General features: G+C 64.8%; 205 protein-coding genes, 3 tRNA genes and 2 pseudogenes (1 of these 210 only partly in view). 107 read left to right on the top strand and 103 right to left on the bottom strand.

The window, feature by feature from the left end; all coding sequences use genetic code 11:
• From ASD45_RS20700 to ASD45_RS20690, 3 genes are all read left to right on the top strand, one after another.
• Positions 1-859, top strand: partial view of an iron chelate uptake ABC transporter family permease subunit gene (locus ASD45_RS20700; RefSeq protein ID WP_056913653.1) — the 3' portion only. Its footprint begins 173 nt before the window's first position; 859 of the gene's 1,032 nt are visible here — the last part of the coding sequence; its start codon lies beyond the left edge, outside the window; its stop codon occupies positions 857-859.
• A complete protein-coding gene (locus ASD45_RS20695; RefSeq protein ID WP_056913520.1) occupies positions 856-1,653 on the top strand; it encodes a heme ABC transporter ATP-binding protein in 798 nt (265 codons plus the stop codon). The genes ASD45_RS20700 and ASD45_RS20695 overlap by 4 nt, the downstream gene beginning before the upstream one ends.
• A gap of 102 nt (positions 1,654-1,755) precedes the next feature.
• Entirely contained in the window at positions 1,756-2,478 is a 723-nt protein-coding gene (locus ASD45_RS20690; protein WP_056913652.1) for a class II aldolase/adducin family protein, read from the top strand.
• An 11-nt stretch (positions 2,479-2,489) separates the two neighbouring features.
• Here ASD45_RS20690 and ASD45_RS20685 read toward each other — a convergent pair whose 3' ends face one another.
• From ASD45_RS20685 to ASD45_RS20650, 8 genes are all read right to left on the bottom strand, one after another.
• Positions 2,490-3,218, bottom strand: a complete 729-nt coding sequence (locus tag ASD45_RS20685; RefSeq protein WP_200949768.1) for an amino acid ABC transporter ATP-binding protein — start codon at positions 3,216-3,218, stop codon at positions 2,490-2,492.
• Positions 3,219-3,240: 22 nt separating this feature from the next.
• Positions 3,241-3,891 carry an amino acid ABC transporter permease gene (locus ASD45_RS20680; RefSeq protein WP_056913518.1) on the bottom strand — a complete coding sequence of 217 codons (651 nt, stop codon included), beginning with the start codon at positions 3,889-3,891 and terminating at the stop codon, positions 3,241-3,243.
• On the bottom strand, positions 3,884-4,561 hold the full coding sequence (locus ASD45_RS20675) for an amino acid ABC transporter permease (RefSeq protein WP_056913517.1): 678 nt from the start codon (positions 4,559-4,561) through the stop codon (positions 3,884-3,886). Before ASD45_RS20675 ends, ASD45_RS20680 begins: the two co-directional genes overlap by 8 nt.
• 27 nt (positions 4,562-4,588) lie before the next feature.
• The gene (locus ASD45_RS20670) at positions 4,589-5,392 is read right to left on the bottom strand and encodes an ABC transporter substrate-binding protein (protein WP_162249474.1); all 804 of its coding nucleotides are present in this window, start codon (positions 5,390-5,392) and stop codon (positions 4,589-4,591) included.
• 14 nt (positions 5,393-5,406) lie between these two features.
• The gene (locus ASD45_RS20665; RefSeq protein WP_056913515.1) at positions 5,407-6,582 is read right to left on the bottom strand and encodes a pyridoxal phosphate-dependent aminotransferase; all 1,176 of its coding nucleotides are present in this window, start codon (positions 6,580-6,582) and stop codon (positions 5,407-5,409) included.
• Positions 6,579-7,262 (bottom strand): TetR/AcrR family transcriptional regulator, encoded by a 684-nt coding sequence (locus ASD45_RS20660; protein WP_056913514.1) that lies wholly within the window; start codon positions 7,260-7,262, stop codon positions 6,579-6,581. Before ASD45_RS20660 ends, ASD45_RS20665 begins: the two co-directional genes overlap by 4 nt.
• 175 nt (positions 7,263-7,437) lie before the next feature.
• The gene (locus ASD45_RS20655; protein WP_056913513.1) at positions 7,438-8,130 is read right to left on the bottom strand and encodes a 4-carboxy-4-hydroxy-2-oxoadipate aldolase/oxaloacetate decarboxylase; all 693 of its coding nucleotides are present in this window, start codon (positions 8,128-8,130) and stop codon (positions 7,438-7,440) included.
• Between the two features lie 107 nt (positions 8,131-8,237).
• Positions 8,238-9,140, bottom strand: a complete 903-nt coding sequence (locus ASD45_RS20650) for a LysR substrate-binding domain-containing protein (RefSeq protein ID WP_056913512.1) — start codon at positions 9,138-9,140, stop codon at positions 8,238-8,240.
• Between the two features lie 184 nt (positions 9,141-9,324).
• Here ASD45_RS20650 and ASD45_RS20645 point away from each other — a divergent pair, with 184 nt between their 5' ends.
• From ASD45_RS20645 to ASD45_RS20630, 4 genes are read left to right on the top strand one after another with little or no spacing between them, the layout of a single operon-like run.
• Positions 9,325-10,980, top strand: coding sequence for an FAD-dependent oxidoreductase (locus ASD45_RS20645; RefSeq protein ID WP_056913511.1), 1,656 nt, complete (start codon positions 9,325-9,327; stop codon positions 10,978-10,980).
• A gap of 11 nt (positions 10,981-10,991) precedes the next feature.
• Positions 10,992-12,020, top strand: coding sequence for a TRAP transporter substrate-binding protein (locus tag ASD45_RS20640; protein WP_056913510.1), 1,029 nt, complete (start codon positions 10,992-10,994; stop codon positions 12,018-12,020).
• Position 12,021: 1 nt separating this feature from the next.
• A complete protein-coding gene (locus ASD45_RS20635; protein WP_056913509.1) occupies positions 12,022-12,513 on the top strand; it encodes a TRAP transporter small permease in 492 nt (163 codons plus the stop codon).
• Positions 12,510-13,817 carry a TRAP transporter large permease gene (locus tag ASD45_RS20630; protein ID WP_056913508.1) on the top strand — a complete coding sequence of 436 codons (1,308 nt, stop codon included), beginning with the start codon at positions 12,510-12,512 and terminating at the stop codon, positions 13,815-13,817. Before ASD45_RS20635 ends, ASD45_RS20630 begins: the two co-directional genes overlap by 4 nt.
• Positions 13,818-13,838: 21 nt before the next feature.
• Here ASD45_RS20630 and ASD45_RS20625 read toward each other — a convergent pair whose 3' ends face one another.
• Entirely contained in the window at positions 13,839-14,723 is an 885-nt protein-coding gene (locus ASD45_RS20625) for a polysaccharide deacetylase family protein (RefSeq protein ID WP_056913507.1), read from the bottom strand.
• 110 nt (positions 14,724-14,833) lie between these two features.
• Positions 14,834-17,515 (bottom strand): bifunctional acetate--CoA ligase family protein/GNAT family N-acetyltransferase, encoded by a 2,682-nt coding sequence (locus ASD45_RS20620; RefSeq protein WP_056913506.1) that lies wholly within the window; start codon positions 17,513-17,515, stop codon positions 14,834-14,836.
• A gap of 205 nt (positions 17,516-17,720) precedes the next feature.
• Between ASD45_RS20620 and prs the strand changes: the two genes are divergently transcribed.
• The gene (gene prs, locus ASD45_RS20615; protein WP_056913505.1) at positions 17,721-18,704 is read left to right on the top strand and encodes a ribose-phosphate diphosphokinase; all 984 of its coding nucleotides are present in this window, start codon (positions 17,721-17,723) and stop codon (positions 18,702-18,704) included.
• Here the strand turns inward: prs and ASD45_RS20610 are convergent.
• Complete coding sequence (locus ASD45_RS20610; RefSeq protein ID WP_056913651.1) at positions 18,682-19,737, bottom strand: hypothetical protein; 1,056 nt, start codon at positions 19,735-19,737, stop codon at positions 18,682-18,684. The two genes, prs and ASD45_RS20610, sit on opposite strands and share 23 nt — an antisense overlap.
• A gap of 120 nt (positions 19,738-19,857) precedes the next feature.
• Here ASD45_RS20610 and ASD45_RS20605 point away from each other — a divergent pair, with 120 nt between their 5' ends.
• The 4 genes from ASD45_RS20605 to groL all read left to right on the top strand — a co-directional run bounded on the left by ASD45_RS20605 (position 19,858) and on the right by groL (position 23,181).
• Complete coding sequence (locus tag ASD45_RS20605) at positions 19,858-20,538, top strand: alpha/beta family hydrolase (protein ID WP_200949746.1); 681 nt, start codon at positions 19,858-19,860, stop codon at positions 20,536-20,538.
• On the top strand, positions 20,539-21,195 hold the full coding sequence (locus ASD45_RS20600; protein WP_056913504.1) for a phosphoribosyltransferase family protein: 657 nt from the start codon (positions 20,539-20,541) through the stop codon (positions 21,193-21,195). It begins immediately after the preceding gene.
• Between the two features lie 16 nt (positions 21,196-21,211).
• Positions 21,212-21,457, top strand: coding sequence for a hypothetical protein (locus tag ASD45_RS20595; RefSeq protein WP_056913503.1), 246 nt, complete (start codon positions 21,212-21,214; stop codon positions 21,455-21,457).
• A 101-nt stretch (positions 21,458-21,558) separates the two neighbouring features.
• Positions 21,559-23,181 carry a chaperonin GroEL gene (gene groL, locus ASD45_RS20590; protein ID WP_056913502.1) on the top strand — a complete coding sequence of 541 codons (1,623 nt, stop codon included), beginning with the start codon at positions 21,559-21,561 and terminating at the stop codon, positions 23,179-23,181.
• On the opposite strand, the gene ASD45_RS23880 is transcribed toward groL, so the two are convergent.
• From ASD45_RS23880 to ASD45_RS20570, 4 genes are all read right to left on the bottom strand, one after another.
• Positions 23,182-23,658: a hypothetical protein gene (locus ASD45_RS23880; protein WP_200949745.1), complete on the bottom strand. Its 477-nt coding sequence runs from the start codon at positions 23,656-23,658 to the stop codon at positions 23,182-23,184. It abuts the gene before it with no gap.
• Entirely contained in the window at positions 23,639-26,458 is a 2,820-nt protein-coding gene (locus ASD45_RS20580; RefSeq protein WP_200949744.1) for an ATP-binding protein, read from the bottom strand. The genes ASD45_RS23880 and ASD45_RS20580 overlap by 20 nt, the downstream gene beginning before the upstream one ends.
• A gap of 17 nt (positions 26,459-26,475) precedes the next feature.
• Positions 26,476-27,057: an HPF/RaiA family ribosome-associated protein gene (locus ASD45_RS20575; protein ID WP_244485551.1), complete on the bottom strand. Its 582-nt coding sequence runs from the start codon at positions 27,055-27,057 to the stop codon at positions 26,476-26,478.
• Positions 27,058-27,168: 111 nt separating this feature from the next.
• Positions 27,169-27,444 (bottom strand): bacteriocin, encoded by a 276-nt coding sequence (locus ASD45_RS20570; RefSeq protein ID WP_348271247.1) that lies wholly within the window; start codon positions 27,442-27,444, stop codon positions 27,169-27,171.
• A gap of 152 nt (positions 27,445-27,596) precedes the next feature.
• On the opposite strand from ASD45_RS20570, the gene ASD45_RS20565 reads away from it, so the two are divergent.
• From ASD45_RS20565 to ASD45_RS20555, 3 genes are all read left to right on the top strand, one after another.
• Positions 27,597-28,757, top strand: coding sequence for an alpha/beta fold hydrolase (locus ASD45_RS20565; protein WP_210168900.1), 1,161 nt, complete (start codon positions 27,597-27,599; stop codon positions 28,755-28,757).
• A 59-nt stretch (positions 28,758-28,816) separates the two neighbouring features.
• Positions 28,817-29,275, top strand: coding sequence for a DUF3775 domain-containing protein (locus ASD45_RS20560; RefSeq protein ID WP_056913500.1), 459 nt, complete (start codon positions 28,817-28,819; stop codon positions 29,273-29,275).
• Between the two features lie 259 nt (positions 29,276-29,534).
• Positions 29,535-32,006 (top strand): glycogen/starch/alpha-glucan phosphorylase, encoded by a 2,472-nt coding sequence (locus ASD45_RS20555; protein ID WP_082541071.1) that lies wholly within the window; start codon positions 29,535-29,537, stop codon positions 32,004-32,006.
• Between the two features lie 159 nt (positions 32,007-32,165).
• Here the strand turns inward: ASD45_RS20555 and malQ are convergent, their stop codons facing one another.
• Positions 32,166-33,914, bottom strand: coding sequence for a 4-alpha-glucanotransferase (gene malQ, locus ASD45_RS20550; RefSeq protein ID WP_056913499.1), 1,749 nt, complete (start codon positions 33,912-33,914; stop codon positions 32,166-32,168).
• 123 nt (positions 33,915-34,037) lie between these two features.
• Between malQ and ASD45_RS20545 the strand changes: the two genes are divergently transcribed.
• Genes ASD45_RS20545 through treY form a run of 6 tightly spaced genes read left to right on the top strand, consistent with a single transcriptional unit; the run spans position 34,038 to position 48,028 of the window.
• Entirely contained in the window at positions 34,038-36,014 is a 1,977-nt protein-coding gene (locus ASD45_RS20545; RefSeq protein ID WP_056913498.1) for an alpha-1,4-glucan--maltose-1-phosphate maltosyltransferase, read from the top strand.
• Between the two features lie 7 nt (positions 36,015-36,021).
• Positions 36,022-39,303, top strand: coding sequence for a maltose alpha-D-glucosyltransferase (gene treS / locus ASD45_RS20540; RefSeq protein ID WP_056913497.1), 3,282 nt, complete (start codon positions 36,022-36,024; stop codon positions 39,301-39,303).
• Positions 39,300-41,459, top strand: a complete 2,160-nt coding sequence (gene glgB / locus ASD45_RS20535; protein WP_056913496.1) for a 1,4-alpha-glucan branching protein GlgB — start codon at positions 39,300-39,302, stop codon at positions 41,457-41,459. The genes treS and glgB overlap by 4 nt, the downstream gene beginning before the upstream one ends.
• A gap of 10 nt (positions 41,460-41,469) precedes the next feature.
• Positions 41,470-43,530 (top strand): glycogen debranching protein GlgX, encoded by a 2,061-nt coding sequence (gene glgX, locus ASD45_RS20530; RefSeq protein ID WP_056913495.1) that lies wholly within the window; start codon positions 41,470-41,472, stop codon positions 43,528-43,530.
• Positions 43,527-45,278 (top strand): malto-oligosyltrehalose trehalohydrolase, encoded by a 1,752-nt coding sequence (gene treZ, locus ASD45_RS20525; protein WP_056913494.1) that lies wholly within the window; start codon positions 43,527-43,529, stop codon positions 45,276-45,278. Before glgX ends, treZ begins: the two co-directional genes overlap by 4 nt.
• 5 nt (positions 45,279-45,283) lie before the next feature.
• Positions 45,284-48,028: a malto-oligosyltrehalose synthase gene (gene treY, locus ASD45_RS20520; RefSeq protein WP_056913645.1), complete on the top strand. Its 2,745-nt coding sequence runs from the start codon at positions 45,284-45,286 to the stop codon at positions 48,026-48,028.
• 28 nt (positions 48,029-48,056) lie between these two features.
• On the opposite strand, the gene ASD45_RS20515 is transcribed toward treY, so the two are convergent.
• The 12 genes from ASD45_RS20515 to ASD45_RS23830 form a co-directional block, all read right to left on the bottom strand.
• Positions 48,057-48,132, bottom strand: a tRNA-Phe gene (locus ASD45_RS20515).
• Positions 48,133-48,237: 105 nt separating this feature from the next.
• Positions 48,238-48,825, bottom strand: a complete 588-nt coding sequence (locus ASD45_RS20510) for a thiamine pyrophosphate-dependent enzyme (RefSeq protein WP_056913493.1) — start codon at positions 48,823-48,825, stop codon at positions 48,238-48,240.
• Positions 48,822-49,352, bottom strand: a complete 531-nt coding sequence (locus ASD45_RS20505) for a thiamine pyrophosphate-binding protein (protein ID WP_056913492.1) — start codon at positions 49,350-49,352, stop codon at positions 48,822-48,824. Before ASD45_RS20505 ends, ASD45_RS20510 begins: the two co-directional genes overlap by 4 nt.
• Entirely contained in the window at positions 49,349-49,558 is a 210-nt protein-coding gene (gene yacG, locus ASD45_RS20500) for a DNA gyrase inhibitor YacG (protein WP_056913644.1), read from the bottom strand. The genes ASD45_RS20505 and yacG overlap by 4 nt, the downstream gene beginning before the upstream one ends.
• A gap of 13 nt (positions 49,559-49,571) precedes the next feature.
• Positions 49,572-51,080: an AMP-binding protein gene (locus ASD45_RS20495; protein WP_056913491.1), complete on the bottom strand. Its 1,509-nt coding sequence runs from the start codon at positions 51,078-51,080 to the stop codon at positions 49,572-49,574.
• Between the two features lie 61 nt (positions 51,081-51,141).
• Positions 51,142-51,771 (bottom strand): Maf-like protein, encoded by a 630-nt coding sequence (locus ASD45_RS20490; RefSeq protein WP_056913490.1) that lies wholly within the window; start codon positions 51,769-51,771, stop codon positions 51,142-51,144.
• A gap of 138 nt (positions 51,772-51,909) precedes the next feature.
• Entirely contained in the window at positions 51,910-52,377 is a 468-nt protein-coding gene (locus tag ASD45_RS20485) for an arsenate reductase ArsC (RefSeq protein WP_056913489.1), read from the bottom strand.
• Positions 52,378-52,381: 4 nt separating this feature from the next.
• The gene (locus ASD45_RS20480; RefSeq protein ID WP_082541070.1) at positions 52,382-52,879 is read right to left on the bottom strand and encodes a UPF0262 family protein; all 498 of its coding nucleotides are present in this window, start codon (positions 52,877-52,879) and stop codon (positions 52,382-52,384) included.
• 1 nt (position 52,880) lies between these two features.
• Positions 52,881-54,182: a histidinol dehydrogenase gene (gene hisD / locus ASD45_RS20475; RefSeq protein ID WP_056913488.1), complete on the bottom strand. Its 1,302-nt coding sequence runs from the start codon at positions 54,180-54,182 to the stop codon at positions 52,881-52,883.
• A 124-nt stretch (positions 54,183-54,306) separates the two neighbouring features.
• Complete coding sequence (locus tag ASD45_RS20470; protein WP_056913487.1) at positions 54,307-54,762, bottom strand: DUF2948 family protein; 456 nt, start codon at positions 54,760-54,762, stop codon at positions 54,307-54,309.
• A 90-nt stretch (positions 54,763-54,852) separates the two neighbouring features.
• Positions 54,853-56,142 carry a UDP-N-acetylglucosamine 1-carboxyvinyltransferase gene (gene murA / locus ASD45_RS20465; RefSeq protein WP_056913486.1) on the bottom strand — a complete coding sequence of 430 codons (1,290 nt, stop codon included), beginning with the start codon at positions 56,140-56,142 and terminating at the stop codon, positions 54,853-54,855.
• A gap of 172 nt (positions 56,143-56,314) precedes the next feature.
• Entirely contained in the window at positions 56,315-56,482 is a 168-nt protein-coding gene (locus tag ASD45_RS23830) for a hypothetical protein (protein WP_164488367.1), read from the bottom strand.
• 147 nt (positions 56,483-56,629) lie between these two features.
• Here ASD45_RS23830 and ASD45_RS20460 point away from each other — a divergent pair.
• Positions 56,630-56,704 (top strand) — tRNA-Thr (locus ASD45_RS20460).
• A gap of 16 nt (positions 56,705-56,720) precedes the next feature.
• Here the strand turns inward: ASD45_RS20460 and ASD45_RS20455 are convergent.
• Entirely contained in the window at positions 56,721-58,856 is a 2,136-nt protein-coding gene (locus ASD45_RS20455; protein ID WP_156380997.1) for a hypothetical protein, read from the bottom strand.
• A 127-nt stretch (positions 58,857-58,983) separates the two neighbouring features.
• On the opposite strand from ASD45_RS20455, the gene ASD45_RS20450 reads away from it, so the two are divergent.
• From ASD45_RS20450 to ASD45_RS20430, 5 genes are all read left to right on the top strand, one after another.
• Positions 58,984-59,733, top strand: a complete 750-nt coding sequence (locus ASD45_RS20450) for a class I SAM-dependent methyltransferase (protein ID WP_056913484.1) — start codon at positions 58,984-58,986, stop codon at positions 59,731-59,733.
• Positions 59,730-60,788 (top strand): Gfo/Idh/MocA family oxidoreductase, encoded by a 1,059-nt coding sequence (locus ASD45_RS20445; protein ID WP_056913483.1) that lies wholly within the window; start codon positions 59,730-59,732, stop codon positions 60,786-60,788. The genes ASD45_RS20450 and ASD45_RS20445 overlap by 4 nt, the downstream gene beginning before the upstream one ends.
• A gap of 13 nt (positions 60,789-60,801) precedes the next feature.
• A complete protein-coding gene (locus tag ASD45_RS20440; RefSeq protein WP_056913482.1) occupies positions 60,802-61,785 on the top strand; it encodes an SDR family NAD(P)-dependent oxidoreductase in 984 nt (327 codons plus the stop codon).
• Between the two features lie 22 nt (positions 61,786-61,807).
• A complete protein-coding gene (locus ASD45_RS20435) occupies positions 61,808-63,079 on the top strand; it encodes a class I SAM-dependent methyltransferase (protein WP_200949743.1) in 1,272 nt (423 codons plus the stop codon).
• 66 nt (positions 63,080-63,145) lie between these two features.
• Complete coding sequence (locus ASD45_RS20430; protein WP_056913481.1) at positions 63,146-63,706, top strand: NUDIX hydrolase; 561 nt, start codon at positions 63,146-63,148, stop codon at positions 63,704-63,706.
• Here the strand turns inward: ASD45_RS20430 and ASD45_RS20425 are convergent.
• A complete protein-coding gene (locus ASD45_RS20425; RefSeq protein WP_056913480.1) occupies positions 63,703-64,575 on the bottom strand; it encodes a sigma-70 family RNA polymerase sigma factor in 873 nt (290 codons plus the stop codon). The genes ASD45_RS20430 and ASD45_RS20425 overlap by 4 nt on opposite strands.
• Positions 64,576-64,737: 162 nt before the next feature.
• Between ASD45_RS20425 and ASD45_RS20420 the strand changes: the two genes are divergently transcribed.
• Positions 64,738-65,049, top strand: a complete 312-nt coding sequence (locus tag ASD45_RS20420; RefSeq protein ID WP_056913479.1) for a hypothetical protein — start codon at positions 64,738-64,740, stop codon at positions 65,047-65,049.
• Between the two features lie 158 nt (positions 65,050-65,207).
• Positions 65,208-66,437: a 5-aminolevulinate synthase gene (gene hemA, locus ASD45_RS20415; RefSeq protein ID WP_056913478.1), complete on the top strand. Its 1,230-nt coding sequence runs from the start codon at positions 65,208-65,210 to the stop codon at positions 66,435-66,437.
• A gap of 6 nt (positions 66,438-66,443) precedes the next feature.
• Here the strand turns inward: hemA and ASD45_RS20410 are convergent, their stop codons facing one another.
• A complete protein-coding gene (locus ASD45_RS20410) occupies positions 66,444-67,490 on the bottom strand; it encodes an AbrB family transcriptional regulator (RefSeq protein WP_162249472.1) in 1,047 nt (348 codons plus the stop codon).
• A 304-nt stretch (positions 67,491-67,794) separates the two neighbouring features.
• Here ASD45_RS20410 and ASD45_RS20405 point away from each other — a divergent pair, with 304 nt between their 5' ends.
• The gene (locus tag ASD45_RS20405) at positions 67,795-71,343 is read left to right on the top strand and encodes a PAS domain-containing hybrid sensor histidine kinase/response regulator (RefSeq protein WP_056913476.1); all 3,549 of its coding nucleotides are present in this window, start codon (positions 67,795-67,797) and stop codon (positions 71,341-71,343) included.
• 36 nt (positions 71,344-71,379) lie between these two features.
• Here the strand turns inward: ASD45_RS20405 and ASD45_RS20400 are convergent, their stop codons facing one another.
• On the bottom strand, positions 71,380-72,060 hold the full coding sequence (locus tag ASD45_RS20400) for a response regulator transcription factor (RefSeq protein ID WP_056913475.1): 681 nt from the start codon (positions 72,058-72,060) through the stop codon (positions 71,380-71,382).
• 299 nt (positions 72,061-72,359) lie between these two features.
• Between ASD45_RS20400 and ASD45_RS20395 the strand changes: the two genes are divergently transcribed.
• Positions 72,360-74,042, top strand: coding sequence for an MFS transporter (locus ASD45_RS20395; protein ID WP_056913474.1), 1,683 nt, complete (start codon positions 72,360-72,362; stop codon positions 74,040-74,042).
• Positions 74,043-74,183: 141 nt separating this feature from the next.
• On the opposite strand, the gene ASD45_RS20390 is transcribed toward ASD45_RS20395, so the two are convergent.
• Positions 74,184-74,645, bottom strand: a complete 462-nt coding sequence (locus ASD45_RS20390) for a secondary thiamine-phosphate synthase enzyme YjbQ (protein ID WP_056913473.1) — start codon at positions 74,643-74,645, stop codon at positions 74,184-74,186.
• 1 nt (position 74,646) lies between these two features.
• Positions 74,647-75,240: a hypothetical protein gene (locus ASD45_RS20385; RefSeq protein WP_156380995.1), complete on the bottom strand. Its 594-nt coding sequence runs from the start codon at positions 75,238-75,240 to the stop codon at positions 74,647-74,649.
• Positions 75,241-75,514: 274 nt separating this feature from the next.
• Between ASD45_RS20385 and ASD45_RS20380 the strand changes: the two genes are divergently transcribed.
• The 6 genes and pseudogenes from ASD45_RS20380 to ASD45_RS20355 all read left to right on the top strand — a co-directional run bounded on the left by ASD45_RS20380 (position 75,515) and on the right by ASD45_RS20355 (position 78,977).
• Positions 75,515-75,892: an AtpZ/AtpI family protein gene (locus ASD45_RS20380; protein ID WP_056913471.1), complete on the top strand. Its 378-nt coding sequence runs from the start codon at positions 75,515-75,517 to the stop codon at positions 75,890-75,892.
• Positions 75,893-75,906: 14 nt separating this feature from the next.
• A complete protein-coding gene (locus ASD45_RS20375) occupies positions 75,907-76,662 on the top strand; it encodes a F0F1 ATP synthase subunit A (protein ID WP_056913470.1) in 756 nt (251 codons plus the stop codon).
• Positions 76,663-76,700: 38 nt separating this feature from the next.
• On the top strand, positions 76,701-76,928 hold the full coding sequence (locus ASD45_RS20370) for a F0F1 ATP synthase subunit C (RefSeq protein ID WP_056913469.1): 228 nt from the start codon (positions 76,701-76,703) through the stop codon (positions 76,926-76,928).
• 21 nt (positions 76,929-76,949) lie between these two features.
• Positions 76,950-77,516 (top strand): annotated as a pseudogene (locus ASD45_RS20365) (F0F1 ATP synthase subunit B); the annotation flags it as partial.
• Between the two features lie 6 nt (positions 77,517-77,522).
• Entirely contained in the window at positions 77,523-78,017 is a 495-nt protein-coding gene (locus ASD45_RS20360; RefSeq protein ID WP_056913467.1) for an ATP F0F1 synthase subunit B, read from the top strand.
• A gap of 303 nt (positions 78,018-78,320) precedes the next feature.
• On the top strand, positions 78,321-78,977 hold the full coding sequence (locus tag ASD45_RS20355; RefSeq protein ID WP_056913466.1) for an HAD-IA family hydrolase: 657 nt from the start codon (positions 78,321-78,323) through the stop codon (positions 78,975-78,977).
• Between the two features lie 96 nt (positions 78,978-79,073).
• Here ASD45_RS20355 and ASD45_RS20350 read toward each other — a convergent pair whose 3' ends face one another.
• The 4 genes from ASD45_RS20350 to thrC form a co-directional block, all read right to left on the bottom strand.
• The gene (locus ASD45_RS20350; RefSeq protein WP_156380994.1) at positions 79,074-79,745 is read right to left on the bottom strand and encodes a hypothetical protein; all 672 of its coding nucleotides are present in this window, start codon (positions 79,743-79,745) and stop codon (positions 79,074-79,076) included.
• Positions 79,746-79,852: 107 nt separating this feature from the next.
• Positions 79,853-80,434, bottom strand: a complete 582-nt coding sequence (locus ASD45_RS20345) for a GNAT family protein (protein WP_056913464.1) — start codon at positions 80,432-80,434, stop codon at positions 79,853-79,855.
• Between the two features lie 33 nt (positions 80,435-80,467).
• A complete protein-coding gene (locus tag ASD45_RS20340) occupies positions 80,468-81,739 on the bottom strand; it encodes a pitrilysin family protein (RefSeq protein ID WP_056913463.1) in 1,272 nt (423 codons plus the stop codon).
• Positions 81,736-83,151 (bottom strand): threonine synthase, encoded by a 1,416-nt coding sequence (gene thrC, locus ASD45_RS20335; protein WP_056913462.1) that lies wholly within the window; start codon positions 83,149-83,151, stop codon positions 81,736-81,738. Before thrC ends, ASD45_RS20340 begins: the two co-directional genes overlap by 4 nt.
• A gap of 226 nt (positions 83,152-83,377) precedes the next feature.
• Between thrC and ASD45_RS20330 the strand changes: the two genes are divergently transcribed.
• Positions 83,378-83,761, top strand: a complete 384-nt coding sequence (locus tag ASD45_RS20330; RefSeq protein WP_056913641.1) for a cupin domain-containing protein — start codon at positions 83,378-83,380, stop codon at positions 83,759-83,761.
• Positions 83,762-83,808: 47 nt separating this feature from the next.
• On the opposite strand, the gene ASD45_RS20325 is transcribed toward ASD45_RS20330, so the two are convergent.
• On the bottom strand, positions 83,809-84,720 hold the full coding sequence (locus ASD45_RS20325) for an NAD-dependent epimerase/dehydratase family protein (RefSeq protein WP_082541067.1): 912 nt from the start codon (positions 84,718-84,720) through the stop codon (positions 83,809-83,811).
• Between the two features lie 116 nt (positions 84,721-84,836).
• Between ASD45_RS20325 and ASD45_RS20320 the strand changes: the two genes are divergently transcribed.
• Positions 84,837-85,796, top strand: a complete 960-nt coding sequence (locus ASD45_RS20320; RefSeq protein WP_082541066.1) for a LysR family transcriptional regulator — start codon at positions 84,837-84,839, stop codon at positions 85,794-85,796.
• Between the two features lie 167 nt (positions 85,797-85,963).
• Positions 85,964-86,944, top strand: coding sequence for a tripartite tricarboxylate transporter substrate binding protein (locus ASD45_RS20315; RefSeq protein WP_056913460.1), 981 nt, complete (start codon positions 85,964-85,966; stop codon positions 86,942-86,944).
• 59 nt (positions 86,945-87,003) lie between these two features.
• Here the strand turns inward: ASD45_RS20315 and ASD45_RS20310 are convergent, their stop codons facing one another.
• The 8 genes from ASD45_RS20310 to coxB form a co-directional block, all read right to left on the bottom strand.
• Positions 87,004-87,765: an SURF1 family protein gene (locus ASD45_RS20310; protein WP_056913459.1), complete on the bottom strand. Its 762-nt coding sequence runs from the start codon at positions 87,763-87,765 to the stop codon at positions 87,004-87,006.
• Positions 87,762-88,145 (bottom strand): DUF983 domain-containing protein, encoded by a 384-nt coding sequence (locus tag ASD45_RS20305; RefSeq protein WP_056913458.1) that lies wholly within the window; start codon positions 88,143-88,145, stop codon positions 87,762-87,764. Before ASD45_RS20305 ends, ASD45_RS20310 begins: the two co-directional genes overlap by 4 nt.
• 65 nt (positions 88,146-88,210) lie before the next feature.
• Positions 88,211-89,068: a cytochrome c oxidase subunit 3 gene (locus ASD45_RS20300; RefSeq protein ID WP_056913457.1), complete on the bottom strand. Its 858-nt coding sequence runs from the start codon at positions 89,066-89,068 to the stop codon at positions 88,211-88,213.
• 60 nt (positions 89,069-89,128) lie between these two features.
• Positions 89,129-89,737, bottom strand: a complete 609-nt coding sequence (locus ASD45_RS20295; protein WP_056913456.1) for a cytochrome c oxidase assembly protein — start codon at positions 89,735-89,737, stop codon at positions 89,129-89,131.
• Positions 89,734-89,913, bottom strand: a complete 180-nt coding sequence (locus ASD45_RS20290) for a hypothetical protein (protein WP_056913455.1) — start codon at positions 89,911-89,913, stop codon at positions 89,734-89,736. The genes ASD45_RS20295 and ASD45_RS20290 overlap by 4 nt, the downstream gene beginning before the upstream one ends.
• Positions 89,914-89,927: 14 nt before the next feature.
• Positions 89,928-90,908: a heme o synthase gene (gene cyoE, locus ASD45_RS20285; RefSeq protein WP_082541065.1), complete on the bottom strand. Its 981-nt coding sequence runs from the start codon at positions 90,906-90,908 to the stop codon at positions 89,928-89,930.
• Positions 90,909-90,938: 30 nt separating this feature from the next.
• A complete protein-coding gene (gene ctaD / locus ASD45_RS20280) occupies positions 90,939-92,552 on the bottom strand; it encodes a cytochrome c oxidase subunit I (RefSeq protein WP_056913454.1) in 1,614 nt (537 codons plus the stop codon).
• A gap of 66 nt (positions 92,553-92,618) precedes the next feature.
• A complete protein-coding gene (gene coxB / locus ASD45_RS20275) occupies positions 92,619-93,467 on the bottom strand; it encodes a cytochrome c oxidase subunit II (RefSeq protein ID WP_056913453.1) in 849 nt (282 codons plus the stop codon).
• Between the two features lie 558 nt (positions 93,468-94,025).
• Between coxB and ASD45_RS20270 the strand changes: the two genes are divergently transcribed.
• From ASD45_RS20270 to ASD45_RS20245, 6 genes and pseudogenes are all read left to right on the top strand, one after another.
• Entirely contained in the window at positions 94,026-94,481 is a 456-nt protein-coding gene (locus ASD45_RS20270; RefSeq protein ID WP_244485581.1) for an invasion associated locus B family protein, read from the top strand.
• A gap of 64 nt (positions 94,482-94,545) precedes the next feature.
• A complete protein-coding gene (locus ASD45_RS20265; protein ID WP_056913451.1) occupies positions 94,546-95,094 on the top strand; it encodes an asparaginase domain-containing protein in 549 nt (182 codons plus the stop codon).
• A 22-nt stretch (positions 95,095-95,116) separates the two neighbouring features.
• Entirely contained in the window at positions 95,117-96,088 is a 972-nt protein-coding gene (locus tag ASD45_RS20260) for a threonine dehydratase (RefSeq protein WP_200949766.1), read from the top strand.
• A gap of 21 nt (positions 96,089-96,109) precedes the next feature.
• The gene (locus ASD45_RS20255) at positions 96,110-96,817 is read left to right on the top strand and encodes a fumarylacetoacetate hydrolase family protein (protein ID WP_056913450.1); all 708 of its coding nucleotides are present in this window, start codon (positions 96,110-96,112) and stop codon (positions 96,815-96,817) included.
• A 71-nt stretch (positions 96,818-96,888) separates the two neighbouring features.
• Entirely contained in the window at positions 96,889-97,251 is a 363-nt protein-coding gene (locus tag ASD45_RS20250; RefSeq protein WP_056913449.1) for a carboxymuconolactone decarboxylase family protein, read from the top strand.
• A 106-nt stretch (positions 97,252-97,357) separates the two neighbouring features.
• Positions 97,358-98,442: pseudogene (locus tag ASD45_RS20245) on the top strand (alkene reductase); the annotation flags it as partial.
• Positions 98,443-98,503: 61 nt separating this feature from the next.
• Here the strand turns inward: ASD45_RS20245 and ASD45_RS20240 are convergent.
• Positions 98,504-98,818 (bottom strand): hypothetical protein, encoded by a 315-nt coding sequence (locus ASD45_RS20240; protein ID WP_082541063.1) that lies wholly within the window; start codon positions 98,816-98,818, stop codon positions 98,504-98,506.
• 43 nt (positions 98,819-98,861) lie between these two features.
• On the bottom strand, positions 98,862-99,095 hold the full coding sequence (locus ASD45_RS20235; protein ID WP_056913447.1) for a hypothetical protein: 234 nt from the start codon (positions 99,093-99,095) through the stop codon (positions 98,862-98,864).
• Positions 99,096-99,264: 169 nt separating this feature from the next.
• On the opposite strand from ASD45_RS20235, the gene ASD45_RS20230 reads away from it, so the two are divergent.
• From ASD45_RS20230 to lepB, 3 genes are all read left to right on the top strand, one after another.
• A complete protein-coding gene (locus ASD45_RS20230) occupies positions 99,265-99,942 on the top strand; it encodes a hypothetical protein (RefSeq protein WP_056913446.1) in 678 nt (225 codons plus the stop codon).
• A 118-nt stretch (positions 99,943-100,060) separates the two neighbouring features.
• The gene (tldD, locus tag ASD45_RS20225) at positions 100,061-101,482 is read left to right on the top strand and encodes a metalloprotease TldD (protein ID WP_056913445.1); all 1,422 of its coding nucleotides are present in this window, start codon (positions 100,061-100,063) and stop codon (positions 101,480-101,482) included.
• A gap of 66 nt (positions 101,483-101,548) precedes the next feature.
• The gene (gene lepB, locus ASD45_RS20220; RefSeq protein WP_056913444.1) at positions 101,549-102,328 is read left to right on the top strand and encodes a signal peptidase I; all 780 of its coding nucleotides are present in this window, start codon (positions 101,549-101,551) and stop codon (positions 102,326-102,328) included.
• A 63-nt stretch (positions 102,329-102,391) separates the two neighbouring features.
• Here lepB and ASD45_RS20215 read toward each other — a convergent pair whose 3' ends face one another.
• Positions 102,392-102,883, bottom strand: a complete 492-nt coding sequence (locus ASD45_RS20215) for a PAN domain-containing protein (protein ID WP_244485580.1) — start codon at positions 102,881-102,883, stop codon at positions 102,392-102,394.
• A gap of 284 nt (positions 102,884-103,167) precedes the next feature.
• On the opposite strand from ASD45_RS20215, the gene ASD45_RS20210 reads away from it, so the two are divergent.
• A complete protein-coding gene (locus ASD45_RS20210; RefSeq protein WP_082541062.1) occupies positions 103,168-104,886 on the top strand; it encodes a glycosyltransferase family 39 protein in 1,719 nt (572 codons plus the stop codon).
• Positions 104,887-105,046: 160 nt separating this feature from the next.
• Here the strand turns inward: ASD45_RS20210 and ASD45_RS20205 are convergent, their stop codons facing one another.
• Complete coding sequence (locus tag ASD45_RS20205; protein ID WP_056913441.1) at positions 105,047-105,412, bottom strand: DUF1127 domain-containing protein; 366 nt, start codon at positions 105,410-105,412, stop codon at positions 105,047-105,049.
• A gap of 208 nt (positions 105,413-105,620) precedes the next feature.
• On the opposite strand from ASD45_RS20205, the gene ASD45_RS20200 reads away from it, so the two are divergent.
• Complete coding sequence (locus tag ASD45_RS20200) at positions 105,621-106,502, top strand: LysR substrate-binding domain-containing protein (RefSeq protein ID WP_082541061.1); 882 nt, start codon at positions 105,621-105,623, stop codon at positions 106,500-106,502.
• Here ASD45_RS20200 and ASD45_RS20195 read toward each other — a convergent pair whose 3' ends face one another.
• The 7 genes from ASD45_RS20195 to ASD45_RS20165 all read right to left on the bottom strand — a co-directional run bounded on the left by ASD45_RS20195 (position 106,503) and on the right by ASD45_RS20165 (position 112,027).
• Entirely contained in the window at positions 106,503-107,384 is an 882-nt protein-coding gene (locus ASD45_RS20195; RefSeq protein WP_056913440.1) for a DMT family transporter, read from the bottom strand.
• Between the two features lie 153 nt (positions 107,385-107,537).
• Positions 107,538-108,008, bottom strand: coding sequence for a Cys-tRNA(Pro) deacylase (ybaK, locus tag ASD45_RS20190; protein ID WP_056913439.1), 471 nt, complete (start codon positions 108,006-108,008; stop codon positions 107,538-107,540).
• A gap of 118 nt (positions 108,009-108,126) precedes the next feature.
• The gene (locus tag ASD45_RS20185; RefSeq protein ID WP_056913438.1) at positions 108,127-109,497 is read right to left on the bottom strand and encodes a glutamate--cysteine ligase; all 1,371 of its coding nucleotides are present in this window, start codon (positions 109,495-109,497) and stop codon (positions 108,127-108,129) included.
• 107 nt (positions 109,498-109,604) lie between these two features.
• Entirely contained in the window at positions 109,605-110,660 is a 1,056-nt protein-coding gene (arsB, locus tag ASD45_RS20180) for an ACR3 family arsenite efflux transporter (protein WP_056913437.1), read from the bottom strand.
• Positions 110,647-111,180: an arsenate reductase ArsC gene (locus ASD45_RS20175; RefSeq protein WP_056913436.1), complete on the bottom strand. Its 534-nt coding sequence runs from the start codon at positions 111,178-111,180 to the stop codon at positions 110,647-110,649. Before ASD45_RS20175 ends, arsB begins: the two co-directional genes overlap by 14 nt.
• Positions 111,181-111,189: 9 nt before the next feature.
• On the bottom strand, positions 111,190-111,666 hold the full coding sequence (locus tag ASD45_RS20170; RefSeq protein ID WP_056913435.1) for an ArsI/CadI family heavy metal resistance metalloenzyme: 477 nt from the start codon (positions 111,664-111,666) through the stop codon (positions 111,190-111,192).
• A 10-nt stretch (positions 111,667-111,676) separates the two neighbouring features.
• A complete protein-coding gene (locus tag ASD45_RS20165; protein WP_056913434.1) occupies positions 111,677-112,027 on the bottom strand; it encodes a helix-turn-helix domain-containing protein in 351 nt (116 codons plus the stop codon).
• A 656-nt stretch (positions 112,028-112,683) separates the two neighbouring features.
• On the opposite strand from ASD45_RS20165, the gene ASD45_RS20160 reads away from it, so the two are divergent.
• A complete protein-coding gene (locus tag ASD45_RS20160) occupies positions 112,684-113,802 on the top strand; it encodes an ATP-dependent RecD-like DNA helicase (protein WP_056913433.1) in 1,119 nt (372 codons plus the stop codon).
• A gap of 110 nt (positions 113,803-113,912) precedes the next feature.
• On the opposite strand, the gene ASD45_RS20155 is transcribed toward ASD45_RS20160, so the two are convergent.
• From ASD45_RS20155 to ASD45_RS20135, 5 genes are all read right to left on the bottom strand, one after another.
• Positions 113,913-116,123 carry a 3-hydroxyacyl-CoA dehydrogenase NAD-binding domain-containing protein gene (locus tag ASD45_RS20155; RefSeq protein WP_056913432.1) on the bottom strand — a complete coding sequence of 737 codons (2,211 nt, stop codon included), beginning with the start codon at positions 116,121-116,123 and terminating at the stop codon, positions 113,913-113,915.
• Positions 116,124-116,159: 36 nt separating this feature from the next.
• Positions 116,160-116,621 (bottom strand): cupin domain-containing protein, encoded by a 462-nt coding sequence (locus tag ASD45_RS20150; protein ID WP_056913431.1) that lies wholly within the window; start codon positions 116,619-116,621, stop codon positions 116,160-116,162.
• A 129-nt stretch (positions 116,622-116,750) separates the two neighbouring features.
• Positions 116,751-117,959, bottom strand: coding sequence for an acetyl-CoA C-acetyltransferase (locus ASD45_RS20145; RefSeq protein WP_056913430.1), 1,209 nt, complete (start codon positions 117,957-117,959; stop codon positions 116,751-116,753).
• A 127-nt stretch (positions 117,960-118,086) separates the two neighbouring features.
• The gene (locus ASD45_RS20140) at positions 118,087-119,244 is read right to left on the bottom strand and encodes an acyl-CoA dehydrogenase family protein (protein WP_056913429.1); all 1,158 of its coding nucleotides are present in this window, start codon (positions 119,242-119,244) and stop codon (positions 118,087-118,089) included.
• A gap of 228 nt (positions 119,245-119,472) precedes the next feature.
• The gene (locus ASD45_RS20135) at positions 119,473-120,639 is read right to left on the bottom strand and encodes an ABC transporter substrate-binding protein (RefSeq protein ID WP_056913428.1); all 1,167 of its coding nucleotides are present in this window, start codon (positions 120,637-120,639) and stop codon (positions 119,473-119,475) included.
• A 112-nt stretch (positions 120,640-120,751) separates the two neighbouring features.
• On the opposite strand from ASD45_RS20135, the gene ASD45_RS20130 reads away from it, so the two are divergent.
• On the top strand, positions 120,752-121,765 hold the full coding sequence (locus ASD45_RS20130; RefSeq protein ID WP_056913637.1) for an LLM class flavin-dependent oxidoreductase: 1,014 nt from the start codon (positions 120,752-120,754) through the stop codon (positions 121,763-121,765).
• Between the two features lie 48 nt (positions 121,766-121,813).
• Entirely contained in the window at positions 121,814-123,058 is a 1,245-nt protein-coding gene (locus tag ASD45_RS20125) for an MFS transporter (RefSeq protein WP_056913427.1), read from the top strand.
• A 7-nt stretch (positions 123,059-123,065) separates the two neighbouring features.
• Here the strand turns inward: ASD45_RS20125 and ASD45_RS20120 are convergent, their stop codons facing one another.
• Positions 123,066-123,482, bottom strand: a complete 417-nt coding sequence (locus ASD45_RS20120) for a MarR family transcriptional regulator (protein WP_056913426.1) — start codon at positions 123,480-123,482, stop codon at positions 123,066-123,068.
• A 126-nt stretch (positions 123,483-123,608) separates the two neighbouring features.
• On the opposite strand from ASD45_RS20120, the gene ASD45_RS20115 reads away from it, so the two are divergent.
• A complete protein-coding gene (locus ASD45_RS20115) occupies positions 123,609-125,456 on the top strand; it encodes a chloride channel protein (RefSeq protein WP_082541059.1) in 1,848 nt (615 codons plus the stop codon).
• Here the strand turns inward: ASD45_RS20115 and ASD45_RS20110 are convergent.
• Positions 125,453-127,243, bottom strand: coding sequence for an acyl-CoA dehydrogenase C-terminal domain-containing protein (locus ASD45_RS20110; RefSeq protein WP_056913425.1), 1,791 nt, complete (start codon positions 127,241-127,243; stop codon positions 125,453-125,455). The genes ASD45_RS20115 and ASD45_RS20110 overlap by 4 nt on opposite strands.
• Before the next feature lie 379 nt (positions 127,244-127,622).
• Here ASD45_RS20110 and ASD45_RS20105 point away from each other — a divergent pair, with 379 nt between their 5' ends.
• From ASD45_RS20105 to ASD45_RS20095, 3 genes are all read left to right on the top strand, one after another.
• Positions 127,623-131,024 carry a tetratricopeptide repeat protein gene (locus ASD45_RS20105; protein WP_082541058.1) on the top strand — a complete coding sequence of 1,134 codons (3,402 nt, stop codon included), beginning with the start codon at positions 127,623-127,625 and terminating at the stop codon, positions 131,022-131,024.
• A 200-nt stretch (positions 131,025-131,224) separates the two neighbouring features.
• Positions 131,225-132,148: a sulfite exporter TauE/SafE family protein gene (locus ASD45_RS20100; protein WP_056913423.1), complete on the top strand. Its 924-nt coding sequence runs from the start codon at positions 131,225-131,227 to the stop codon at positions 132,146-132,148.
• The gene (locus ASD45_RS20095; RefSeq protein ID WP_056913422.1) at positions 132,148-132,930 is read left to right on the top strand and encodes a TIGR02186 family protein; all 783 of its coding nucleotides are present in this window, start codon (positions 132,148-132,150) and stop codon (positions 132,928-132,930) included. Before ASD45_RS20100 ends, ASD45_RS20095 begins: the two co-directional genes overlap by 1 nt.
• Before the next feature lie 10 nt (positions 132,931-132,940).
• Here ASD45_RS20095 and ampC read toward each other — a convergent pair whose 3' ends face one another.
• The 3 genes from ampC to ASD45_RS20080 all read right to left on the bottom strand — a co-directional run bounded on the left by ampC (position 132,941) and on the right by ASD45_RS20080 (position 135,886).
• Positions 132,941-134,107: a class C beta-lactamase gene (gene ampC / locus ASD45_RS20090; RefSeq protein ID WP_056913421.1), complete on the bottom strand. Its 1,167-nt coding sequence runs from the start codon at positions 134,105-134,107 to the stop codon at positions 132,941-132,943.
• Between the two features lie 63 nt (positions 134,108-134,170).
• Positions 134,171-134,944, bottom strand: a complete 774-nt coding sequence (locus tag ASD45_RS20085) for an MBL fold metallo-hydrolase (RefSeq protein WP_056913420.1) — start codon at positions 134,942-134,944, stop codon at positions 134,171-134,173.
• Positions 134,945-134,956: 12 nt separating this feature from the next.
• Entirely contained in the window at positions 134,957-135,886 is a 930-nt protein-coding gene (locus tag ASD45_RS20080; protein ID WP_156380992.1) for a DMT family transporter, read from the bottom strand.
• A gap of 99 nt (positions 135,887-135,985) precedes the next feature.
• Between ASD45_RS20080 and ASD45_RS20075 the strand changes: the two genes are divergently transcribed.
• The gene (locus ASD45_RS20075) at positions 135,986-136,852 is read left to right on the top strand and encodes a LysR substrate-binding domain-containing protein (protein ID WP_056913634.1); all 867 of its coding nucleotides are present in this window, start codon (positions 135,986-135,988) and stop codon (positions 136,850-136,852) included.
• A 4-nt stretch (positions 136,853-136,856) separates the two neighbouring features.
• On the opposite strand, the gene pdeM is transcribed toward ASD45_RS20075, so the two are convergent.
• The 3 genes from pdeM to ASD45_RS20060 all read right to left on the bottom strand — a co-directional run bounded on the left by pdeM (position 136,857) and on the right by ASD45_RS20060 (position 141,060).
• The gene (pdeM, locus tag ASD45_RS20070) at positions 136,857-137,513 is read right to left on the bottom strand and encodes a ligase-associated DNA damage response endonuclease PdeM (RefSeq protein ID WP_056913633.1); all 657 of its coding nucleotides are present in this window, start codon (positions 137,511-137,513) and stop codon (positions 136,857-136,859) included.
• A 92-nt stretch (positions 137,514-137,605) separates the two neighbouring features.
• Positions 137,606-140,161: a ligase-associated DNA damage response DEXH box helicase gene (locus ASD45_RS20065; RefSeq protein WP_056913419.1), complete on the bottom strand. Its 2,556-nt coding sequence runs from the start codon at positions 140,159-140,161 to the stop codon at positions 137,606-137,608.
• Positions 140,158-141,060, bottom strand: coding sequence for a methyltransferase domain-containing protein (locus tag ASD45_RS20060; protein WP_056913418.1), 903 nt, complete (start codon positions 141,058-141,060; stop codon positions 140,158-140,160). The genes ASD45_RS20065 and ASD45_RS20060 overlap by 4 nt, the downstream gene beginning before the upstream one ends.
• Positions 141,061-141,111: 51 nt before the next feature.
• Between ASD45_RS20060 and ASD45_RS20055 the strand changes: the two genes are divergently transcribed.
• The 4 genes from ASD45_RS20055 to ASD45_RS20040 all read left to right on the top strand — a co-directional run bounded on the left by ASD45_RS20055 (position 141,112) and on the right by ASD45_RS20040 (position 145,677).
• Positions 141,112-142,185: a ligase-associated DNA damage response exonuclease gene (locus tag ASD45_RS20055; protein ID WP_056913632.1), complete on the top strand. Its 1,074-nt coding sequence runs from the start codon at positions 141,112-141,114 to the stop codon at positions 142,183-142,185.
• Positions 142,182-143,972, top strand: a complete 1,791-nt coding sequence (locus tag ASD45_RS20050; protein WP_056913417.1) for a cisplatin damage response ATP-dependent DNA ligase — start codon at positions 142,182-142,184, stop codon at positions 143,970-143,972. The genes ASD45_RS20055 and ASD45_RS20050 overlap by 4 nt, the downstream gene beginning before the upstream one ends.
• 63 nt (positions 143,973-144,035) lie before the next feature.
• Entirely contained in the window at positions 144,036-144,344 is a 309-nt protein-coding gene (locus ASD45_RS20045) for a DUF6460 domain-containing protein (RefSeq protein WP_056913416.1), read from the top strand.
• Between the two features lie 70 nt (positions 144,345-144,414).
• Positions 144,415-145,677 (top strand): MATE family efflux transporter, encoded by a 1,263-nt coding sequence (locus tag ASD45_RS20040; RefSeq protein ID WP_082541092.1) that lies wholly within the window; start codon positions 144,415-144,417, stop codon positions 145,675-145,677.
• Positions 145,678-145,698: 21 nt separating this feature from the next.
• Here ASD45_RS20040 and ASD45_RS20035 read toward each other — a convergent pair whose 3' ends face one another.
• A complete protein-coding gene (locus ASD45_RS20035) occupies positions 145,699-146,808 on the bottom strand; it encodes a quinone-dependent dihydroorotate dehydrogenase (protein WP_056913631.1) in 1,110 nt (369 codons plus the stop codon).
• A 222-nt stretch (positions 146,809-147,030) separates the two neighbouring features.
• Here ASD45_RS20035 and ASD45_RS20030 point away from each other — a divergent pair, with 222 nt between their 5' ends.
• Both ASD45_RS20030 and ASD45_RS20025 read left to right on the top strand, forming a co-directional pair.
• Positions 147,031-147,660, top strand: a complete 630-nt coding sequence (locus ASD45_RS20030) for a helix-turn-helix transcriptional regulator (protein WP_056913630.1) — start codon at positions 147,031-147,033, stop codon at positions 147,658-147,660.
• Positions 147,661-147,777: 117 nt separating this feature from the next.
• Entirely contained in the window at positions 147,778-148,530 is a 753-nt protein-coding gene (locus tag ASD45_RS20025; protein ID WP_056913414.1) for a carbonic anhydrase, read from the top strand.
• 36 nt (positions 148,531-148,566) lie between these two features.
• On the opposite strand, the gene ASD45_RS20020 is transcribed toward ASD45_RS20025, so the two are convergent.
• A complete protein-coding gene (locus ASD45_RS20020; RefSeq protein ID WP_156381012.1) occupies positions 148,567-150,216 on the bottom strand; it encodes a lysine--tRNA ligase in 1,650 nt (549 codons plus the stop codon).
• A gap of 77 nt (positions 150,217-150,293) precedes the next feature.
• Here ASD45_RS20020 and ASD45_RS20015 point away from each other — a divergent pair, with 77 nt between their 5' ends.
• Positions 150,294-151,541: a TIGR03862 family flavoprotein gene (locus ASD45_RS20015; protein WP_056913412.1), complete on the top strand. Its 1,248-nt coding sequence runs from the start codon at positions 150,294-150,296 to the stop codon at positions 151,539-151,541.
• A gap of 214 nt (positions 151,542-151,755) precedes the next feature.
• Here the strand turns inward: ASD45_RS20015 and ASD45_RS20010 are convergent, their stop codons facing one another.
• From ASD45_RS20010 to ASD45_RS20000, 3 genes are all read right to left on the bottom strand, one after another.
• Complete coding sequence (locus ASD45_RS20010) at positions 151,756-152,670, bottom strand: transporter substrate-binding domain-containing protein (protein WP_056913411.1); 915 nt, start codon at positions 152,668-152,670, stop codon at positions 151,756-151,758.
• 126 nt (positions 152,671-152,796) lie between these two features.
• The gene (locus ASD45_RS20005; RefSeq protein ID WP_056913410.1) at positions 152,797-153,243 is read right to left on the bottom strand and encodes a host attachment family protein; all 447 of its coding nucleotides are present in this window, start codon (positions 153,241-153,243) and stop codon (positions 152,797-152,799) included.
• Positions 153,244-153,341: 98 nt separating this feature from the next.
• Positions 153,342-155,018, bottom strand: a complete 1,677-nt coding sequence (locus tag ASD45_RS20000; RefSeq protein WP_056913409.1) for an acyl-CoA dehydrogenase family protein — start codon at positions 155,016-155,018, stop codon at positions 153,342-153,344.
• Positions 155,019-155,201: 183 nt separating this feature from the next.
• On the opposite strand from ASD45_RS20000, the gene ASD45_RS19995 reads away from it, so the two are divergent.
• Positions 155,202-157,217, top strand: a complete 2,016-nt coding sequence (locus tag ASD45_RS19995; protein ID WP_056913408.1) for a HAMP domain-containing methyl-accepting chemotaxis protein — start codon at positions 155,202-155,204, stop codon at positions 157,215-157,217.
• A gap of 73 nt (positions 157,218-157,290) precedes the next feature.
• Positions 157,291-158,205, top strand: coding sequence for a YihY/virulence factor BrkB family protein (locus ASD45_RS19990; RefSeq protein WP_156380991.1), 915 nt, complete (start codon positions 157,291-157,293; stop codon positions 158,203-158,205).
• A gap of 7 nt (positions 158,206-158,212) precedes the next feature.
• Here the strand turns inward: ASD45_RS19990 and ccrA are convergent, their stop codons facing one another.
• Entirely contained in the window at positions 158,213-159,493 is a 1,281-nt protein-coding gene (gene ccrA / locus ASD45_RS19985; protein ID WP_056913407.1) for a crotonyl-CoA carboxylase/reductase, read from the bottom strand.
• Between the two features lie 136 nt (positions 159,494-159,629).
• Here ccrA and ASD45_RS19980 point away from each other — a divergent pair, with 136 nt between their 5' ends.
• Positions 159,630-161,609 (top strand): protein meaA, encoded by a 1,980-nt coding sequence (locus tag ASD45_RS19980; RefSeq protein ID WP_056913406.1) that lies wholly within the window; start codon positions 159,630-159,632, stop codon positions 161,607-161,609.
• 10 nt (positions 161,610-161,619) lie between these two features.
• Here the strand turns inward: ASD45_RS19980 and ASD45_RS19975 are convergent, their stop codons facing one another.
• Positions 161,620-162,840 carry an ATP-binding protein gene (locus ASD45_RS19975; RefSeq protein WP_056913405.1) on the bottom strand — a complete coding sequence of 407 codons (1,221 nt, stop codon included), beginning with the start codon at positions 162,838-162,840 and terminating at the stop codon, positions 161,620-161,622.
• Between the two features lie 42 nt (positions 162,841-162,882).
• On the bottom strand, positions 162,883-163,731 hold the full coding sequence (gluQRS, locus tag ASD45_RS19970; protein WP_056913404.1) for a tRNA glutamyl-Q(34) synthetase GluQRS: 849 nt from the start codon (positions 163,729-163,731) through the stop codon (positions 162,883-162,885).
• Between the two features lie 143 nt (positions 163,732-163,874).
• Between gluQRS and ASD45_RS19965 the strand changes: the two genes are divergently transcribed.
• The 6 genes from ASD45_RS19965 to ASD45_RS19940 all read left to right on the top strand — a co-directional run bounded on the left by ASD45_RS19965 (position 163,875) and on the right by ASD45_RS19940 (position 170,804).
• Entirely contained in the window at positions 163,875-164,684 is an 810-nt protein-coding gene (locus ASD45_RS19965) for a DNA-3-methyladenine glycosylase (protein ID WP_056913628.1), read from the top strand.
• A complete protein-coding gene (locus ASD45_RS19960; protein WP_056913403.1) occupies positions 164,674-165,342 on the top strand; it encodes a prolyl oligopeptidase family serine peptidase in 669 nt (222 codons plus the stop codon). The genes ASD45_RS19965 and ASD45_RS19960 overlap by 11 nt, the downstream gene beginning before the upstream one ends.
• Positions 165,343-165,471: 129 nt before the next feature.
• Positions 165,472-166,029: an HNH endonuclease gene (locus ASD45_RS19955; RefSeq protein ID WP_056913627.1), complete on the top strand. Its 558-nt coding sequence runs from the start codon at positions 165,472-165,474 to the stop codon at positions 166,027-166,029.
• A gap of 104 nt (positions 166,030-166,133) precedes the next feature.
• Positions 166,134-167,411, top strand: a complete 1,278-nt coding sequence (locus ASD45_RS19950; protein ID WP_082541090.1) for an efflux RND transporter periplasmic adaptor subunit — start codon at positions 166,134-166,136, stop codon at positions 167,409-167,411.
• A gap of 13 nt (positions 167,412-167,424) precedes the next feature.
• Positions 167,425-169,506, top strand: coding sequence for an ABC transporter permease (locus ASD45_RS19945; protein ID WP_056913402.1), 2,082 nt, complete (start codon positions 167,425-167,427; stop codon positions 169,504-169,506).
• Positions 169,507-169,637: 131 nt separating this feature from the next.
• Positions 169,638-170,804, top strand: a complete 1,167-nt coding sequence (locus tag ASD45_RS19940) for a DUF1236 domain-containing protein (protein WP_162249470.1) — start codon at positions 169,638-169,640, stop codon at positions 170,802-170,804.
• A gap of 68 nt (positions 170,805-170,872) precedes the next feature.
• On the opposite strand, the gene ASD45_RS19935 is transcribed toward ASD45_RS19940, so the two are convergent.
• The 3 genes from ASD45_RS19935 to ASD45_RS19925 form a co-directional block, all read right to left on the bottom strand.
• Complete coding sequence (locus tag ASD45_RS19935; protein WP_056913400.1) at positions 170,873-171,424, bottom strand: cytochrome b; 552 nt, start codon at positions 171,422-171,424, stop codon at positions 170,873-170,875.
• A gap of 255 nt (positions 171,425-171,679) precedes the next feature.
• On the bottom strand, positions 171,680-172,213 hold the full coding sequence (locus ASD45_RS19930) for a disulfide bond formation protein B (protein ID WP_056913399.1): 534 nt from the start codon (positions 172,211-172,213) through the stop codon (positions 171,680-171,682).
• A gap of 55 nt (positions 172,214-172,268) precedes the next feature.
• Positions 172,269-172,353: transfer RNA gene (locus tag ASD45_RS19925), tRNA-Leu, on the bottom strand.
• A gap of 210 nt (positions 172,354-172,563) precedes the next feature.
• Here ASD45_RS19925 and ASD45_RS19920 point away from each other — a divergent pair.
• On the top strand, positions 172,564-172,770 hold the full coding sequence (locus tag ASD45_RS19920; protein WP_056913398.1) for a DUF6494 family protein: 207 nt from the start codon (positions 172,564-172,566) through the stop codon (positions 172,768-172,770).
• Positions 172,771-172,917: 147 nt separating this feature from the next.
• Positions 172,918-173,211, top strand: coding sequence for a hypothetical protein (locus tag ASD45_RS23625; protein ID WP_156380990.1), 294 nt, complete (start codon positions 172,918-172,920; stop codon positions 173,209-173,211).
• 100 nt (positions 173,212-173,311) lie between these two features.
• On the opposite strand, the gene ASD45_RS19915 is transcribed toward ASD45_RS23625, so the two are convergent.
• The 5 genes from ASD45_RS19915 to putA form a co-directional block, all read right to left on the bottom strand.
• Positions 173,312-173,821 carry a hypothetical protein gene (locus ASD45_RS19915; protein WP_162249469.1) on the bottom strand — a complete coding sequence of 170 codons (510 nt, stop codon included), beginning with the start codon at positions 173,819-173,821 and terminating at the stop codon, positions 173,312-173,314.
• 179 nt (positions 173,822-174,000) lie between these two features.
• The gene (locus ASD45_RS19910; RefSeq protein WP_056913396.1) at positions 174,001-174,612 is read right to left on the bottom strand and encodes a YqaA family protein; all 612 of its coding nucleotides are present in this window, start codon (positions 174,610-174,612) and stop codon (positions 174,001-174,003) included.
• Positions 174,613-174,671: 59 nt separating this feature from the next.
• Positions 174,672-175,064, bottom strand: a complete 393-nt coding sequence (hisE, locus tag ASD45_RS19905) for a phosphoribosyl-ATP diphosphatase (protein ID WP_056913395.1) — start codon at positions 175,062-175,064, stop codon at positions 174,672-174,674.
• A gap of 264 nt (positions 175,065-175,328) precedes the next feature.
• Positions 175,329-175,757 carry a hypothetical protein gene (locus ASD45_RS19900; protein ID WP_056913394.1) on the bottom strand — a complete coding sequence of 143 codons (429 nt, stop codon included), beginning with the start codon at positions 175,755-175,757 and terminating at the stop codon, positions 175,329-175,331.
• Between the two features lie 141 nt (positions 175,758-175,898).
• Positions 175,899-178,985, bottom strand: coding sequence for a bifunctional proline dehydrogenase/L-glutamate gamma-semialdehyde dehydrogenase PutA (gene putA, locus ASD45_RS19895; RefSeq protein ID WP_056913393.1), 3,087 nt, complete (start codon positions 178,983-178,985; stop codon positions 175,899-175,901).
• A gap of 106 nt (positions 178,986-179,091) precedes the next feature.
• Between putA and ASD45_RS19890 the strand changes: the two genes are divergently transcribed.
• From ASD45_RS19890 to ASD45_RS19875, 4 genes are all read left to right on the top strand, one after another.
• On the top strand, positions 179,092-179,553 hold the full coding sequence (locus tag ASD45_RS19890; protein ID WP_056913625.1) for an Lrp/AsnC ligand binding domain-containing protein: 462 nt from the start codon (positions 179,092-179,094) through the stop codon (positions 179,551-179,553).
• Positions 179,554-179,765: 212 nt separating this feature from the next.
• Positions 179,766-180,794: an ABC transporter substrate-binding protein gene (locus ASD45_RS19885; RefSeq protein ID WP_056913624.1), complete on the top strand. Its 1,029-nt coding sequence runs from the start codon at positions 179,766-179,768 to the stop codon at positions 180,792-180,794.
• Positions 180,795-180,861: 67 nt separating this feature from the next.
• Positions 180,862-181,644, top strand: coding sequence for an ABC transporter ATP-binding protein (locus tag ASD45_RS19880; protein WP_056913392.1), 783 nt, complete (start codon positions 180,862-180,864; stop codon positions 181,642-181,644).
• The gene (locus tag ASD45_RS19875) at positions 181,641-182,420 is read left to right on the top strand and encodes an ABC transporter permease (RefSeq protein WP_056913391.1); all 780 of its coding nucleotides are present in this window, start codon (positions 181,641-181,643) and stop codon (positions 182,418-182,420) included. Before ASD45_RS19880 ends, ASD45_RS19875 begins: the two co-directional genes overlap by 4 nt.
• Before the next feature lie 28 nt (positions 182,421-182,448).
• On the opposite strand, the gene ASD45_RS19870 is transcribed toward ASD45_RS19875, so the two are convergent.
• Together ASD45_RS19870 and ASD45_RS19865 are read right to left on the bottom strand one after the other, a co-directional pair.
• Complete coding sequence (locus tag ASD45_RS19870) at positions 182,449-183,351, bottom strand: LysR substrate-binding domain-containing protein (RefSeq protein ID WP_056913390.1); 903 nt, start codon at positions 183,349-183,351, stop codon at positions 182,449-182,451.
• Positions 183,352-183,567: 216 nt separating this feature from the next.
• Positions 183,568-184,734: an acetyl-CoA acetyltransferase gene (locus tag ASD45_RS19865; protein ID WP_056913389.1), complete on the bottom strand. Its 1,167-nt coding sequence runs from the start codon at positions 184,732-184,734 to the stop codon at positions 183,568-183,570.
• A gap of 214 nt (positions 184,735-184,948) precedes the next feature.
• Between ASD45_RS19865 and ASD45_RS19860 the strand changes: the two genes are divergently transcribed.
• The 6 genes from ASD45_RS19860 (at position 184,949) to ASD45_RS19835 (ending at position 192,101) form a co-directional block, all read left to right on the top strand.
• On the top strand, positions 184,949-186,211 hold the full coding sequence (locus ASD45_RS19860) for a D-alanyl-D-alanine carboxypeptidase family protein (protein WP_082541055.1): 1,263 nt from the start codon (positions 184,949-184,951) through the stop codon (positions 186,209-186,211).
• Positions 186,208-187,392, top strand: coding sequence for a GTP-binding protein (locus ASD45_RS19855; RefSeq protein ID WP_056913388.1), 1,185 nt, complete (start codon positions 186,208-186,210; stop codon positions 187,390-187,392). Before ASD45_RS19860 ends, ASD45_RS19855 begins: the two co-directional genes overlap by 4 nt.
• 113 nt (positions 187,393-187,505) lie before the next feature.
• Complete coding sequence (locus ASD45_RS19850; RefSeq protein ID WP_056913387.1) at positions 187,506-189,179, top strand: long-chain-fatty-acid--CoA ligase; 1,674 nt, start codon at positions 187,506-187,508, stop codon at positions 189,177-189,179.
• A complete protein-coding gene (locus tag ASD45_RS19845) occupies positions 189,176-189,733 on the top strand; it encodes a DUF924 family protein (RefSeq protein ID WP_056913386.1) in 558 nt (185 codons plus the stop codon). The genes ASD45_RS19850 and ASD45_RS19845 overlap by 4 nt, the downstream gene beginning before the upstream one ends.
• 9 nt (positions 189,734-189,742) lie before the next feature.
• Positions 189,743-190,621, top strand: coding sequence for a dihydrodipicolinate synthase family protein (locus ASD45_RS19840; protein ID WP_056913385.1), 879 nt, complete (start codon positions 189,743-189,745; stop codon positions 190,619-190,621).
• 82 nt (positions 190,622-190,703) lie between these two features.
• Positions 190,704-192,101, top strand: coding sequence for a lipopolysaccharide biosynthesis protein (locus ASD45_RS19835; RefSeq protein ID WP_056913384.1), 1,398 nt, complete (start codon positions 190,704-190,706; stop codon positions 192,099-192,101).
• A gap of 10 nt (positions 192,102-192,111) precedes the next feature.
• Here the strand turns inward: ASD45_RS19835 and ASD45_RS19830 are convergent, their stop codons facing one another.
• Both ASD45_RS19830 and ASD45_RS19825 read right to left on the bottom strand, forming a co-directional pair.
• A complete protein-coding gene (locus ASD45_RS19830; RefSeq protein ID WP_056913383.1) occupies positions 192,112-193,728 on the bottom strand; it encodes an acyl-CoA synthetase in 1,617 nt (538 codons plus the stop codon).
• 813 nt (positions 193,729-194,541) lie between these two features.
• Positions 194,542-195,294: an MBL fold metallo-hydrolase gene (locus ASD45_RS19825; protein ID WP_056913382.1), complete on the bottom strand. Its 753-nt coding sequence runs from the start codon at positions 195,292-195,294 to the stop codon at positions 194,542-194,544.
• A 159-nt stretch (positions 195,295-195,453) separates the two neighbouring features.
• Between ASD45_RS19825 and ASD45_RS19820 the strand changes: the two genes are divergently transcribed.
• Positions 195,454-196,026, top strand: coding sequence for a TetR/AcrR family transcriptional regulator (locus tag ASD45_RS19820; protein WP_056913381.1), 573 nt, complete (start codon positions 195,454-195,456; stop codon positions 196,024-196,026).
• A 35-nt stretch (positions 196,027-196,061) separates the two neighbouring features.
• Here the strand turns inward: ASD45_RS19820 and ASD45_RS19815 are convergent, their stop codons facing one another.
• Entirely contained in the window at positions 196,062-196,532 is a 471-nt protein-coding gene (locus ASD45_RS19815; protein ID WP_056913380.1) for an Rrf2 family transcriptional regulator, read from the bottom strand.
• Between the two features lie 98 nt (positions 196,533-196,630).
• Between ASD45_RS19815 and ASD45_RS23620 the strand changes: the two genes are divergently transcribed.
• Together ASD45_RS23620 and ASD45_RS19810 are read left to right on the top strand one after the other, a co-directional pair.
• On the top strand, positions 196,631-196,798 hold the full coding sequence (locus tag ASD45_RS23620) for a hypothetical protein (RefSeq protein WP_156380988.1): 168 nt from the start codon (positions 196,631-196,633) through the stop codon (positions 196,796-196,798).
• Positions 196,795-197,196, top strand: coding sequence for a group III truncated hemoglobin (locus ASD45_RS19810; protein WP_056913379.1), 402 nt, complete (start codon positions 196,795-196,797; stop codon positions 197,194-197,196). The genes ASD45_RS23620 and ASD45_RS19810 overlap by 4 nt, the downstream gene beginning before the upstream one ends.
• 19 nt (positions 197,197-197,215) lie before the next feature.
• Here ASD45_RS19810 and ASD45_RS19805 read toward each other — a convergent pair whose 3' ends face one another.
• Positions 197,216-197,737 carry a CAP domain-containing protein gene (locus ASD45_RS19805; protein WP_056913378.1) on the bottom strand — a complete coding sequence of 174 codons (522 nt, stop codon included), beginning with the start codon at positions 197,735-197,737 and terminating at the stop codon, positions 197,216-197,218.
• A gap of 195 nt (positions 197,738-197,932) precedes the next feature.
• On the opposite strand from ASD45_RS19805, the gene ASD45_RS19800 reads away from it, so the two are divergent.
• Positions 197,933-199,375: a PAS-domain containing protein gene (locus ASD45_RS19800; protein WP_056913377.1), complete on the top strand. Its 1,443-nt coding sequence runs from the start codon at positions 197,933-197,935 to the stop codon at positions 199,373-199,375.
• A gap of 73 nt (positions 199,376-199,448) precedes the next feature.
• On the opposite strand, the gene ASD45_RS23190 is transcribed toward ASD45_RS19800, so the two are convergent.
• Positions 199,449-200,486 carry a L,D-transpeptidase gene (locus ASD45_RS23190; protein ID WP_082541054.1) on the bottom strand — a complete coding sequence of 346 codons (1,038 nt, stop codon included), beginning with the start codon at positions 200,484-200,486 and terminating at the stop codon, positions 199,449-199,451.
• A gap of 275 nt (positions 200,487-200,761) precedes the next feature.
• Here ASD45_RS23190 and ASD45_RS19790 point away from each other — a divergent pair, with 275 nt between their 5' ends.
• The 8 genes from ASD45_RS19790 (at position 200,762) to ASD45_RS19755 (ending at position 212,894) form a co-directional block, all read left to right on the top strand.
• Positions 200,762-201,985 carry a flavin-dependent oxidoreductase gene (locus ASD45_RS19790; RefSeq protein WP_056913376.1) on the top strand — a complete coding sequence of 408 codons (1,224 nt, stop codon included), beginning with the start codon at positions 200,762-200,764 and terminating at the stop codon, positions 201,983-201,985.
• A gap of 219 nt (positions 201,986-202,204) precedes the next feature.
• The gene (locus ASD45_RS19785; RefSeq protein ID WP_056913375.1) at positions 202,205-202,759 is read left to right on the top strand and encodes an RNA polymerase sigma factor; all 555 of its coding nucleotides are present in this window, start codon (positions 202,205-202,207) and stop codon (positions 202,757-202,759) included.
• An 18-nt stretch (positions 202,760-202,777) separates the two neighbouring features.
• Positions 202,778-203,131 carry a hypothetical protein gene (locus ASD45_RS19780; RefSeq protein WP_056913374.1) on the top strand — a complete coding sequence of 118 codons (354 nt, stop codon included), beginning with the start codon at positions 202,778-202,780 and terminating at the stop codon, positions 203,129-203,131.
• Positions 203,132-203,181: 50 nt separating this feature from the next.
• Positions 203,182-203,616 carry a periplasmic heavy metal sensor gene (locus ASD45_RS19775; RefSeq protein WP_162249468.1) on the top strand — a complete coding sequence of 145 codons (435 nt, stop codon included), beginning with the start codon at positions 203,182-203,184 and terminating at the stop codon, positions 203,614-203,616.
• 116 nt (positions 203,617-203,732) lie between these two features.
• The gene (locus ASD45_RS19770; RefSeq protein WP_056913372.1) at positions 203,733-205,178 is read left to right on the top strand and encodes an efflux transporter outer membrane subunit; all 1,446 of its coding nucleotides are present in this window, start codon (positions 203,733-203,735) and stop codon (positions 205,176-205,178) included.
• Positions 205,168-206,463: an efflux RND transporter periplasmic adaptor subunit gene (locus tag ASD45_RS19765; RefSeq protein ID WP_082541052.1), complete on the top strand. Its 1,296-nt coding sequence runs from the start codon at positions 205,168-205,170 to the stop codon at positions 206,461-206,463. The genes ASD45_RS19770 and ASD45_RS19765 overlap by 11 nt, the downstream gene beginning before the upstream one ends.
• Before the next feature lie 97 nt (positions 206,464-206,560).
• The gene (locus tag ASD45_RS19760) at positions 206,561-209,752 is read left to right on the top strand and encodes an efflux RND transporter permease subunit (RefSeq protein WP_082541051.1); all 3,192 of its coding nucleotides are present in this window, start codon (positions 206,561-206,563) and stop codon (positions 209,750-209,752) included.
• A 4-nt stretch (positions 209,753-209,756) separates the two neighbouring features.
• Positions 209,757-212,894 (top strand): efflux RND transporter permease subunit, encoded by a 3,138-nt coding sequence (locus ASD45_RS19755; protein WP_082541050.1) that lies wholly within the window; start codon positions 209,757-209,759, stop codon positions 212,892-212,894.
• 1 nt (position 212,895) lies between these two features.
• Here ASD45_RS19755 and ASD45_RS19750 read toward each other — a convergent pair whose 3' ends face one another.
• The 5 genes from ASD45_RS19750 to ASD45_RS19730 form a co-directional block, all read right to left on the bottom strand.
• Positions 212,896-213,603, bottom strand: coding sequence for an ABC transporter ATP-binding protein (locus ASD45_RS19750; RefSeq protein ID WP_056913370.1), 708 nt, complete (start codon positions 213,601-213,603; stop codon positions 212,896-212,898).
• Positions 213,596-214,357: an ABC transporter ATP-binding protein gene (locus ASD45_RS19745; RefSeq protein ID WP_056913369.1), complete on the bottom strand. Its 762-nt coding sequence runs from the start codon at positions 214,355-214,357 to the stop codon at positions 213,596-213,598. The genes ASD45_RS19750 and ASD45_RS19745 overlap by 8 nt, the downstream gene beginning before the upstream one ends.
• Entirely contained in the window at positions 214,354-215,319 is a 966-nt protein-coding gene (locus ASD45_RS19740) for a branched-chain amino acid ABC transporter permease (protein WP_056913368.1), read from the bottom strand. Before ASD45_RS19740 ends, ASD45_RS19745 begins: the two co-directional genes overlap by 4 nt.
• Positions 215,319-216,233 (bottom strand): branched-chain amino acid ABC transporter permease, encoded by a 915-nt coding sequence (locus ASD45_RS19735; protein WP_056913367.1) that lies wholly within the window; start codon positions 216,231-216,233, stop codon positions 215,319-215,321. Before ASD45_RS19735 ends, ASD45_RS19740 begins: the two co-directional genes overlap by 1 nt.
• A gap of 91 nt (positions 216,234-216,324) precedes the next feature.
• The gene (locus ASD45_RS19730) at positions 216,325-217,500 is read right to left on the bottom strand and encodes an ABC transporter substrate-binding protein (RefSeq protein WP_056913366.1); all 1,176 of its coding nucleotides are present in this window, start codon (positions 217,498-217,500) and stop codon (positions 216,325-216,327) included.
• Positions 217,501-217,731: 231 nt separating this feature from the next.
• Here ASD45_RS19730 and ASD45_RS19725 point away from each other — a divergent pair, with 231 nt between their 5' ends.
• From ASD45_RS19725 to ASD45_RS19690, 8 genes are all read left to right on the top strand, one after another.
• Positions 217,732-218,571 carry an NAD(P)-dependent oxidoreductase gene (locus ASD45_RS19725; protein ID WP_056913365.1) on the top strand — a complete coding sequence of 280 codons (840 nt, stop codon included), beginning with the start codon at positions 217,732-217,734 and terminating at the stop codon, positions 218,569-218,571.
• 27 nt (positions 218,572-218,598) lie between these two features.
• Positions 218,599-219,390: a 2-(1,2-epoxy-1,2-dihydrophenyl)acetyl-CoA isomerase PaaG gene (paaG, locus tag ASD45_RS19720; protein ID WP_056913364.1), complete on the top strand. Its 792-nt coding sequence runs from the start codon at positions 218,599-218,601 to the stop codon at positions 219,388-219,390.
• Between the two features lie 20 nt (positions 219,391-219,410).
• Positions 219,411-219,728 carry a VCBS repeat-containing protein gene (locus ASD45_RS19715; protein ID WP_056913363.1) on the top strand — a complete coding sequence of 106 codons (318 nt, stop codon included), beginning with the start codon at positions 219,411-219,413 and terminating at the stop codon, positions 219,726-219,728.
• Between the two features lie 132 nt (positions 219,729-219,860).
• The gene (locus tag ASD45_RS19710) at positions 219,861-220,718 is read left to right on the top strand and encodes an FAD binding domain-containing protein (protein WP_056913362.1); all 858 of its coding nucleotides are present in this window, start codon (positions 219,861-219,863) and stop codon (positions 220,716-220,718) included.
• Positions 220,715-223,060, top strand: a complete 2,346-nt coding sequence (locus tag ASD45_RS19705; RefSeq protein ID WP_056913361.1) for a xanthine dehydrogenase family protein molybdopterin-binding subunit — start codon at positions 220,715-220,717, stop codon at positions 223,058-223,060. The genes ASD45_RS19710 and ASD45_RS19705 overlap by 4 nt, the downstream gene beginning before the upstream one ends.
• A complete protein-coding gene (locus tag ASD45_RS19700) occupies positions 223,057-223,533 on the top strand; it encodes a (2Fe-2S)-binding protein (RefSeq protein WP_056913360.1) in 477 nt (158 codons plus the stop codon). Before ASD45_RS19705 ends, ASD45_RS19700 begins: the two co-directional genes overlap by 4 nt.
• Before the next feature lie 15 nt (positions 223,534-223,548).
• A complete protein-coding gene (locus ASD45_RS19695) occupies positions 223,549-225,822 on the top strand; it encodes a xanthine dehydrogenase family protein molybdopterin-binding subunit (RefSeq protein WP_056913359.1) in 2,274 nt (757 codons plus the stop codon).
• 33 nt (positions 225,823-225,855) lie between these two features.
• A complete protein-coding gene (locus tag ASD45_RS19690) occupies positions 225,856-226,689 on the top strand; it encodes an amidohydrolase family protein (RefSeq protein ID WP_056913358.1) in 834 nt (277 codons plus the stop codon).
• Positions 226,690-226,698: 9 nt separating this feature from the next.
• Here the strand turns inward: ASD45_RS19690 and ASD45_RS19685 are convergent, their stop codons facing one another.
• The 4 genes from ASD45_RS19685 to ASD45_RS19670 form a co-directional block, all read right to left on the bottom strand.
• A complete protein-coding gene (locus ASD45_RS19685; protein WP_056913357.1) occupies positions 226,699-227,160 on the bottom strand; it encodes a MarR family transcriptional regulator in 462 nt (153 codons plus the stop codon).
• Positions 227,161-227,266: 106 nt separating this feature from the next.
• Positions 227,267-227,992 (bottom strand): ABC transporter ATP-binding protein, encoded by a 726-nt coding sequence (locus ASD45_RS19680; protein WP_056913356.1) that lies wholly within the window; start codon positions 227,990-227,992, stop codon positions 227,267-227,269.
• The gene (locus tag ASD45_RS19675; protein WP_056913355.1) at positions 227,989-228,753 is read right to left on the bottom strand and encodes an ABC transporter ATP-binding protein; all 765 of its coding nucleotides are present in this window, start codon (positions 228,751-228,753) and stop codon (positions 227,989-227,991) included. The genes ASD45_RS19680 and ASD45_RS19675 overlap by 4 nt, the downstream gene beginning before the upstream one ends.
• Positions 228,750-230,648 carry an ABC transporter permease gene (locus ASD45_RS19670; protein WP_056913354.1) on the bottom strand — a complete coding sequence of 633 codons (1,899 nt, stop codon included), beginning with the start codon at positions 230,646-230,648 and terminating at the stop codon, positions 228,750-228,752. The genes ASD45_RS19675 and ASD45_RS19670 overlap by 4 nt, the downstream gene beginning before the upstream one ends.
• Positions 230,649-230,686: the final 38 nt, after the last annotated feature.

Here is a 230,686-nt window from a genome sequence, read left to right as displayed (position 1 = left end):
GGTGCGGCTGCCGCGCATCGCCGTCGCCATCATCATCGGCGCGCTGCTCGCGGCGAGCGGCGCCATCATGCAGGGCCTGTTCCGCAATCCGCTGGCCGATCCGGCGCTGGTCGGCGTCTCCAGCGGCGGCGCGCTGGCGGCCGCCGCGGCCATCGTCATCGGCGACAGGCTGACCGCACAAGCCGTGCCGCTGCCGTTCGCCATTCTGCCGCTCGCGGCTTTCATCGGCTCCCTCATCACCACCGCGATCCTGCAGCGCCTGGCCAGCCGCGGGCGCGCCACTTCAATTGCCATCTTCCTGCTCGCCGGCCTCGCCATCGCAGCGCTGGCCAATGCCGGCATCGGCCTCCTGGTGTTCGTCGCCGATGACCGGCAGTTGCGCGACATCACCTTCTGGATGCTCGGCTCGCTCGGCGGCGCCACCTGGGAGAAGGCGGCGCTGATCGCGCCGTTCCTCGCCGCGCTGTTCGCCGCGATTCCGTTCATCGGCCGCGGCCTCGACTTTCTCGTGCTCGGCGAGACCGAGGCCTTTCACATGGGCATCGCCGTCGAGCGGCTCAAACGCATCGCCATCGTGCTGATCGCGGCGATGACCGGCGCGGCAGTGGCCTTCGCCGGCGTCGTCGGCTTCGTCGGCATCGTCGTGCCGCATCTGTTGCGGCTCGTCATCGGCCCCGGCCACCGGCGCCTGCTGCCGGCGTCGGCTTGCTTCGGCGCCGCGCTGCTGCTCGCGGCCGACACCGCGGCGCGCACCATCGCCGCGCCGGCGGAAGTGCCGATCGGCGTGCTGACCGCGCTGTTCGGCGCGCCGTTCTTCCTCGTGCTGCTGCTGCGTCAGCGCGGATTGGCCGGGCTATGAACGCCATCGACGTCAGAGCGCTGACGGTGCGCGTCGGCAGCAAGCGGCTGCTCGACGACGTGTCGTTTTCGGTCGCGCAAGGCGAGACCATCGCCGTCATCGGCCCGAACGGCGCCGGCAAATCGACGCTGCTGCGGGCTTTGTCCGGCGAACTCGCGCCGAGCGGCGGCAGCATTCACTTGAAGGGCCGCGCGCCGCAGGCCTGGCCGCCGCGCGAACTGGCGCTGCGCCGGGCGGTGCTGTCGCAGCATGTCACGGTGACGTTTCCCTTCACCGTCGCCGAAGTGGTGCGCATGGGCGCCGGCGAACGGCGCGGCGCGGCCATCGACACCATGGCGGAAGCGGCGCTCGCCGCCGTCGATCTCGATGGCTTTCAGGAGCGCATCATCAATACCCTGTCGGGCGGCGAACAGCAGCGCGTGCACTTCGCCCGCGTCATGCTGCAACTCGCCTGCGGCGAGGAAGCCAGCGGCCCCGGCATCCTGCTGCTCGACGAACCGACGGCGAGCCTCGACCTGCGGCACCAGCTCGATCTGGTGACGGTGGCCAGGCAATGCGCGGCCCGCGGCACGACGACGATTGCCATCGTCCACGATCTCAACCTCGCGGCGCTGCTGGCGGAACGCGTCATCGTGCTCAGCCGCGGCTGCGTCGCCGCCGACGGCCCGCCCGTGGAAACGATCAACGACGAGACGCTGGCGCGCGTGTTCGGCGTTGCGTCGGCGGTGGGCCGCGTGCCGGAACAGGCGATGCCGTTCGTGCTGCCGCACCGCGCGGAAAGGCATGGCCGCTGACCGGCCGATAGCCGTTGCGCCGGCGCGCGATGTGCCGTTGAATGCCGGCGAACGCCGCGCCTCCCCAACATCCACAAAACGGCCGGCCGCATGGAAACGCTCATGACCGACCGCCCGCCCGAGCCCGACGCCAGCCTGCTCAACGACCTCGTCGCCGCCAACCGCGTGCTCTATGCCAAGGGCATCGTCGATGGCCTCGGCCATATCAGCGTGCGGCACGACAAGAACCCGTCGATGTATCTGCTGGCCGCCGAGCGCGCGCCGGCGCTGGTCACCAAGGACGACATCGCGATTTACGATCTCGACAGCAACGCGCTGACGCTCAAGGAGCGCCGCGGCTATATCGAGCGCTACATTCACGGCGAGATCTACAAGGCGCGCCCCGACGTGATGTCGGTGATCCATTGCCATGCGCCGTCGCTGGTGACGTTCTGCGTCTGCCAGGTGCCGCTCAAGCCGCTCTATCACATGAGCGGCTTTCTCGGTCACGGCGTCGGCCGGTTCGAGGCGCGCGAAGCATTCGGCATGACCGACATGCTGATCTCGTCGCCCGACATGGGCCGCGAACTGGCCAAGTCGCTGGGCGGCCACGCCGTCGTGCTGATGCGCGGCCACGGCGCGACCATGGCCGGCGCCTCGATCAAGCACACGGTGTTCCGCGCCATCTATGCGGCGCTGAACGCCACCATGCAGATGGACGCCATGCGGCTCGGCGACGTGACCTATCTGTCGGACGAGGAAGCCGCCAAGGCCACGGCGACCAACGACAAGGTCGTCGATCGCTCATGGGCGCTGTGGAAGGCCGAGGCGGCGGGCGAGGTGTAGCGAGCCGCCGCTCAGTGCGACAGGATCTTTGAAAGGAATTCCGTGGCCCGCGGCGTGCGCGGCCGCGAGAAGAACTCCTCGCTGCCGGCATTCTCGACGATCTCACCGGCGTCCATGAACACGACGCGGTTGGCGACGCGGCGGGCAAACCCCATTTCGTGGGTCACGACCATCATCGTCATGCCCTCGGTCGCCAGCTCGGTCATGACCTGAAGCACTTCGTGGATCATTTCCGGATCGAGCGCCGAAGTCGGCTCGTCGAACAGGATAGCCTGCGGATCGAGCGCCAGCGCCCGGGCGATGGCGACGCGCTGCTGCTGGCCGCCCGACAAATCGACTGGCATGGCGTCGGCTTTTGCCTCAAGCCCGACGCGCTTGAGAAGCTGGCGTCCGCGCTCGGCCGCCTCGGCGCGCGAGCGCTTGAGGACATGAACCTGGGCCAGTTCGAGGTTCTTGAGAACCGACATATGCGGATAGAGCTCGAAATGCTGAAACACCATGCCGATGCGCGAGCGCAGCTTCGGCAGGTCGGTATCCTTCGCGCCGACCTCGATGCCCTCAACCTTGATGCTGCCCGACTGATAGCGCTCGAGGCCGTTCACGCATTTGATGAGCGTGCTCTTGCCGGAGCCGGACGGCCCGCAGACCACGACCACCTCGCCGCGGTTGACGTTCATGGTGCAGCCGCGCAGCACGGGCGTCGCCCCGTAGCTTTTATGAAGGTCGCGGATTTCGACGATCGGAGCTTCGCTCATTCGGGACTCACGTTCTCACGGCGAAGCGCGCGTACAGCACGCGGCCGACCATGGACAAAGCATAGCAGACGACAAGATAGGTCACCGCGACCGCACCCAGCAGGGTGACCGGGTGGAAATCGCGCGCGTTGATCAGCAAGGCCGCGCCGGTCAGCTCGGTCACGCCGATAATGGATGCGACCGAGGTAAATTTCAGCAGGCGGACATACTGGTTGAACAGCGATGGAATGACGATGCGGGTGGCCTGCGGCGCGATGACGAATCGCAACACCTGCCAGCGCGTCAATCCGGTGGCGAGGCCGGCCTGAATCAGGCCCGGCCTCACCGAGCGCAGGCCGGCGCGGAAGTCTTCGGCGATGTAGGCGCCGGTGAACAGGATGAAGCCGAGCAGCGCGGCATTGTAGGCCGTGGTCTTGTAGCCGAGCAAAGCCGGCAGCGCGAAATAGGTGATGAGCAGAACCACCAGAAGCGGCGTGCCGCGAATGAACTCGATGAACAGCATCGAGGCCGTGCCGAGCACCGGGAACCGGACATAACGCAGGATGCCGAGCACGGCGCCGAGCAGCGTGCCGCCGACGATCGTCCAGATCGACAGGTGGATCGTGGTCCACAGGCCGGCCAGCAGGAACGGCAGATTGCGCGTAATGACGTCAAGCATCGGCGAACCTCGCCGAAGACGCATCGTTGCGAGCCCCGGGCACCAGCATCACGAGCTGGCTCGCGACGGTCACGAGGATGAGGTAGAGCACAGAGATCGTGATGTAGACCTCGAAGGTGCGGAAGGTCTGACCTTCGATGGCGCCCGCCTCATAGGTCAATTCGGCGACCGCGATGACCGAGGCGAGCGACGAGTCCTTGATGAGCTGGGAGAACAGGCTTGCCAGCGACGGCGCGATGATGCGCAGCGCCTGCGGATAAATGATGAAGCGAAATGCCTGGATCCGGGTCAGACCGGTCGCCAGCGCCGCCTGCATCTGGCCGCGGCGCACGGCACCGATGCCCGAGCGTACGACTTCGGCGACGTAGGCGCCGGAATAGAGGCTCAGGCCCAGCACGGCGCAGGCAAAGGCCGGCAGCTTGAGGAAGGCCAGCGCCATGTACCAGATGTACATGTGAATGAGCAGCGGGATGTTGCGCATGGTATCGACGAACAGGGCGGCGCCCAGGCGCGCGGATCGCGAGCCCGAGGCACCGCCCGTTCCGACGACGAAACCGATGACGATCGAGATGGCGAGCGAGACCAGCGAGACCGCGATCGTCATCCAAAGACCGCTGAGGATGAGGTCGCGCTGCTCCCAGATCGGCGTCCAATCGAAACGGTAGTTCATGGTCCGTCGCTCGTCATACGCCGCGGGTTACGGCCAGACTTCGAGCGGCACGTCCGGCTCGGCGCCGAACCATTTCTTGTACAGCTCGGCATATTCGCCGGACTTCCACATGTCCTGCAGCGCGAAGTTGACGGCGTCGCGCAGCGACGAGTCACCCTGGCGTACGCCGATGCCGAACGGCTCGACGCTGAAGCGGTCGGGCAGGATCACGTAGTCCTTGTTGTCCTTGGCAAAGCCCTGGAGGATGTTGAGGCTGCCGGTGAGCGCATCGACGCGGCCCTGCACCAGCGCCAGCCAGGCGCTGTTGTAGTCCTTGAAGGCGACGATCTTGGCGCCTGGCGCGGCCGCGGCGATATTCTTCTCCAGCGTCGTACCCTGCTGCACCGAGACCTGCTTGCCGGCGAGATCCTTGAGGCTCTTGATGGTGCTCGCCTTCGGCACGATCAGCGACTGCGCACCGGTGTAGTAGGTGATCGAGAAGTCGATGGTCTTGTCGCGCTCCTGGGTGTGCGTCATCGAGGCCGCGGACAGATCGACGTTGCCACTGACGAGCAGCGGAATGCGGGTCGGCGACGTCACCTTGACGAACTCGACCGGCACGCCGATGCGCTCGGCGACCTTCTTGACGATGTCGAGGTCGAAGCCGACCGGCTCGTTCTTTTCGTTGAGGAAGCCGAACGGCGGCGTGTCGAACTTGACGCCGGCGAGCAGTTTGCCGCGCTGCTTGATCTGCGCGATCGTGTCCGGCGCCTGCGCCGACGCCGGATGGACTCCGGCTCCCGCGATAGCGACGGCCGCAATTGCCGCAAGAATGCTGTTGAAACGAATCATCGTCTTCATCTCCGTTACACGGTTGGCACGCCGATTCCGGCCTTGGCGATGCGGGTTAAAGCTGTTTCGAGTTCTTCGTCGGACACCGTCAGCGACAGCCGCAGGTGCCCTGCCCCCGGTCCGCCGAACGACGAGCCAGGCAACGTCGCGACATCGAGGGTGTCGAGCCAGCGCTTGGCGATCGCGGCGTCGTCACCCGCGACCTTCGGGAACAGATAGAAGGTTGCGTCAGACATGTGGCATTCGATGCCGTCGATCTTCGACAACGCCTCGACGCTACGCGCGAGACGCTTCCTGAACATCGAGCGGTAGCGCGGCACGATCTCGTCATACAGGCGCAGCGCCTCGATGCCGGCGACCTGGATGAAGGGCGGCACGCAATAGATCGAGTGCTGCAGGAACTTGACGATCTGCTTGGCGAAGCCCGACGGCACTGCGAGATAGCCAAGGCGCCAGCCGGTCATGCCGAAGGTTTTCGAGGTGCTGTCGACGACCAGCGTACGCGCCCGGCCGGCCTCGCTGGCCTGCGCGAAGGCCACCGGACGGTCATAGGTGAGATCGGCATAGACCTGATCGAAGATGATCCAGAGATTGTGCTTCTCCGCGATCTTCACCACGGCGGCGATTTCGTCCTCCGGCAGGATGCGCCCAGTCGGGTTGACCGGCGAATTGAGGATGATGGCGCGTGTCTGCTTCGTGATTGCGGCTTCGACCGCCTGTACATCGATGCGGTCGAGCATGGCCAGCGCCACCGGCTTGCCGCCGCACAAGCGAACGCAGGGACCGTAGCTGACCCAGCCCGGTTCCGGCACCAGCACTTCATCACCCGGGCCGACAACGCCCATCAGCGCCGTCAGCAGCGCGAATTTGCCGCCGGGCGTGACCAGAATATCGGCAGCGTCATAGGTCGCACCCGAGCGGCGCTTCTCGTAAGCGGCGATCGCCTCGCGCAAAGCCGGCAGGCCGGCAGGCGTCGAATAATGCGTCTCGCCGCCGCGAATGGCGCGTTCCGCCGCTTCAACGATACGCGGATCGGTGGCGAGATTGGGATCGCCGCTCGACAGGCCGATGATCTTACGGCCAGCGGCACGGCCCTGGCGAATGCGCTCGGACATTTCGACGGTTGCCGATGGCTTCAGCGAACTGACGCGCTCGGCAAGTTTCGGCAGACCGGAAAGCGGCGAATTCAAAGGGTCGTCTCCATGGATGGGACCGCGCCAGAGGGCAACGGAAGAACATTCGGCGCGCGCAGACCGGCGGCGAACAGCGCGATCATGGTGCGCAGCGTGACTTCGGTGTCGGCCGGATCGCACAGGCCTTTCGACAGGTCCTGGATGCGGTGCGGATTGAGCACGGTGTAGTAATGAGCGCCGAGCAGAAACTGGAAGCGCAAATAGAGCTCCGGCAGGCCGAGATGCGGCAGGCGCCTGTGCAACGCCTCGATGAAGCGCTGGCTGGTGTCGTTGAAGTATCGGGCGATGAGATCGCGCGCCAACGCTTCCTGCTCATAGGCGACGACGGCGCGCAGTCGCATGAAGCGGCGTGTCCCCTTGTCGTCGTCCTTCCAGACCAGCGCGGGGCGTAGGAACGCGTCGAGAATGCGCTCGATCAGGTCGGGCGCTGCAGACTTTTCGGCGGCATCCAGCAGGTCGAGGCGCGCGCTGTTCATGCCGGCACAGCGGCGTTCGAAGATCGCCGCGAGAATCTGCTCCTTGCTGCCGAAGTGATAGTGCGCGGCGGCGGCGTTGGCGCCGCACTCGCGCAGAATGGAGCGCAGCGACACTGCCTTGTACCCGTGTTCCGCGAACTGGGCTTCGGCAACATCGAGGATCAGGTCGGCCGTGCTTTGCGCGCCCTTCGCCAAATTCAATCACCTGCTTCAATCAAGTGATTGGCACTAGAACGCCTTCTTTCTCAAGGGTCAAGCGCATGGCGCGCAGGACGTGCCCAGCAGAAATGCATGCCCAAAAGATAAGCCCCGCCGTTTCCGGCGGGGCTCAGGAGTCGCGAAAACTTTCGCGCCGAAGACGGCTTCGGCAGCGGTGTCAGACGTCTTCCGGATTGTCGACGTAGACGAGGCCCGCCTTCTTCAGCGGCTCACGCATGTTGTACATGTCGAGGCCGAGCACGCCGGAGGCCAGCTTCTGCCGCTTGGCGTCCTCGTCGTCGAAGCGCTTCTGCGCCTTCGCTGCGGTCTCGGCGACATACTTCTTCGGCACGACGACGACGCCGTCGTCGTCGGCGACCACCGCGTCGCCCGGCTCGACGTAAACACCGGCACAGACCACCGGGATGTTGACCGAACCCAACGTCGCCTTCACCGTGCCCTTCGACGAAATCGCGCGCGACCAGATCGGGAAGCCCATTTCCTTGAGCGCCACGACGTCACGGCAGCCGGCGTCGAGAATGACTCCCTTCACGCCGCGCGCCTTCAGCGAGGTGGCGATCAGGTCGCCGATCATGCCGTCGGTATTGTCGGCGGTGCAGCCGAGCACGACGATGTCGCCGGGCTGGCACTGCTCGATGGCGACATGCAGCATCCAGTTGTCGCCCGGCTGTGCCAGGATCGTGACGGCGGGACCGGCGATCGACGCGCCGGCCCAGACCGGACGCATATAGGGCTTCATCAACTGGTAGCGCCCGAGCGCTTCGTGCACGGTCGAGGTGCCGAGCTTCTCGAAGGTGGCGATGGCGTCGGCATCGGCGCGTTTGATGTTGCGGACGACAACGTTTTTCATGGCTTACTTCATCCTTATTCTTCCGACCCGGCGACAGGCCGGTCCGGTTCACCGTGCTTGCGGCGCCCTCAGATACAGATGTCGGCGCGTCTTGCCAATGATTGGGCCTACCGGCGGCCGGGCCGCGGCACGTTGCGCCGCATCAGATCGAGCAGGTACTCCGCCGCCGGCGTCAACGGCAGACCGGCGCGGCGGATCGTGACGATCGACGGCGCCCGCAAGGTCTCGCGGATCGGAATGCGGGCGAGCTGATCGCCGACCCAGGGCGACTGGATCCACTGGATCGGCACCATCGCCAGCAAATCCGAGGCCGCGAGCGACGTCATCAAGGTCAATGCCGACTGGCTGCGCAGCGCCAGCTTCGGTGCCGGCAGATCGAAACGGCTGAACAACTCGCTGAATTCTTCTTCCGCCTTGAACGTGACCGACGTGGTCGCCCATTCGGCATCGATCAACTGGCGCAGCGAGCGGGCGTGATTGAGCGGGTGGCCCTTGCGCGCCAGCACGATGCGCACGTTCTCGAACAGCAATTCCTGCACGAGGTCCGATGGCGGCGCCTGCACCGGCTCGGGACCGACGTAGAAGTCCATGCTGCCGTCCTTCAGCGCGTTTTCCAGCGTCGGATACCAGCCTTCGATCAGATGGAGCTGCACGTTGGGATAGCGCGCGCGAAACAGCGACAGGGCCTTTGGCAGCAGCGCAATCAGCGCCACCATCGACAAACCGGCGACGACCTCGCCGCGCGTGCCGCCGTGCAGCTGTTCGACTTCCTCGCGGGCGCGGCGCACTTCGCTGAGCACCGCGTTGGCGCGGCGCACGAAGGCGACGCCCATCGCGGTCAGGCTCATGCCGCGGGCGCGGCGCTCGAACAAAGGCGCGCCGAGTTCGCGCTCGAGATCGCGGACGCTGCGGGTCAGCGCCGGCTGCGCCACGGCCAGATGCCGCGCCGCGGCCCGCAGGCTGCCGCGTTCGGCGACGGCGACGATGTCGCGGAGTTGGTTGAGCTTCACGGACCACCGATAACAGACAGGTATCACTCGAGCATATCGAACATCTATCCGTGATCCCTGTCCAGCGGTATCGCTTGTGCCAACGAGACAACATACCTGCGGGACGGAACGTGAAGACCCTGGAGAGGCGGCCTGCTCGGCCCCCGGGGTTGCCGTGGCCTCCCCGCCCGGGCGGAGGCGTTTGATGGCGGCGAATTTCGACACCGACGTGCTGGTCGTCGGCGCGGGGCCAGCCGGGCTCTCGCTGGCAACCGAGCTCACCATGCGCGGCGTCTCGGTCATCGTGGTCGAACAGAACGAGCGCGTCGGCGTGCAGCCGCGCGCCAAGACCACCAATGTCCGCACCATGGAGCATATGCGGCGCTGGGGCCTGTCGAAGCACCTGCGCAATCTGTCGCCGATCCCGCCTGAAGTGCCACGCCGCGTGCGCTTCGCCACCTCGCTGTTCGGCGGCGACATCTGGCTGTTCGACAATTCGTTCTGTGCGGCGCGCCAGCGCGACGACCGGTTCTCGGAAAACGCCGAGTGGATCCCGCAATACGTCATCGAGAAGGTGCTGCTCGATCATGTCAGCCGCCAGGCGACGGTGAAGCTCAAGCACCGCTTCATCGATTTCACCCAGGACGCTGACGGCGTCACCACCAACATCTCCGATCTCGACGGCGGCAAGACCGTGACGATCCGCGCCCGCTATCTGGTCGGTGCCGATGGCGGCCGCTCGCCGGTGCGCGCCCAGCTCGGCATCGCCATGCAGGGCCAATCCTCGATCGCGTCCTTCGTCACCCTGATCCTGAAAGTGCCGGGGCTGAACGCCGATCCGCGGCTGGAGCCGGCACTGATGCACTGGCTGGTCGATCCCGCCGCGCCCTGCATCGTCGGACCAATGGATCGCGACGACACCTGGTTCTTCAATCCAAGCCCGAAGGCCGGGGGCCCGGGCGACGACGCCCAGGTGCACAACGAAATTCGCCACGTGCTCGGCGACCGCTACGACTACACCGTGCTGGCCAAGGACCTGTGGACCGCGCACCGGCTGCTCGCCGACCGTTACGGCGAGGGCCGCGTTTATCTCGCCGGCGATGCCTGCCACCTGCATTCGCCGTTCGGCGGCCACGGCATGAATTTCGGCATCGGCGACGCCGTCGATCTCGGCTGGAAGCTCGCCGCGACGCTGCAAGGCTGGGGCGGGCCGGGGCTGCTCGATACTTATGAGATCGAACGCAAGCCGGTGCACCAGCGCGTGCTCGATTCCGCGACCGAGAACCTCGCTTCGCTCAGCGGGCAGTTTTCCGCGCCCGAGCTTCTGGAGGACAGCGAACGCGGCGAAGCGGCGCGGCAGCAGGCCGGCCGCGCCGTCGAACGCTCCAAGACGCCGGAATTCCGCTCGCTCGGCCTCGTGCTCGGCTACAGCTATGCCGGCTCGCCGATCGTCGCGCGAGAGGACAAGGCGCCGCCGCAGCCCGACGTCGTCCAGTTGCGGCCGAGCGGCTATCCCGGCGAACGCGCGCCGCATGCCTGGCTCGCCGACGACAAGTCGGTCTATGACCTGTTCGGCCACGGCTTCACCTTGCTGGCCACCGCAGAGGCGATGCCGCAGGAACTCGCGGCGGCGACGGCCGAAGCGAAGCGGCAAGGCATTCCGTTCGCCGTCGCAAATCCGGATGAGCCGCGGTTGCGCGCGCTCTACGGTGCCCGCTTCGCGCTCATTCGTCCCGACCAGCATATTGCCTGGCGCGGCGATTCACTCGATGATTTCGCCGTTGTGCTAACCATGGCGCGCGGCGTCACGACCAAGAACGAACAACGAGCGTCTCCGCTGGAGCGCCGACACAACGCCTAAGGGAGGATATCATGATCTCACGCCGCCAATTGCTCGGCACCGCCGCCGCCGGTGCTGCCGTCATCGCCATGCCGGCCGTCCTGCGCGCCGCGCCAGTGAAGCTCAAGCTGTCGCACTATCTGCCGCCGCAGCATCAGATCAACACCGAGCTCAAGCGCTGGGCCGACGAGATGCGCCAGAAGAGCAACGGCGAACTCGACATCGAGGTGTTCCCCGCCGGTCAGATGGGCCCGCCGCCGCGGCAGTTCGACCTCGCCCGCACCGGCGTCTCGGACTTCTCGTTCTTCTTCACCGCGTTGGTGCCGGGCCGCTTCCCGCTCACCGAAGTCCTCGGCGCGCCCTTCCTGTTCACCAACGGCGGCAAGTCGATCACGTCGGCCGAGGCCTCGGCCATCGGCACCAACCTGCGCGAAGACCTCGCCGCCGAATATGCCGGCACCGAGATGCTCTATGCCGTCGTGACGTCGTCGATGGGCTTCTTCATGCGCGACAAGCTCGTCAAGACACCCGACGACGTCAAAGGCCTGAAGATCCGTCCGACCTCGACGACGATGGCATCGCATCTGCGCGCCTGGGGCGCGGCACCGACCACCATCGCGCCGGCAGAAGTTTCCGACGCCATCGCCAAGGGCGTGGTCGACGGCGCCATCTTCAACTTCGAAGGCGGCAAGGCCTTCCAGTTGCAGGAAGCGTCGAAGAAAGTGTCGGTGATGGGCGACTCGGCCGGCTTCTTCGCACTGGTCGCGAATGCGGACGTGATGAAGAAGCTGCCGAAGGACCTCAACAAGCTGATCGCCGACACCACCGGGCCCGAAGGCGGCCGCCGCGTTGGCGGCCTCTATGACGCAGCCGAGGCCGACGGCCGCAAGGCGTTCGAGAAGGCCGGTGTCGAGATCATCACGATCGACGGCGCGGCCGCCGAGCCGTTCAAGAAGCTCGCCGACGTACCGACCAACGAACAGGTCGCGGCGCTCGAAGCCAAGGGCCTGAAGGCCGGCGCGCTGCTGGCCAAGGCCCGCGGCATGGTCGCAAAGGTCTGACATGACGGTCGAGCGCGGGCTGGAACGGCTGGCGAGAGCCTGCACTGCGCTCGGCGCGGTCGCGCTGGCGGTGATGATGGTCACGACGGACTATGATATCGCCGCCCGCGCGCTATTCCGCGCCCCGCTGTCGGGTGCGGTCGACATTGTCGAGATGATGATGCTGTGCAGCGCCTTTCTCGGCCTGCCGGAGGTCTGCCTCCGCGACGAACAGATCCGCGTCGATATCATCGACACGCTGGTGCCGCCGCGGCTGCTCGAGGCGTTGAAGGCGTTGGGGCTGATCGCCACCATCGGCTTCATGGGCCTGCTGGCGATCAACGTCACGCGGCCGCTGACCGACACCTGGCAGTTCGGCGACATCAAACCCGACACTGGCTTTCCACTCTACCCATTGTTTGCGCTGGTGCTGTTCTGCCTTGTCGCCGCGATGGCGACGACGGCCGTCGTCCTGATCCGCACAGTCCGGGCGCAAACGGCGGTCCGCGCATGACCGCGACCGCCATCGGTTTCATCGGCCTTGCCGGTCTGGTCGCACTGATCCTGTTGCGCATTCCGGTCGCTGTGGCGCTCGGCCTGACCGGATACTTCGGCTATGCCGCAATCGACGGTTTTGCCCGCGCCAACCTGATGCTCGGCGGCGTGCCGGCCGAATTCGCCTCGGGCTACACCTTGTCTGTCGTGCCTTTGTTCACGCTGATGGGTGCGGTCGCAGCGAGCGCCGGCCTGTCATCCGACCTGTTCCAGGCAGGACGCGTCCTGTTCCGCGGCATGCGCGGCTCGCTGGCGATCGCTTCGATCTTCGCTTCGGCAATGTTCGGCGCGGTTTGCGGCTCGTCGGTCGCGACCGCACTGACCATGAGCAAGGTGTCGATCCCGGAAATGCTGCGCGCCAAATATCCGCCGCAACTCGCGGCAGGCGCTGTCGCCGCCGGCGGCACGCTCGGCATTCTCATTCCGCCGTCGCTGATCCTGATGATCTACGCCATCATCGCGCAGCAGTCGGTCGCCAAGCTGTTCATGGCGGCGCTGCTGCCCGGCATCATCCTGACAGTGCTCTACATCGTCACGGCGCTGATCTATTATCGCTGGCTCGCCGGCGACCGGCCTGAGCCGAAGACATCGGGCCGCGAGGACGACACCTTATTGCGCTCCTTCGCCCGTATCTGGCACGTCATCGCGCTGTTCGCGGTGACGCTCGGCGGCATTTATCTCGGCTGGTTCACGCCGACGGAGGCCGCCGCCATCGGCGCGGTCGGCGCCATCGCGCTCGGTCTCGCGCTGCGCCGGCACACCCTTAGCGATACCGTCGGCTGCTTCTCCGAGACGATCCGGCTGGTGTCGAGCCTGATCTTCATCGTCATCGCCTCGGCGGTGTTCTCATATTTTGTCGTGCAGACCGGTGTGTCCAACCAGTTGATCGGCGCGGTCAAGAGCGCCGGGCTCGGCGCCATCGGCGTCATCACCGCGGTTTGCGTGCTCTACATCGTGATGGGTGCCTTCCTCGAAGGCATCGGCATGCTGTTGATCACGGTGCCGATCACGCTGCCGCTGGTTCTGTCCTTCGGCTTCGATCCGATCTGGTTCGGCGTGCTGCTGGTCATCCTGATCGAGGTCGGCCTCATCCATCCACCGATGGGCATGAACCTGTTCGCCATCAACGCGGTGACCAAGGACATCGACATCCTCGACATCTACAAGGGCTCGGCGCCGTTCCTGATCGCGCCGCTGCTCCTGATCGTGCTGATGGTCGCGTTTCCGCAGATCGTGCTGTGGTTGCCGGCGCAGCTCCATTAGCCGCGCCGGCTAAACCTCAATTCAGCCGACGGACTTGCGGACGTGGTCGTCGATCTCGGCGCGCGTCGCCACCCAGACATTGCCGAGCTTGGCAGCCTTTTCGGCGATCGCTTCGTAAGCCCACGCGCCGCTGACGCGGCCATAGACATGCGTATGGGCGGTGACATCGACCATGATGGTGTGGTGGCCGCCGCGCGTCACGGCGCCGACGTAGTCGTCGAACAATTCGATGAACTGACGCGGCGAGCGGCCAAAGCGCATGGCGTGCGGCAGATCGTTGATCTCCATGGTCAGCGGGATCGCGGTGAGCGACTTGCCGTCGGCGAACCTCTGCACATAAGGCTTGTCGTCGTCGAACACGTCGCCCTGCCAGGTGTATCCCGCGTCAGCGAGGAAACGGGCGCTGTCGGCGTGCGGCGTGCCGCGCGGGCTGATCCAGCCGCGCGGCTTGACGCCGGAAACCTGCGCGAGCGCCTGCGTCGTTTTCTCGATATCGGCGCGGACCTGCTCGGGCGTCAGCGCCGCCGGGATGATATCCTGCGCCCAGCAATGCGGCACGATCTCGTGGCCTTCGTCGGCGATGCGCTTGACGTGATGCGGCGCGCGCTCGGCGAACACGCCGCTGGTCATGACACTCGCCTTGGTCTTTGTGCGCTTGAGGACGTCGAGCAGGTTCTCGACGCCGCGCTCGACGCCGTAGCTGCCCCAGGACAGAGAATTGGTGTCGAAGGCACCGGCGGGCAGCGGATTGCCCATCGGGCCGATGCCGGGCGGCTTGCCATCGGACCAGCCTTCAAAGGCGACGTTGAACACCACCGCGACGCGGCGACCGCCGGGCCAGCGGAAATCGGGGCCAAGGCGCCGCGCCGTCGCGCCGCGTGAAATCGCATCCGTTTTATCGGTCATTGCTGCCTGCGCCTGAATTGATGACGGCGGCGATAACACCGCAATGGTCCTCAAATGCAAGGACAATCGCCGCGCCCGGCGTCATCCGCGATATGCATCCGCGACATGCGTCAGACGAGTTTCTTGACCGCCGCCATCCGCGTCCCGTCGTCCGGCGCCGGCGAGGCAACGAAGCCCAGCTCCGCGCTGATCGCCTCGAGTTGCCGCAGCGTCGCCGGATAGATCAGCACCGCGGTCCGCACGCCCTGCGCGGCGATCACCTCGGTCAGCTTGCCGAGCAGCTTCGTCGCCAGACCGAGCTCGCGCAGATCGGCGCGGATGATGACGGCGCATTCGGCGCGGTCGAAATCCGGATCGGCGATGGCGCGCGCCAGCCCGGCGACGCGGTCGCCCTGCCACGCCACCAAGGTCATCTCGCGGTCGTAGTCGATCTGGCTGAGCCGCGCGGTGGTCTCATGAGTGCGCTCGCGCAACGAGGCGAAGGACGGATGCCAGAGATCGCGATCGTCCACCTCCCGGGCAAAGCGGGTCAGCGCCGGCTCGTCCTCCGGCCGGATCGGCCGCACCCGAAACGTATCATTTCCGTTGACCGCGAGATCGGATTCGAAGCGGTCGGGGTAAGGCCGGATCGCCAGCCGATCGGCGATGCGGTCGGCACTTGCCGCGACCGCGCGAACGCGGACCCGGCCATCGACCGAGATCACGCCCGCCGCATCGCACAGCAGCGGATTGATATCGAGTTCGGTCACCTGCGGATGATCGGCGACGATGCGGCCGAGCTGCACCAGCACATCGACGACGCCATCGATATCGGAGGGCAGCCGGTCCCTGTACCCTTTCATCAGCTTGGCGATCCGGGTGCGGCCGATCAGGGCGCGGGCGAGCGCGGTGTTGAGCGGGGGAAGTTCGAGCGACTGGTCGTTGATGATCTCGGCCGCAGTGCCGCCATGGCCGAACAGGATCACCGGGCCGAACGTCGGATCGGTGGTAACGCCGGCGATCAGTTCGATGGCATTCGGCCGCTCGATCATCTCCTGCACAATGAAGCCTTCGAGCCGGGCCTTCGGCATCGCCGCGGTCACGCGCTCGATCATACGCTTCGCGGCACCGAGCACTTCGTCGCGGCCGACCAGATTGAGCCCGACGCCGCCGACATCGGACTTGTGAATGATGTCGCGCGAGCGAATCTTGAGCGCGATCGGCCGCTCGACTTCGGCGGCGAAGGCCGCCGCCGCCGCGGCATCGGCTACCGCCTGCGTGCGGACGAACGGAATGTCGTAACAGGACAGAAACGCCGCGACCTCGGCGGGATCGAGCCATTCGCGGCCGTCGGCCAGAGTAGCGGCGACGATGTCGCGAGCCCGCGCCATGCGCTCCGGCGCGCTGGGCGCCAGCGCCGCCGGCGTCTCCAGCAGCAGTGACTGGCTTTCGTGGTAGCGCACCAGATGCATGAAGGCGCGCACCGCGCGCTCCGGCGTTTCGTAATAAGGCAGCCTGGCCGCGATCAATTCGGCGCGGCTCTCGCGCACCGTCGCCTCGCCCATCCAGCAGACGAAGACGTTCTTGTGGGCGCCGAGCGGCGCCAGCGCATCGACCACGCCTTTGGCGGCGTCTACGGAAGAGGCGATCGCCGTCGGACAATAGGCGATCAGCAGGCCGTCATTGCTGTCGTCCTTGATCAGGATGTCGATGGCGTTGCGATAGCGCGCGGCGTCGGCATCGCCGATGATGTCGACCGGGTTGCCGTGGCTCCAGGTCGGCGGCAGCACCTTGTCGAGCGCGCTCATCGTCGCCGGCGAAATCGCCGCGAGCGTGCCGCCCTCCTTGATCAGGCGGTCGGTTGCCAGCACGCCGGCACCACCGCCATTGGTCAGGATCGCCAGCCGCTTGCCGCGTTGCGACGACATGCGCGCCAGCGTGGTCGCGGCGTCGAACAGTTCCTCGACTTCATCGACGCGCAGCATGCCGGCGCGGCGGAAGGCGGCCTCGTAGATATTGTCGGCGCCGGCCAGCGCGCCGGTGTGCGACGACGCGGCCTTGGCCCCTTCGGCGGCGCGGCCGCCCTTGACCACGATCACCGGCTTGATACGCGCCGCCTTGCGCGCGGCCGACATGAACTTGCGCGCCTGCGTCACGCCCTCGGCATAGATGAGGATCGCCTGCGTCGTCTCGTCGAGCGCGAAGTAATCGAGCAGATCGCCGAAATCGACATCGCTCATGTCACCCATCGATACGATCGCGGAAAAGCCGATGCCACGGGGCAATGCCCAATCCATCACCGTGGTCGCCATGGCGCCGGATTGCGTCAGGAACGCGATGTTGCCAGGCAGTGCCGCGGCCGGCGCAAAGGTGGCGTTGAGGCCGATGCCCGGCACGGCAATGCCGAGACAGTTCGGCCCAACGACACGCAACAGATAAGGCCGCGCCTCGGTGAGTAACCGCGCGGCGCGATCCTTGCCCTTCGACACTTCGCCTTCGCCGAAGCCGGCGGTCAGCACCACCGCGCCGCGGGTGCCGCGCGCGCCCAGCTCGGCGATCAGCGAGGGAACGCTGTCAGGCGGCGTGGCGATGACGGCGAGATCCGGCGCCGTCGGCAGACTGGTGATATCGGCAAACACCGGCAGGCCGTGAAGCGTGCCGGCCTTGGGATTGACCGGATAGATCGGCCCCTTGAAGCCCGCCTGCAGTACATTGTGCATCAGCGCGGCGCCGACCGTGTGCGGCCGCTCGGTGGCGCCGATAATGGCGACCGAGGCCGGCCGGAACAATTTGTCGAGATTGCGGATCGTCATTTCGGTTCACCGTGGCAGCTCCGGCGTGGGCGCCCTCTCCGATAGCGGCACCGGCGGCGCGACCGCTTGATTCACGTCAATGCATGGCTTTCGCCGCGGCCAAAATATCCGCCAGACAGCGAAGGCCGAATGACATGGCGCCCGAACGGCGAAGCTTGCACCCCGCAAACGCGCAAGGCCCGGCAGCGGTGCCGGCGGCCACATCATGACCGATGCACGATTGCAGCTCTTTGCCCTCAACGCCTCCAAGGCCTTCGGCGAGGCGGTGGCGACGGCGCTCGGCGAGCCGCTGGCGGCGCATGAGGAGCGCGAATTCGAGGACGGTGAGCACAAGGCGCGGCCGCTCGACGAGGTCGGCGGAAACGACGTCTATGTCGTGCAGAGCACGCATGGCGGGCCTCAGCAGAGCGCCAACGACAAATTGTGCCGCCTGTTGTTCTTCATCGGCGCGCTGAAGGATGCCGGCGCGGCGCGCGTCACCGCGGTGACGCCGTATCTGTGTTACGCGCGCAAGGATCGCCGCACCAAGCCGAACGACCCGGTGACGACGCGCTATGTCGCGGCGCTGTTCGAGAGCGTCGGCACCGACCGTATCGTCACGCTCGAAGTCCACAATCCGGCGGCGTTCGAGAACGCCTTCCGCTGCCCGACAGTGGTGCTCACCGGCACGCCGCTGTTCGTCGATTACGTCAAAGCCAATCTGGCCGACGCCCCGCTCGCCGTGGTCTCGCCGGACGCCGGCGGCATGAAGCGCGCGGAACAGCTGCGGGAGGCGCTGGAAGCCGCGCTGGGCCGGCCGGTGCGCAAAGGGCTGGCCGAGAAGCATCGCAGCGCCGGCGTGGTGTCCGGCGACCTGTTCGCCGGCGACGTCGCCAGCGCCACGGCCCTGATTGTCGATGATCTGATCAGCACCGGCGGCACCTTGCTCCGCACCGCGCGCGCCGCCCGCGCCGCCGGCGCGACGCGGGTCATCGCCCTGGTGACGCATGGCCTGTTCATGGCCGGGTCGGCCGAAGTGCTGGCCGATCCCGCCATCGACCAGCTTGTGATCAGCGACAGCGTGCCGCCCTTCCGCGTCACGAACGCCCCGACAAATAAGCTCGTCGTTCTGCCGGCGGCGGCGCTCATCGCCGCGAGCATCCGCCGCCTGCACGACAACCGCGGCCTTAGCGACCTGATGGCCGTCTGAGCATCCGCTCCAGTCGCCGCGCGTCCCGCGCCGCGAGGCTGAGATACTGGCGGCACTGCCGCGGCCATTTCTCAGGCGTGCGCGGATGTTCTTCGTAGAGGTGGGCAATGGCGAGCCGCGCCCGCAACGTGGCGCGGTGGCAGCGATAGAAGGTGAACAGCTCGTCCACCGGGCCATCGCGCAGCAGCACCTTCATGCGGCGCCACAGGTAGTCGCCGGCGTGCGGCGCGCCGAGCCGCTCGCACTCCAGCGACAGGTACGCGACTTCGTCGACCGGATCGTTGATGCGCAGCCGGTCGTTGAATTCCAGGCAATCGATGATGCTGACGCGATCGCCGAGAAAAATGTGTTCGGGACGCATGTCGCCGTGGCCGTCGATGACCCGGCGATGACGGATGCGCGCGGCGATGGCCACGCCGCGGGCGCGCAGGAAATGCCGCTGCACACGATCGATGTCGTGCACCACGCCGGGCGGCAGACAAAATCGCGGATCGAGCAGGACACGCTTGTTGTCGTTGAAGCTCTTGCGCCAGTCGTTGAGATGCACCGCCGGTGACAGAAACACCGGATCGGCGCCACGATAAAAGCGCGCCAGCGTGTCGGCGAGGCGGTCAAGATGCACGCGGCTCAATCGCCGCTCATCGATCATGCGATCGAGCATGAAGCGATCGTCGAGTCGCCGCATCACCACCAGCCATTCGACCGCAGGCCCGTCGCCGCCGATCGAGAACAGCCCGTCACGCGCGATAAGCGGCACAACGCCGAGATAGACATCCGGCGCCAGCCGCCGGTTAAGACGAAGCTCGGCACGGCAGGCTGCTTCGCGGCGCGGCAGGGTCGAGAAATCGAGATAGGAAAAGCGGACCGGCTTCTTCAGTTTGTAAACGCGGTCGCCCGCAAGGAAGACCCAGGACATGTGGGTCTCGCGCGGCATCACGCTGTCCGGTCGGGCGTCGTAAGCCTGCGGCTGGCTGAGAAACGCCACCTTGTCAGCCAGCGTCGGCACGCCCTGTGAGGCCGCGATCGGTTGCACGAGCTTCTCCCAAGTGCCTGATTCTTTAGCGTCTTTGGCGGGCACGCGATTGATTTCGCTCAACTCGGAAGCCGGCAAGTCGCGCCATAGTGGCGGTGCGGATCAGCGCGGAAAACGGCGATGTCGGCACAACCGGACAAGTCGACGACCGAGCGCGAAATGACGATCGGGCCTTTGCAGTTACGCGGGGATTTGCGCGTGCCGCGGGATGCCTGGGCGCTCGTCATTTTCGCCCATGGCAGCGGCTCCAGCCGCTTCAGCGTCCGCAATCGCATGGTTGCGGAGGCCCTGAACGGCCGGGGCATTGCCACGCTGCTGTTCGACCTTCTCACCCGTGACGAAGAAGACGATCGCGCCAATATCTTCGACATCGCGCTGCTGACGGGACGCCTGATCGATGTCGTTCGTTGGGCCGGCGATCAGGGCGAACTCGCGGCACTGCCGGTTGGACTGTTTGGCGCCAGCACCGGCGCGGCCGCGGCCCTGATGGCCGCAGCGCAACTCGGGTCTCGCATCGGCGCCGTCGTCTCGCGCGGCGGACGGCCGGATCTGGCAGGCGCTTCGCTTTCGCTCGTTGCCGCCCCGACGCTGTTGATCGTCGGCGGCAATGACGACGTGGTGATCACCTTGAATGAGCAAGCTTACGTGCAACTGAAAGCCCGGAAGTCGCTCAAGATCGTGCCCGGCGCAAGCCACCTGTTTCCCGAGAGCGGCGCCATGGAGACGGTCATCGCGCTGTCGGCGCGATGGTTCGCCGATTGGCTCGCGCCGCACTCACACGACAAACGTACGAGGGCCTGAATGCCGTTCAAGGATCGGATCGAAGCGGGACGCCGGCTCGCCAAGGCGCTCGGCCGTTATAAGGACGACAAGCCGATCGTGATGGCATTGCCACGCGGCGGCGTGCCGGTGGCGGCGGAAGTGGCGGCGGCGCTCAAAGCACCTCTCGATCTCATCCTTGTGCGCAAGATCGGTGTGCCGTTCCAGACAGAACTCGCGATGGGCGCTGTCGTCGACGGGCCAGCGCCGATCACCATCCGCAACGACGACGTGATTGCATCATGCGGCGTCCGGGACAAGGAATTCGAGGAAGTCCGCCGCCGTGAGATCGCCGAGATCGAACGCCGGCGCCAGCGCTACCTCGCCGGCCGGCCGCATCCGGATGTAAAGGGCAGGACCGTCATCGTCGTCGATGACGGTATTGCCACCGGGGCGACGACGCGCGCGGCGCTGCAGGCGATACGGGAAAGCAAGGCGGGCAAGATCGTGCTCGCCGTGCCGGTCGCCCCGGACGATACGCTGGAGAAACTGCGCGGCGAATGCGACGACATCGTCTGCCTGGAGAGCCACACATTCTTCGGTGCGATTGGCGCCTATTACGCCGATTTCAGTCAGGTCAGCGATGACGAAGTGATCGCGCTGCTCGATCGCACCGCCGCGCCTACACGCCCACAGTAAATGGAGGGTAGATACCATGACCAAAACAGATTCCGGCGGCGCCGTCGCCGCCAGCCGCGATGATGTCACCAGCATTCTCGGACCGCTCGATATCGACCAGATGATCGCGATCCTGGCGCTGCATCCAACCTTGGCCGAGGTGGAACAGGCCTCGGTCTGGCTTGCTGGCGATGCCGACGTGTTCGGCGCCGAACCGCCGGTTAAAGGCACCGCGGCCGAGATCGTCAGCATCCTTGCGGCGAGCGACGAGGATGAAGGGTAGTCCATCGGGACTGCAAGTTGCGGCCATTGACCTGAATCAAGGCCCGCAGGTGCACGGCACATATCAAATGACCTTGCTATTCATGATGTGCGAGATTTGCCATGGCTCATAAGCAGGTGCTATTCCGCTCCGCCGCGCGCGAGAAAATCCTGCGCGGTGTCACCCAGCTCGCCGACGCGGTGCGCGTCACACTCGGACCGCGCTCGAAATCGGTGCTGATCGAGAAGAAGTGGGGCGCGCCGATCGTCTGCAACGACGGCGTCACCATCGCCAAGGAATTCGACCTCAAGGACCCGGAAGAAAACCTCGGCGCGCGAATGCTGCGCCAGGCCGCCGAGAAAACCGGCGAGATGGTCGGCGACGGGACGAGCACTTCGACCATTCTCGCGCATGCGATCTTCGCCGATGGCGTCCGCAACGTCGTCGCCGGCGCCAGCGCCATCGACATCAAACGTGGCCTCGACCGCGGCATGAGGCGCGCGGTCGAATCGCTGAAGACGCTGTCGCGCCCGGTAAAGACTCGGCTGGAGAAGGCGCAGATCGCCACCATCTCGGCGCACAACGATACGCAGATCGGTGAACTGGTCGCCGATGCGATGGACAAGGTCGGCAATGAAGGCGTGATTTCAGTCGAGGAGTCCAAGACCACCGAGACGGCGTTGGAGGTGGTCGAGGGCATGCAGTTCGACCGCGGCTTCGTCTCGCCTTACTTCATCACCAGCCCGGAGAAGATGGAGGCAGTGCTTGATGACGCACTGATCCTGATCAGCGATCGCAAGATCGGCTCGCTGCAGGACTTGCTGCCGCTGCTCGAACAGGTGGCGAAGTCCGCCAAGCCGTTACTCGTCATCGCCGAAGACATTGAAGGCGAAGCACTGGCAACCCTGATCGTCAACCAGATCCGCGGCGTCCTGAAGAGTTGCGCGGTAAAGGCGCCCGGCTTCGGCGATCGCCGCAAAGCGATGCTGCAGGACATCGCCATCCTCACCGGCGGCACGGTGCTGTCGGAGGATATCGGCATCAAGCTCGAGAATGTCAGTCTGCAGCAGCTTGGGCGGGCCAAACGTGTCGTCATCGACAAGGACAACACGACGCTGATCGGCGGTGCCGGCGAACGCCAGCAGATTGACGGACGCATCGACCAGCTCCGTCGCGAGATCGAGAAAGCGACCAGCGACTACGACAAGGAAAAGCTGCACGAGCGGCTGGCCAAGCTGTCGGGCGGCGTCGCGGTCATTCGCGTCGGCGCCCCGTCGGAGTCCGAGATGAAAGCCAAGAAAGAAGCTCTCGACGACGCCATCAGCGCGACCAAGGCGGCGGTCGCGGAAGGCATCGTGCCGGGCGGCGGGTTGGCACTCTTGCGCTGTGTCAACGTCGTAGCCGACGAAGAGACGAAATGCGACGGTGACGAGAAGACCGGAGTGCAGATCCTCAAACGCGCACTGGAGGCGCCGACGCGCCAGATTGCCGAAAACTCTGCGACCGACGGCGGTGTGGTGGTCGCCCGCATGCTCGACGGCAAAGGCAGCGAAGGCTTCGACGCCGGTCGCAAGACCTATGTCGATCTGGTGGCCGCAGGCATCATCGATCCAACCAAGGTCGTGCGCGTCGCGCTCGAGAATGCGGTATCGGTCGCCAGCGTGCTGTTGCTGACCGAAGCGACCATGACGGAAATTCCGGAAGAGACCAAGCAACGGGCGCCGGAGCCGGAAATGGCCCTGTAGCTATTCGGCCGCGCCAGCGCCCGCCGGCTCGATGAGCAGCACCGGCGTCGCGCGGCGGCCGGCAATAGCAGCAGCCGCTTCGCCGTCTGCCGGCAACCGCGACATCACCACCAGCCTTTCCTGCAGCCCCGCCATGGCGTCCAGAATCGCCGTCACGTCGGCGTTAGGGCTTCCCGGCACCGGGAGACGCTGAACGGCAATGCCGGCTTCGGTCGCCATCCGAAGCGCCGGATAGTCGAGACCCGGGCCGGCGGCCTCCACGACCACCAGCGGTTCGCGCGCGGCGACGGCAAGCGACGCCGCCACCGCAACGCTTTCATCATCCGCCGTCACCGCGATGGCGACGATCGGGCCGGTGCGCCGTGCCGGTTGCGGCGGCAAAAGCATCACCGCTGCCGCCGAACTCAAGGCGGCTTCGAACAGCCAGCGGAATTGGCCTGTGGCGCGCTCGGCCGGGCTACGCGGTTCGATGAGCACAATGATGTCGGCAGCGGTGGAAGCCGAAGCCAATGCCTGTTGTAGGGGCCCATGCGCCACTTCGAATCGGGAGTGCGGCGCGCGCGCCTTCACCGCCTCGGCAAAGATGCGAGCGGCACTGCGGGCGGCGAGATCGAGCTCGCCACTGACGCGCTCCGGCTCGAGCGGCTGCCAGCCGCCGCCCATGAGCCGCAGTTCTCGCGCAAAGGGAAAACGCGCCAGGTGGCGGAGGCTGTCGTCGGCGAGAAACAGGCCGAGCAGGTTCAGACCCAGCAACTCGGCGAGTTCGACCGAGAAGCTCACCGAATGGCCGGATGGGGCGGAGTTCAGTCCGAGCACCAGTCGCGTGAAGCGTTGTTCGCCGGGCATGACTAACTCGCCGGATTGGCAGCCGCGCGATCGCCGACAAAATTGCGGCGGACATTGGCGAAGGCGCGCAGCCGGTCTTCGACACGCCGGTTGATCGTGTCCGGGGGTAGCTGCCATCCGCACCGCGCTGGCCCGCGGGCCGGCCGGTGAGCAGCGCGATGCCTTCGTCGATGGTGGCGATCGGATAAATGTTGAAGCGCCCCGCGGCGCAGGCCTCGATCACGTCCTTGCGCAACATCAGATGCTGCACGTTGGATTGCGGGATCAGCACGCCCTGCAGGCCGGTCAAGGCGCGCTTGTGGCAAATATCGAAGAAGCCCTCGATCTTCTCGTTGACGCCGCCGATCGCCTGGATCTCGCCGTGCTGATTGACCGATCCGGTGACCGCGAGATCCTGACGGATCGCGACGTCCGAAAGCGCCGAGAGCAGCGCATAGAGCTCTGCCGACGAAGCGCTGTCGCCCTCGACACCGCCGTAGGACTGCTCGAACACCAGGCTGGCGAACAGCGACATTGGTGTATCGAGCGCATAACGGCCCGCGAGGAAGCCCGACAGAATCAAGACACCTTTGGAATGCAGCGGCCCGCCGAGTTCGACCTCGCGCTCGATATCGACGACCTTGCCGCTGCCGGGGCGGACCTGACAGGTGATCCGCGTCGGCCGACCGAAGCGCAACCCCGCCAGTTCGAGGACGCTGAGACCGTTGATCTGGCCGACCCGCGCACCTTCGGTATCAATCAGTGCGACCTTTTCCAGGATCTGCTCCTGGGAGCGGTCGCGCAGCCGCGCCGCGCGGCTTACACGCGCCGCCAAGGCCCGCTCGATATCGGCGCGCCCGGTGACGGCATGCTCGGCCTTGCGGGCGCAGAAATCGGCCTCGATAAGCACCTCGCGAAGTTGCTCGATCACCAGCGATAACTTATCGGCGTGATCGGCGAGGCGCGCCGCATGTTCGAGCACGAGGGCGACGGCCTCGCGGTCGAGCGGATTGAGGCCGTCGCGCCTCGTCAGCATCGCCAGCATGCGCGCCAGAATGGCTTCGTTTTCCGGCGTGCGCGCAAAATCATTCTCGAAGTCGGCCAGTACCTTGAAGTGCTCGCCGAGTTCGGGATCGAGTTCAGCCAGCAGGAAATACAGCAACCGGTCCCCGAACAGGATAACCTTGACGTTGAGCGGGATGGGGTCCGGCTCGAGCGACACCGTGCTGGTGAAGCCGAGAAAGCGGCCGATGTCCTCGATGGCGATTTCGCCGCGGCGCAGGATGCGCTTGAGCGCCGCCCAACTGAACGGCTCGGTCAGCAGGCTGCGGACGTCGAGCAGCAGATAGCCGCCATTGGCGCGATGCAGGGCGCCGGCCTTGATCAGCCGGAAATTGGTAACCAGCGCGCCGCGGATCGAGATGTATTCGATACGGCCGATGAGATTGGCCAGTGCCGGATGCAGTTCCTCGATGATCGGCGCGCCGGGCTTGTCCGCGTTCTGCCCGACGATGAGGTTGACCTCGTAGCGGTCGAAGACGCTGCCGGGCCGGGAGTCCGTGACATCGCCCTCGCCGTCTTCGGCTTTCATAATGAACAGCGAAACGTTGTCGACCAGGTCGTTGCGGACCATTTCGATGTGCTGCACGACGCGCGAGGTGTCGTGAAACGCGGCCTTGGCCTCCTCGATGAGCTGGTCGACAGCATATTTAGCGGTGTCGCGGTTAAGTTCACGCAAGGCGTCGCGCCGCTCCCTCTCCCACTGCGGCAAGTGGCGTATGATGTGCTCGAGCTCCTTCTCAAGGACTTCGATCGTGGTCTGCACCTCCTTGCGCTTTTCTTCAGGCCACTTGCTGAATTCGTCCGGAGGCACGACCTGACCGTCCTTGATCGGCGCCAGCGCAAAGCCCATGGGCGTCCGCAGCAGCACGACACTCTTCTCCGCCGCACGATCGCGCAGCGCGGTGAAGGCGTCGGCCTGTTTCTTCTGAAATGACTCTTCGATCGCGCCGTGACGCGTCTGATAATCTTCGCTCTGGAAGACCGCCGGCAAGGCACCCTTCAGATCATCAATGAGTTTGTGCATCGCGTCGCGGAACGCCGTGGCGCGGCCGGTCGGAAGCTGCAGGGCGACCGGGCGTTCGGGATCGGAAAAATTATTGACATAGACCCAATCCGACGGGCTCGGCCGCGTGCGGGCCTGGTCCTCGAGCATGGCTTTGACGGCTTCCTGCATATGCGCGCCGTTCGGGCCGATGACGAAGAGATTGAAGCCGTCCTTGTCGATCTGGGTGCCGAAGCGAACCGCCTCAAAAGCCCGGCCTTGCGCCACAAGGCCGTCAATCGGCTGCAATTCAGCGGTCGTTGCAAAGCTCAGATGCGAAAGATCGGTCGCGCGCGACAATCGCTCCGCGCCAAGCGGACGCACTGGCTTTTCCATCGTGTTGTCCATGGCCGCACGCCTTGCCGTCATCGCTTCAGGCTGTGCTTTTCCAGGAGCTTGACCGTGCTCGCTTGCGGTCCCTTGTCGCCGATCTCTTCGGCGTAAGAGACGTGCGAATTGACGGCAAGTTTCGCGAACTCGCCGCCGAGCACGCTGTTACGGTGGAAATAGATCTCGCGGCCGTCCGGCGTTTCGATGAAGCCGAATTCGCCGAGCGGATCGAGTTCGACCACAACGCCGACCGGGGCGCCGACCGACGTTTTCACGTCGCCCTGCATTTTGCGCACATGGTCCTGCAATTGCCGGCGTGCGCGCTTGAAGCTGTCATTAATGGCGAAGGGCAGATCCGAATAACGCTCATCGTTCTGCCGGGTGTGGTCGACATTCACTTCCCGGCCATCCGGCAATGCGAGGCGGATACTGACCTCGAACAGCCCGCCGGTGCGGTGGCGACCGCCCGGGCCTTTCAAGACAACGCGGCCGGCAGTGATGCGACCGAACCGTTCTTCGAGCTGTCTGACATGCGCGGCAATGACGCTCCGCACCCGCTCGTCCGGCTCCAGGCCCTGAAAATCGATCTCGACCGGTGTTTCCATGTCCGCCACCATGCTGATTGTCCGAGAGAGACTTTGCCAGCCGAAGGCAAGCGGCATTGATTTACCTCAAGCAGCATCCGCATCCGGTTTCTCCGAAGAGAATCCGGATGCGGATGGACGAGCTCAGCGGCAGCGCACGTAATGACGGCGGCCGTTGCGGTCGCGCCAGTAGCAGCGGCCGGGCCGCGTTTCGTCAGCAATGATGGCGCCGGCGGCGGCGCCGATCAGCCCGCCGGCAACCGCGGCGCCGGTCGAACGGCCGGCAAGGCCGCCAATCAGGGCACCGGTGCCGGCACCGATCAGTGCACCACCGGCAACGCGATCCTGACGCGCGGTTTCGCAACCGGCCAAGCCCAGGCCGAGGGCAAACACAATGGCCACAGCAAGCATCTTTCGCATTTCATCGCCTCCTCTGTTGAGTTCGCCGACAGCACGCAAATTCCGCGGAACTTCCGCCTTGCGCTAAGTCAAAGGTGGCGGCCTAACGGCAAAAATGATCCAGCACAGCCGACATGGAGGCAGCCGAGCACCTTCCGTTTGCGCGCGTCGGATTGACCTTTCGCAAGCCTGCGACGCGGCAGCGGTACTTTATTGTCGTCATGTACCAACCGCTGGCTTCGGACCTGACGCGGCTTGCATTCATGGCGCCGGCCATCGCCGCCGCGACCTTGAGCGAAACCGCCGCGCTTGTCGCGGAGCGCCTGACCGAACTGTCGCTCGGCAACAGCGAGGCGGGCGCGGCGGACGAACCGGCATGGCAAACGCCGCATCGCGTCGCGTTGGAATTGAAGACGGTCCGCCTGCGTGACTTCAGCCTCACCAGTGAAGGCTTGCCGACCTTGCTATGCGCGCCTCTGTCGCTGCACAGCGCAACCGTGGTCGATCTTCTTCCCGGACAGAGTCTGGTGGCGACGCTGCGCGAGGCCGGCCTTAACCGGCTGTTCGTCGTCGATTGGCGCTCGGCGACCGACGATATGCGCTACCTGCGTATCGACGACTATCTGGCAAGCCTCAACGTGTTGATCGATCACTTGGGCGGTGCGGTCAATCTCATCGGCCTTTGTCAGGGCGGCTGGCTGTCGCTGCTTTACTCCGCTCGCTTCCCCGCAAAGGTTCACAAGCTCGTGCTCGGCGGTGCGCCCATCGATCTTGCCGCGGTGGATTCGGCAATCTCCACTCTCGTCAAGACCACGCCTCCTGAGTTCTTCGACGAACTGGTCAGGCTCGGCAAAGGCCGGGTCAACGGCAGCCGTTTTCTTGGTTTGTGGGCGCCCGGCAAACTCTCGTCCGACGACATCAGAACGGCGCTCGAGATCGACGAGGACGGTTCGGACGACGATCGGGAGGCAGAAGCGATCTTCCGCAACTGGTTTGCGTGGACGGTCGACTTGCCCGGCGCTTATTATCTCGAAACCGTCGAACGAATTTTCCGGCGCAACGAGCTCGCGGCCGGCACGATGACCGCACTTGGCCAGCCGGTCAGTCTGGCTGAAATCAAGACGCCGCTCTATTTGCTTGGCGCCCACAACGACGAACTCGTGGCGCCGACTCAACTGCTATCGGTGGCGGGACTGGTCGGAACGGATCCGTCGGACATTCGTCGTCACATGACGCCCGGCGGTCATCTCGGATTATTTCTTGGCCAACGCACGCTGCGAACGGTGTGGCCGCGCATCGCCGCCTGGCTCAATGCGACCGACGGCCCGGCTTGATCTGGCGCAAGGTGCCTTAGCCCGAGCGCGGCGACCATGCGGCGTAACAGGAGGTTCCGATGGCTGACACAACCCACCAAGACGTAGAAGCGGGCAGCGACAGTGAAAGAACCGACATCAGCATCTCGCCGGAGAAGGTGTTTTTCCTCATCGTCAAGGCGCGCGAGTTCGATGTCAAAGACGCCGTGACGGAACCGGATCCCGCATCCAACCCGTCAGATGACATGGAAGCGGCCGTTCTCGAGGACCATAAGGACGATCCGACCGTTGATGAGATCACGTCGTTCATCAACGCGCTGTCGCAGGACGAGCAGATCGATCTCGTCGCGCTGGCCTGGCTGGGCCGCGACGACTACACCGCCGAAGATTGGGCTGACATTCGCGCCGAAGCGGCCCGTGCCTGGAATGAAAGAACGGCCAGCTACCTGCTCGGCATGCCGATGTTGGGCGATCATCTCGAGGAAGGCCTCTCACAGCTCGGCTACTCCATCGAAGAATACGAGTTCAACCGGCTCTGACGGCCGCCGGAGCGAGATTCGGTCGCGCCCGCGCTGGCCAATTGAATGGCGCCGCTCGCGCTTGACGCGAGGCGGACTTGCGCTTGCGCCGCCGTCCCGTCGGAGTTCCAATGGAACCGGCGAACACCATTTGACAAAATATGGCCGCGAAGGCGCGCCTTAATTGCGCCCGTCCAATCACGCCTTTGTCGCCCCGCGCCGCCGGCTTACGATCGCCGCGCCGGATTTCAGAACCGCACCATTTATTCCGGATCGCTTTATGCTTCAGCAAGTTCCCAAAATCGCGACGCTCGCGACGTCCGACCAGTCGACGATCGAAGCCGCTTTTCGCCAGTCGATCGAGCGCAAGCTCACCTACGATCTCGGCAAGACCTTCGAAACCGCGACCGACAACGACTGGTATCACGCCACGGCACTGACCGTTCGCGACCGCATCGTCGATGTATGGATGGCGTCTCGTCGCAAAGCGGGAGAACAGCGCAAAAAGCGCGTGTACTATCTTTCCATCGAGTTTCTCATCGGTCGTCTGTTGTTCGACGCACTGACCAACCTGCGCATGGTCGAACCGGCGCGGCGCGCGCTGGCGGATATGGGTGTCGATCTCGAACGCCTGCGTACCGGCGAACCGGACGCCGCGCTCGGCAATGGCGGCCTCGGCCGCCTCGCTGCCTGTTTCATGGACAGCCTCTCGGCGCTGCAAATTCCGGCTTTCGGTTACGGCATTCGTTACGAGAACGGACTGTTCGAACAACGCATCGTGGACGGCCAGCAGCACGAAGTCCCCGAGGACTGGCTGGTCAGCGGCAATCCCTGGGAGTTCATTCGGGCCGACACGCGCGTGCCGATCGGCTTCGGTGGGCGCGTCGATTATGCCGGCGCCGCGGAGCCGACGGCGCGCGCGCTCTGGTATCCCGACGAGGTGGTTTTCGCCGTGCCTTATGACACGCCGGTCGTCGGCTGGCGCGGCCGCCATGCCAATACGCTGCGGCTCTGGTCGGCACGCGCCGCCGATCCCATCCATCTCGACACCTTCAACCGCGGCGATCTGGTCGGCGCCACGGCTGCGCGCGCCCGCGCGGAAGCAATTTCCCGCGTGCTTTATCCAAACGACGGCACATCGGTCGGCCAGGAGTTGCGGCTGCGCCAGGAGTTTTTCTTTACCTCGGCGACGCTACAGGATCTGATCCGGCGCCACATCGACGAAGTCGGCGCGATCGATACTTTACCCGATCATGCCGCGGTCCAGCTCAACGACACTCATCCGGCGATTGCGGTCGCCGAATTGATGCGCATTCTCATTGACGAGCATGAGGTCGACTGGGCCAAGGCCTGGCGCATCACCCGCGCGACGCTGAGCTACACCAATCACACATTGCTGCCGGAAGCGCTGGAAAGCTGGCCGGTCGAGCTACTCGGGCGCCTGCTGCCGCGCCATCTGCAGATCATCTACACCATCAACTGGTTGCATCTGCGGAAGCAGGACGAGCGCGGCCTCGCCGACCCGGCATTCATCAAGAATGTTTCGTTGATTCACGAAGACGGTGAGCGACGGGTGCGCATGGCGCATCTCGCCTTTGTCGGCACCCACGCCGTGAACGGCGTCTCGGCGCTGCATACCGATCTGCTGCGCGAGAACGTTTTTGCCGATCTCGCCCATTCGTCGAAGACACGCATCGTCAACAAGACCAACGGCATTACCTTCCGGCGCTGGCTCTACGAATCCAATCCGGAGCTCACGGCGCTGCTGGTCGAGACGATCGGCGAACGCGTCCTCGACGATCCGGCCGCGCTCAAGGACCTCGAGAAGCACATCGGCGAGCGCGGCTTCGTCGCTCGTTACGCACAGGCACGAGCGGCGAACAAGGAGAGGCTGGCGACGCTGTTGCGCTCGAAGACCGGCGTCAAGGTCGATCCGCAGGCGCTGTTCGACGTTCATATCAAACGAATCCACGAATATAAGCGCCAGCTTCTCAACCTGGTCGAAACCGTCGCCCTCTATCAAGGCTTGCGGTCGGGCACCGGCGACAGCTTTGCCCCGCGCGTCAAGATCTTCGCGGGGAAGGCAGCGGCGAGCTATGACCGGGCCAAGCTGATCATCAGGCTCGTCAACGATATCGCGCACGTGATCAACAACGATCCGGCGATCGGCGACCGGCTGAAGGTGGTATTCGTGCCGAATTACAGCGCCAGCCTCGCCGAGGCGATCATTCCCGCCGCCGATTTGTCCGAACAGATTTCGACCGCCGGCATGGAAGCCTCGGGCACCGGCAATATGAAACTGGCGCTCAATGGCGCGATCACCATCGGCACGCTTGACGGCGCCAACATCGAGATTCGCGAGAACGTCGGCACCGATAACGTCGTCATCTTCGGCCTTACCGCCGCGGAAGTCGCCGGGTATCAGCGGCAACGTTTCGCCGGCGGGGACGCTATCGCGACGTCGCCGCGCCTCGCTGCGGCGATCGAGGCCATCGCCGATGGCACTTTCTCGGGTGGCGATACCGAGCGCTACGCGCCCATCGTCACCGCGTTGCGCGAGTATGATCGCTTCATGGTAGCCGCCGATTTCGACGACTACTGGGAGGCCCAGCGTTCGGTCGACCGGCTCTGGAATGCGCCGGCCGCGTGGTGGCGCATGAGCATCCTGAATACGGCGCGCATGGGCTGGTTCTCGTCCGACCGCACCATTCGCGAATACGCCGCCGACATCTGGAACGTGCCCGTGGAATAGAGTCTGGTCGCTGAGGCGTCAGACCAGCGCCTTAGCAACCCGCCGTGGTAGCCGCAACGCGGCCGCCAGCAGAAGAAGCTGCAGCATGCCGAGCAGCGTCGCCCGTGCGCGTGGCGGCAGATCCTCGCGTTTAAACTACTCCCACCCTCCCGGGAAATTCTAGGTAGTCGCCCGCCCGGTCGCCTTGAACGCCGCCGCGACGCCCTTGAACCCGGTAGAGCGCTCGAGGTCCTCAAGCGGCACCGATATCTTGCACTGCCAGTTCGGGTGCTCGTCGACTGTGCCGGGGATGTTGATCTGCTCGGTGAGGCCGAGAATATCTTCGAGCGACACCATGACCAGCCGCGACGGCGTCTGGCCCATCACGTAGGCGACGGCGGCGAAGTCGTCATTGCCGTCGGCGCGCTCGGCCAGCAATTCGCGAAGCATGTTCCGGGAATGCGCGCGGCCGTCATCGCTCTCGCCGGGGTCGATGCCGAGCGAGCGCTTGAACGCGAGGTCTGAGGACTGCATCCACGCCCTGAAGGTCGCGAGATCGTGCGTATTGAAGGTCGCCAGCGCTTCCGCCGGGTAATGTTCGGGCGGACGAAAACGACCGTCCTGCTCGCGTTCGAACATCATGACGCGGTAACTCCAAAGGCCCCAGTGCGCGAGCGTTTCACGAAATCCTTCCGGCACCGTGCCGAGGTCTTCTCCGATCACGATGCACCTCGCCCGGCAGCTTTCCTCCGCAACGACGCGCAGCACGGCCTCGAACGGATAGCGCACATAAGCGCCCTCCGCAGCGCCGCAGCCGTCGGGAATGAGGAACAGCCGCTTCAGACCGAGCACGTGATCGAGCCGCACCGCGCCGGCGTGCCGCATCGTCGACCGCATCAGACGGCGCAGCGGTGCGAAGTCATCTTTCGAAATCGTGCGCGGGTTGAACGGCGCCAGCCCCCAATTCTGACCGGCGCGGTTGAATTCGTCGGGCGGCGCGCCAACCGAGACGCCCCGGACCACGGCGTCCTGATCGCTCCAGGCATCGGCGCCGTGCGGATTGATGCCGACGGCGAGGTCGGTATAGAGCCCGATCGACATGCCCAAGCGGCGTGCTTCGGCCTGACAGGCGCCCAGTTGCCGGTCGGCCGTCCACTGCATGAACTCCTGGAATTCGCAGGCGTCCTGGTTCGCTTCCCGGAATTCGGCGAGCGCAGCCGTTGACGGCGTTCGCCATGGCATCGGCCATTCGGGCCACGGTAACGGCGCGTGCGTCAGACGCAGGACCTCAAAAGCGGCGAAACGGCGTAACGCGTCGCCGGCTTCGTGCCGATATTCCTCAAAGTCGGCACGTCGTTCGGCGGTGGCCTTGCGCTTGAAATTGTCCCAAGTCTGCCACAAGACCTCGAGCTTCAGCTGGCCAACCGCGCGATAGGCGACCATCTCGCTCTGGCGCAGCGGGGTGATATCGTCGGCCCACTCAGAGACATCGGGACACTCCGGAATCGCTTCGACATCGATATAAAGAGGATTGAGGAAAAGCCGGCTATTCGGACGATACGGACTGGCCTCCTCCGCCCGCTCGGGAAACAGCGCGTGCAGTGGATTGAGGCCGATGGCGCCGGCGCCTGCCCGTGCGGAGACGCCGACAAGCGCCGACAAGTCGGTGAAGTCACCGTGACCCCAGTTACGCGCCGAACGAAGCGCATAGAGCTGCACCGCCAAGCCCCAGATCCGTCGGCCGTCGCCTTGCCAGGCGCGCATATGGCCATCGGGTACTGGCGTGTCTATCATAATCGGCGACGCATCCGGGCCAGACAGTGCCTCAATCAGTCGGCTCTGCGTCTCCGGACTGATGTCGTGCCAGTGGCCAAAAATATCGTGATATCCGCGTTCGATACCGCAAGCTTCAACTTCCAGATCACGCATTGCCGATCTCCCGCCCACGGCCGAGCCGATTGCACCAGCCTAGCGCCGGAACCTTAGGACAACTCAGCCGTTTTCCCCTTCGGTAAGGAAGCCCAATCAGCCAGCCAATCGGGAGCATTCGGGGTGCGAGCCGAGCGTTCATTTTCGAGCAAGACATTCGACAGTTCCTCTTCAGATCCGACGGGCCCCCGCTTCCGATTCGAGGACATTTTCCCGTGCGTGGACGGCGGACGGTACGCAGTAAAACGCGTGGCCGGCGAAACGGTCGACGTCTGGGCCGATATTTTTCGCGAAGGTCATGATGTCCTCGGCGCGGCGCTGTTGTGGCGGCGGCAGGACGCCAGCGACTGGCAGCGCGAAGACATGGTGCTGTTCGCCAACGACCGCTGGCATGGTCAATTCACGCCGCCGGAGCCGGGCTATTACATTTTCGAGATCGAGGCCTGGACGGACCAGTACGCGACGTGGCGTAAGGAATTTCTTGCCAAGCAGAAGGCCGGGCAGAATGTCGCATTGGAAGCGCGCGAGGGCCTCGAGCTGCTGCAGCAACTGATGCCGCCCGAAGACGGCCCGCGCGCCATCGTAGAAGCCGCGATTCACAAATTTACCCAGACGAGCGATCCCACAGACCTGCTCGACGAATGGCTGGCGACGGCGATGCGCCAGGGCGGCGCGCGGCCAGATCTCTGCCGCAGCAGCCCGGTGCCGCTGGTCGCCGATCGCGAACGGGCCCGTGCCGGCGCCTGGTACGAGATGGTGCCGCGCAGTCAGAGCTCGGTCCCTGGACAACACGGCACGTTTCAGGACTGCATCGCCCGCATCCCGGAGATCGCCGGCCTCGGATTCGACGTCCTTTATCTGACGCCGATTCATCCGGTTGGCCGCACCAACCGTAAGGGCAAGAACAACGCCGTAACGGCCGCACCGGGGGACGTCGGCAGCTTTTACGCCGTCGGCAACGAGAACGGCGGCCACGACGCGGTCGAACCGGCGCTCGGCACCCTCGAGGATTTCCGCGCGCTGGTGGCGGCCTGCCATCAGCACGGCATGGAAGTCGCCATGGATATCGCCGTCCAGTGTTCGCCGGATCATCCCTGGCTCAAGGAACATCCGCAGTGGTTCAAGCGGCGGCCCGACGGCAGCATCAAATATGCCGAGAACCCGCCGAAGAAATACGAGGACATCGTCAATCCCGATTTCGGTTCCGATGACAGCATCGGCCTGTGGATCGCGTTGCGCGACGTGCTGTTGTTCTGGGTCAAACAGGGCGTCCGCATTTTCCGCATCGATAATCCGCACACCAAGCCGTTGCCGTTCTGGGAATGGGCGATCCGCGAGGTGCAGACGCGCGACCCGGGGGTGATTTTCCTCGCTGAGGCTTTCACCCGGCCGAAAGTCATGAAGGCGCTGGCCAAGCTCGGCTTTACGCAGTCCTACACCTACTTCACCTGGCGCACGGGCAAGGACGAACTGCAGGAATATCTGACCGAACTCACGGGCTATCCGGAGCGCGACTATTATCGCCCCAACTTCTTCGTGACGACGCCGGACATCCTGCCGGTGCAGTTGCAGAGCGGCGACACCTGGTTGTTCAAGGCACGCGCCGCGCTGGCTGCGACGCTGTCGTCGAACTACGGCATCTATAACGGCTTCGAACTCGTCGAATATGAGCCGCTGCCCGGCCGCGAAGAGTACCTCAACTCGGAAAAATACGAGATCCGCACCCGCGACTGGAACAAGCGCGGCAACATCAAGGCCTATCTGCAGCGCATCAACATGATCCGCCGGGCCAATCCAGCGTTGCTGCAGACCGCCAATCTCCACTTCCTGCAAACCAACGACCCCAACGTGATCGGCTTCATCAAAGAGTCGGTCGACGGCACCAACGCCGTTGCGGTGGCCATTTCGCTGGCGAAGGAGCCGCGCGAGTTCTGGTTCCATTTCGGCGATACACAGATCGGTCCGCCCGATGCACGCCGTCCGGTTCGGGAAATCGAAAATCTTGTCACCGGTGAGCGGCACCTTCTCGAGTGGAATGGGTTGCGTACCAGGATCGACGCGAACAACGACCCCGCGGTGCTATTCCGCTGTCACGTGTGAAGGCGCCATGAACGTTCATTCTGCCATTAGCGAAGAAGTGCGGACCGGGAGCGAAGATGGCCTCTGGTATAAGGACGCCATCATCTACCAGCTGCACGTCAAGGCGTTCTTCGACAACAACGGCGACGGCGTTGGCGACTTCGCCGGCTTGACGGAAAAGCTCGACTATCTGCGCGACCTCGGCGTCACAGTGCTTTGGCTGCTGCCCTTCTATCCGAGCCCCGGCCGCGACGACGGCTACGACATCTCGGATTACGGCGACATCAACCCGCAATTCGGCACCATGAAAGACTTCCGCCGCTTCATGCAGGAAGCCAAGCGGCGCGACCTCAAGGTGGTGACGGAACTTGTCGTCAATCACACCTCCGACCAGCATGCCTGGTTCAAGCGCGCCAAGCGCAGCCCGAAGGGGTCGAGCGCGCGCGACTGGTATGTCTGGAGCGATACCGACCAGAAATATCAAGGTACGCGGATCATCTTCACCGACACCGAGAAGTCGAACTGGACGTGGGACCCTGAGGCCGGCGCCTTCTACTGGCACCGCTTCTTCTCGCACCAGCCGGACCTCAACTACGACAATCCACGCGTCGTGAGCGCCGTCATGCAGGTCATGAAGCGCTGGCTCGATACCGGCGTCGATGGATTCCGGCTCGACGCCGTGCCTTATCTCTGTGAGCGCGAAGGCACCAACAACGAAAACCTGCCTGAGACCCATGCCATCCTGAAGCGCATTCGCGCCGAGCTCGACGCCTACGCGCCCAATAAGGTGCTGCTGGCCGAGGCCAATCAATGGCCCGAGGATGTGCAGGAATATTTCGGCAATGGCGACGAATGCCATATGGCTTACCACTTCCCGCTGATGCCGCGCATTTACATGGCGATCGCGCAAGAAGACCGTTTCCCGGTCACCGACATCATGCGGCAGACGCCGGAAATTCCAGCCAACTGCCAGTGGGCAATGTTCCTGCGCAATCACGACGAACTGACGCTGGAAATGGTCACCGACGCCGAGCGCGACTATTTGTGGTCGACTTACGCGGTCGATCCGCGCGCGCGCATCAATGTCGGCATCCGCCGCCGCCTCGCGCCGCTGATGGATAACGACCGGCGCAAGATCGAACTGATGAACTCGATCCTGATGTCGATGCCGGGCACTCCGATCATCTACTACGGCGACGAAATCGGCATGGGCGACAACATCTTTCTCGGCGACCGCAACGGCGTCCGCACGCCGATGCAGTGGTCGCCGGACCGCAATGGCGGCTTTTCGCGTTCCGATCCGGCGCAACTCTACCTGCCCTGCATCATGGACCCGGTTTATGGCTTCTCGGCCGTCAACGTCGAGGCGCAAAGCCGCTCGGCATCATCGCTGTTGAACTGGACCAAGCGCCTGATCAGCGTGCGCAAATCGACCAAGGTGTTCGGCCGCGGCACGCTGACCTTTGTAAGACCGACCAACCGCAGCGTGCTCGCATATGTCCGCCAGCTCGACGACGAGGCGATTCTGTGCGTCGCCAACTTGTCGCGCTCGGCGCAAGCCGTGGAGCTGGACCTGTCGGCCTGGGAAGGCCGCATGCCTCAGGAGATGCTGGGTCGCGTCAACTTCCCGCGCATCGGCCAGTTGCCCTACCTGGTAACACTGCCGCCTTACGGCTTCTTCTGGTTCCAGCTCAACAAGGAGCCCGGCAGCGAACAGCCCCACGCATTGCCGCGCGATGTGCCGACTCTCGTCTTGGGTGCCGGATGGAGTTCACTTGCCGGCGGCTGGACGCGACGCACTTTCGAGACCGAAGCGCTCCCAGGCTTCATCACGCACCAGCGCTGGTTCGCCGACAAGGAAGCGCGCAATATTTCGACGACGATCAGCGCAGCCATTCCGCTCGAGCTCGGTGGTCACAACCACCTAGCGACGATCATTTCAGTGAATGGTTCGCACGGCACCACGCGATATTTCCTGCCGCTGGCGACCCGATGGACCCGTTACACCACCGTCGATCGCGGCCCCGGCACGATCCTCGCCGCGGTGCGCCGCGGACCGCGTGAAGGCACCCTGCTCGATGCCACGGGCGAGCCGGAATTCGTGCCGGCATTGCTGGAGGCCATGCATCGCGGAACGACGATCACTCATCAGGACCAGACTATCGAATTCCGCCCCACCGAAGCCTTTGCCCGGGCACCCTTGCCGAAATTCGAGTCGATCAAGCTGGTCGATCGCGAGCAATCGAACTCCAGCATCGTCGTCGACAATCGCTACGTCGTGAAACTACTGCGCCGGCTGAACGACGGGATCCATCCGGAAATCGAAATCGGGCGCTTCCTCACCGACAAGACCGGCTTCAAGAACGCGCCGGCCTTGCTCGGCTCGGCCGAACTGATCGAGGGCGATACGCGCAGCGCCCTCGTTGTCGCCAACGAATTCATCGAGAACCAGGGCGACGCCTGGTCGCTCACGCTGTCGTCGTTCGAACGCCTGATTGATCAACAGCGGCTCAATGCCGCCGAACCGATCAGCGAGACCGCGGACACCCTGGTTCTGACGCACCGCATGAGCCAGATCGGCCGCCGCACGGCTGAACTGCACCTTGCGCTCGCAAGCCATGACGACATCGCGGACTTCGCGCCCGAACCCATTTCATCGGACGATATGGCGCGATGGACCGAGGCCCTGCTGGCGCGGACCGATGCGCGACTCGAGCTGATCAAGTCCAGCACCTTGCTGGAACAGACCGCCGCGATGGGCAAGCTCTTGGTCGACAATCACGAGGCCATCCGCAGCTACATAGAAGCAAGCCGCGACATCCCGTTCGAAGGCATGAAAATCCGGCATCACGGCGATTTCCATCTCGGCCAGATCCTGATCGCCAAGGACGACGCCTTCATCCTCGATTTTGAGGGGGAACCGCGCCGTACGCTGGAGGAGCGCCGGCAGAAGGCGCCACCGGCGCGCGATGTCGCTGGCTTTATCCGCTCGATCGATTACGCCGTCAGCGCCGCGATCGATCAGGCGCCCGATCTCAGCGGCGAAGATCTGAGTGTGCTCACGCCATTGATGCGCGCCTGGGGCGACCGTCTCACCACCGCGTTCTGGGATTGCTATCGCGAGAACATCAAAGACTCGAACCTGTGGCCTGGCGACGCGGAACAGGCACGCCGCCTGCTCGACTGGTTCCTGCTCGACAAGGCCCTTTATGAAATCGAATACGAACTCAGCAATCGGCCGACATGGGCGCACATTCCAATGGAAGCGACTTTGCGCATCCTGTGGCAGCGCGGAGTGATAAAGCAATGAACGAGCACGTCCGCAACCTATCTCCCGACGCTCAGGCCATCCTCGAAGGCCGCCACGCCGACCCGTTCGCCTACCTCGGACCGCACGTCGAAAACGAGCGAACGGTGGTGCGCGCGTTCTTGCCCAACGCCGAGCGGGTCTCTGTGGTCAACGATGCCGGCGAGCAGCCGTTGGAGCGTCTCGACATGGCCGGCCTGTTCGCGGGCGTCGTGAACGATCCCGGCCGCTACCGGCTGCGGGCACGCTTTGGCGACAATGAGGTCGATCTGGAAGACCCCTATCGCTTCCCGCCGGTTCTGTCCGACTTCGATCTATTTCTGCTCGGCGAAGGCACTCAGCTTCGTCTCTATGACAAACTCGGCGCACATCCGATGACCGTGGACGGCGTCGAGGGCGTCGCGTTCGCCGTGCTTGCACCAAATGCGGCCCGCGTGAGCGTGGTCGGCGATTTCAATTTCTGGGATGGTCGCCGGCATCCGATGCGAGTGCGCGGCAACGGTTACTGGGAATTGTTCGTGCCCGGGGCCCGGCCCGGTAACAAATACAAGTTCGAGATTATCAGCCGGTCGGCTGGGCGGTTGCCGCTGAAGTCCGACCCCGTTGCGTTTGCCGCCGAAATTCGGCCTTCGACCGCCTCGATCGTTGTCGATGCCGAAAACCTGCCGCGACCCGCGCCGGCGCGCCATGGCATCAACGCGCTCGACCAGCCGATGTCGATCTATGAACTGCATCTCGGATCGTGGCGGCGCAGCGTCGAGCGCGACAATGGCTGGCTGACCTATCGCGAACTGGCCGAGCAACTGCCACAGTATGTGGCCGACATGGGCTTCACCCATGTTGAATTGCTGCCGGTGTCCGAGCATCCGTTCGACGGGTCATGGGGCTATCAACCGACCGGGATGTTCGCGCCGACCAGCCGCTTCGGGACGCCGGCCGATTTCATCGCGCTCGTCGATGCCCTCCACAAGGCCGGGCTCGGCGTCATTCTCGATTGGGTGCCCGGGCATTTCCCCGACGATCCACACGGGCTTGCCCGCTTCGACGGCACCGGCCTCTACGAACACGAGGATCCGCGCCAAGGCCGCCATCTCGACTGGGGCACCTTGATCTACAATTACGGCCGGGTCGAAGTGACCAACTTCCTGTTGTCTAACGCATTGTTCTGGCTCGACCGCTACGGCATCGATGGCCTGCGCGTCGATGCCGTCGCTTCGATGCTGTATCTCGACTACAGCCGGCCTTCGAACGCCTGGGTGCCGAACAAGCACGGCGGCCGCGAGAACATCGAAGCCATCGACTTCCTGCGCCGGACCAACACTGAGGTTTTCAAGGAATTCCCGAACGCGACCACGGCCGCCGAAGAGTCGACGGCCTGGCCGCAGGTGTCGCGTCCGGTCGACTGGGGCGGACTTGGCTTCGGCTACAAGTGGAACATGGGGTGGATGAACGACACCCTCGATTACATCTCGAAAGACCCGATCCACCGCCGGTTCCACCACGGCAAGATTTTGTTCGGACTGCACTACGCCTTTTCGGAAAACTTCATCCTGCCGCTGTCCCATGACGAAGTCGTGCATGGCAAGCTCTCGATACTTGGCCGCATGCCGGGCGACCGATGGCAGCGTTTCGCCAATCTGCGCGCCTACTACGCTTTCATGTTCGGCCATCCGGGCAAGAAGCTGATGTTCATGGGTTCGGAATTCGGCCAGGACACCGAATGGAACCACGACATCAGCCTGCCGTGGCACCTTACCGAGCAGCCCGAGCATGCCGGCATCCAGCGACTGGTACGCGATCTGAACCGGCTGTACCGCGACACGCCGGCGCTACATGCGCTCGACTATGATGCCGCCGGTTTCGAGTGGCTGGTGACCGACGACGCCGACAACTCGACTTTCGCCTGGTTGCGTAAGGGAAAGGGCGCGGCTGAACGTTGTGTAGTTGTTGTCAACTTCACGCCCCAGGTGCTGAACAACTACCGCGTTCGCGTTCCCTTCGCCGGGCGCTGGCGCGAAGTATTTAATTCCGACGCCGCGGTCTACGGCGGCAGCAATGTGGGGAACTCAGGCGTGGTGTCCACCGTTGCGATGCGTGACAGTCAGGAGCTCCACATTGTCGTCCCACCGCTTGCTGCCGTCTTTTTCATTCCTGAGTAACAACGGCAAAATGTCCGCCGGCGCACCGTATCCGCTCGGCGCGACCTGGGACGGCCGCGGCACCAATTTCGCTTTGTTCTCCGCGAATTCCACCAAGGTCACGCTTTGCCTGTTCGACCGGAGCGGCAAGCGCGAGACCGAGCGCATCGTGCTGCCGGAACGCACCGATGACGTGTGGCACGTCTACCTGCCGCAGGTGACGCCGGGCCAGCTCTACGGCTACCGCGTCGACGGTCCCTACGAGCCCAACGCCGGGCATCGTTTCAACGCCCACAAGCTGTTGATCGACCCCTACAGCAAACAGCTCGCCGGGCCGTTCTCCTGGACCGACGCGCATTTCGGTTATCGCACCGGCGCCAAGCAGCAGGACCTTGCCATCGACCGGCGCGACAATGCCCGCAACATGTACAAGTCGGTGGTTGTCGACGTGGCGCATACGTGGCGCGCTTCCGCACGGCCGCAGACGCGCTGGGAAGACACAGTTATCTATGAGGCGCACGTCAAGGGCCTGACGCAGCAGCACCCCGATGTGCCGCCGGAACTGCGCGGCACCTTTCGCGGCCTGTCGGCGCCGGGCATGATCGCCCACCTGCGCAAGATCGGCGTCACGGCGATCGAGCTCTTGCCGATTCACTCCTTCCTCGACGACCGCCATCTCTTGGACAAGGGCCTCAAGAACTACTGGGGCTACAACACGCTGAGCTTCTTCACGCCGGAGCCGCGCTACGCCAAGGGCGACGAGATTGCCGCGATGCGCGCCACGGTGGCGGCACTGCACGATGCCGGCATCGAGGTCATTCTCGATGTCGTCTACAATCACACCTGCGAAGGCAACCATATGGGGCCGACGCTGTGCTATCGCGGCATCGACAACGCCTCGTATTACTGGCTGATGCCGGACGAGCCGCGCTATTATGACGACTTCACCGGCACCGGCAATTCACTGAAGCTCGCGCATCCGCGCGTGCTGCAAATGGTGATGGACTCGCTGCGGCACTGGGTCGAGGCCTATCACGTCGATGGCTTCCGCTTCGATCTCGCCTCGACGCTCGGACGCGGCCCGGCGTTCGACCGCAACGGGCCATTCTTCGCCGCCGTGCGGCAGGACCCGGTCCTCGCCAACGTCAAGATGATCGCCGAACCGTGGGATATCGGCGCCGGCGGCTATCAGGTGGGCGGCTTCCCGAACGGCTGGTCGGAATGGAACGATGTCTATCGCAAGACCCTGCGACGCTTCTGGCGTGGCGACGGCGGCATTATCGGCGATCTGGCTCATGCGCTCACCGCCTCCGCGGCACAGTTTCAGCACGATGGCCGCGGCCCGCGCGCCAGCATCAACCACGTCACAGTGCATGACGGCTTCACCTTGGCTGATCTCTACAGCTACGAGCACAAACACAACGAAGCCAATGGCGAGGACAATCGCGACGGCTCCGACGACAATGTCAGCACCAATTGCGGCGTCGAAGGCCCGACCGACGATCCCGAGATTCTGAAGCGCCGGCGCCAGCTCCGGCGCAACCAGATTGCCTGTCTCTATCTCGCGCAGGGCATTCCCCTGCTGCTCGCCGGCGACGAGGTCGGTAACAGTCAGAACGGCAACAACAATGCCTATTGCCAGGATGACGAGATCGGTTGGACCGACTGGTCGAAACTGGGCAGCGACGACGACCTGAGCGAGTTCGTCCGCACCCTGTCCAAGCTGCGCGGCCGCTTCCCGCAGATCGCGGCCGATCACTGGCTTCAGGGCAAGCGCGAAGACGGCTCCTATGACATCAAGTGGCTGAGGCCATCCGGCGAGGAGATGTCGGAGGAAGACTGGCACTTCCCCGATGGGCGTTTCATTGCCTATGTGCTGGGAGCGCGCGACGACGCCAGCGAGCCGATGCTCGTCGTTATCAACGGCGCAGCGACCGACGTCGAATTCACCTTTCCGGAGTGGCCGGGCGCGCCCAAGTGGCAGAATCTGCTCGACACCGGCAACGGCGAGCCGCAGAGCGTGCTCGGCGACACCGGATCGCCCTGGACCAGCCAGCCATCGTCGATTCTCGTCTTCGCAGGCCGGCCATGACGGCGCCTGCGTTATTCGGGCCGCTGCGCACCAGCGAGGGCGTCACCTTTCGGCTATGGGCACCGGCAGCGCGCTCGGTCGATGTTCTCCTCGACAAGCCTGTTCCGATGACCCGGCGAGGCGACTGGTTTCTCGCCACGGTCCCGGGCGCCGAGGCGGGGACCCGTTACAGCTTCCGCATCGACGGCGAACTCGATATCCCGGACCCAGGCTCGCATTTTCAGCCCGACGATGTCGCGGGTCCGAGCGAAGTCATTGACCACGACTTCGCCTGGCAGACCGAATGGCGCGGGCGTCCGTGGGAAGACTGCGTGTTTCTCGAAGCCCATGTGGGGACCTTCACGCCGCAAGGCACCTACCGGGCCATCATCGACAAGCTCGATCACCTCGTCGCAACCGGCATCACGGCGCTCGAACTGATGCCGCTGTCCGACTTTCCCGGCCTCTGGAACTGGGGCTATGACGGCGTGCTGCCTTATGCGCCGGACTCCAGTTACGGCCGCCCGGAGGATCTCAAGGCTCTGATCGACGCCGCTCACGCGCGCGGTCTGATGGTGTTTCTCGACGTCGTCTACAATCACTTCGGCCCGGAAGGAAATTACCTCGGCCGCATCGCGCCCGCCACATTCTCCGATGCGCATACGCCCTGGGGCGGCGCCATTGATTATCGCGTGCCGGAAGTCCGCGCCTTCGCCGTCGAGAATGCTGTGCACTGGCTGAGTCATTATCGCTTTGACGGCCTTCGCCTCGATGCCGTGCACGCCATTGTCACGCCCGGCGAGCCGGAGTTGTTGACGGAACTCAGCCGGACGGTTGGCGAGCTTGCGCGCGAGACCGACCGCCACATCCATCTGGTGCTCGAGAACGACGACAACCGTGCGGCGCTGCTGGCGCCGGATGAGGATCCGCCGGCCGGCCGCTATCGCGCGCAGTGGAACGACGACTATCATCACGCTTGGCACGTGCTGCTGACCGGCGAAGCTCAGGGCTATTACAGCGACTATGGCGATGTCGTCGTCCATATCGAGCGTGTGCTGGCCGAGGGCTTCTCTTATCAAGGCACGCCGTCGCCGCATCGCGGCGGCAGCCAACGGGGCGAGCCGAGCACCGCGCTGCCGCGTTCGGCTTTTGTGAATTTCCTCCAGAACCACGACCAGATCGGCAATCGCCCGCTCGGCGAGCGACTGGCGACGCTGGCTTTGCCTGAAGCGGTGGAAGCCGCGCTGGCCGTGCTGCTGCTGCAACCCTCGCCGCCGCTGCTTTTCATGGGCGAGGAATGGGGTGCCACCGAGCCGTTCCCGTTTTTCTGCGACTTCAAAGGTGAACTCGCCGAAGCCGTCCGCCAGGGCCGCAAGCGCGAATTTGCCGAGGCCTATGCCCGTCACGGCGAGGAAATTCCGGACCCGCTGGCACGCGAGACCCGCGATCTTGCTGTGCTCGACTGGGGCGCGGCGGCCGAACCGGCGCACGCCCAACGACTGGCACTGACGCGCGACCTGCTGCGCGTGCGCCGCGAACGCATTGTGCCGCTCCTTCGAGCGATGACCGGAAAAGGAAGAGCCACTCTCGAGACCGGGCGCCTCTATGCCGAATGGCCGGCGGGCTCGGCTACCTTGATGCTGCTCGCCAATCTCAGTGACGCGCCGAAGCCGGCGCCGGTCCCCCTTCAATGGGGCGAGCCCATCTGGAACGGTGCACCGCCCGCGACACTGCCGCCCTGGACGGTGTATGCCGCGGTCGCGGGTTGATGCCGATGCCCCCCACCATTCCGCGCGCCACCTATCGTCTGCAGTTCACCAAGGATTTCACCTTCGATGACGCCGCCGCGCTTGCGCCTTACCTGAAGCAGCTCGGCATCTCGCATCTCTACGCGTCGCCGTTTCTCAAGGCCCGCCCTGGCAGTACGCATGGCTACGACATCATCGACCACGGTCAGCTCAATCCCGAACTCGGCGGCGAGGAGGCCTTCGCCCGCCTGAGCGATGCGCTCAAGAAGCACGACCTCGGTCTGATCCTCGATTTCGTTCCGAACCACATGGGCGTCGGTCACGCCGACAATGCCTGGTGGCTCGATGTATTGGAATGGGGCAAGGACTCGCCTTATGCGCAGGCCTTCGACATCGACTGGGACGCGGTGCCATTTCGCCATAACCCCGGCGTGCTGCTGCCGATCCTCGGCAAGCCTTACGGCGAGGCGCTGCAATCCGGCGAGATCGAACTCAAATACGACGCCGGGACCGGCAGCTTCGCCGCCTGGTATTATGCCAACAAGCTGCCGATCAATCCGCAGCGCTATAATGAAATCATCCGCACCGCCGTGATAGCCGCCGATGCCGCCCAGGATGCGGGTGGCAAGGAACTGCTCGCGCTCGCGGACCGGTCTCGCGACCTGAAGACGCCATCCTATCGTGAGGCCCCGGCGTTCAAGGAAGCATTGCGCTCGATCGCCGGCGGAGCCACGATCATCGAACGTGGCCTCGATGCCGCTTACCGGGGCGACGACGAAGCGGGCCGCGCGCAGTTGCATCGTCTGCTCGAGCGGCAGAATTACCGCATCGCCTATTGGCGTGTCGCCTTCGCCGCGGTGAACTATCGCCGCTTCTTCGACATCAATGAGCTGGCCGGCCTGCGCGTCGAACAGTCGATCGTGTTCCGAAGCATTCACGAACGCGTCGAACGACTGATCCGGGACGACCAGTTGCAGGGGCTGCGGCTCGATCACATCGACGGCCTGCGCGACCCCGCGCAATACACGAGGCGCCTGCAGCAACTGACCCGCAAGGCACGCCCCAAGAATTCCCGCGAGCCCTTCTACGTCATCGTCGAGAAGATTCTCGCCGAGGGCGAGCCGCTGCCGGCCTTGCCCGGAGTCGCTGGCACGACGGGCTACGAATGGCTTAACGTCATTTCGCATGTTCTGGCGGACGGCGCAGGCCTTGCCCCTCTCGAGGCGACCTGGCGCGCCTTTACCGGCGAACAGGCCTCGCCTGCCGACATGCTCGACGGCGCCAAGCGGCGCGTCATCGACACCATGCTGGCCAGCGAATTCACCGTGCTGTCGCGCGCTCTGGCGCGCATCGCCGCCGGACATTTTTCGACGCGGGACTATACGCTCAACCGGCTGCGCGAAGCGCTGCTGCTTTACGCGCTCGAATTCCCGCTCTACCGCACCTATGTCACGGCCGCCGGCGCCTCGGCGACGGACCGCATAACCATCGATCTCGTCATCGGGCGCGTCAGAAAGCGCTGGGCAGGCCCGGACCCCGACATCTTCGATTTTCTGCGCAAGGCGGTCACACTCGATCTCGCTCGTGACCCGAGCTACAGCGCGCCGCGCGTCCGCAATTTCGCGCTCAAGCTGCAGCAGTTCACCGGGCCGTTGATGGCCAAGGCGATGGAGGACACCGTCTTCTACCGCGATCACCGGCTGCTCGCCTTCAACGAAGTCGGCGGCCATCCGGACGCCCATGCCCTGACGATCGGTGATTTCCATGCGCTACAACGCCGCCGGCTCGACAAGGAATCCGGCAGCCTGACGGCGACCGCCACTCACGACACCAAGCGCGGCGAGGATGCGCGGGCGCGCATTCTGGCGCTGACGGAGATGGCCGGCGATTGGGACGCGGCTGTCCGCAAATGGGGCGAGCAAAATGCGGCGCTGATCGAGCGCCGAGGCAAATCGCGGCGACCGAGCGCAGCCCATGAATATATGATTTATCAGGCGCTCATCGGCGCCTGGCCCGGCACACCGGATGCCGAGTTTATCGAGCGCATGAAGGCCTATGTGATCAAGGCCGCGCGCGAGGGCAAACAGCAGACGAGCTGGACCACGCCTGACGAAGATTATGAGCGGCTGTTGACGGAATTTGTCGGCGCCGTGCTCGACCCGGCAAGCGCCGGCGACTTCCTCCAATCCTTTGCCGGCTTCGCGGAGCGCACGTCGGTGCTTGGCGCGCTCAACGGCTTGTCCCAGGTGGCGCTGAAGGCGCTGACGCCGGGCGTACCGGACTTCTATCAGGGCACCGAGTTCTGGGACTTATCTCTGGTGGATCCCGACAACCGCCGGCCGGTCGATTTTCAGAAACGCCGCGACGCGCTTTTACATCACGCCGACTGGGCGGCCCTGGCACGGGATTGGCGTACAGGCGAGATCAAGCTCGCACTGACAAAGGCCCTGCTCGACGTGCGATCGCGCTTTGCGGACCTGTTCCGCGAGGGTGACTATCAGCCGGTGCGCGTGTCCGGCGCGCATGCGCGGCATATCATCGCCTTCACCCGCAGCTTCAGACGGCAGCGCATTGTCATCGCGGTCGGCCGTCATTTCGGTCCGCTGACCGACGGCGGCTGGCGCTGGCCCGAGCGCATTGAAGCAAGTCTCGAGGTCGAACAAAGCGGCCGCTACCGCAACCTGCTATCGCCAGCGGATGCGGCAATCGATCAACTCGATCTGTCGGCGATGCTCACGGACATCCCGGTGGCCGTTCTGCTCGCGGAGTAGCGACTTTGGGAACCTAGCGGCAGGGAAATGGTGCCCAGGGGCGGGATCGAACCACCGACACTGCGATTTTCAATCGCATGCTCTACCAACTGAGCTACCTGGGCCCAAAGACAGACTGTTATCCGGCTGCTGGCCGCCGAACCCTGTCGAGCGCCGCGTTATAGAGGGCCGGCCCGCCCCTGTCCAGAACCCAGCCGAGCAAAATTCCCTCAGGCTTTCAGGCCGATAGCGGCCCGGAAGCGATTTTTCAGCACGATGCCGTCACGCTCCGGCAAGACGCGGGGCGCTTCGCCCGCGGCAATGGCGACCCTGGCAAAAAGAGGCCCCGCGCCGCTCAGGTCCTTCAGCCTGGAGGCCAGCCCGGCGAGCCCAGCCTCGTCGCGGACATCCAGCACCGCCGCAATGCCGCAACCCTCCGCGATCGCGACCAGATCGACGCCGCCGGTGCTGGTGTGACTCGGCTGCATGCCGGTCTCGCCATAGTGGCCGTTGTCGAACACCACGACCGCGAGATTGGCTGGCCGCTTGACGCCGATGGTGGCGAGCGAGCCCATGCCCATGAGCATCTCGCCATCGCCCGTTACGACCAGCACGCGCTTGTCGGGCTGCGCCAACGCCAGCCCAAGGCCGATCATCGCCGCTCCGCCCATGGCGCCCCAGAGATAGAAATTGCGATCGTTGTCGCCGGCGGCGGCGAGATCCCAGCAGGTCGAGCCGAGGCCGGGAACGACCAGCAGGTCGTCCTTTCGATCGGCCAGCAACGTCGCCATCGCGGCGCGGCGGTCCAGTGCGCTCATTTCACCCACACCTTCTTGCCGATGAGCTGCTGGGACAAGATCAACGCGGCGATGCGCTCGTCGCCGAATACGTGCTGCACCGCGCGCTCGGCGAGACCTTCGACCTCCTCCGGCCTTGTCGCGCGATAGACCTCGGCTTCGCTCAGCTTCATCACAGGCTCGACGATGGAACCCATCGGCTGCTGCCACGGATTGAACTCTTCCCACTCGCCGCGCATGGTGATCATCATCAGTAGCGGAAAGCGGCACGATCGCGCCAGCGACAGCATGTTGATGCAGTTGCCGACGCCGCTCGATTGCATCAGCAGCACAGCGCGCTGACCGCCCAGCCAGGCGCCGGCGGCGAGCGCGATGCCTTCTTCCTCCGTGGTCAGCACCACATCGTGGATATCGGGATCGGCGCGCACGCGGTCGATCAACCGCGCGTGCCCGGCATCCGGCACGTAGCCGACCTGGCGGATGCCGGCGCGTTTGAGCGTGGCGTAAAGCTGGTCGGGCCAGTCGATGGCGGCCGCGGGCGCGTTCATTCCGGTTGTTCCTCGATGCCATCGGTCGGCCGGGTGCCGTCCTCATCTTCTTCTTCCTTGACGGGCACGGCATAGACGCCGGTCAGCCAGCGGTTGAGATCGATGTCGGCGCAACGCTTGGAGCAGAACGGCTTGAAGGCGACATCGGCCGGCTTGCGGCAGATCGGGCAGCGCGCGGTCTGGGTCTTGCGGACGGTTTCGTTCATGAGCGCAATATAATCATTTCCGCCGCGCATCGAGAGTGCGCAGTTCGGTTTTCAGGATCTTGCCGTAATTGTTCTTCGGCAGGGCATCGACGAAAACGTAGTCCTTCGGCCGCTTGAACCGGGCGATATGGGAGAGGCAGAGGGCGTCGAGCTCGGAGGCAGGCGCGTCGCCCACCACATAGGCCACAACCGCCTCGCCCCATTCGGCGTCGGGCCGGCCGATTACGGAGACTTCGCGCACCGCGGCGTGGGTCAGCAGCACCTCCTCGACTTCGCGCGGGTAGATGTTCGAGCCGCCGGATATGATCAGGTCCTTGGAGCGGTCCTTCAGCGTCAGATAGCCCTCGGCATCGAAGGCGCCGACATCGCCGGTGTGCAGATAGCCGCCACCCAGCGCGGCCGCGGTCGCCGCCTCGTTGCGCCAGTAGCCGGCCATGACGACGTCGCCGCCGACCAGGATCTCGCCGGTCTCGCCGACCGGTAAGGCTTCGCCGTCGGCGCCGGCGACAATCACATCGACGCAGGCATAAGGCTTGCCGGCCGAGGCGAGGCGCTCGCGCCAGCGCGGATGATCGCGGTCGGCGATATCCTGCCTGGTCAGCGTGGTGATGGTCATCGGCGATTCGCCCTGGCCATAGATCTGCGCCAGCCGCGGACCAAAACGGTCGAGCGCCTTGAGGCAGTCCTCGACATACATCGGCGCGCCGCCCCAGACCAACGTGCGGATGTTGCCGACGTTGCAGGAGGTTTCGCTGTCCACCAGCCGCTTGATCATGGTCGGCGCGGCAAACATCGAAGTGTTCGGCCAACGATCGAACAGCGCGAAGATTTCGTCCGGCTCGAAGGCCCCCGACTCCGGCACCACCTGCACGCCGAGGCGCGCCACGTGCTGCATGATGTAAAGGCCAGAGCCGTGGCTCATCGGCGCGGCGTGCAGGATGGCGTCACCCGGTGACACGGGATCGACCTCCGCGCCATAGGCATAACTCGCAACGGCGACATTGCGATGAGTCAGCATCGCGCCTTTCGGCCGGCCCGTCGTGCCCGAGGTGTAGAACAGCCAGGCGAGATCGTCGCCGGTACGCGCCGCTATATCGATGACGTCGGCATCAAACAGCGCCTCGTATTCGGCGCTGCCGATCAAGATCAAACGCTCGATCGATGACGGCGCATGCGGCGCGATGTCGGCATCGAGGCCCTTCGAGGCGAAGCAGACGCGCGCGCCGGAATGTTCGAGAATGTAGCCGAGTTCCGCACCATGCAGCTTGGCGTTTGCGGGCACCGCGGCGCAGCCGGCGTGCCAGACGGCGTAAAGCATCGTCAGATAGTCAGGTGAATTCTTCGCGGCAATGGCGACACGGTCGCCGGGGTTGAGTTTCAATTTATCGCGCAGGGCACCCGCGAGTTTCGCCGCGCGCGTTGCCAGTTGGCCATAGGTCATCACGACGCGCGAGCCGAGCGCGGCGGCCGGCGTATGGGGATGGGAGAGACCGGAACGTGTGAGCCACGACGCCAGGTTCATTCGCTTCCCCCATGTCCGCACCCTCTGTCCGGGGCACGTCACATGTTGCGCGATACGCGCGTCAGGCGCTCACCGCGTTCAGCCAGCCGAAGCGGATCGGATAGCCTTCGCCGCCGAGCAGCGCCATCGTTTCATAAAGCGGCAGGCCGACCACGTTGGAATAGGAACCGACCATCTTGACGATGAAGGTGCCGGCAATGCCCTGCGCGGCATAGCCGCCAGCCTTGCCGCGCCATTCGCCGCACGCGAGGTATGATTCAATATCCTCCGACGACAAGCGCTTGAAGCGCACGCGGGTCTCGACCAGGCGCTGGCGGAACGCTTCGCGCGGCGTCACCAGACAGATCGACGTGTAGACGCGATGATTGCGGCCCGACAGCAGGCGCAGACATTGTTGCGCCTCGTCGAGCAACTCCGCCTTCGGCAGGATGCGGCGGCCGACCGCGACCACGGTGTCGGCAGCGAGAATGAAGGCACCACGCAATTCGTCGTCGAGCCGGATATTGTCGAGCGCGACCTGCGCCTTTTCCTTGGCCAGCCGGTTGGCATAGGCGCGCGGGATCTCGCCGCGCTTCGGCGTCTCGTCGACGTCGGAGGGCTTGAGCGCGTCGGGCTCGATGCCGGCCTGGTTGACCAAAGCAAGGCGCCGCGGCGAGCCGGAGGCGAGAACGAATTTCGGACGGCCGATCATGAGGTTAGCAATAATGCCTGGGGCTGGAATAAAGCTGCCGAATGGGGGCGGAAACTAGCGGATGGAGGGGGGGAGTGCAAACATCCGCTCTGTCACCCTGCGGCACCTGCCGAAGGCGGGCCTCGAAGGGCGACGGGTTTACTCATTCCCCTGCCCGCCTTTGCCGAAACGTTTGCGGATCTGCGCCAGCAACTGATCGCGGACGCCGCGATAGGCCTCGAGCTTCTGCTCGCGCGAGCCTTCGATGCCTGTCGGATCGACGGTTGGCCAGTATTCGACATCGACGGCCACCGCACGCGTGAGATCCAGCGCCTTGTGATGCGCCGGCGGCGACAACGTGACGATCAGATCGAAGTTGAGCCCCTCGAGATCTTCCAGTTCTTCGAAATCGATCGGCTTGTGACGCGAGATGTCGATGCCGAGCTCTTCCATCACCGACACGGCGAAGGGATCGAGGTCGCCCTTCTGCACGCCGGCCGACTGCACATAGACCGACTTGCCGAACAGCTGCTTGAACAGGCCCTCGGCCATCGGCGAGCGAACGGCGTTATAACCGCACGCGAACAACACTGCCTGCGGCCGCGAGGGGCGGTCGGAGGGGGGCAACGCCTCACCCTTTCCAGTGCAGGACGCAGATCAGCGTGAACAGGCGACGCGCGGTGTCCATGTCCAGCGCCACCTTGTCCTTGAGCCGCTCCATCAGGATGCGCGAACCTTCGTTGTGAATGCCGCGCCGGCCCATGTCGATCGCCTCGATTTTGTCGGGCGTCGCGGTGCGGATGGCCTGATAGTAGCTGTCGCAGATCATGTAGTAGTCCTTCACGATCCGGCGCAAAGGCGACAGCGAGAACAGGTGCGCCATCACCGGCGTGCCATCTTCGAGACGAATGTCGAAGACCAGCCGGTTGTCGTTGATGCTGAGATTCAGCATGTACGGCCCGCCGTCATGTTCGACCGGCTTGAAATGATTCTGTTCCAGCAGATCGTAGATCGCGATCGCGCGCTCATGCTCGACATCGGGATTCGAGCGGCCGATCGAGGCCTCGTCCAGCGTGACGCCGACAAGGCGTTGCTTCATTGCGGCCGGCGTCGGCTTTTTCTCGCTCATCTCACGGTTCCGGCAAATTCAATCGGATGGCGACCGATCGGGAATGCGCGTCGAGCCCTTCCGCCTTGCCCAGCGCAATCGCCGCAGGGCCTAGCGCGCGCAACTGCTCAGGGCCGCATTTCAGCAGCGACGTACGCTTCATGAAGTCGAGCACGCCGAGCCCCGACGAGAAGCGGGCCGAGCGCGCCGTCGGCAGTACGTGATTGGAGCCGGCGACGTAGTCGCCGATGGCCTCGGGCGTGTGCGCGCCGATGAAGATGGCGCCGGCGTTGCGGATGCGCGCGACGAAACGCTCGGGATCTTCGATTGCAAGTTCGAGATGCTCGGGCGCCAGGCGATCCGTGAGCGCAATGGCGTCGTCGAGCTTGCCGACGAGAATGATGGCGCCGAAGTCGCGCCACGAGGCGGTAGCAATCTCGGTCCGCGGCAGAGCGAGAAGTTGCCCGGTGACCGATCGCTCCACATCGTCGGCCAGTTCTTCATCGTCGGTGATGAGAATCGACTGGGCGCTGACATCGTGCTCGGCCTGCGCCAGCAGGTCGGCGGCGATCCAGTCCGGATTGCCGGTGTTATCGGCGATAATCAGCACTTCCGAAGGCCCGGCAATCATGTCGATGCCGACCTGACCGAACACGACGCGTTTCGCCGCGGCGACATAAGCATTGCCGGGACCGACGATCTTCGCCACCGGGGCGATGGTCTCGGTACCGTAAGCCAAAGCCGCCACCGCCTGCGCGCCGCCGATGCGGTAGACCTCATCGACGCCGGCGAGCTTCGCCGCCGCCAGCACCAGTGGCGCGAGTTTGCCGTCGGGCGAGGGAACCACCATCACCAGCCGCGGACAGCCGGCGACCTTGGCGGGAATCGCATTCATGAGAACCGATGACGGATAGGCGGCCGTGCCGCCTGGGACATAGAGCCCGGCGGCCTCGATGGCCGTCCAGCGCGTACCGAGTTCGACACCGAGCGCGTCGGTGAAGCGATCGTCCTTCGGCTTCTGGCGGAGGTGATAGGCCTCGATGCGGTCACGGGCGAGCTTCAGCGCATCGAGCGCTATCTTGTCGCAAGCTTCGACGGCGGCATCGATCTCGGCCGGCGTCACCCGCAAGCCGACCTTGCCGAGATCGACGCGGTCATACCTGGCGGTCAGTTCGATCAACGCCTTGTCGCCGCGCGCCTGGACGTCGGCGATGATGGCCCGTACCGCCTGCTCGACATCGGCCGCGGCCTCGCGTTTCACACCGAGAAAGGCGCGAAAACGCTGGTCGAAATCGGGGCTGCGGGCGTCCAGACGGATGGGCATGGGCTGACTTGGCTAGAGCTTAGAAGGCTTCGGCGGGCAGGCCCGCCCGGGTTATGGCCATGGTCAATGGCGTGCGGGCCCTGATCCGTCAACCGGGGCCCTATCATCCCGGATGGTCCACTGCTCAGTCCTTGGCCTCGACCGCGTGCACCGGACGGCCGGTGCAGGTCCAAACCGGGCCGAGATCGGCCAGTTCGACCTCCAGGCACTCGACTTCGAGCCGCATGGCGGCTTCGCCGGAAAAGATCAGGTTGACGACGCCAGACGGCGCGTCGGTCGGCGTAAATTCCACCGCCAACAGGTTGAGCACAGCGTCCTTAGCGGCCGGATCGACGCCGCGGCACTTGAAAGACTGCACGCGCTCGAAACGCAGGGCGGCGCGGCGGCGGCAGTTCTGCGGCTTCTCGGCAATCGCCTGTTCCCAGTCGAAGCGGTTGAGCCCGAGTACCAAGCGGTTGGCCTTCGGCTGCCAGATGACGTCGGCGACCTTGACGGCCGCGTCCTGCAGATGGGTCGAGACGACCTCGAGGTCCTCTTCGTCGAGGACGGCGAATTTCAAAGGTTCAGCTACGCGATCCATGGAAGTCGCTCCCGGTTGCCTTGAAGCTAGGCAGAGCCGGCGCGGGCCGCAAGATGAGACGGCCCGCAAAGCCCGTCATCGGTAAGGAGATCAGCCGCTGATGCGCTCGATCATGGCGCCGCAGGCGGCGAGCTTCTGTTCCAGCCGCTCGAAGCCGCGATCGAGATGATAGACCCGGTTGACGGTGGTCTCGCCTTCGGCGGCGAGTGCCGCGATCACCAGCGATACCGACGCACGCAGGTCGGTCGCCATGACCGGCGCACCCTTGAGCCGCTTGACGCCCTCGATGGTCGCGGTGTCGCCGTTGAGCTGGATCTGAGCGCCGAGGCGGGCCAGTTCCTGCACGTGCATGAACCGGTTTTCGAAGATGGTTTCCGTGATGTGCGAGGTGCCCTCGGCGCGCGTCATCAGCGCCATGAGCTGCGCCTGCAGGTCGGTCGGGAAACCGGGGAACGGCGCGGTAGCGACATCGACCGGCTTCAGGCCGCTACCGTTGCGGGAGATGCGAATGCCTTCGTTGGTTGGCGTCACGGTGGCGCCGGCCTGGGCGATGACGTCGAGCGCGGCCTGCAGTAGTTCCGGCCGCGCGTGCTGCAACAGCACGTCGCCGCCGGTCATCGCCACTGCCATGGCGTAAGTGCCGGTCTCGATGCGATCGGGCAGCACGGAATGGCGCGCGCCATTGAGGCCGGCGACGCCCTCGACAACGATGCGCGAGGTGCCGGCGCCGGTAATTTTGGCGCCCATCTTGGTGAGGCAGTCGGCCACGTCAGTAATTTCCGGCTCGCGCGCGGCGTTCTCGATCACGGTGGTGCCCTTGGCCAGTACCGCCGCCATCAACGCGGTATGCGTGCCGCCGACCGTGACCTTGGGGAAATTGATGTCGCCGCCGCGCAAGCCGTTCTTGGCGCGAGCGATGACATAGCCGCCTTCGATCTCGATCTGCGCGCCGAGCTTTTCCAGCGCCATGATCAGCAGATCGACCGGCCGCGTGCCGATGGTGCAACCGCCCGGCATCGACACCTTGGCTTCGCCCATGCGCGCCACCAGCGGCGCGATGACCCAGAAGCTGGCGCGCATGGTCGAAACCAGTTCGTAGGGCGCCGTGGTATCCACAATGTGCTTGGCGGAGAGTTCGATGGTGCGGCCGATATTCGGCTCGTCGCCGGCTCGCTTGCCGGCGATCATGACATCGACGCCGTGATTGCCGAGGATGCGCTGCAACTGGATGACGTCGGCGAGCCGCGGCACGTTCTCGAGGACCAGCCGGTCCTCGGTCAGCAGGCTGGCGATCATCAGCGGCAGCGTCGCGTTCTTGGCGCCGGAGATCGGAATGGTGCCGTTGAGCTTCTGCCCGCCGACGATTCGAATTCGGTCCATGGTCGCCCCGCCCCGCTTGAGCCTGCCGGCCCGGAAAATCCTGGCTGAATATAGGGGCGGTCTAGACCGGCCGCCTCGCCGCCGCAAAGCCAATTTGGCCGAGGGGTTACCGCCCGCCCGGCCGCAGCCCTGATCGCCGGCCAATAAGGCGAAAGTCCGGTTTCGGTTCCGCTCAGCCCTTCTTGCCGGCTTCTTCGGCATCCCCGCCGGCATCCCGGCCTCTCGTTTGCGCCTTGCGGCGCTTGAGGTTTTCCCGCAGCGCCCTGGCCAGCCGCGCCTCGCGGGCGGCGGTCTGGGCATTCTTGCCGGATTTCGGCGGCTGCTCCGGGTGGTCCGTCATGCGGGTATGTATCGGGACGGTTTCGACTTTCGCAAGTTCACTTAATCTTCAGACCTTGTGCTCAGGTTGCCTTGCGTTTAAAGGGGCGCCTGTGGCAGTTTCCGCCGCGTTCGCGAGGGGCCCTGGCGCCCCGATCCGCGTCCTTTTGCTGCCGTAGCTCAGTGGTAGAGCACCTCATTGGTAATGAGGAGGTCGAGTGTTCAATCCACTCCGGCAGCACCATCCGTTTTCCTGACGATCAGTTCGCCTTCCCGTCCAGCCAGCCGATACCGGCCGCGAGTCGCGGCGACCAGAGGATACGCCGGAGGCGTCCCATCGCCTCAGGATAGCGGCGCTGCAGCCAAGGCAGACCGACCTGCTGCATGAAGGCAGCGCAGGCCAGAAGCGTCAGGAACCAGGTGAGGAAGTGGTAGCGCGGCGTGGCGGCGTAAAAGAGCGCGACCGCGTGCTGCGCCAGCGCCGCGGCGCCGACGAGGCGCAGCCACGGATCGAAGCCGCGGCCCCGCGCGACGACATAGACCAGCATCGCGAAGCCAGCGGCATTGAGCGGCACGGTCCAGATCGATTCGGCGGGCCCCGAGAGCCAATGGACGATCTGCATCAGCGCGCGATGGGCCAGGCCGCCGCTGAAATCGAACGTGGCGACCTCGCGCAGCGCACCGACCCATGCCGCGGGCGGCATCACCAGAAGGTTGCTGTCCTGCGCATTCGAGCTGAACAGCACGAGTGCGTGGCCGAACACCCAGTTGTGCAGCGCCATCGAGAAAACCGGCAGCGAGCCGACCGACAATCCGGCGAGGCGCCGCCATTGCCGCCTGAGGACGGCGTAAAGCCACGTCGCGCCGAGCAAGACGAAGGCGGCGACAACAATGATCGGCTTCATGGCGACGCCGAGCACGATCAGCAGCGCGCCGAAGAATGCAGGTACAAAAGCGTCACGCGGCCCGTTCTCTCTGCTGCCGAGCAGCGGCACCAGTCCAGCGATAAAGAGAATATAGGCCATCGGATCGGCAAAGCCGCGCGCCGCCCATTTCGCATAATCGATGAAGGTGGTGCCGAACAGTTCGCCGACCGGAACGGCGACGAACAGCAACGCCAGCACGAGCGGCCACGGTGGCGACAGGAGGCGCCGGAACAGCGCCAGCACCATCAGCGGCAGCGCCAGGACAAGCGACAGATAGCCGAGAAAACTGTCGCCGAACACGATGTGCTCGAGCGCACGGAAGTAACGCAAACCGGGGCCGCCGTAATAGAAGACCGCCTCGCCGCCTTCGAAAAATCCCGCCCAATTTCCGGCCAGCAGCTTTTGCAGGATGGCGCGGCCGACGCTGTCGTAGAATAAGCCGTCGTCACCGCCATCGAAGGGCCGCACGCCGCCAAGGAAACTGGCATCGTCGACGGCGACGATCAGCGCCGCCAGCACGATCAGGATGAGCGGCACGACGGCACGCCTTGGCCGGATGCGCACCAGCACAACGATCAGCGCGACGATGGTCAGCAATTTAATGAGCGGCTGTGCCCATTGCAGGAGCCGCACCTTGAGCGGGCCTTGCAACTGCATCGCCAAGGTCTCGGGCTTGATGGCGACGCCGACGACACGGCGCCCGGCATCGTCCGGCGTTATGGGTCGACAGCCTTCGCCGTTAAGCGGCGCAAAGTGCCCGTCGGTCGCTTCCCAGCGAATATCGCCGCGCCAGCACAATTGCCCGCCGGCATAGGCGGCCGGCAGCCGGATTGTCACGAACCACGGCATGGTGAGCTGCCAGCGGCCATAACCTTTCCAGAATCGGCCATCGCGATGCGCGCGCTGCACGTCGCTGAGCGGATACCAGTTGTAGCGGGAGTCGTTGATGAAGCCGAGGCGGTGCCAGACCGGATCGGACAGGTCGAACGATGTCACGGCGCGTGACATGTCCGACTTGTGAAAGATGCCGTCGGCGGCGAAGGCATAGGCGCGATCGGGCGCGCCGGTATTGCGCCAGCAGCCTGGTGTGGCGGCGTCGCAGCGTTTGTCGGCGGGATACCGCTTGTCGAATTGCTCCGACATGTATCGGTAGACATCGGGCGGCAGGTCGCGTTGCAGCGCAGCGCCCGGCAGGAAGACGTTGAAGCCTTCGTCGATGCGCGGCGGCGCGAACACCGCGTGCGCGCCGATACCGACAACCACGATAGCCACGGCCGCGCCCCAGGCCTGAGGCGTAACGCGCACGATCCCGGTCAGAACCACGACGGCAGCGACGACAAGCAGCGCATAGATCGCGATGCCATTGACCGGCAAACCAGCCGCGGCGACGGCAAGGGCGAGCGCGACAAGTTTGAGCCCGGTCTGCCGGGATTTCGGCTCAGTTGCTGCGGTGGCGGAGGCCATTTGCATGGCCTCTGCCATAGCATCAAGGTCGGAGGGTCGCCAATCGCAGGCGGCGTTAACCGGCTAGAAAATCTCGCAAATTGCCGTAGAGCTACAATTGGCCCGGTCGAAAATCCCATGCTAGAAGCCATCTATGTCTGCCGCCCTGTCGCAGAACAAGGAAAGCGAAATCGCGTTCTTCGACAGTCACGCGTCGTCGAACGCCTATGACGTTTTCACGCCGCGCACCAACGAACGCATCGTAGCGATCGTGACGCGGCTCGGCGCGTTCAAGCCCGGCGCCCGCATCGCCGACCTCGGCTGCGGCTCCGGAGTCTTCAGCAATCTGTTGCGCCGCCGTGGCTTCGATGTAGTCGGCCTCGATCTGAGCCCGAGGCTCATCGGCATCGCGCGGCAGAATTATCCGGACATCGAGTTCCGCGAAGGCGATCTCGAGCACCTGCCCTTCGAGAACGAAAGTTTCGATGGCGTGCTTCTCGCCGGCGTGCTGCACCACCTGCCGGACTGGACCGCCAGCATCGCCGAGATCAAACGCATCTTGAAACCGGGCGGCCGCTTCGTCGCCTTCGATCCGAACCGCATGAACCCCGCGATGTATCTCTATCGCGATCGGTCATCGCCGATGTACTCTCCGATCGGCGTCACGCGGAACGAACGCCTGCTGGTCGCGGACGATATCGCCCGCGCCTTCAGCGCCGCGGGTTTCCGTGTCACCATCGAATTTCACTCCGGCCTGAAGTATCGTTATATCGCCGCGGCAAAACTGCGCTGGTTGCTGCCGCTTTATAACCTTTTCGACAGTTTGCTGTTCGCACCGTCGTTCATGGCACGGCTGCGCGCTTTCATCTTCACGGCCGGTGAAAAGCCCAAGGAGCCAGCGTGATCCGGATCGGCATTGTCGGCGTCAATTACGGACGCACCGTGCTACTGCCGGCGTTCCGCGCCGATGCGCGCTGCGAGGTCGTGGCCTTGGCGGGCAGCGACGAGTCTCGCACCGCCGAGCATGCGCAAGCGGTCAACGTGCGGAAGGCCTACGGCGACTGGCGCGCGCTCATTGAAGATGATGGTGTCGATGCCGTTGCCATCGCCACCGTGCCGAGCCTGCAAACGCAGATCGCGCTCGCAGCGCTGGCCGCCGGCAAGCCGGTGTTCGCTGAGAAACCGATGGCGAGCACGCTCGATGAGGCGCGCACCATGCTCGACGCCGCTGACGCCAGTGGCCTACCGACCGGCATTGATTTCAATTTCCATGAGATCATGGCGTGGCAGCGCGCCAAGGCCATGCTGGACGAAGGCGCCATCGGCAAGCTGCGCCACGTCACGGTGCACTGGCACGTCGAGAATTACGCGATCCAGAACCGCATGCGGAACTGGAAGACCTTGCGCGACGACGGCGGCGGGGTGCTCGGCAACTTCATCTCGCACTGTTTCCATTATCTCGAGTGGTTCGTCGGTCCGCTCTCCGGTCTGCAGGCCCGCGTCGGCGGCTTGCCCGGCGACGACGCCCTCGACACCACCGTGGCGATGGCCTTGCAATATGCGAGCGGCTCGCTGGCCAGCCTGAGCATGAGCTGCGCCTCGTTCCGCGGATCCGGCCATTGCATCGAATTCTACGGCGAGGACGGCACCCTGGTGCTGGACAACCGCACTGCCGACTACATGCGCGGCTTCCAACTCAGCCACGCCAAGCGGCCCGGCGAGTTGACGCCGGTGCCGGTCGAGGACCCGGCCGACGCCGGCCAGCCGGACGGCCGCATCGCACCGGCCTCGCGGCTGGCGGCCAAGTTCATCGATTGCCTTGCCAGCAAGCCCCGCTATAAGCCCAACGCCGCGCCCGGCTTCGCAGCCGGCTTCCGCGTGCAACGCCTGATCGATGCCGCCCAGCGCTCGAACCGCGAGGGCCGGTTTGTCGATGTGGCGCCAGGCGACTTGAAATAGGACGGGATGGCGAATGAGTGCGCGTAAAGTTCTGGTCACCGGCGGTTCGGGCTTCATCGGCTCCGGCCTGGTCAAGGCGCTGGTGAAATCCGGCGCACAGGTGCGCGTGCTCGACGACAATTCGCGCGGCCGGCCGCGCCGCCTGCATCGCGTCGAGGAAGAGATCGAGTTCATCGGTGGCGACATCCGCAACGCCGACACGGTCGCCAAGGCGACGGCCGGCATGGACGAGGTGCATCACCTCGCTTTCGTCAACGGAACAGAATTCTTTTACACGCAACCCGACCTTGTTCTCGATGTCGGCGTGCGCGGCATGATCAACGTCATCGACGCCTGTCGCAAACACAATGTCGGCAATCTTATTCTGGCGTCGTCATCGGAAGTCTATCAGACGCCGCCGGTCGTCCCGACCGACGAGACCGCGCCCTTGTCGGTACCGGACGTGCTCAACCCGCGCTACTCCTACGGCGGTGGCAAGCTGATCAGCGAACTGATGGCGATCAATTTCGGTCGCAAGTATTTCGAGCGCGTCCTGATCTTCCGTCCGCACAACGTCTATGGTCCCGACATGGGCTTCGAGCACGTCGTGCCGCAGTTCGCGCTGCGCCTGAAGAAGCTCGCGGACGCCCAGCCGCAAGGCAAGTTGCGATTCGATATCCAGGGTACCGGCGAGGAAACCCGCTCGTTCTGCTATATCGACGACCTCGTCGCCGGCGTCATGGTGATGCGCGCCAAGGGCGAGCATCTCGGCATCTATCACGTCGGCACCACGGAAGAGCTGTCGATTGCCGACGTCGCCCGCATGGTTGCCGCGCAAGCCGGCCGCGAGATCGACATCGTGCCGGGCAAGCTGCAGGCCGGCGGCACCCCGCGCCGCTGCCCGGACATTTCCAAGCTCGGCGCGCTCGGCTACAAGCCCGCCGTGTCGCTCGAGCAAGGCCTGAAGCCGACGCTGGACTGGTACTGGAAGAACGCCGATCTGGCGCCGAAGAATTAGCTTACTGGCTAGGAGAGTTCACTTGGTAGGCCCCACCAAAATCGCGCGCGGCGCCGGCACCGGCGGCAGCGTTCCGGTCGAGCAGTGCCAGATCTGCGGCTCGGAAAAGCTCGATGCCGTTCTGTCGCTCGGCTATATGCCGCCGGTGAATCAGATGGTGCCGATCGGCCAGGTGCCGCGACAGCAGCCGTGGTTTCCGACCGATCTCCTGCACTGCCGCAATTGCGACCTGGTTCAGCTCGGTCTCGCGGTCGATCCGGTCATCATCTTCCCGCCGGAATATCCCTACACCTCGGGCACCACCAAGCTGCTGCGCGACAACTTCGCCGACCTGCAGCGCGAGAGCTGGGAGCTGATGGGCCTGACGGCGAAGGACTTCGTTGTCGATATCGGCTCCAACGACGGCACGCTGATCTCCAACTTCCAGAAGGCCGGCAATCGCATTTTGGGCATCGAGCCTACCGACGTCGGCGACATCGCCAATTCGCGCGGCATCCCGACCATCAAGCGCTACTTCGGCAAGGCGGCGGCGCAGGAAGTCGTCGCCTCGCACGGCAAGGCCAAGGTGATCACGGCAGCGAATTGCTTCGCCCATATCGAGGACGTGCACGCCATCGTCGAAGGCATTCTCGAAATGCTGGCCGATGACGGCGCCTTCATCTCGGAATCGCACTACCTCATTCCGCTGCTCGACACGCTGCAATACGACACCGTCTATCATGAGCACCTGCGCTACTACTCGCTCACCAGCCTGAAGTACCTGCTGGAGATGCATGGCCTCGAAGTGTTCCACGCGCGGCCGATCCCGAGCCATGGCGGCTCGATCCGGGTCTATGCAGGCCGCAAGGGCAAGCGTCCGGTGCAGGCGAGCGTGCGGCAGATGCTCGACGCCGAACCGAAGGGCGAGGCGATGGCGAAGCGGCTTAAGCAGTTCAAGCACGATGTGCTGCTTAGCAAGCTGCGGCTGCTGGCGATGCTTCGCGACCTCAAGGAAAAAAATGCCCGCGTCGTCGGCATCTCGGCGCCGTCGCGCGCCTCGACCTTGTTCAATTATGTCGGCCTCGACGACGGCATCATCGACTATGTCTGCGAAATTCCTGGCTCGCTGAAGATCGGCAAGTGCATGCCGGGGACGTCGATACCGGTCGTCGACGAGGAGCGCCTGTTCGCCGACCAGCCGGAAGCGGCCATCATCTTCTCCTGGCACATTGCCGACGAGCTGGCGCCCAAGCTGCGCGCCAAGGGCTACAAGGGCAAGCTGATCTCGCCGCTGCCCGAGCCAAGGTATCTTTGATGGCATGAGTCCCCGCTTTCGCGGGGGCGCTTCCATGCTAGGCTCCGCGTTCCAATGGAGCCAAGCATGGGCGAATACCCGAAGATCAGATCCCGCCGCACCATCGACATTTCGCCGTGGATGAAGGTGATCGAGCGCGAGGTCGAATTCCGCGCCGGCGCCAAGCCCGAGCTTTATCACGCCATCGGCCAGCAGGATTACATCGCCATCGTCGCGCTGACGCCGGATGGCCGCATCCCCATCGTCCAGCAGTACCGGCCGGCCGTAGAGCGCAAGACGTGGGAATTGCCGGCGGGCATGACCGAAGCGGGCGAGGACCCGGCTCGCACCTGCGAGCGCGAACTTCTCGAAGAGACCGGCTATCCGGCCAAAGCCGTGCATGCGCTCGGCAGCTTCGCGCCGTGCACAGCGCGGCTGTCGAACATGGTGCACACTTTCTTCGTCGAGACCGACTGGCGGCCGCCTGGCGCAAGCGTCGAGGCCGGCCTCGAACTCAATCTGGTGAGCCCGGCCGAACTCGGCGCCATGATCTATTCCGGTGAATTCTCACTGCAACTGCATATCGGTGCGCTGATGCTCGCCGGCATGCGTGGCTATCTGAACCTCGCCGATTTTCAGGCGCGCTAGAGGCTCTCGGTCGCAAGCCCATCGACGATGTACGGCGCGTAGTGGAAGTCGCGGATGCTGGCGACCTTGTCGCCGGACCAGCCCAGCAGCACCACGAACCGCAGCGTGTCATTGTCAGGCGCGCCGACGAGCAGCGCCGGCTGGCCCTCGGCGAAACCGAGCGTAAAGCGCCAGGGCGCCGCGGCCGCGTAGCGGGTGAAGTAGACCGAGACATCGCGGCGGCCATTGAGTCTTGTTCGGTTCACGAGGTCGAGCCTGACATCTTCGGCCAGTAAATCGCGTAGCGCGTCGAAGTCGCGCGCGTTGAACAGATCGGCGTAGTTGCGCAGGCGCGCCCTTTCCGCATCGCTGATCGCAGGCCGCGCGACCGGCTCGTTCTTCTGCGCCCTCAACCTCTCGCGGCCGCGATGCAGATCAGCTTTGACGGCCGCTACGGTCGTCTCGAGGATGCCGGCTGTTTCGGCATTGGCGTAGCCGAGAACATCCGACAGCACGACGCAGGCGCGTTGCGTGGCCGGCAGCGCGAGGAAAGCGGCGAAGCTCCCGGCCGTCTCCACGCGCGCCGCGGCGTCGGCCGATGGATCCTCGATCGCAATGAGTTCGGACGATGATTGACGCGTCTCCAGCCGCTTCCGGCGGCGTAAGGCATCGAGCGCGGTGTTGTGCGCGATGCGAAACAACCAGCGCTCCGGATTGTCCAGATGGCCCGCCTCCGGCAATGCCTCGATCGCCTTGGCCATGGCGTCCTGCACCACGTCTTCGCCGTCGAAGGCCGATCCGAGCATGCGCGCGCAATAGCGATGCAGCCGCGGCCGGGTCTGCGACAGCAATTGCCCGAAGGCGTCCGGGGTCATGACGGTGTCGCCCATGGCGGCCTCTCTTCTGTTGGTCCTGCCATCTGGACGATCCGACACAGCAATAGGATTCGGTCTCGCAAAAATTTATCGCCCGGCGAATCCTTACCCGCCGCCGCGGCGTCCTTTTCGACATGAGCGTGCGCACAGGGCGCGCGCCAGCCGAAGGAGGCCTCCATGGCGAGAGTAACGATAGTACGCTACACGACCAAACCCGAACGGGCGGACGAAAACGAAGCACTGTCGCGTGCGGTGTTTTCGGAATTGCACGAAAAAAAGCCCGCCGGCATCGCCTACGGGCTGTTCAAGGAGCCGGATGGCGTCAGCTTCGTTCACGTCTTCGTCAATCTCGCGGAAGACAGCTCCGACGCCGTGACCGAACTGCCGACCTTCAAGGCCTTCGAAAAATCGATTCGCGAGCGCTGCAGCACACCGCCGACGCCGACGCGGCTCCGCGCCGATCTGATCGACAGCTACGGGCTGCAATAGTCGCGAACCCACGAAAGAACCTTCCCGGCCCGCCGGGGAGGTTCCGCCTTTGACCTCGGTCAATACCGCCACATTGGAATTGTACGAATCTCATCTCGACAAGCGGGCTGGAAGCCCACTAAAAAGACCCGACCTCGGGGCGAGAAAGTAGAAATTCCATGAATTACAATGAGTTCTTCGTGTCCGCCCTGGACCAGCTCCGCCAGGAACGCCGCTACCGCGTGTTCGCCGACCTCGAGCGCATCGCCGGTCGCTTCCCCTACGCCTATTGGCATGCGCCGGAGGGGAAGCGCGAAGTCGTGATCTGGTGCTCGAACGACTATCTCGGCATGGCGCAGCACCCGCAGGTGATCGGCGCCATGGTCGACGTCGCGGCGCGCATGGGCACCGGCGCCGGCGGTACCCGCAACATCGCCGGCACCAACCATCCGCTGGTCGAGCTGGAGCGTGAACTCGCCGACCTGCACGGCAAGGAGGCTGCGCTGGTTTTTACGTCGGGCTACGTCTCGAACCAGACCGGTATCCCGACCATCGCCAAACTGCTGCCGAACTGCCTGATCCTGTCGGACGCGCTGAACCACAACTCGATGATCGAGGGCGTGCGCCAGTCCGGCTGCGAAAAGGTCGTGTGGCGACACAACGATCTCGAGCATCTTGAGGAACTGCTCAAGGCCGCCGATCCGGCGCGGCCGAAGATCGTGCTCTTCGAGAGCCTGTATTCGATGGATGGCGACGTCGCGCCACTGCATGCGATCTGCGATCTCGCCGCCAAGTACAATGCCATGACCTATGTCGATGAGGTCCACGCCGTCGGCATGTACGGCCCGCGTGGCGGTGGCGTCACCGAACGTGACAAGGCCGCACATCGCATCGATGTCATCGAGGGCACGCTCGCCAAGGCGTTCGGCTGCCTCGGCGGTTACATCGCCGGCACGGCGGCGATGATCGATGCCGTGCGCTCCTACGCCCCCGGCTTCATCTTCACCACCGCGCTGCCGCCGGCGATCTGCGCGGCGGCGACCGCGGCGATCCGCCACCTCAAGACTTCACAGTGGGAACGCGACCGCCATCAGGACCGCGCCGCGCGCGTCAAGGCCGTGCTCAATGCCGCCGGCCTGCCGGTGATGCCGTCGGATACGCATATTGTGCCGGTGCTGGTCGCCGATCCGGAAAAGGTCAAGCTCGCGAGCGACATGCTGCTCACCGAGCACAACATCTATATTCAGCCGATCAATTACCCGACTGTGCCGCGCGGAATGGAACGTCTGCGTATCACGCCGTCGCCCTATCACGACGACGTGCTGGTCGATCATCTGGCCGAAGCGCTGGTCGATGTCTGGGAGCGGCTGCAATTGCCGAAGAGCCGACGGCAACTGGCGGCCGAATAAGCCACCTCAATCGTCGATCGCATCCGCCGACGGCTTGACGGCCGGGTCCTTCTCGCCGCCCCGCGCCCGCAGCCGCACCACGAACGGCGTCACGATCATCGCGAAGAAGATGCGCACCAGGTGGTGCGTGCCGACGTAAACCGGGTCGAAATGCAGCGCCAGCGCCAGTAGCAGCATGGCGTCGACCGCGCCTGGCGCGTAGGCGACCATCACCTCGGCGATGGGAATGTCGAGCAGTCCCAGCAGCAGAACGGCAAAGCCGCCGGTGATCGCCACGGCGACGGCGAACACGCCGAGCGCCGCACCGGTGAACCTCAGCAGCAGGCGCAGCGGTGTATTGGCAAAGCGCGCGCCGCTGACGGCGCCGAAGGCGATCATCACCACATAGGAAAGCCACCACGGCATGACGACGCGCAGCGTGTCGGTACCGTGCAGGGCCGCCGAGGCCAGCATGGCGCCGAACAGCAGCCCGCCGGGAAACCTGATCTTATGAGCGATGACGGCCGCAAAAGCCGAGACCACGATGAGGATGGCGAGCTCGTCGAACTGTGACGGTGAAAACGATGCCGTCGGCTCGGCGTGGGTATGATCGACGAGACCGAGACCGGCGAACAGTGCCGGCAAGCCGACCGCGAGGATGATGACGCGCACGGTCTGCACGATCGCAACCGCCCGCACATCGGCCTTGAACTCGATGGCCAGCGCCATCACCTGCGACAGCCCGCCCGGCACCGAGGCGAGATAAGCCGTCAGCTTGTCCCAGCCGTGGACGACGCGCAGATAGGCCGTGCCGGCGACGACGATGACCACCGTTGCAGCCAGCAGCACCGCGATGCTGACCGGATAGCTGGTGACGCCGCGCAGCGTCTCCGGCGTGACCACGGCGCCCAGCGAAATGCCGATGAGGACGACGAGCACGCGCATCATCGTGGTCGGCACGTGCATCGGCCGGCCGGCCAGCGCGGCGATGGCGACGGCAAGAATGGAGCCGGACAGATAACCCGCGGGCATCCCGAGATAACCGAGCACCAGTCCGCCGATCGCGGCGAACATCATGGTCTCCGCAACATCGCGGAAGGCGGCCAATCGGGTGATGAATGGGAAAGCAGGCAAGGCGGGCGGACTCTCAGGGAACCACCCGCGCGCCCTTGCGCAGGCCTTTCCTCGGGATCATTGCCCCGCTTCGCCGGGCAAGGTCAAATCATGGCTCTCAGACCAGAACATCGTATGTCGGCTTATTGAGATGCCGCCTGAACCGGGCATTTGGGCGACTTCGAAGTCCTATCCATCCGCCACGCCGATCGATAAAATAGCAGACGAAAGCTGGGCTTAGCCTGGCTTCTGTCCGGAGCCGGGAATGCTGCAAGGCTGGGTCGTTATCGCCGTAGCGCTGGGCTACATCGGCCTGCTGTTCCTGGTCGCCAGCTATGGCGACCGGCTGCGACGGCGCGTGCCCGGCGTTGCCACAGCGAGCGGCGGCCTCGGCCGCATCGGCCGCACCCGGTTGATGATCTACCCGCTGTCGCTGGCGATCTATTGCACCTCCTGGACCTTCTTCGGCTCGGTCGGCTCGGCTTCACGCACCGGCTACGACTTCCTCACCATCTATATCGGCCCGGTGCTGATGCTCGGTCTGTTCGCGCCACTCATCATCCGCATCGTACGCCTCGCCAAGGCGCAGAACATTACTTCGATCGCCGACTTCATCGCGGCGCGCTATGGCAAAGGCCAGGCCGTGGCTGCGACCGTCGCCTTGATCGCGATCATCGGCACAATTCCGTATATTGCTCTCCAGCTCAAAGCCGTGTCGTCGTCGCTCGAGACCATCCTCGCGCATGTAACGCCGGCCGACGACTTGTCGCGACCGCTGCTTGGCGACATCGCCCTGTTCGTTGCGCTATCGATGGCGACCTTCGCGGTCCTGTTCGGCACGCGCCATATCGACGCCACCGAACATCAGGACGGCCTGATGCTGGCGATCGCGACGGAGTCCCTCGTCAAGCTGTTCGCCTTCCTTGCCGTCGGCATCTACGTCACCTTCTGGATGTTCGGCGGCCCCACAGCGCTGTTCGAGGCGGCGCAGCAGCTCCCCCAGGTCGTAAGCCAGTTCACCCGCGAACCGGCGCTCGATACATTCATGGCGACGACACTCCTGTCATTCTTCGCCATCATCCTGCTGCCGCGCCAGTTCCACGTCGCGGTGGTCGAGAACAACAACGAGGATGAGATCAAGCGCGCGGCGTGGCTGTTCCCGCTCTACCTCGTGCTGATCAATATTTTCGTCGTGCCGATCGCAGTCGCCGGCCTGCTCACCTTCAAGGGCGACGCCATCGATAGCGACATGTTCGTGCTGGCGCTGCCGCTGCAGACCGGATCCTACGTGCTCACCATCGCCGCCTTCGTCGGCGGCCTGTCCGCCGCCACCGCCATGGTGATCGTCGAATCTGTCGCGCTGTCGATCATGATTTCGAACGACCTCATCATGCCGCTGGTGCTGCAACGGCGCGAAGCCCTGATATCCGGGCGAGAGGATGTCGGCTCGATGCTGCTTACCGTGCGCCGGTTGTCGATCTTCGGCATCCTCATTCTGGCTTATCTGTATTATCGCGCCGCCGGCCCCTCGCAGCTTGCGTCGATCGGCCTGCTGTCCTTTGCCGCGATTGCGCAACTCGCGCCGGCATTCTTCGGCGGCATGTTCTGGCGGCGCGCCACCGCGGCGGGCGCCATCGCCGGCATGGTCGCCGGCATCCTGATGTGGGGCTACACGCTGCTGCTGCCGACCTTCGCCGATATCGGCATCATAGGTCAGCATTTCCTCACCGAAGGTCCGTGGGGCATCGCGCTGTTGCGGCCGCAGCACCTGCTGGGCCTCAATCTATCGCCCTTGGTGCATGGCGTGGTGTGGAGCTTCTTCGTCAACATCGCCTGCTATATCGGCTTCTCGCTGCGCCGAGATCCGTCGCCGATCGAGCGCCTGCAGGCCAACACCTTCGTGCCGACGACGCTGGCGCCGATAGCGCCGACCTTCCGGCTGTGGCGCTCCGCGGTTACGGTCGAAGAACTCAACAATACGGTCGCCCGCTATCTCGGCGAGGACCGCACCCGAAACGCCTTCGAAAATTTCGCAACCACCCACCGCATCAGCCTCGATCCCAAGGACGAAGCCGACTTTCGCCTGGTACGTCACGCCGAACATATCCTCGCCTCGGCGATCGGCGGCGCCTCATCGCGCCTGGTGCTGTCGCTGCTGCTGCGCAAACGCACGGTGACGACCAAGGCGGCGCTGAAGCTGCTCGACGACGCCAGCGCCGCAATCCAGTACAACCGCGAAATCCTGCAGACCGCGCTCGACCACGTGCGCCAGGGCATTGCGGTGTTCGACCGCGACCTGCAGCTGATCTGCTGGAACCGGCAGTTCGGTGAAATCCTCGATCTGCCGCCCAGTCTGATCCGCGTCGGCATCGACCTTGCCGAAATCCTGCGCTTCAACCTGCGGCGCGCCGACGTCGACGCGAAACGCGCCGAGGATCTGGTGCGCGAGCAGGTCGAACGGTATTTGTCCGGCAAGGACGTGTTCATGGAGCGCTTCGCCGAAGGCTCCATGGTCATCGAGGTGCGCGCCAACCACATGCCGGATGGCGGCATCGTCACCACCTTCACCGACATCACCGCCAGCGTCGAGGCGGCCGAGGCCCTGGAGCGCTCCAACGAAACGCTCGAGCGGCGCGTGCGCGAGCGCACCGAAGAGCTCGAACTGCTCAATGCCGAGCTCGCTCACGCCAAGGGGGAAGCAGACGCCGCCAACATTTCGAAGACCAAGTTTCTCGCCGCCGCCAGCCACGACATCCTGCAGCCGCTCAATGCCGCGCGGCTTTACGTGACCAGCCTGATCGAGCGCGGCGCCCACGACGACCGCAGACTCGCCGACAACATCGACGCCTCGCTGGAAGCCGTCGAAGAGATATTCAGCGCGCTGCTCGACATGTCGCGGCTCGATACCGGCTCGATGCGTCCGGAGTATTCATCCTTCCGGATCGACGACGTGATGCGGCAGATCGAACTGGAATTCGCGCCACTCGCCGCCGGCAAGGGCATCGAGCTCAAATATGTGCCCTGCTCGCTGGTGGTGCGTTCGGATCGCCGCCTGCTGCGCCGCCTGGTGCAGAACCTTGTCTCCAATGCCATCAAATACACGCCCGCCGGCAAGGTGCTGATCGGCTGCCGTCGCAGGGGCCACGAACTGCGCATCGACGTTTACGATACCGGCGTCGGCATACCGGCGTCGAAACGGCGCGACATTTTCATTGAATTCCACCGGCTCGATCAGGGCGCGCGCATCGCCCGCGGCCTCGGTCTTGGCCTCTCTATTGTCGAACGCATCGGCCGCATCCTTGCAGCCGCTGTCGATGTTGACAGCATCCGCGCCGGCGGATCGCATTTCGCCGTGACGGTGCCGCGCTCGAGCGCCAAGCCGGTTGAATTGCCGGCGCGCAACCAGAGCCGCGTCGATCCCGGACAGCTCGCCGGCACCACGGCGATCTGCATCGACAATGAACCCGCGGTGCTCGATGGCATGGAGATGCTGTTGCGCGGCTGGGGCTGTGAAGTGCTCAAGGCTCCGGACCTCGACGGGGCCCTGAACGCAGTCGCGGCGAGCGCGGTGCCGCCCAACGGCCTGCTGGTCGATTATCACCTCGATCACGGCAACGGCATCGACGCCATCATCGCGTTGCGCCAGCACTGCGGCCCGCTGCCGGCGATCCTGATCACCGCCGACCGTTCGCCGGCCGTGCGCGAGCGCGCTCGCGCCGAAGACATTCAGTTGCTGAACAAGCCGGTAAAGCCGGCCGCCTTGCGCGCACTGCTGGCACAGTGGCGCGTGCTGCGCGTCGCCGCGGCGGAGTGATTCTTCATCCCTCCATTGCAGGAGGGATGATAAGCATCAGCCCTCGATGCCGGCACCCTGCGACCACTGACCCGTTTCGATCTTGGCCGCGGCGATCACCGCCTGGGTACGGCTCTCGACGCCGAGCTTTTGCAGAATCGCCGAGACATGGGCCTTCACCGTCGCCTCGGACACGCCGAGCTGGTAGGCGATCTGCTTATTCAGCAATCCTTCGGACAGCATCATGAGGACCCGCACCTGTTGCGGCGTCAGGGTCGCCATGCGCGCCATCAGGGCTGCGGTCTCGGCATCCGAACCGGCGCTGAGGTCGACGTCCGGCGGTGTCCACAGGCCGCCGCCGAGGATGCGTGATATTGCCGCACGCATGTCCTCAACGCCGAGCGTCTTGGGGATGAATCCCGAGGCGCCGAACTCCATGCAGCGGCGGATCGTGGCCGGATCGTCGTTGGCCGAAACCACCACGACCGGCACGCTCGGATACTGTGTCCGCAGATACATCAGGCCTGAAAAACCTCGGGCGCCCGGCATCGCCAGATCGAGCAGCACCAGGTCGATATCGGCCGAGCGATCCAGGATCGCGACCGCTTCATCGAACGTGCCGGCTTCGGCGATTTCCGCCCGGTCCATCAGGCCGGAAATGCCCTCTCGCAGCGCGCCCCGGAACAGCGGATGGTCGTCCGCAATCAACAACTTGTATTCAACAGCCTCGCTCACCATCACCTCGAAAAACCGGCCCTGCCGGCCGCTGTCACCCTGTCGCCCTCTATATAGAACTTTTGTCGCGGGCGTCTCGGATTGTTGCGCGCAGGTAATTCACCTTTCCCCGAAGCGCGGCGGCGGGGCCTTTTATTCGCACTGCAAAAAGTCAGCATCCGTAGTAATTTATGCCGGTAAAATAGCCTAAAGTCTAATAGGCGGGTTCCGAGGCTTTGCGACTACGATGTCGCCGCCGCGGCCGAGATTCAAAAGTGCTCTGCCGCGACGAGGAAACATCCAAACAAGCCTTTGGGGGCAACATGTCAGCTATGGCAGCATCGGCGACGCGGGGCGCCGGCATGACGAAGGACGAACGTTTCGTCATCTTCGCATCATCGCTCGGCACCGTTTTCGAATGGTACGACTTCTATCTTTTCGGCTCGCTCGCAGCGATCATCGGCACGCAGTTCTTCGGTGTCATCGACCCGGCGACCAACCAGCCGATGTTCAATCAGGCGACGCGCGACATCTTCGCGCTGCTGGCCTTCGCCGCCGGCTTCATCGTTCGTCCGTTCGGCGCAATCGTGTTCGGCCGCGTCGGCGACATCGTCGGCCGCAAATACACCTTCCTCGTCACCATCCTCATCATGGGCTTGTCGACCTTCATCGTCGGCCTGCTCCCGAGCGCTGCCTCCATCGGCATCGCGGCCCCGATCATCCTGATCGGTCTGCGCCTGTTGCAGGGCCTCGCACTCGGCGGCGAATACGGCGGCGCCGCAACTTACGTCGCCGAGCACTCGCCGATGGGCAAGCGCGGCTACTACACGTCGTTCATCCAGACCACCGCGACCCTCGGCCTGTTCCTGTCGCTGCTGGTGATCCTGTTCACCCGCACGATCCTTGGCGAGCCGGCTTTCGCCGCCTGGGGCTGGCGCATTCCGTTCCTGGTCTCGGTCGTGCTGCTCGGCGTCTCGGTCATCATCCGGTTGAAGCTGAATGAATCGCCGGTCTTCCAGAAGATGAAGGACGAAGGAAAGGGCTCGAAAGCGCCGTTGACCGAAGCCTTCGCCAACTGGAGCAATGCCAAGATCGTTCTCATCGCCCTGCTCGGCGGCGTGATGGGCCAGGGCGTGGTCTGGTACACCGGCCAGTTCTACGCGCTGTTCTTCATGCAATCGATCCTCAAGGTCGACGGCTACACCGCCAACCTGCTGATCGCCTGGTCCCTGTTGCTGGGCACCGGCGGCTTCATCCTGTTCGGCGCGTTGTCCGACAGGATCGGCCGCAAACCGATCATCCTCGGCGGATGCTTGATCGCGGCGCTGACCTTCTTCCCGATCTTCAAGATGATCACGAGCAACGCCAACCCGGCGCTGGAAAAGGCCATCGAGACGGTCAAGGTTGAAGTCGTCTCGGATCCCGCGCTCTGCGGCGATCTGTTCAACCCGGTCGGCACGCGCGTCTTCACCAAGCCGTGCGACACCGCCCGTGCCTTCCTCGCCCTCCAGTCGGTCAAGTATTCGACCACCTATGGCGCGACCGGCTCCGGCGTGAAGGTCGTCGTCAATGGCAAGGAAGTGCCGTACCCCGCGGCAGCGGCCAATCCGCAGGTTCTCGCGGCCGTGCAGGCGGCGGGCTACCCGAAGGCTGGCGATCCCGGCATCGTGAAGATGAACCACCCGTTCGATATCTTCAAAGCGAACACGGCGGCCATCATCGGTCTGTTGCTGGTCCTCGTGATCTTCGTCACGATGGTCTACGGCCCGATCGCGGCGATGCTGGTCGAACTCTTCCCGACCAAGATTCGCTACACCTCGATGTCGCTGCCGTATCACATCGGCAACGGCTGGTTCGGCGGCCTTCTGCCGGCCACCGCCTTCGCGATCGTGGCCTCGACCGGCAACATTTACGCCGGTCTCTGGTACCCGGTCATCTTCGCGTCGATCACCGTGGTCGTGGGCTTCTTCTTCCTGCCCGAGACCAAGGACCGCGACATCACGTAGTAACGAGAACGGGCGGTGGCAGACACCACCGCCCGCCTTTTTCCTTGACGATTTCATGCCCCGCACTTCGCGGGGCATTTTTTTGATCGGAGCGTTTACAGGGGAGCGGAAGCCGGTTCGCCGTTCGAAAACGCGATCCAATCAGATGCGGCTGCCGATGAACTGGAAGATCACTTCACGCGTATGCGGCGCGCGGCGATGTTCGACCAGATAGATACCCTGCCAGGTCCCGAGCATCAGCCGACCGTCCTTGACCGGCACATGGAGCGACACCCCGTTAAGCATGGCCTTCACATGCGCCGGCATGTCGTCGGGCCCTTCGGCGTCGTGGATCCACGGCGCTGCTTCCGGCGCCAGGCGATCGAGCGCCGTCGTCAGGTCGGTCTGCACGTCGGGATCGGCGTTCTCCTGAATCGTCAGCGACGCCGAAGTGTGACGCAGGAAAGCGAGGAAGACGCCTTCGCCGGCGCTCGCCTGTTCGATGAAGGCACGCGCGTCGCCGGTGATCTCTGTGAATCCGGTGCCGTGCGTCGTCACGCTCAGCGTCGCGGTGACGATGGTTTGCGGCGAGCTCTCGCTTAGGGAAGACAGTCGGCGCGGCACGCTAGCCTTTCTTCATCATGTCTTTCTGGAACTGGGTGATCATGTCGACGAGGTGTTGCCAGGCGCGCTCCAGGGCGGCGCGGGCACGCTCCATCTCCTCGCGACTTGGCAGCCTGAGTTTCGCGTCGTCTTGCGCCTTGCCTTGACCCGGAGGCTGCGGCGAAAGGTCGGCCGGCGGCCGCGGCGGCTCCGGTGGCAGCTGCGCCTTGGCGATCTCGTCCTTGAGGCTGGCGAGGTCGCGCTGCAGCCGGGCGATTTCGGCATCGAGCGCGGCGCGATCCTCCGGCACGGCCTCGCAGGCCCAGCCGACCGTGTGCTGACTGCAGAAGCTCATGTGGCCGGTGGCGCTGTCGAGCCGCAGCACACCGCCATCGACCTTGGTGAAGCTGAACCGTCCCGACGCCTGCGGCACAATGTCCCTCGCCGCGGCGTCAGGCGGCGCCGGCGGTGTCTGGCCTGGCGGTTCCTTGAGCCGATCCTGTGTCGGCGGCTCAACCGCATCCGGAGCGGGCTGCTGCGCCGGACTCTGCGCCAAAGCGCTGCCCAGCGCGGCAAAAACGATAGCTGTCGCTAGTGTGAGACGGGCGGATCGCATGGCCCTCGTCCTTCCCGGTTCGTCATGACGTAACAAGTTTAGCACCCGTGATGTGACGCCTGTAACCGCAACAACGCCGATCCTGTTGACGGCGGTCCCGCCTCGCAAGCGAGGCCTCTCAGGACCATTCGGAAATCGCGATATTCTGTGCAAAATCAATATCTTAAATGAATACTCCGGTTTCTTGACTTGGATACACACCGCCAGTATGGTCCGCGCGGCTTTTAGGGCGGCGGGACGATTGCGGAGCCTTTAAACCACGCAGGTCGAAAGCATGGCTGACGGCAGGCGCGGCGATAAAGATCACAAAAATCCGTCGGACGACGAAGCTGCTCTCTCCGCGAGGCTCGAGCGTCTGGGCGAACGGATCGCAACCGCGAACCGGCAAACCGACCAAGATGACGACGCTCGATCGAATGCCAAGGCCGCCAATTCGGCTTCGGCTTATGCGCGCGGGTTCCGCATGTCGACCGAGCTTGTCGCCGGCGTGCTGGTAGGTGGGGGATTGGGCTGGCTTTTGGATCGCTGGCTCGGTATCTCGCCGTGGGGGCTGATCCTGTTCCTGTTGCTCGGCTTCGCCGCCGGGGTACTCAATGTGATGCGGGCCGCTGGCGTCGTCAGTGAACAATCCGAACGTTTAAAGTCGAAGTAGAGCACGAATAGAAAATGGCCGCCGATCCAATCCATCAGTTCCGCATTGTCGAGTTCTTCCCGGTCGCTCACATCGGTAACACCGAGATCGCCTTTACCAATTCGGCGCTGTTCATGCTCACCGCGGTGGTCATCATCACCGCCTTCCTGATCATCGGCACCGCCAAGAAGAGTCTGGTTCCCTCGCGCCTGCAATCGGCAGCGGAATTATCCTACGAATTTGTCGCCACCACCGTGCGTTCGACCGCCGGTTCGGAAGGCATGAAGTTCTTCCCCTTCGTCTTCACGCTCTTCATGTTCGTGCTGACGCTGAACTTCATCGGCCTGGTGCCCTACACCTTCACCGTCACCAGCCACATCATCGTCACCGCCGCGCTGGCGATCATGGTGTTCCTCACCGTGCTGCTGTACGGCCTGTACCGTCACGGTTTCCACTTCTTCAATCTGTTCGTGCCCAAGGGCGTGCCGATCGCCATCCTGCCGCTGATCGTGTTCATCGAAGTGCTCTCCTTCGTGTCGCGGCCGATCTCGCACTCGGTTCGTCTGTTCGCCAACATGCTGGCGGGTCACATTACGCTGCAGGTTTTCGCGGGCTTCATCATTCTGATGGGCAGCGCGATGGGCGCGATCGGCTGGATCGGCGGCATCCTGCCCTTCGGCATGATCGTCATCCTGATGGCGCTCGAAACGCTGGTGGCTTTCTTGCAGGCCTATGTGTTTGCAATTCTCACCTGCATCTACCTCAATGACGCTATTCACCCGGGCCACTAAGGGCTCGGGTCAAGCAAAAAACCAGAAGGAGTTAGGCTATGGATCCAGTGGCAGCGAAGTACATCGGCGCGGGCATCGCGGCGATCGGCATGGGCGGCGCGGGCGTCGGTGTCGGCATCATTTTCGGCAACTACCTGGCGGCGGCGATCCGCAATCCGTCGGCGGCTCAGGGCCAGTTCGGCAACCTGATTTTCGGCTTCGCCATCACCGAAGCGCTCGGCATCTTCTCGCTGCTGATCGCCCTCTTGCTGCTGTTCGCTCTCTAATCGAGAGCCGACGCACCGGGCACCAAGGCAGTAAAGACGATGGCCGAACCAAAGCACACGACAAGCACCGAGCACATTCCGGCAGGTGAGCATAAGACGGGCTTTCCGCCTTTTGACTCGCATTCCTATGCCTCGCAGCTTGTCTGGCTCGCGATCGCTTTCGTCCTGCTCTTCGTCCTGATGTCCAAATGGGCGCTGCCGCGCGTCGGCAGCGTCATCGAGAACCGCCAGAAGCGGATCGACGGCGACATTGCCGAGGCCGGCACGCTCAAGGAGCAGTCGGACGCGGCGGTGGCGGCCTACGAGAAGGCGCTGGCCGATGCCCGCGCCAACGCGCAGGCGATCGCCAACGAAACCCGCGACAAGCAGGCGGCGGAGGCGGAAACCCGCCGCAAGGCGCTGGAAGACGAGCTTAACGTCAAGCTCACCGACGCCGAGAAGACCATCGCGACGACCAAACAGGCGGCAATGACCAACGTTCGCGGCATCGCCGAGGACGCCGCCCGGGCCATCGTCGAACGGCTCATCGGCAAGGCGCCAAGCGATCAGGCGGTCACGGCCGCAGTCGCCGACGCGCTCAAGAGGTAATCGACAATGGCCGAATTTTTCCTCGAGGGCGAAACCTGGGTCGCCATCGCCTTCGTCCTGTTCATCGCAGGCTTGGGCTACATCGGCGTCCACAAGATGCTGGCCAAGTCGCTCGACGACCGCGCCGCCCGCATCCAGGCGGAACTCGACGAGGCCCGCAAGCTGAAGGAAGAAGCGGCTGCGGTTCTGGCCGAATATCAGCGCAAGCGCGCCGCTGCTGAATCCGAAGCGCAGAGCATCGTCGCCGGCGCCAAGGAAGACGCCGCCCGGATGGCGGTCGAAGCCAAGGCCAAGATCGAAGAGTTCGTCGCCCGCCGCACCAAGATGGCCGAGGTCAAGATTGCCCAGGCCGAAGCGCAGGCCGCGGCCGATGTCCGCGCCGCCGCCGCCGAAGCGGCCATCTCCGCCGCCGAGCGGATCCTCTCGACCGAGGCCAAGGGCGCGCTGGCCGGCGAGTTGATCAGCCGCGGCATTGAAGACGTCCGCAAGAAGCTGAACTAGAGCGCCCTGCGCCTCCCGACGAGCTTCGTTATAAGCAACACCAAGGCTGGCCGATTGGCCGGCCTTTTTCTTTGGGCGCTTGTGGTTTTCGTGCGGTATCTGATTCCGGAGTGAGCGCGCGGAACAGCATTGCGGAATGTTAAATTTCAGGTGCGCCTTGCATACCGATTCGGCCGGACTAAGCTCGCAGTCAGCGATTCGTTTGTAAGAGTGGCGTTGCGGCTCCAGAGGCCGCCCATTCGTAGGCGTTTGTATTCCAACAAACAGACCAGCCGGCTAATCCGGCCACGGATCGGGGGACTCGTGGTCATCTTCGATTGCAACGGCGTGCTTGTCGACAGCGAGCCGCTTGCCACCGCGATCGTATCGCAGGAGTTCATGCGCGCCGGCTTCGGGCTGACGCCGGACCTTGTCGCGCGCTATTTCACCGGCCGCCGCCAGGCCGACATGTTCGCCGAGGTGGAGATCGCCTCGGGGCGCAAGTTGCCGCATGGTTTCGCCGAGACGGTGACGCTGGCGACCCTGCGCAAGTTCCGCGCCGAACTGCGCCCCACCGCCCATGCGGCCCATGCTTTATCGTGGCTGCGCGGACCGAAATGCGTGGCGTCGTCGTCATCGCTCGACCGTATCCGGGTCAGCCTCGAGACCACAGATCTACTGCGCTTTTTCGAACCGAACCTGTTCTCGGCCGGCGACGTTCCCAACGGAAAGCCGGCGCCGGACCTGTTCCTGCACGTCGCGCGGCAGATGCGGGTTGAGCCGGCTAACTGCCTGGTCGTCGAGGATTCGGCGGCTGGCGTCACCGCGGCGGTCGCAGCCGGCATGACGGTGATCGGCTTTGTCGGCGGCAGCCACGCCGGATCGACACTCGGCGCTCAGCTGGGCGAAGCCGGCGCCCGCGCCGTGATCTCCGACCTGCGCGCGCTCAAGAGCACGGTCGTCGATCTTCGAGGCTGGTGAGGCGTTCGCGCCGACGCGATCGGTTCCGTCAACCTGAGGTGCGAACGCGCGCAGCGCGTGACCTCGAAGGCTGACGGACGGCTCGTTCAGAGCGTCCTACCGCCGCTTTCGCGGCGCCGGCTTCTTCTGCTGCTGTGCCGCCAGGGTATCGAAGCCGATATAGACCACATAGGAATCGAGCAGGCCCGCCGGGGTCGGCATCGGGAAGGTCATGCCTTCCTCGATATGGGTGAATGTGACGCGATCCACCGCCGAGGTTATTTCCACCGGCACGATCACGAACTTCGAGCTAATGGCTTTTGGTGTCACGCCCTCCTGCACCACTGCGATGCGCAGCGGCACGTCGACCTTGCCCGGGCCGCCGGCCGGGCCGGTGATGACGCGCCCCTCGATGCCGACACGCATGGTCATCACGCCTGCGTTGATGTGGCATTCGCGCGCGTAGCGGATGATCGTGCCCTGGTAGCGCAGATTGAGCGCCGCCGGCTCATCGGGCTTGCCCGCGCCGCCGATCATGAGCGTCGCGGCCCCCGTGCGAACCTGGACCGGCGGGCAATCGACGTCCTCGTTGCTGAGGTTGCCGACATTGCCGCTTTCCGCCTGGCCGTCGCTGGTCGCCTTATTGGAATCGAGAAGGTTGAGCGAGGACAGGCTGGTGCCGCAGCCGGCCAGCAGCAAAGCCAGCAGAGGCGTCGCGCAGGCCAGGGCCCGCCAAGGAGCACCTGTTTCCCGCTGGTTCCCTGGTTGTTCGTTTCGTTCCCCGGTCATAGGTCCACTCGCAATTGGTCGAATACGTTCATGGTCGGGCTAAAGCCCTGCGCTCTATAGCAAAACAAGCGTGGCGGGCCCAAGGCAAGCGACTTTTGATCGCAGGCTCACGGGTCGTCGGACAGGCGCGCGTAGAGCAAATGGTCCTGCCAGACGCCATTTATGCACAGGTAGCGGCGGGCATAGCCCTCGCGTTGAAATCCGGTCTTCTCGAGGAGCCCGATCGAGGGCGCATTGGTCGGTATACAGGCCGCCTCGACCCGGTGCAGCCGCAGGGCGCCAAAGCTGTGCGCCAGAAGCGCGCGGACCGCCGCGCTCATATAGCCGCGGCGGGCGAACGGCGCGCCGGTCCAGTAGCCGAGGCTGCCGGCTTGGGCGACCCCGCGGCGGATATTGGCGAGGGTCAGCCCGCCGACCAGCGCATGATCGGCGCTCCGAAACACCAGGAAGGCGTAGGCAAGATCGTTGCGCTGATCGTCTTGATAACGCCGCAGCCTGCGGCGGAAGGCGCCACGGCTCAGGTCGTCCGACGGCCAGATCGGCTCCCAGGGGCTCAGAAAAGCCCGGCTCTGCTCGCGAAGTTGGGCCCAGGCGGCAAAGTCCGCGTGCTGCGGCGCGCGCATATAGACGCCCTGCCCGGCGATCACCGGCTCGACATCGTTGAAACCGACGGTGCGGAAAAACGCCATGGTCCCATTCCGCTTGGCCAGCCTGCGCGTCGCTCAGGCGGCCGGACGGACCAAACCTTCGGCAATTGCGGCGGTGCTTTCAAGCCCATTGCCGGGCCCCAGCGCGGCGATGGCGGGACGGCCGCGGGCGATCAGAGCCCGGCCGGCGGCCCGCGCGCTTTCCACGGTCACGGCCTCGACCTTGGCGACGATTTCTTCGAGCGGCACCGGCCGGCCATAGGCCAGCATCTGCCGTGCAATCTGCCCGAGGCGGGCTTCCGAACTCTCCAGCGTCATCAGCAGGCCGGCCTTCATCTGCGCTTTGGCCCGGGCGATTTCCGCGTCGTTGAGCGTTTCGGTCGCGCTCTCGATCTGATCGATCACGACGCGCATCAATTCCGGCGCGTCGGCCTCATCCGTGCCGGCGTAAAGCCCGAACAGCCCCGTGTCGGAATACGGCATGTGGAAGGCCTGGATCGTGTAACAGAGTCCGCGGATCTCGCGCACTTCCTGGAACAGGCGCGAAGACATGCCGCCGCCGAGCACGCTGGTGAAGACCTGCAGGCTGTAAAGCTGCGGGTCCTTCACCGGCACGCCTTCGAGCGCCAACGCGATGTGGACCTGTTCGAGATCGCGCGATTCCACCTTGGTGCCACCGCCGAAACGTGCCGGCTGGTGCGCCGGCGCGTCCGGACCGGCAAAGCTGGCGAAGCGCTTCTCGGCCTCGGCGACGATCTGCTGGTGATCGACGGCGCCGGCCGCCGCGACCAGCATGTTCGGCGCACTGTAATTGCGGTTGAGATAAGCGCGCAGGCTCTTGGCGCTGAACGAACGCACCGTGTCCGGCGTACCGAGGATTGAGCGGCCGATCGGCTGGCCCGGGAACGCGGTTTCCTGCAGGCGGTCGAACACCAGATCGTCCGGCGCATCTTCGGTGGCGCCGATTTCCTGAGTGATGACGTTCTGCTCGCGGCGCAATTCTTCTGGATCGAAGGTCGGCTCGGACAGGATGTCGGCCAGCACGTCGAGCGCCAGCGGCACGTCGGCCTTGAGCACACGGGCGAAATAACCGGTGTTCTCGACGCTGGTCGCGGCGTTGAGATCGCCGCCGACCGCTTCGATGGTCTCCGCGATCTGACGCGCGGTACGCCGCTTGGTGCCCTTGAAGGCCATGTGTTCGAGGAGGTGCGAAATGCCGTGCTCGTCGGGCGCCTCGTCGCGGCTGCCCGCACCGACCCAGACGCCCAGCGAAGCCGACTCAAGATGCGGCATACGGTCAGTCACCACCGACAGGCCGGATGGCAGCTTGGTCACTTCAACGGTCATACGCCAACTCCTTCACGCGCCGCGCGCGACGCGTTCGCCACGAATGTCTCGATCTTGCTTTGGTCAGCCGGCAGCACGGTAAAGCGCTCGGATTTCTTAGGCAGGTCAGAAAGCCAATCTGGGAGCCCGGGGTTCACTCCGCAAGCCGCCTTCACCGCGTCCGGGAACTTGGCCGGATGCGCGGTCGACAGCACCACCATCGGTACCGACGGGTCGCGGGTTTCCTTCTCGGCCACTGCCAGCGCCACCGCGGTGTGCGGATCGACGCAATAGGACGCCTCTTTCATCCAGGCGCGGATTTCGGCGTCGACCTCCTGCTCGTCGGCGCGGTCGGCCGAGAACAGAGCTCGCATTGCCTTGAGCGCATCGCCCGGCACGGTGAAGCGGCCGGATTGCGCCAGCGAGCCCATCAGCGCGTTGACCTTGGCAGCATCGCGGCCGCAGGTTTCGAACAACAGGCGCTCGAAGTTTGAGGACACCTGAATGTCCATCGACGGCGACGACGTCGCCACGACCTTCCGCGTCTCGTAATCGCCGGTGGCGAAGGTGCGGGCCAGGATGTCGTTGACGTTGGTCGCCACGACCAGCCGATCGATCGGCAGGCCCATTTTGCTGGCGACATAACCGGCATAGACGTCGCCGAAATTGCCGGTCGGCACCGTGAAGGCGATCTTGCGATGCGGCGCGCCGAGCGCGACCGCCGACGTGAAGTAATAAACCGCCTGCGCCACCAGTCGCGCCCAGTTGATCGAATTCACACCGGACAGGCGCACACGGTCGCGAAAGGCGTGATGATTGAACATCGCCTTCACCAGCGCCTGGCAATCGTCGAATGTGCCCTCGACGGCGATCGAATGAACGTTGCTGTCGGCCGGCGTCGTCATCATGCGACGCTGGACCTCGGAGATACGGCCGTGCGGATAAAGCGCGACGACATCGACCTGGGCGCGGCCGCGGAACGCTTCGACCGCGGCACCGCCGGTGTCGCCCGAGGTGGCGACGACGATGGTGGTGCGCTCGCCGCGCTTCCTGAGCACGTGATCCATCAGCCGCGCCACGAGCTGCATGGCGAGGTCCTTGAAGGCGAGCGTCGGGCCGTGAAACAGCTCGAGCACGAACAGGTTGTCGCCGAGCTGCACCAGCGGCGCCACGGCCGGATGCCGGAACGTGCCGTAGGCCTCATGGGCGATGCGCGAGAGATCGGCCTCGGCGATGGCGTCGCCGACGAACGGTTTGAGCACCTCGACCGCGATCTCGGCATAGGGCCGGCCGGCGAAGCCGGCGATCGCCGCCGGCGACAAGGTCGGCCAGGTTGTTGGAACGTATAGCCCGCCGTCGCGGGCCAACCCCGCCAGCATTACCTCAACGAAATCGAGCTGGGCCGTCGCGCCCCGGGTGGAGATGTAACGCATTGATATTGTTGACTGTCTCGGAAGGTTTGAATTGCTGACAGCACCCTAGCCTCGGGCTGGGCCGAGCACAAGAAAGCTCGCTCGGGCCCGGGAGCCGCCGGAACATCCGTGCGCGGCCAGCGTCGCAACGCCGCGGGGAATTTTCGTCACAAGCACTGTGCCGGAGCGCCGCTTCGCGCATTGCCCGCCTCTGGCTAAGTTGATCCAGCTTTTTGACGAGGTGCCGATGTCCGCCGATTCATCCAGGTTCAGCGTGTCCTACGCTAAAGACGCGGTGTTCGCGCCGCAGGGCCTGTGGTCGCACTTCGAATATCGCAATCTCGGCATCGCCGAAGCCACCGGTGGCCGGTTCGGCGCTCATGTTATCCGCGCCAAGGAGGCGCGCGAAGGCGGCTTCAAGCGGCACAAGCACGAACTCGATTTTCAGATGATCTACATCCTGCGAGGCTGGTTCAAGATCGAAGCCGGCGGTGAGGTCATCACCGCGAAAGCCGGCGACAGCGTGTGTCAGCCGTCCGGCGTGGCTCATGTCACGATCGCCTGCTCGGACGATCTGGAGCTGATCGAGATCACCTCGCCCGCGGAATTTCCGACGATCGATGTGGCCTGACGTTTTCCGCGCCCGGATTTCGCTTCGCTCCATCCAGGCGAAGCCAGCTAAACTCTCAAAGCTTCGCGATACGAGCCGTGCTCGATGTCGTCGAGCAAGGCGACGCCCTTCGGCTTCCAGTCGAGCATCCTGCGCGCCTTGAGCGCGCTGACCCGGCTGTTCGACGCGAAGGTGGCGTGCGCGGAGATACCCCACTCCTTCAACGCTTCCGCCATCGGCCAACTTTCGGTCTTGCCGCCATAGCCGAGCAAGCGACTGATCGCCTGGGCCACCGCGCGCATGCTGCACTCGCCATTCTCGGCATAGAACAAGGAGCCGGCCGGCGCCTTCTCCAGAAGGGCCAGATAGAGATCCGCCACGTCGTCGATATGGACGTTCGACCAGATGTTCTCGCCCGCGCCGATATGCAGCGCCTTGCCCTTGCTGATGGCAAGGTCGAGCATGCGCGGAACCTGGACGCTGTTCTTATGCAGTCCAAGGCCCGTGCCGTAGATGAGCGTCGGCCGGATGACGCAGGTGCGCACGCCGCGTTGCCCGTAGGACAACACGAGTTGTTCCACCGCGAGACGGCCCTGCCGCTCCGGCAGCGTCCGGTACGGCGTATCCTCATGAAAAACGAGATTGCTGCCGTTGCCGCCGGCGCGATCGGCGATGATGCTTGAGCCGCTGGTATGGATGAAGGACTTCCCGGTTCCTTCGAGGACCGGGAGAATGGCCTCGACGGCGAATGGATCGTCGGCATTGGCGGCGTTGATCACTGCATCGACGCCGCGTGCGGCCTCCGCGAGCAGGTCGAGGCTGATCAGCGATCCGACCAGGGGCTCAATGCCGAGCGCCTTGAGCCGCGCCGCGCCATCGTCGCTGCGCGTCAGCCCCACGATTTCATGGCCCGCGGCCATCAGCTTTGCCGCCACCGAACCGCCGATATACCCCGTCGCACCCGTCACCAGTATCTTCATCCGTGAAGCCCTCTCCATCCGTCGGCCACTTACACCCGTAGGCCATATCATTGATGGGGCGGAGAAAGCGGCATAGGATTTATGATTGCTGGTCACAGAACAGGAGCCAGGCGGCAATGGCCGACAAATCGGGGGAAATGGAGTTCTTCGTCCGCGCCGTGGCCCTTGGCAGCTTCTCGAATGCGGCCCGCACGCTGCTCGTCACGCCCTCGGCCGTCAGCAAGGCGATCGGGCGCCTGGAGGACCGGCTCGGCGTGCAACTGCTCGACCGTTCCACCCGCAGCATTCGCCTCACCGCCGAAGGTCAGGTTTATTACCGCGAATGCCTGCGTCTCACCGATGAGATCGACGAATTGGAACGCACGCTGGCATCGCGCCGCAGCGTTCCGCACGGGCGACTGCGCGTGAACTCGTCAGTGTCGATTGCGCGCCAGCATCTCCTGCCGATCCTGCCGAAGTTTCTTGAACGCTACCCGGAAATCGAGGTCGATCTGTCCCTGTCCGACGAAGTCGTGGATCTGGTCAGCGGCCAAGCCGACGTTGCAGTTCGCATCGGGCCGCTGCAGGACTCTTCGCTGCGGGCCCGCAAGGTTCTCGATTTTCGCCGTATCGTGGTCGCCTCGCCGGCCTACCTCGCGCGGCACCCGGCGCCGCGCACCCCGGCCGATCTCGCAACGCACAATTGCCTCGGCTTCAATATCAAGGCGAGCCTGAACGAATGGCCGTTCATCGAGAACGGGCGCTCGTTCGTACAGCCGGTGTCAGGAAATTTCCGGGCCAACAATGGTGATACCTTGCGCGAATCCGTGCTGGCCGGCATCGGCATTGCCCGGCTCGGCAGTTTCATGGTCGACGGCGATATCAGCGCCGGGCGGCTGATTCCGTTGCTCGAAGAATTCCACCCCAATGACACGCTGAGTGTCTTCGCCGTGTTCTTCCGGCAGAAGTACATGCCTGCGCGCATCCGTTGCTTCGTCGATTTCCTGATCGACGGGCTTGGCCACATCTCGGCGTCCGAAGTCCAGTCCGTTGCCCGCCACAACGAACAGACGATGTCACCATCGCCAGTGGCCTGATCTGCCGCTTACCGGCGGCGGCGCGCGCCGGCCGATCTGTTCCCCATTGGCAAAGATGCTGTGACCGTCAGGCTTTCGGGCGGCTGTTACACTACCACCCACGCCGGCCGTCGCGCAGACGGCGGTTTGCAAAGACAAAATAACAAATCTTGCAAGGTGAGGGACAGATGCGTCAGGGATGGAAAGCTTGGTTCGGCGGGCTCGCAGCGCTCGCATTGATGATCACAGGGTCGGCGATGCCGGCCGCGGCAGCGTTTCCCGAACGTCCGATCACGCTGATCGTGCCATGGGCCGCCGGCGGCGGCACCGACGCGGTTGCCAGAATGATTGCGGCCCTGCTCGAGAAGGACTTCGGGCAACCGATCAATGTGGTCAACCGCACCGGCGGCAGCGGAGTCGTCGGCCATCAAGCGATCGCGACGTCGAAACCCGACGGCTACACGATCGGCTTGATCACGCTCGAAATCAACATGATGCATTGGGTCGGGCTGACCGATCTCGACTACAAAGCCTTCACGCCGCTGGCGCTGATGAACACCGATCCGGCTGCGATCCACGTCAAGTCCGACTCCAAGTACAAGACAATCAGCGAGCTTCTCGACGACATCAAGGCCAACCCGAACAAGTTCAAGGCCTCCGGCACCGGCCAAGGCGGCAGCTGGCATCTGGCGCTCGGCGGGCTATTGAAGTCGAAAGGCATTGACCCGAAGAATGTCGGCTGGGTGCCGTCGACCGGCGCGGCAACCGCGTTGACGGACCTCGCCGGCGGCGGGATCGACTTCGTTTCATGCTCGCTGCCGGAAGCGGAAAGTCTGACCAAAGCAGGACGCGTCCGCACGCTTGTCTATATGGACAGCAAGCGGTCGAAGGTGGCTCCCGATATTCCGACCGTGAAAGAAGCTACCGGTTCTGATTGGACCATGGTGCTGTGGCGCGCGATGGCGGCCCCGAAAGGTCTCCCGGCCGACATCACCGCGAAGTACGAGGCGGCATTCAAACGTATTTATGACGGCAAGGAGTATCAGGACTTCATGGCCAACCGCGGCTTCGGCGCGGTCTGGGGCGGGTCGGCCGAATTGAGCACCTTCCTGGCCAAGAATGACAAGGAGCTCGGCGAGAGTCTCAAGGATCTCGGGCTGGCGAAGTAATCGCCATCAGCCAGTCATGACCGCTATGGGCCGGACGCCAACGTCCGGCCCATTTGCGTTCAGCGCTCGGTGCGCCGCCGCAGACGGCCGGTGAGCCACACCGTGTAAACGCCGATCAGCGCCAGCGCGAGACCGTACCAGGTGAGTGCATACTGCCAGTGGTTGTTCGGGAGATTCACTTCGATCTTGCCCGGCTTCGGTAGGCCGCCCGGCGGCGGCGGCGCTTCCTGATCAATGTAGAACGGCGCATCGAGCTTCCAACCGTGCGCGGCCGACATGGCGTTGAGATCGCGGGTGAAGAACAGGTTGGCTTTGACGTCATCGGTCGGCGCGAACAGGCCATGCGCCTCCGGCCAGCGCATGTAGCCGACAATGTCGACCGGACCGCCCGGCGTAACTTGCGCACGCGCCGCCGAATCCTTGCGGGGGGTGGGGACGAAGCCGCGGTTGACTAGCAACACACCACCATCGGCGAGGCGCGCCGGAGCAAAAACCCAGTAGCCCTGGTCGGTAACGTCCGGCCGGAGCGACGATCCGGCGGTATAGACGAAGGCTTCGCCGGGCAGGAATGTCCCCGTGAACCTCACATGGGCATATTCGCGCTCGCTTTCGCTCGCAGTCGGCCACTGCGCCCGTGGCAAGAGCGGCTGCGGCGGCTGGGTGATACGCGCGGTTACCGTGGCAATCAGGGTTTCCTTCCAGGCCTTGCGCTGCAACTGCCAGGTGCCGAGCCCGAGCAGCAGCGCCAGCCCCAGAGCGGCAGCAATGCTGGCGGTGACAACGCCGCGCACGCCGACACCTGTATCCTTCGCCGCGGTCACGCGTCGCCCTTGCGCTGCAGTTGGCCGGGCGCCGCCTTGTGGTGGTATTGCAGGGCGATCAGCAGCCCCTTGAGCATGCGCAGGGGGGCGAGCGTGACGATGAGGATCAACGGCACCCACAGCACCGCGTGCACCCAGTACGGCGGCTGATACACCACCTCGGTGAACAGCGCGGCGAGTACCACCAGCGCGCCGCCGATGAGGATGACGAATACCGCCGGGCCGTCACCGGCGTCGGCGAACGAATAATCGAGCCCGCATTTGTTGCAGGCCGGGCGCAGTGTCAGGAAGCCGTCGAACAGCTTGCCTTCGCCGCAGCGAGGGCAGCGGCCGAGCAGGCCGCGCTTGATCGGCAGAGCGGTCGAGCCAGCTTCGGACATAAAGATACCTCCAAACAAAAAGGGCGGCGTTGCCGCCGCCCCTTTGCAACATCAATACGGCGGCTTTAGTGCGCGGCCGCGGCGGCGTGTTCGGCACCCGAGCCCCACACATAGATGCAGGCGAACAGGAACAGCCAGACCACGTCGACGAAGTGCCAGTACCAGGCGGCGAATTCGAAGCCGAGGTGCTGGGTCGGCGTGAAGTGACCGCGGAGCGTGCGCACCAGGCAGACGATCAGGAAGATCGTGCCGATGATGACATGCGCGCCATGGAAGCCGGTCGCCATGAAGAAGGCGGCGCCGTACATGTTGCCGCTGAAGGCGAAGGCGGCGTGCGAGTATTCGAAGGCCTGCACGCAAGTGAAAATCATGCCGAGGCCGATGGTGAGGATCAAACCCCACTTCAGACCCTGCCGATCGTTCTCCAGCAGCGCGTGGTGCGCCCAGGTCACCGTGGTGCCCGAGGTCAGCAGGATCAGCGTGTTGAGGAGAGGCAGGTGCCACGGGTCGAAGGTCTCGATGCCCTTAGGCGGCCAGACGCCGCCGGTGAAGGCGACGCGGGCGACTTCATGCGCCTCGCCGGGGAACAGCGCGGTGTTGAAGTAGGCCCAGAACCAGGCGACGAAGAACATCACCTCGGAGGCAATGAACAGGATCATGCCGTAGCGGTGCGAGATCTGCACGACGCGGGTGTGGAAGCCACCAAACTCCGCCTCACGGATCACGTCACGCCACCAGCCGACGAAGGTGTAGAGCACCAGCAGCACGCCGAGGCCGAACACCAGCGGCGCCGCGGAATACAGGTGGTGCATCCAGCTGACGGCGCCGAACGCCATCACGAAGGCGGCGACCGAGCCGACCGCCGGCCACGGGCTCGGATCGACCAGGTGGTAGTCGTGATGCTTTGCGTGTGCCTCGGCCATTATCGTCTCCGTTCGAGTCGGTCGGTTTGCAACGGGCGCCGAGGCGCCCCCCAGTTCCAGTTACAGCTTTTTCGATGTCTTCGGTTCCGCATCCGCTACCGGCTTCTGCGGCGCGTCCACGGGGAAGAAGGTATAGGAAAGAGTGATGGTGTTCAGCGGGTCCTGGTCCGAATCCTTCACGAGCGAAGGATCGACATAGAACACCACCGCCATGTCACGCGTTTCGCCGGGCTTCATGGTCTGCTCGGTGAAACAGAAGCAGTTGATCTTGTGAAAGTAGAGCCCGACGGTCGGCGGCGTCACGTTGTAGCCCGCCTGCGCGGTGATCTCGCGCGCGGCCATGTTGATGACCTTGTAATAGACGGTCTTGACCTCGCCGATGCGCACCTGGACCGTGTTCTGCTCCGGCACGAAGCGCCACGGCAGGCCGGGCGCGACGTTCGAATCGAAACGGACGGTCAGGGTGCGGTCGAGGACCTGGCCCGGCGCGGCCTCGGACACCTGGGTGGTCCCGCCAAAGCCAGTGGTGCGGCAGAACCAGTTGTAGAGCGGCACCGAGGCGAAGGCGGCGCCGACCATGCCGGCGACGACGACGCCGCAGGTCGCGGCAATGATGGTGTCGCGCTTGACCTTGCGCGGAGCGGGCGCGGTGTTCTTCGTGTCCGTCATATCGGTCGCACCAGAACGGCCGGACCCTTCACCAGGGTCATGATGAAGAACAGGATGACAAGCGCGGCAAGCGCCAGGGCGATCGCGATCGAACGCGAGCGCTGAGCCCGCTTCTGCGCGTCGGTGAGGACGATGCCGCCCAGATTTGGGCTCTCGCGATCCTGTTTGTCATCCATGGTCATCTCCGCACTCACGCGGCCACCCTAGCGATGAGCCCGCCCCAGCCGCGATCAACCAGCAGCACCGCGTAGAGCAGAAACAAGTAGAGGATCGAGAAGGCGAAGAGATGCCGGCACGCCCGGTCGGCCGGCGAGGCTTCGCGATAGACCTGGACAGCGAGCAGCACCATACCGGCGCCCATTGCCAGCGCCACAGCGCCGTAGAGGACGCTGGTGTAGCCGAGCAGCCATGGCGCCACGCCGAGCGGAACGAGGATCAGCGTATAGAGCAGGATCTGCAGGCGGGTATGGGCGTCGCCGGCGACATTCGGCAGCATTGGCACGCCGGCGCGGCCATAGTCGCTCTTCTTGTAGATCGCCAGCGCCCAGAAGTGCGGCGGCGTCCAGAAGAAGATGATGGCGAAGAGCAGCAGCGACTCGAGCGATACCGAGCCGGTGACGGCGGCCCAGCCGATCATCGGCGGAAAGGCGCCGGCGGCGCCGCCGATGACGATGTTCTGCGGCGTCGAGCGCTTCAGCCACATCGTGTAGATGACGGCGTAGAAGAAGATGGTGAAGGCGAGCAGCGCCGCCGACAGCAGGTTGACCATCAGTCCGAGCACGACGACGGCGAACACCGACAGCGTCAGGCCGAAGCCGAGCGCCTCGCCAGGACGCACGCGTCCCGACGGCACCGGACGACGCTGGGTGCGCGTCATCAACGCGTCGATGTCGGCGTCGAACCACATGTTCAGCGCGCCGGAAGCGCCCGCGCCGACCGCGATGCACAGCAGCGCGGTGAAGGCCTCGAACGGATGGATCGATCCGGGAGCGACGGCGAGACCGACCAGCGCCGTGAACACCACGAGCGACATGACTCGCGGCTTCAGCAGCGCGATGTAATCGCCCACCTCGGCGTTGCTCGGCTCGTAGAGGCCCGGCTCATAACCTGTCGGTTGGATGAGCCGCGCCCCGCCGGGGCCGACATTTGCGCCTTCGCTGATGAGCGACATTGCTCGTTTACGCCCTTCTCAATCCGCGCATCACTTGATGCGCGGCAGGACCTCGAATTGATGGAACGGCGGCGGCGAGGACAGGGTCCACTCCAGCGTCGTCGCACCCTCGCCCCACGGATTGGCGGCTGCCACGCGCTTCTTCATGAAGGCTTCGGCCATACCGATGAAGAAGATCACGAGACCGACGGCCGCGATGTACGAACCGTAGGACGAGACCTCGTTCCAGCCGTGGAACGCATCCGGATAGTCGACGGTGCGGCGCGGCATGCCGGCGAGGCCGAGGAAGTGCTGCGGGAAGAAGATGACGTTGACGCCGATGAAGGTGACCCAGAAATGGGCCTTGGCGATCGTCTCGTTGTACATGTAGCCGGTAATCTTCGGGAACCAGTAGTACCAGCCTGCGAAGATCGCGAACACGGCGCCGAGCGACAGCACGTAGTGGAAGTGCGCGATGACGTAGTAGGTGTCGTGCAGCACACGGTCGACACCCGCGTTCGACAGCACCACGCCGGTCACGCCGCCGACGGTGAACAGGAAGATGAAGCCCACGGCCCATAGCATGGGCGTGCGGAATTCGATCGAACCGCCCCACATCGTCGCGATCCACGAGAAGATCTTCACGCCGGTCGGCACCGCGATGACCATGGTCGCCGCGATGAAGTAGGCCTGCGCGCCGGTCGACAGACCGACCGTGTACATGTGGTGCGCCCAGACGATGAAGCCGATGCCGCCGATCGCGACCATGGCGTAGGCCATGCCGAGATAGCCGAACACGGGCTTCTTCGAGAAGGTCGAGACGATCTGCGAGATCATGCCGAAGCCGGGCAGGATCAGGATGTACACTTCGGGGTGACCGAAGAACCAGAACAAGTGCTGGAACAGCAGCGGATCGCCGCCGCCTTCGGGCGAGAAGAAGGTGGTGCCGAAGTTGCGGTCGGTGAGCAGCATGGTGATGCCGCCGGCCAGAACCGGCAGCGACAGCAGCAGCAGGAACACGGTCACCAGGATCGACCAGACGAACAGCGGCATCTTGTGCAGAGTCATGCCCGGCGCGCGCATGTTGAAGATCGTGGTGATGAAGTTGATGGCGCCGAGGATCGACGACGCGCCGGCGATGTGCAGCGACAGGATGACGAAGTCCACCGCCGGGCCCGGATGGCCGGAGGTCGAGAGCGGCGCGTAGATGGTCCAGCCGGTGCCGGCGCCCATCGAGCCGGGTTCGCCTTCGACGAACAGCGAGCACAGCAGCAGCGCGAACGAAGCCGGCAGCAGCCAGAACGAGATGTTGTTCATGCGCGGGAACGCCATGTCTGGCGCGCCGATCATCAGCGGCACGAACCAGTTGCCGAAGCCGCCGATCATGGCCGGCATGACCATGAAGAAGATCATGATCAGACCGTGCGAGGTCGCGAACACGTTGTATTCGTGCGGGGTCGAGAAGATCTGGAGCCCCGGGTTCTGCAGTTCGAGGCGGATGCCGATCGAGAGGGCGAAGCCGATCACGCCCGCGATCATCGCGAACACGAGGTACATCGTGCCGATGTCCTTGTGGTTCGTCGAATAGACGTAACGGCGCCACCCGGTCGGGTGGGCGTGTTCATGAGCATCGTGCGCGCCGTGTGCTGCTACGTTCTCGGCCATTGTTCAGATTCCTTCGACCCTGATTTCCATTGTCGCCCGCGGATTATATTGCGATTCCGCTATGTGTCACTGCGCGCCGGCGGACTCCACCGCGGCGACGGCGTTTTTCGGCGCGTCGTCGCTGGTGGCAAATTTCTTCTTCGCGGCCTCGAGCCAGGCCGCATAGTCCTTCTCGTTCATGACCTGGACGGCAATCGGCATGAAGGCGTGATCGCGGCCGCAGAGCTGCGAGCACTGGCCGTAGTACATGCCTTCGCGCTCGGCCTTGAACCAGGTTTCATTGAGGCGGCCCGGAATGGCGTCGATCTTCACGCCGAAGGACGGAACGGCCCAGGAGTGGATGACGTCGGCCCCGGTGGTGATGACGCGGACCACCTTGTTGACTGGCACGACCATGGTGTTGTCGACGGCCAGCAGGCGCGGCTCATCGCCCTTGAGGTCCTTGGCCTGCTTCATCAGCGAGTCGAACTCGATCTTGGCGTCCGGGTAGGTGTAGGTCCAGAACCACTGCTTGCCGGTGGCCTTCACGGTCACTTCGGCCGCCGGCACCTTGAGCTGGTAGAACAGCAGGCGGAACGACGGCACGGCGATCGCCACCAGGATGAGGACCGGAACCACGGTCCAGACCACTTCGATCATGGTGTTGTGCGTGGTGCGCGAGGGTACCGGGTTCGACTTGGCGTTGAACTTCAGGATGATGATGACGAGCAGCGCCAGGACGAACACGACGATGATCGCGATGACCCAGAGCAGGAAGTTGTGGAACCAGACGACGTCTTCCATCACCGGAGTGGCGGCGGCCTGAAGGCCAACTTCCCACGGGTGCGGCTGGCCGGTGGCCGCGAAAGCGGTACCAGCAAAGAGAATAGCCATGCTTGAGGCCAGGAAAGCGATCAACCGCTTGAGCACCAGCATTTTCTTATGCGCTCCTCGACGAGAAAAACGGCCCTTGCGCAGGCCCCTTCTTTGGCCCCCTGGTCGCCGCTCGCTCGTTTTCGGACGGACGGCAGCCCTCACGGCATTTGGGGCCACGGGCGTGGCCGGTTTTGCTATGCAGTGAGCCGGGGGGTACCCCGGCTTCTCAAACCACAATTCCGTGCCAGCCGCAATCCGCCTCATTAGAACACTTCTGCGATAGAAGGCTTATCCTCAAACCCTTGCAGAATGCCGTATTTCCGCCAAGGCAAAGGCGTTCACGGAGGGCGAATACGGCCGGTTTACCTCGCCGTCCCGGGCCACACGCCGGCGCGTGGCAGGCATGACTGGAATCGACCGTCTACAATGGCCGCGGGCTGGTGATTCGGAACACCGGTTGCTCCCGGCGGCCGCGACAGGTTTGCACTAAAGGATTGAACGATGAGCAATTTCAGGCACCGCTGGCAGGCGGACCGGGTCCCTGGCGGCAACTGCCCGACCGTTCGGCGTGGTATCAGTGGAATTTTCCTCGCCACGGCGCTCGCTTTTGCGCTCGCCATGGCTGGCGCCGGCCCCGCCCTCGCCCAGGGCGCGGTCAAGTCCGTTCATAAGGACTGGCAGATTCGCTGCGACACGCCGCCCGGCGCCAAATCCGAGCAGTGCGCGCTGATCCAGAGCGTCACCGCCGAGGATCGCGCCAATGTCGGCCTGACGGTAATCGTGCTCAAAACCGCCGATCAGAAGAGCAAATTGATGCGCGTCGTAGCGCCGCTCGGTGTGCTCCTGCCCTCCGGCCTCGGCCTCAAGATCGACAATGCCGATATCGGCCGTGCCGGCTTCGTGCGCTGCCTGCCCAATGGCTGCATCGCCGAGGTGGTGATGGACGACGAACTGCTGAAGAAGCTGAGGACCGCCAAGACCGCGACCTTCATCATCTATCAGACGCCCGAGGAAGGCATCGGCTTCCCGATGTCGCTCGCCGGCTTCGGCGAAGGCTACGACAAGCTGCCTTGATCTTTCGACGCGTTTTCGTCACGCGAACCGGCATCCACTTCGCTGGAAAACGCTATAGGGCGCCATGGCCAAGGACCTGCTGATTCTCACCACCGGCGGCACCTTCGACAAGCGCTATCCGGAGGGCCAGTGGGTGACGGAGTTCACCTTCCCGCCCGGGCAGGAATCGGCCGTCACCGAGATTCTCAAGCGCGGCCGCATCGATCCGGACAGCATCGCCTGCGAGTGGCTGTTCGCCGAGGACTCGACCCGGATCACGGATGCGCAGCGCGACATCATCGCCAACCGCTGCGCCACGGCGACGCAGAGCCGCATCGTCGTGACCCACGGCACCGACACCATGACGCGGCGCATCGACCCGGCGACCGGTCAGGTCGCGACCACGCCGAACACCGCTCAGACCATCGCCGCGCGCAAGCTGAACAAGACCATCGTGCTGACCGGCGCGGCGCAGCCGGCGGTGCTGCGCGACTCGGACACCGACTTCAATCTCGGCCTTGCCATCGGCGCGGCGCTGATCGCGCCGGCCGGCGTCTATGTCGCCATGAATGGTCTGGTTGCCCCCTGGGACCAGGTCGTCAAGAATGTCGACGGCAGCTTCCGCCGCTTGTGAGTGAAGGCATCTGGACGTGGCTCTGTTCGGCATCGACGACATCGAAGACGCGGCACGCCTGATCTACCGGCAGATGCAGGCGACGCCGCAATATGTCTGGCCGCTGCTTGGCGAACGCACCGGCTCAACCGTCTGGGTCAAGCACGAGAATCACACGCCGACCGGCGCTTTCAAGGTGCGCGGCGGCATCACCTTCATGGACTGGCTCAAGCGGACGCATCCCGGCACGCCGGGGATCGTCACCGCGACGCGCGGCAATCACGGCCAGAGCCAGGCCCGCGCCGCCACCGCGGCGGGGCTGAAGGCCAAGATCCTGGTGCCGTTCGGCAATTCGGTCGAGAAAAATGCGGCGATGCGCGCGTTCGGCGCCGATCTGATCGAATTCGGCAGCGACTTCGACGAGGCCCGTATCGAGGCCATGCGCCTGGCCGAGGTCGAGGGCCTGTTTTGCGTGCCGCCGTTCCACCGCGAACTGCTGCGCGGCGTCGCCACCTATGCGCTCGAACTGTTCGGCGCGGCGCGCGATCTCGACACTGTCTATGTGCCGATCGGCTGCGGCTCCGGCATCTGCGGCGTCATCGCGGTGCGCGATGCGCTCGGCCTTGCCACCGAAGTCGTCGGCGTGGTCTCGACCGAAGCCGCCGGCGCCAAGCTGTCGTTCGAAGCCGGCAAGCTGATCGAGACCAATTCTGCCAACACCATCGCCGATGGCATGGCGGTGCGCGTGCCGGTGCAGGAAGCGTTCGACATTTATGCGGAGGGCGCGAGCCGTATCGTCGCGGTCTCCGATGACGAGATCGCCGCGGCGATGCGCATTCTCTATTCCGACACCCACAATCTCGCCGAGGGCGCCGGCGCTGCGGCACTCGCCGCGCTGATCCAGGAAAAGCACAGGATGCGCGGTAAGAAAGTCGGCATCATCCTGTCCGGCGGCAATGTCGATCTGCCGCTCTATGCCAAGGTGCTGGCCGGCGACGCGCCGAAAGCCGGCTGACATTTCAAGGGAGAAGCGCCGATGGAAGCCTGGGAGCATCCGCTCATCAAGAAAGGCATGCCGGAGCAACTCGCCAAGCGGCGCGCGCGCATTGCCGCCGGTGAGAAGCCGTTGGGCTGGAAGGTCGGGCTCGGCGCGCCCGCGCTGATGCAAAAGGTCGGCATCGCTGCGCCGATCGTCGGCTTCCTGATGCAGAGCGCGCAGATCAAGTCGGGCGGCACGGTGTCGCTGAAGGGCTATGTGCGGCCCGTCGCCGAGCCGGAGATTGCAGTGCGCATGGCGGCGACGCCGATGCCGGGCGCGTCCGCGGACGAAGTTCGCGCGGCGATCCGGGAGATCATGCCGGCCATAGAAATCGCCGATATGGATCCGGTGCCGACGCCGCACAATCTCGACGTCATCCTCGAGGACGACGTCTTCCAGCGCCATGTGATTATCGGCGAGACGACGCGCGCCGGCGGCAGCATCGAAGGCCTGACCTCGCGTGTTACCCGGCGCGGCGCGCTCATCAACACGACGACCGATCCGCAAGCATTGACCGGCAAGGTCGTCGATATCGTCGCGCATGTCGCGGCCACCCTCGCCGCCTATGGCGAGATGCTGTCGCCCGGCGACATCATCATCACCGGTTCGATCACGCCGCCGCAGATGCTGGAGGCCGACGATACGGCCTTTATCCACGCGCTCGATCCGGTCGGCGACGTGCGCGTTGCATTCACGCACGACTGAAGGTTCTTGATCTCGATCAACGGCGTCCGCCGCTGCGCGACTAAGGTCGCGTCCGTACGGAGGACCGGCCGATGAAGCAGTGGAATGATCATCTCAATGAGGTCAAGGCACTGATGCGCACGTTGCGCGGCGACACGCCCGACGTGATGAAAGCCTTTTCCAGCCTGGCGCAGGCCGCGGCGGCGCCGAAGGCCCTCGACGCCAAGAGCAAGGAACTGATCGCGCTTGGCATCTCGGTGGCGATCCGCTGCGACGACTGCATCGGCTTCCACGTCAAGGCAGCGCTCGACCACGGCGCCACTCGCGAGGAAGTGATCGAAACACTCGGTATGGCGATCTACATGGGCGCCGGGCCGGCGGTCATGTACGCCACCCATGCAATCGAGGCTTTTGAGCAGATGAAACCGCCGGCGGTTGCGCGCGGCACGTCCTGAAAAGGCGCAATGCGAGCCCCCGGTATACTGGTTCTGCGTCAGTCACTGTTTTGAAACCGACTTTGGTCTCGTCGTTTCGCGCATTGCGCATGGCGTCCGAGTCCCCATGTTGGATACGGGGATCATCAATCAACCTTTCGAGGACGCTATGTCGCTCTTTTCGAAGGCCACGCTTGGCCCGCTGACACTGCAAAACCATCTCGTCATGGCACCGCTGACGCGGAGCCGCGCTATCGGCAACGTCCCAAACGACCTGATGGCCGACTACTACGCGCAGCGCGCCAGTGTCGGTCTGATCATCACCGAGGGCACTTCGCCATCGCCTAACGGCCTCGGTTATGCGCGCATTCCAGGCATCTATTCTGCCGAACAGGTGGCCGGCTGGAAGAAGGTGACTGATGCCGTCCACGCCAAGGGCGCGAAGATCTTCGTGCAACTGATGCACACCGGACGCATCGCGCATCCGCTCAATTTGCCCGCCGGCGCCCGCCTGGTTGCGCCGTCCGCCGTTGCGGCTCAAGGCCAGATGTATACCGACGCCGAAGGCATGAAGGATCAGCCCGTACCACACGCGTTCACCGAGGCCGAACTCGCTGCAACGCGCGAAGAATTTGTCACGGCCGCGAAGAATGCAGTTGCCGCGGGCTTCGACGGCATCGAACTGCACGCCGCCAATGGCTACCTGCTCGAACAGTTCATCCGGCCGAACTCGAACATCCGCACCGACAAGTATGGCGGGTCGATCGAAAATCGCGCCCGTTTCGTCATCGAAGTCGCGGAGGCTACTGCCGCCGCGATCGGCAAGGACAAGGTTGGCATCCGGCTGTCGCCGTACGGCGTCTTCAACGACATGCCGCTCTATCCCGAGATGGAATCGGACTACACCTATCTCGCCGGCAAGCTCAACGAAGTTGGGCTCGTCTACATTCATCTGGTCGATCATTCGCCGCAGGGCGCGCCGGAAGTTCCGGCCTCGATCAAGCAGACGTTCCGCAACAAGTTCAAGCGCACGCTGATCCTGTCCGGCGGCTATGACGCCAAGCGCGCCGAAGCCGATCTCGCCGCGGGCAAGGCCGACCTCATCGCGGTCGGCCGTCCGATCCTCGCCAATCCGGATCTCGTGGAGCGCTGGAAGGCGAATACGTCGCTGAACGAGCCGGATGCCAGCACGTTCTATACGCCCGGAGCGAANACACACACACACACAAAATGCCCCGGCACCTCGCCGGGGCATTTTTATTTTCGACGACGATCAGTCGGCGGCTTTCTCAGCCTTTTCGGCATTCTTCACGATGTCGCCTTCGACCATGACGATGCCCTTGAGGATCTGCCGCCATGCCGGCTTGTGCCGGAGGAGAAACTCTAGATCCATCGAGAAATGTTTGAACTCTTCCTTCTGCGCATTTTCCATGATGGCGTGCGCGACCTCGTCCTTTTCAAGCGAGAGGCGCTGTTCGTACCAGCCGATGGCTTCGGCTTCCTCGATCAGTCCCGTGATCATGCGCGCGAAGGTCCGCGTCTTCTGCGACAACTCTGCCGCGGGCTCATGATATTGGTCAGTAGCCATTGTCATCTCTTCTTCGTGTTACGCGAAAGCCCTGCCGGGCCGTTTACTGCCCGGACGGATGCTGAGCACGGGCGCGCTCCGCCTGCGCGCGGGCGCGCTTATTCGCCTCATGACGGCCAATCGCGCAGCCGGCCGCAGCGCCGAGTAGACCGTGATGACCGGCGTAGTGGCCTGCAACGCCGCCAACGATGGCGCCCTTGATGCAGCCCTTGGCATCGGCCGCCGTGGCTCCGGCGACCAGAAGGACAATGAATGCTGCTCCTGCCAGAACCTTCATCCCTGATCTCCTTCTCGCTCAAGTGGATCGTTAAGCGAAAGCAGCCGGGTAAAGTTCCCGCCCAACCCCTCAAGGGCTTAGGTTATCGGCTGCCGAATAGGCTAGGTTGCCTGGCGACAGCCAAATCATGACCGCGCCATTAGCAGCGGGTGTTACGAACGAGAGACGCGTGCTTCCCTGGAAGGTGCTCGATACGGCCAAGGTCCCCGGCGGCCGCGAAGAACTACGGCTGAAGCAGCGCGGCGCCGAATTCGTCATCATGCTCGGCAAACAGGAGCTGATGAGCAACCGGCTCAGCGCCACTGAAGAGGCGCTGGCGACATTCGGCTGCGACACCATCCGGACGCGCGCCAAGCCGCGGGTGTTGATCGGCGGCCTCGGCATGGGCTTCACCTTGCGCGCGGCGCTCAAGATACTCGGTGACAAGGCCGACATCGTGGTGGCCGAGCTGGTGCCCGCGGTCGTTGACTGGGCGCGCGGCCCGATGGCTAAGCTATTCGGCGACAGCCTCACCGACGCGCGCGTCACCATTCACGAAACCGACGTCGGCGAACTGATCCGCGCCAAGGCATCGGCCTATGATGCGATTCTGCTCGATGTCGATAATGGCCCTGAGGGGCTGACTCGCGTCGCCAACGACGCGCTGTACGACGCGAAGGGTCTCGCCGCGGCACACCGGGCGCTGCGTCCGGGCGGCGTGCTTGCGGTGTGGTCTTCCGCGCCTGATCCGAAATTCACCGCGCGGCTGAAAAAGGCGAGCTTCGCCGTGAAGGAAATCCCGATGCGTGCCAAGGGCTCGCCCGGCACGGTTCGCCATTTCGTTTGGACCGCGACCAAGGGCCAATAGGCCCGAGCCAACCGCCATCCGTGCCCTAGCGGCCACCCTCGCCAAATCGCCGCATTGTGCCTATCTGTTGGGGACCCGCTCCCCTCTGAGATGCGGGGCTTTCCAGGAGATTTTGGCCATGGATCCAGCCGCTTCATCACTGATCGACCGCGCCGGCCTCGACAAGGGCAAGGTCCGCGAGCTGGTCGGCCGCGGCCTGGAAGGCGCCGACGACGGCGAATTGTTCCTCGAATACAAGCAGACCGAGGCGCTGGCCTTCGACAACGGCCGCCTCAAGCAGGCGACTTACGACACCACCCAGGGCTTCGGCCTGCGCGCCGTCAAGGATGAGGCCGTTGGCTACGCCCACGCCTCCGACCTGTCGGAAGGCGCCCTCGCCCGCGCCGCCGAGGCCGTGCGCGCTGTCAAGGGTGGCTACAGCGGCACCTATGCCGAGGCTCCCGGCCGAACCAACCGCAAGCTCTATGATGACGTGAACCCGCTCGGCACGCCGACCTTTGAATCCAAGGTCAAGCTGCTCGAGACGATCGATGCTTATGCCCGCGCCAAGGATCCACGCGTGCGGCAGGTCACCGCGTCGATTGCCGCAACTTGGCAGGTCGTAGAAATCCTGCGCGGCGACGGCGAGACCTATCGCGACATTCGTCCACTGGTCCGCCTCAACGTCTCCGTGGTCGCCGGCGACGGCGACCGTCAGGAAACCGGCAGCTACGGCGTCGGCGGGCGCGAAGGTTACGAACGTTTCATCGAGCCTTCGATGTGGCAACATGCGGTCGATGAAGCCGTGCGCCAGGCCATGGTCAACCTCACCGCCGTCGCGGCACCGGCCGGAGAAATGGATGTCGTGCTCGCCTCCGGCTGGCCAGGCGTGATGCTGCATGAAGCCGTCGGCCACGGCCTCGAGGGCGACTTCAACCGCAAGAAGACCTCGGCCTTCGCCGGTTTGATGGGCCAGCAGGTCGCCGCCAAGGGCGTCACCGTCATAGACGACGGCACCGTGCAGCAGCGCCGCGGCTCGCTGACCATCGACGACGAAGGTACGCCGACCAACCGGACCGTTCTGATCGAAGACGGCATTCTCGTCGGCTACATGCAGGACCGGCAGAACGCGCGGCTGATGGGCATGAAGCCGACCGGCAATGGCCGGCGCGAAAGCCACGCTCATGTGCCGATGCCGCGCATGACCAACACGGCGATGCTCGCCGGCGACAAGGAGCCGTCCGAGATCATCGCTTCGGTGAAGAATGGCCTGTACGCCGTCAATTTCGGCGGCGGCCAGGTCGATATCACCTCGGGAAAATACGTCTTCCAGTGCACCGAGGCCTACAAAATCGAGAACGGCAAGATCACCGCGCCGGTAAAGGGCGCCATGCTGATCGGCAACGGCCCGACCGATCTGCACCGCATCACCATGATCGGCAACGACTTCGCGCTCGATCCGGGAATCGGCACCTGTGGCAAGAACGGCCAGGGCGTGCCGGTCGGCGTCGGCCAGCCGTCGCTGCGCATGGACAAGATCACTGTTGGCGGAACGGCCTAGGGCCGTGGTCCCGAAAAGCGAAACCGGATTTCGGACAAGACCACGCGCCAAGAGAGAATGTGAGCCATGACCAGTGAGACCGCTCCCGTGAGTAAGTCGCCTTCGCGCCTGCGCAGCATCGGCAAGGGCGTCGTCGATATCGTATCGATCTTGCTGGCCGTAACGATCGCCAAGACGGCGCTCGCCGAACCGTTCTACGTGCCGTCGGGCTCGATGGAGCCAACCTTGCTGATCGGCGACGAATTGCTGGCGACCAAGTTCGCCTATGGCTACTCGACCGCCTCGCTGCCGGCCTTCATCACGCTACCGCCGAGCGAGCGGTTGTTTGGCGCGCTGCCGAAGCGCGGCGACGTTGTCGTGTTCCGCTGGCCGGGCGATCGCTCGCAGGTCTGGGTCAAGCGCGTCATCGGCCTGCCCGGCGATCATATCAAGCTCGAGAACGGCGTCGTCTTCATCAATGGCGAAGCCGCCATGCAGACGCCCGAAGGCGCCGGCCAGGCCGAGAACGAGGATGGCTCGCAGGCCAAGGCTGCGCGCTTCATCGAGACGCTGCCGGGCGGCCGCAAGCACACGATCTTCAAACTCACCGGCTACGATCCGCTCGACAACGTGCCGGACACTTTGGTGCCGGCGGGCCACGTCTTCGTCATGGGCGACAACCGCGACAACTCGGCCGACTCGCGCGTGCCGCTGCGCGCCGGCGGCGTCGGCCTGTTGCCGACCGCCGATCTCATCGGCCGCGTCGATGCCATTGTCGGCTCGTGGGACCTTGGCATGAAGGACCAGCCGGTATGGACCTGGCCGAAGGGCCTGCGGATGTCGCGGTTCTTCTCGGGCGTTGAGTAGGCTCCGTCATTCCCGGCGCGCATTGGCGCTAGCCCAACGCGGGCCGCCCGGGAATGACAATCTCTATCGCACCACCCCGGAAATACAGCATGGCTTCGACCGCGGCCGCGTGATCCTGTCTTTCAGGAAGCAGCGCGCCTGGGCGCCAATATAGCCCGGCCGCAAATAGGTCCAGGCTCGGCATTTGTTGTCGTCGGCGCAGGCCTTGCCACAGGCGGCGCCGCTCGGATCCGGCGGCAGTTCGAAATTGCGGTAGTCGCCGCCGAACCGATCGATCGAGTATTCGGTCTCGCCGACGGGCGGCTCGATGACCCCGGCGCCGCGCACACCGGACACACAGCAACTGTCGGCGTTGCGCGGCGGCACCTTGTTCTTGAGCCAGCAGGCCGCATGCGCGTCGGCGGTGCGGGGATAGGAGAAGCTCCAGGCGCGGCAACGCGTATCGCGCTCGCAGCGGGCGGCGCAGACCTGCGGATCGCCGTTGTTGACCTCGAATCTCAGATAGTCGCCGCCGCGGCGGTCGAACCCGGTCTGGGCCAAGGCCAAACCCGGCATGAAGGCCACGACCGCGAGGAGCGCCCAGAAGCGCGCCCAATTCCGCATCAATCCGCCAAGATAGCAGCTCAATCGCATCCCGGCCTGCCATTCCGTTGCTGCCGCCTTGGCTTTCAACCAAGGATCGCGCCTTGCCGCCCCCACGTGCCCCGCTCGCGCAGATGGAGCATGACAGATGCCACGGAACAAGACAAAATCCGCCGCAAAGAGATAGGGAGGGCCGCCTGCCGGGGAGCCTGCCTGTCGCCGTAGCCCAGTGATCTGTGGATCATGCGAGCCAACGCATGGCCAGCCGTTCGTCTGTGCCTTGGCGTTTCCCCGACACGCACACAACGATGTTTGCCGATCTTTCGAGGGAACGGCTGCGCGCCGCGACGCGCCTTGGTGCGCGACTTCGCGAGCGCTTTGCCGCGTGCGACCGCTATGACATGGCGGTCGCCGTGCTTTTTGCCGTCCTCGCCGTGTTGGTGCCGGCGACCTTCCATGCTTACGCCATCACCAACGACGAAGAAGTGCAGCAGCGTTACGGCGAAATGATCGTCGCCTATTACGCCAGCGGCTTCAAAAACCAGTCACTGTTTCACTTCGTCAATCTCTATCTCTATGGCGGCCTGTTCGACGGCCTCGCTGTCATGATCCAGCGCGCGCTGCCGATGGTCGAGCCTTACGGCATCCGCCACCTGCTCTGTGCCGTCATCGGACTCGGCGGCATCGCCGCCGCATGGGCCACTGCGCGCATGGTCGCCGGACCGCGCGCCGCGGCAATCGCGGCCTTCTCGCTCGCGGTGTGCGGGCCGTGGTACGGCTCGATGTTCAATCACACCAAGGACATCCCCTTCGCCGCTGCGATGATGGCGGCCGCCTATTTTCTGCTGCGCGCAACGCGGGACCTGCCACGGCCGCGCTGGCGCCACGTCATCGCCTTCGGAATTTTCTTCGGCGCCGCGCTCGGCATTCGCGTGCTCGGGCTGCTCCTTGCCGGCTATGTAGCGCTGGCGATTTTCGTCTCGGGGCCGTCCTGGCGCGCCAACCTGAGCCAGGCTATCGAGTTCTACGCCCGGTCGGTGACGGCGCTGCTGCCCGCTTTCGTGATCGCCTACCTCATCATGATCGTGGCGTGGCCGTGGTCGGCGCTGTCGCCGCTCAATCCGATCCGCGGACTCTTTGATTTCGGCGAATTCCACTACCAGATCCGCACCCTGCTTGGCGGTCATATCTATGAAATGGCCAATGTGCCGCGCTGGTATGTGCCGGCCTATCTGCTGTTCAAGCTGCCGCTGATCATCGTCGCTGGCGCCATCGTCTCGATCATCTTCGTTCTATGGCCGCGCAGCGAGGCAGGCGGCCACTCGCGCCGGCGCAACGACACCCTGCTGCTGGCGGTGATCGCCGCGTTTCCGGTTCTGTGCGAGGTGATCGATCGCGGGCCGGCTTTCACCGGACTGCGGCACTTCCTGTTCGTCGTCCCGGTGTTTGCCGTGCTGGCGGGCATCGGCTTCGACGCGCTGCTGACACGCTTTGCTTTGGTGCGGCCGTGGCTGTCGCGAGCCGCGGCGGCGGCGATCGTCGCTGTGCTCGTGGCGAACGCCGGCATACTGGTCGCGCTGCATCCTTACGAATATCTCTATTACAATCCGCTGGTCGGCGGCTTGTCCGGCGCCGCGGGCCGCTACGTGGGCGACTACTGGGTGACGATCATGCCGGAAGCGGTCGACGACCTCGAAGCCTATGTCGCCAAGATCGATGCCAAGGGCCACCACACCCATCGCTATACGGTCGCGGTGTGCGGCGAGCGGCTGCCGTTCGAGAAAGAGGCCAACTCGCGGCTGCAATGGGTGTCGGACTGGAGCAAGGCCGAATTCTTCATCGCGCCGACGCACATGAATTGTGATCGCGCGCTCGGCGGCCGCGAGGTTTCAACGATCAAGCGGCTCGGCGTGAAGATCGGCGTGGTCAAAGACCGCCGCTCGCTGCTGACGTCAGAAGTCGCCGGCGTGCGCTGACGAATCACTCTGCAAAAATTAAAGCGCCCGCCGGAGGGGCCAGCGGGCGCTTGTGATCCGGGCGCGAGAGGGGAATTTCGCAGTGCTCGGACCGTAGCGGCCGATGAGAGGGATCGGCCGTTTTCGTGAAACGCGCCTCACGGCGCGTTCCCCTATTTTGTCAGACCGTTTCGCGAGCGGGCCGGTTGGTCGCCGGGCGGCGGAAGGTCTTGCTGTCGCCTTGCCAGAGAACGACGCGCGTCCGGGCGCGGTTCATGCGCCGCTCGATGGCACGCTCCTTCAGGAGCGCCGTCGGGTCCGCCCAGAGCGGCTCCGAGAAGGCGTCCTGCACATCGGACTGCGTCAGGCCGATATCGGCGAGCATGCGGCCATCGAGGCCGGCAAGCATTCGGGCGTCGCGGCGGTGGCGCACAGCGCGATTGACGGATTTGACCGAGATGACGACCACGTTGATGGCGGCGCCCAGGGCCCGGGTCAGGGTTCCGGCGGCGAGCGGCAAAACGGGATAAGCGGTTGTCATGGTCATCTCCAATTTTCTGATGCAAAACCAGCGCCTTATGCTCTGATTCAGGTCAGCGGGACCCTGTATCACCACGTCCGAGTCCGTTGCCGACACCGTCTATATGCGCCTGCGGTATTGATTAGTGAAACGAATGTTTTTAATCTGACCAATCAGGAATAGTGATGTTATCCTTTGCGGGCGCCAAGCCCGTAGCATTTGGGGAGTTTTGCCCATGACTGCACTGCTCGATGCTGACCAACTCAGGACATTCATCGCAATCGCCGAGACCGGCAGCTTCACCAAAGCCGCCGAGTTCGTGAACAAGACGCAATCGGCGGTGTCGATGCAGATGAAGCGGCTGGAGGAGCGCCTTGATCGGCCGGTGTTCGTTCGCGATGGCCGCGCCTCCAAACTCACCGAAGACGGCCAGCGCCTGCTCGACTATGCGCGACGCATCATCAAGCTGAACATCGAAACGATCGCCGCCTTCACCGATGAGGAATTGTCGGGCCGCGTCCGGCTCGGCGTGCCGGACGACTATGCCGACCGTTATCTGCCGGAAATCATGGCGCGGTTCTCGCGCGCTTATCCCGGGGTCGAACTGTCGGTGATGTGCGAACCGTCGGTCGATCTGTGGGAGCGCATCGACGCCAACGAGATCGATCTCGCCATCGTCACCAATTGCGAATCCCAGCGCGCCGCCGAAACGTTTCGCCGCGAGCGGCTGTTGTGGGTGACGTCGAACCGCCATACCGCACACACGGAAGAAACCGTGCCGCTTGCGCTCGGCCGACCGACCTGCGCCTGGCGGCGCACCGCGATCGAGCGTCTCGACGTCATGGGCCGGCCGTATCGCCTGCTTTATTCGAGTTCGAATGCCGGCGCGGTCGCCGCCGCGGTGCTGTCGGGGCTTGCGGTATCGGTGCTGGCCGAATCCGGCCTGCGGCCCGGCATGCGCGTCTTGACGCCGGCCGACGGCTATCCCGACCTGCCGAGCTGCCAGATCGGCCTGGTGCGCAATGCGCATGAGAGCTCGACGCTGGCCAACGCGCTGGCCGAGCACATCATCTCGTCGCTCGACAACCTGTCGGAAGCCGCGATCGCCGCCGAATGATCACGGCTTCGGCGGCCGCAGCACGAGGATGACACCGCACAGCACGCAGGCGAGGCCGGCGACCGCCACCGGCGTCCAGCGATAGTCTTCGAGCCAGGTCGAGGCCGCGAGCGCGACCACCGGGTACAGCACGGTCGAGTAGCCGGCGCGCGCCGCGCCGATGCGGTTGAGCAGCGTGAAATAGGTGCCGAAGCCAACCACCGACGCCAGCAACACCAGATAGACCAGCGAGCCGAGATAGATCGGGCTCCAGTCCATGACGAAGGCTTCGCCCTTGGCGACGCCGACCAGCGCCACGATAACGGTGCCGTAGAGCATGGCCCAGGACAACGTGGCGAACACCGGCAGATTGCGGCGCTTGGCGGAAAGCGACACCATGTTGCCGATGCAGAAGCACGAGGTGGCGACAAGGCCGAGCACGAAGCCGAGCAGCGCGCCGCCATCGAGGCGCAGCCCCTTGATCTGCGGATAGAACATCGCCGCGACGCCGACGATGCCGATCAGGCCGCCGAGAACGGCGCGGCCCTCGATCCTTGTGCCGAAGACCAGGGCGCCGAGCAGCACATTGCCCACCGCAGCCAATGTAAATTCGATCGACAGCAGCCCCGACGAGACATGCTGGGCCGCGTGATAGAACAGCATGTAATTGATCGAGAATATGCACAGGCCGAGCGCGACGAAGTAACCGTGATCGACGAGCCGGTAGCGCAGACGCTCGCCGCGATAGACGGTGATGGCGAACATCAGCGGCGTGGCGAAGCCGTAGCGCCAGACGATCGACACCTCCGGCGCGATCGACGCGGCCTGATAGTGCGTCGCGATCCAGCTCGAGCCCCAGATCAGCACCGTGACCACATAGAGCACGATGTCCGACCTTGTCATCGGCCGGAGCACGGCCGACGGCGCTGGAATGAGTTTTGTCTTGGGACATCGCGATAAGGCGCCGCCGGAACGCGTGGCTGGGATGGCCTTGTGACGCGACGATGCTGTTCCGGCAAGCGATCAGGCGTGATGGCCGCCATGCAGAATGCGGCCTCAGCAGATCTCCGCCGGCGTCGCGGCGAGAACGCGCACCAGATCCGCCGGCTTGAGTTCGACCTGGAGGCCGCGGCGGCCGCCGTTGCACAGGATGGTCGGGAACTGCAACGCCGTCTGTTCGATGAATACCCGCGCGCGCTTCTTCTGGCCGAACGGCGAAATGCCGCCGACATGATAGCCGGTGATGCGCTCGGCTTCGGCCGCCCCCAGCATCGCCGCGCTTTTGGCGCCGGCGGCCGCGGCAAGGCGCTTCAGGTTCACTTCGCGGTCGGAGGGCGCCAGCACGCAGACGACATCGGTGCCGGCCTTCGCCATCAAGGTCTTCAGCAACCGCGCCGGTTCGATGCCGAGCGCTTCGGCCGCCTGCATACCGATGCGTTCGGCATTCGGGTCGTAGTCGTATTCGTGCAGCGAGAAGGCGACCTTGGCCTTTTCAAGCGCGAGCGTCGCGGGCGTGGACTTGGCCATTTGACAACCTATCCAGGCCTCATCCTGAGGAGCGCTCCGAAGGAGCGCGTCTCGAAGGACGAGGCCGCCCCATGGTTCGAGACGCGCGCAATTGCGCGCTCCTCACCATGAGGCGGAGCTAATACATATACTCATCGAAGATGTGATCGACCGAGCCGCCCCACTCGCCGTGGAATTTCTCGAGCAGTTCCTCGGCCGGCGTGATGCCGCGCGCGATCGACTCTTCCAGCGGGCGAAGGTAGCGCGTTTCGTCGCGGCCGTTGCGGTCGAGCCGCTTGCGGCGGGAAAGGCCCTTGGCGCAAATGCGCAAGGTCTCCTGCGCCAACGTCAGCACGTTGCGGCCGCGGATCTCGGCCTTGAAGCCGAGCTTCGGCACGTCGTCGCGCAGCTTCTGCCGCTCCTGCGCGGTCCAGTCCTTCACCATCTGCCAGCAGGCATCGAGCGCATCATCGTCGTAGAGAATGCCGACCCAGTAGGCCGAGAGCGACGGCAGGCGGCGCCAGGGGCCGCCGTCGGCGCCGCGCATTTCGAGATAACGCTTGAGCCGAACCTCGGGGAAGATCGTCGACAGATGGTTGGCCCAGTCCGACAAGGTCGGCTTTTCGCCGGGCATGATGTCGAGCTTGCCGGCGAAGAAATCGCGGAACGACTTGCCGGAGGCATCGATATATTTGTCGCCGCGCTTGATGAAATACATCGGCACGTCGAGCGCATAATCGACATAGCGCTCGAAGCCCATGCCGTCTTCGAAGGCGAAGGGAAGCATGCCGGCGCGGTTATTGTCGGTATCACGCCAGATCTCCGAGCGCGCCGACAGGTAACCGTTCGGGCAGCCTTCGGTGAACGGCGAGTTGGCGAACAAAGCAGTGGCCACCGGCTGCAGCGCCAGCGACACGCGCAGCTTCTTCACCATGTCGGCTTCGGACGAGAAGTCGAGGTTCGCCTGCACCGTACAGGTGCGATACATCATGTCGAGGCCGCGGGTGCCGACCTTCGGCATGTAGTTCGTCATGATCTTGTAGCGGCCCTTGGGCATCACCGGCATGTCGGCGCGCGACCAGTTCGGCGTCATGCCGAGGCCGAGGAAGCCGAGGCCCAGTGGCTTTGCCACTTCGCGGACCTGCGCCAGGTGCGCGAACAGTTCGGCCGCGGTCTGGTGCACATTGTCGTAAGGCGCGCCGGACAGTTCGAACTGGCCGCCCGGTTCGAGCGAAATGGCGCCGCCGCCGGTGACGTCGAACATGCCGATGATGTTCTCGCCCTCCATGATCGGCTCCCAGCCGAGCAGGCCGTGCATGCCGTCGAGCAGCGCGCGAATCGACTGCTGGCCGGCATAGGGCACCGGCCGGTGGTCTTTTAATGTGAAGACGAATTTCTCGTGCTCGGTGCCGACACGCCACTGCGACTTCGGCTTGCAACCCGCTTCAAACCAGGCGACGAGTTCGTCGCGGGTCTCGAGCGGGGTCATATCGATCTGGTCACGCGCCATAAAACTCTTCCGGCCGAAGGGGCCGCGACCTTAAACATGACGGCGGCCAAAGGGCAATCCGGAAGACGTAAGGGTGCTATGCGGACCGGCCCAAGCCCCGAGCGCCGTCAAGACTTCGTGATGACGGCCGGATCGGGGTGCGCGCCGCGCTCGTACCAGCCGCGGCTGCGGTTGACGATCGCGACCACGGTCAGCATCACGGGGACTTCGATCAAGACCCCGACCACGGTCGCAAGGGCGGCGCCGGAATTGAAGCCGAACAGGCTGATCGCCGCGGCCACGGCAAGCTCGAAGAAGTTGCTCGCTCCGATCAGCGCCGACGGACCGGCGACGCAATGCTGCTCGCCGGCGATGCGGTTGAGGATGTAGGCCAGCCCGGCGTTGAAATAGACCTGGATCAGGATCGGCACCGCCAGGAGCGCGATCACCAAAGGCTGCGTCAGGATCTGTTCGCCCTGGAACCCGAACAGCATCACCAGGGTCGCCAGCAGCGCCACCAGGGACAAAGGCTGCAGTGCCGCCAGCAAGCGGTCGAGCGCGGCCTTGCCGCCCGTGGCTAAAACGCGCCGGCGCAGCAGTTGCGCAGCCGCAACGGGCACAAGAATGTAAAGCACGACGGACAGCAACAACGTGTCCCACGGCACCGTGATTGCGGACAGACCGAGCAGCAGGCCGACCAGCGGCGCGAAAGCAAAGATCATGATGGTGTCGTTGAGCGCCACCTGGGACAGCGTGAAATGCGGCTCGCCCTTGGTGAGGTTGCTCCAGACGAAGACCATCGCCGTGCACGGCGCGGCGGCGAGCAGGATAAGACCAGCAATGTAGGAGTTGATCTGATCGGCCGGCAGATACGGCCGAAACAGATAGCCGACGAACAGCCAGCCGAGCGCCGCCATCGAGAACGGCTTGACCGCCCAGTTGATGAACAGCGTGACGCCGATGCCGCGCCAGTGCTCCTTCACCTGCGCCAGCGCCGCAAAGTCGATCTTGATCAGCATCGGCACGATCATCAGCCAGATCAGCGCCGCGACCGGCAGGTTGACGCGGGCGATCTCGGCCGAGCCGATGGCTTGAAACACCCCCGGCATCAGATGGCCGAGTGCGACCCCGGCGACGATGCAGAGCCCGACCCAAAGAGTCAGATAGCGTTCAAACTTCGACACGGCCGGCCGCCAGTTGCGTCGCGCCTTCAGAAGCGCCGATGTCCTTCAACTTCTTGTGCAGCACGAGTTTGTCGAGTTTGTTCATCGGCAGCGCCAGGAAGAGTTCGATGCGGCGATTCAGCATGCGATAGGCCTCGTCGAAGGCGAGCGCGATTTCGACCGCGCTGCCGGTCGCGGCCGCCGGATCGGGGATACCCCAATGCGCCGTCATCGGCTGACCCGGCCACACCGGGCAGGCTTCACCCGCGGCGTCGTCGCAGACGGTGAAGACGAAATCCATTTGCGGCGCGCCGGGCTGCGCGAACTCAAGCCAGCTCTTGGAGCGGAAGCCGGAGACGTCGTAGCCGAGGTTGCGCAGAAGCGTCAGCGTATGCGGGTTGACTTGCCCCTTCGGCTGACTGCCGGCGCTGAAGGCTTTGAAGCGGCCCTTGCCTTCGCGTTCGAGAATAGCTTCGGCGATCACCGAGCGCGCCGAGTTGCCGGTGCAGAGAAACAGGACGTTGTAGATGCGGTCCGACATGACAGAACCTCAGGCGCAGCAGGCTGATTTGGAAGAGGATGGCGCGGCCGACACCGATGGCGCGCAGCAGGCCTTGGCGCCGGTCGTGCGGGCTTCGTTTTCGCCGCTGCCATCGCCGTAGGTCGTGCTCTCGCCCGTTGTATGGAAGGTTTCCCAAGCGATACCGGCCGGATCGTCGATCCAGGATTTTTCCGATTGGGCGTAGCAGCAGGCGGTTTCGCCCTGCTCGATCACGGCGCCGCCGGCCTGCTTGAGCCGCGCATAGACGTCGTGCAGTTCGTCCTTGCTCTCGACCTGGATGCCAAGGTGATCGAGGCCGGCTTCGCGGCCGCGCGAGGAGATGGCAAAGTTGACGCGCGGATCCTCCAGCATCCATTTGGCGTAGTCGGTCTTCGTCACCGACGGCTGCGCGGCGAACAGCGCCGAATAGAACGGGATCGACTTCGCGATGTCATCAACGGCGACGTGAACATGCAGACGCTTCATGAGAGCCTCCTCAGGCGGTTTGCCTGGCGCGTTTCGTGGACGGTTTGCAGGCTGCGGCCGGCGCGCATTGCTCGGGCTGACCGCCGCAGCAATTGTCGGTGAGATAGCCGATCAGCGAATTCATGGTGTCGAAGTGCGCGGCGTAGATCATCGAGCGGCCATCGCGGCGCACGGTGACGAGACCGGCGGCGCGCAGCCGATCGAAATGGAAGGTGAGCGTGTTCGGCGCCAGACCGAGCCTGTCGGCGATCGCGCCCGCCGCCATGCCGTCCGGACCGGACTGCACCAGCAGCCGGTAGACATCGAGGCGATTGTCCTGGGCGAGCGCGGCCAGCGCCGCGACGGCATCAATCTGTTCCATATTTCTACGAATATTGAAATATAACTCGGGAGTCAAGCGCGGCGCGCAGGGCGATGCGGCATGCGGTATCGACCCTGTTGTTTGCAAAGGCCCGGGCCGAGCCTCACCCTTTTTCCGTTCCCCGAGGGGATGGAGCGCCGGGAGGCGCCAGAGGGTTTGCGAGACCCTCTTGTGGCGCGGCTTGCGAGGCCGCGCCGCACGCCGGAGCGAAGCAGGTTTGCGAGACCTGCTCCGAGGCGCGCGCGCCGGATCGCATCGGGTTTGCGAGGCCCGCTGCGGCGGCGCTGCGCCTCCCGGCGCTCCACCATCGGACCGGCGACCGGCCGGCCGATTGTCACGAGGCGCATTGTCGGCGCCCCGCTCTTCCCGCCCGCCCCCGGCGCGTCATGACGGCGCCGGATCGGGTCGAGAGAGAGTTGGGAATATATGCTGCCTGCGGTACGACGTCAAGACAGAATTCCTGTGCACCGGCAGACCCCGTTCGTTCCCGCGCCAGCGGGAACCCAGCTTTTTGCCGCAGCGCGGGCAAAGCCTGGGTCCTCGCCATAGGCGTTCTGAAAGAACGCCGTTCTTCGAACGGTTATGCGCGGGGACGAACGAAGCTTGTTGCTATTATGTTCTTTGCCATCCGGGCCGCATGCTCTATTCATCCGCGCATGCAATTCACGCCCCATCAGGATGACGCCTTGAAAGCCGTCGCCGACTGGCTCAAGGCCAGGCCCGGCACTGGCTCGACTCCGCAGGTTTTCCGCCTGTTCGGCTATGCCGGCACCGGTAAGACCACGCTCGCCACCCATCTCGCCGAGGCCGTCGACGGCGAAGTGAAGTTCGCTGCCTTCACCGGCAAAGCGGCCAGTGTGATGCGCGGCAAGGGCTGCCGCGGCGCCACCACGATCCACTCGCTGATCTATCGCGCCCGCGAGAGCGGCGAGGAAATCCCCAGCTTCGATCTGTGGGACGAAGCGCCGGCGTCGAAGGCGTCGCTGATCATCATCGACGAGTGCTCGATGGTGGACGCCGAGCTCGGCAAGGATTTGCTGTCCTTCGGCGTGCCGCTTTTGGTGCTGGGCGACCCAGCGCAGTTGCCGCCGATCACCGCCGGCGCCAATGGCGGCGGCTTCTTCACCGAGCACGAGCCCGACGTGATGCTGACCGAGGTGCATCGCCAGGCGCAGGACAATCCGATCATCCGCCTGTCGATGGATATTCGCGCCGGCGAATATCTCGAGCCCGGCCGCTACGGCGAGACCGAAGTGGTGCTCAAGGGTGAACTCGATCCGCAGCGCGTGCTGGAGGCCGATCAGGTGCTGGTCGGCCGCAACAACACGCGGCGCGCCTACAACATGCGCATGCGCGAGCGCCGCGGCTTCAAGGATCCGATGCCGGAAGCCGGCGACAAGCTGGTGTGCCTGCGCAACAACCGCAAGAAGGGTCTGTTCAACGGCGGCCTGTGGAGCGTCAAGGAGCGCGGCGGCCGCAAGACCGGCATCATGACGCTGCGGCTGTTGCCGGACGACGAAACCGCGACGCGCGGTGTCAAGGTTTCGGTGCGGCCGGAATGTTTCGCCGGCGGCATCGAGCAGATCGACTGGCAGCGCCGCAAGCCCTACGACGAATTCGATTACGGCTACGTGCTCACCGTGCACAAGGCGCAAGGCTCGCAGTGGGACGACGTCGTGCTGTTCGACGAGTCGTTTGCGTTCCAGGAATCGCGCCAGCGCTGGCTCTACACCGGCATCACCCGCGCGGCGAAGCGGCTGACGGTGGTGATGTAGCTATCGTCGTCGCCGCGAAGGCGGGGACCCATACGCCGTTCCTCTCGATGGCGCGGTCGCCATGGGTCCCGGGTCCTGCTTTCGCCCGCCCGGGACGACAATGAATCCCGCTACGCCGCCTTCTTCTTCGGTGCGAAGCGGGTGTGGAAGCTCTCGCCCTTCTCGGCCATCTCGACCAGCAGCTTCGGCGGGGTGAAGCGGTCGCCGTATTTCTTCACGAATTTGTTGCACAGCGCGACGAAGGCCTTGGTCCCCATCATGTCGATGTAGGACAAAGTGCCGCCGGTGAACGGCGCGAAGCCGAAGCCGAGGATGGAGCCGACATCGGCCTCGCGCACGTCGGTGACGACATGCTCCTCGAAGGTGCGCGCGGCCTCGACCGCCTGCACGACGAGAAAACGCTGCTTCAGTTCCTCGACGTCGAGAGCCTCGACCTGTTCGCGCGTCAGCTTCTTCGGCAACAGGTCGGCGAGACCCGGCCACAGTTTCTTCGGCTGGCCGGGCGCGTAATCGTAGAAGCCCTTGCCGTTCTTGCGGCCGAAGCGCTGGTGTTTTTCCACCAAGTCCTCGAGCAGCTTCTTCATGCCCGGATCGACCGCATTGGCGCCGAGATCGGCTTCGGTGGCGCGGACGATCTTGAGGCCGAGATCGAGCGCGGTCTCGTCGTTGAGCGACAGCGGGCCGACCGGCATGCCGGCCATGCGCGCGGTGTTCTCGATCATCGCCGCCGGGATGCCTTCCTGCAGCATCAGGTGGCCTTCGCGGATGTAGTTGAGCACGCAGCGGTTGGCATAGAAGCCGCGCGTGTCGTTGACGACGATGGGGGTCTTGCGGATGGCGCGGATGAAATCGAGCGCCGCGGCGAGCGCCGGATCGCCGGTTTCCTTGCCCATGATGACTTCGACCAGCATCATGCGATCGACCGGCGAGAAGAAGTGGATGCCGATGAAACGCTTCGGCTCCTTGAACTCCGCGGCGAGCGAGGTGATCGGCAGCGTCGAGGTGTTGGAAGCGAATGTGGCGTCGTCGCGGATCACCGCAGCGATTTTTTTGATAACGTCGGCCTTCACCTTGCGGTCCTCGAACACGGCTTCGACGACGAGATCGCAATCCTTCAGCGCCGCGTAGTCGGCAGTCGGCATGATCTTTTCCAGCAGGCCGTCACGCTCGGCCGATTTCATGCGACCCTTGGCGACACGGTCGGACAGCGCCTTGTGGAGGCCGGCCTTGCCCTTGTCGGCGGTTTCCTGATCGCGATCGATCAGCACCACCGAAAGCCCGGCAGCGGCCGACACCTGGGCAATGCCGGCGCCCATGAAGCCGGCGCCGACGACGCCGATCTTCTTGATATTGGTCGGCGGCACATTGGCCGGACGGCGCGCGCCCTTGTTGAGGTCCTGCATGTTGACGAACAGGGTGCGGATCATCGCCGCCGCTTCCGGCGAGCGCAGGATCTTGGCGAACCAGCGCGACTCGACGCGCAGCGCGGTGTCGATATCGAGCTGCAGGCCCTCATAGACGACCTGGAGGATGGCGCGTGCCGCCGGATAATTGTCGTAGGTCTCGCGGCGATAGATGGCGTTGGCCGGCGGGAACGTCATCATGCCGGCCTTGGAATAGACGAGGCCGCCGGGGAATTTGTAACCCTTCACGTCCCACGGCGCTTCACCCTTGCCGCCGCCCTTGATCCAGGCCTTTGCGGTCTCGATCAGCTTGTCCTGCGGCACGACTTCATCGATCAGCTTCATCGCCTTGGCGCGATCCACTTTGAGCTGATCGCCCTTGAGCAGGAACTGCAGCGCGTCGGCCGGCATCATCATGCGCACGACGCGCTGCGTGCCGCCGGCGCCGGGAAACAAGCCGACCTTGATCTCGGGCAGGCCGAGCCGCGTCTTCGGATTGTCGGCAGCGATGCGGCGATGGCAGGCCAGCGCCAGCTCGAAGCCGCCGCCCATCGCGGTGCCGTTGAGCGCGCAGACCCACGGCTTGCCGCTCTTTTCCAGGCGGCGGTAGAGCTGCGACAGCTTCGAGCTCTCCTCGTAGACGTATTTCGCCGCGGCCTCTTCGCCTTCCTTCTTCACCTTGTCGGCGTAGATGCCTCCCATGCTCTCGAGCATGGTGAGATCGGCACCGCCGCAGAACGCTTCCTTGCCGGAGGTGATGACCGCGCCCTTGATCGCGGGGTCATTGGTCACCTTGTCGACCAGACTCGACAATTCAGCGATCACGTCCATGGTGATGACGTTCATCGAGCGGTCGGCCATGTCCCAGGTGATGAGCGCAATGCCGTCAGTGTCGATATCGAGTTTGAAGCTGCTCATGAACGGTTCCTCTCGGTGGTCTTGAAGGGGCGCGCCTCAGTAGGGCGTGCCGTCGCGATGCAGGACGCGCAACGTTTTGCCGTCGCGCTCGAAACGCAGATCTTCGCCGGGATAATGCGCGCGCTCGATGGGCGCCCGCGTGCCGACCTCGATCAGCACGACGTCGCCCTGCGAGCGGTTGACGATGGTGTGGGCATTCGGCACGCCGGCCTTAAAGCCGGCGGCGTCGCCCGGCTTGAGAATAGTCTCGCCGACGTCCTCGATCAGCACGCATTCGCCCATCAGGATGAAGACGAATTCGTCCTCGTTCTCGTGCCAGTGGCGGACCGAGGTGGCGGCGCCGGGTTCGAGCCGCGTCAGGTTGACGCCGAACTGGGTGATGCCGGCGGCATTGCCGAGCGGCGTCTTGTGGCGGCCGGCGCAGACCGGCTGAAACTCAGGCGGATAGTTCGGCGAGCCCTTGCGGCTCTCGAGCTTGCTGACGTCAATCTTGGGCATTGTCTCGCTCCCCAGCCCCTATCCGGCCTCATGGTGAGGAGCGTTGCGCAGCAACGCGTCTCGAACCATGGGCCGCCCCATCCTTCGAGACGCGGCCTGCGGCCGCTCCTCAGGATGAGGCGGATTTAGTTACACCCGCTCGATGATCGTCGCCGTACCCATGCCGGCGCCGATGCACAGCGTGATCAGCGCCGTTTCCTTGCCCGAGCGCTCGAGTTCGTCGAGCACGGTGCCGAGGATCATGGCGCCCGTGGCGCCCAGCGGATGGCCCATGGCGATGGCGCCGCCATTGACGTTGATCTTGTCGTGCGGAATGTCGAAGGCCTGCATGTAGCGCAGCACCACCGAGGCGAAGGCCTCGTTGAGCTCGAACAGGTCGATATCGCCGATCGACATGCCGGCCTTCTTCAGCACCTTCTCGGTGACCGGCACCGGGCCGGTCAGCATGATCGACGGCTCGGAGCCGATATTGGCGAAGGCCTTGATGCGCGCGCGCGGCTTCATCCCGGCCTTCTTGCCGGCTTCCGCATTGCCGATCAGCACCGCGGCGGCGCCATCGACGATGCCCGACGAGTTGCCCGGCGTGTGCACATGGTTGAGCGCTTCCAGCTCCGGATAGCGCTGAATGGCCACCGCATCGAAGCCGCCCATTTCGCCCATCTGCACGAAGGACGGGTTGAGCGCGGCGAGCGTCTGCATCGTCGTCGACGGACGCATGTGTTCGTCCTTGTCGAGGATGGTGATGCCGTTGACGTCCTTGACCGCGATGACGGATTTCTTGAAGCGGCCTTCGTCCCAGGAACGGCCGGCACGCTTCTGACTCTCGACGGCGTAAGCGTCGACGTCGTCACGCGAGAAGCCGTATTTGGTGGCGATCATGTCGGCGGAAATGCCCTGCGGCACGAAATAGGACTTCAGCGCGATCGAAGGATCGAGCGGCCAGGCGCCGCCCGAGGCACCGATGCCGACGCGGCTCATCGACTCGACGCCGCCGCCGATGGTCATGTCGTGCTGGCCGGACATCACTTCCGCCGCGGCGAAGTTCACCGCATCGAGACCGGAGGCGCAGAAGCGGTTGATCTGGATGCCGGGCACCGTCTCGCCGTAGCCGGCCACGATCGCGGCGACGCGGGCGATGTCGCCGCCGGCTTCGCCGACCGGATCGACGCAGCCGAGCACGACGTCATCGACCAGGCTCGGCTCAAGCTTGTTGCGATCCTTGATCGCGCCGAGTGCCTGAGATGCCAGATTGAGAGCGGTGACCTCGTGCAGCGCGCCATCGGCCTTGCCGCGGCCGCGCGGGGTGCGGACGGCGTCGTAGATGAATGCGTCAGGCATTGACCTGTTCTCCTCGTTTCTAGGTCTTCCCCGCGAAGGCGGGGACCCATACGCCGTGCGCTCTCGGTGGCGCGGTGGTTATGGGCCCCGGGCCTTGCGCTTCGCGCTCGCCCGGGACGACAGGAAATTACAAACTGCGCGCGATCAGCAACTTCATGATCTCGTTCGTACCGGCATAGATACGCAGCACCCGGGCATCCCGGTAGAGGCGCGAGATCGGATATTCGTCCATGAAACCATAGCCGCCGAACAGCTGCAGGCAGCGATCGAGGATGGTGCCAAGGGTGTCGGTCAGCCTGTATTTGGCCATCGAGGCGGTCACGGTGTCGAGCTTGCCCTCGACATGCAGGCCGATGCAATGGTCGAGGAACACCTTGGCGATGGTGGCGTCGGTCTTGCAGGCGGCCAGTTCGAACTGGGTGTTCTGGAATTCGATGATCGCCTTGCCGAAGGCCTTGCGCTGCTTGACGTAATCGACGGTCAGCGCCAGCGCCCGTTCCATCATGGCCACAGCGTGGATCGCGACGATCAGCCGCTCCTGCGGCAGTTCCTTCATCAATTGATAGAAGCCCTGCCCTTCCTCGGTGCCGAGCAGGCTTTCGGCCGGAAGCTTCACGTCGTCGAAGAACAGTTCCGAGGTATCGGCCGAATCCATGCCGAGCTTCTTGAGCTTGCGGCCACGGCGAAATCCCGGCGCGTCGTCGGTCTCGACGACCAGCAGCGACACGCCCTTGGAGCCCTGCTTGGGATCGGTCTTGGCGACTACGACGATGAGGTTGGCGTGCTGGCCATTGGTGATGAAGGTCTTGGCGCCGTTGAGAATGTAGCCGTTGCCGGATTTCTCCGCCTTGGTGCGCACGCCCTGCAGGTCGGAGCCGGTGCCCGGCTCGGTCATGGCGATGGCGCCGACCATCTCGCCGCTGGCGAGCTTCGGCAGCCAGCGCTTCTTCTGCTCTTCGGTGCCGTAATGCAGGATGTAGGGCGCGACGATGCCGGAATGCAGCGGCGCGCCGAAGGTGTCGAAACCGCCAAGTGAATATTCGCGATAGATGACAGCTTCATGAGCGAAAGTGCCGCCGGCGCCGCCATACTCCTCGGGCAACGAAGCGCCGAGCAGCCCGGCCTCGCCGGCCTTGGTCCAGACCTCGCGCGGGTACATGCCTTTCTCGTGCCAGGCATCGAGATGCGGGGTGAACTCGTCGGCGATGAAACGGCGTGCCTGCTCTTCGAGCATGACGTGTTCTTCCGTCATCCAGGCGGGCCGCGGCAGGTTAAGCGCTTCCATGATTTCTTCCCGGGCGAGTCGTTCGTGTGCCGGGAGAATAGAGGGCCGGGCGGACGGAAGCGAGGGGTCGGACTATGGTTCGGAATGTGGGGCCGCAGTCTTTACCGTCCCCTGGGCGGGGAGAGCCGCGAGCCGAAGCCGACCGGCGTGGGAAAGGCATTTGCCCCTTCCCAACCCTCCCCCGCGAGGGGGAGGGTATAGCTTGTATATGAGGTGAAGGAGCGAGGCCTACTTGGCCGGGTCCTTGACCTTTTCGACCTTGTCGAACTCGACGTTCTGGTTGTTGCCGTTCACCTTCTCGACACGGCGTATGTAGACCGTCTGCACGATGTCGCGGGTGGCCGGGTCGATCGAGATCGGACCGCGCGGGCTTTCCCACGCCATGCCCTTGGCGGCGCCGATCAACGATTCACCGTCGGCCTTGCCGCCGGTCTTCTTCAGCGCTTCGTAGATCAGGTGCATGCCGTCCCAACCGCCGATCGAGAAGACGTCGGGGTTGCGCTTGAACTCGGCATTGTACGCCTTGACGAAGTCCTCGTTCATCTTGGACTTGTGCTCCCAGCCGTAGTGGAACACCGTGATGATGCCGAGACCGGCGTCGCCCATGTTCTTCAAGGCGGTGTCGTCCATGGTCAGTTCGCCCTGCGCCATGATCTTCACCTTGTTCGGATCGATGCCGCGTTCCTGCAGCGCCTTGGTGATCGCCACCGGCTGCGCGCCACCCGGAATGAAGATGAAGACGGCTTCCGGATTGAGATCCTTCATGCGCTGGATGTAGGCGGAGAAGTCCGGATTGGCGACGGCCATGCGCACCGAACCGACGATCTCGCCGCCGGCGGCCTTGAAACCTTTCTGGAACCAGGTTTCGGCGTCGATGCCCGGGCCATAGTCCGACACCATGGTGTAGGCTTTCTTCACGCCGTTCTTGGCGGCCCATCCACCGAGCGTGTTCTCGAGCTGCGGAATGGTGAGCGACGTGCGCGCCATGTACGGCGACTTGGTCGTGATGATCGAGGTCGCCGCGTTCATGACGACCATGAACTTCTTGGCTTCGGCAGACGCGTCGGCGGCGCCGAGCGCTTCCGGCGTCAGCGTGAAGCCGGCGAGGATGTCGATGTTGTCACGCACGATCAGTTCCTGCGCCAGACGCTTGGCAACGTCCGGGTTCGGGCCGCCGGTATCCTTGCGGATGATCTCGATCTTCTTGCCGGCGACGGTGTCGCCATGCTGCTTCATGTACAGCTTGATGGCGTTGTCCATCTGCGTCGCGGTGTCGGCGAACTGGCCGGAATAGGCCATGATCAAACCGATCTTGACGGTGCCCTGCGCGTAGGCCGAGGATGCGGCCGACGCAGCCAGGAGCGCGGCCGCCAAAAAGAGACCAGTCTTCTTCATCAAATTCCTCCCCATGAGCCGCTCGGTTATGACGGCTTCCTCCGTAAAATAGCGGCATTTCCGGCGTCCGTCACGCCTTTCGCCGCGCGTCCAGCCGATGGAAACGTCCAGCATGCTTAAATTCGCGATCTTCGATCATCTCGACAGCAGTGGCGCGCCGTTGGGCAAGTTCTTCGAGGAGCGGCTCCAGCTCATCGAGGCGATCGAACGGGGCGGATTTGCCGGATTTCACCACGCCGAACATCATTCGACGCCCTTGGGCATGGTGGCGAGCCCGAGCGTCTTCCTTGCAGCGGCGATTCAGCGCACGCGCACGCTGCGGTTGGGACCGCTGGTTTACGTGCTGCCGCTTTACCACCCGCTGCGGGTCTATGAAGAAATCTGCATGCTCGATCACATGAGCGGCGGCCGCCTCATGGTGGGCGTGGGCCGCGGCGGCGCGCTGGTCGAGCACGAGCGTTATGGGATCGATCCCACCAACGCCTCGCCGCTGTATCACGAAGCCTTTGCGGTGCTGATGCGCGCCTTCGAGAGCGACGTCGTCAATTTCGAAGGCAAGTTCTTCAACTTCAAGGACTACGTGGTGCAGGCCAAGCCCGCGCAGTTGCCGCATCCGCCGCTGTGGTATGGCGCGCCGAGCCCGGATGCGATCGCGTGGGCCGTGCCGAAATCCATCAATGTCGTCTCGCTCGGACCGGCCGATCGCGCCAAGGCGATCAGCGACCGCTATCGCAATGACTGGCGGGCGCTCGGCCGCGACGATGCTGCACTGCCGCATATCGGCATCACGCGCCACGTCGTCGTCGCCGAGACCGACGCGGCGGCGCAGCGCATCGCCGACGCCGCCTATGCGAAGTGGCGCGACTCGATGGACTGGCTGTGGCGCCACGCCGGGCAGGATTTCACGCTGAAAGGCATCTATCCGCAAACTTTCAAGGAACTCGCGGCCATCGGCCATGGCGTCGCCGGCTCGCCCGCCACCGTGCGCGATTACATGGCGAAGCTCGAGCGCGAGGCCGGCGTCAATTACGTGCTGTGCCAGATGGTGTTCGGTGACATGACTTTTGCTGATGCCAGCCATTCGATTGATTTGTTTGCCAAGGAGGTCATGCCGGCGTTTCGGTAATTGGCTGCCGCGTGCTACCAGCGTTGATCGCCTTGCCGGGTGCCGACCATGACGACGACCGCGGATGTTTCCGCCGCCTATGGAATTGAATCGCCTTATGCCTGGCGGCGTCTCACCGCCGGCCTGTTGCTGAGCACGATCGGCGGCGTCGGCATGTGGTCGGTGGTGGTGGCGCTGCCGGCGATGCAGGCCGATTTCGGCGTCGATCGCGGCTCGGCGTCCGTGCCCTTCACCCTCACCATGCTCGGCTTCGGCGCCGGCAATATCGTCATGGGGCGCCTCGCCGACCGTTTCGGTATCGCGCTGCCGATGGCGCTGGGCACCGTGCTGCTCGCGCTCGGCTATATCGCCTGCGGCTTTGCCGGGGCATTGTGGCAGGTGTCGCTGCTGCACGGGCTGTTGATCGGCTTTGGCTGCTCGACCTCGTTCGGCCCGCTGATGGCCGACATCTCGCACTGGTTCTCGAAACGCCGCGGCTCGGCGGTCGCGATCGCCGCCGCCGGCAATTATCTCGCCGGGACGTTCTGGCCGCCGGTGGTCCAGCATTTCATCGCCAGCGACGGGTGGCGCGCCACGCATATCGGCATCGGCATCTTTGCCCTGATCACGATGTTTCCGCTGATCCTGGTGATGCGCCGCCGCCGCATCGACGATCACAGCGACGCCACCAGCAGCAACGACGCCAAGCGCCGCGCCGAAAGTCCGTTCTCGCCACGTACGCTGCAGGTGCTGCTGTGCATCGCCGGCGTCGCCTGCTGCGTGGCGATGTCGATGCCGCAGGTGCATCTGGTCGCCTATTGCGGCGATCTCGGCTACGGCGCGGCGCGCGGCGCCGAAATGCTGTCGCTGATGCTGGCCTTCGGCATCATCAGCCGCGTCGGCTCCGGTTTCGTCGCCGACAAGATCGGCGGCGTGCGCACGCTGCTGATCGGTTCGGTGCTGCAGGGCGTGGCGCTGCTGCTGTATCTGCCGTTCAATGGACTGTATTCGCTCTATGTGATCTCGGCGATGTTCGGCCTGTTCCAGGGCGGCATCGTTCCGAGCTACGCCATCATCGTGCGTGAATATTTCTCGCCCAAGGACGCCAGCACGCGCGTCGGCCTCGTCATCTTCTCCACCGTGATCGGCATGGCGCTCGGCGGCTGGATCTCGGGCGTGATCTTCGACCTCACCGGCTCGTATCAGGCGGCGTTCCTCAACGGCATCGCCTTCAACGCCATCAACGTCTCGATCATGCTGTGGCTGCTGACGCGCTCGCGCCGCGGCGGCCGTGTGGTGCAAGCGGCGGCGTGATGCCGCGCTAACCGCGGTCGAGATACGTCAGAAATTTCCGCAGCAGCGGCTTCATCTTTTCCAGTTCGTCGCGGTGCGCCAGCGACAGCGCCGCCAGTTGCTTCTCCGCCTTCGGCGTCAGGATAAGAAACACCTGGCGGCGATCGGCTTCGCCGGTCTGCCGCACCACCATGCCGTTCGCCGCCAGCCGGTCGATGAGGCCTACGGTACTGTGGTGCTTGGTGCCGAGCCGCTCCGACAACTGGCCGGTGCTGACGTTGCCGCCGGGGAAACCCTTGATCGCCAGAAGCGCCTGGTGCTGCTGCGGCGTCAGCCCGGCCGCGGCCGCGGCCGCTTCGCTGAAGGTCAGGAAGCGCCGCAACTGATAGCGGAACTCCGCCAGTTGTTCGTAGTCGGTTTGGGTCAGCCGCGCGCGTTTAGCCATGCATCATCGTCCCGTCAGCCGGCAGGGGCTGTCTGTTGCAATTATATCGTACTGCGATATATCCCCGGTACTGCGGTATATCGCCGCCCCCGGTTCAAACTCAGCCATGCCCAAGGCCTCCTGCTCATGACCTCCGCTCCGGACGTGCCGCCCGTCATTCGCGATCAAGCCGTCAATTCGCACCACGGTTCCACCGTCGATCGGCTGCGCGATTTCAGCGCGGACTGGCGTCTGCTCATTCTCATCGCCATAGCGCCGGTCATCGGCACCGTCGGCGCCGCCGCGGCCTGGACCCTACTGCATCTCATCGCGCTGTTCACCAACATCGCCTATTACGGCCGCTTCAGCGCCGCGCACGCGACGATCGAGGGAAATTCCCTCGGCCTGTTCGCGGTGCTCATTCCGGTCGCGGGCTGCCTGATCATCGGCATCATGGCGCGCTACGGCTCGGAGAAGATCCGCGGCCACGGCATTCCCGAAGCGATGGAAGCGATCCTCATCGGCCGCAGCCGCATCTCAGCCAAGGTCGCGGTGCTCAAGCCGATCTCGTCCGCCGTCTCGATCGGCACCGGCGGCCCATTCGGCGCCGAAGGTCCGATCATCATGACCGGCGGCGCTTTCGGTTCGCTGTTTGCGCAGTTCTTCCATCTGTCCAACGCCGAGCGCAAGACGCTGCTGGTGGCCGGCGCCGCCGCCGGCATGGCCGCGACGTTCGGCACGCCGATCGCGGCGATGCTGCTGGCGGTCGAACTGCTGTTGTTCGAATGGAAGCCGCGCAGTTTCGTGCCGGTCGCCATTGCCGCCGTCGTCGCCGCGGCGTGGCGGCCTTATTTGCTGCAAACCGGCGCGCTGTTCCCGATGGCATCGAGCGCGGCGCTGCCGCCGCTTGGACTGCTGTTCGCGGCCGCGCTCGGCATCGTCGCCGGCCTCGGTTCCGGACTGCTGACACAGATGGTCTATGCCAGCGAGGATCTGTTCGCCCGCTTGCCGCTGCACTGGATGTGGTGGCCGATGATCGGCGGCCTCGTGGTCGGCCTTGGCGGGTTGATCGAGCCGCATGCGCTCGGTGTCGGCTACGAAAACATTTCGGCACTGCTCAACGGCGACATGGCGACCACGGCGATCCTGCGGCTCGTCATCGTCAAGGCGATCATCTGGGCCGTCGCGCTCGGCTCCGGCACCTCCGGCGGCGTTCTCGCCCCACTGCTGATCATCGGCGGCGCCATCGGCGCGCTGTTCGGCGGCCTGTTGCCGGTCGGCGATCCTGGACTGTGGGCGCTCGCCGGCATGGCGGCGATGATGGGCGGCACCATGCGCTCGCCGCTCACCGCGATGATCTTCGCGCTGGAGCTGTCGCATAACATGGGCGCGCTGGTGCCGCTTGCGGTTGCCTGCGTGATTGCCCATGCGACCACGGTGCTGCTGCTGCGCCGTTCCATCCTCACCGAGAAGGTGGCGCGCCGCGGCCATCACGTCACGCGCGAATACGTCATCGATCCGTTCGAGACGATGCGCGTCGCCGACATCATGGCGAAGCCGGTCGATACGCTGCCGGCCGCAATGTCGATCGAGGACGCGGTCGCTTTCTTCACCGCCGACACCGTGCGGCACAAGAGCTACCCCGTGATCGAGAAGGACGACCGCCTCGCCGGCATGGTGGCGCGCGCCGACGTGCTGCGCTGGCGCATGCAAGGCTGGCGAGAAGGAGCGACGCTTGGCGAAGCGACGGCGGAGCGCGAGATCATCACCGGCTTCGGCGACGAACTGGTCGGGCAACTCGCCGATCGCATGGCGGCCGAGGATGTCGGCCGCGTGCCGATCCTGCATCGCGGCGATCGGAAGCTCATCGGGCTGGTGGCGCGGCGCGATCTGCTGCGCGTACGCGCCCACGCACGGCGCCACGAAGTCGAACGGGCCGCGCTGTTGCGGTTGCGGCCGCGCGACCAGCAAAGCCCCGAAGTGAAAGGCGCCTAGAACGCCTCGGCAGGCAATTCCATCGTCGAGGCGCTGCCGGCCTGGATGCGGGCAAGCCGCGTCGCGGTTTCCGGCATCATGCGCTCCATGAAGAAGCGCGCGGTGACCAGCTTGGCGTTGAAGCGCGCGGCGTCGCCGCCGTTCTTCAGCTTGGCATTCGCGGCGTCGGCGATCTGACACCACATGTAGCCGAGCGCGACCAGACCGAAGAGATGCATGTAATCGGTGGCGCCGGCGCCGGCATTGTCGGGCTTGGCCATCGCGTTCTGCATGAACCACATCGAGGCCTGCTGCAGGTGGCCGGCGCCCTGCCCGAGCGCGGTGACCAGCGGCTTCATGGTCTCATCCGCGCCCCTCTCCTTTACGTAAGCGCCGACCTCGCCAAGGAAGGCCATCAGCGCGCGGCCGCCGTCCTTGCCGAGCTTGCGGCCGACCAGATCCATCGCCTGCACGCCATTGGCGCCTTCATAGATCATGGCGATGCGCGCATCGCGCACGAACTGCTCCATGCCGTGCTCGGCGATGTAGCCGTGACCGCCATACATCTGCTGTGCCGAAACCGTGTTGGCGAAGCCCTGATCGGTGAGCACGCCCTTGATCACCGGCGTCATCAGGCCGAGGGCATCGTCGGCCGCCTGACGCTCCTTGGCATCGCCCGAGCGATGCGCGACATCGCTCTTGAGCCCGGCCCAGATGACAAGGGCCCGCGCCGCTTCGTTGAAGGCACGCATCGTCATCAAGGTGCGGCGCACGTCGGGATGGACGATGATCGGATCGGCCGGCTTGTCGGGAAACTTCGTGCCGGTGATGGCACGGCCCTGCAGGCGCTCGCGGGCGTAGATCGCGGCGTTCTGATAGGCGACCTCCGACATGGCGAGGCCCTGAATGCCGACACCGAGGCGCGCCTCATTCATCATCACGAACATCGCGTTGAGGCCGCGGTTTTCCTCGCCGACCAGCCAGCCGGTGGCGCCATCGTAATTCATGACGCAGGTCGAGTTGCCGTGGATGCCCATCTTCTCTTCGAGCGAGCCGCACGACACACCGTTGCGTTCGCCGAGCGAGCCGTCATCCTTGACCATGAACTTCGGCACCACGAACAGCGAGATGCCCTTGGTACCGGCGGGTGCGCCTTCGATACGCGCCAGCACCAGATGGATGATGTTGTCGGAGAGATCATGTTCGCCGGCCGAGATGAATATCTTGGTGCCGCTGATCTTGTAGGAGCCGTCGGCCTGTTTGACCGCCTTGGATCGCAGCAGACCGAGATCGGTGCCGCAATGCGGCTCGGTCAGGTTCATGGTGCCGGTCCAGACGCCCTCGATCATCTTCGGCAGATATTTCTGCTTGATGGCGTCGTTGGCGTGGACTATCAGCGCCGCGATCGCGCCTTGCGTCAGGCCGGGATACATGGCGAAGGCCATGTTGGCGGAACAGAAATACTCGTTGACGATCTCGGTCAGCGTCGAAGGCAGGCCCTGGCCGCCGAATTCCTGCGGCGCCGAGATGCCGATCCAGCCGCCCTCGACGATCTGCTTGAAGGCGTCCTTGAAACCGGTGGGCGTCGTCACGCTGCCGTCGGCGGCGCGCTTGCAGCCTTCCTTGTCGCCGACGCGGTTGAGCGGGGTCAGCACGTCCTCGGACAGCTTGGCGGCTTCACTGAGGATGGCCTCGACCACGTCGGGCGAGGCGTCGGAGAATCCCGGCAGGTTGCCATAGCGCTCGACATGGAAGACGTCGTTGAGCAGGAACAGCGCGTCGTCGACGGGCGCTTTATAGGTCGGCATCGTTTTTCTCTCCCCGGCGGGCGGCTTGAGGCGTTGAACGCCTTCAATGCAGCCGCTCGATTCTGGATCCCCACGTGCGGTCCCGAATGGTCCCCTTGACCAGCTAATCGTCCGCTTCGGCGCTGCCAAGGCGCTTTTGGGCAGCCCCACCAGTTTAACAGCCCCGTTTTACAGCCGTCTTAAGGCCAAGAGCAGGTCCCGGTCCGCCCGGCGGGCAGCGCCAATTCTTACCGAAACTCCGGCACTTCGGCAGGTTGTTAACCCGGTGTTTACCGTGAGCGGCAAAAAGTCGCCGGGTGGCCTGTAGCCGGTTCGGCCGGCTGTCAAAGAGTCGAGCACGCAAGCCTCTTTGCGCCTCCACCTCGACGTTGGGTGAAGAATGAAATTTGGTGTCCCGTGGAGTGTCAAAGGCATCCGGCCCGAAGCCCGCGAGACAGCCAAGGAAGCGGCTCGCCGGTCGGGCATGCCTTTGGGCGAGTGGCTCAACTCCGTCATTCTCGAGCAGGCCGCCGACCTCCACGATGACGAGGACAGCTACGGCGAGGACATGTCCTTCGTTCATGAACGGCTGGACGACATCACCCGCCGCCTCGACCAGTTTTCCCGCAAGGGGCCCGAGGCTTATGCACCGCGACGCCAGCGTCAGGCGCCGCCGCAGGCTCAGAATTACGCTCCGCCGCAGGCCAATCCCGGAAACGACCAGCTCGCGCAACTGATTGCGCGGCTCGACCAGCGGATAGAGCAGCTCGCGGCCCTGCCGCGCATGATGGCGCCTTATGCGCCGCCGCTGCCGCAACAGCCGCCGCAGCCTGTTTGGGCGCCGCAGCCGATGCCCGCGCCGGCCATGCAACCCCAGCCCGCGATGCGGCCGCCGATGGCGCCGCCCGCGCCGCAGCCGATGCCGTTCGGCCTCGACCGCGCGGTCGCCGAGATCGCCGCCCGCCAGCGCAGCCTCAACGGCGCGCCGGCGCAGGGCCAGCCCGCCTTTCAGCCGGCGCCGCAGCCGGCCCAACCGCCGATGCCGCAGGCGGTGACCGCCCCCGCCTTCATGCCGCAACAGATCCCGGCGCAGGACATCTCCGGCCTTGAAGACCGCCTGCGCCAGATCACCGACCAGATCGAAACGCTGCGCCGTCCCGGCGTCGAGGACGCCATCAACGCGCTGCGCGCCGAGCTCAGCGACATCAACCGCGCGCTCGCCGACGCCATGCCGCGCCAGGCAATCGATGCCATCGAACGGCAGATTCAGGGCCTGACCCAGCGCATCGCCGAAGGCCGCCAGAACGGCGGCGATCACGGCGCCCTCTCCGGCATCGAGCACGGTCTCGCTGAAGTGCGCGATGCGCTGCGCGGCCTGACGCCGGCGGAAAACCTGGTCGGTTTCAACGACGCCGTCGAAGGTCTGGCGCACAAGATCGACATGATCGTCGCGCGCCGCGATCCGGAGACCCTCGGCCAGCTCGAGCACGCCATTACGACCTTGCGCGACATGGCCGAGCACGTCGCCTCCAACGAGGCGGTCGGCCGGCTTGCCGCGCAGGTCGCCGAACTCGGCGACAAGGTCGATCACTTCGCCATGGGCGGCGCCAGCGACGCGCTCAACAATCTCGAACACCGCATCAGCGCGCTGTCCGATGCCCTGGCCGCGCGGTCGCAGAACGGCGCCGTTGTGCCGCCGCGGCTCGAAGCGCTGGTCGAGTCGCTGTCGGACAAGATTGAACAGATCCAGCAATCGCGCGGCGACAATGTCGCCGTCGGTCACCTCGAAAACCAGATCGTCGCGCTGGTGCAGCGCCTCGACGCCTCGGATTCGCGCCTCGGCCATCTCGAAGCGATCGAGCGCGGCCTTGGCGATCTTCTGGTGCATATCCAGGAACTGCGCGCCGACAAGAACCCGTCGGGCTTGCGCGACGGCAACCCGCCCGAAGTCGCCAATCTGCAGCAGCAACTGGCGCGCACGCAGTCGGCACTCGATGCCATGCACGGCACGCTCGGCATCGTCGTCGACCGCCTGGCGACGATCGAGAAGGGCGTGCGCGAGCCGCGTCCCGCCGCGTTCGACGACGCCATGGAGCTGACCGAGCCGGTCGGCCGCATCGCCAGCCGCGTCATCGTCGATGAGCCGGTCGCACCGGCGCCGCGCGAAATGAACGCGCCCTTGCCGAACTTGGCGGCGTCGCGGCCGCAAGTGCAGCCGGCGCCCGAACTCGCCGCGGCTCTGGCGCCGAAACCGGCGCAGCGTCCGGCTCCCGCACCGGCGCCTCAGGCGGCGCAGCCGCAAGCCAAACGCCTGCCGCCGGCGCCGCGCCTGCCGATCAATCCGGAACTGCCGCCCGACCAGCCGCTCGAGCCGGGCAGCGTGCCGCCGCGCTTCGGCGGCAATCCGGCTGCGCGCATCGCCGCCTCGGAAGCCGCCCTCGCCGGCATCAAGCCGCACGCGGACGCGAGCCCGACCGGCAAATCCGGCTTCATCGCCGCGGCACGCCGCGCCGCGCAGGCCGCGATGGAGACCGCCAAGCCGCGCGCACCGCGCGCCGACGAAATCGAAGCCCTGAGCGAAACCGACGCGCCGTCGCCGCTGCGCGCCTCGATCTTCAAGAAGATCAAGCAGGTGCTGATCGCGGCGAGCCTCGTCGCCATCGTGATCGGCGGCATCCAGTTCGCCAGCACGTTCCTCCATCTCGGCGGTTCGAATTCGCGCACCGCGCAGGACGCGCCGGCGGGCGTCGCCAGAACTCCGGCCGACGACAATGGCGCTGCCGTGCCGCAACCGCCGGCCACCGATGATGCGCTCGTCACCCATTCGGTGACCGCGCCGGCCAAGCCGCTCGATCTGCCGGGCTACCTGATGGGTCCCTCCGGCACGATCCGCAATGTCACGCCGGGCGCCGCGCCGCGCGACGACAGTTCGTCGCTGCTCAGCGCCCCGGCGCTCAATCCGCCGCCGACGACGTCGGCGCCGAACGCCGATGTCACCGGCAGCATTCCGGCCGGACCGAAGGCAAAGCCCGCGGCTCCGCAGGTTGACGGCGGCCTGCCTGTCACCATCGGCAGCGACAAGCTGCGCGAAGCCGCCGCCGCCGGCGACGCCGGCGCCGCCTTCGAGATCGCCCAGCGCTTTGCCGAAGGCCGCGGCGTCGCTGCCAGCGCCGAGGAAGCGGCGCGCTGGTACGAGCGCGCCGCCGGCAAAGGCCTGCCCCTCGCCCAGTTCCGTTACGCCAGCATGCTGGAAAAGGGCCAGGGCGTGAAAAAGAACCTCGGCCAGGCGCGCAAGCTTTATGTCGCCGCCGCCGGCAAGGGCTACGCCAAGGCGATGCACAATCTCGCGGTGCTCTACGCCGAGGGCATCGACGGCAAGCCCGACTACGGCACCGCGGCGCAATGGTTCCGCAAGGCGGCCGACTACGGCGTCGGCGACAGCCAGTACAATCTCGGCATCCTTTGCGCCCGCGGCCTCGGCGTCGAAAAGAACCTCGGCGAAGCCTATCAGTGGTTCTCGCTGGCGGCCGCTCAGGGCGACCACGAAGCCGGCCGCAAGCGCGACGAGATCGGCGGCCGTCTCGAACCGGACGAACTTACCGCTGCCCAGGACGCGGTGAAGGCCTTCAAGCCGCAAGAACAGCCGGCCGCGGCGACCGCCGTGCCGATGCCGCGCGGCGGCTGGGATGCCACCAGCAATGCCGAACCCGCCGCACCCAAGGCTCACGTCAAGCCGCGCGCCGTTCCGCAGGCCGTGACCGGCAACTCACCGCTGAACATCGGCGTGGTGGCGCGCCGTTAAGTTTAAGCCTGCGAAAGCCGTGACCGCGCCGCGCGAGGGGTGTTCAATCGCGACGAATCGCGCGAAGACGTGCGGGTGTCATTGACTATCGTCAGGATCGGCCTCGAGCCCTAAGTTTGACGACCAGCCCGCGGCGGCGGCCGCTGCCGGCGCGGAATGGGCATTCAAGACCTGCGCCCTCGAACGCCGGGTGACGTCGCTTGCAGATCTATCTCCCGATCGCCGACTTGCCCGTCAACATCTTCCTGGTGTTGGCGATGGGGCTGACGATCGGCTTCATCTCCGGCATGTTCGGCATCGGCGGCGGCTTCCTGATGACGCCGCTTCTGATCTTCATCGGCATTTCGCCGGCGGTGGCAGTGGCGAGCGTCACCAGCCACATCGCCGCCTCCACCTTCACCGGCGCGATCAGCTACTGGCGTAAGCGTGCCATCGACCTTTCGCTGGCGCTCATGCTGCTCGCTGCCGGCATTCTCGGTACGGCGGCCGGCGTCTGGCTGTTCGCGGTGCTGCGCGCCATCGACCAGCTCGATCTCACCATCGGCCTGTCCTACGTCACGCTGCTGACCCTGGTCGGCGTCCTGATGATCAAGGAGGGCGTCCAGGCGGAACTGCGGGCGCGGCGCGGCCAGCCGGCGACCTTGCGGCGCCCCGGCAGCCATAACTGGGTGCATGGCCTGCCGCTGAAGATGCGCTTCAAGCGCTCGAAGATCTACGTGTCGCTGATCCCGGTCTGGGGCATCGGCTTCCTCATCGGCTTCATCGGCGCCGTGCTCGGCATCGGCGGCGGCTTCCTGCTGGTGCCCATGCTCATCTATTTCCTGCGCGTGCCGACCGCGACCGTCATCGGCACGTCGATGGTGATGACGCTGGTCACCATGACTTCGGCGACCGTGATGCACGCAGCCACCAATCATCTGGTCGATGCGGTGCTGGCCCTGATCCTGATGGTCGGCGGCGTCATCGGCGCGCAATTCGGCGCCCACACCGGGCAGCGCATGCGCGCCGAGCGGCTGCGCCTGCTGCTCGGCCTCCTGGTATTCGCGGTCGGCCTGCGCTTTGCCTACGATCTGGTGGTCATCCCCGACGACCTCTATTCCATCCGCGTCGTGAGGAGCCAGTGATGCGGGTCCCCGCCTTCGCCATCGCGATGATCGCCGCCGCGGGCGCGGCAGCATCGGCGCCGGCACAGGCCGAGAAGCTCGTGGTGTCGCTGTCCACTCACCGTGTCGCGGTGACCTCGAATTTCATCGGTGCGGAGCTCGTGCTGTTCGGCACCATCGAGCCGGATGCGCCGCGCACCGCACTGCGCAGCAGTTACGATCTCGTCACCACCGTGACCGGACCGAATGTCACCTTGCGCACACGGCGCAAGGAGCGGGTGCTCGGCATCTGGGTCAATGTCGACTCGCGCGAATTCATCCGGGTGCCGTCTTATCTCGGCGTGCTCAGCAACCGGCCGATCCAGCAGATCGCCGACACGGCGACCGCGCGCAAGCTGCAGCTCGGCCTCAATTACATCATCCTCACCCAGCGCATCGGTACCGATTTCGCCGATGCGGTGTCGGACGACCCGTTCCGCCTGAATTTCGTCAATCTGCAAAAAGAAGCGGAGCAATATCGCGAAGAGGCGAACGGCGTCACCTTCCTGACCCCGACGGTGTTCCGCGTCTCCATTCCGCTGCCGGCCAATGTGCCGACCGGCACCTACACCGTGGACGTCAAGCTGTTCGCCGGCGGACAGATGCTCTCGCGCACCAACACGGCGCTGGAAGTGATCAAGTCCGGCTTCGAGCAATATGTGTTCGAAGCTTCGCAGAACCACGGCCTCATCTACGGCGTCGTCACCGCGATGATGGCCCTGCTCATCGGCTGGTTCGCCACCGTGGTATTCCGGCGCGATTGAGCGCGTTCGCTCACTGCATGCCGGCGAGCGCCTCGAGCACCACATGGGCGGCGACAATCCGATCCGAGATCGGGAAGTTGCGGTTCGCCAGCATGACGATGCCGATCTTCTTCGCCGGCACGAAAGCCACGTAGCTGCCGAAGCCGGTGGTCGATCCGGTCTTGTTGAAGAGGATCTCGCCTTCGGGCGTGCGTGGCGGCGTGAGCTGCGCCGCGACATTTGGCTTGAAGATCATGGCAGCCGAATTGCCGTCGCGCAGCGCATCGAGCGTCACCGGATAGCGGTACTGCTCCCAACCGAGGCCCTGCACCATGGCGCCGATGCTGAAATAGCCGACATGGGTCGCCGCGACGGCGCGGCGCATCGGCTCATCGAGCGCCTCCGGCGCCATATTGACCTCGACGAAATGCAGCAGGTCGGACGACGTGGTCTTTACGCCATAGGTTTCATTGGCAAACACCGCGGGGCTGACGCGCACCGGCTTGTCAGCCTTGTAGCCCCAGGCGTAGCGATCCATCGCCGCGGCGGGCACGCGGATGTAGCTGTGTTTCAGGCCGAGCCGCGGGAAGATTTCCTTCTCCATCAGATCGGCGAAATCGCGCTTCATCGCCAGGGCGGTAACATGGCCGAACAGCCCGAGACTTGGATTTGAATACTGCCGTTGTTGGCCTGGAGCCGCCGCAGGCTTGAAGGCCTTGAAATATGCCGTCATGGCGGCATCGCTGCTCACGGTGGCGGGCAGTTGCAACGGAAGGCCGCCGGCGGTGTAGGTGCCGAGATTGAGCAGGCTCGCCTTGTCGATGGCGGCGCCGCGCAGCGCCGGCATGTAGGCGCTCGGATGGGCATTAAGCGTCATCGCGCCGCTTGCCACCGCATAGGCGGCGAGCGTTGCAGTGAAAGTCTTGCTCACCGAGCCGATCTCGAACAGCGTGTGGTTCGTCACCGGCGACTTCGCCTCTTTGGAGGCAACGCCGAAATTGAAGAAATGCTGCCGACCGCCGACGGTCACGGCCACCGCCATGCCGGGAATATCGTATTTCTTCATCAAGGGCCGATAGGTCTGATCGACCGCGGCGGCGATGCGTGCGGTATCGTCGGCGGCGCGCGCCGCGGCCGGAAGGCAAAGCGCGGCGATGGCAATGACCGATGACGCGACCGCTCTGATGAGGATGCTCACGCGAATCTTCTCCAGTCTAATGGCCGCGCAACAGGCGCAGCCATTATGGCGAGAGCGAGATGATCAGGCCATCGGCGCAACCGTCGTCGCGACGCCGGGCGCGAGCAGGCGCAGCCGCCCATCGATGCCGAGCGCCTTGAACGATTTCACCAGATCGTCGCGATCTTGCGTGAAATGCGCCCAGCTGTCGCAATGCACCGGCACGATCGCCGCTTGCGGGAAAGCATGCGCAGTTTCGATCGCGTCATTGACGTTCATGGTGAGATTGAACGGGCCGCGCGTCTGCGCCGAGCCGGCGAACAGCACGACAATGCCGGCCTTGAAGCGCCGCGCCACGTCGGCGACACCGTCGTACCAGACCGTGTCGCCGGTGACGTAGACGGTCGGCGCGCCGTCGGCTTCGAGAACGAAGCCGACGACATCTCCCGAGAATGGCTCGATGCCGGCGGGGCCGTGCCGCGCCGGCGTCGCAGTGACGCGCACGCGCGCGCCGCCGGGCGCGATCAATTCCGCCGTCGCCCACGGCGCCAGGCCCCGCGCATTGCCGCCCAACCGCTTGGCGCCGGCTTCGGTGGTGAGAACCTGCTGCGCCCGCGCCAGGAAATCGCGGCCCGACGTATCGAGATTGTCGGCATGCTGATCGTGACTCAGCAGGACGGCGTCCACCGCGCCGACCTTGGCGATGTCGAGCGCGGGTCCGTGCGTCTTGTGCAGCGTTACATGCGGCAGCTTGTAATCGCCGGGCGCGTCGAATGTCGGATCGGTCAACAGCCGCAAGCCGACATAGTCGATCAGCACCGTCGGGCCGCCGATGAGCGTGAGATGCGGATTGGACATTGATGGTCTCTCTTAAGCGCGGGCCGCCGCAGGCCGGGTGACGAGGTAGATGCCGAGCGCGACCGGAACGATGCCGAACAGATCGGCGGTTTCGAGGTGCTCGCCGAGAATGAGCCAGCCGAATAGCATGCCGAGCGGCGGGATCAGGAAGTGATAGCTGCTCGCCGCGGTGGCGCCGGACACGGCGAGAATGCGGAACCAGAGCAGATAGGCAAAGATCGAGATCAGCAACACGTTGTAAGCGAAGGCGCCGAGCAGGCTTAGGGTCGGCACGACGTCGTGGAAGCTCTCGAAGGCGAGCGCGAACGGCAGGATGGCGAGGCCGGCGGCAAGGCTCTGCACGCCGTTGCCGATCCACAGGCCCTGCTTCGGCGCATAAAGTTTGAACAGGATGGTGCCCCCGACCAGCGAGAACAGCGCCAGCACCGAGAGCACGATGCCGGTCAGGTGGTCGGTGCCGAGCGTGAGCCGGCTCTGCACGATGAAGGCGACGCCGCCGAGGCCGAGCAGCAAGCCGAGCACCTTGGGCCAGGTCATGCGCTCGCCGAGCACGGCGACGGCGAACACCGCGGTGACGATCGGGTTGGCGCTGATGATCAGCGCCGCGAGACCGGCCGACACCGTCTTCAACGCGATGTAGCCGATGCCGAGATAGACCGCCTGGTTGGCGATGCCGAGCGCGGCGAAGACGGCGACGTCGCGCCGGGTCAGAGTCCAGCGGATGCCGCTCACGCCCGCGAGCGCCATCATCAGTATGCCGGCGGCAAGAAAGCGAACGGCCAGGAAGATCAGCGGCGGGCAGTCGGCAATCGCCACCTTGGCGACGGAAAATGCGGAACTCCACAACAGCACGAAGCCGACAACCATGAGCGCGAGCTTCACGCGGCTGGTGGCGGCGGGCGCGGCGGCAGGCGGGGCGGCGAACAGAGCGAGTTGGGACATCGGGAGGGTTCCTTTCGCCCCGACACCTAGGCCCGCCCCTCGCCATTTGGAAATTAAATGGTAGAATTTGAGCCAGTGGTTTTGTAAATGGGTGCCGCCATGCTGGATATCGAGCTTCTCCGCAGCTTCGTCTCGGTCGTCGATTCGGGCGGTTTCACCCGCGCCGGCGAGCGGGTCCACCGCACCCAGTCGACCGTCAGCCAGCAAATCAAGCGGCTGGAGGAATCGGTCGGCCGGCCGCTGCTGGTGCGCAACGGCAAGCAGGCGGCGCCGACCGAGGAAGGCGAGCGGCTTTTGACCTATGCCCGCCGCATCCTGGCGCTGGAGCAGGAGGCACGCGATGTCGTGGCGCGGCCGGTGGTCGACGGCGTTGTGCGGCTCGGCATTCCCGAGGACTTTGCCGCCTACCGGCTGACCGAAATGCTGTCAGACTTTGCGCGATCGCGCCCGACCTTGCGGCTGCATGTGCGGTGCGGCCTGAGTCTGCATCTGCGCGAAGCGCTCGAACGCGGCGAACTCGATGTCGCGTTGCTCAAGCACAGGGCCGGGCAATCCGGCGGCATCGCCACGTGGCGCGAGAAGCTGCTCTGGGTCACCAGCCGCAAGCATCCGATCGACATGAGCCGCGACCCGATTCCGATCGCGGTGTCGGAGCAAGGCTGCCTCTATCGCAACCAGATGATCCACGCTTTCGAGAAAGCGGGCCGCGCCTGGCACATCGCCTATACCAGCCCCAACCTGCCCGGCATCCAGGCGGCCGTATCGGTCGGCCTCGGCGTCAGCGTCCTGCCGGAAGTCGCGATCCTGCCCGATCACCAGATCATCGACAAAGCGCACGGATTCCTGCCGATCACCAATACGGAAGTCGGGCTGGTCGTCGCCGACGGCGCGAGCCCGGCCTGCCGCGCGATGGCTGATGTCCTGGCCCAATTTTACAGGGACGGCGATCCGCGCAAGGCGGCCTGACGGCTCAACCCGGCAGGCAGCGTCCCGCCGTGAAGGCGTAAAGCCGATCTTCCCCGAGCATATGCGCGGTGAATGACAGCGTGCCGAACAGATCGGCGAAGGCCGCATCGCGGATGTTGAGGCCGCCGGTGAATTCGCCGAAGGCCGGCATCACCAGCCGCGCCGCGTCGGCCGCGAAACAACGGCGGCGCACGGCGCGGCCGCGATGCGAAATCTTCGCCACCGGATGCAGATGACCGGCGACCTCGCCGGCAGCACCGCTCGGCAGGTGGCGGAAGGTGAGCGCGTCGATCGTCAGCGTGTGCATGAACACGCCGCCGATGCCGTCGGCCGGTTCCGGATCGTGGTTGCCGGTGATCCACACCCACTCGCGGCCGCGCTGCAGCGTCGCGATGCTGTCGCGATCCTGTGAGGCGAGGCGCGACGGCCCGCCGCCGTCATGAAAGCTGTCGCCGAGAGCAACGACGAGACGCGGCGCATAATGCGCGATGAGTTTCGTCAGCCGCGCCAGAGTCGCGGCGGTATCGTAAGGCGGCAGCAACATGCCGCGCCGCGCGAAGCTCGAACCTTTTTCCAGATGCAGATCGCTGACGGCGAGCAGGCCGTGTTCCGGCCAGTAGAGTGCGCCGCAGGGATCGCAGATGAGCGAGACGACCGACAGCGTGACAACATGGTCCGTGCGCCCCCGTGAAAGCGGGGCCCCAGTGCCGGCCTGGTCTGGATTCCCGCTATCGCGGGAATGAGCGGAGAAACTCAATTCATCGCCTCTTTGATCAGTTCGTCGGCCGCCTCGGCCAACAGCGTGTCCGCCGCCTCGCCATAGACCCTTTCGCGGCCGATCTCCAGCATCACCGGAACCGCGAGCGGCGAGACGTGGTCCAGCCGTTTATGGACGATTCGGTCCTGTACGCGCGACAGCATTTCCGACAACCGCTTGATGTCCAGGAGCCCGGTGGCGGCATCGGCCCGCGCGGCGCGCAGCAGAATGTGGTCGGGCTGGTGCTTGCGCAGCACGTCATAGACCAGGTCCGTGGAAATCGTGAGCTGACGGCGCGTCTTCTCCTCACCGGGGAACCGGCGCTCGATCAGCCCGGCGATGATGGCGCAGGTGCGGAACGTGCGCTTCATCAGCGCCGATTCGTCGAGCCAGGCTTCGAGATCGTCGCCGAGCATATCCTCGGCGAAGAGTTCCTTGAGCGACAATCCGCCTTTTGCAATGCGCAGGCCCATGTCGCCCAGAGCCCACACCGCCAGCGCATATTCATTGGCGACAAAGCCGAGCGGCTTGAGCCCCCAGCGCTCGAGCCGGCGCGTCAGCAGCATGCCCAATGTCTGATGCGCGAGGCGGCCCTCGAACGGATAGCAGACCAGATAGTTCTTGGCCGCGCGCGGAAAGGTCTCGACCAGCAGATCGCCGGCCGGCGGCAGCAGCGAGCGCCACTGCTGGATCTCCAGCCATTCGCGCACCTGCGCCGGCAGCGCCTGCCACGCCTTCGGATCGGCGAGAATGCCCCGCACGCGCGCGGCGAGATAAGTCGAGAGCGGAAACTTGCCGCCTTCATAGGCCGGCACTTTCGGATCCGTGGCCGACGAACGCGAGACATAGACTTCGTTCTCGACCAGCGCCTCGTATTTCAGGATTTCGCCGGCGAAGACGAAGGTGTCGCCCGGCGTCAGGCCTTCGATGAAATATTCCTCGACCTGGCCGAGCACGCGGCCGCCGCGCGGGATCACCGTGGTCGACCGGCGCGAGCGCACGAGGCGCACCTTCAGCATATCGGCCTCGACGATGGTGCCGATGTTCATGCGGTAGCGCTGCGCCACGTTCGGATGGGTGATGCGCCACTTGCCGTCCTTACCCTGACGAATCTTGGCGAAGCGCTCATAGGCCTTCAGCGCGTAGCCGCCGGTGGCGACGAAATCGACCACGGCGTCGAAATCGGCGCGCGCCAATTTGGCGTAAGGCGCGGCGGCGCGGACTTCGTCGTAGAGCTCATCGGATAAAAACGGTTCACCGACGGCGCGCCCGAGCACGTGCTGCGCCAGCACATCGAGCGCGCCGGTACGAAGCGGCGGCGTGTCCTGCGCGTTCTCGGCGACCGCGCCGATCGCCGCGGTGCATTCCAGCACTTCGAAGCGATTGGACGGCACCAGCACCGCCTTCGACGGCTCGTCGAGCCGGTGATTGGCGCGGCCGATTCGTTGCAGCAGTCGCGACGAGCCCTTCGGCGCGCCGATATTGATGACGAGATCGACATCGCCCCAGTCGATGCCGAGATCGAGCGACGAGGTACAGACCACCGCGCGCAGTTTGCCGGCGGCCATAGCGTCCTCGACCTTGCGGCGCTGCGCCACGTCGAGCGAGCCGTGGTGTAAGGCGATGGCGAGGTTGTCGTCGTTGATGCCCCACAGCGACTGGAACATGAATTCGGCCTGGCTGCGGGTGTTGACGAAGATCAGCGTCGTCTTGTGCGTCTTGATGAGGTCGTAAACCTCGTTGAGCGCGTGACGCGCCGAATGGCCGGCCCACGGCAGCCGTTCGGTGGTGTCGAGCATCGACACGTTCGGCTGCGCGCCGGCCTGGGCGATGACGAGATCGGCAAGATTTTGCGAACCGCTCGCTTCGCCATCCGGCGGCTGCGGCACCAGGAAGCGGCACAGTTCGTCCGGCGTGGCGACCGTGGCGGAGAGGCCCACGGTGACGAGAGCGGGCGCCAAAGTGAACAGCCGCGCCAACCCCAGCGACAACAGATCGCCGCGCTTCGACAGCACCAGCGAATGCAACTCGTCGAGGATGACGCGCTTGAGCGAGCCGAACAGGTACGGCGCGTCGGCGGTGGCGAGCAGCAGCGCCAGTTGCTCCGGCGTGGTGAGCAATATGTCCGGCGGATCACGGCGCTGGCGCTGGCGCTTCGAGGCCGGCGTGTCGCCGGTCCGGGTCTCGAGCCGGATCGGCAGCTTCATCTCGGCCACCGGCGCTTCGAGATTGCGCGCGATGTCGACCGCCAGCGCTTTCAGCGGTGAGATGTACAGCGTGTGCAGGCCGCCCTCGCGGCGAATGCCGCTGCCGGTCGAAACGAGTTTGCGATCCTTGGCGTGCTTCGGCTTTTCCGCCTGTTCATGCAATTCGACCAGCGTCGGCAGAAAGCCGGCGAGCGTCTTGCCGCCGCCGGTCGGGGCGATCAGCAGCGACGATCGGCCGGCGCGCGCCTTTCCCAGCAGCGCTAGTTGGTGGGCGCGCGGCGTCCAGCCGCGCGCGGCGAACCAGCGCGCGAAGACATCGGGAAGCTGCGCATGTTCTTCGGTCAACGTCGCGCCACCACCACGAGGCCCGGAACCTCGTCGCCTTTCTCGCGGCGGGCCCAGGCTTGTTCCACCACCAGCAATTCGAGCCCGCCCGCCGCCATCGCCTCGCGCACATGCGGTTCCGAATGCGCGTAGCGCAACGTGTTGCGCAAGATAACGCCGTCGCCGTCATGCGTCTCGACGCTGAAGGCGATGAGGCCGCCGGATTTCAATGCCCGGGCCGCCGGCGGCCCGACCTGCATCAGTTCGTGGAAATAGATGAACACGTCGGCGGCAAGAACGAGGTCGAGCGACGCGTCCGGCACGGCGCGCAGATAGGTCATGGCCTCGGCTTCCTCGAGCCGATCGTAGACTTTCTTGTCGCGCGCCAGCGCCAGCATGCCGGATGATAGATCGACGCCGGTCAGCGAAGCGCAGAATGGATGGAAGGTTTCGCCGGCGAGCCCGGTGCCGCAGCCGAGATCGAGCGCGGCGGCAAAACGCGGCTCGGTCGGCGCAACGCGCTTGACCGCGTCGAGCAGAATCTGCGGCCCGCGATAGCCGAGCCGGCCGGCGAGCGAACCCTCGAACTTCGGCGCATAGCCGTCGAACAGCGACCGGATGTAGCCGACCGGCATGGCGACCGGCGGCAACGCCCCGAGCCGGGCGAGCCGCACCGCGGCGCCATGGGCATCCCGTGGATCGGCGGCGCGGGCCTGTTCGAACGCCGCGATGGCGCCGGTCTCGTCGCCGAGCCGCTCGCGGGCCTCGCCAAGCGCGAACCAGGCGGCGGCAAAGCCGGGCGCCAGCGCCACCACCTCGGCCAGCAGTTCCGCAGCCGCGGCGCTGTCGCCGGCCTCGGTCAGCCCACGCGCCCATTCGTAGCGGCGGTCGGCGATCAGGTCGCCGGAGGATTGGATCATGGCACTCAAGGATCGCTCGCGCGTTACGGTATCAATGTCTATCTAACCGTCATGCGGCCCGAACAAATCCTGGTTCCCATGCCGTCCGGCCTGTGCAGCAAGGCCGGCGGCTTTCATATCGACCCGACCCGGCCCGTGGACAAGGCCCTGATCACCCATGGCCATTCCGATCATGCCCGGGCCGGGCACGGTCACGTGCTGGCGACCCAGGAAACGCTGGACATCATGCGCCTGCGCTACGGCGACAACTTCGCCGGCTCGACCCAGGCGATTACGTATGGCGAGACACTGAAGCTGGGCGATGTCACGGTCAGCTATCATCCGGCCGGCCACGTGCTCGGCTCCGCGCAGATCGCGGTCGAGCGCAAGGGCCTGCGCATCGTCGCTTCCGGCGACTACAAGGACGTCGCCGATCCGACCTGCGCGCCGTTCGAACTGGTGCCGTGCGATGTGTTCATCACCGAGGCGACGTTCGGCTTGCCGGTATTCCGCCATCATGACGCCGCCGGCGAGATCAGGAAGCTGCTGCATTCGGTTGCGGTGTTTCCGGAGCGCGCGCATCTGGTCGGCGCCTATTCGCTCGGCAAGGCGCAGCGCGTCATCGCCATGCTGCGGGCCGCCGGTTACGACAAGACGATCTATCTGCACGGCGCGATGGAGAAGATCACCGCCTATTATCAGCAGCGCGGCATCGACCTCGGCCCGGTCGAACTGGTGCGCGGCGCCAAGAAGGCGGAGCTTGCCGGCACGATCACCATCTGCCCGCCCACGGCGATGTCGGATCTGTGGTCACGTCGCTTCCCCGATCCGGTGCTCGCTTTCGCTTCCGGCTGGATGCGTGTGCGCGCCCGAGCAAGGCAGCGCGGCGTCACCCTGCCGCTGGTGATTTCCGATCACGCCGACTGGGATGGGCTGACCAAGACCATTACCGCCACCGGCTGCTCGGAAGTCTGGGTGACGCACGGCGAAGAAGAAGCGCTGGTGCACTGGGCGCACATGCAGGGCCTGAAGGCAAAGCCGCTGGCGATCGTCGGCTATGGCGACGAGGAAGAGCATGAGGCTGAAAGTCCCCTTCCTCCGCAAAGCGGCGGGGAGGGAGCGGAGAAGAAAGAGGCAAAGCCATGAACCGCTTTGCCGAACTGCTCGATCGCCTGGCCTACGAGCCGGGGCGTAACAACAAGATCAAGCTGATCGCCGCCTATTTCCGCGAGACGGAAGATCCCGACCGTGGTTATGCGCTCGCTGCCATGACCGGCGCGCTGACGTTCAAAAACGCCAAGGCCGGCATGATTCGCGCACTGATCGCCGAGCGGACCGATCCGGCACTGTTCGCTCTGTCGTATGATTACGTGGGCGATCTGTCGGAGACAGTGGCGCTGATGTGGTCGGCGGCTTCCGTCTCTCCCGGCGCTCATGCGCGCGCCGGCCTCTCCCCGCAGGGGAGCGGCGAAGAGAGAGAGCTCATGTGGCGAGGCGAACAGCGAGATCTGTTCGAAATCCCCAAGCCCGAACGCCTGCTCCGCAACGACCCCTCGCCAACCCTCGCCGAGGTGGTCGAAACCTTATCGACGCTCGGCAAGGCGCAGTTGCCGGCCCAGATCGCGCGCTGGCTCGATGTGCTCGACGAGACCGGCCGCTGGGCGCTGCTGAAGCTCGTCACCGGCGCGCTGCGCATCGGCGTGTCCGCGCGTCTCGCCAAGACGGCTGCGGCCTCGCTCGGCGACAAGGAGCCCGACGAAGTCGAGGTGATCTGGCCCGGATTGGCGCCGCCCTACACCGAACTGTTCGCCTGGCTCGAAGGCAGAAGCGACAAACCGAAGAGCAGCGATCCGGCGCCGTTCCGCCCCGCGATGCTGGCGCATGCGATCGAAGACGGCGATCTCGACGCCCTCGATCCCGCCGACTTCATGGCGGAATGGAAGTGGGACGGCATCCGCATCCAGGCGGTGGCCGGCCGCGACGAGCACGGCGACATGGTCACACGGCTTTACTCGCGCACCGGCGAGGACATCTCCAAAAGTTTCCCCGACCTGCTGACGTCGCTGCGCCAGCCTGGCGCCATCGACGGCGAACTGCTGATCCTGCGCGAGGGCCGCGTGCAGTCGTTCAACGTGCTGCAGCAGCGGCTCAACCGCAAGACCGTGACGCCGAAGCTGACCCAGGAATTCCCGGCGCATCTGCGCGCCTACGATCTGCTCGCCGACGAAACCGGCGACCTGCGCGAATACGGCTTTGCCGAACGGCGCGCACGGCTCGATGCCTTCGTCACGAAGCTCGACGATCCGCGCATCGATCTCTCGCCGCTGGTCGCCTTCACCACCTGGGACGACCTGATCGCCGCGCGCGCCGATCCGGCGACCGGCGGCGCCGGCGATGACGCCGATGCCGTCGAAGGCGTCATGCTCAAGCGCCGCGACGCGCCTTACGTGCCCGGCCGGCCGAAGGGCCAGTGGTGGAAGTGGAAGCGTGACCCGATGGTGGTGGACGCCGTGCTGATGTACGCGCAGCGCGGCCACGGCAAACGCTCCTCGTTCTATTCCGACTACACGTTCGGCGTCTGGAACGGCGATGACGAGCTGGTGCCGGTCGGCAAGGCCTATTTCGGCTTCACCGACGAAGAGCTCACCGAGATCGACCGCTTCATCCGCCGCAACACGGTCGCCAAGTTCGGCCCAGTGCGCGAAGTCACCCATGAGGCCGATACCGGACTGGTCTTCGAGGTGGCATTCGAGGGGTTGCAGCAATCGACGCGGCACAAGTCCGGCATCGCCATGCGTTTCCCGCGCGTCAACCGGCTGCGCTGGGACAAGCCGCCGCGCGAGGCCGACCGGCTGGAAACGCTGGAGAAGATGCTGAAGCAAGGTGCTATAAGTACGCCGCTCGACTCCGCGAAAACGGAGAATCAGAGCTGAATTGCATCATCGCTCTGGATTCCCGCTTGCGCGGGAATGAGCGGAGTGAGAGGTCATGCTACAATGCCGAATGAATTAGAGCCCCTGGAGCGCCCGATGAGCAACGACACCGTCACCCGCGTTTTCGGCGGCTCGCCGCTCGGTGTCATCGTCCGCCTGATCCTCGTTTCGGTCCTGGTCGGCGTCATCCTGTCGGCGCTCGGCCTCGATCCGCTCGACATCCTGCACAGCCTGCAGCGGCTCGTCCGCAACATCTGGAATATGGGCTTTGACGCCGTGCGCTGGCTGTGGGGCTATTTCCTGCTCGGCGCCGTCATCGTCATCCCGATCTGGCTGATCATGCGCGTCGTCAACGCCCCGCGCGGAAAGTAAACACGGCACCCGGGTGAACCCTTCCGTCGAGGTCAACACCGCCCGCATCTTCGCGATCGCGGGCCCGGCGATGCTTGCCAATATCACCACGCCGCTGCTCGGCGTCGTGGCGACGACAGTCATCGGCCGCCTTGGCGATGCGGCGATCCTCGGCGGGGTCGCCATGGCGTCGCTGGTGTTCGACTGCATCTTCTGGCTGTTCGGCTTCCTGCGCAGCGGCACCGTGGCGCTGACCGCACAGGCCTTCGGCGCCCGCGACCACAGCGAGCAGCGCGCGGTACTGGCGCGCGCGATGATGACGGCGGCCGTCTGCGGCTTCGCATTGATCGCCCTGCGCGGCCCGCTGACGTCGTTTGTCTTCGATCTTATGGGCGGCAGCGCCGAGGTTTCGGCGGCGGCGCGCCACTATTTTCTCCTGCGGAGCTGGGCATCGCCCTTCGCGCTCGGCAACTACGTGATGCTCGGCTGGTTCATCGGTCTGGCGCGGCCGATGCAGGCGCTGGCGGTGCAGATCACGGTCAACGTCATCAACATGGTGCTCACGGTCGTCTTGGTGCTTGGCGTCGGCTGGGGCGCAAGTGGGGCCGCCATCGCGGCGGTGATCGCTGAAATATGCGGCCTTATCCTTGGCCTGGCGCTGGCGTGGCGCATGCTCGACGGCCGCTTCGAATGGCGCAGCACCGCGCATTACAACCGCGAGAAGCTGTGGCGCATGCTTCTCATCAACCGCGACATCATGTTGCGAACCGCGGCGCTGGTCAGCGTCTTCCTGTTCTTCTCGGCGCAGGGCGCCCGCGCCGGCGACGTCACCCTGGCCGCCAATGCGGTGCTGCAAAACGTAGTGTTCCTCGGCACATTCTTTCTTGAAGGCCTGGCCAACGCCGCCCAGCAGCTCTGCGGCGCCACCTACGGCGCGCGCGACCGTACGGCCTTTGCCCGTGCGGTGCGACTGATCATGGGCTGGGGCATCGCCTTCGGCATATGCGCCGCGGTGTTCTTTTATGTGGCCGGCCCGGCCATCATCACGATGATGACGTCCAGCGCCGACGTCCGTCACGTCGCCAACGAATTTCTGCTGATGGCGGCCCTGGTGCCGCTGATCGGCGTGCCGGCCTTCATCATGGACGGTGTTTACGTCGGCGCGACCTGGACGCGCGACATGCGCAATTTGATGGCCGCGGCGCTGGCCGTCTATCTCGCGGCCTGGTGGGCGATGCACTCGCTCGGCAATACCGGACTGTGGCTGGCGTTCTTGACGTTCTACGTCTTCCGCGGCGGCCTGCAGGTGCTGCGCTATCCGAGCCTGGCGCGGAAGCCTTGGCCGGAGCGATAAGGTCGCGCCGGCGCCGGTACGTCAGGTCGGCCAGCTGTCCGCGGTGATGTCCGCGGCATCGACGCCGACCATGGCGGCGAGCGACTCGCGGTTGCCGCGTTTGATGGCGGCGGCGATATCCGCCTTCATCTGCGCGACCAGGCCGATGCCCTGATAGATGAGGCCGGTATAAAGTTGCACGAGGCTGGCGCCGGCCTTGATCTTGGCAATCGCGGTGGCGCCGGAATCGATGCCGCCGACGCCGATCAGCGGAAATGCGTTTTCCGTGCGCACGAAAGTCTCGGCCAGCATCCGCGTCGACAGCCTGAAGATCGGTTTGCCGGACAAGCCGCCCGACTCCCGGGCCTTGTCCTGATCGCGCAATGCGGCCGGCCGGGAGATCGTCGTGTTCGAGACGATCATGCCATCGACGCGATGCTTGCGGGCGACGCCAACGACGTCGTCGAGCTCGGCCAAGGTCAGGTCCGGCGCGATCTTGACCAGAATCGGGGTTGGGCCGGCGCGCGGGCGCACCTTTTCGCGCGCATCGGTCACTCGCGCCAGCAGGTCGTCGAGAGCGTCGGCCTGCTGCAGGCTGCGCAGGCCGGGCGTGTTCGGCGACGAGACGTTGACGGTGAAATAGCTCGCCACCGCGGCGAAGGTTTCGATCAGCCGGACGTAATCCTCGCTGCGGTCGGCCGAATCCTTGTTGGCCCCGATGTTGACGCCGACGACGCCGCCGGCGACCACGCCGGAGGCATGCGCCCTCGCCGCCAGCCGCGCGAGCGCCGCTGGCGCTCCGCCATTGTTGAAACCGAGCCGGTTGATGACGCCGCCATCGGCCTCGAGGCGGAATACCCTCGGCCGCGGATTGCCGATCTGTGCTCGTGGCGTGAGCGTGCCGACCTCGACAAAACCGAAGCCCAGCCTGAGCAGCGCATCGGGCGCGACCGCGTTCTTGTCAAAACCGGCGGCAAGTCCGATCGGATTGGGGAAATTCAGGCCAAAGGCGCGGACTCGCAGCTCCGGCGGATCGGGCTGCGGCTGCCCCCCGGGCACCAGCCGGAGCGCCTTGAGCACGAGATTATGAGCATCTTCGGGATCGAGGGCGCGCAGGAAGGGGCGCGACAGGCGATCAAATAGGGCGATCACCGGCGGATACTCCAGCATCGGACGCCGCGGAGCGGTCGGCCCGGCGGCGGAGGGTAAAACTTGGCAAAGACATAAGGCCGATCGCCGACAAAAGCGATGGCTTGGGGGAATTTCTCCCCCACGACCACAAAGAGGTGTGACAGCGGCCCGACTCGCGGTTATAATTCCTACGTAATGACCGATAACCCCGACGCCTCTCGAGGCCTAACCGCCGGTGCCGACATGCTGACCCACGCCCAGATCTGGAATGCCATCGACCGCCTCGCCGCGCGGTCCAAGATGACCGCCTCCGGTCTCGCCAAGAAGTCCGGCCTCGATCCGACCACCTTTAACAAGTCGAAGCGTATCACGCCGGAAGGCCGGCCGCGCTGGCCGTCGACTGAATCGGTCGCCAAGGCGCTGGCCGCGACCAACACCAAGGTTGATACCTTCGTCAGCCTGATCACCGACGGCGGCAAGCCGTCGATCGCCAATGTGCCTCTGATCGGATTCGCCGAAGCGGGCGCCGAAGGCTTCTTCGACGACGCCGGCTTTCCAGTCGGCAAGGGCTGGGAAGAAGTCGGCTTTCCGCAGATCACCGACGAGCACGCCTATGCGCTGGAGATCTCCGGCGACTCGATGAAGCCGGCCTATCGCGAAGGCGATATCATCATCGTCTCGCCGGGCGCGCCGGTGCGCAAAGGCGATCGCGTCGTGGTCAAGACCAAGAAGGGCGAGATCATGGCCAAGGAGCTCAAGCGCAAGCAGGCCAAGAGCATCGAACTCAAATCGCTCAACTCCGAGCATCGCGATCGAACGTTGCAGATGTCCGACGTCGAATGGATTGCCCGCATCGTCTGGGCGAGCCAGTAAGCGCCGATGGATCGCGGCCGGCGATCGCGATAGAGTTCCGCCGCATCGGTTACTGAGTCGCGCAACGTCACGTCATGCGTCGCTGCCGGTAACCGGATATTTAATCGGGGGACACTTATGAATCGTCGACATGCGTTGAGAGTGTTGGCCGGTATGGCGCTGTGTCCGGTATGCGCATCACCGGGTCTTGCTGCGGAAGGCCCGCACTGGGGCTACGAAGGAGACCACGGGCCGTCGCATTGGGGCGACCTGGACGCGGCGAGCAAGACCTGCTCGGTGGGAAGTCAGCAATCGCCGATCGATATTCAGGGCAGCATCAAGTCACAATTGCCGGCCTTGAAAGTCAGCTGGCCCAAGAAGCCGGACATGATCGTCAACAACGGCCACACCATCCAGGTCAATGCCGACCCGGGCAACAGCCTGACACTCGGTTCGAGTAAGTACGAATTGCTGCAGTACCATTTGCATCATCCGAGCGAACATCTGATCGCCGGCAAGGCCTATCCGATGGAAGTTCATTTCGTGCATCGCGAAGCGAGCGGCAATCTCGCGGTCGTCGGCGCGCTGATGGCCGGCGGCAAGGCCAACGCGGCCTTCAGCAAGATCGTGGCTGCTATGCCGGGCAAGGAAGGCCCGGCGGTGAAGATGGCGGCTGCCGCCGATCCAAATCAGATGCTGCCGGCGCAGCGCGGCTATTACCGCTACTCCGGCTCGCTGACGACGCCGCCCTGCAGCGAGGTGGTGAACTGGCTGGTGCTTCGCGAACCGATCCAGGTCGCGCGCGGCGACATCGACGCCTTCGCCAAGCTGTTCCCGATGAACGCCCGACCGGTACAGAAGGACAATCGCCGGTTCGTGCTGAGTTCGTGAGGTTGTCTGCTCCCTCCCCCGAAAAGGGGGAGGGAATCAGGCCGAACGCGCCAGCGCGCCGTCGATCATGTCGACGGTGTTTTTGACGCCGTACACCGCGGCGAAGGAGCCGAAGCGCGGGCCCTTCTCCTGCCCGAGCAGCACCTGATAGAGCATGTTGAACCAGTCGAGCGAAACGCCCGGCCGGCCGTCCTTGGCCTTCTTGGCGTGATCGAGGAACGGTTCGCGGCGGCCGATCTCGTAGACGACGTTCTGGATGTCTTCCGCCGTCACGGCGGGATCGAGATTGGCCAGTGCGTCGCGCAGATCGGCGAGCGCCTTGCGCTCGACCTCGCTCGGTTCGCGGAATTTCTTTTCCGGCAGAACGAAATCGCGGAAGTAATGGATGGCGTAGCCGACCGCGTCGTTGAGCTTCGGGTGAGTCTGCGGCGTCACGCCAGGGCGATAGCGGCCGATGAAGCCCCACAAGGTCTCGGCGTTTTCGGCGTTCGATGACGACACCAGCGTCAGCAGCATCGTGAACGAGATCGGCATATCCGCGACCGGCGGGTTGCCGTTGTGGATGTGCCAGACCGGATTGCCGAGCTTCTGCTTCCAGTCCTGCTGACGCGGATAGCCCTCTAAGAACTGCTGATAGTCGTCGACCTGTCGCGGGATCACGTCGAAGTACAGACGCTTGGCCGACTTCGGCTCGCGATACATGAACAGCGACAACGATTCCGGCGACGCATAGCGCAGCCATTCCTCAATGGTCAGGCCGTTGCCCTTCGACTTGGAGATCTTCTGGCCATTTTCGTCGAGGAAAAGTTCGTAGTTGAAGCCTTCCGGCGGCTTGCCGTCGAGCGCCTTGCAGATCTGGCCGGACAACTTGACCGAGTCGATCAGATCCTTACCGGCCATTTCGTAGTCAATGCCGAGCGCGACCCAGCGCATCGCCCAGTCAGGCTTCCATTGCAGCTTGCAGGCGCCGCCCGTTACAGGAACCGTGACCGGCTCCTTCGTATCGGGATGTTCGTAAGTGATGGTGCCCGCCTTGGCGTCGTGTGCGGTCACCGGCACCTGCAGCACGATACCCGTTTGCGGATCGATCGGCAGGAACGGCGAATAGGTCGAGGCACGCTCCTCGCGCAGCGACGGCAGCATGATCGCCATCACCTTGTCGAAGCGCGCCAGCATCTTCAGCAGCGCCGCGTCAAACTTCCCCGACTTGTAGCACTGCGTCGACGACATGAACTCGTAGTCAAATCCGAAGTGGTCGAGGAATGAGCGCAGCCGCGCATTGTTGTGCTCGCCGAACGACGGATGAGTGCCGAACGGGTCGCGCACCTGGGTCAGCGGCTTGCCAAGATCGAGCGCCAGCGCGTCCTTGTTCGGCACGTTGTCCGGCACCTTACGAAGGCCGTCCATGTCGTCGGAGAAGGCGATCAGCCGCGTCTTGACCTTGTCGCCGGTGAGCACGCGAAAGGCGTGGCGGACCATGGTGGTGCGCGCCACTTCGCCGAAGGTACCGATATGCGGCAGGCCAGACGGCCCGTAGCCGGTCTCGAAAATGACCTCATCTTTCGGTTTGGCTTTGAGCCGGGCCACGATCTTGCGTGCTTCCTCGAACGGCCAGGCGTTCGACTGCTCGGCCAGCTTCTTGAGCTCGTCGGGCGTGATTTGCGGCGCAATTTCGGCAGTGGTCATCGACATTCCGGCCTCCGGCGGGCAGACATAGGCAACAGGCGGAACGCCGTCAATTCAAGCCATGAAAAGCAGCCATCTTGAGCCCATCCAAAGCACTTAAGAGCAAAAATGCCGCCGTCATCGGCGGCGGTCCCGCCGGGCTGATCGCGGCGGAGAGCCTGGCTCGAGCGGGCGTGGCCGTCACGGTCTACGACCAGATGCCGTCGCTCGGCCGCAAGTTTCTCATGGCGGGACGCGGCGGCTTGAACCTGACCCACAGCGAGCCGCTCGCCGAATTTCTCAAGCGTTACGGCGACGCCGACGAACTGCTGCTCGCCGCTGTCTCGGACTTTCCGCCCGCCGCGCTGCGCGCCTGGGCCGATGAACTTGGGGCCGACACTTTCGTCGGATCGAGCGGCCGCGTCTTCCCGAAGGCGTTGAAGACCTCGCCGCTGCTGCGGACGTGGTTGCTCCGCCTCGGCAATCTCGGCGTCACCGTGAAGCTGCGGCACCGCTGGGAAGGCTGGGATGAAGACGGCCAACTCCGTTTCAACGCCGGGGGAAAGGAAATTTCGGTGAAGGCGGATGTCGTCGTGCTGGCCGCGGGCGGAGCGAGCTGGCCGAGGCTCGGCTCGGACGGCCGCTGGGCCGAGATCTTGCGTCAGCAGCATATCGCAGTAGAGCCGTTGCAGCCGTCGAATTGCGGCTTCACAGCGTCATGGTCCGATGTGCTTCGCGGCTTCGCTGGCCAACCGCTGAAACGCATGGCCATCACTTTCGGCGAGCGCAGCGCGCGCGGCGAAGCGATGGTGACGCAAACTGGGATCGAAGGCGGCGCGATCTACGCGTTGTCGTCGCCGATCCGCGACGCCATCAACAAACACGGCGCGGCGACCATCACCATCGATCTGCTGCCGGACGTGACGGCCGCCAAGCTCGGCGAGCGCCTCGCCGCGCCGCGCGGCAAGCAGTCGCTATCGAACTTCCTGCGCAAGAATACGCATCTCGCCGCCGTCGCGCTGTCGCTGTTGCATGAGGCGGCGCTGGCGAAGGGGTTGCAGCTATCGGTCCTGCCCCCGGCCAAGATCGCCGCGCTGATCAAAGCCGTGCCGGTGAAGCTGACCGGCGTCCAGCCAATCGAGACGGCGATCTCGAGCGCCGGCGGCATTCGCTTTAGCGAACTCGACAACCATTTCATGCTGAAGAAGAGCCGCGGCGTCTTCGTCGCTGGTGAGATGCTCGACTGGGAAGCGCCCACCGGCGGCTATCTCTTGCAGGCCAGCTTTGCCACCGGCATCGCGGCGGCCAAGGGCGCGCTGAATTGGCTGCGCCGTTCTCCGGCATGAAGAAGGGCCGCCCGTACGGGGCGGCCCTTCCATTGCCGAACCGCAAATCCGCGGGACCGCTAGCTGACGTGGAACCCCACCGAGGCGAGATTCCAGGTCGCGGATGCCGACGTCTGCGGCGATAGACAATGAGACACTGGATCACCTCCTTTCTGATGTTGACGATCCGCGTAACGTAGTTCGTCCACGCCAGTTTGGAAGGGGCCTTCAGGCCTCAAAACGGGCTGATCGGGAAATAGCGCAGCCACAGGTCGGTGAACCGCCCCTGCTCCCAGAGCCGGAACAGCGCCCAGTTCAGCGACTGCCGCAACAGGTCGTTGCCGCGGCGGACGGCGATGCCAACGCCCTCGCCAAAGTAACGGCTTTCCAGGTAAGGCCCGCCGACGAAGCGGCAGCAATTCGCCGAGTCGGTGCCGTTGAGCCAGAACGCCAGCGAGATGCCATCGCCGAATACGAGATCAACCTCACCTTTTTTCAGCGCGGCGCGCGCGGCGGCGTCGTCAGGGTAAGCGTGCAGCTCGGCTTCGGTGAACAGCGCCTTGATATAGGCTTCGTGCGCGGTGCCGGCGATGACGCCGACCTTCTTGCCTTCCAGTGCCTGCGGCCGCACGTCGTCGATGCCGGAATTGCGCCGCGTCACGAAGCGCGCCGGTGTGCGATAGTAAGGGTCGGTGAAATCAACGCGCTTGCGCATTGTCGGCGACGCCGCGATCGAGGCAATCACCGCGTCGCCCTGGTTGGTATTCAGGCTGTCAACCAAGGTATCGTAGCGGCGCATCTGGACCGTGCAGGCGACCTTGATCTCCTCGCAGATCATGCGGGCCAGATCGACATTGAAACCGATCGGATTGCCATCCGGCCCGGCATAATCGAACGGCGGATAATCGGTCTCGGTGAGAAAGCGGATGACGGTGAGCCGCGAAAGGTCCGGCCGCTCCGGCCGCCGGCGCGGGTCCCAGAAGCCGGGCACATCGACGGGGTTGCGCACCGGGTTAGTGTCGGGGGCGTCGGCGGCGGGCTGATCGCGCGGCGCGGGAACGTGGGCCTGCGGCCAGGCCGACCCGGCGCTCAGCGTCAGGACAAGCGCGGCCAGCGCGCCGCCCCACCGCAGTTTATGAAAGAAGCCCATCGCCGGCCGAAATCCCGATCAGATTCGGCCGGACCATAAAGCGTTTTCAAGCCAAGTGGAAACCGGTTCAGACGAAGAAAAACGGCGAGGCCGAGCCTCGCCGTCGGGGCGGCCGTGGCGGCCTGATCAGTGCGCGGCCAGATACTTCTCGATCTCGTGCACGGGCATCTTGACCAGATCCTTGTCGATCTCGGCGCGCACCGCCGCCTTCAGGCCATGTCCGTAGGCCTGGCGGAGAAAGCCGAGCGCCCGTGGCGGCGCGACGATGACCATCGTCTTCACCTCGTGCGCGGTCACCGCATGATCGAGCTTGGCGGCGAGGTCGGCAAGAAAGCTCTCTTCTTCCTGGCTGTGCCAGTCGGTCTGCCCAACTGCGGAGCGGCCTGGGCCCACCGACGAATTCGAGCGGCCCGGCCTGTCGGTGCCCAGGTCGTGGGTCGCCTTTGCCTTGTGCTCGAGAACCTCTCTCGTCTTGAGGTTGGGGAACTTCGCGTCACCCGAATTTTCAAGTATGAGCGCCTTGGCGCCGTCGCAGACGACGACCCATTCACCCTGTTCGATCGATAGTGACATGCGCACTCTCCCTTGGACGACGCATAGAAGCGCGTTGGCCGCGCCGACGCTTTGCGCCAGATCAACGCGAGAGAGTGGTATTTCGTTGCGTGACGGGCCTAATTGGTGCCGTCGAGTAGACGCCGCGCGATGACCTGCGCCTGAATCTCTGCCGCGCCCTCGAAGATATTGAGGATGCGGGCGTCGCACAGGATGCGCGAGATCGGGAATTCGAGCGCAAAGCCGTTGCCGCCATGCACCTGCACTGCGTTGTCGGCGTTGGCCCAGGCGACACGCGCACCGTAGAGCTTGGCCATGCCGGCTTCGAGATCACAGCGCCGGCCCGAATCCTTCTCGCGTGCGGCGTGATAGGTGAGCTGGCGCGCGATCATGATCTCGACCGCCATCATCACGATCTTGTCGGCGACCCGCGGGAAATCGGCGATCGGCCGCGAGAACTGGATGCGGTTGGTCGCATACTCCATCGCCTGCTCCATGGCCGCCTGGGCGACGCCGATGGCGCGCGCCGCGGTCTGGATGCGCGCGGATTCGAAGGTCTGCATCAACTGCTTGAAGCCCATGCCCTCGACGCCGCCGAGCAGGTTCTCGGCCTTCACTTCGAAACCGTCGAAGGCGATTTCGTATTCCTTCATGCCGCGATAGCCGAGCACCTCGATCTCGGTGCCGGTCATGCCCTTGGCCGGGAACGGATTCTTGTCGTCACCGCGCGGCTTTTCGGCAAGCAGCATCGACAGGCCGCGGTGGCCCGGCTCCTTCGGATTGGTGCGGACCAGAAGCGTCATCAGGTCGGCGCGCACCGGATGCGTGATCCAGGTCTTGTTGCCGTAGACCTTGTAGACATCGCCTTCGCGCACCGCGCGCGTCTTCAGCGAGGCGAGGTCGGAGCCCGTGTTCGGCTCGGTAAACACCGCGGTCGGCAGCACTTCGCCGGAGGCGATCTTCGGCAGCCACTTCGCCTTCTGTTCGGGCGTGCCGCCGCCGAGAATGAGTTCGGCGGCGATTTCCGAACGCGTGCCGAGTGAGCCGACGCCGATATAGCCGCGCGACAATTCCTCGGAGACAACGCACATCGACTCCTTGCCGAGGCCCATGCCGCCGAATTCTTCCGGGATGGTCAGACCGAAAACGCCGAGCTCCGACATCTGCCCGACGACTTCGTACGGGATGTAGCTGTTGGTGCGATGCCAGCCATGAGCGTGACCGACAACTTCGGCGTCGGAGAAGCGGCGCATCTCCTCGCGAATCGATTCAAGCGTTTCGTCGAGACCGGCGGCGCCGACGGTGGCGCCGTGGCTCTGTCGCATCAACTCCATCAGCCGGGCGCGGCGCTCGGCGGTGTTGCCATTGGCGATCAGTGCTTCGACGCCGGGCGTCAGCCGCGCCGCAACCTGCGCCATGGAGAGCCCCATGTCGCTCGGCCGCACCATCTCGCCCTGGCTCATTGGAATGCCGCCCAAGGTCTGCGCCAGGCACTCGCCGAGGCCGATCCAGGTGAGGTGCTCCTCGACCTCGCCGAACGTACCGGACGCGGTCATCCGCTCGGCATAGGCGGTCAGCTGTTTGACCGCCTCGACATAGGTGGCGAGCCAGGCCAGCCCGTGGGTCGCCCGCTGCTCGCGATCAAACAACTTGCCGACGGCATGACCTTCCACCGTCACCTTGCCTCGCACCTTGCCGGTGGCGTCGGCCAGGATTGCCTCCATGGCGGCCACCGCCTCGCGGGCAAGGTCGCGCAGATCCTGGTCGGCAGTGCTACGGGAGGCGGCGATTGGCATGGCGGTCCCCAGATTTCGATATTCTTGGCCCAAAGGCAGCTAACAGTACGCGTGCACTGCACAAAAGCAAAGTACCGGACGCGGCCGGCCCGGATTTAATAATAAAATTAACCATTTCGGGTTCATCTGTGGCGACCGCTTGTGCGCCGCGTTCCATTCAACTGACGACAACCGCCACCGCTCATGCGCCTCATCAAGGCAACGCTCCAGTCGTGGTCGCCCACCCGGCTGCTGACGTCGTTTTCCGTCCGGACCCGGATTGTGGCACTGGCCCTGGTGCCGGTGTTGGGCTTTTTCGCCAACGGACTGACTTACACGGCCGGCGAAGACGATGTGTCCGGCGCCTTCCAGACCGTCGCCGGCTCCCACACGCTCGCCGACGCCAGCCGCGATCTGAAGATCGCGATTGCCTCGATCCGCATCGCCGCCAAGGATTTCGGCCGCGAGCGCAATTTCGCGCTGAACTCCTTCCCACAGTCCCACGACCTCGCCGTCAAGAGCCTGGGCATCATCGAGACGTTGATCGGCAATTCTCGCGTCGATGACATCAAGGCGCTGCGCGCCGATCTCGCCGCGATCAGGACCAACTACGACGATCTCTACGGGCTGCAGCGCGTCCTCGGCTTTTCCGATGACGAAGGCATTCGCTGGGCGCTCAGGGACGCGGGCAACGCGATCGAATCGATCATCAATAACGATCTGACTTGGATCGCCGATGCCGAAGCGCGCAAGATTACCGTGCTGTTGTTGACGATGCGGCATCAGGAGAGCGAATATCGGCTTGTGCCGAGCGACCTGACGCTCTCCCAGTTCGAAGCCGGCTACAAAGCATTCGAACGCTTGTTCGCCGACATCGACGGCACGCCGCAACTGAAAGAAAAGATCGAACGGCTCGTGAAGGAATATGACGACACCTTCACCTACTGGGTTTCGCTTCATGACCGCACCCAGCCGCTGCGCACGCTGATCGACATCGACAGCCAGAACATGCTGCCCCGCGTCGACGCCGTCATCCTGTCGGCCAACGGCGCCGCGCAGCGGGCCGCGACGGCGCTCGCTGTGTCGCAGCACGACACGCGTACCGGCATCATCGCGGTCGGCGCGGTGATGGCGATCCTCGGGCTTGTGTTCAGTTGGCTGATCGGCCGCAGCATCACGCGCCCGCTCGACAGGCTGGGCGCCGCGATGAAAGCGCTCGCCGCCGGCGATACGGCCACCACCGTTCCGGCCACCAAGACACGCGACGAGATCGGCGCCATGGCGCGCACCGTTCTCGTGTTTCGCGATTCCATGATCGAACGCGAGAAGCTGGCGCGAACCCAGACCGACCAGAGCCGTGCCCGCGAGGCGCGCAGCAACAGCATCGCTGCCGCCATTCGACGCTTCGAAGGCTCGGTCGGTGCGGCACTCGGCAAGCTGCGGGCCGCTTCACACCAGCTCGAAGCCAGCTCCACCAATCTCAACCGCACCGCGGACACGGTTTCGGCCGAAGCGAGCACCGCCGAACAGCGCGCCACCGCGGCTTCCGACAATGTCAGTGCTGCGGCAGGCTCCGTCGAGGAACTGGCGCTGTCGATCGACGCCATCGCCGCGCAAGCGACCCAATCCAGCGGCGTTGCCGGGCGCGCCGTCGCCGAAGCGAAGCAAACCGCCAGGACCATGACCGAACTCGGCGTTGCGGCGACGCGCATCGGCGAAGTGGTCGGCCTCATTCAAGCCGTCGCCGGCCAGACCAATCTGCTTGCACTCAATGCCACGATCGAAGCAGCGCGCGCCGGAGAGGCCGGGCGCGGCTTCGCCGTGGTCGCCGCCGAAGTGAAATCGCTGGCCGCGCAGACGGCGCGCTCGACCGAAGAGATCGCCGAGCAGATCGGCGGCATCCAGTCGGCGGCGGCGGGCGCCACGCTGGCCATCGAGCAGGTCAACGCCATCATCGGCGAGATGGCGTCGATTGCCACCTCGGTCGCCGCCACGGTCGAGCAGCAGAACGCCGCGGTCGCGGCGATTGCCGAAGGCGTCAGCCGCGCTTCGAACGAGGCTCGCACCGGCGCCGAGGCGATGAGCCGGGTGACCGGCGTGACCATCGACGCCCGCTCGACCGCGGCGGACGTCAAGAACCTCGCCGACGCCGTCGCGGTTGAAGCCGAGAGCCTAGAGGCCGAGGTCCGCCAGTTCCTCAGCGACGTGCAGGCGGCCTGACGGCGTCCCACTTGCAAACGGCCGCCTGATAGCCATTCTCCGCACTGCGGATCGCCCGCTCCGGAACCCTCGTGTGAGCTACCTCAAGCTGTCATTGCGTTGTCTGCGCGACGCCTTCCGCCAGTTTCTGGCGGATGACGGCTGGGCCATCGCCAGCCATATCGCGCTGTCGACGCTGATGGCGATGTTCCCCTTCCTCATCGTCGTGACTGCGCTGGCTGGCGTGTTCTTCGGCTCGAAGAGTCTGGCCGACGAAGCGGCACGCATACTGCTGGAAACCTGGCCCGCGCAGGTGGCAGGGCCCATCGCCGACGACATCCGCGGCGTTCTGATCGGCAGCCGCGGCAATGTGCTGACTTTCGGCGTGCTCTTTGCCGTCTACTTCGCCTCCAGCGGCATAGAGAGTCTGCGCATTGGCTTGAACCGCGCTTACGGCATGGCCGAGCGACGGCCATGGTGGCTCCTGCGCATCGAGTCGATCGCTTATGTGCTGATCGCCGCGATCAGTCTCTTGGTCTTTTCGTTCCTCGTCGTGCTGGCGCCGTTCATCTGGGACAAGGTGCTGCAATATGTGCCGACGCTCGAACCCTTGAGCGACCTCATCACCTTTTCGCGCTTTACCGCGGCGGGCGTCATTTTGATTATCTCGCTGACCATCGTGCATCGATGGCTGCCGGCCGGGCGGCGCGACTTCCTCGACATCGCGCCTGGCATCGCCGCGACGCTCCTGCTCTGGATGATTTGCGGCGCGGCGTTCGGCCGCTACCTCGCCAGTTACACGTTCACTTATGTGAACATGTATGCGGGCCTCGCTTCGGCAATGATCGCGCTGATTTTCCTGTATGTCTGCGCGTCGATCTTTATCTTCGGCAGCGAGCTCAATTCGGTGGTTTTGAAATGGCGTCAGGACAGGCTGGCGGCTCCGGATGATACTTCCACCGGAAAGACCGCCCCGCCCACCGAACTCGACAAGCCAGCGCTGCCCTAGCAGCGGCTCAGCGCGGCCCCGTGACCTCGACCACGTCCTCGTAGGTCTTGAGCCCCATCATTGGCGCATTGACCAGCACCGCCATGTTGCCCGGAGGATGCTGGTTCTTCCACATCATGGTGTGCGCCTTCGGAATTTCCAGCCACGGGAAAGTCTTCGACAGGCACGGATCGATGCGGCGTTCGAGCACGAAGCGGTTGGCCTGGCTCGCCTGCTTCAGATGCGCGAAATGCGAGCCCTGGATGCGCTTCTGCCGCATCCAGACATAGCGCGCGTCGAAGGTGATGTTGAAACCCGTGGTACCGGCGCAGAACACGACCATGCCCCCGCGCTTCACCACCATCGCCGACACCGGGAAGGTCTGTTCGCCCGGATGCTCGAACACGATATCGACGTCGCGTTTGCCGGTGATGTCCCAGATGGCCTTGCCGAAGCGGCGCGCTTCCTTGGCCCAGTCATTGAACTCCGCGGAATTCACCTGGGGCAACTGGCCCCAGCACTTGAAGTCCTTGCGGTTGATCACGCCCTTGGCGCCGAGGTTATAAACATACTCGGCCTTGGAATCGTCGGAGATGACGCCGATGGCGTTGGCGCCCGACGCCGCCGCCAACTGAATGCCGAACACGCCGAGACCACCCGATGCGCCCCACACCAGGACATTGTCGCCCGGCTTGAGCGTATGCGGCGCGTGGCCGAACAGCATGCGATACGCGGTGGCGAGCGTCAGCGTGTAGCAGGCCGACTCTTCCCACGACAAATGCGCCGGCTTGATCATGAGCTGGCGCGACTGCACGCGGCAGAACTGCGCGAACGAACCGTCCGGGGTTTCGTAACCCCAGATGCGCTGCGACGGCGACAACAGCGGATCGCCGCCGTTGCAGTCCTCGTCATCGCCATCGTCCTGGTTACAGTGGACGATGACCTCATCGCCGACCTTCCAGCGCTTCACCTTGGAGCCGACGGCCCAGACGATGCCGGAGGCGTCAGAGCCAGCAATGTGATAAGGTTGTTTGTGAACGTTGAACGGCGTGATCGGCTGGCCGAGTCCCGCCCAGATGCCGTTGTAGTTCACGCCCGCGGCCATCACGAGAACGAGTACATCTTCCTCGCCGATCGGCCATGTCGGCACCGCTTCGATCTGGAAGGATTGCTCCGGCGGCCCGTGACGCTCCTGGCGGATTACCCAAGCGTACATTTTTTCCGGGACATGACCGAGCGGCGGAATTTCTCCGATGTCGTAAAGGTCCTTGAGCGGAGCCCCGCTCCGCGCGACGGCAGCAACCGGCATCGACGTACTCCCTAACGACCAGCATTATTAATTAGCTGTATCAGTCTGACGTAATTTATATTGCAATGCAACAATAGAACCGCCAGACTGAAGGTGAAGGCGCCCCAGCGCGCTAAGCAGCCAAAACAGAACAGCAATGGCGGAAACAAAGCGCGACAAACCCTGGATTTTCCGCACTTACGCCGGTCACTCCACGGCTGCGGATTCAAACGCGCTGTATCGGCGGAACCTGGCCAAAGGCCAGACCGGCCTCTCGGTCGCTTTCGACCTGCCAACGCAAACGGGTTACGACAGCGACCACGTGCTGGCGCGCGGCGAGGTCGGCAAGGTCGGGGTGCCGATCAGCCATGTCGGCGACATGCGTGCGCTGTTCGATCAGATCCCGCTCGACTCAATGAACACCTCGATGACCATCAACGCCACCGCGGCGTGGCTGATGGCGCTGTACATTGCGGTTGCCGACGAGCAAGGCGCACCGCGGGCATCGCTCACCGGCACCATCCAGAACGACATCATCAAGGAATACCTGTCGCGCGGCACTTATGTATTTCCGCCGAAGCCATCGCTGCGCCTGATCAAGGATGTCGCCATCTTCACCACCTCGGAATTGCCGAAGTGGAATCCGATGAACATCTGCAGCTATCACCTGCAGGAAGCCGGCGCGACGCCGGTGCAGGAATTGGCCTACGCACTCGCCACCGCCATCGCCGTGCTCGACACCGTCAGGGCTTCGGGCGAAGTCGATCAGGCCAAATTCGGCGAAGTGGTCGGGCGCATTTCGTTCTTCGTCAATGCAGGTCTGCGCTTCGTCACCGAAGTGTGCAAGATGCGCGCCTTCACCGAGCTGTGGGACGAGATCACGCGCGAGCGCTACGGCATCACCGATCCGAAGCAGCGTCTGTTTCGCTACGGCGTCCAGGTCAACTCGCTCGGCCTCACCGAGCCGCAGCCGGAAAATAACGTCGCCCGCATTCTCATTGAAATGCTCGCGGTTACCCTGTCGAAGAATGCCCGCGCCCGCGCCGTGCAATTGCCGGCCTGGAACGAGGCTCTCGGCCTGCCGCGGCCTTGGGACCAGCAGTGGTCGCTGCGCATGCAGCAGATCCTCGCCTATGAAACCGACCTCCTGGAATACGGAGACATCTTCGACGGCTCGTCCGAGATCACCCGCAAGGTCGAAGCGCTGAAAGCAGAGGCCAAGGAAGAGCTCAAGCGCATCGAGGACATGGGCGGCGCCGTGGCCGCGGTCGAAACCGGCTACATGAAACAGCGGTTGGTTGAATCCAACACCGCGCGTTTGGAAGCCATCGAGCGTGGTGACCAGATCGTCGTCGGCGTCAATAAATACCTCGAGACCGAGCCCTCGCCACTGACGGGCGGCATCGCCTCGATCATGACCGTATCCGAGGAAGCCGAGCACAATCAGATCGAACGGCTGAAGGCCTGGCGCGCGCAGCGTGACAACAAGAAGGTCGCCGAGACGCTGGCCGCGCTCAAGCGCGCCGCAACGGAAGGCGGCAATATTATGCCGCCGTCAATCGAATGCGCCAAGGCCGGTGTTACCACCGGCGAATGGGGCTGGACCTTGCGCGAAGCCTTCGGCGAATATCGCGCGCCGACCGGCGTCGGCAATGCCATGCGCAACGACGTCTCCGGACTCGACGAAATCCGCGCCGATGTCGATCGGGTGTCAAAGCAGCTCGGCCGACGCATGACCTTCCTCGTCGGCAAACCCGGACTCGACGGCCATTCCAACGGCGCCGAACAGATCGCCGTGCGGGCGCGCGATGCCGGCATGCAGGTGGTCTATGAGGGCATTCGCCTGACACCGGAAGAAATCGTCGATGCGGCGCGCGCGCAGAAGGCCCATGTCATCGGTCTTTCTGTCCTGTCCGGCAGCCACATGCCGCTGGTCGAGGACGTCGTCGGCCGCATGAAAAAGGAAGGCCTAGACATTCCGGTCGTGGTCGGCGGCATCATTCCGCCGGAAGACGCCGCCCAACTGGAGAAAGCCGGGGTCGCGGCGGTCTATACGCCGAAGGACTTCGAGCTCAACCGCATCATGGGCGACCTGGTGCGCATCGTCGAGCGCAAGAACAACCTGACGAACGCGTAAGCAGCTTCCGCTATGCCCGCACGCGGGAAGAAGGAAGAAGTGCCAGGGCCTCGGCTAGTTTGCTCGGGCTCACCGGCTTGCTGAAATAGAAATTCATGCCCGCTTCGCTGGCCCGCGCTTCGTCCTGCGCGGTGGAGCGGCCGGACAGGCCGATGACTGGAACATGGCCCGCATCCCCCGGCAGCGCGCGGATGCGGCGCGTGGCTTCGCAGCCGTCGATGTCCGGCAACACCAGATCCATGATCACCGCGTCGTAACCGCCGCGCGCGACCGCCTGCACCGCCGCCTCGCCGCTGCCGACGAAATCGGCGCGATGGCCAAGTTCAGTGAGGATCGTGTTCAGCACCACGCGGCCGAATGGATTGTCTTCGGCGCACAGGATCGATAACGCGCGCGTCGGCGCGGATGCCCGCGTCTTGCCGCGCGACGCCGCCCTGACGACCGGCTTCACCAAGGCGGTGAAGGTAAAGGTCGAGCCATGACCGGGCGCGCTGCTAACGGTGAGGTCGCCGCCCATCGCGCGCGCCACGCGCCTGACGAAAACAAGGCCGAGGCCCGCACCGCCATAGCGCCGCGCGACGTCTTCGTTGGCCTGCGCAAACGGCTTGAAGAGCCGCTTCAGTTCGGCCGGCGACAGACCGACGCCGGTATCGGTGAAGCTGAACACGAGGCGCAGCCGCCCGCGGGACGCGGGCCCGCTCGACATCTCGAACTTCACCGAACCGTCATGGGTGAACTTCACGGCGTTGTCGGAAAGATTCTCCAGCGCCGCTCGCAGCCGCAGCGCATCGCCCGACACCAATGCGGGCACGTCGGGCGCGATGTCGGTCGTCACGGCGACTGCCTTGTTGCCGGCGCGCGCGGTGAGCGCGTGGCCGACGGCTTCGGCCAGTGCCCTGGCTGAGAAAGGCTCGTCGCGCAGCACCAGTCCCTTGGTATCGGCGCGCACCGCATCGACGATCAGGGTCGCAAGCTGCGCCAGATGGTCGGCACCGCTCTTCACGGCCTGCGCCCATTCGCGCTCGCGCGGTCCGAGATCGGAGGATGCCAGCAGTTCGGCCAGCGCGACGATGCCGGTCAACGGCGTGCGGATGTCATGGGCGACGCCGGCGAGCGCGGCCTCGATGGCGCGCACCGGCGGCAACGCCGGCGATGTTCGCGCCGGTCGCTTGACCAGTTTCCGGGTCGCCTTCTTTTTCGCTGTTTTGACCGCCCGCTTGCGCTTGGCCATAGCCCCTTGCCCCAAGGCCGGACCATGGCATGGCCGGCCCGCTCAATCGAGCCCGACCATCCGGCGAATGTCGGCTGGGGTTAATCCTTCGGCCCGCAGTTGGCGCAGCGCCGTGGCCGCGGTCGATTTGGAGAGCTTGCGGCCGTCGCTGCCAAGAATCAGCCGGTGGTGGCGGTAGCGCGGCGCGGGCAGTCCGAGCAGGCTCTGCAGCAGGCGGTGAACACTCGTTGAGGGGAACAAATCCTCGCCTCGCACCACATCGGTGACGCCCAGCGCATCGTCCACCGTCACCGCGAGATGATAACTCGCCGGCGTGTCCTTGCGGGCCAGGATGACATCACCCCACGCCGATGGATCGGCGGCGACCGTGCCGCGCCCCGCCTCATCCCAAGCGAGGGCGCCGGCACGCCGAACAGCTTTCGCCATGTCGAGCCGCAGCGCGTAAGACTCGCCAGCCGCGATGCGCCGGCTACGCTCGTCCGGCGCGATGTCTCTCGCCGTGCCCGGATAGAGCGGCGCTCCGTCCGGATCGCGCGGCCAAGGGCCCTGCCGCTCGCGTTCCTCGACCAGCGCGGCGATCCCTGCACGGCTTTCGAAGCTCGGATAAACGAGGCCCATTGCCTCGAGGCGCGCAAGCGCCGCGCGATAATCGTCGAAGTGTTCCGACTGCCGCCGCACCGGCTGTTCCCAGCCGATGCCGAGCCAGGCGAGATCCTCGTAGATCGCCGCCTCGAACCCCGGCCGGCAGCGCGCGAGGTCGATATCCTCGATGCGCAGCAGCAATCGCCCGCCGGCGGCGCGCGCGGCTGCGGCATTGAGCAGCGCCGACAGCGCATGGCCGAGGTGCAGGTAGCCATTCGGGCTCGGGGCAAATCGGAAAACGGGTGGCATATCTGACCTTACCCTGACCAAACACTCCATTCATTCCCCCGCAAGCGGGAATCTCCTGGAGCCCCGCCATTGGCGCTCTGAAACAACGTCGTACGTCCCGCGGCTTTGCGCAGGGACGAACCGTGTATTATGTCGGCAGTAACATGACCCACTTCCTCCACACCCAGTCCGACCTCGAAGCCGGCCTCGCCGAGTTGCTCCGTATCGACCCGCGGCTGGTCCCGGCGGCGGAGAAGGCCGGCACGTTCGCGCTGCGCCGCCGCGAGGGCGGTTATCCGGGCCTGTGCGCCATCGTATGTGGTCAACAACTATCGACCGCCAGCGCCGCCGCCATCCGCGATCGGCTGTTCAAGGCTTTCGAACCGTTTCACCACGATGCGGTCCGCGCCGCGCGCAGCGACAAGCTCAAGCGGCTCGGCCTGTCCAACGCCAAGATCAAGGCGGTCAAGGAAATCGGCAAGGCAGTCTCGACCGGCGCGATCGATCTCAACGCCGTCGGCGAGATGGATGCCGACGCGGCGCACGCTCTGCTCACGGCGCTGCATGGCGTCGGACCCTGGACCGCCGACATTTACTTGTTGTTCTGCCTCGGCCATGCCGACGCTTTTCCCGCCGGCGATCTCGCCGTGCAGGAGGCAGCGCGCATCGCGCTGGACTTACGCAAACGGCCCGACCCCAAGGCGCTCACCAAGATCGCCGAAGCGTGGCGGCCATGGCGCGGCGTCGCAGCGCATCTGATGTGGGCCTATTATCACGTCGTCAAACGGCGCGAGGGCATCAGCCTGGAGACCGCTGATAAAAAGCCGATCAAGAAGACGAAGAAAAGAACGGCCAAAGCCGTCGACGCAAAAAAGCATTGGCCGCAGATCAAGAAGACGAAGATTTCAGCTAAGAAGAAAACTGAAACAGCCAAACGCGCCAAAAAGGCAAAAGGAGTAAAGCGTGCAACTTGACGGTCCGCGGCTCGAGGCGAAATCCGGTACGACCAGGCAACTGGTCGTGTTCCTGCACGGCTACGGCGCCGACGGCAACGACCTGATCGACATCGGCGGCGTCTGGCAGAGCTTGCTGCCCGATGCCGCCTTCGTCTCGCCACACGCGCCGCGGCCCTGCGGCCAGGCGCCGGTCGGCCGCGAGTGGTTTCCGCTGACTTTCCGCGATCCGAACGAGCGCTGGACCGGCGTCAACGCCGCGGCGCCGGCCTTAAACGGGTTCCTCGACGCCGAACTGGAGCGGCTCGAACTGCCGCCGGAGGCGCTGGCACTGGTCGGCTTCAGCCAGGGCACCATGATGTCGCTGCACGTCGGCCTGCGCCGGCCGGTCGCGCCCTCGGCGATCGTCGGCTATTCCGGCATGCTGGTACTGCCGGAGGACGGCGATCCGGATGCGTTCGCCGCCGAGATCAAGAGCCGGCCTCCTGTGCTGCTGGTGCATGGCGACCAGGACCAGCTCATTCCGGTGCAGGCGCTGATGCATGCGGCGCAGGCGCTGGCCACGCTGGAAGTGCCGACGCAGTGGCACATTTCGCCCGGTATCGGCCACGGAATCGACCAGGAAGGTCTCCGCCACGGCGGCGAATTTCTCGCCCGCCACCTGACCGCCCGGAAATAAACACCGCCTATCGATGGTGGGCCGGGCGCGCGCGCCCCTTGCGTCTTCTTCACAATCCCGTCACGCTGCTCTATTAGTAGAGGCTAGGCCGCGTGGCGGCGGCTGTCCTTGGAGGTCGAGGAGCAGCGCTTGAACGTGCATGTTTCGCCAGCCGGTTTTCCGGCCCTTGTACTCAACGCCGATTTCAGACCGTTGAGCTACTATCCGCTGTCCTTGTGGTCCTGGCAGGACACGATCAAGGCGGTGTTCCTCGAACGGGTCAGTATCGTCGCCAACTACGACCAGGCGGTGCGAAGTCCCAGCTTCGAGATGAGATTGCCGAGCGTCGTTTCGCTCAAGACTTATGTAAAGCCTTCAACTCACCCTGCCTTTACCCGCTTCAACGTTTTTTTGCGCGACCGGTTCTCCTGCCAATATTGCGGCAGCCGCGATGACCTGACTTTCGATCATGTCGTTCCCCGCTCGCGTGGCGGCATTACCTCCTGGGACAACGTCATCACGGCCTGCTCGCCCTGCAATCTGCGCAAGGGCTCGCTCACCATGAACGAAGCCCACATGCATCCGGCGCAGATGCCGTTCCAGCCGACGGTCCACCACCTGCACCGCAACGGCCGGCTGTTTCCGCCGAATTATCTGCACGATAGCTGGCTCGACTATCTCTACTGGGATACGGAACTGGAGCCGTAAACCGGCCGGCGCCGCCCTTTTCATTTCGCCACCGATTGACCGGTATCAAAGGCCGGGGCCCGGCTCTGCGCTACCTGTATTTCGGGGGTGCGAAGGGCCAGCCGATGAACCAACCTGCTGTCGCAAATGCAACGCGCGCCGAGACCGCGGCTCCGGTCGTCCTGGTGCCCAAACCGCAGGTACCAACCCCGCCATCCCGACCGCAGCGGTTCTGGATCGCCGCCGCTCTCGCCGCCGTCGTCGTGACGGCTGCCGCCTTCGCCGTGTGGCGCTATGCGGGCACGGAGAGCACCGTTCAATACAGTACGGCTCCCGTCACCCGTGGCGACGTCACTCGCGCCGTGACCGCGACCGGCACCGTCAATCCGGTGCTGACGATCATTGTCGGCAGCTACGTTTCCGGCGTGATCAAGGAGATCCACTGCGACTACAACACCGAGGTCAAGGTCGGCCAGGTCTGCGCCGAGATCGATCCGGCGCCGTACCAGACCGTGGTGGACCAGAACCGGGCCAACCTCGCAGTCGCCCGAGCTCAGCTCGAAAAGGACAAGGCAAACCTCGCTTACGCGCAGCTCAATTACGAGCGCAACGCCCGGCTGGCGCAGACCAATGCCGTATCGCGCGATGCGCTCGACAACGCTAGGAACGCACTCGACCAGGCCACCGCACAGATCGGCGTCGACCAGGCCACCATCCAGCAGCGCGAGGCGCAGCTCGCCGCGGCGGAAGTGAACCTCAGCTACACCAACATCGTTTCGCCGGTGAACGGCACGGTGGTGTCGCGCAACGTCACCATGGGGCAGACGGTGGCCGCCAGCTTCCAGACGCCGACTTTGTTCTTGATCGCCACCGACCTGACGCAAATGCAGGTGGATACCAATGTCAGCGAAAGCGACATCGGCGGCATCAAGGAGGGCAATCGCGCCGCCTTCACCGTCGACGCGTTTCCGAAACGCAGCTTCCTTGGCGCCGTCTCGCAGGTGCGTCAATCGCCGCAGACGGTGCAGAATGTCGTGACATATGACGTCGTCGTCAGCATCGACAACAAGGACCTGGCGTTGAAGCCCGGCATGACCGCGGCGACGCGCCTGATCGTCGACCAGCGCAGCGATGTGCTGCGCGTGCCGAGCCAGGCATTGCGCTATTCGCCGCCGTCGGCCGGCGCACCCGCCGGCGGCGCCAGACGTATCCGCAACAACGATGCACCCGCGCAGGTCTATGTGTTGCGCGACGGCGCGCCGATCGCGCTGCCGGTGACCCCCGGGCTAGATGACGACAGCTTCACCGAGATCGTGGCTGGCGACCTCAAGCCCGGCGACCGCGTCATCGTCTCCGAGCAACGCGGCGCCGCCAAAGCGGCAACGCCGCGACCGCGCCTCTGAGACGGAGGGGCCGGTGGCCGCGCCGATCATCCGCCTCGACCACGTCTCGCGCACCTATCGGGTGGGCGATGTCGATGTCCACGCCCTGCGCGACGTCAGCCTCGAGATCGATGCCGGTGAATTCGTCGCCATCATGGGCGCCTCGGGCTCCGGCAAATCGACGCTGATGAATGTCATCGGCTGCCTCGACCGGCCGACCAGCGGCCATTATTTCTTTGAAGATCTGGATGTCGCTACCCTGAGCGAACCGGAACGCGCGCGGCTTCGCGGCGAGAGGCTGGGCTTCGTGTTCCAGAGCTTCAACCTGCTCGCCCGCACCAGCGCGCTTGAGAATGTGGCACTGCCCTTATTCTACGCCGCGGCCGGACCCGCCGGGCTTGCGCCCCGCAACACGCGAGCGCGGGCCATGCTGTCGCTGCTTGGTCTTGCCGAGCGGGAGCGCAACACGCCGGGGCAACTCTCCGGCGGCCAGCAGCAGCGCGTTGCCATCGCCCGCGCCCTGATCAACGAGCCGGGCCTTCTACTGGCCGACGAGCCGACCGGCAACCTCGACACCCGCACCTCGCACGAGATCATGGAGACGCTGACGACCCTCAACCGCAAGCAGGGCGTCACCATCATCGTCGTCACCCATGAGGCCGATATCGCCGCCTATGCCGACCGCGTCATCACCATGCGTGACGGCAGCATCCTGTCCGATGTACGCAACCCTAAACCCGGCGACACGCGCCCCGCGTCGAAGGCGGTCCCGGCGCGCGCGGTCGCCGTACAGCATCCTACCGCGGCCTGGGCCTTTGCGCGCATGATTGTCGCCGCCGCGCTTCAGGCGATTCACCGCAACATGATGCGCTCCGCGCTCACGATGCTCGGTGTGTTCATCGGAGTTGCGGCGTTGATCGCCATGGTCGCCGTCGGCCAGGGCGCCAACGAGGCCGTCCGCAAGCAGATCGAGAGCCTGGGCACCAACCTCGTCGTCGTGTTGCCGGGCGCCCGCACCGCCGGTGGCATGCGCGGCGGCTTCGGCAGCGCCTCCACGCTGACCACCGCAGATGCGCACTCGATAAAGCGCGAGGCGACAGCGGTGAGCGAGGTGAGCTACATCATCCGCCAGTCCGGCCAGGTTCAGTCCGGCAACCAGAACTGGGCGACGTCGATCCAGGGCGTCAGCGCCAACTACCCGCCGATGACCAACTGGCGCGTTGCCGAAGGCCGCGAAATCACCGACGATGATGACAGCGCCGCCGCCCTCGTCGTTGTCATCGGACAGACTGTCGTCAAGCAGTTGTTCGGCGAAGCCGTGAATCCGATCGGCGCGCTGATCCAGGTGAAGACGACGCCCATGCGGGTCATCGGCATCCTGGCGTCGAAGGGACAAACGCCGTTCGGCCAGGATCAGGACGATCTGGTGATGATGCCGTTCGCCACGGCGGAGCGCAAAGTGCTCGGAGTAGCCGCGCCGACGCAGACCCAGACGCCACTCAACTGGATCTATCCGGCGCCTCCCAATCCCTACGGTCTCACGCCGCATCTGGCTGGCTATGTCAACCAGATCTTCGTGCAAGCCGGCAGTTCATCCGACGTACAGATCGCCGTTCAACAGGTCACCGACGTCCTCAAGCGTCGCCACCGCGTCAAACCCGGCGACGAGGAGGACTTTTCAGTGCGCAACTTGAGCCAGATCGCCGAAACGGCAGAGAGCTCGAGTCGCATCATGGCGTTGCTGCTTGCCGCCGTCGCCTCGATATCGCTCGTGGTCGGCGGCATCGGCATCATGAACATCCTGCTCGTCTCGGTGACGGAACGCACGCGCGAGATCGGCTTGCGCATGGCGATCGGCGCGCGGCGGCTGTATGTGCTTTTGCAGTTTCTCGCGGAAGCGATTCTGCTCAGTGTCACCGGCGGCATCGCCGGAATCGTGACCGGCGTCGCCGCATCACTTGGGGTCGGCCTGTTGACCGGCTGGCCGACGCCAATCTCCGGCGCCGCGATCGCCATCGGCTTCCTATTCTCGGCGGCGGTCGGAATTTTCTTCGGATACTATCCGGCACGCAAGGCCGCGCGTCTCGATCCAATCGAGGCGCTCCGATTCGAATGAAACAATTTCAAACCGGTGAGGCCGCCGAGTTTGCATGAACATGCGTTCATCAGAAACTCGTGCTCGCAGCAGGAACGCTTTTCGATCAAATGTCGTTTGTTATCCTGGACGGTCACACCCAGGAGGAACTTATGAAAAGCAAGCTTCTCGTTACGACGGCAGCGCTGACCCTTATGATCGCGGCTGGCGCCAACGCTCAGACAGCCAGCGACACCAAAGCGGATCAACCCGCTGCGTCTCAGAACCACAGCGAACGCGGTTCCGCGATTAAAGACAAGACTCGCCGCGATGCGCGCGATTCAGATCGCGTGAAGGCGGGAACCGCCGACGCCAAGTCAGCGGGCACCAGGGCTGCCAGCGACACGAAATCCGATGCCGGCAAGCCGGCCACCGCGCAGGACAGCACCTCGCCGTCGCGCAGCAATGCCGCCCAGTCCACGCCGACCGACAAGGCCGGCGACAAGGCCAGCACGGCGGCGAGTGACAAATCGAACGACAAGACCAATGCCGCGAAGCAGGACGACAAGAGTTCGATTTCGAGCCGCAGTGCGCAGTCGACCGAGTCGACGAGCACCAAATCCAACACCGTGGACCGGACCGATACCAAGCAGCCGGCGGCGGCGCAGCGCAGCACCACCGATCAGAACCAGGCCACGACGGATTCGAAGACCAACGACACCAACCGCGCTGCCGCAACCAATACGAAGACCGAGTCGGCCACGCGTATTTCCGCCTCGCTGCAGACCGAGCAGAAGACCCGCCTGAACCAGGCCATCACTCGGCTCGACGCCAAGCCGGTGACACAGGTCAACTTCTCGATTTCGGTCGGCACCGCCGTGCCGCGGACCATCGATCTGCATCCGGTGCCAACAACGATCGTCGAGATCGTGCCGCAGTACCGCGGCTACGATTACTTTGTCGTGCGCGATCAGGTGATTATCGTGCAGCCGGAGACGCACAAGATCGTCGACGTGATCGAGCGCGGCGGCTCATCGCGGGCCAGCGTAAGCACCACGCATGAGCGCCGCGTCAAGCTTTCGGAGAAGCAGCGCAGCTATATCCGCCAGCACGCGACGGCGCGCCGGACCACCACGACGACGACCACCACGGGGTCGGCGCCGCGCCACCAGACGATCGTCGTCGGTGAGGAGGTTCCGGCTTCTGTCGTGATCGAGGCCTTCCCGGAAGACGTCTATCGTGAAGTGCCGACCGTTCGCGAATATCGCTATGTCCGCAGCGGCAGCGACGTCTATCTGGTCGATCCGGGCAGCCGCCGCGTCATCGAAGAACTCGAGTAATACGGCGACGACGAAGTGCCGCTGATGGAAACGAAAAGGGCGGCCAGATGGCCGCCCTTTTTTGTGCGTCACCGACCCGGTAACATCCGTCGCAGCACGCCGTCGCCCATGACGAAGTGGTGATACAGCGCAGCGGCGACGTGGATGCCGACCAACGCCAGCATGGCGTAGTTGGCCAGCAGCCCGTGAACGTCGCCGGTCCATTGCCAGCCCGGCGCCCGCGCCGCGATCAGATGCGGCATCTCGAAGCCGAACAGGCCGACCGGCATGCCGCGGAAATCGGCATTGATCCAGCCGAGCAGCGGCACGATCAGCAGCAGCGCGTAGAGCAGCCAGTGCACGATCTGCGACGAGGTTTCCTGCCACCCCGGGATGCCGGCTTCCGGGACCGGCACGCCGCGGACGACGCGGAGCAGCAGCCGGATGACGGCCACAGCGAGAATGCTGACGCCGAAGCTGAAATGCAGGCCGATCAGCGTCGTCACTGGCGTATCGCGGCGGATTTCCGGCATGGTCCAGGCAATGATGAACTGGACGATCAGCAGCGCAACGATCAGCCAATGCAGCGCCTTGGCTGTGCCGGTGTAGGTGCTACGCGACACCGTGGCATCGATGGTCATGACTGTTCCTTTTCGCGGTCGAATGTTTCGCTTGTAACGGTCTTGCGACGGAACCCCTGCATAGCCATATACGTTTCAGTCGCGTTGTCGAGCGCACGCAAGTGCATTCCAACGCGCCGCGTAGTTGCCAATCGGCAACTCGTGCGGATTGACGGCCACGAAAAGCGGGTGACGCCGGATGTACGCGCACCTCTCCTTCGTGGTCGTTGTCTTTTCAGAACAGCAATGCTGAAGACGCCGCCGGTACCGGTGCGATTACTCGGCGTCTGCGCGCGCCCAGGCCGCTTTGGCGCCGATGGCGGCGGTGACGGCGAGGAAAGCCGACACCAGCACGTCATAACCGGCGAGCGAGATTCCGAACAGCCGCCATGCCGCCTCATCGCAACGGACGATGCGGATGTCTTGCAGGCGGTTGAGCATGTTGCTGGCCTGGCCGAGTCCGTTGATCGGCCCCGAGCAGTCGGTCGGTCCCGCCCAGAACTTCCACTCAACGCCGGCGTGGAAGGCCGACAGGCCAGTGTTCCACAGCATGGCAATGGCGATTACCAGGAAGCCGAGAAACAGCACCTTGCGTGAGGCGCCGTGACCGGCGCCCAGCCACAGCAGCGCCGCCAGCGGCACGCTGATATAGAACGCCAGGCGCTGGTCGAGACAGAGCGGACACGGCGGATAGCCGAGCACGTACTGGAAAAAGAAGAAGCCGCCGATGGTGGCGAGGCCGATCAGTGCGATCACCGCTGCGGCGGTGGCGACGGCATCTTTGCGCGCCAGTGCAAGAACATCGGTCATCAGACGCGTCCTTTAACCGCCGTCAGGCCGGATTGTCGGCTGGATCGCTCAAAGGTGGTGCCCCTGGCCGGACTCGAACCAGCACACCTTGCGGTACCTGATTTTGAGTCAGGCGCGTCTACCAATTCCGCCACAGGGGCATCTCTCACCGCGCAGGGCTGAGCTCGAGAGCCCGCCGCCTGCGCTTCGCGGCCGGGATAATAGCGAGGTCGGCCCCCCGGTCAACGGGCAGTTCCGCAACGCCGGCAAGGTTCCTGATCGAGCGATATGGCGCTTTCGGGGCGGCTGGCGCACCATCGGCGGGTGAAGCCATTCACGATTGCCGGAGCCACGGCGACCAGGAGCAAGCCATGAATGAAGAGGTGTTGAACGCATCGCTGCGCAAGTTTCTCAAGACAGTCGGTGTCACTTCCCAGCGCGAGATCGAGAAGGCGGTGCGCGCCGCCGTCGCCGACGGCCGCATCAAGGGCAACGAGGCGCTCAAGGCGCGCATGGTGCTGACCATCGAGGAAGCCCGGCTTCACTACACCATCGACGGCATCATCGAGACCGAATGATGTGTGGCGTGATGCCGAAGCGGCCCGGCCACTGCGGACAAAACGCAAACATCGCATTATTCGAGCGCGTACTGCCCGCGCGCGCGGAACCATCCGTGTCGCTACGTCTTTAGTATCCGGACGAATAGCGACATAGGAGTTAAGTGCATGATTAGAACAGCGATCGTCGCTGCCGTGGTAGCCGCCGCGTTTGCTCTCGCGGTGCCTGGTGCAGCGGAAGCGCGTATGGCCAATCCAGGCCTCAATTCGGCGGCGCCGACGGCGACGCAGGACGTGCAATATTATCGTCACGGCTATAATCGCCGGCATTACCGATACAACCGGCACCGTGGTTACCGCCATCACGCGCGCTATCGCCACTGCTGGAACGAGCGGGTGCGCGTGCGTACGCCGGGTGGTTATGTTGTGTGGCGGACGCATCGCCGTTGCAGCTGGCGTTGATCATTAGTTGACCTGTGACCAAGGGCGGCGCGCGGCGCCGCCCTTTTTCTTTGTGGCGGGCGACAGGCCGGCGCATCGCGCCGATCAAGGATGACCGCGCCTACTGACAGAGAGCGCGGGATACGAACGTCTCGGTGCGGCATTCCGGGCCGGAATTGCGGCCGGACAGATAGACCTTCGCCGGGCAGACATCCGCGGTCGTCATGTCGGCACTCTTGCCGCCCTCGAAGCCCCGCGCCTTGCACATCGCGGTCGCGGCGGCGACGCAGTCCGGCGCGCCGTTCGGCGCCACCTTGCAGACTTCATGACCGGTGACCACCCTTGCGGCCGGGATACGCACCACCGAGCCCGCCGCATCCTTGGCGCCCTCCACGGTGGTCTGCGCGGCGACGCCGGCTTCACGGCCAAAATTCTCGACGCCCTTGCCAGCGTCCTTGAACGACGAAGTGAGGCTGTCGCTCTGGCGGTCGAGCCAGCGGCCGAGGCTCTCGAGCACTCCTGGCTCGTTGTGCTGGCTTTGCGTCGGTTGCTGGACTCGCTGCTCGCGCTGTTGCTGCGGCGGTTGTTGCGGCTCCTGCATTTGCAATTGCTGCGCCTGCCCGCTGGTCACTGACCACGCGACAGCGCATGCGGCAGCCGTCACGGCTCGCGTGACTTTAGATCTGGTGATGCTACTTGCGCCCCAAAACATCTTGGTCGCGCCCCGTCAGGCTCTACCGGAAACCAAATTCGCGCGAATGCGCGATCCCCTATGATAGGCCAATGGCGGAAATGAGGAACCGGAATCCGTCAGATCAAGTATACCGCCGCGACCAAACCGGCCACGACCACCGCGGCACCAAGCGTGGTCCATAGACCAAGCCGCTTTTCGATGATGACCCGGGCCTGGTCGCCGTAGCGGTGAAGGAGGAACGCCACCACGAAGAAACGCATCGCCCGCGCGATGATTGAGAAAATGACGAACAGAAAGATGTTGTAGCTGGCAAAGCCCGCGGTGATCGTCACCACCTTGTAAGGGATGGGCGTCAGGCCCTTGATCAGGATAATGGCGGCGCCCCAATCGGCGTAGCCTTGGCGGAACGTCTCGACCTTGCCTTCGAGGTGATAGAGGTGGACCAGCCAGATGCCGACTGAATCGTAGAGCAAGTGACCGATGGCATAGCCGAGAAGGCCTCCCAAAACGGAGGCCACGGTCGCCACAGCCGCGAACCAGTAGGCCCGCTTCGGGTACGCCAACGACATCGGAATCAGCATGACATCGGGCGGGATCGGGAAAAACGAGCTCTCGGCAAAGGCAATGCCGGCCATCGTCCACATGGCATGCGGCTTGTGGGCGGCGTCGATGCACCAATCATAGAGACGGCGCAGCAAATTGCGGGATGGGGCAGCCTCAACGGTCATGTAGTACCCATGGCGGGGAAATGTGACGGCGGGACGACGGGCGGCCACTTTGCCTGGATTTACCGGCGCTTGCGAGCCCGGACCGGCCGCAGCGGGACGACCTTGGACGCCGATTTCGGCCGCGACAGCGGTTTGACAAGGTCTTTTGGCAATTTCTCGGCAATGCCGAAGAGCTGCTCACGCCGGCGCATTTCGGCCCAGACCTGGTCCGGGGTAACCCCGGCATGCACCCACAGGACGACCAGGTTGTACAGCAGATCCGCGCTCTCGCGGACGACCGCCTCAGGCTGGCCGTGCATGGCGTCGATTACGACCTCGACCGCCTCTTCGGCCAGTTTCTTGGCCATTTTGGCGCCACCGGCCTGCAACAACCGGGCAGTGCGCGATTTCGCCGGGTCAGCGGTCCTCGCGGCCAAGACAGCGTTATGAAGCCGGGAAATCGAATCAGCCATACCGCACCATAACCGATCGATTCCCAACAGATATTAAATAAAGCAAGGCTTCAGACCTTTTGAGCTTCGGCTGCTGGACCGGGCGGAGCGAAGGTCGCCGGCCAAGGCTGCCGGGCGACACGAACAGGGCCAGACCGCAGTAAGCGGCCTGGCCCTTTTGTTCGACGTCAGAATGTTCGCCCGCTGGTTAGCGGCCGAGCAGATCCCCCCTGCCCTCCGAGACCGCCGCCATCGTTATCCCAAGGCTGGCAGCAGCGGACGTGGTCAGCGGTTACCCGGATCGTTGTTGCCGTAGGGATTGACTGTGCCTGGCGCCGGGAACGGCGCATTCCCGCGATAGTAGCCGGGGCGCCCGTAGTTCTGCCGATTATGATAGTAGCGCGGGCTCGAGTGATACACTTGGCCCGGTCCACCATAATAATAGCCGTCGTCGTAATAGCGGTCGCGGTAAGCATCCTGCGCCGCCACACCCGCAATCGCGCCAAACAGGCCCATCACGGCCGCGGCGCCCGCGGCGTTGTTTCGGTGCACCCTGCGATGTTTCTTCTTCGACGCAACCTGAACCACCCGCGCATCATTCTGAATCGTGGGCGGTGTCGCGTGCGGCGGCGCCGCGAACGCGGTGTTCATGCCCAGCGAACTGACCGCCATCACGGCGGCCACGGTCGCGGCAATCGGAATTCTTGCCTTCATATTTGTCACTCCCTGCATTCCCGTTAGAGGATATAATCATTAAACGCGCGGGGATCGCGGACCCTGTGCTGGCTCAAAGGACGCTTTGAATCATGCTGCGGCGCAGTGTCGCGACATCGCATCCTGCGGGGATTAAAGGGTTTATTCCCCCTCGGCCAGAAGCGTCGCATTGCCTCCGGACGCCGCGGTATTGACCGTCACCACCTGTTCCAACGCAAATCGGGCGAGATAGTTCGGCCCACCGGCTTTCGGGCCGGTACCGGACAATCCGTTACCGCCAAACGGCTGCGAACCGACGACGGCACCGATCATGTTGCGGTTGACGTAGACATTGCCGTTCGAAAGCGATGCCGCTACCTCGGCGATGGTCGCCTCGATGCGCGAATGAACGCCCAAGGTCAGGCCATAGCCGTTACCGGCAATGTCGCCGAGCACGGTCTTCAGCGCCCCCGCCCGCCAGCGAACCACGTGCAGTACCGGACCGAACACTTCTTCAGCGAGATCACCAGCGCGCTTGAGCTCGACAATGGCCGGCACGACGAAGGTGCCTTGCTGAGGCCCTTCCTTGCCGCGGAAACGCAGGGCGCCGTTCTTGTCCTGGGCCTCGATCCAATTCTCGAGTTTCGTCTTGGCCTCGGCGTCGATCACCGGCCCGACGTGAGTTGCCACGTCGCGCGGATCGCCGAGTTCGAGTTCGGCGGCAGCGCCTTCGATCATCGCCAGCATGCGATCGGCGACATCCTCCTGCACGCATAACAACCGCAGCGCCGAGCAGCGCTGCCCCGCGGAACGGAAAGCCGACATCACCACGTCGTCGGTGACCTGTTCCGGCAGGGCGGTCGCATCGACAACCATGGCATTGATGCCGCCGGTCTCGGCGATCAGCGGTACGATCGGTCCATCCTTGGCGGCCAGCGCGCGATTGATAAGCCGCGCCACCTCGGTCGACCCAGTGAAGGCGACGCCCGCGACTGCGGAATGGGCTGTCAGCGACGCTCCGACCTTGCCGTCGCCGGGCGCCAGATGCAGTGCACTGGTCGGAATGCCCGCCTGGTGCATCAGCTTCACGGTCTCGAACGCGATCAGCGGCGTTTGCTCGGCGGGCTTGGCCACCACGGAATTGCCGGCGACCAGCGCGGCGGCAACCTGCCCGGTGAAAATCGCCAGCGGGAAATTCCAGGGGCTGATGCAAACAAAAACACCGCGGCCGCGCGTGCGCAATTGATTGCTCTCGCCGGTCGGTCCCGGTAACGCCCGAGGCGTGAGTTCGCGCAACGCCTGTGCCGCGTAGTAGCGGCAGAAATCGGCCGCCTCGCGCACTTCGGAAAGGCAATCATCAATGGTCTTGCCGGCCTCACTCTGCAACAGCGCGATGAGCCGGCCGCGGTTGGCCTCGATCAGATCGGCCGTGCGGTCGAGCACTGTAGCGCGCGTTTCAACGCGCGTTGCAGTCCATGCCGGAAAGCCGGCTGTCGCGGCCGCCATGATCAAGCCGACCGCGGCTTCGTCGCATTCCTCGACGCTGCCGATCGGCTTGCTGTCGATCGGCGAGAGAACGTCGCGACGTTTACCCGCAACATTGCCGCCATTGACCAGCGGCGTCGCGTCGACGCGCGCTGGCGCCCGGACAACGTCCTCGCGTAGCGCGGCGAGCGCCTGGGCATTGCCGAACTCCACGCCGGACGAATTCGTCCGCTCAGGCGCGAACAGGTCGCGCGGCAGCGGAATATGCGAATGCCGGGCGCGCGACGGATCGCCGATCCAGGCCTGCGGCCGCTTCAGTATTTCGACGACAGGGACGTCCGGATCCGCGGCGACCGACACGAATGACGAATTGGCGCCGTTCTCCAGGAGACGGCGCACCAGATAGGCCAGGAGATCGGCATAACCGCCGACCGGCGCGTAGACGCGGCAGGACAGTTGCGGCTTTTCGGCCAGCAGCGCGGCATAGAGCGCATCACCCATGCCGTGCAGCCGCTGGAATTCGAAACCGCTCAATTCGCCGGCGCCACCGCCGGCGTCTTCGAGCACGCTGGCGATGGTCAGCGCATTGTGCGTAGCGAATTGCGGGTAAATCCGCGGCCGCAGTGCCAGCAGCTTGCGCGCGCACTCGCCATAGCTCAGATCGGTCATCGCCTTGCGCGTGAACACCGGATAGTCGGCGAGGCCGCGCTCCTGCGCACGCTTGACCTCGGTGTCCCAATAGGCGCCCTTGACGAGCCGCACCATCAGCCGTCGGTCGAGCGTTTCGGCCAGCGCCGCGATCCAGTCGATCACCGCCGGCGCCCGCTTCTGGTAGGCCTGGATTGCCAGCCCAAAGCCGTCCCAACCCCTGAGCGAGGAATCGCGCAAGGTCGCTTCGATGACATCGAGCGACAACTCAAGACGGTCCGCTTCCTCGGCGTCGACGGTGAAATTGAGATCGTGGCCTTTGGCCTGACGCGCGAGTTCGAGCAGGCGCGGCGGCAGCTCGCGCATCACGCGCTCCCGCGACAACGCCTCATAGCGCGGATGCAGCGCCGACAGCTTTACCGAAATACCGGGGCGGCGCGGCAGGGGCTCGTTGCCGGCCGCGTTGCCAATGGCGTCGATCGCCTTGGCGTAAGACTGCAGATAGCGCTCGGCATCGGCCGCCGTGCGCGCGCCCTCACCGAGCATGTCGAAGGAGTAGAGAAACTGGCGGGCTTCGCCGGCGCGGGCCAGCGCATCCTGGATGGTCTGGCCCAGCACGAAATGCGAGCCGAGCAATTTCATCGCCTGCCGCGTGGCAGTTCGCACCGCCGGCAGGCCGAGCCGCTTCACCAGAGTATCGACGATGCCCTCCGGAGTTTCGCCGGGTGCGATGACCCGCGCGGTCGTCGCCAGCGCCCAGGCCGAGGCGGACACCAGGAAGGTGCCATTCTTGCGGTCCTGGTGGTCCCAATCGCCGCCCTTGAGCTTGTCCTCGATCAGCCGATCCGCGGTGGCACCGTCGGGAATACGCAGCAGCGCTTCAGCCAGCACCATCAGCGCCAGGCCTTCCTTGGTCGACAGCGCGTAAGCGTGGAGGAAGTCCTCGACGCCGCCGAGCCCACCGGCGCGGCCGCGGATCGCCGCAATCAATCGCCCGGCCAGGGCGTCGATCCGCGCGTCGGCATCGGCGCCGCGGTTGGCGTCGGCGAGCAGGCGGCGCGCGACGGCGTCGTCGGCGGGGGCGTAGTCGGCACGGAAGGGGCTGATGGGTGGCATGATCTGACCTGATTTTTCCGATCCGTAGGCCAGCTTCTATGGTGATACTATCTATTATTTTTGCTACAAGGTAGCGATAATCACCACAGATTGAGATTTAATAGTGATTTCCGATATCGACAAAACCGACCGCCGGCTGCTGGCCGAGCTGCAGCGCGACGGCCGCATCGCCATCGTGGCGCTGGCCGAAAAGCTCGGCCTGTCGCCGACGGCCACCACCGAGCGGCTGCGGCGGCTGACCCGCGACGGTTTCATCCTCGGCTATTCGGCGCGGCTGAACCCGGAGAAGCTCGACCGCGGCTTGCTGGTCTTCATCGAAGTGAAGCTCGACCGCACCACCCCTGACGTGTTCGATCGTTTCGCCAAGGCAGTGGCGCGGGCCCCGGAAGTTCTGGAGTGCCACATGGTGGCCGGGGGATTCGATTACCTGGTCAAGATCCGCATCGCCGACATGAACGCCTATCGCCGTTTCCTCGGCGACGTGCTGCTGGCGTTACCGGGCGTCCGCGAGAGCCACACCTACGCCGTGATGGAAGAGGTCAAGAACTCCGCGGCGCTGCCGATCTGACAGCGGCAGCAAAGGCGGGCGACAATTTCGTCGCAGGCCAAAAATCCCGCGGGCTTTGCCTTGCTCTTTGCAACGGCTTGTTCTTTTCTATCCGACGGCAACAAATTCGGGCCGATACCGCATCGCCGGGTGCGCAACGGCCGCGACCAAGAAGGATTTCTTCCATGCGCGCTATCGATGCCGCCCGGCTGGCACGGTCCGGGAAACCGGTGATGTTTAAAATGCTGAGGAATTCGGCTGCCGCCCTGGCCGTCGCCGCTGTCGTGGCGGCCGGAGCCGGTACCGCCCGCGCGCAGGAAACCAGCATCAAGTTCAGTCTCGACTTCAAGTTTGAGGGGCCGTCGGCGCCGTTCCTGGTGCCGCTCGACAAGGGCTACTACAAAGCCGAAAAGTTGAATGTCACTATCGACAGCGCGTCCGGCTCGCTCGAGCCGATCACCCGCGTCGCCTCCGGCACCTATGACATGGGCTTCGGCGACATCAATTCGCTGATCAAGTTCCGCGACGCCAACCCGAACACGCCGATCAAGGCGGTGTTCATGGTCTACAACAAGCCGCCCTTCGCCATCATCGGCCGCAAGAGCCGCGGCGTCGTGAAGCCAAAAGATCTGGAAGGCAAGAAACTTGGGGCGCCCGCGCCGGACGGCGCCTACGCGCAGTGGCCGATCTTCGTCGAGGCCAACGGCATCGACGCCTCCAAGGTGACGATCGAGAATGTCGGTTTCCCGGTGCGCGAGCCGATGCTGGCCGCCGGTCAGGTCGACGCCATTACCGGCTTCTCGTTCTCGTCCTTCATCAACCTCAAGGAAAAGGGTGTCGCGGTTGACGACATCACCGTGCTGCTGATGGCCGATTACGGCGTCAACCTGTACGGCAACGCCATCATCGTGAATCCGAAATTCGCCGCCGAGCATCCGGATGCGGTGAAGGGCTTCATCCGGGCCTACCTCAAGGGCCTGAAGGACACGATCACTTCGCCGGCCACGGCGGTCGACTCGGTGCTCAAGCGCAACGACATCGCCAAGAAGCCGACCGAGCTCGAACGTCTCACGATGGCGCTGAACGACAATATCGTGACGGCCGAGACCAAGAAGGACGGCTATGGCGGCGTCGATGCAACGCGCTTCGCCAAGGCGATCGAACAGATCGGCCTGACCTACAAGTGGAAGAGCGACAAGCCGAAGATGGAGGACATCTTCGACGCATCGTATCTGCCGCCCGCCGCCGATCGCAAATTCTGACGGCGTGTTGCGCATGATCCCGAAACCGGTCAGCCGGATATCGGAATCAGCGCACATGGTAGATCAAATGTCCGCTTTCGTTTCCCTGGAAAACGTCAGCCATGCTTATGCCGGCGCGGGCTCCGCGCTGGCGGTCGAGGGGCTGTCGCTCGATGTCGCCGAGGGCGAGTTCGCCGCCGTGGTCGGCCCGTCCGGCTGCGGCAAGTCCACCCTGATGAAGCTCGCCACCGGTCTCCAGTTCCCGCAAACCGGCACGGTGACCGTCGCCGGCGAGCGCGTCAGCCACCCGGTCAAGATCGCCGGCATGGCTTTTCAGGCGCCGACTCTGCTGCCATGGCGCACGACGCTCGACAATCTGCTGTTGCCACTGGAGATCGTCGAGCCGTACCGCCGGGAAATGCGCCGCCGCAAAGGCGAGTTCGCGGCGCGCGCCAACAACCTGCTCGGGTCGGTCGGTCTGCGCGATCAGGGCGGCAAATTTCCCTGGGAGCTGTCCGGCGGCATGCAGCAGCGCGCGTCGCTGTGCCGGGCGCTGATCCACGAGCCGAAGCTCCTGATGCTCGATGAGCCGTTCGGCGCGCTCGATGCCTTCACGCGCGAAGAACTGTGGTGCGTGATCCGCGACCTGCATGCGTCGCGCAAAATCACTGTCGTCCTGGTGACGCACGACCTGCGCGAGGCGGTGTTCCTGGCCGACCGCATCTTCGTGATGTCGTCGCGGCCTGGCCGCGTCATCGTCGAGCGCAGGGTCGAACTGTCGCGACCGCGCGATCTCGAGGTGACGTTCACCAAGGAATTCCAGGACATCGTCCACGAATTGCGCGCTCATATCGTCAAGGCGCGGCAATGACGCTCACCCGAACCAATCTTCTCATCAAGGCTTCGCCCTGGCTGTTCACCATCGGCCTGTTCGTATTCTGGGAAGCGGTGGTGCGGATCTTCAAAATACCGACCTTCTTCCTGCCGCCGCCGAGCCTGATCGCGCAGGCCTTCGTCGAATTCGCCGGGCCGATCGCGCGCAACTCGTGGATCACGCTGGAAACCACCTTGATCGGCTTCGCGCTTGCGGTCGGCTTCGGCCTGCTGCTCGGCCTCGTCGTCGGCTGGTCACGCGCCATCTATGCCGGTTTGTATCCGCTGATGATCGGCTTCAACGCCATCCCCAAGGTCGCGCTGGTGCCGATCCTGGTGCTTTGGTTCGGCATCGGTTTCATTCCCGCGGTGCTGACCGCGTTTCTGATTTCGTTCTTCCCGATCGTCGTCAATGTCGCGACGGGGCTCGCCACCATCGAGCCCGAACTCGAGGACGTGCTGAAGGCCCTGGGCGCCTCCAAGCTCGACATCATGCGTAAAGTGGGAATCCCGCGCACGCTGCCCTATTTTTTCGGCTCGCTGAAAGTGGCGATCACGCTGGCCTTCGTCGGCTCGGTGATTTCCGAAAGCGTGGCGTCGAATTACGGCATCGGCAATCTGATGCTGCAGGCACAGGCGCAATTCCAGGTGCCGCTGATTTTCGCCGGGCTGGTCGCGCTGGCAGTCGAGGGCATCGCCATGTACGCGGTGATGGCGATGCTGGAAAAACGCATGACGGGCTGGGCGCAGCGTTCGGGCTTCGGCCAAGGCTGAAATCCCGGGCCCCGCGCGGCGCGGCGTCCTAACTGGCGAGCAGGTCGAGGCCCCGCCGGCCCGGCGGCACCTTGATCAGCCGCCGCACGGTGGCGGAAATGTCGTCGGCGAGTGCCTCGTAAACCTCGCGCGGCCCGCCTTCGCGCACGAAGACCCCGGCGTAGACTTCGGGCAGCGGCGGCAACGGCAGATCGTCGGCGATGATCAGACCCGCCTCGATGGCGCGGCGGCGCGTGATCGGCATGACACCGAGGCCGGCGGCAACGGCCCCGGTCAGACTGGTGACGACCGGCGCGGTAAAAACCTCTTCCCAATCGAGACCGGCGGCGCGCAACGCGGAAACGGCAACCCTGTGATGGACGCCGGGCTCGCCGTGGGAAATCAGCGGCACGCGCTCGCCGTGACCGAGGCGGAATTGCGGACCGCGAACCCAGACCAGAGGCGCCGTCCAGCCGTCGCGGGCATCTTTCGGCTCGACCGGCGTCAGACCGATGAAGAGATCGAGCTCGCCGCTGCGCAGCTGACGCATCATCGAGTCGCTGTCGGCACTGCTGACGCTAAAGCGCAAAGCCGGACTGGCGGTGCGGAAACGCTTGAGAACATCCGGCAGCACCATCGCCACGAAATCGCTCGAGGTGCCGATCCGGACCACCAGATCCGGCCTGACGCTGTCGCCGCCAAGGCGGACGATCTGGTCGTTGATCGACAAAAGCCGGCGCGCATAACTGACCACGACCTCGCCATGCGAGGTCAGGCTCACGCCTTGCACCGAGCGATCGAAGATATCCTCGCCGAGAAGATATTGCAGACGTTTGATCTGGGCGCTGACCGCCGGCTGCGTCACGCCGAGCGACATCGCCGCCTTGGTGAAGCTGCGGTGATCGACGACCGCCACAAGCGTACGCAACAAGTCCGTCGGAATGTTCGTCATGGCGCCCGTACCCCCCAAGCGACCCCGGCTTTACAACCTGTAGTTCATATAACAAAATATTAACACGAATATCGATGCAATCAATTTCGCACTCGCGGCAGGTTGTGCAAGCGAATCGAGTTGCATTGACGCTACTACACGCACGGGTAGCGGCGCATCTCATCTCTTAGTTGGAACAAGGGCCGGCCGCCGATTCGTTTCAGTACCGGGCTCCAATTACCGGAGCCGTTCGAGAATACTGACGTAGTTGGCGACGGCGGTGCCGCCCATATTGAAGATCCCGCCGAGGCGGGCATTCTGGACCTGAAGGTCACCGGCGGTTCCGGTCAGTTGCATGGCCGTCAGGGCGTGCATCGAAACACCGGTCGCGCCGATGGGGTGGCCCTTGGCCTTGAGCCCGCCGGACGGATTGACCGGCAGCTTGCCGTCTTTCTGGGTCCAGCCTTCCTTGATGGCGCGTGCGCCCTCGCCTTCCGGCGTCAATCCCATGGCCTCGTATTCGATGAGCTCGGCGATGGTGAAGCAGTCATGGGTCTCGACAAATGAGAGGTCGTCGAGCGTCAGGCCGGCTTTCGTCAGGGCGCGCTGCCAGCCGAGCGCGCAGCCCTCGAATTTGAGAATGTCGCGCTTCGCCATCGGCAGGAAATCCTGCACATGTTCGGCAGCGCGAAACGCGACCGCCTTCTTCATGCGCAACGCCGTTTCGACGTCGGCCAGCACCACTGCGGCTGCGCCGTCGGAAACCAACGAACAGTCCGTGCGCTTGAGCGGACCGGCGACGAAGGGATTCTTCTCGCTTTCGTTGCGGCAGAAGTCGTAGCCGAGATCCTTGCGCATCTGCGCGTAAGGATTACCCACGCCGTTCTTGTGATTCTTGGCCGCGATCATGGCCAAGGCATCGGACTGGTTGCCGTATTTCTGGAAATACAGCCCGGCGATCTGACCGAACACGCCGGCAAAGCCACCTTCGATCTCCGCTTCGTCGCGCACATAGGACGCTTTCAGCAAATTCTTGCCGATTTCGGGTCCGGGCGTCGTCGTCATCTGCTCGACACCGACCGCCAGGACAATGCGCGCCGCTTTGGCGTCGATTGCCTTGATGCCCTGGTGCACCGCAGCGGAACCGGTGGCGCAGGCGTTCTCGACGCGTAGCGCGCGCTTGAAGCGCAGGTCCGGCGAGGCTTGCAGTACCAGCGAAGCCGTAAAGTCCTGAGCCGAGAAGCCGGCATTGAAATGCCCAAGCACGATCTCGTCGACATCCTTGGCCTCGATGCCGGCATCGGCCAGCGCCTCGGTGGCCACCTTGACGATCAGGCTCTCAACGGTTTCCCCGGAGAGCTTGCCAAACGGGCTATGGGCCCAGCCGACTATTGCCGCAGTCATTGCCTACTCCCGGTATCCCTTGCCGAACTTTGGTCGCATTAACCGGCGATTTTGTCCGAACGTCGATTGACCATAATCACATATGCATTGGCGGCCGGCTTTGCGTCGCGCCGCAAGCTTAGATAGCGTAGAACCGCGGTTCGCGGAACCCGACTGATGATTCCGGGTTCCCGCCCTGGTTTTGTGCCATCGATCGCCCGACCGGAACGCAACATTGCCCCATCCCAGCCGCCCCCGCCGCTTATCGCTAGCCCTGCTCGGCATCTTTGCCGGGGCCCTTCTCGGTCTGACGTCGGCGGGCCGCGCCCATGCCGAAGCCCAGCTTCTGATCGACGCCGCCACCGGCAAGGTGCTGCATGCCGAGAATGCCACCTACCCGTGGTACCCGGCTTCGGTCACCAAGCTGATGACGCTCTACACCACGCTGCGTCTGATCCAGGACAAGAAGATCACCTTCGACACCGTCATGACGGTGACCAAGAACGCCGCGGCGCAGCAGCCGACCAAGATGGGCTTCAAAGTCGGCACTCAGGTCACGGTCGATAATGCCATCAAGATGCTGATGGTGAAGTCGGCGAACGACATCGCCGTCACCATCGCGGAAAACCTCGGCGGCTCGATCGAAGGCTTCGCCGACATGATGAACGCCAATGCGCGGCGGCTCGGCATGACGCAATCGAACTTCGTCAACCCGAATGGCCTGCCGGCAGAGAACCATGTTTCGTCAGCCCGCGACCTCGCCATTCTTGCGCGGGCGCTGATCAACGAATTCCCGCAGGACGACGCCTATCTGCATGTTCACGCCATCCGTTACGGCAATCGGATCATGCGCAACTACAACAGCCTGCTCGACCGTTATCCGGGCGCCGATGGCATGAAGACCGGCTTCATTTGTGCGTCCGGCTATAACGTGGTCGCATCCGCCACCCGCAATGGCCGGCGCCTGATCGCTATTGTCCTCGGTTCTTATTCGGGTGCGACCCGGGCGCAGAAGGCCGCGCAGCTTCTCGAGAGCGGGTTCGACAACAGCGGTCTGAACTGGCTGACGCCCTCACTCGGCACCGTGGACAAGCTGGCGCCGATCGATGCCCCGCCACCAAACCTGCGCGATGAAATGTGCGGCGGCCATCGCCGCAAGCCGCCATCGGAAGACAACCAGGAAGAAGAAGTGACGTCCGAAGCGGCGACCTCGACCGCGCCTGGCGGCGGTCCCGCATTCATGCTGTCGAGCCTGAAGCCGGGCGCCGGCAAGTTCGTGCTCGGCCCCCCGGTTGAAACCGTGCCACCGGTGACGGTCTTCACCGGTCCGGCCAACCATCCCGATCCGGTCGTCGCCGCCGCGCCGCACGCCAAGAAGAAAAAGAAGGTCGCCGCCAAACCGGCCGGCGAAACGGCGCCCGCCGCCGCGACATCGCCCAAGCCCAAGACGACCGCGAAGAAGCAGACCAAGCCGAAGGTTTCGTCGGCGACGCAATGAGCGGCGAACCGACCAGCCCCGGCGCCTCCCGGCGCGGCCCGCCCGAGCCGATTCCGCTGTCGCTGCTGACCGGCTTTCTCGGCGCCGGCAAGACGACGCTGCTCAATCGTCTCCTGAAAGACGAAGCGCTCGCCAACACGGCGGTCATCATCAACGAATTCGGTGAGGTCGGCCTCGATCACCTGCTGGTCGATTACATCGACGACAACACGGTGCTGCTGCAGTCCGGCTGCCTGTGCTGCACCATGCGCGGCGATCTCGTCGATGCGCTGGAAAAGCTGCTGCGCGACCTCGACAATGGCCGCGTCAAGTTCTCGCGTGTGCTTCTGGAGACGACCGGGCTCGCCGATCCGGCGCCGGTGCTGCATACCGCGATGGTGCATCCCTATCTGGTCAAGCGCTTCCGGCTCGACGGCGTCATCACCGTGGTCGATGCCGTCAACGGCGACAAGACGCTCGACGAGCATGTCGAAGCCGTGAAGCAGGCCGCGGTCGCCGACCGTATCGTGCTGAGCAAGACCGACATCGCCGCGCCGGCGGACACGCAGCGACTGATCGGGCGGCTGAAGTCGCTGAACCCGGCCGCCGCGATCCTCGATGCCGCACAGGGCGAAGCCACCCCCGACAAGCTCCTGAATTGCGGCCTGTACGATCCATCGCGCAAGATCCCAGATGTGGGCAAATGGCTGGCCGCCGAGGCCTATGAGGCCGGTCATGGCCACGACCATGGCCACGACGATCATGCCCACCACGATCATGCCCATCATGGCCATGGTCACCAACATCACCACCACGACGTCAGCCGCCACGATGAGCACATTGGCTCCTTCGTGCTGCGCGCCGACCGGCCGATCGCCGGCGGCACGCTCGATATGTTCCTGGAACTCCTGCTGTCGACCTATGGCGCGCAGATTCTGCGGCTCAAGGGCATCGTGAACGTCGCCGAACACCCCGATACGCCGCTGGTGGTGCATGGTGTGCAACACGTACTTCACCCGCCCGCCCGCCTCCCCCACTGGCCGGATGACGACCACACGACGCGGCTGGTGTTCATCACCAAGGATTTGCCGCAGCGCACTGTAAGCGACCTGTTCGACGCCTTCCTCGGTGTTGCCAAGACCGACCGGCCGGACCGGATGGCCTTGACCGACAATCCGTTGGTGCCGTTCGGCGGCCGCTAGCCGATACCCGCGGCGTTTTCGCCGGGCGCCGATCCACCACTTGCACGCTTGTTCGACTCGATTGATGCTGGCGCCAAGGTGTCCCATATAAGGGGGCACTTCAGGGGAACGTCATGGAGAGGATCTGGCTGCGCAACTACCCGCCGGGCGTGCCTGCCGACATCGATCCCAGCCAATATTCGTCGCTCGTCGCCATGTTCGAGGAAAGCTTCAAGGCTTTCGGCGACCAGACCGCCTTTGTCTGCATGGACAAGGAACTGACCTACCGCGCGTTCGAGGATACCTCGCGCGCCTTCGCCGCCTATCTTCAAGGCCTCGGGCTGGCCCGCGGCACCCGCATCGCGGTGATGATGCCGAACGTGTTGCAATGCCCGGTCACCGTGACCGGCGCGCTGCGCGCCGGCATGACGGTGGTGAACGTCAATCCGCTCTACAAGCCGCGCGAACTGCAATTTCAGCTCATCGATTCTGGCGCCGAGGTGATCATCGTCCTGGAGAACTTCGCCAAGGTCGTCGAAGAAGCGATCCCTGGCACGCAGATCAAGCACGTCGTAGTCGCCAGCATGGGCGACATGCTCGGCACGCTCAAAGGCGCGATCGTCAATATGGTGGTACGGCACGTCAAGAAACTGGTGCCGCGCTACTCATTGCCCCGGTCGGTCAGCTTCAACGACGCGCTGGCGCGCGGCCGCGCCGGCCGCTTTACCAAACCCGAGATCGGCCCTGACGATATTGCCTTCCTGCAATATACCGGCGGAACGACGGGCGTCGCCAAAGGCGCGATCCTGTTGCATCGCAATCTCGTCGCCAACATGCTGCAGGTCGACGCCTGGTATCAGCCGATGGTGGCGCTGCCGCCGCCAATCGACAACCTCGTAATCCTGACGGCGCTGCCGCTCTATCACATCTTCGCGCTGACGGCGTGCTTCCTGTTCGGCGTGCGCAAGGGCGGCGTTTGTCTGCTCGTCCCAAACCCGCGCGACATCCCCGGTCTGATCAAGGAACTGAAGAAAACCAAAGTCAATTCCTTCCCGGCGGTGAACACCTTGTTCAACGCGCTGCTGCATCATCCCGAATTCAAGTCGATCGACTGGAGCTTGCTGAAGTGCTCGATCGGCGGCGGCATGGCCGTGCAGCAACAGGTCGCAGAACAATGGGTGCGGGCGACCGGCCGGCCTATCATCGAGGGCTATGGTCTTTCGGAGACCTCGCCGGTGCTGACCTGCAACCGGGGCGACATCACCGGCTTCACCGGCACCATCGGCTTCCCGGTGCCGTCGACCGAGATATCGATCCGCGACGACGCCGGTCACGAGCTGCCGCTCGGCGAAGCCGGTGAAATATGCGCCCGCGGGCCACAGGTCATGCCGGGCTATTGGCGGCGGCCGGACGAAACTGCGCTGGTGATGACCAAGGACGGCTTCTTCCGCACCGGCGACATCGGCCTGATGGACGAACACGGCCGCGTCAAGATCGTCGACCGCAAGAAGGACATGATCTCGGTATCGGGCTTCAAGGTGTTTCCGAACGAGGTCGAGGATCAAGCGATGCTGCAAGGCGCCATCGCAGAATGCGCCGCGGTGGGCGTGCCGGACGAAAATTCCGGCGAAGCAGTGAAGCTGTTCGCAGTCAAGAAATCACCCGATCTCTCCGAACACGACGTTCAGGCCTTCCTCCGTGGCAAGCTCGCGGCGTATAAGGTGCCGAAATACGTCGAGTTCCGGAAAGAACTGCCGAAGACCAATGTCGGCAAGATCCTGCGCCGGGCGTTACGGGATGGCGAATGAGCGATAAAAGCCTGGCCACCGCTGCCGAAGTCGTTGCGTTCTGGCGCGCCGCCGGGCCGGACGCCTGGTTCAAGAAGGACGCGGCTTTCGACACCGCGCTGCGCGACCGCTTTCTCACCACCCATGAGGCGGCCCGCGACGGTGCGCTGAGCGCATGGGAAGCGACGGCCGAAGGTGCGCTCGCGCTGTTGCTGCTGCTCGATCAGTTTCCGCGCAACATGTTTCGCGGTTCCGCGCGCATGTTCGAGACCGATCCGATGGCCCGCGCGACTGCAGCGGCGGCTTTGGTGCGCGGCTTCGACGCCGAAGTGCCGACCGAGCTGCGCAGCTTTTTCTATCTGCCATTCGAGCATTCCGAAGACATCAAGGATCAGGAGCGCTCGGTGGCTTTATGCAAGGCGACCGGCGACGCCGATCTCCTGAAGTGGGCCGAGATCCACGCCGACATCATCCGTCGCTTCGGCCGCTTCCCGCATCGCAACGCCGTGCTCGCGCGCGCGACGACGCCGGAGGAGCAGGCGTTTCTCGATGACGAGAAGAGTTTCAAGGGGTAGGCACGGCGCATGTCGGCAACATTCCACGGCGTCTTTCCCTACCTCGTCACACCGATCGATGCACAAGGCCGCATCAAGACCGACGTGCTGGCGAAACTGTGCGACGACCTGATCAAGGCCGGTGTCCACGGCTTGACGCCGCTAGGTTCGACCGGAGAGTTTGCCTATCTGTCGCGCGAACAGCGCGAGACCGTGGTGAAGACGACGATCGAAGCGGCAGGAAAACGCGTGCCGGTGATCGCGGGCGTCGCCTCGACCGCGACGGCCGATGCCGTCGAGCAAGCGCGCAACTACCAGAGGCTTGGCGCCGACGGCATTCTCGCGATCTGCGAAGCGTACTTTCCCCTCAAGGACGCGCAGGTCGAAGCCTATTTCCGCGCCATCGCCGATGCGGTCGATATCCCGGTGGTGATGTACACCAACCCGAATTTCCAGCGCAGCGATCTCACGCTCGACGTCATCGCGCGCCTCGCCAAGCATCCGCGTATCGTTGCGATCAAGGATGCCTCGACCAATACCGGACGGTTGCTCTCGATCATGAACCGCGCACCGGAGATCGATGTGTTCGCGGCCTCGGCGCATATCCCGGCGGCGGTGATGCTGATCGGCGGCCTCGGCTGGATGGCCGGGCCGGCCTGCGTGGTGCCGAAACAGAGCGTCCGGCTTTACGAACTGTGCAAGGCGGGCGCATGGCCCGAGGCGATGGCTCTGCAACGCGAGCTGTGGCGCATCAACGAAGCCTTCGCACGCTTCAACCTCGCCGCCTGCATCAAGGCCGGGCTGCAGATCCAGGGTTACGACGTCGGCGATCCTGTGCCGCCGCAGACTCCGCTGTCCGCCGAGGACCGCAAGGTCGTTGCGCAGATTCTGTCGGATTTACCGGCCTGATTGCGCTCCAGCGGTATCGGCGGACGGGGCGACTCCGGCATCTTCCAACCGATTCTTAACGATCCCTTGCTATGGGCGGAGCATGGCCCCGCCCTCCAGTTCCGACGCCGACGCTGTCGCCGCTCCACCGCCGTCACTGAGCAGCGCCATCGCGCGCGTGCGCGCGATGCTGGCCGACAAGAGCGACTCCCGGCTGGCGCAATTGATGGCGGGCAAAGTGTTCCTCGTCCGCGTCGCCAATGCGATGCTGATGCTGCTCAGTCAGGTATTGCTGGCGCGCTGGATGGGCTCCTACGAATTCGGCATTTTCATCTATGTCTGGACCTGGGTGCTGATGATCGGCGCGCTGTCCGACATGGGGCTGTCCTCGGCGGCCAAGCGCTTCGTGCCGGAATACACCGAGCTCAAGGCCTTCGATAAGTTGCGCGGCTTCCTCGTCGGCAGCTGCTGGCTGGCCTTCGCCATCGCCACGGGTATCGCCGCCATCGGCGCGCTCGCGGTCTGGCTCTTGGACTCGTGGCTCGATCACTATCTCGTCATCCCGCTTTTTCTCGCCTGCGTGATGATCCCGGTTTACGGCCTGGTGCAGGTCCAGTCCGGCATCGCCTCGGCCTATGACTGGGCGGGTCTGGCGTTCTGGCCGTTCTACATCATCCGCACCTCGCTGGTGATCGTCATGATGGGCATCGCCTGGGCGATCGGCCTGCCGACCGACGCGCACACCGCGCTCTACATCTCGATCGTTTCCATCTACGCCATCACCATCGGCCAGCTCTTCGTCCTCAACCGCCGGCTCAAGACCAAGGTCGAGCCCGGGCCGAAACAGTATGAAGTGAAGACCTGGCTCGGCACTGCCCTGCCGATCTTCGTCGTCGAAGGCTTCTTCCTGCTGCTGACTTATGTCGACATCCTGGCTCTGCAGCACTTCGGCACGCCGGAAGACGTCGCGACCTATTATGCCGGCGCACGGCTCCTTTCGATCGTCGCCTTCGTTTATTTCGCTATCTCCGGCGCAGTGACACATCGCTTCACCGAGTATCACGTCACCGGCGACAAAGAGCGGCTGGCTTCGTTCTTCGCCGAAACGATCCGCTGGACATTCTGGCCGTCGCTGGCGATGTGCGCTGGTATTCTCATTTTCGGTAAGCCGCTGCTGTATCTCTTCGGCCCCGACTTCCAGTCCGCCTATCCGGTGATGTTCATCCTCGCGATCGGCATGCTGGCGCGCGCTGCGGTCGGCCCGGCCGAGCGGTTGCTCAACATGCTCGGTCAGCGCATGCAATGCGCCTCGATCTATGCGGGCGCCTTCACCATCAATCTGGTGCTGTGCATCATCCTGATCCCGCGCATCGGTATCGAGGGAGCCGGCACCGCGACCGCGACGGCGCTGGTGTTCGAATCGGTCATGCTGTTCGTCGTGGCGCGCCGCCGCCTCGGGCTCCACGTGCTGATGTGGGGCGGGAAAAAGCTCGACGTATAATATTGGGGGGCTATCCCCGCTCCCTGAGCATCCGCCGGATGACCTTGCCCGTCGTCGTCATCGGCATGTCGTCGATGAACGCCACCTCGCGCGGATACTCGTGGCCGGACAGCCGCGTCTTCACATAGGTCTGGATCTCTGACGCGAGCTGCTCAGACGGCGTGTACCCCTGCTTGAGCACGATGAACGCCTTGACGATCTCGGTGCGGATCGGATCCGGCTTGCCGACGGCGGCGGCGAGCGCCACCGCCGGATGCGCGATGAGGCAATCCTCGATCTCGCCGGGCCCGATGCGGAAGCCCGCCGAGGTGATGACGTCGTCGTCGCGGCCGACGAAGGTGACGTACCCTTCCTCGTCCATGACGCCCTGATCGCCGGTCGTCATCCAGTCGCCGATGAACTTGTCGCGCGTCGCTTCCGGCCGGCCCCAGTATTCCAGGAACATCACCGGATCGGGCCGCTTCACCGCGATTTGGCCGATCTCACCCGGCTTGAGCACACGGCCATCCGGCCCGACCACCGCCACGGCATGTCCCGGCACGGCCTTGCCGATGGCGCCGACCTTCAGCGCGCCGAGCTGCGCGCAGGAGCCAAGCACCAGATTGCATTCGGTCTGGCCATAGAATTCGTTGATGGTGAGATTGAGGGCGGAGCGGCCCCACTCCAGCGCCTCGAGGCCGAGCGATTCACCGCCCGAGCCCATGGCGCGCAGCTTGAGATCGAAGCGGCCGACGGGCGATGGCGCCGCGCGCATCATGCGCAGCGCCGTCGGCGGAATGAACGCCAGGCGGATGCCGACTTTTTGCATGAGGGCGAAAGCGTCGTCCGGATCGAACTTGTCGAACTTGCGCGCCACCACCGGCACGCCGTGATGCAGGCTGGGCAGCAACACATCGAGCAGCCCGCCGGCCCACGCCCAGTCGGCCGGCGTCCAGAACAGATCGCCGGGCTGGCCGAACGGATAATATGGCAGTTCGGCGCCGGGCAGATGGCCGAGCACGACGCGATGCCCGTGCAGCGCACCCTTCGGCTGACCGGTCGTGCCGGACGTGTACATGATGAGCCCGGGATCATCCGGCGCGGTGACTTCCGGCGTGAACGACGAGGACGCGCGCGACAACTGCGCATGGAAGTCGCCGACGCCGTCCGCTGCGCCGTCGATCGACAGCACGCAGGCAACGCCCGGCGTTTCGTGATGGATTTCGCCGAAGCGGGCGACACCGGCCGCATTGGTAATGAGCGCCTTCGATCCGGAATTCTGCAGCCGGTAAGACAACGCGTCGGGCCCGAACAGCACCGCGATCGGCAGCGCCACGGCGCCCAACTTGTAGATCGCGATGTGACAAGCCGCGACTTCCGGCGCCTGCGGCAGATACACGGCAACGCGGTCGCCGCGCTTGACGCCGTTGGCGCGCAGCACGTTGGCGAGACGGTTCGAGGTCTCGCGCAACCAGCCGAAGCTCATACGGTCTTCGCGGCCGTCGGGATGCACGTGCAGGATGGCGAGGCGACTCGGGTCCCGCTCCGCCCAGCGATCGCAGCAATAGACGCCGATGTTGTATTGCGCCGGGATGTCCCAGCGGAAGCGGCGGGTCAGTTCGTCGAAATTCGCGGCGTCCGGCAACATGCGGCGGCAGGCTAATCGGGTGAGAGCGTGAGGTCCACTTCTTATCCCTCCCCGCAAGAAGAGGGGGTGGCGCCGGGCGACAGCGCGCGACGGGGTGGGGAGCGACATTCGAGATGCGAACCCCACCCGGCTCGTTGACGCTCGCCAGCCTCCCCAAAGACGGGGAGAGATAAGAAGCAGGCGCGCGTCATCGCCCGCGTTATTTGCTCGGCCCCGGGCAGGCCGTCTTCCATCGTCGCCTTTCCTTTCGCTCCCTCGATAACGAGGGCGCGCGGAACGCCGGGGCCCGAACGACCCCGCAGCCCTGTGTACGATGTGAGTTTTGAGTACACAGGAGATAGCCACCACGAGATTGCCGGATCCCCGGCGTCCCGCGCGCGGTGTTTCTTAGGTTTGCTCGGCTCGGCCCCCGGTGGACTGTCATTTCAGGCGGCTCATCTTGGCGACCAGCCGCTTAACCACCGCTTTGGGGCCTCGATCTGTGTGCATGACCGTGACAGGTGGCTCACACAGATCGTCACGTGCCCCCTGCGAGCCACGAAGCGGGTGACTCGGGACCGAGCGGTTTGGACCGCCGGGGAGGGAAATTTGCGCCGCATCTCCGACGCCCCTTGCCCGGCCACCGCTCCCCGCCCCAGCGTCTGGAGACGCTGATCAGACACCCCTCGCTAGCAGGGGCGGGATAGATGGGAATATAGGGCTAGGGAGACAGAGGCGTCAATAGTCCTAGGAATATTTTTTGAGCGAAGGCGTCTTCTGACCCGTTCCCCTTGTGGGGAGGGTAAGAAGCAGATGAGAGAGCGCGAAGAAAGACTACGCCGCAGCGAACAGCTCCGCCGCGTGCACACTGCGCAGCGCGCGGCGGTCGTAGTCGTCGGCCAGCGCGCGCAACGCCGCCGCACCGTCGCCGGTGTAAGACGGCCCGTGCATCAGCGCGAGCGATCTCGGATCGAGCCGCGACAGGCCGCGAATGGTCGCGCCCATGCCGGGATTGAGACTCGAATATTTGAACACGTCCTCGGCGGCGATGGCCGGACCGACGATGTCGCGGTCGGTCGTGGCCCGGTCATTGCCGAGCTGAGTGAACAGGTCGCCGCACAGCAACGTGCCCGTGGTTTCCTCGAACAGCACGCCGGCGTCCCAGCCATGCGGCGTATGCGGCGTGTCGATATAGCGCACGCGCTTGCCGCCCAGATCGACGACCTCGCCGTCGGCCAGCATGCGCGGCGGCCGGTCCGCCATGTCGTTGAGCGACACCATGCAGCCGGTATGGCCGTGGGCAGCCTGGGCCCGCGGCGCCACCGCGAGCCATTCGTTCATCGCACCGCATTCGTCGGATTCATAATGGCCGTAGGCGATCCAGCGCAGTTCATGGGGCGGCATGAGGCGGCGCAGGGCCTGAAGGTTGAGGCCGAACATCTTGCGCAGCCCGGTGTGAAACATGAGCGGCTGGTCGCCCATCACGAGGAACTGGTTAAAGGTGAAGCCAGCCGGTGGGGCGATGTCAGGGACGAAGGTCGAGAGCCGGTAGATGCCATCGGCGATTTCGCTGATGTTCGTTTCCATAGAAAACTCCAATGTTTTCATAGGGTTGAATTTAGCGCGGCGGTTCCACAGGCCGATTGGACCTCGGCCTTAACTTCATGGTACACAATCGTGTATTGAAATATGAGGCGGGAGTCAATACATTGCACAATACAGTGCAATGAATTTTCGTGAGGCACGATGTCGAGACGCTACACGTTGGGAAAGCGAGCGGAGCAGCAGGCCGAAACGCGCCGCAAAATCGTCGAGGCGGCGGTCGACCTCCATACGCAAGTGGGCCCGGCGCGAACGACAATCAGCATGGTGGCCGAACGCGCCGGCGTGCAGCGACACACCTTCTATGCGCACTTTCCCGACGACCGGAGCTTGCTGCTGGCCTGCTCGGGGCTGGCCCTGGAGCGAGACCCGTTTCCGGAGGCGTCAGTCTGGCGCGGCATTGCCGATCGTCGCGAGCGGCTGCGGACCGGGCTCGATGCGATCTACGCCTATTACGAACGCAACGCGCAGCTCACCGCCAGCGTGTTGCGCGACGCCGAGGCCAGTCCCCTCGTGGGCGAGATCGTGGCGCTACGCATGGGGCCGTTATTCGCGGAGGCGCTTGTGGTTCTCGGCGACGGCATGAGCGAGCGCCAGCGGGCGCTGTTGCAAGTTGCCATCAGTTACTTCACCTGGCGCACACTGACGCGCGAAAGCGCGCTGACAAATGACGCGGCGACAGAGACGATGGCCAGCGCGGTGCTTGCCGCAGGCTGATCCAGTTCTTCCAACGCTTTGCAGTCCGCGCCCAGTCACCCGCGCGCCGAGGCCACCCCCGAACGAGATGCCACTTCGATCCCCAGCAATGCGCGCATTGGCGCGCGCGGCTTCACCAGATCGGCAAGTGAATATTCGTCAAGCACGGCAAGGAAGGCCGCGTTTGCCCGCGCCAGTGCGCCGCGCAGGCCGCAGCAAGGAGCGATGACGCAATCCTCCTCGATCGGCTTGAAGCACGGCACCAAGGCCATGTCCGGTTCGGTGAACCGCACGACGTCGCCGAGGTTGATGTCCTGCGCCGGCCGGGCCAGCCGCAGGCCGCCGCTGCGCCCGCGCACGGTTTCGATATAGCCGGCGACGCCGAGATTGTAGGCGACCTTCATCAGATGATTCCTGGAAATTCCGTAGCGCAGCGCCACGTCGGCGATGGTCGCCAGGCGCCCCTCGCCGACCGCCAAATACATCAGCAGGCGCAGCGCGAAATCAGAATGGACGGTCAGACGCATGGCGAGCCCTCATCGGTCTAAAAGATGTATTTTAAATATTGCTTTTCGGCAAGACCGCCCTAGAATGCGCCGAGCCTTTTCAACGACGGAGGACCTTCATGAGCAAGGTCGGTTCCAGTCTGGCGCGCCTATTCCTGATGCCCGGTGACATCGCGTGCGTGGCCATCGGCCTCGACCACGATGACAAACAGGAGTTGGTCCGAATGCTGATCAACTCGCTGGTGTGGATAATCGTCGGCATGGCGGTGGCCGTGGCGGTGATATGACGGACGTCAAATTTGCAGCCGTCACCGACGAGTCGATCGGGCGTTTGGTGGACGAGTTCTATACGAAGGTTCGCGCCGATCCCGCGCTCGGACCGGTTTTCATGCACGCGGTCCACGACTGGGACTCTCACCTGGCGACCCTGCGCGACTTCTGGTCCTCGGTGATGCTGACAACCGGTCGCTACAAGGGCAACCCGGTTGCCAAGCATCGGCAGGTCGAGGGCATCAGCCACGATCTGTTCGCGCGTTGGCTCGCCCTGTTCGACGAGACGGCCCGAGCGTTGTTCGAGCCGGCGCTGGCCGCCGTTTTCAACGCCAAGGCAGCGCGGATCGCCGAGAGCCTGCAGCTCGCGGTATTCTACCGGCCCGACCGCCCTTGGCCGCCGACCGCGGCGTGAAGCCGATTGCGCTCACTGCTTAGTTCCGGCGATCGTCCGGATCGGCGATGATCATCGCCCAGTAGACCTTGTATTTCGACTTCGGCGTATAAACCGCGGCGATGCCCATGCGCGTCGCGCCCTTGAGCAGCATGTTGGCGCGGTGCGGCGGCGAATCGCGCCAGCCGGAAAACGCTTCCGCCAGCGTGTGATAGCCGGCGCCGATATTTTCGGCCGCGGCCTTGGCGTCGTACCCCGCCGCCTTAAGCCTGACGTTGAACGGTTTGCCGACGGCATGGTCGAGCTTGTCGCGCTGCGCCATCACGGCGGCCTGGCCCTGCGCCATGCGCGTGAGTTCCGGATCGAGGGTGACGGCCGGCAAACCGTTATTGCCGCGATAGCCGGAAATCATCGATGCGGCGGCCGCCTCGTCGAGCTGGGCACCGGGCTGCGCCATGCTGCGATACATGCTCGGTTCCGCCTTGGGGGCGTAGTTCTCCCCGGCACAGCCGGCCAGTGCAAAAAGAGCAATGAGTGACGCGCACAAGCGGACCGAAACCATTGAGCAGTTCTTCCTTGAATTGATGCAGCGGGAAACTGACCTGCGACCATGGCCGAACGGTGGTGAGCGCATTCGGCGCCAAGCGTCAAAGACGGCGTAACAAGGAACCCGTTAACCTTCGCTTAACGATCTAACCCATCGCATTAACGGCAAAAAAACCGGTTGGTCTCTAGATTCGCGGCGAGCCGGGGATTCATGAACGAGACCGCATCTCGACAGCCGTCGTCGCAGCATGCCCTTCTGGTGGGCGGTGCTGGCGCTGTCGCGTTTTCCATCTGCTTCTTGGCCTTCGTGACGTTGCTGCCGCTCGAGGGCTCGCCTGCCGTCAACGCGGGCATTGCCGCGATCGTGGCGATGACGATCGTCCTGCTCGACCTGGCGAACCGCATGCGCCGACAGAGCGCGCATATGTCGCGCGCCTTGCGCGGAATTTCGCTTGGCCTCTGCGTGTTCGACGGCAACGAGCGCCTCGCTTATTGCAACAAGCGTTACGCCGACCTCTACCGGCTGCCGCCCGATCTTTGCCGGCCCGGCGCGACATTGAGCGACATCCTCGCCTACCGCGCGGCCAATGGCTCGTTCATGCACGATCCGAGCGAGTTCCGTCGCCAGTTGATCGAGGACATGCGCCAGCTCAAGGCGATGACGGCCGAGGTGAGAGCGCCCGACGGCCGGCTGCTGCAGATCAGCAACCAGGGGCTGCCCGGCGGCGGCTGGGTCGGCAGCCACGAAGACATCACCGCGCGGCGCGAAGCGGAGCGCGAACGCGAAGCCTTGCAGGTGCAATCGAAGCGCCGCGAAGCGATCGACGCCGCGATCGCAGCCTTCCGTGTTCACATCGACGAGCAGTTGCAGGCCGTCACCGAGAGCGCCCGGGCCATGCGCACCACGGCGACGACCTTGTCCGCCAACTCCGGCCGGACGTTGAGCGGCGCCGCGAGCGCGGTATCGACGTCACACGAGGCTGCGACCAGCGTCGAAACGGCGGCCATTGCCTCGGATGAACTGGCTTCCTCAATTGTCGAAATCGCGCGGCAACTGTCGGTGACCACCACCATCGTGCGGGGCGCCGTCGACGAAACCCGGGGCACCAATGCCCAAGTCGTCTCGCTCGCCGAAGCAGCGCAGAAGATCGGCGATGTCGTCAAACTCATTCGAACCATCGCCGAGCAGACCAACCTGCTGGCGCTCAATGCCACCATCGAAGCGGCGCGCGCCGGTGAGGCCGGCAAGGGCTTTGCCGTGGTCGCGTCCGAGGTGAAATCGCTCGCGGTACAGACCGCGCAGGCGACCGGCGATATCTCGACATTGATCGGCGCCGTTCAAAAGGCGATCAGCGGCGCCGCAGCCGCGATCAGCCGCATCGCCAACCGCATGCAGGACATCGATGGCAACGCCACCATCGTCGCCGCGGCGGTTGAAGAGCAAAGCGCGGCGACCTCGGAGATTTCACAGAACGTCGCCAGCGCGGCGACCGGCGCGCGCTCGATCGGCGCCACGCTCGATGAGGTCGCCGGCGCGGCGCAGGAAACCTCGGCCGCGGCCGAGAACGTCCTGGCCGCATCGCAAGAGGTCGAGGCGGCGGCCGGCGAACTGCGCGACGAGGTCGCGGATTTCCTCAAGCGCGTCGCGGCCTGATTCAACAGTCGGCTGAAAACAAAATGGCCGGGCGCTGGGCCCGACCATTATTAATTCGGTGTGTTCGGAGCGCTCAGCGCGCCGGCCCCGGGCCAGGCACGACCTGCGACGGCGGCGCCATCGGATTGGCGGGCGGCTGCGGGCCCTGCGCCACCGCATCGGGCGGCGGAGCCTTGCCCGGCAACACCACGACGCGGGTGCCAACCTGAACGCGGCTGAACAGATCCTCGACGTCTTCGTTGAGCATGCCGACGCAGCCGGACGACACGTAGTGGCCGATCGTCGAAGGCTGGTTGGTGCCGTGAATGCGGTACAGCGTCTTGCCGAGATACATCGCGCGCGCGCCGAGCGGATTGCCCGCGCCGCCGGCCATGAAACGCGGCAGGTAAGGCTGACGCTCGATCATCTCGGTCGGCGGATGCCAGTCCGGCCACTCCGCCATGCGGGTGATACGTTCGGTGCCGGTCCAGGTGAAACCTTCGCGGCCGACGCGGACGCCGTAGCGCAACGCCTTGCCGCCGCCGAGCACAAGATAGAGGTAGGTGTTGCTCGTATCGACGATGATGGTGCCTGCCGGCTCCTTCGTCGAATAGTCGACGAGCTGGCGCTTCAAATTCGGCGCCAGTTCTTTCGGCTGGCCCTGCTCGGGCTGATCGTCCGGCGGCAGCGCCATGACGGTTTCGTTCGGCACCGCGGCCGGCGCGGTCGACGAATTGCCGAGCGCCGCCGGCGGCCGGGCAACCGCCACGGAATTGGGGTCGGGCTGGACGGGAGCCTGATTGCCGAACTGATGACCGAACTGATTGCCGATCGGCGCGGGCGCGGGGCCATCGGAAGCCGGCGGCAGGCCGTTCGCCGAAGGCATATTCGACGGGGCCAGACCGGGCGGCGGCAGGCCTTCCGACTCGATTCGGCTCGAACCGCCCATGGACGGCTGAACCTGGGCCTGGCGAACTTCGCCCCGGGTGTCGTTGTCGCTGCGGAACAGGCCGAACAGGTCGGGAAGCGAGCTATTCTGCGTTGCAGCCGAAGATTGAGCGTGGGCAGCCGGCACCGCGAGAGCGAGGACCACCGGCAAAGACGTCAGAATTGGGCCGAGAGGACGAAACATCGATCACCTTTGAATGGGTCGGCCACCCCGCTGGCCGCCGATCCGCGCCCTGATTGCCCCGTGATCAAGGCACATTCAAGACCTGAATCGGCTTTCGTCGACCTCGGGCGTAACGGTTGCGTTATTGCCACGGTTGCCTGCCGGACGAGCACCGCCCCAGCCGAAGCGAGCACGTCGGCGGCAAAACCCGGGTTGACGCGGAGGAACCCGATTGGTTCTTTGGCGGCCGACAAACGGCTATTCCGCCCGCGGAATGGCAGGGAGAGTGAACGGCCATGAAGGTAGCGATCGTCGGCGGCGGCGTGTGCGGGCTCTCGCTCGCCCTGCACTTGAAAAAACGCGGCATTTCGGCCCGCGTCTATGAGCGCGTTCCCGAGATCAAGCCGCTCGGCGTCGGCATCACGCTGCTGCCGCACGCGATGCGCGAGTTCTCCGCGCTCGGCCTCGGCGAGGAACTGCTCGCCGCCGGCATCGAGAACCGCGAGAGCCGATTTTATAACCGCTTCGGCCAACTGATTTACCGCGAGGATCGTGGCAAATTCGCCGGCTATCCATTTCCGGAAGTCGGCATCCACCGCGGCAAGCTTCACCTCATTCTCTATAATGCGGTGTGCCGCGAATTAGGGGCGGACGCTGTCGTCACCGGTCATGAATGCGTCGGCGTCGACCAGGACGAAAACGGCGCCACGATCCGCTTCAAGGAACGCGAGCCGGTGCGGGCCGACGTCGTGGTCGCCTGCGAGGGCATCAATTCGCCGATCCGCAAGCAGTTCTATCCGGATGACAAGGTCGTCTTCACCGGCATCAATACCTGGCGCGGCGTGACCCGGCGCAAGCCGATCCTCGACGGCCGCACCTATATGCGCGTCGGCTCGATCAACACCGGCAAGATCGTGATTTATCCGATCGTCGACAATGTCGACGGCGAGGGCAATCAGCTCATCAACTGGATGGCCGAGATCAAGCGCGACGATGCGCGCGCGCAGAACGACTGGAACAAGCCCGGCAACCTGGCAGACTTTTTCCCGATCTACGAGAGCTGGCGCTTCGATTGGCTCGACGTCGCCCAGATGATCCGCGACGCCGATCAGATCCTCGAATATCCGATGGTCGACAAGGACCCCATTGCGCAATGGACGTTCGGCCGCGTCACGCTGGCGGGCGATGCCGCGCATCCGATGTACCCACGCGGTTCGAATGGCGGCGCCCAGGCCGTCATCGACGCCCGCACCCTGGCGGAATGCCTGGCCAATGCCACCACGGCGCCCGCGGCCCTCAAGGCCTACGAGGCGGCGCGCGCCGAACCGGCCGCTCAGGTGGTACGAACCAACCGGGCCCAGCCGCCCGATTTCATTAACATCAAGGTCGAGGAACTGGTCGGCGACCGCCCCTTCGACAACCTCGACGACTACATCAGCCAGAACGAACTGAAGGCCCTGTCCGACAGCTACAAGCGCGTCGCCGGCTTCGCGCTCGCGGATGTCGGCCGTCTGGGCTAAGCCGCCGACCGAAAAGCTTCGTAAATTCCGCTTGGTTGGCGCTGTCACGCCGAGTAATCTAGGCAAAACGACGCTAATTCAATAGCTTACGCTTGGCGTCGGCTAGCACCAGGATGCTCTTGCGGCCGCGGGGCAGCACAGGTTTTGGCACAGTCATGCGTTTATCGGATAGACCAACGACGATGATGTGGTGTTTCCGATGGCGGCCGCTGGCGCGACATGGACGATAGCAACGACGCCAGCGACCTGGCACTCATGGCTCGCGTCGCCCAAGGGGACGAGACGGCATTCCGAATCCTGTCACGCCGCCATGTCCCGGCCATGCTGGGGCTGGCGCGGCGGATCCTCGGCAACGCCGCAGACGCTGAAGACGTGGCGCAGGAAGCGATGCTTCGGGTCTGGACCCATGCACCACGCTGGCAGCCGCTGGCGGCGTTCCGGACCTGGCTTACGCGGATCGTGGTCAACTTGTGCCTCGACCGCAAACGGCGCGCGGCCTGGGTCGATCTCGACGAGGTCGGTGAAATTGCCGATCCGGCTCCTGATGCCGGCGAGGCGGTCGAACAAAACGAACGGGACGGCATGGTCCAGCGGGCGATCGGTCAACTGCCGGCTCGGCAACGGACTGCGATCGTGCTCACATACGGTGACGGCATGAGCAACGCCGAGGTCGCCGAAGTGATGGGGACGACCGTTTCAGCGGTCGAGACATTATTGGTACGCGCCAAGCAGAACCTGCGGCGCGTTCTCGGCGATACCGCCGAGGAAGCGTAATCGAGAGGGTCATGTGACATGACGAACAACCAGAGGCCTGATTTCCTCGATGCTGCGCTCAAGCGCGTGGCGGCCCCGCGAGAAGCGGACGATGCCGCGATTGCTCGTGTGCTCGGTCGCCTGCGGCCGCCTTTGCCGCGCCAGAAGGTGGCGTTCTGGCGGTGGCCCGCGGTGCTGCTCGACTGGCAGTTCACCCCGTCCTGGTCGCGCATGGCGGCGTTGGCCTGCAGCGCCTTGCTTGGCTTCTATATCGGCATTGCCGGCCTCGATCGATCGCTCGACCAGCTCGATCAGACGACGACGGTTGCCAGCAATGCGGACGGCGGCTTCTTCGTCTTCGATCCCGAACCGCTGTCCGGAGCACGTCCATGACCGCAGCGCATTTCACGCCGGTCGCGGCGCGATCGACGCCGCGTTGGCTGTTGCTCGGCTCGCTGGCGCTCAACCTGTTTTTCATCGGCATTGCCATCGCGATGGTCGTGCGCCATCCGGCGCCGCCGCGAAACTGGGAGCGCGACATTTTCGTCCGCACCGAGCGGCTGGCCGAAGGCCTGCCGAAGGCAGACCGGGACATTTTGCTGCGGCAGATGCAGGCCAATCGACCTGCTATCGAAAAGACGCAGCGCGAGTATCGCGCCGCGCAGGAAAGCATTCGCGACAACCTGCGCAAGGAACCGTTTGATATTACCGCCATGCGGTCGGCCATGAATGACACCCGCGTGGCCCGCCAGGCTTTCGACGTCGCCGTACAGAACGCATTCGCCAGCGCTGCCGAGCAGATGTCTCAGAATGGACGGACGGCGCTCGCGGATTGGCGGCATAATCGCCCCGCCGGTCGCCAGACCGACGATAAGTAATAGAGCCGGTTTTCAGAGCGCCTGTGTCCTTACTCGTGTTGAAAGTTCCATCTATGTATTGCGGTATTGCGAAGCCAAAGCGGGTCGGAACACAGTCGGCTGCGCGCCGCTTATCCATGATGCTTCTTGGAACGGGCCTGACACTGACTCTGGGCGGCTGTCTGCTCACCGACCAGCCGGAGCCCGGCCTCGATATTCCCGCCCGCTATACGCGGTCTTCGGCCAATCCGCAGATTGCTGAAGCAGCCCTGCCCAAGCTCGACTGGTGGCGCGGCTTTCGCTCGCGCGAATTGACCGAAATTGTCGAACAAGCGCGTGAGTCCAATCTCGACATTGCCGCCGCCATCTCCCGCGTCATCCAGGCGGACGCTAATTCGCGGGTCGCCGGCGCGGCGCTGCTGCCGGCGATCGACTTCAACGGCGACGCCGCGCGCAGCCAGGCGTCGAAAACCACCGGCCTCGGCAACGGCGCGGCCTTTGTCGACAACAGCGGCTTCAGGGTTTCGAACACGCTGACCGCCTCGCTGTCGGCAAGCTACGAGATCGACTTCTGGGGCAAGAACCGCGCGGCCCTGCGGGCGCTCGAGCAGACCGCCGTCGCCAGCCGGTTCGACCGTGAAGTCGTGACGCTGTCCACCATCGCGACCGCCGCGAATTCCTATTTCCAGGTGCTGGCAGCCCAGGACCGGCTGCGCGTTGCCCGCAGCAATCTGGCGGCGGCGGAGCGCGTCCTCAGCCTTATCCGCCAGCGCGTCAATGCCGGCACCGCCTCCGCACTCGAAGTGTCGCAGCAGGAGAGCCTGGTGGCCACGCAGCGCGCCGCCATTCCGCCGCTTGAACAAACCGTCGTGCAGTTCCGTAATGCGCTCGCGGTGCTGATGGCGCGCTCGCCCGAGCGGGTCAACGTCCGCGGCGGCTCGCTCAATTCGATCGCGGTGCCGCGCGTGACTCCTGGCCTGCCGTCCGAACTGCTGACGCAGCGTCCAGACATCCGCGAGGCGGAGGCGCAGCTCGCCGCCGCCAACGCCAATGTCTACAGCGCACGCGCCCAGCTTCTGCCGAGCATTACGCTCACCGGCGAAGGCGGCTATCAGAGTTCGGTGTTCAAGTTGCTGACACGGCCGGAGTCGGTGATTTTCAGTGCCGCCGGCGGTTTGACCCAGCCGATCTTCGAAGGTGGCCGTCTGCTCGGCAATGTCGACCTGCAGAAAGGCCGCCAGGACGAATTGCTGCAGAACTATCGCAAGTCGGTGATTTCCGGCTTCTCCGATGTCGAGACGGCACTCAGCGCGGTTCGCACCACAGCCCAGAGCGAGCAGTTGCAGCGCGCGGTGGTGACCGCCTCGCAGAGCGCCTTCGATATTGCGGAGCAGCGCCTGCGCGAGGGCACGATCGATCTCGTCACGGTGCTGCAGACGCAGCAGACCTTGTTTACGGCACAGGATTCGCTGGTGCAGGCGCGTCTTTCGCGCATGCAGGCCATCGTCAGTCTGTATCAGGCGCTCGGCGGCGGCTGGTCGCCCAAACCTCGGATAGCCGAAGTCACCACCAATGAACGTTAATATTCCACAGAAGGACTTGCACAAGGAGGTCGTCGCGTCGCCGAAGCGACCACGGTCGCTTTGGCCGCGCTATGGAATCTATCTGGTCGTGCTGATCGGCATCGCCGCGGCGCTTTATTATGCATTCGGCACGTCGGGGCAGCAGCAACAGCGGCGCGGCCGTTTCTTCGCCGGCGAGGGTCCGACGCCCGTGCTCGCGGCCAATGCGCAATTTTCCGACGTGCCCGTCTATCTCGATGCCGTCGGCACCGCGCGGGCGCTCAACACCGTCACCGTCCGTCCGCAGGTCGATGGCAAGCTGCTGAGCGTCAAGTTCCAGGAAGGCCAGGACGTCAAGAAGGGCGACGTGCTGGCGCAGATCGATCCGACCACCTTTCAAGCCACGCTCGACCAGGCGATCGCCAAGAAGGCACAGGACGAAGCGCTGCTCTCGAACGCCAAGAACGATCTAGCGCGTTACGAGCAGCTCGCCGCCACCAACGCCATCAACAAGCAGCAGGCCGACACGCAGCGTTCGCTGGTGGCGCAATATACGGCGCAGGTGCAATCGGACCAGGCATCCGTCGAGAGCGCGCAGGCGACGCTCGCCTATACGACGATCCGGGCGCCGCTCGACGGCCGCACCGGCATCCGGCAGGTCGACGAAGGCAACATCGTCCACGCTTCGGACTCCACCGGCATCGTCGTGATCACCCAGGTTAAGCCGATCGCGGTTCAGTTCAATATTCCTCAGCAGGACCTGCAGAGCGTCAACAACGCCTTCGCCAAGGCTCCGCTGGAAGTCGATGCGCAGCGCTCGGACACCGACGCCGTGATCGACAAGGGCAAACTGACCGTGGTCGACAACCAGGTCGATCCGACGACCGGCACGGTCAAGATGAAGGCCGAGTTTCCCAATACGTCTCTGCAATTGTGGCCCGGCCAGTTCGTCAATGTCCGGCTGCTGGTCGACACGCTCAAACACGTCGTGACGATCCCGACCGGCGCGGTGCAGCGCGGCCCGAACGGAACCTTCGTCTATGTGATCAAGGACGACGCCGTGACGATGCGGCCGATCGTGGTCCAGAAGCAGGACGAGACGCAGACGGTCGTGAAGAGCGGGCTGACGCCGCCGGAGCAAGTGGTGACCACCGGCTTCGCGCGTCTCACCGACGGCAGCAAGGTCAAAGTCAGCACGGGTGACGCGACGCCGGCACCGGCAACGAATGCGCCGCGTCAACGCGGCCAGCGACAGAACGGTGCAGCAGGGGCGAACGGGCAGCAGCGACCGAACCGGCAGCAATGACGCGGCCTTTCAGATCACATCTGGTCATTCCGGGGCGCGACGATGCCTCTGGATTCCGGGTTCGGCCCTGCGGGCCGCCCCGGAATGACGTGAAACAATGAGCGTCTCCTCACCCTTCATCCATCGGCCGATCGCCACTTCCCTGCTCGGTGTTGCGGTGATGCTCGCCGGCGCGCTCGGCTACTGGTGGCTTCCGGTGTCGGCGCTGCCGCAAGTCGATTTCCCGACCGTGCAGGTGACGACGCAACTGCCGGGCGCCAACCCCGACACCGTGGCGGCGCTGGTCACCGCTCCGCTAGAGCGAAGCTTCGGCCAGATTCCGTCGCTCCAGACGATGACGTCGTCGAGTTCGTTCGGCATCAGCCAGATCACGCTGCAGTTCGATCTCGACCGCGACATCGACGGCGCAGCTCAGGACGTGCAGTCGCAAATCAGCGCCGCGCGCTCGACGCTTCCCGCCAACCTGCCCTACCCGCCGGTCTACTCGAAGGTGAATCCGGCCGACACGCCGATCATCACGCTCGCCATCCGCTCGGACAATATCGCGTTGCGCGAGCTGTCGGACCTCGCCAACACCATCCTGGCGCCGCGGCTGTCGGAAGTGTCCGGCGTCGGCCGTGTCTCGGTGCAGGGCGGCATCAAGCCGGCGGTGCGCATCCAGGCCGATCTGTCGCGGCTCGCCGCCTATGGCATCGCGCTCGAAGATCTACGCTCGGCCATCGTGAGCGCCAATGTCGCAGGAGCCAAGGGCGCGCTCGACGGCGCGCAGCAATCCTACACCATCGCCGCCAACGATCAGCTCGCCAGCGCGCAGGCCTACCGCAACACGGTCGTCGCTTATCGCAACAGTGCGCCGGTCCTGCTGTCCGACATCGCCGACGTCATCGACGGCCTGGAGAACGACAAGGTCGGTGCCACCTATCACGGCAAGCCGGCCATCGTCATCGACGTCCAGCGCCAGCCCGGCGCCAATGTCATCGAGACTGTGCAGCGCGTCCGACAGGAACTGCCGCGCCTGCAGCGCACCTTGCCGGCGGGCGCCCAGCTCACCGTGGTCACCGACCGCACCGAGACGATCCGCTCCTCGATCCACGACGTGCAGTTCACCTTGGTGCTTTCGATCGCGCTGGTCGTGCTGGTCGTATTTGTGTTCCTGCGCACCATCCGCGCCACCATCATCGCCGGCGTGGCGCTGCCGCTGTCGCTGGTCGCCACCTTCGGCGTCATGTATTTCGCCGGCTTCTCGCTCGACAACCTGTCGCTGATGGCGCTGACCATCGGCACCGGCTTTGTCGTCGACGACGCCATCGTCATGATCGAGAACATCGTGCGGCACATCGAGGACGGCGAAAGTCCGCTCGAGGCCGCGCTCAAGGGCGCCAAGGAAATCGGCTTCACCGTCATTTCGCTGACCTTGTCGCTGATCGCGGTGTTCATCCCGCTGCTGTTCATGACCGGCCTGGTCGGCCGCATGTTCCGCGAATTCGCCCTGACGCTCACCATCGCGGTCGTCGCCTCGGCCATCGTTTCGCTGACGCTGACGCCGATGATGTGCGCCAAACTGCTCCGCCGCGAAGAGGAAGGGGCCGGCAACAGACTGACGCAGCGTTTCTCCGATTATACCGACCGCACCATCGAGGCCTATCGCAAGAGCCTGGAATGGGTGCTGCTCCGCCGCCGCGCCACCTTGCTGGTCACGTTCCTGACATTGGCGGCTACGCTGGCGCTCTACGTGGTGATGCCGAAGGGCTTCCTGCCGTTGCAGGACACCGGGCAGATCACCGCCGTGACCGAGGCCGGCACCGACGTCTCGTTCGATGAAATGACGCGGCGCCAGGCGCAGGTCGAAGCCATCATGCGCGCCGATCCCGACGTCGCCAGCGTCGCCTCGGTGATCGGCGTCTCGACCGTCAACGCGACGCCCAATGCCGGCCGGCTGACGATCAGCCTGAAGCCGCGCAGCGAGCGTTCGGATCTGGTGGCGGCCATCATCCAGCGCCTGAAAGGCAAGGTCGCCGATATTCCCGGCATGACCGTCTATTTCCAGGCGACGCAGGACATCCAGATTTCGACGCGGTCCAGCCGCGCCCAGTATCAATATACGTTGACCGGCAGCGACGCGGCGGAAGTGACGCAGTGGGCCGACAAGCTCGCGAACAATCTGCGCACCAATCCGGTGATGCGGGAAGTCGCTTCCGAAGCCCAGGAGGGCGGGCCGCGCATCATGGTCAACGTGGACCGTGAAAAGGCCGGCCGGCTCGGCGTGTCGATGCAGAGCGTCACCGACACGCTTTACGACGCCTTCGGCCAGCGCCAGATTTCGACGATCTACGGCCAGGCCAACCAGTATCGCGTCATCCTCGAAGCGCAGCCGCGCTATCAGCAGGACCCGAGCGCCCTGTCGAAGATCTACGTCACCGGCGCCACCACCTCGACCGGAACGACTTCGACCACCAGCAACACATCGACCAGCGTCACCAATACCAACACCTCGGCGACGCCGAACGCGGTGACCAGCTCCAACCAGGTGCCGCTCGCGGCCTTCGCGCGGTTCGAGCGCACCTCGGCGCCGCTGGCGATCGCGCATCAGGAGCAATTCCCTTCGGTGACCATCAGCTTCGACCTCGCGCCGGGTTATGCCCTGAGCGACGCAGTGCAGGTCATCAGCGCGGCGGAGCGCAATCTCGGCATGCCGTCATCGGTGTCCGGCAGCTATTCCGGCGACGCGGCCGAGTTCGCCAAATCGCTGGCCGGCGAGCCGTGGCTGATCCTCGCCGCCGTCATCGCGATCTACATCGTGCTCGGCGTGCTGTACGAGAGCTTCATCCACCCGCTGACGATTCTCTCGACCTTGCCGTCGGCCGGCGTCGGCGCTCTCTTGGCGCTGATGCTGTTCGGCTACGACCTCAGCGTGATCGCGCTGATCGGCATCGTGCTGCTGATGGGCATCGTGAAGAAGAACGCCATTCTGATGATCGACTTCGCGCTCGAGGCCGAGCGTGAGCAGGGCATGAGTCCGGAGCAGTCGATCGTGCAGGCAGCGATGCTGCGCTTCCGTCCGATCATGATGACGACCCTCGCCGCGCTGTTCGGCGCGCTGCCGCTGGCGCTGGAATCAGGCACCGGCTCGGAACTGCGCAATCCGCTCGGCATCACCATCGTGGGCGGCCTGCTGCTCAGCCAGTTGCTGACGTTGTACACGACGCCGGTCATCTATCTCTACATGGAGCAGTTGCGCGCTTATCTGTCGCCCGGCCGCCCGCGCCGCGCCGCGCAACCGGCGGAGTAACGCCATGAATTTTTCATGGCCCTTCATCCGGCGGCCTATCGGCACCACGCTCTTGGCGATCGGGCTCTTCCTTACCGGCGCCGTCGCCTACGACTTCCTGCCGGTCTCCAGCCTGCCCAGCGTGTCGTTCCCGACCATCAGCGTGTCCGCCTCCTATCCGGGCGCCGATCCGAACACCATGGCGGCAACCGTCGCCGCGCCGCTCGAGCGACGGCTGGGCGAAATCTCCGGGGTCACCGAACTTACCTCGACTAGTTCGCAAGGCTCGAGCCGCATCAACGTGCAGTTCGACCTGTCGCGTAACGCCGATTCCGCGGCGCGCGACGTGCAGGCGGCGATCAACGCCGCACTGAGCGACCTGCCCAGCGACCTGCCGTCAGTGCCGACGTTCCGCAAGGCCAATCCGGCCGCGGCGCCGATCCTCATTCTGGCGCTCACGTCCAAGAACCTGCCGGGCAGCGCCATCTACGACGCCGCCGACACCGTCGTCGCGCAACGGCTCAGTCAGGTCGAAGGCGTCGCCGAGGTCAGCGTCGCCGGTTCCGAACAGCCGGCCATCCGCGTCCGCGTCGATCCGGATCGCATCGCCGGCATGGGCGTGACGCTGGAGCAGATACGCAACGCCATCCGCAATTCCAATGCCCAGGGTCCGCTCGGCTCGTTCGACGGCCCGCAACGCTCGGTCACGGTCGGCATCAACGATCAGCTGCGTCAGGCGCCCGAATACGATTCGCTGGTGGTGAAGACCGTTGACGGCAATGTGGTTCGGCTGTCCGACGTCGCCAAGATAACGCCGAGCGTGCGCAACACCCGCTCCGCCGGCTGGTACAACCGCGACCCGTCGGTGCTGCTGATCATCACCAAGCAGGGCGACGCCAACGTCATCGACACCGTCGACCGCATCTACGCGCTGTTGCCGGAGCTCAAGCAGTGGATCCCGGCCGGCCTCGACATCCACGTCCTGACCGACCGCACCCAGACCATCCGCGCCAGCGTCGAGGACATGCAGCTCACCCTTGCCGCCTCGGCGGTGCTGGTGATGCTGGTGGTGTTCCTGTTTCTGCGCCGCGGCGCCGCGACCATCGCCGCCGGCGTCACCGTGCCGCTGTGCCTCGCCGGCACCTGCGGCGCGATGTGGCTCGCCGGCTTTTCCATCGACAACCTGTCGCTGATGGCGCTGGCGGTCTCGATCGGCTTCGTCGTGGACGATGCCATCGTCATGATCGAGAACATGTTCCGCTTCATGGAGCAGGGTCACCGGCCGCTCCGCGCGGCGATGATGGGCGCGCGGCAAATCTCGTTCACCGTGGTGTCGATCTCGGTGTCGCTGATCGCGGCCTTCATCCCGCTCCTTTTCATGGGCGGCATCGTCGGCCGGCTGTTCCGCGAATTTTCGGTGACGCTCGCCTTCTCCATCGCCGTCTCCACGGTGGTGTCGCTGTCGGTAACGCCGATGATCTGCGCCTATTTCGTGCGCAAACTGCCCGACAAGAGCGAGACCTGGCTGGACCGCCGCGTCGAGGGCGTGCTGTCGATCATGGTGCGGTTCTACGACCGTACGCTTCTGTTCGTGCTCGCTCATCGCGGCCTGACGCTGATCGTGTTCTTCGCCACCATCGTGCTGACGGTCGGCCTCTTCATCAAGACACCGAAGGGCTACTTCCCGCAGGACGATACCGGCCTCGTGTTCGGTGGCACCCAGGCTTCCACCGACATCTCCTATGACGCCATGGAGAAGCTGCAACTTCAGGCTCTGGATGTGGTGCTGGCCGATCCCGCCGTCGCCGGCGTCGGCTCCTCCGTTGGCGCTTCCGGTTTCAACGCCTCGGTCAATCGCGGCCGCCTGTTCATCAGTCTCAAACCGCTCGAGGAGCGCGGCAACATGCCGACCCAAGCGGTGATCACGCGGCTGCGCAACCGCATCAGCCAGATCCCAGGGCTGCGCGTCTTCCTCGTGCCGGCGCAGGATTTGCGCGCAGGTGCGCGTTCAAGCGACTCGTCCTATCAATTCACGCTGTGGAGCGCCGATATTGACGCGCTGCAGGCCTGGGTACCGAAGGTGGTGGACCGGGCCCAGAAGATTCCGGACCTCACCGACGTCACCACCGATCGCGAACAGGGCGGCCTGCAGGTCAACGTCAAGATCGATCGCGCCGCTGCCGCGCGTCTTGGCGTCAGCATTCAGGACATCGACAGCGCGCTGAATAACTCCTATTCGCAGCGCCAGGTCTCGACCATCTACACGCAGCGCAACCAGTATCGCGTGATCCTTGAAGTGGCGCCCCAGTTCCGGCGCGACCCCACCGATCTGTCGACGCTCTATGTGCCGGGCAACAACAACGCCCAGATCCCGCTGTCTGCGGTAGCGACCATCGAGCGCGGCATCGCCCCGCTGGTGGTGAACCACCAGGGCCAGTTTCCCTCGGTGACCATTACCTACAACATCAAGGAAGGCGTGCCGATCGCCGATGCCACCGCCGCGCTGACGCAAGCGGTCGCGGAGATGCACATGCCGGATTCGATCCGCACGGATTTTGCCGGCGACGTGAAGGCGTTCCGGCAAAGCGCCGGCGCGCAGCCATTGCTGCTGCTGTCGGCACTGATCGCCGTCTATATCGTGCTCGGCGTGCTGTACGAGAGCCTGGTGCACCCGCTGACGATCATATCGACGCTGCCCTCGGCCGGGCTCGGCGCGCTGCTGGCGCTGCAGGTGTCCGGCGCCGAGCTGACGGTGATTGCCTTCATCGGCATTGTCCTGCTGATCGGCATCGTCAAGAAGAACGGCATCATGATGGTGGATTTCGCGCTGGAGGGAGAGCGCGTGCGCGGTCTGCCGCCGGTGCAGGCGATCTACGAGGCGTGCCTCGCCCGCTTCCGCCCCATCCTGATGACGACGCTCGCGGCCATTCTCGGCGCGGTGCCCCTGATCGTCGCCAGCGGTCCGGGTTCGGAGCTGCGGCGCCCGCTCGGCATCACCATCATCGGCGGGCTGATCGTGTCGCAGATCCTGACGCTGTACACGACGCCGGTGATTTATCTCTGGCTCGACCGGCTGCATCACCGGCTCGGCGGCGGCATGCCGAGCTTCATCAAGCGCAGGCCGCGCGGACCGGAAGCGCCGAGCATTCAGCCGGCTGAATAGATCAGACTCCCAAATACCGATGCTGCACGTCGGTGTTGGCGGCGAGCTCCGCCGACAGCCCCGACCACACGACGCGACCGCGCTCGATCATGAAGTGGCGATCGGCGACGCGCAGCAGCGCGCCGACATTCTTGTCGATCACCATGACCGACAGGCCGGACTGCTTGAGCCGAGCGAGACAATTCCAGATTTCCTGGCGGATCAGCGGCGCGAGGCCTTCGGCGGCTTCGTCGAGAATGAGCAGGCGCGGATTGGTCATCAGCGCGCGGCCGACCGCGAGCATCTGCTGTTCGCCGCCCGAGAGCTGGTTGCCCATGCTGCTGGTGCGCTCGGCAAGACGCGGAAACAGATCGAACACCCGCTCCAGCGTCCATTCACCGCCATCACGCGCGACGGCGGTGGCGACGAGATTTTCCCGCACCGTGAGATTGGGGAAGATCTGGCGGCCTTCCGGCACCAGGCCGATGCCGCGCTGGGCGATGCGATAGGCCGGCAGCCCGCGGATTTCCTCGCCCATGAATTTGATCGAGCCGGCGCGCGCCATAGTGAGCCCCATGATCGAGCGCACGCTGGTGGTCTTGCCCATGCCGTTGCGGCCCATGAGCGTGACCATCTCGCCCGGCGCAATGGATAAGCCGACGCCGAACAACACCTGACTCTGGCCGTAGCAGGTCTCGACCCCGTCAAGCTGGAGGATGGCGTCAGGCATGAGCCACCTCCGCGTCGCCGAGGTAAGCCTCGCGCACCTGTCCGTTGGCGCGGATGTCGTCCGGCGAACCGGAGGCGATGATGCGGCCATAGACCAGAACGGATATGCGGTCAGCGAGCGCGAACACCGCTTCCATGTCGTGCTCGACCAGCAGAATGGTGAAATCGCGCTTCAGCGCCCGCAGCATTCCGACCATGCGCGCGGATTCCTCCGGGCCGAGCCCGGCCATCGGCTCATCGAGCAGCAGCAGCCGGGGCTTGCCGGCGAGCGCCATGGCCAGTTCAAGCAGGCGGTGTTCGCCGTGGCTGAGCGCGGCGGTCAGCCGGTCGGCGCGGTCGATGAGACCGACGCGGGCCAGCGCCGCAAGCGCCGGCTCGCGCAAGGCCGCATCGGAACGCGCCGGACGCCAGAACGAGAAGGAGTGCCCGGCATGCGCCTGCACCGCGAGGGCGACATTGTCGAGCACGCTGAGATCGAGAAACAGCGACGTGATCTGGAACGATCGCGCCAGCCCGATATGGCTGCGCTTCTGCATCGGCAGGCGGGTGATGTCGGCGCCGGCAAATTGGATCGCTCCGCTGTCGGCGAACAGCGAGCCCGACAACTGCGCGATGAGCGTGGTCTTGCCGGCGCCGTTCGGTCCGATCAGCGCGTGCAACTCGCCTTGGGGGATGGCGAAGGAGACATCGTCGGTGGCGACGATGCCGCCGAACCGCTTGGCGAGATGGCTGACCTCGAGCAGCGGCGAGCTCATGACGGCCTCCGCGCCGGGAAGCGTTCGCTCAACATGCCGAGGAGACCGTCGATGCCGCCGCGGGCGAACAGCACGACCAGGAGCAGCAGCGGCCCGAGGATGATCTGCCAATATTCGGTGAAACCCGACAGCACCTCTTCGAGCACCAACAGCGCGATGGCGCCCATCACCGGGCCGACCACGGTGCCCATGCCGCCAAGGACGACCATGATGATGAGGTCGCCGGAACGCGTCCAGTACATCACCGATGGCGAAACGAAGTCGGCCTGGTTGGCGAGCAGCGCGCCCGACAGGCCGCACAGCACGCCGGCGATGACGAAGGCGGTCAGCTTGTAGCGATAGGTCGGGAAACCGACGGCGCGCATGCGCACTTCGTTCGAGCGCACGCCCTGCAGGACCATGCCGAAGCGGGAATTGATCAGCCGGTAGACGAGATAGATCGCCGCGAACAGGATCGTCAGGCAGACATAATAGAACTGCGTCTTGTTCGACAGGTTCAGCGGGTCGACGAACTGGCTGCGCTTGTAAATCGTGAGGCCGTCGTCGCCGCCGTAGCGGGCGATGCCGGCGAAGATGTAATAGGCCATCTGCGCGAAGGCGAGCGTGATCATGATGAAATAGACGCCGCGCGTGCGCAGACTGAGCGCGCCGATCACCAGCGCGAACAGCGCCGAGGCGAGGATCACCACCGGCCATTGGACAAAGCCGCTATAGACGCCTTCATTGGCCAGCGCGCCGACCGCATAACCGCCGATGCCGAGGTAAACGGCGTGGCCGAAGCTCATCATGCCGCCGAAGCCGAGGATCAGATTGAGACTGACGGCCGCGAGCGCCATGATGACGATGCGGGTAAACAGCGTCAGTGCGAAGCGGTCGCCGGCGAGGTGCGAATAGACCGGCAGCAGCACCAGCGCGATCAGCAGGACGGCAACGAGGACGTTGCGAAACGTGAGCGGCGGCATCAGCGCTGCCCCGCCGAGAACAGGCCTTCGGGCTTCACGATGAGGACGATCGCCATCAGCAGGTAGATCAGCATGGACGACAGCGCCGGCGCCAAGGTCGAGGCCGCCGCCGGGCTGAGCACCTCGCGCAGCATGTCCGGCAGATAAGAGCGGCCGAGCGTGTCGATGAAGCCGACCAGCAGCGCCGCGACCAGCGCGCCGCGGATTGAGCCGATGCCGCCGATCACGGTGATGACGAAGGCAAGGATCAGGATGTTCTCGCCCATGCCGATCTGGACGGTAAGGATCGGCGCCTGCATCAACCCGGCCAGGCCGGCGAGCGCCGCACCGAGGCCGAACACCAGCGTATAGAGCAGCTTGATGTTGACGCCGAGCGCGCCGACCATTTCGCGGTTGGAGGCGCCGGCGCGGATCAGCATGCCGATACGCGTGCGCATCACCAGCGCGTAGAGGCCACCGGCGACGATCAGCGACACCACGATGATCGAGAACTTGTAGGCCGAATACTGAAAGCCGAGGATCGAGATCGGCTGCTGCAGCCAGGCTGGCAGGGGCAACGCCAGGCCGGCCGGGCCCCAGATCAGACGAACGCTCTCATTGAAGAACAGGATGAGGCCGAAGGTGCCGAGCACGTGGTCGAGGTGATCCCGGCCGTACAGCCGGCGCATGGCGACAACCTCCACCACCATGCCGACGAGCAGGGTCGCGAGCAGCGCCAGCACGGCGCCGAGCACGAAACTGCCGGTGAAGGCGGTGAAGGTCGCCGCGAAATAGGCGCCAACCATGTAGAGCGAGCCATGCGCCAGATTTACCAGATCCATGATGCCGAACACCAGCGTCAATCCGGCCGCCAGCATGAACAGCAGCAGGCCGAATTGCAGGCCGTTGAGGCATTGCTCGATGAAAAGGGTCATGGTCCTCGGTGATCGATCGTGAGGCAGCCACTATAAAACAAAACGGCGGAAACGCTCGCGCTTCCGCCGCTTTGCCGTTTGGCCGTGCCGCTTACTTCATCGGGCACTTGTCGTGGAAGCGGTCCTGGTCGTCCTTGACGATGGTCGCGACGGTCTTCAGCGAGAGCTGGCCGTCGGCGTCCTTGACCACGTCCTGCAGGTAGAAGTTCTGGATCGGGAAGTGATTGTTGCCGAACTTGAAGCCGCCGCGCAGCGACTTGAAGTCGGCCTTTTCCATGGCCTTCTGCACAGCCGCCTTGTCCGACAGGTTGCCCTTGGTGGCGACGACGGCCGAGTTGATGAGCTGCGCCGCGTCGTAAGCCTGGGCGCCGTAATAGGTCGGGCGCAAGCCGGTGTACTTCTTGCGGTAGTCGGCAACGAACTTCTTGTTCTGCTCGTTCGGCAGGTCGTTGACCCACTCCTGCGCGCCCGGCACGCCGATCGCATTGTCCTTCTGCAGCGGCAGCGACAGTTCGTCGATGGTGAAGGCGGTGTAGAGCGGCACCGAGCCCTTGAGACCGGACGCGGCATACTGGTTGAGGAACTGCACGCCGGCGGCGCCGGGATAGAACACGAAGATCGATTCAGCGCCGGAAGCCTTGGCCTTGGCCAGTTCGGCGGAGAAGTCGAGCTGCGATGGCCACGTCGTGAGTTCCTGGCCAACCACCTTGCCCTTGAAGGTCGAGGCGACGCCCGCCAGCATGTCCTTGCCGGCGGCATAGTTCGGGCCGATCAGGAAGACGCTCTTCACGTTCTTCTGATTCATGTAGAGGCCCATGGCCTGCGGCGTCTGGTCGTTCTGCCACGAGGTCGAGAAGAAATACGGCGAGCACAATTCGCCGGCGATCTGCGACGGCCCGGCATTGGCGCTGATGATGAAGGTCTTGGAATCGACGGCCGGCTTAAGCGCGGCGAGCATCACGTTCGACCAGATATAGCCGGTGATGAAATCGACCTTGTCGCTTTCGATCAGCTTCTCGGTCTTCTGCTTGCCGACATCGGGCTTCTGCGCGTCGTCTTCGTAGATGACCTCGACCGGGATGCCGCCCATCTTGCGGCCCATGTGATCGAGCGCCAGTTCGAACGAATTGCGCATGTCGTTGCCGATCACCGCCGTCGGACCGCTGAAGGTCGAGACGAAGCCGATTTTGATCGATTTTTGCTGTGCCAGCGCGGGCTGAGCCGCCAGCAGAGCGACGGCAGTGGCCGCCAGGAGCGCGTTACGCATTTTAATTCCTCCCCTTTGGTCACTTCGGACCATTTTGCTTTCGCCGGACAGCCTAGCTGAATTTCCGCCGAACCGTCTACGGCTTGCTGATGCTATCGCGGTTTGGCGGGCGGCCCGGTTGAACTATAATTCCAGTTGTGGCGAGGCTTAACATCCATGGCGCAAGGGTCGCTGCCGCCGTAGAACGCCTCACGCCCCTCGCGATCCCGCAGCCGATCAGAAGGACAATCGATGCCGCCGACCATTGCCATTATTGCCGCAGGCGCCATGGGGGCCGGCGTCGCCCAATGTCTCACGGCCAAAGGCGTCACGGTTCTCACCTCGCTCGCCGGCCGCAGCCCGGCCAGCGTCAAACGGGCGACCGAGGCCGGCATGCGCGACGCGGATGACCGGGCACTGGCGGAAGCCGACTTCGTCCTTACGATCCTGCCGCCGGGCGAGGCCGTGGCGCTGGCCGAGCGGCTGGCGCCGGCGCTCGCCGCCGCGCCGCGCAAGACCATCTACGTGGATTGCAACGCCGTTTCGCCGCCGACGGCGCAGGCGGTGGCCGATATCATTGCACCGACCGGATGTGGCTTCATCGACGCCGGCATCATCGGTCCGCCGCCCAAGCCGGGCTCAACGGCGACGAAGTTCTACGTGTCCGGTCCGCGCGCCGGGGACATGACGACACTGAACGACTACGGCCTTATTGTTCGCCCGCTCGATGGTCCGCTCACCGCGGCGTCGGCGCTGAAGATGTCCTATGCCGGCATCACCAAAGGCCTGACCGCGCTTGGCGCCACGATGATGCTCGCGGCGACGCGCGGCGGTTCCGCCGAGGCCCTGCGCGCCGAACTCGCCGATAGCCAGCGCGAACTGCTGACCTATTTCGAGCGCGCAGTGCCTGGCATGTACGGCAAGGCCTATCGCTGGGTCGCCGAACTCGACGAGATCGCCGCTTTCGTCGGCAGCGATCGGCCGGAAAGCGAAATGCTGTCGGCCGCCGCGAGGCTCTATGAAAACATCGCCGCGGATGTTGCCGGAGAAAAGCGGGAAACCGCTGTACTCGACCGATTCCTCAAGCGATAAACGCGTTTCTCCGTTCGCAGGCTTTCCATGTCCGAACCATCCATCCTGGTCACGCGCGAAGCCGGCTTTCGTATCGTCACGCTCAACCGGCCGGAGCGGCTCAATGCCTTCAACGATGCGATGCACGAGGAATTGCGTGCCGCGATCGATGAAGCGGAAGCGGATGAGGACTGCCGCGCGCTTCTGATCACCGGCGCGGGCCGTGGCTTCTGCGCCGGGCAGGATCTCAGCGACCGGCTGCTGAAACCGGGCGAAAAGCCGGTGCCGCGCGAGTCGCTGGAGAAATATTACAATCCGCTGGTGCGCAAACTTCGTGCCCTGCCCTTCCCGGTCGTCGCCGCCGTCAATGGCGTCGCCGCCGGCGCCGGCGTCAACATTGCGCTGGCCTGCGATATCGTCATCGCCGCGCAGTCGGCCAGTTTCACGCAATCCTTCGCCCGCATCGGCCTCGTGCCCGATTCCGGCGGCACCTATATTTTGCCCCGGCTGATCGGCGACGCGCGCGCTCGCGCGCTGATGCTGATCGCGCAACAGGTGTCCGCCGAACGCGCGGCCGAATGGGGCATGATCTGGCGTTGCCTCAACGACAAGGACCTGATGCCGGAAGCGATCCGCACATGCCAGCATTTCGCCACCGCGCCGACGCAGGGACTGGCACTGATCAAGCGCGCGCTGGACGCTTCGGCGACCAACTCGCTCGATGAACAACTGGACCTCGAGCGGGATCTGCAGCGCGAGGCCGTGATGTCGCCCGACTATGCCGAAGGCGTGCGCGCCTTCATGGAAAAGCGGAAGCCGCACTTCCGCGGCCGCAAGTAACGCAAACGGACGCTGGATCGATGAAAACGGATTTCCTCGCTCTTGCCTGCCTCATCTCGATGGGTCTGATCGTCGCGCCCATGGCCGAGGCCAGGCCGGGGCCCAAATCGAAGCATCACGTCGTGCGCAAGACCGGGGTCAAGAAGAACAGCCCGTCCGGCGGCGTGACGATGGACAGCCAGGATATCGACGGCGACGGCACGCCCGACACAGTCGTCGTCGCGCCGCCCAAGCCGAAACCGAGGAAGCGCGGCGCGTCGATCAGTACCCAGGATGTGAACGGTGACGGCACTCCGGACACGGTCGTGCGGACGCACGCCAAGCCGACAAAGCCCTGACGCCGCTTCCGCGGAAGCATACCGTTGACTCCGACGAACCGAGATCGTTAGCATACACACAATCTCGGAGCGCGCGATCCCGGACGGACGGCCTGTTTTCCGGGTCCCGCGCGCGTGCAGGAACGACGCCGCATGAAGCCCGCGCCCTTCGTCCGCCATGTCCCGCGCAGCCTCGACGAGGCCCTGAAAATCCTGGCCGACGTCGCCGGCGATGACGGCCGCATTCTGGCCGGAGGGCAGAGCCTGGTGCCGATCATGGCGTTCCGGCTCGCCAAGCCGGCGCATCTGGTGGACATCAACGAGGTCGAAGGCCTCGACAAGATCGCCGACGACGGCAAGGCGCTGACGATCGGCGCCCGCGTCCGGCACGCCGCCTTCCACAAGCCGGTGACCGGCAATCCGCTCGGCGCCCTGCTCGCTTATGTGGCGCGGCACATCGCGCATTATCCGATCCGCATGCGCGGCACGTTCTGCGGCAGCCTCGCGCATGCCGACCCGTCGTCGGAATGGTGTCTGACCGCGGCGACGCTCGATGCCGTGATGGTGGCAAAAAGCATCAATGGAACGCGCGAGATTAAGGCCGCCGAATTCTTCGACGGCATCATGTCCACGCACCTCAAAGAAGACGAACTGCTTGCCGAGGTGCGCCTGCCGCTGCTGCCGGCTGACGCGAGGTTCGGCTTCTACGAATTCAGCCGCCGTGCCGGCGACTTCGCCATGTCCGCTTCGCTCGTTACCTACCGGCTCGATGGCGGCAAGATCGTCGACGCGCGCGTCGGCCTCGGCGGCGCCGAGGCTTCGCCGCGCCGCATCCCGGAGGCGGAAGCAGAGCTCAACGGCAAGGCAGCCGGTGACGCCGCCTTCCGCGCCGCCGGCGAAGCGGCGAGCCGCGCCATCGAACCGCTCGTTGATCACCAGACCGACGCCGACTATCGCCGCGATCTGGTGCGCGTCGTGGTACGCCGCGCGCTCGAGCATTCACTCACATGACCGCGCATACCAAAGGCTCCGGCGGCGATGGCATGAAGTGGGTCGGCCGCTCGATTCGCCGGCTGGAAGATCCGGCTCTGGTGCGCGGCAAAGGCCGCTTCACCGCCGACCTGCCGGCCGCGCACTGGGTGCGCTTCGTGCGCAGCCCCAATGCCGCGGGCACGATCAAGGGCATCACCGCGCCGGATGACGCCATGGTGATCACCGCCGCCGACATCAAAGGCGTGAAGAAGATCACGCCGATGCTGCACAAATTCAGTTACCGACCGGTCGGCCAGCCGATCCTTGCCGACGGCGAAGTCCGCTTCGTCGGTGAGGCGATCGCCGCCGTGGTGGCGGCGAGCGAGGAAGAGGCCGAGGACATCGCCGATCTCGTCGAGATCGAGATCGAAGACGCGTTGCCGTTGGTCGACAGCCGCGCCGCCGTCGCCGACGGGGCACGGCAGATCCATGCCGAGGCGCCGGGCAACGTCATCCTCAAGGGCGAAGTGAAGACGCCCGGCTTCGACGAGGTCTGGGCGGGTGCGGCGAAAATCGTGAAGATCGACGCCCGCTCCAACCGGCAGAACGCCACGCCGATGGAAGCGCGCGCGGCGCACGCGGCGTATGATTCCATCACCGGCCGCATCACGCTGCATTGCACGACGCAAATGCCGCATTTGATGCGTACGGCGATCGCCGACTGTCTCGGCATGCCGGAAAGCGACCTGCGCGTCGTCGCGCCCGATGTCGGCGGCGGCTTCGGCCAGAAGATGTCGCTATGCGCCGAATATGTGCTGGTGACGTGGCTGGCGCGGCACCTGAAGTCGTCGGTCGGCTGGACCGAGGACCGCCGCGAGAACCTGATCGCCTCGTTCCACTCGCGCGACCAGTACATCGCTTTGGAAGGCGCCTTCGACAAGGATGCGAAGCTGCTGGCGCTGCGCGCCGACGTCTTGTCGAATGTCGGCGCCTATTCGTGCTTCCCCACCACCTCCGGCGTCGAGCCGCTGATGGCGATGGCGGAGATGCCGGGCCCCTATGATGTGCAGCAGTATCAGTGCGTCGCGCGCGGCGCGCTGACCAACACCTGCACCATGGCCGCCTATCGCGGTGTGTCGCGCCCGGTGATCACTTTCACGCTCGAACGGCTGATGGACAAGGCAGCCAAGGCCTTCGCCATCGATTGCATCGATATTCGCCGCCGCAACCTGATTACGACGTTTCCCTACAAGTCGGCGACGGGTCTCGAATACGACGAAGCGAGCTATCGCCAGACCATGGAGATGGCGGTCGAGGCCATCAACGTGCCGGCGTTCCGCGCCCGCCAGCAACTGGCGCGCGAGAAGGGCGAATATCTCGGCATCGGCTTTGCAACCTTCTCCGAGCGCACCGGCTATGGCTCGCCGGCCTTCGCGGCACGCGGCATGGCGATCACGCCGGGCTGGGAGACGGTGCATGTCACGGTCGACCCATCCGGCTTCGTCGAGGCGCGCATCGGCTCCTCGCCGCACGGCCAGGGCCTGCGCACCACGCTGGCGCAGATCATCGCCGACGAGATCGGCGTGCCACCGGGGATGATCAAGGTCGTTCATGGCGACACCGACACAGCGCCCTACGGTTGGGGCACCTTTGCGTCACGCTCGCTGGTGATTTCCGGCGGCGCGACCTTGATCGCGTCGCGGAAGATCCGCGCCAAGCTTCTGAAGATCGCCGGCCACATGCTGGAAGCGGCCGAGACCGACATCGTGCTTGCGGACGGCAAGGCCAAGGTCGCCGGCACCGACCGCGAAGTCTCCATCGCGGCGATGGCGCGTGAAGCCTATACGCAGACGCATCGCTTCAAGGGCGAGATCGAACCCGGCCTCTCCGAGAGCGGCACCTACGATCCGCCGGGCACTTTCTCGAATGCCTGCCACGTCGCCATCGTGCGGCTCGATCCCGAGACCGGCCACGTCAGGATCGAGCGCTATCTGGTCGCGGAAGACGCCGGCCGCATCATCAATCCGATGATCGCCGACGGTCAGGTGCATGGCGGCGTCGTGCAGGGCATCGGCAACGCCCTGCTCGAAGAGATCGTCTACGACGACAGCGGCGCGATCCTCACCGCCAATCTCGCCGATTACATGCCGCCGACTGCGCATGAAGTGCCGCCGATCGAACTGCACCACATGGAAACGCCATCGACGCAGTCCATTACCAAGGCCAAGGGCCTCGGCGAAGGCGGCACGATCGGGCCGCCGGCCGCCATCGTCAACGCCATCAATGATGCGCTGACGCCGTTCAATGTCGAAATCGACACCATTCCGGCAACCCCGCAGCGCATCCGCGCGCTGCTGCGCAACGCCGAGAGAGCACCATGAGCGAAAAGACCGCCCTCACGCTGACTATCAACGGCAAGGACCACGCGATATCGGTCGAGCCGCGCCGCACCCTGGCTGACGCCATCCGCGAGGACTGCGGCCAGACCGGCACGCATATCGGCTGTGAGCACGGCGTCTGCGGCGCCTGCACCGTCATCGTCGACGATGCGCCGGTACGTTCCTGTTTGATGTTCGCGGTGCAGGCCGAGGGCAAGAAGATCCGCACCGTGGAAGGTCTCGCCGACGGCGACACGTTGCATCCGATGCAGCAGGCGTTCATGGACAATCACGGCCTGCAGTGCGGCTTCTGCACCCCCGGCTTTCTCATGCTGGCGGTCGGTGTCCTGGAACGCGAACCCGACATCAGCGACGAGGATCTGATCGACGTGCTGTCGTCGAACCTGTGCCGCTGCACCGGCTATCAGAACATCATCAAGTCCGTGCGCGCCGCGGCGCAGGAAATGCGGAAGTGAAGCCGGCGCGCCGCCATGGCTGAACCAAAAAAGAAATTCATCGGCCGCTCGGTGCCGCGGCTGGAGGACCGGCCGCTGCTGACCGGTCAGGGCCGCTTTGCCGCCGACGTCAATTTCCCCGGGCAGTGGGCGATGCGCGTCGTGCGCTCGCCCATCGCGCATGGAAGGCTCAAAAGCATCGACGCCACGGCCGCGCTCGCCATGGCGGGCGTCCATGCGGTGTGGACCTTTGCCGACGTCGCGCATATTCCGCCGATCCCGTTCCGCCTCACCGGCCTCGTCGAGCTGGAGCCCTATCAGCAGCGCGTGCTGGCGAGCGATTATGTGCGCTATGTCGGCGAGCCGGTCGCCGTCGTGTTCGCCGATGACGCGTACCTCGCCGAGGACGCCGCCGAGACGATCGAACTCGATATCGAGCCGCTGGCGCCGGTGATGAAGGCGACCGACGAGCCCGGACCGTTCGACGAGACGCAGAACACCGAGCCGAGCGTCATCGTCAAAAGCTACGGCGACGTCGAGGCCGCGTTCAAGGCAGCCGATTCCACCATCACGCTCGAGCTGTCGGTCGGCCGCCATTCCGGCGTGCCGCTCGAGACTCGCGGCGCCATCGGCTACTACAACGAAGCGCTTGGCCGGCTGGAGATGCATGGCGCCGCCAAGGTGCCGCACTGGAACCGCGACACCATGGGCCGCATGCTCGGCCGCACGCGCGACGACTTCCAGCTCTTCGAGGGTCACGTCGGCGGCGGCTTCGGCATTCGCGGCGAAATCTATCCCGAGGACGTCATTGTCTGTGCGGCCGCGTTGCATTTCAGGAAGCCGATCAAGTGGATCGAGGACCGCCGCGAGCATCTGATCAGCGCCAATCACTCGCGCCAGCAGACACACCGGATCCGCGCCGCCATCGATCGCCAGGGCCGCATCCTCGCCATCGACGACGAGTTCTTTCACGACAACGGCGCCTATATGCGCACCCACGCGGCGACCGTGCCGGACCTCGCCGCGGCGATGCTGCCCGGGCCCTACCGGGTGCCGGCCTATCGCGCCACCGGCCACATCCGTCTCACCAACAAGACGCCGTGCGGCACCTATCGCGCGCCAGGCCGCTATGAATCCACCTTCGTGCGCGAACGCCTGATCGACGCCATCGCCGCCAGTGTCGGCGTCGACAAGGTCGAGATCCGCAAGCGCAACCTACTGCCGAAAAGCGCGATGCCCTATGCGCTCAATCTCGAAACGCTCGGCACCCACATCGTCTACGACTCCGGCGACTACGCCCTGCTGCTCGACAAGGCGCTGGAACGCGCCGGCTGGCCGAAGCTGCAGAAGGAGATCGCCAAACGCCGCGCCAACGGCGAACTGATCGGCGCCGGCGTGGCCATGTTCGTCGAGAAGAGCGGCCTTGGCCCGTTCGACGATGTGCGCCTCGAGGTCAAGCCCGACGGTGGCATCGAACTCGTCACCGGCGCGGCCTCGGTCGGCCAGGGCATCGAGACGGCCATGGCGCAGATCTGCGCCGAAACGCTCGGCGTCGATTACGCCGCGATCAATGTCGTGCACGGCCAGACCGATCGTATCGGTCGCGGCCTCGGCGCCTTTGCCTCGCGCGTCACCGTGATGACCGGAGAAGCCACGCGCCGCGCGGCCGACAAATTGCGGACGAAGGCGCTGATGCACGCCGCCGGGCTGATGCAAACCGACGCGGCCCAGCTCGACATCGTCGATGGCGAGATCGTGCGCGCCGATGGCGCCGGTCCATCGATGAAGCTTGTCGAACTGGCGATGGCGAGGCCGGGCGAACTCATCGCCGAGGATTCATTCGAATCGAAGCACATGGTCTACCCCTACGGCGTCCATGTCGCGGCGGTCCGCGTCGATGCCGAGACCGGCGGCGTCACCATCGAAAAATACGTGATGGCCTACGATGTCGGCCGCGCGGTGAACCCGACGCTTGTCGAAGGCCAGATCGCCGGCGGCCTGGCGCAGGGTATCGGCGGCGCGCTGTACGAGGAATTCCTTTATGACGAAGCCGGCGAGCCATTGTCCGTCACCTTCGCCGACTATCTGATGCCGACGGCGCGCGAAGTGCCGGCATCCTCGATCCTGATCACCGAAGACGCCCCGAGCCCGCTCAATCCGCTCGGCCTCAAGGGCGCCGGCGAAGGCGGTACCAACCCTGTTGGCGCGGCAATCGCCTCTGCTATAGATGATGCCCTGCAGCGGCCGGGCGCGATCGCCACCCTTCCGGTGACGCCGCAGCGCCTTCGAGCCATCTGCAAGATGTCATAAAGAGTTTCGGGAAACGTTCAAGGGAATCCGTCGATGAGCGACGACAGCGTGCCGCAGTTGAAGGCGCCAGCCGGCACCTGCGACTGCCATATCCACATTTACGATTCGCATTACCCGACCGCGCCGACCGCCGTGGTGACGCCGCCCGACGCTTCGCTCGCCGACTACATGGCGATGTGCAAGAGGGTCGGCATTGAGCGCACCGTGTTGGTGCAGGCTTCCGCTTACGGCAAGGACAACCGCCTGCTGCTCAAGTGCATGGAAGAGATGGGGCCGCGCGCCCGCGGCATCGTCGTGGTCGATGACACCGTGACCGACGAAGAACTCGATCGCCTGACCAAGCTGGGGGTGCGCGGCATCCGCTTCTTCATGCTGGCCGGCGCGCCGCTGCCGCTGTCGCTGCTCGAGACGATGGCGGCGCGCGTGGCGCCGTTCGGCTGGACCATCAACTTCCAATGCGACGGCCGCGACCTGGCCGATCACGAAGCGCGGCTCAAGGCGCTGCCGACCACCGTGACCATCGATCACCAGGGTAAATTCCTCGAGCCGGTCGAGCCGGATCATCCCGGCTTCAAGGCCCTGCTGCGCATGCTGGAGACCGGCAAGGTCTGGTACAAGCTCGCCGCGCCTTACGAGACCTCGAAGCTCGGCCCGCCTTACTACGACGATGTCGGCAAACTGGCGAAGCTCTTGGTCAAGGCCGCGCCGGACCGCGGACTGTGGGCGTCGAACTGGCCCTATCCGATGGCGGGCGCCAAGACGCCGAAGGACGCCTGGACGCTCGACATGCTGCTCGACTGGGTGCCGGACGAGAAAACCCGGCAGAAGATTCTGGTCGACAATCCGGCGAAGCTTTACGGCTTCTGAGCGAACTGCTCAGCCCAGCTTCTTGAGCAGCGCCGCGATCGTGCGCTGTTCGGACGCGGTCAGCGGCCCCAGGGTCTGCGTCGTGATCTTTCCCGCGACCTTCATCGCCGCCTCGGTGACACGGCGGCCTTCGTCGGTCAGCGTTACCGCGCGGCGCCGGCGATCCTTCGGATCGCTCAGCGCGGTGACGAAGCCGCGAACGTTCAAGCGATCGACCACGCCCTTGATGGTCGCGGCGTCGAGATAGATCAGCCGGCCGAGCTGGTTCTGCGACGACGGACCGGTCTCATACAACTTGGCGAGCGCGGCAAATTGCGTCTGCGTCAGTCCCTCGATCATGTTCGCGGTGAAGATCGAGGTATGACGCTGCATGGCAATGCGCATCAGGAAGCCGACCTGCTCATCGAGCCGGTAGCCGCCGTTTGACGTTTCCTCGGCCACGCCGGCGACATTGAGTTTGCTGCGCGCCATTCCCCAAACCGCTTTTAAAAGGACCATCACCTGGGGCCCGCGATGGCCCTCGTGAATCATGACCGGGAAACGGCTTAAGCGAAAGTCTTTTTACCGCCAAATTGACTCAAACGGTCAGGTAAGCCCGCTGCACTTCGAGATTACCGGCCAATTCGGCCATCGTGCCCTGCCAGTGTATCTCGCCCTTCTCCAGCACATAGACCCGGTCCGACACCAGCCGCGCGAAATGGATGTTCTGCTCGGACAGCAGGATCGACAGCCCTTCTTTCTTCAGCTCGATGATGGTGTTGGCCATCTGCTCGACGATCAGCGGCGCCACGCCCTCGGACGGTTCATCCAGCAGCACCAGCAGCGGATTACCCATCAGCGTGCGCGCGACCGTCAGCATCTGCTGCTCGCCGCCGCTCATGCGGCCGCCGGGCCGGTTCGGCATTTCGCCCAGGTTCGGAAACAGCGCAAACAGCCGCTCCGGCGTCCACACCGGCGCGGCCGCGCCGTCGGCGAACTGGCGCGGCGGTTGACGGCCGATGTCGAGATTTTCCAGAACCGTCAGTTCGGAGAAGATGCGGCGGTCCTCCGGCGTGAAACCAAGGCCCAGCCGCGCGATCTCGAACGGCCGCAGGCCGGCGATATCCGCGCCGTTGAAACGCAGCGCGCCGCGCCGCGACACCAGCCCCATCAGCGCCTTCATGGTCGTGGTCTTGCCAGCGCCATTGCGGCCCATCAGCGCCACGACTTCGCCGCGCCCGACATTGAACGATACGTCGTGCAGTATCTGCGCCGCGCCATACCAGGCCTGCAGCCCTGCGACCGAGAGCATGGCGTCGTTCATGACGCTGTCTCCTGGAAGGTCTTGCCGGTGCCGAAATACACTTCCCGCACCTTGGCATTGTCGCGGATCGCGGCGGCATTGCCATCGGCTATCAGCCTGCCCCGCGCCAGCACGATGATGCGGTCGGCGTATGAGAACACCACGTCCATCGAATGTTCGGTGAACAGCACCGAAATGCCGCGCTCGACCACCAGCGCCTTGACCAGCTTGATGAGATCGTTGCGCTCGCGCGGCGCCATGCCGGCGGTTGGTTCGTCCATCAACAGAAGCTGCGGATCGTTGGCCAGCGCAATGGCAAGTTCGATGCGCTTGACGTCGCCGTAGGCGAGTTCGCGGCTCGGCCGGTCGGCGGCATCCGCCATGCCGACCTGCGCCAGCAGTTCGAGCGCGCGCTCGCGGTGAAGCGAGGCCGCCGGCCGCCACAGGCCGAGAATTCCGCGTGCATGCGAGATCAGCGCCATCTGCACGTTCTCGACCACGGTCATCGAACCGAAAGTCGCCGCCACCTGAAAGGTACGGCCGACGCCGAGCCGCCAGATGTCGCGCGGCGCCATGCCGGCGATGGACTTGTCGCCAATGAGAATATCGCCGGAGTCCGGCGTCAGTTGGCCGTTGATCATGTTGAAGGTGGTCGATTTGCCGGCGCCGTTCGGCCCGATCAACGCCAGGAATTCGCCCTTGCCGATGTCGAACGACACGTCGTTCACGGCATGGACGCCGCCGAAGGTCTTGGACAGCGACCTGACCGAGAGCACGCTCATGCGGCGCCTCCCGGTTTGCGGCCGAGCTTGCGCGACAGCGCCGACAAGGCGCCGGCGATGCCCTGCGGGAACGCCAGCACCAGCACGAGAATGATGACACCTAGCAGTGCGCGCCAGTATTCAGTCTGCCGCATCACCGTGTCCTGCAAGACGGCATAGACCGAGGCGCCGACGATCGGCCCGACCAAGGTCTGGATGCCACCGAGCAACACCATGACAAGACCGTCGATCGAGCGGCTGACGCTGATCGCCTCCGGCGAGATCGAACCCTTGGCGAAGGCGAACAGGCCGCCGGCGATGCCGCAGACGCAGCCGGCAATGGCGAAGCCGAGCCAGTGAATGCGTTTGACGTCGATGCCGATGGCCTCGGCACGCAATGGCGAATCCCGCCCCGCCCGCATGGCATAGCCGAACGGCGCGAACAGGAAGCGGCGCAGTACCAGGATGGCGATGACCGTGAAGGCCAGCGCCAGCAGGAAATAGGCCCACGACTTGTTGAACGGCGCCGCCGGCCAGACGCCGATCACGCCGTTGGAGCCGCCGGTGAAGCCCTCCCACTGGAACACCAGGGCCCAGACGATCTGCGCGAAGGCCAGCGTCAGCATGGCGAGGTAGACGCCGGACAGGCGGACCGCGAACCAGCCGAACAGCAGCGCACCGAGAAGCGCGACCAGCGGCGCGGTGAACAGCGCCGCCAGCATCGGGAAGCCGGCGAGCTTCACCAGCAGCGCCGCGCCATAGGCGCCAAGCCCGAAATAGGCGGCATGACCAAAGGAGTGCATGCCGCCCGGCCCCATGATGAAGTGCAGCGACGTGGCGAAGATCACCGCGATCAGCACGTCGGTCGCCAGCACCAGGACGTAGGGCGAGGTCTGCGCCAGCAGCGGCAGCGCCAGCAGCAGCACCAGGACGACGGCGCCGAGCACCTTGAGCATGGGCGTCGCCGGACGGATCGGAGCTTCCGGCTCGGCGACCGAGCGCACCACGCCCTGCGGCTTGCCGAGCAGGCCGTAAGGCCGCGCGATCAGGACGATGGCCATGACGATGAATTCGGCGACCAGCGTGAATTTGGAGAAGTTCACGGTGACGAAGCCGAGATTGACGACGCCGATGGCGATGCACAGCGCCTTGACCTCGGCGATGATGATGGCCGCGAGATAGGCGCCGGTGATCGAACCCATGCCGCCGACGACGACGACGACGAAGGCATCGCCGATGGCGACGAGGTCTGTCGCCAGGTTGGCCGGCTCGCGCGCGACCTGCAACGCGCCGCCGAGCCCGGCGAGCAGCGCGCCGAGCGCAAAGACCGAGGTGAACAGAACGGCCTGATTGACGCCAAGCGCGCCGACCATCTCGCGGTCCTGCGTGGCGGCGCGCATCAGCCGGCCGAAACGGGTTTTCGCCAGCGCGAAGTGCAGCACGATCAGCACCGCGGGCGCGATGAAGATGAGGAACAGATCGTAGCTCGGGAGGCGGCGGCCGAAGATCTCGACGGCGCCGGCGAGCCCCGGCGCGCGCGGTCCGAGCAGATCTTCCGGTCCCCACAGCCACAGGGTGGCGTCATTGATGACGAGTACCAGCGCGAAGGTCGCCAGCAACTGAAACAGTTCGGGTGCGCGATAGATCCTGCGCAGCAGCACGATCTCGATCAGCGCGCCGATGACGCCGACGATGAGCGCGGTGAGAACGATGCCGCCCCAGAAGCCGAACGCGCCGCCGATCTTGGTCGCCAGTGAATAGGCGATATAGGTCCCCAACATATAGAGGGACCCGTGCGCGATATTGACGATGCGGGTGACGCCGAAGATCAGCGACAGACCGGCCGCGATGAAGAACAGCCCGGACGCCGTGGAGAGGCCGTTGAGAGCCTGAAACAGGAGCGCGTTGAGGGTCATGGCTTTTTCCCCTCTCCCCGCGTGCGGGGAGAGGGTGC

Source organism: Pseudolabrys sp. Root1462 (genome assembly GCF_001426945.1).
GTDB lineage: Bacteria > Pseudomonadota > Alphaproteobacteria > Rhizobiales > Xanthobacteraceae > Pseudolabrys.
This window is presented reverse-complemented; position numbering and strand designations above follow the sequence as displayed.

Coding starts and splice junctions, on each gene's coding strand:
- ASD45_RS19755 (WP_082541050.1), top strand. CDS start 209,757: ATGAATTTTTCATGGCCCTTCATCCGGCGGCCTATCGGCACCACGCTC.
- ASD45_RS23190 (WP_082541054.1), bottom strand. CDS start 200,486: ATGTTTCGTCCTCTCGGCCCAATTCTGACGTCTTTGCCGGTGGTCCTC.
- ASD45_RS20195 (WP_056913440.1), bottom strand. CDS start 107,384: ATGACAAGGTCGGACATCGTGCTCTATGTGGTCACGGTGCTGATCTGG.
- ASD45_RS20040 (WP_082541092.1), top strand. CDS start 144,415: ATGCTTGCCAATATCACCACGCCGCTGCTCGGCGTCGTGGCGACGACA.
- ASD45_RS20440 (WP_056913482.1), top strand. CDS start 60,802: ATGAGTGCGCGTAAAGTTCTGGTCACCGGCGGTTCGGGCTTCATCGGC.
- ASD45_RS20670 (WP_162249474.1), bottom strand. CDS start 5,392: ATGATTCGTTTCAACAGCATTCTTGCGGCAATTGCGGCCGTCGCTATC.
- ASD45_RS20265 (WP_056913451.1), top strand. CDS start 94,546: ATGGCCAAGGACCTGCTGATTCTCACCACCGGCGGCACCTTCGACAAG.
- ASD45_RS20450 (WP_056913484.1), top strand. CDS start 58,984: ATGTCTGCCGCCCTGTCGCAGAACAAGGAAAGCGAAATCGCGTTCTTC.
- ASD45_RS19880 (WP_056913392.1), top strand. CDS start 180,862: ATGTCCGCTTTCGTTTCCCTGGAAAACGTCAGCCATGCTTATGCCGGC.
- ASD45_RS19910 (WP_056913396.1), bottom strand. CDS start 174,612: ATGACCGTTGAGGCTGCCCCATCCCGCAATTTGCTGCGCCGTCTCTAT.
- ASD45_RS19705 (WP_056913361.1), top strand. CDS start 220,715: ATGACCGCGCATACCAAAGGCTCCGGCGGCGATGGCATGAAGTGGGTC.
- ASD45_RS20370 (WP_056913469.1), top strand. CDS start 76,701: ATGGATCCAGTGGCAGCGAAGTACATCGGCGCGGGCATCGCGGCGATC.
- ASD45_RS20325 (WP_082541067.1), bottom strand. CDS start 84,720: ATGAAGATACTGGTGACGGGTGCGACGGGGTATATCGGCGGTTCGGTG.
- ASD45_RS19980 (WP_056913406.1), top strand. CDS start 159,630: ATGGCGGAAACAAAGCGCGACAAACCCTGGATTTTCCGCACTTACGCC.
- ASD45_RS19730 (WP_056913366.1), bottom strand. CDS start 217,500: ATGCGTAACGCGCTCCTGGCGGCCACTGCCGTCGCTCTGCTGGCGGCT.
- ASD45_RS20645 (WP_056913511.1), top strand. CDS start 9,325: ATGGCGGCGAATTTCGACACCGACGTGCTGGTCGTCGGCGCGGGGCCA.
- ASD45_RS19805 (WP_056913378.1), bottom strand. CDS start 197,737: ATGGTTTCGGTCCGCTTGTGCGCGTCACTCATTGCTCTTTTTGCACTG.
- ASD45_RS20635 (WP_056913509.1), top strand. CDS start 12,022: ATGACGGTCGAGCGCGGGCTGGAACGGCTGGCGAGAGCCTGCACTGCG.
- ASD45_RS20290 (WP_056913455.1), bottom strand. CDS start 89,913: ATGGATGACAAACAGGATCGCGAGAGCCCAAATCTGGGCGGCATCGTC.
- ASD45_RS19800 (WP_056913377.1), top strand. CDS start 197,933: ATGAACGAGACCGCATCTCGACAGCCGTCGTCGCAGCATGCCCTTCTG.
- groL (WP_056913502.1), top strand. CDS start 21,559: ATGGCTCATAAGCAGGTGCTATTCCGCTCCGCCGCGCGCGAGAAAATC.
- cyoE (WP_082541065.1), bottom strand. CDS start 90,908: ATGTCGCTCATCAGCGAAGGCGCAAATGTCGGCCCCGGCGGGGCGCGG.
- ASD45_RS23625 (WP_156380990.1), top strand. CDS start 172,918: ATGATTAGAACAGCGATCGTCGCTGCCGTGGTAGCCGCCGCGTTTGCT.
- ASD45_RS19900 (WP_056913394.1), bottom strand. CDS start 175,757: ATGAAGGCAAGAATTCCGATTGCCGCGACCGTGGCCGCCGTGATGGCG.
- yacG (WP_056913644.1), bottom strand. CDS start 49,558: ATGAACGAAACCGTCCGCAAGACCCAGACCGCGCGCTGCCCGATCTGC.
- glgX (WP_056913495.1), top strand. CDS start 41,470: ATGTCCGCCGGCGCACCGTATCCGCTCGGCGCGACCTGGGACGGCCGC.
- ASD45_RS20030 (WP_056913630.1), top strand. CDS start 147,031: ATGCTGACCCACGCCCAGATCTGGAATGCCATCGACCGCCTCGCCGCG.
- ASD45_RS20405 (WP_056913476.1), top strand. CDS start 67,795: ATGCTGCAAGGCTGGGTCGTTATCGCCGTAGCGCTGGGCTACATCGGC.
- ASD45_RS20165 (WP_056913434.1), bottom strand. CDS start 112,027: ATGGAACAGATTGATGCCGTCGCGGCGCTGGCCGCGCTCGCCCAGGAC.
- ASD45_RS20675 (WP_056913517.1), bottom strand. CDS start 4,561: ATGAACTACCGTTTCGATTGGACGCCGATCTGGGAGCAGCGCGACCTC.
- ASD45_RS20295 (WP_056913456.1), bottom strand. CDS start 89,737: ATGACGGACACGAAGAACACCGCGCCCGCTCCGCGCAAGGTCAAGCGC.
- ASD45_RS20410 (WP_162249472.1), bottom strand. CDS start 67,490: ATGTTCGCCGCGATCGGCGGACTGGTGCTCGGTTATCTCGGGATGCCC.
- ASD45_RS19780 (WP_056913374.1), top strand. CDS start 202,778: ATGACGAACAACCAGAGGCCTGATTTCCTCGATGCTGCGCTCAAGCGC.
- ASD45_RS19765 (WP_082541052.1), top strand. CDS start 205,168: ATGAACGTTAATATTCCACAGAAGGACTTGCACAAGGAGGTCGTCGCG.
- ASD45_RS20350 (WP_156380994.1), bottom strand. CDS start 79,745: ATGACCGGGGAACGAAACGAACAACCAGGGAACCAGCGGGAAACAGGT.
- ASD45_RS20125 (WP_056913427.1), top strand. CDS start 121,814: ATGACGACGACCGCGGATGTTTCCGCCGCCTATGGAATTGAATCGCCT.
- ASD45_RS20175 (WP_056913436.1), bottom strand. CDS start 111,180: ATGTCGGACCGCATCTACAACGTCCTGTTTCTCTGCACCGGCAACTCG.
- ASD45_RS20115 (WP_082541059.1), top strand. CDS start 123,609: ATGACCTCCGCTCCGGACGTGCCGCCCGTCATTCGCGATCAAGCCGTC.
- coxB (WP_056913453.1), bottom strand. CDS start 93,467: ATGCTGGTGCTCAAGCGGTTGATCGCTTTCCTGGCCTCAAGCATGGCT.
- ASD45_RS20210 (WP_082541062.1), top strand. CDS start 103,168: ATGGCCAGCCGTTCGTCTGTGCCTTGGCGTTTCCCCGACACGCACACA.
- ASD45_RS19770 (WP_056913372.1), top strand. CDS start 203,733: ATGATGCTTCTTGGAACGGGCCTGACACTGACTCTGGGCGGCTGTCTG.
- hisE (WP_056913395.1), bottom strand. CDS start 175,064: ATGGCTGATTCGATTTCCCGGCTTCATAACGCTGTCTTGGCCGCGAGG.
- ASD45_RS20045 (WP_056913416.1), top strand. CDS start 144,036: ATGCCGAATGAATTAGAGCCCCTGGAGCGCCCGATGAGCAACGACACC.
- ASD45_RS19975 (WP_056913405.1), bottom strand. CDS start 162,840: ATGGCCAAGCGCAAGCGGGCGGTCAAAACAGCGAAAAAGAAGGCGACC.
- ASD45_RS19845 (WP_056913386.1), top strand. CDS start 189,176: ATGAGCGATAAAAGCCTGGCCACCGCTGCCGAAGTCGTTGCGTTCTGG.
- ASD45_RS20630 (WP_056913508.1), top strand. CDS start 12,510: ATGACCGCGACCGCCATCGGTTTCATCGGCCTTGCCGGTCTGGTCGCA.
- ASD45_RS20505 (WP_056913492.1), bottom strand. CDS start 49,352: ATGAACGCGCCCGCGGCCGCCATCGACTGGCCCGACCAGCTTTACGCC.
- ASD45_RS20075 (WP_056913634.1), top strand. CDS start 135,986: ATGCTGGATATCGAGCTTCTCCGCAGCTTCGTCTCGGTCGTCGATTCG.
- ASD45_RS19840 (WP_056913385.1), top strand. CDS start 189,743: ATGTCGGCAACATTCCACGGCGTCTTTCCCTACCTCGTCACACCGATC.
- ASD45_RS20490 (WP_056913490.1), bottom strand. CDS start 51,771: ATGATCGGCCGTCCGAAATTCGTTCTCGCCTCCGGCTCGCCGCGGCGC.
- ASD45_RS20510 (WP_056913493.1), bottom strand. CDS start 48,825: ATGAGCGCACTGGACCGCCGCGCCGCGATGGCGACGTTGCTGGCCGAT.
- ASD45_RS20695 (WP_056913520.1), top strand. CDS start 856: ATGAACGCCATCGACGTCAGAGCGCTGACGGTGCGCGTCGGCAGCAAG.
- ASD45_RS19810 (WP_056913379.1), top strand. CDS start 196,795: ATGACGGACGTCAAATTTGCAGCCGTCACCGACGAGTCGATCGGGCGT.
- ASD45_RS20320 (WP_082541066.1), top strand. CDS start 84,837: ATGGCCGACAAATCGGGGGAAATGGAGTTCTTCGTCCGCGCCGTGGCC.
- ASD45_RS20425 (WP_056913480.1), bottom strand. CDS start 64,575: ATGGGCGACACCGTCATGACCCCGGACGCCTTCGGGCAATTGCTGTCG.
- ASD45_RS19885 (WP_056913624.1), top strand. CDS start 179,766: ATGTTTAAAATGCTGAGGAATTCGGCTGCCGCCCTGGCCGTCGCCGCT.
- ASD45_RS20170 (WP_056913435.1), bottom strand. CDS start 111,666: ATGAAGCGTCTGCATGTTCACGTCGCCGTTGATGACATCGCGAAGTCG.
- ASD45_RS20680 (WP_056913518.1), bottom strand. CDS start 3,891: ATGCTTGACGTCATTACGCGCAATCTGCCGTTCCTGCTGGCCGGCCTG.
- ASD45_RS20020 (WP_156381012.1), bottom strand. CDS start 150,216: ATGACCACTGCCGAAATTGCGCCGCAAATCACGCCCGACGAGCTCAAG.
- ASD45_RS20620 (WP_056913506.1), bottom strand. CDS start 17,515: ATGACGATCCGCAATCTCGACAAATTGTTCCGGCCGGCCTCGGTCGCC.
- ASD45_RS20160 (WP_056913433.1), top strand. CDS start 112,684: ATGCAATTCACGCCCCATCAGGATGACGCCTTGAAAGCCGTCGCCGAC.
- ASD45_RS19935 (WP_056913400.1), bottom strand. CDS start 171,424: ATGACCATCGATGCCACGGTGTCGCGTAGCACCTACACCGGCACAGCC.
- ASD45_RS20080 (WP_156380992.1), bottom strand. CDS start 135,886: ATGTCCCAACTCGCTCTGTTCGCCGCCCCGCCTGCCGCCGCGCCCGCC.
- ASD45_RS20270 (WP_244485581.1), top strand. CDS start 94,026: ATGGCTGGCGCCGGCCCCGCCCTCGCCCAGGGCGCGGTCAAGTCCGTT.
- ASD45_RS20240 (WP_082541063.1), bottom strand. CDS start 98,818: ATGGCTACTGACCAATATCATGAGCCCGCGGCAGAGTTGTCGCAGAAG.
- ctaD (WP_056913454.1), bottom strand. CDS start 92,552: ATGGCCGAGAACGTAGCAGCACACGGCGCGCACGATGCTCATGAACAC.
- ASD45_RS19790 (WP_056913376.1), top strand. CDS start 200,762: ATGAAGGTAGCGATCGTCGGCGGCGGCGTGTGCGGGCTCTCGCTCGCC.
- ASD45_RS20360 (WP_056913467.1), top strand. CDS start 77,523: ATGGCCGAATTTTTCCTCGAGGGCGAAACCTGGGTCGCCATCGCCTTC.
- ASD45_RS19710 (WP_056913362.1), top strand. CDS start 219,861: ATGAAGCCCGCGCCCTTCGTCCGCCATGTCCCGCGCAGCCTCGACGAG.
- ASD45_RS19685 (WP_056913357.1), bottom strand. CDS start 227,160: ATGGCGCGCAGCAAACTCAATGTCGCCGGCGTGGCCGAGGAAACGTCA.
- prs (WP_056913505.1), top strand. CDS start 17,721: ATGACCGATGCACGATTGCAGCTCTTTGCCCTCAACGCCTCCAAGGCC.
- ASD45_RS20000 (WP_056913409.1), bottom strand. CDS start 155,018: ATGCCAATCGCCGCCTCCCGTAGCACTGCCGACCAGGATCTGCGCGAC.
- glgB (WP_056913496.1), top strand. CDS start 39,300: ATGAACGAGCACGTCCGCAACCTATCTCCCGACGCTCAGGCCATCCTC.
- ASD45_RS19850 (WP_056913387.1), top strand. CDS start 187,506: ATGGAGAGGATCTGGCTGCGCAACTACCCGCCGGGCGTGCCTGCCGAC.
- ASD45_RS20150 (WP_056913431.1), bottom strand. CDS start 116,621: ATGCCCAAGATTGACGTCAGCAAGCTCGAGAGCCGCAAGGGCTCGCCG.
- ccrA (WP_056913407.1), bottom strand. CDS start 159,493: ATGCCGGTTGCTGCCGTCGCGCGGAGCGGGGCTCCGCTCAAGGACCTT.
- hemA (WP_056913478.1), top strand. CDS start 65,208: ATGAATTACAATGAGTTCTTCGTGTCCGCCCTGGACCAGCTCCGCCAG.
- ASD45_RS20135 (WP_056913428.1), bottom strand. CDS start 120,639: ATGAAGAAGACTGGTCTCTTTTTGGCGGCCGCGCTCCTGGCTGCGTCG.
- ASD45_RS19725 (WP_056913365.1), top strand. CDS start 217,732: ATGCCGCCGACCATTGCCATTATTGCCGCAGGCGCCATGGGGGCCGGC.
- ASD45_RS20095 (WP_056913422.1), top strand. CDS start 132,148: ATGCGGGTCCCCGCCTTCGCCATCGCGATGATCGCCGCCGCGGGCGCG.
- ASD45_RS19855 (WP_056913388.1), top strand. CDS start 186,208: ATGAGCGGCGAACCGACCAGCCCCGGCGCCTCCCGGCGCGGCCCGCCC.
- ASD45_RS23620 (WP_156380988.1), top strand. CDS start 196,631: ATGAGCAAGGTCGGTTCCAGTCTGGCGCGCCTATTCCTGATGCCCGGT.
- ASD45_RS20575 (WP_244485551.1), bottom strand. CDS start 27,057: ATGGTGGCGGACATGGAAACACCGGTCGAGATCGATTTTCAGGGCCTG.
- ASD45_RS20570 (WP_348271247.1), bottom strand. CDS start 27,444: ATGCGAAAGATGCTTGCTGTGGCCATTGTGTTTGCCCTCGGCCTGGGC.
- ASD45_RS20050 (WP_056913417.1), top strand. CDS start 142,182: ATGAACCGCTTTGCCGAACTGCTCGATCGCCTGGCCTACGAGCCGGGG.
- ASD45_RS20380 (WP_056913471.1), top strand. CDS start 75,515: ATGGCTGACGGCAGGCGCGGCGATAAAGATCACAAAAATCCGTCGGAC.
- ASD45_RS19830 (WP_056913383.1), bottom strand. CDS start 193,728: ATGTTGCCGGACGCCGCGAATTTCGACGAACTGACCCGCCGCTTCCGC.
- ASD45_RS20105 (WP_082541058.1), top strand. CDS start 127,623: ATGAAATTTGGTGTCCCGTGGAGTGTCAAAGGCATCCGGCCCGAAGCC.
- ASD45_RS20430 (WP_056913481.1), top strand. CDS start 63,146: ATGGGCGAATACCCGAAGATCAGATCCCGCCGCACCATCGACATTTCG.
- ASD45_RS20480 (WP_082541070.1), bottom strand. CDS start 52,879: ATGAGCGAGAAAAAGCCGACGCCGGCCGCAATGAAGCAACGCCTTGTC.
- ASD45_RS20555 (WP_082541071.1), top strand. CDS start 29,535: ATGCTTCAGCAAGTTCCCAAAATCGCGACGCTCGCGACGTCCGACCAG.
- ASD45_RS20250 (WP_056913449.1), top strand. CDS start 96,889: ATGAAGCAGTGGAATGATCATCTCAATGAGGTCAAGGCACTGATGCGC.
- ASD45_RS20110 (WP_056913425.1), bottom strand. CDS start 127,243: ATGCCGACCTATAAAGCGCCCGTCGACGACGCGCTGTTCCTGCTCAAC.
- ASD45_RS19680 (WP_056913356.1), bottom strand. CDS start 227,992: ATGAACGACGCCATGCTCTCGGTCGCAGGGCTGCAGGCCTGGTATGGC.
- ASD45_RS19950 (WP_082541090.1), top strand. CDS start 166,134: ATGAACCAACCTGCTGTCGCAAATGCAACGCGCGCCGAGACCGCGGCT.
- ASD45_RS19670 (WP_056913354.1), bottom strand. CDS start 230,648: ATGACCCTCAACGCGCTCCTGTTTCAGGCTCTCAACGGCCTCTCCACG.
- ASD45_RS20005 (WP_056913410.1), bottom strand. CDS start 153,243: ATGTCACTATCGATCGAACAGGGTGAATGGGTCGTCGTCTGCGACGGC.
- ybaK (WP_056913439.1), bottom strand. CDS start 108,008: ATGGCCAAGTCCACGCCCGCGACGCTCGCGCTTGAAAAGGCCAAGGTC.
- ASD45_RS20455 (WP_156380997.1), bottom strand. CDS start 58,856: ATGCAAATGGCCTCCGCCACCGCAGCAACTGAGCCGAAATCCCGGCAG.
- ASD45_RS20010 (WP_056913411.1), bottom strand. CDS start 152,670: ATGGGCTTCTTTCATAAACTGCGGTGGGGCGGCGCGCTGGCCGCGCTT.
- ASD45_RS20235 (WP_056913447.1), bottom strand. CDS start 99,095: ATGAAGGTTCTGGCAGGAGCAGCATTCATTGTCCTTCTGGTCGCCGGA.
- ASD45_RS19740 (WP_056913368.1), bottom strand. CDS start 215,319: ATGCCGCCGCTCACGTTTCGCAACGTCCTCGTTGCCGTCCTGCTGATC.
- ASD45_RS19735 (WP_056913367.1), bottom strand. CDS start 216,233: ATGACCCTTTTCATCGAGCAATGCCTCAACGGCCTGCAATTCGGCCTG.
- ASD45_RS20605 (WP_200949746.1), top strand. CDS start 19,858: ATGTCGGCACAACCGGACAAGTCGACGACCGAGCGCGAAATGACGATC.
- treY (WP_056913645.1), top strand. CDS start 45,284: ATGCCCCCCACCATTCCGCGCGCCACCTATCGTCTGCAGTTCACCAAG.
- murA (WP_056913486.1), bottom strand. CDS start 56,142: ATGGACCGAATTCGAATCGTCGGCGGGCAGAAGCTCAACGGCACCATT.
- hisD (WP_056913488.1), bottom strand. CDS start 54,182: ATGCCCATCCGTCTGGACGCCCGCAGCCCCGATTTCGACCAGCGTTTT.
- ASD45_RS19940 (WP_162249470.1), top strand. CDS start 169,638: ATGAAAAGCAAGCTTCTCGTTACGACGGCAGCGCTGACCCTTATGATC.
- ASD45_RS23830 (WP_164488367.1), bottom strand. CDS start 56,482: ATGACGGACCACCCGGAGCAGCCGCCGAAATCCGGCAAGAATGCCCAG.
- ASD45_RS19820 (WP_056913381.1), top strand. CDS start 195,454: ATGTCGAGACGCTACACGTTGGGAAAGCGAGCGGAGCAGCAGGCCGAA.
- ASD45_RS20130 (WP_056913637.1), top strand. CDS start 120,752: ATGCTTAAATTCGCGATCTTCGATCATCTCGACAGCAGTGGCGCGCCG.
- ASD45_RS19750 (WP_056913370.1), bottom strand. CDS start 213,603: ATGCCTGACGCCATCCTCCAGCTTGACGGGGTCGAGACCTGCTACGGC.
- ASD45_RS20560 (WP_056913500.1), top strand. CDS start 28,817: ATGGCTGACACAACCCACCAAGACGTAGAAGCGGGCAGCGACAGTGAA.
- ASD45_RS20185 (WP_056913438.1), bottom strand. CDS start 109,497: ATGGCGCGTGACCAGATCGATATGACCCCGCTCGAGACCCGCGACGAA.
- ASD45_RS19965 (WP_056913628.1), top strand. CDS start 163,875: ATGACCCACTTCCTCCACACCCAGTCCGACCTCGAAGCCGGCCTCGCC.
- ASD45_RS20495 (WP_056913491.1), bottom strand. CDS start 51,080: ATGAACCTGGCGTCGTGGCTCACACGTTCCGGTCTCTCCCATCCCCAT.
- ASD45_RS19835 (WP_056913384.1), top strand. CDS start 190,704: ATGGCCCCGCCCTCCAGTTCCGACGCCGACGCTGTCGCCGCTCCACCG.
- ASD45_RS19700 (WP_056913360.1), top strand. CDS start 223,057: ATGAGCGAAAAGACCGCCCTCACGCTGACTATCAACGGCAAGGACCAC.
- ASD45_RS20330 (WP_056913641.1), top strand. CDS start 83,378: ATGTCCGCCGATTCATCCAGGTTCAGCGTGTCCTACGCTAAAGACGCG.
- ASD45_RS19920 (WP_056913398.1), top strand. CDS start 172,564: ATGAATGAAGAGGTGTTGAACGCATCGCTGCGCAAGTTTCTCAAGACA.
- paaG (WP_056913364.1), top strand. CDS start 218,599: ATGTCCGAACCATCCATCCTGGTCACGCGCGAAGCCGGCTTTCGTATC.
- treZ (WP_056913494.1), top strand. CDS start 43,527: ATGACGGCGCCTGCGTTATTCGGGCCGCTGCGCACCAGCGAGGGCGTC.
- tldD (WP_056913445.1), top strand. CDS start 100,061: ATGGATCCAGCCGCTTCATCACTGATCGACCGCGCCGGCCTCGACAAG.
- ASD45_RS20205 (WP_056913441.1), bottom strand. CDS start 105,412: ATGACCATGACAACCGCTTATCCCGTTTTGCCGCTCGCCGCCGGAACC.
- ASD45_RS19715 (WP_056913363.1), top strand. CDS start 219,411: ATGAAAACGGATTTCCTCGCTCTTGCCTGCCTCATCTCGATGGGTCTG.
- ASD45_RS19825 (WP_056913382.1), bottom strand. CDS start 195,294: ATGGAAACGAACATCAGCGAAATCGCCGATGGCATCTACCGGCTCTCG.
- ASD45_RS20600 (WP_056913504.1), top strand. CDS start 20,539: ATGCCGTTCAAGGATCGGATCGAAGCGGGACGCCGGCTCGCCAAGGCG.
- ASD45_RS20400 (WP_056913475.1), bottom strand. CDS start 72,060: ATGGTGAGCGAGGCTGTTGAATACAAGTTGTTGATTGCGGACGACCAT.
- thrC (WP_056913462.1), bottom strand. CDS start 83,151: ATGCGTTACATCTCCACCCGGGGCGCGACGGCCCAGCTCGATTTCGTT.
- ASD45_RS20085 (WP_056913420.1), bottom strand. CDS start 134,944: ATGTCCAATCCGCATCTCACGCTCATCGGCGGCCCGACGGTGCTGATC.
- ASD45_RS20215 (WP_244485580.1), bottom strand. CDS start 102,883: ATGCCGGGTTTGGCCTTGGCCCAGACCGGGTTCGACCGCCGCGGCGGC.
- ASD45_RS20305 (WP_056913458.1), bottom strand. CDS start 88,145: ATGTCCGAAGCTGGCTCGACCGCTCTGCCGATCAAGCGCGGCCTGCTC.
- ASD45_RS20255 (WP_056913450.1), top strand. CDS start 96,110: ATGGAAGCCTGGGAGCATCCGCTCATCAAGAAAGGCATGCCGGAGCAA.
- malQ (WP_056913499.1), bottom strand. CDS start 33,914: ATGCGTGATCTGGAAGTTGAAGCTTGCGGTATCGAACGCGGATATCAC.
- ASD45_RS19995 (WP_056913408.1), top strand. CDS start 155,202: ATGCGCCTCATCAAGGCAACGCTCCAGTCGTGGTCGCCCACCCGGCTG.
- ASD45_RS19875 (WP_056913391.1), top strand. CDS start 181,641: ATGACGCTCACCCGAACCAATCTTCTCATCAAGGCTTCGCCCTGGCTG.
- ASD45_RS19745 (WP_056913369.1), bottom strand. CDS start 214,357: ATGAGCTCGCCGCTGCTCGAGGTCAGCCATCTCGCCAAGCGGTTCGGC.
- ASD45_RS20155 (WP_056913432.1), bottom strand. CDS start 116,123: ATGAGCAGCTTCAAACTCGATATCGACACTGACGGCATTGCGCTCATC.
- ASD45_RS19870 (WP_056913390.1), bottom strand. CDS start 183,351: ATGACGAACATTCCGACGGACTTGTTGCGTACGCTTGTGGCGGTCGTC.
- ASD45_RS20145 (WP_056913430.1), bottom strand. CDS start 117,959: ATGCCTGACGCATTCATCTACGACGCCGTCCGCACCCCGCGCGGCCGC.
- ASD45_RS20200 (WP_082541061.1), top strand. CDS start 105,621: ATGACTGCACTGCTCGATGCTGACCAACTCAGGACATTCATCGCAATC.
- ASD45_RS20345 (WP_056913464.1), bottom strand. CDS start 80,434: ATGGCGTTTTTCCGCACCGTCGGTTTCAACGATGTCGAGCCGGTGATC.
- ASD45_RS20025 (WP_056913414.1), top strand. CDS start 147,778: ATGAATCGTCGACATGCGTTGAGAGTGTTGGCCGGTATGGCGCTGTGT.
- ASD45_RS20655 (WP_056913513.1), bottom strand. CDS start 8,130: ATGAAAAACGTTGTCGTCCGCAACATCAAACGCGCCGATGCCGACGCC.
- ASD45_RS20375 (WP_056913470.1), top strand. CDS start 75,907: ATGGCCGCCGATCCAATCCATCAGTTCCGCATTGTCGAGTTCTTCCCG.
- ASD45_RS19675 (WP_056913355.1), bottom strand. CDS start 228,753: ATGAGCGTGCTCTCGGTCAGGTCGCTGTCCAAGACCTTCGGCGGCGTC.
- ASD45_RS20420 (WP_056913479.1), top strand. CDS start 64,738: ATGGCGAGAGTAACGATAGTACGCTACACGACCAAACCCGAACGGGCG.
- ASD45_RS20300 (WP_056913457.1), bottom strand. CDS start 89,068: ATGGCCGAGGCACACGCAAAGCATCACGACTACCACCTGGTCGATCCG.
- ASD45_RS20640 (WP_056913510.1), top strand. CDS start 10,992: ATGATCTCACGCCGCCAATTGCTCGGCACCGCCGCCGCCGGTGCTGCC.
- ASD45_RS20055 (WP_056913632.1), top strand. CDS start 141,112: ATGCGGCCCGAACAAATCCTGGTTCCCATGCCGTCCGGCCTGTGCAGC.
- ASD45_RS19695 (WP_056913359.1), top strand. CDS start 223,549: ATGGCTGAACCAAAAAAGAAATTCATCGGCCGCTCGGTGCCGCGGCTG.
- ASD45_RS20580 (WP_200949744.1), bottom strand. CDS start 26,458: ATGGACAACACGATGGAAAAGCCAGTGCGTCCGCTTGGCGCGGAGCGA.
- ASD45_RS20385 (WP_156380995.1), bottom strand. CDS start 75,240: ATGCGATCCGCCCGTCTCACACTAGCGACAGCTATCGTTTTTGCCGCG.
- ASD45_RS19865 (WP_056913389.1), bottom strand. CDS start 184,734: ATGACTGCGGCAATAGTCGGCTGGGCCCATAGCCCGTTTGGCAAGCTC.
- lepB (WP_056913444.1), top strand. CDS start 101,549: ATGACCAGTGAGACCGCTCCCGTGAGTAAGTCGCCTTCGCGCCTGCGC.
- ASD45_RS20340 (WP_056913463.1), bottom strand. CDS start 81,739: ATGACCGTTGAAGTGACCAAGCTGCCATCCGGCCTGTCGGTGGTGACT.
- ASD45_RS20395 (WP_056913474.1), top strand. CDS start 72,360: ATGTCAGCTATGGCAGCATCGGCGACGCGGGGCGCCGGCATGACGAAG.
- gluQRS (WP_056913404.1), bottom strand. CDS start 163,731: ATGCCACCCGTTTTCCGATTTGCCCCGAGCCCGAATGGCTACCTGCAC.
- treS (WP_056913497.1), top strand. CDS start 36,022: ATGAACGTTCATTCTGCCATTAGCGAAGAAGTGCGGACCGGGAGCGAA.
- ASD45_RS19930 (WP_056913399.1), bottom strand. CDS start 172,213: ATGACCGATGTTCTTGCACTGGCGCGCAAAGATGCCGTCGCCACCGCC.
- ASD45_RS19690 (WP_056913358.1), top strand. CDS start 225,856: ATGAGCGACGACAGCGTGCCGCAGTTGAAGGCGCCAGCCGGCACCTGC.
- ASD45_RS20690 (WP_056913652.1), top strand. CDS start 1,756: ATGACCGACCGCCCGCCCGAGCCCGACGCCAGCCTGCTCAACGACCTC.
- ASD45_RS20595 (WP_056913503.1), top strand. CDS start 21,212: ATGACCAAAACAGATTCCGGCGGCGCCGTCGCCGCCAGCCGCGATGAT.
- ASD45_RS20315 (WP_056913460.1), top strand. CDS start 85,964: ATGCGTCAGGGATGGAAAGCTTGGTTCGGCGGGCTCGCAGCGCTCGCA.
- ASD45_RS20470 (WP_056913487.1), bottom strand. CDS start 54,762: ATGGATCGCGTAGCTGAACCTTTGAAATTCGCCGTCCTCGACGAAGAG.
- ASD45_RS20140 (WP_056913429.1), bottom strand. CDS start 119,244: ATGGAAGCGCTTAACCTGCCGCGGCCCGCCTGGATGACGGAAGAACAC.
- ASD45_RS20625 (WP_056913507.1), bottom strand. CDS start 14,723: ATGACCGATAAAACGGATGCGATTTCACGCGGCGCGACGGCGCGGCGC.
- ASD45_RS20120 (WP_056913426.1), bottom strand. CDS start 123,482: ATGGCTAAACGCGCGCGGCTGACCCAAACCGACTACGAACAACTGGCG.
- ASD45_RS19760 (WP_082541051.1), top strand. CDS start 206,561: ATGAGCGTCTCCTCACCCTTCATCCATCGGCCGATCGCCACTTCCCTG.
- ASD45_RS20060 (WP_056913418.1), bottom strand. CDS start 141,060: ATGATCCAATCCTCCGGCGACCTGATCGCCGACCGCCGCTACGAATGG.
- ASD45_RS19815 (WP_056913380.1), bottom strand. CDS start 196,532: ATGCGTCTGACCGTCCATTCTGATTTCGCGCTGCGCCTGCTGATGTAT.
- ASD45_RS19785 (WP_056913375.1), top strand. CDS start 202,205: ATGGACGATAGCAACGACGCCAGCGACCTGGCACTCATGGCTCGCGTC.
- putA (WP_056913393.1), bottom strand. CDS start 178,985: ATGCCACCCATCAGCCCCTTCCGTGCCGACTACGCCCCCGCCGACGAC.